Annotated in this window: 172 protein-coding genes, 2 tRNA genes and 3 pseudogenes (2 of these 177 only partly in view); 72 read left to right on the top strand and 105 right to left on the bottom strand. The window is 70.5% G+C overall.

Going from position 1 to position 230,686, the window contains the following annotated elements; all coding sequences use genetic code 11:
- The 4 genes in view from ACIA8X_RS00550 to ACIA8X_RS00565 are tightly spaced (at most 36 nt apart) and all read right to left on the bottom strand, a layout consistent with a single transcriptional unit that may run on beyond the window.
- Positions 1–1,802 carry the 5' portion of a flavin-containing monooxygenase gene (locus ACIA8X_RS00550; protein ID WP_399457463.1) on the bottom strand. It extends 112 nt beyond the left edge of the window, so 1,802 of the gene's 1,914 nt are visible here — the first part of the coding sequence; it begins with the start codon at positions 1,800–1,802; the stop codon falls past the left edge of the window.
- A gap of 36 nt (positions 1,803–1,838) precedes the next feature.
- Positions 1,839–2,369 carry a flavin reductase family protein gene (locus ACIA8X_RS00555; protein WP_399457464.1) on the bottom strand — a complete coding sequence of 177 codons (531 nt, stop codon included), beginning with the start codon at positions 2,367–2,369 and terminating at the stop codon, positions 1,839–1,841.
- A complete protein-coding gene (locus tag ACIA8X_RS00560) occupies positions 2,362–3,591 on the bottom strand; it encodes a ketosynthase chain-length factor (RefSeq protein ID WP_399457465.1) in 1,230 nt (409 codons plus the stop codon). The genes ACIA8X_RS00555 and ACIA8X_RS00560 overlap by 8 nt, the downstream gene beginning before the upstream one ends.
- Positions 3,588–4,856 (bottom strand): beta-ketoacyl-[acyl-carrier-protein] synthase family protein, encoded by a 1,269-nt coding sequence (locus tag ACIA8X_RS00565; RefSeq protein WP_393449304.1) that lies wholly within the window; start codon positions 4,854–4,856, stop codon positions 3,588–3,590. Before ACIA8X_RS00565 ends, ACIA8X_RS00560 begins: the two co-directional genes overlap by 4 nt.
- A 340-nt stretch (positions 4,857–5,196) precedes the next feature.
- Between ACIA8X_RS00565 and ACIA8X_RS00570 the strand changes: the two genes are divergently transcribed.
- The gene (locus ACIA8X_RS00570; protein WP_393449307.1) at positions 5,197–6,501 is read left to right on the top strand and encodes a LuxR C-terminal-related transcriptional regulator; all 1,305 of its coding nucleotides are present in this window, start codon (positions 5,197–5,199) and stop codon (positions 6,499–6,501) included.
- A gap of 90 nt (positions 6,502–6,591) precedes the next feature.
- Here ACIA8X_RS00570 and ACIA8X_RS00575 read toward each other — a convergent pair whose 3' ends face one another.
- Genes ACIA8X_RS00575 through ACIA8X_RS00585 form a run of 3 tightly spaced genes read right to left on the bottom strand, consistent with a single transcriptional unit; the run spans position 6,592 to position 8,592 of the window.
- Complete coding sequence (locus ACIA8X_RS00575) at positions 6,592–6,972, bottom strand: lipocalin-like domain-containing protein (protein WP_393449310.1); 381 nt, start codon at positions 6,970–6,972, stop codon at positions 6,592–6,594.
- Positions 6,959–7,750, bottom strand: coding sequence for a cyclase family protein (locus ACIA8X_RS00580; RefSeq protein WP_393449313.1), 792 nt, complete (start codon positions 7,748–7,750; stop codon positions 6,959–6,961). Before ACIA8X_RS00580 ends, ACIA8X_RS00575 begins: the two co-directional genes overlap by 14 nt.
- Complete coding sequence (locus ACIA8X_RS00585) at positions 7,747–8,592, bottom strand: aromatase/cyclase (RefSeq protein WP_393449316.1); 846 nt, start codon at positions 8,590–8,592, stop codon at positions 7,747–7,749. The genes ACIA8X_RS00580 and ACIA8X_RS00585 overlap by 4 nt, the downstream gene beginning before the upstream one ends.
- 201 nt (positions 8,593–8,793) lie before the next feature.
- Between ACIA8X_RS00585 and ACIA8X_RS00590 the strand changes: the two genes are divergently transcribed.
- The 3 genes from ACIA8X_RS00590 (at position 8,794) to ACIA8X_RS00600 (ending at position 12,315) form a co-directional block, all read left to right on the top strand.
- On the top strand, positions 8,794–10,089 hold the full coding sequence (locus tag ACIA8X_RS00590; protein WP_393449319.1) for an acyl-CoA dehydrogenase family protein: 1,296 nt from the start codon (positions 8,794–8,796) through the stop codon (positions 10,087–10,089).
- Between the two features lie 187 nt (positions 10,090–10,276).
- On the top strand, positions 10,277–11,356 hold the full coding sequence (locus ACIA8X_RS00595) for a DUF6081 family protein (RefSeq protein ID WP_393449321.1): 1,080 nt from the start codon (positions 10,277–10,279) through the stop codon (positions 11,354–11,356).
- 14 nt (positions 11,357–11,370) lie between these two features.
- On the top strand, positions 11,371–12,315 hold the full coding sequence (locus ACIA8X_RS00600; protein ID WP_393449324.1) for an alpha/beta hydrolase: 945 nt from the start codon (positions 11,371–11,373) through the stop codon (positions 12,313–12,315).
- Between the two features lie 154 nt (positions 12,316–12,469).
- Here ACIA8X_RS00600 and ACIA8X_RS00605 read toward each other — a convergent pair whose 3' ends face one another.
- The 4 genes from ACIA8X_RS00605 to ACIA8X_RS00620 all read right to left on the bottom strand — a co-directional run bounded on the left by ACIA8X_RS00605 (position 12,470) and on the right by ACIA8X_RS00620 (position 16,291).
- A complete protein-coding gene (locus tag ACIA8X_RS00605) occupies positions 12,470–13,054 on the bottom strand; it encodes a flavodoxin family protein (protein WP_393449327.1) in 585 nt (194 codons plus the stop codon).
- A 201-nt stretch (positions 13,055–13,255) separates the two neighbouring features.
- Positions 13,256–13,960, bottom strand: coding sequence for a BTAD domain-containing putative transcriptional regulator (locus ACIA8X_RS00610; RefSeq protein WP_393449330.1), 705 nt, complete (start codon positions 13,958–13,960; stop codon positions 13,256–13,258).
- A gap of 376 nt (positions 13,961–14,336) precedes the next feature.
- Positions 14,337–15,104 carry a 4'-phosphopantetheinyl transferase family protein gene (locus tag ACIA8X_RS00615; RefSeq protein WP_393449333.1) on the bottom strand — a complete coding sequence of 256 codons (768 nt, stop codon included), beginning with the start codon at positions 15,102–15,104 and terminating at the stop codon, positions 14,337–14,339.
- Entirely contained in the window at positions 15,101–16,291 is a 1,191-nt protein-coding gene (locus ACIA8X_RS00620) for a hypothetical protein (RefSeq protein ID WP_399457466.1), read from the bottom strand. The genes ACIA8X_RS00615 and ACIA8X_RS00620 overlap by 4 nt, the downstream gene beginning before the upstream one ends.
- Before the next feature lie 479 nt (positions 16,292–16,770).
- Between ACIA8X_RS00620 and ACIA8X_RS00625 the strand changes: the two genes are divergently transcribed.
- Positions 16,771–17,037, top strand: a complete 267-nt coding sequence (locus tag ACIA8X_RS00625) for an acyl carrier protein (protein ID WP_393449339.1) — start codon at positions 16,771–16,773, stop codon at positions 17,035–17,037.
- A 111-nt stretch (positions 17,038–17,148) separates the two neighbouring features.
- On the opposite strand, the gene ACIA8X_RS00630 is transcribed toward ACIA8X_RS00625, so the two are convergent.
- From ACIA8X_RS00630 to ACIA8X_RS00645, 4 genes are all read right to left on the bottom strand, one after another.
- The gene (locus ACIA8X_RS00630) at positions 17,149–17,892 is read right to left on the bottom strand and encodes an SDR family NAD(P)-dependent oxidoreductase (RefSeq protein ID WP_399457467.1); all 744 of its coding nucleotides are present in this window, start codon (positions 17,890–17,892) and stop codon (positions 17,149–17,151) included.
- The gene (locus tag ACIA8X_RS00635) at positions 17,889–18,986 is read right to left on the bottom strand and encodes a carbohydrate kinase family protein (RefSeq protein ID WP_393449345.1); all 1,098 of its coding nucleotides are present in this window, start codon (positions 18,984–18,986) and stop codon (positions 17,889–17,891) included. The genes ACIA8X_RS00630 and ACIA8X_RS00635 overlap by 4 nt, the downstream gene beginning before the upstream one ends.
- A 2-nt stretch (positions 18,987–18,988) precedes the next feature.
- Positions 18,989–20,152 (bottom strand): methionine adenosyltransferase, encoded by a 1,164-nt coding sequence (metK, locus tag ACIA8X_RS00640; RefSeq protein ID WP_393449348.1) that lies wholly within the window; start codon positions 20,150–20,152, stop codon positions 18,989–18,991.
- A gap of 163 nt (positions 20,153–20,315) precedes the next feature.
- Entirely contained in the window at positions 20,316–24,077 is a 3,762-nt protein-coding gene (locus ACIA8X_RS00645) for a CHAT domain-containing protein (protein ID WP_399457468.1), read from the bottom strand.
- Positions 24,078–24,418: 341 nt separating this feature from the next.
- On the opposite strand from ACIA8X_RS00645, the gene ACIA8X_RS00650 reads away from it, so the two are divergent.
- From ACIA8X_RS00650 to ACIA8X_RS00705, 12 genes are all read left to right on the top strand, one after another.
- A complete protein-coding gene (locus tag ACIA8X_RS00650; protein WP_399457469.1) occupies positions 24,419–27,811 on the top strand; it encodes a CHAT domain-containing protein in 3,393 nt (1,130 codons plus the stop codon).
- Positions 27,808–28,509, top strand: coding sequence for a hypothetical protein (locus ACIA8X_RS00655; RefSeq protein WP_393449357.1), 702 nt, complete (start codon positions 27,808–27,810; stop codon positions 28,507–28,509). The genes ACIA8X_RS00650 and ACIA8X_RS00655 overlap by 4 nt, the downstream gene beginning before the upstream one ends.
- Entirely contained in the window at positions 28,509–29,186 is a 678-nt protein-coding gene (locus ACIA8X_RS00660; protein WP_393449360.1) for an RES family NAD+ phosphorylase, read from the top strand. Before ACIA8X_RS00655 ends, ACIA8X_RS00660 begins: the two co-directional genes overlap by 1 nt.
- Before the next feature lie 60 nt (positions 29,187–29,246).
- Positions 29,247–30,317 (top strand): hypothetical protein, encoded by a 1,071-nt coding sequence (locus ACIA8X_RS00665; protein ID WP_393449363.1) that lies wholly within the window; start codon positions 29,247–29,249, stop codon positions 30,315–30,317.
- A gap of 433 nt (positions 30,318–30,750) precedes the next feature.
- Entirely contained in the window at positions 30,751–32,550 is a 1,800-nt protein-coding gene (locus tag ACIA8X_RS00670; protein ID WP_393449366.1) for a hypothetical protein, read from the top strand.
- A 32-nt stretch (positions 32,551–32,582) separates the two neighbouring features.
- Positions 32,583–33,848, top strand: a complete 1,266-nt coding sequence (locus ACIA8X_RS00675) for a hypothetical protein (protein WP_393449369.1) — start codon at positions 32,583–32,585, stop codon at positions 33,846–33,848.
- Entirely contained in the window at positions 33,845–36,370 is a 2,526-nt protein-coding gene (locus tag ACIA8X_RS00680) for a hypothetical protein (RefSeq protein ID WP_399457470.1), read from the top strand. The genes ACIA8X_RS00675 and ACIA8X_RS00680 overlap by 4 nt, the downstream gene beginning before the upstream one ends.
- A complete protein-coding gene (locus ACIA8X_RS00685; protein ID WP_399457471.1) occupies positions 36,367–37,779 on the top strand; it encodes a sugar kinase in 1,413 nt (470 codons plus the stop codon). Before ACIA8X_RS00680 ends, ACIA8X_RS00685 begins: the two co-directional genes overlap by 4 nt.
- An 11-nt stretch (positions 37,780–37,790) precedes the next feature.
- Entirely contained in the window at positions 37,791–39,443 is a 1,653-nt protein-coding gene (locus ACIA8X_RS00690; RefSeq protein WP_393449378.1) for a VWA domain-containing protein, read from the top strand.
- On the top strand, positions 39,443–40,126 hold the full coding sequence (locus tag ACIA8X_RS00695; RefSeq protein ID WP_399457472.1) for a 4Fe-4S single cluster domain-containing protein: 684 nt from the start codon (positions 39,443–39,445) through the stop codon (positions 40,124–40,126). Before ACIA8X_RS00690 ends, ACIA8X_RS00695 begins: the two co-directional genes overlap by 1 nt.
- Complete coding sequence (locus tag ACIA8X_RS00700; protein WP_399457473.1) at positions 40,123–41,538, top strand: hypothetical protein; 1,416 nt, start codon at positions 40,123–40,125, stop codon at positions 41,536–41,538. Before ACIA8X_RS00695 ends, ACIA8X_RS00700 begins: the two co-directional genes overlap by 4 nt.
- Entirely contained in the window at positions 41,535–44,132 is a 2,598-nt protein-coding gene (locus ACIA8X_RS00705; protein ID WP_399457474.1) for an AAA family ATPase, read from the top strand. The genes ACIA8X_RS00700 and ACIA8X_RS00705 overlap by 4 nt, the downstream gene beginning before the upstream one ends.
- On the opposite strand, the gene ACIA8X_RS00710 is transcribed toward ACIA8X_RS00705, so the two are convergent.
- From ACIA8X_RS00710 to ACIA8X_RS00740, 7 genes and pseudogenes are all read right to left on the bottom strand, one after another.
- On the bottom strand, positions 44,123–45,055 hold the full coding sequence (locus ACIA8X_RS00710) for a hypothetical protein (RefSeq protein WP_399457475.1): 933 nt from the start codon (positions 45,053–45,055) through the stop codon (positions 44,123–44,125). The two genes, ACIA8X_RS00705 and ACIA8X_RS00710, sit on opposite strands and share 10 nt — an antisense overlap.
- A 175-nt stretch (positions 45,056–45,230) precedes the next feature.
- Positions 45,231–45,803, bottom strand: coding sequence for an NADPH-dependent FMN reductase (locus ACIA8X_RS00715; RefSeq protein ID WP_393450038.1), 573 nt, complete (start codon positions 45,801–45,803; stop codon positions 45,231–45,233).
- Between the two features lie 20 nt (positions 45,804–45,823).
- Positions 45,824–46,543 carry a 4-hydroxyphenylacetate 3-hydroxylase C-terminal domain-containing protein gene (locus ACIA8X_RS00720; RefSeq protein ID WP_399457752.1) on the bottom strand — a complete coding sequence of 240 codons (720 nt, stop codon included), beginning with the start codon at positions 46,541–46,543 and terminating at the stop codon, positions 45,824–45,826.
- Positions 46,544–46,597: 54 nt separating this feature from the next.
- Positions 46,598–47,340 (bottom strand): annotated as a pseudogene (locus ACIA8X_RS00725) (4-hydroxyphenylacetate 3-hydroxylase N-terminal domain-containing protein); the annotation flags it as partial.
- Positions 47,337–48,413 carry a PLP-dependent cysteine synthase family protein gene (locus tag ACIA8X_RS00730; RefSeq protein WP_399457476.1) on the bottom strand — a complete coding sequence of 359 codons (1,077 nt, stop codon included), beginning with the start codon at positions 48,411–48,413 and terminating at the stop codon, positions 47,337–47,339. The gene ACIA8X_RS00730 and the pseudogene ACIA8X_RS00725, both read right to left, overlap by 4 nt.
- Positions 48,414–48,443: 30 nt before the next feature.
- Positions 48,444–49,352, bottom strand: a pseudogene (locus tag ACIA8X_RS00735) (M24 family metallopeptidase).
- Between the two features lie 30 nt (positions 49,353–49,382).
- Entirely contained in the window at positions 49,383–49,637 is a 255-nt protein-coding gene (locus tag ACIA8X_RS00740) for an aminopeptidase P family N-terminal domain-containing protein (protein WP_393449402.1), read from the bottom strand.
- Between the two features lie 490 nt (positions 49,638–50,127).
- Between ACIA8X_RS00740 and ACIA8X_RS00745 the strand changes: the two genes are divergently transcribed.
- The 5 genes from ACIA8X_RS00745 (at position 50,128) to ACIA8X_RS00765 (ending at position 55,204) form a co-directional block, all read left to right on the top strand.
- A complete protein-coding gene (locus tag ACIA8X_RS00745) occupies positions 50,128–50,985 on the top strand; it encodes a helix-turn-helix domain-containing protein (RefSeq protein ID WP_393449405.1) in 858 nt (285 codons plus the stop codon).
- Positions 50,913–52,793, top strand: coding sequence for an asparagine synthase (glutamine-hydrolyzing) (gene asnB / locus ACIA8X_RS00750; protein ID WP_393449407.1), 1,881 nt, complete (start codon positions 50,913–50,915; stop codon positions 52,791–52,793). Before ACIA8X_RS00745 ends, asnB begins: the two co-directional genes overlap by 73 nt.
- Before the next feature lie 144 nt (positions 52,794–52,937).
- Positions 52,938–54,110: an MFS transporter gene (locus ACIA8X_RS00755; protein WP_393449410.1), complete on the top strand. Its 1,173-nt coding sequence runs from the start codon at positions 52,938–52,940 to the stop codon at positions 54,108–54,110.
- 65 nt (positions 54,111–54,175) lie between these two features.
- A complete protein-coding gene (locus tag ACIA8X_RS00760) occupies positions 54,176–54,592 on the top strand; it encodes an NUDIX domain-containing protein (RefSeq protein WP_399457477.1) in 417 nt (138 codons plus the stop codon).
- Positions 54,593–54,772: 180 nt separating this feature from the next.
- Positions 54,773–55,204 (top strand): PPOX class F420-dependent oxidoreductase, encoded by a 432-nt coding sequence (locus ACIA8X_RS00765; protein ID WP_393449416.1) that lies wholly within the window; start codon positions 54,773–54,775, stop codon positions 55,202–55,204.
- 103 nt (positions 55,205–55,307) lie between these two features.
- On the opposite strand, the gene ACIA8X_RS00770 is transcribed toward ACIA8X_RS00765, so the two are convergent.
- Positions 55,308–56,891, bottom strand: coding sequence for an aspartate aminotransferase family protein (locus ACIA8X_RS00770; RefSeq protein WP_393449418.1), 1,584 nt, complete (start codon positions 56,889–56,891; stop codon positions 55,308–55,310).
- A gap of 294 nt (positions 56,892–57,185) precedes the next feature.
- On the opposite strand from ACIA8X_RS00770, the gene ACIA8X_RS00775 reads away from it, so the two are divergent.
- The 6 genes and pseudogenes from ACIA8X_RS00775 (at position 57,186) to ACIA8X_RS00800 (ending at position 86,288) form a co-directional block, all read left to right on the top strand.
- Positions 57,186–71,096, top strand: coding sequence for a type I polyketide synthase (locus ACIA8X_RS00775; RefSeq protein ID WP_399457478.1), 13,911 nt, complete (start codon positions 57,186–57,188; stop codon positions 71,094–71,096).
- 135 nt (positions 71,097–71,231) lie between these two features.
- Positions 71,232–76,793 (top strand): annotated as a pseudogene (locus ACIA8X_RS00780) (SDR family NAD(P)-dependent oxidoreductase); the annotation flags it as partial.
- Between the two features lie 84 nt (positions 76,794–76,877).
- Positions 76,878–83,360: a thioester reductase domain-containing protein gene (locus tag ACIA8X_RS00785; RefSeq protein ID WP_399457479.1), complete on the top strand. Its 6,483-nt coding sequence runs from the start codon at positions 76,878–76,880 to the stop codon at positions 83,358–83,360.
- A 53-nt stretch (positions 83,361–83,413) separates the two neighbouring features.
- Positions 83,414–84,760, top strand: coding sequence for an NAD(P)/FAD-dependent oxidoreductase (locus ACIA8X_RS00790; RefSeq protein ID WP_393449427.1), 1,347 nt, complete (start codon positions 83,414–83,416; stop codon positions 84,758–84,760).
- Positions 84,761–84,847: 87 nt separating this feature from the next.
- Complete coding sequence (locus tag ACIA8X_RS00795; protein WP_393449430.1) at positions 84,848–85,684, top strand: NAD(P)H-binding protein; 837 nt, start codon at positions 84,848–84,850, stop codon at positions 85,682–85,684.
- Positions 85,685–85,859: 175 nt separating this feature from the next.
- Positions 85,860–86,288, top strand: a complete 429-nt coding sequence (locus tag ACIA8X_RS00800) for a YybH family protein (protein WP_393449433.1) — start codon at positions 85,860–85,862, stop codon at positions 86,286–86,288.
- Between the two features lie 45 nt (positions 86,289–86,333).
- On the opposite strand, the gene ACIA8X_RS00805 is transcribed toward ACIA8X_RS00800, so the two are convergent.
- Positions 86,334–87,353, bottom strand: a complete 1,020-nt coding sequence (locus tag ACIA8X_RS00805) for a helix-turn-helix domain-containing protein (protein ID WP_399457480.1) — start codon at positions 87,351–87,353, stop codon at positions 86,334–86,336.
- A gap of 152 nt (positions 87,354–87,505) precedes the next feature.
- On the opposite strand from ACIA8X_RS00805, the gene ACIA8X_RS00810 reads away from it, so the two are divergent.
- The 3 genes from ACIA8X_RS00810 to ACIA8X_RS00820 all read left to right on the top strand — a co-directional run bounded on the left by ACIA8X_RS00810 (position 87,506) and on the right by ACIA8X_RS00820 (position 91,551).
- Positions 87,506–88,399 (top strand): NAD(P)-dependent oxidoreductase, encoded by an 894-nt coding sequence (locus tag ACIA8X_RS00810; protein ID WP_393449439.1) that lies wholly within the window; start codon positions 87,506–87,508, stop codon positions 88,397–88,399.
- Positions 88,400–88,646: 247 nt separating this feature from the next.
- Positions 88,647–90,182, top strand: a complete 1,536-nt coding sequence (locus ACIA8X_RS00815) for a flavin monoamine oxidase family protein (RefSeq protein WP_393449442.1) — start codon at positions 88,647–88,649, stop codon at positions 90,180–90,182.
- A gap of 181 nt (positions 90,183–90,363) precedes the next feature.
- Positions 90,364–91,551 (top strand): cytochrome P450, encoded by a 1,188-nt coding sequence (locus tag ACIA8X_RS00820; protein WP_393449445.1) that lies wholly within the window; start codon positions 90,364–90,366, stop codon positions 91,549–91,551.
- Here the strand turns inward: ACIA8X_RS00820 and ACIA8X_RS00825 are convergent.
- The 18 genes from ACIA8X_RS00825 to bldG form a co-directional block, all read right to left on the bottom strand.
- The gene (locus ACIA8X_RS00825; protein ID WP_393449448.1) at positions 91,528–93,825 is read right to left on the bottom strand and encodes a BTAD domain-containing putative transcriptional regulator; all 2,298 of its coding nucleotides are present in this window, start codon (positions 93,823–93,825) and stop codon (positions 91,528–91,530) included. The two genes, ACIA8X_RS00820 and ACIA8X_RS00825, sit on opposite strands and share 24 nt — an antisense overlap.
- Positions 93,826–94,352: 527 nt before the next feature.
- The gene (locus tag ACIA8X_RS00830; protein WP_393449451.1) at positions 94,353–94,625 is read right to left on the bottom strand and encodes a hypothetical protein; all 273 of its coding nucleotides are present in this window, start codon (positions 94,623–94,625) and stop codon (positions 94,353–94,355) included.
- Between the two features lie 347 nt (positions 94,626–94,972).
- Positions 94,973–95,046: transfer RNA gene (locus ACIA8X_RS00835), tRNA-Thr, on the bottom strand.
- Between the two features lie 187 nt (positions 95,047–95,233).
- Positions 95,234–96,880, bottom strand: coding sequence for an alpha/beta hydrolase (locus ACIA8X_RS00840; protein ID WP_399457481.1), 1,647 nt, complete (start codon positions 96,878–96,880; stop codon positions 95,234–95,236).
- Positions 96,881–97,085: 205 nt separating this feature from the next.
- The gene (locus ACIA8X_RS00845) at positions 97,086–98,291 is read right to left on the bottom strand and encodes a DNA polymerase III subunit delta' (RefSeq protein WP_393449457.1); all 1,206 of its coding nucleotides are present in this window, start codon (positions 98,289–98,291) and stop codon (positions 97,086–97,088) included.
- 209 nt (positions 98,292–98,500) lie between these two features.
- Positions 98,501–101,740, bottom strand: coding sequence for a dTMP kinase (gene tmk / locus ACIA8X_RS00850; RefSeq protein WP_393449460.1), 3,240 nt, complete (start codon positions 101,738–101,740; stop codon positions 98,501–98,503).
- 188 nt (positions 101,741–101,928) lie between these two features.
- Positions 101,929–104,736, bottom strand: coding sequence for a type I DNA topoisomerase (gene topA / locus ACIA8X_RS00855; protein WP_399457482.1), 2,808 nt, complete (start codon positions 104,734–104,736; stop codon positions 101,929–101,931).
- Positions 104,737–104,984: 248 nt separating this feature from the next.
- Positions 104,985–105,182 carry a hypothetical protein gene (locus ACIA8X_RS00860; RefSeq protein WP_393449466.1) on the bottom strand — a complete coding sequence of 66 codons (198 nt, stop codon included), beginning with the start codon at positions 105,180–105,182 and terminating at the stop codon, positions 104,985–104,987.
- Between the two features lie 520 nt (positions 105,183–105,702).
- Complete coding sequence (locus tag ACIA8X_RS00865) at positions 105,703–105,933, bottom strand: hypothetical protein (RefSeq protein WP_393450067.1); 231 nt, start codon at positions 105,931–105,933, stop codon at positions 105,703–105,705.
- A 27-nt stretch (positions 105,934–105,960) separates the two neighbouring features.
- Entirely contained in the window at positions 105,961–106,752 is a 792-nt protein-coding gene (locus ACIA8X_RS00870; RefSeq protein ID WP_393449469.1) for an ABC transporter permease, read from the bottom strand.
- A gap of 66 nt (positions 106,753–106,818) precedes the next feature.
- Positions 106,819–107,646: an ABC transporter permease gene (locus tag ACIA8X_RS00875; RefSeq protein ID WP_393449472.1), complete on the bottom strand. Its 828-nt coding sequence runs from the start codon at positions 107,644–107,646 to the stop codon at positions 106,819–106,821.
- The gene (locus tag ACIA8X_RS00880) at positions 107,643–108,665 is read right to left on the bottom strand and encodes an ABC transporter ATP-binding protein (RefSeq protein WP_393449475.1); all 1,023 of its coding nucleotides are present in this window, start codon (positions 108,663–108,665) and stop codon (positions 107,643–107,645) included. Before ACIA8X_RS00880 ends, ACIA8X_RS00875 begins: the two co-directional genes overlap by 4 nt.
- A 126-nt stretch (positions 108,666–108,791) precedes the next feature.
- Positions 108,792–109,796, bottom strand: a complete 1,005-nt coding sequence (locus ACIA8X_RS00885) for an ArsR/SmtB family transcription factor (RefSeq protein ID WP_393449478.1) — start codon at positions 109,794–109,796, stop codon at positions 108,792–108,794.
- 127 nt (positions 109,797–109,923) lie between these two features.
- On the bottom strand, positions 109,924–111,492 hold the full coding sequence (locus ACIA8X_RS00890) for a methyltransferase (protein WP_399457483.1): 1,569 nt from the start codon (positions 111,490–111,492) through the stop codon (positions 109,924–109,926).
- Positions 111,493–111,629: 137 nt separating this feature from the next.
- Positions 111,630–112,220: a small secreted protein gene (locus ACIA8X_RS00895; protein WP_393449484.1), complete on the bottom strand. Its 591-nt coding sequence runs from the start codon at positions 112,218–112,220 to the stop codon at positions 111,630–111,632.
- Positions 112,221–112,434: 214 nt separating this feature from the next.
- Positions 112,435–114,840 (bottom strand): sodium-translocating pyrophosphatase, encoded by a 2,406-nt coding sequence (locus ACIA8X_RS00900; RefSeq protein ID WP_393449487.1) that lies wholly within the window; start codon positions 114,838–114,840, stop codon positions 112,435–112,437.
- A gap of 316 nt (positions 114,841–115,156) precedes the next feature.
- Positions 115,157–115,594 (bottom strand): ATP-binding protein, encoded by a 438-nt coding sequence (locus ACIA8X_RS00905; protein WP_093908634.1) that lies wholly within the window; start codon positions 115,592–115,594, stop codon positions 115,157–115,159.
- A gap of 121 nt (positions 115,595–115,715) precedes the next feature.
- A complete protein-coding gene (gene bldG / locus ACIA8X_RS00910) occupies positions 115,716–116,057 on the bottom strand; it encodes an anti-sigma factor antagonist BldG (RefSeq protein ID WP_003975386.1) in 342 nt (113 codons plus the stop codon).
- Between the two features lie 83 nt (positions 116,058–116,140).
- Here bldG and ACIA8X_RS00915 point away from each other — a divergent pair, with 83 nt between their 5' ends.
- Complete coding sequence (locus tag ACIA8X_RS00915; protein WP_393449490.1) at positions 116,141–118,774, top strand: DEAD/DEAH box helicase; 2,634 nt, start codon at positions 116,141–116,143, stop codon at positions 118,772–118,774.
- On the opposite strand, the gene ACIA8X_RS00920 is transcribed toward ACIA8X_RS00915, so the two are convergent.
- The 8 genes from ACIA8X_RS00920 to ssd form a co-directional block, all read right to left on the bottom strand.
- Complete coding sequence (locus ACIA8X_RS00920) at positions 118,668–119,099, bottom strand: Rv3654c family TadE-like protein (protein ID WP_393450041.1); 432 nt, start codon at positions 119,097–119,099, stop codon at positions 118,668–118,670. The genes ACIA8X_RS00915 and ACIA8X_RS00920 overlap by 107 nt on opposite strands.
- A gap of 392 nt (positions 119,100–119,491) precedes the next feature.
- Positions 119,492–119,821, bottom strand: a complete 330-nt coding sequence (locus ACIA8X_RS00925) for a TadE family type IV pilus minor pilin (RefSeq protein WP_393449493.1) — start codon at positions 119,819–119,821, stop codon at positions 119,492–119,494.
- Positions 119,818–120,012, bottom strand: a complete 195-nt coding sequence (locus tag ACIA8X_RS00930; RefSeq protein ID WP_393449496.1) for a hypothetical protein — start codon at positions 120,010–120,012, stop codon at positions 119,818–119,820. The genes ACIA8X_RS00925 and ACIA8X_RS00930 overlap by 4 nt, the downstream gene beginning before the upstream one ends.
- Positions 120,009–120,218 (bottom strand): DUF4244 domain-containing protein, encoded by a 210-nt coding sequence (locus ACIA8X_RS00935; RefSeq protein ID WP_393449499.1) that lies wholly within the window; start codon positions 120,216–120,218, stop codon positions 120,009–120,011. Before ACIA8X_RS00935 ends, ACIA8X_RS00930 begins: the two co-directional genes overlap by 4 nt.
- Before the next feature lie 239 nt (positions 120,219–120,457).
- The gene (locus ACIA8X_RS00940) at positions 120,458–121,246 is read right to left on the bottom strand and encodes a type II secretion system F family protein (protein ID WP_393449502.1); all 789 of its coding nucleotides are present in this window, start codon (positions 121,244–121,246) and stop codon (positions 120,458–120,460) included.
- A gap of 40 nt (positions 121,247–121,286) precedes the next feature.
- Positions 121,287–122,147 (bottom strand): type II secretion system F family protein, encoded by an 861-nt coding sequence (locus tag ACIA8X_RS00945; RefSeq protein ID WP_393449505.1) that lies wholly within the window; start codon positions 122,145–122,147, stop codon positions 121,287–121,289.
- A gap of 35 nt (positions 122,148–122,182) precedes the next feature.
- Positions 122,183–123,388 carry a TadA family conjugal transfer-associated ATPase gene (locus tag ACIA8X_RS00950; protein ID WP_393450044.1) on the bottom strand — a complete coding sequence of 402 codons (1,206 nt, stop codon included), beginning with the start codon at positions 123,386–123,388 and terminating at the stop codon, positions 122,183–122,185.
- 425 nt (positions 123,389–123,813) lie between these two features.
- On the bottom strand, positions 123,814–124,926 hold the full coding sequence (gene ssd, locus ACIA8X_RS00955) for a septum site-determining protein Ssd (RefSeq protein WP_393449508.1): 1,113 nt from the start codon (positions 124,924–124,926) through the stop codon (positions 123,814–123,816).
- A 574-nt stretch (positions 124,927–125,500) separates the two neighbouring features.
- On the opposite strand from ssd, the gene ACIA8X_RS00960 reads away from it, so the two are divergent.
- Positions 125,501–126,334: an HAD family hydrolase gene (locus ACIA8X_RS00960; protein ID WP_393449511.1), complete on the top strand. Its 834-nt coding sequence runs from the start codon at positions 125,501–125,503 to the stop codon at positions 126,332–126,334.
- 545 nt (positions 126,335–126,879) lie between these two features.
- Here ACIA8X_RS00960 and ACIA8X_RS00965 read toward each other — a convergent pair.
- The gene (locus ACIA8X_RS00965; RefSeq protein ID WP_399457484.1) at positions 126,880–127,704 is read right to left on the bottom strand and encodes an oxidoreductase; all 825 of its coding nucleotides are present in this window, start codon (positions 127,702–127,704) and stop codon (positions 126,880–126,882) included.
- A gap of 148 nt (positions 127,705–127,852) precedes the next feature.
- Between ACIA8X_RS00965 and ACIA8X_RS00970 the strand changes: the two genes are divergently transcribed.
- Positions 127,853–128,863: an ATP-binding protein gene (locus ACIA8X_RS00970; protein ID WP_399457485.1), complete on the top strand. Its 1,011-nt coding sequence runs from the start codon at positions 127,853–127,855 to the stop codon at positions 128,861–128,863.
- 89 nt (positions 128,864–128,952) lie between these two features.
- Here ACIA8X_RS00970 and ACIA8X_RS00975 read toward each other — a convergent pair whose 3' ends face one another.
- Complete coding sequence (locus tag ACIA8X_RS00975; protein WP_399457753.1) at positions 128,953–130,260, bottom strand: hypothetical protein; 1,308 nt, start codon at positions 130,258–130,260, stop codon at positions 128,953–128,955.
- Positions 130,261–130,593: 333 nt separating this feature from the next.
- Between ACIA8X_RS00975 and ACIA8X_RS00980 the strand changes: the two genes are divergently transcribed.
- The 6 genes from ACIA8X_RS00980 to ACIA8X_RS01005 all read left to right on the top strand — a co-directional run bounded on the left by ACIA8X_RS00980 (position 130,594) and on the right by ACIA8X_RS01005 (position 139,278).
- The gene (locus ACIA8X_RS00980) at positions 130,594–133,299 is read left to right on the top strand and encodes a SulP family inorganic anion transporter (RefSeq protein ID WP_393449520.1); all 2,706 of its coding nucleotides are present in this window, start codon (positions 130,594–130,596) and stop codon (positions 133,297–133,299) included.
- A 452-nt stretch (positions 133,300–133,751) separates the two neighbouring features.
- Positions 133,752–135,752 carry an acetate--CoA ligase gene (gene acs, locus ACIA8X_RS00985; RefSeq protein ID WP_393449523.1) on the top strand — a complete coding sequence of 667 codons (2,001 nt, stop codon included), beginning with the start codon at positions 133,752–133,754 and terminating at the stop codon, positions 135,750–135,752.
- A 254-nt stretch (positions 135,753–136,006) separates the two neighbouring features.
- Positions 136,007–137,446, top strand: coding sequence for a Na+/H+ antiporter NhaA (gene nhaA / locus ACIA8X_RS00990; RefSeq protein WP_399457754.1), 1,440 nt, complete (start codon positions 136,007–136,009; stop codon positions 137,444–137,446).
- Between the two features lie 77 nt (positions 137,447–137,523).
- On the top strand, positions 137,524–138,021 hold the full coding sequence (locus ACIA8X_RS00995) for a phage holin family protein (RefSeq protein ID WP_393449526.1): 498 nt from the start codon (positions 137,524–137,526) through the stop codon (positions 138,019–138,021).
- Positions 138,018–138,968: an alpha/beta fold hydrolase gene (locus ACIA8X_RS01000; protein WP_393449529.1), complete on the top strand. Its 951-nt coding sequence runs from the start codon at positions 138,018–138,020 to the stop codon at positions 138,966–138,968. Before ACIA8X_RS00995 ends, ACIA8X_RS01000 begins: the two co-directional genes overlap by 4 nt.
- A gap of 127 nt (positions 138,969–139,095) precedes the next feature.
- On the top strand, positions 139,096–139,278 hold the full coding sequence (locus ACIA8X_RS01005) for a hypothetical protein (protein WP_078662374.1): 183 nt from the start codon (positions 139,096–139,098) through the stop codon (positions 139,276–139,278).
- A gap of 118 nt (positions 139,279–139,396) precedes the next feature.
- Here the strand turns inward: ACIA8X_RS01005 and ACIA8X_RS01010 are convergent, their stop codons facing one another.
- The 3 genes from ACIA8X_RS01010 to nth all read right to left on the bottom strand — a co-directional run bounded on the left by ACIA8X_RS01010 (position 139,397) and on the right by nth (position 142,559).
- The gene (locus ACIA8X_RS01010; RefSeq protein ID WP_393449532.1) at positions 139,397–140,596 is read right to left on the bottom strand and encodes a MarP family serine protease; all 1,200 of its coding nucleotides are present in this window, start codon (positions 140,594–140,596) and stop codon (positions 139,397–139,399) included.
- Between the two features lie 156 nt (positions 140,597–140,752).
- Positions 140,753–141,448: an NUDIX hydrolase gene (locus ACIA8X_RS01015; protein ID WP_399457486.1), complete on the bottom strand. Its 696-nt coding sequence runs from the start codon at positions 141,446–141,448 to the stop codon at positions 140,753–140,755.
- A gap of 106 nt (positions 141,449–141,554) precedes the next feature.
- On the bottom strand, positions 141,555–142,559 hold the full coding sequence (nth, locus tag ACIA8X_RS01020; RefSeq protein ID WP_393449538.1) for an endonuclease III: 1,005 nt from the start codon (positions 142,557–142,559) through the stop codon (positions 141,555–141,557).
- 330 nt (positions 142,560–142,889) lie between these two features.
- On the opposite strand from nth, the gene ACIA8X_RS01025 reads away from it, so the two are divergent.
- The 3 genes from ACIA8X_RS01025 to ACIA8X_RS01035 all read left to right on the top strand — a co-directional run bounded on the left by ACIA8X_RS01025 (position 142,890) and on the right by ACIA8X_RS01035 (position 145,465).
- Complete coding sequence (locus ACIA8X_RS01025; protein ID WP_007492020.1) at positions 142,890–143,564, top strand: Crp/Fnr family transcriptional regulator; 675 nt, start codon at positions 142,890–142,892, stop codon at positions 143,562–143,564.
- A 118-nt stretch (positions 143,565–143,682) separates the two neighbouring features.
- Positions 143,683–144,549 (top strand): NUDIX hydrolase, encoded by an 867-nt coding sequence (locus ACIA8X_RS01030; RefSeq protein ID WP_393449541.1) that lies wholly within the window; start codon positions 143,683–143,685, stop codon positions 144,547–144,549.
- Positions 144,550–144,634: 85 nt separating this feature from the next.
- Entirely contained in the window at positions 144,635–145,465 is an 831-nt protein-coding gene (locus ACIA8X_RS01035) for an MBL fold metallo-hydrolase (RefSeq protein WP_393449544.1), read from the top strand.
- Between the two features lie 21 nt (positions 145,466–145,486).
- Here ACIA8X_RS01035 and ACIA8X_RS01040 read toward each other — a convergent pair whose 3' ends face one another.
- The 3 genes from ACIA8X_RS01040 to ACIA8X_RS01050 form a co-directional block, all read right to left on the bottom strand.
- Positions 145,487–146,314, bottom strand: coding sequence for a nucleotidyltransferase domain-containing protein (locus tag ACIA8X_RS01040; RefSeq protein ID WP_393449547.1), 828 nt, complete (start codon positions 146,312–146,314; stop codon positions 145,487–145,489).
- A 92-nt stretch (positions 146,315–146,406) separates the two neighbouring features.
- Positions 146,407–146,874: a RidA family protein gene (locus ACIA8X_RS01045; RefSeq protein WP_393449550.1), complete on the bottom strand. Its 468-nt coding sequence runs from the start codon at positions 146,872–146,874 to the stop codon at positions 146,407–146,409.
- Positions 146,871–147,032 carry a DUF4177 domain-containing protein gene (locus ACIA8X_RS01050; RefSeq protein WP_010986011.1) on the bottom strand — a complete coding sequence of 54 codons (162 nt, stop codon included), beginning with the start codon at positions 147,030–147,032 and terminating at the stop codon, positions 146,871–146,873. Before ACIA8X_RS01050 ends, ACIA8X_RS01045 begins: the two co-directional genes overlap by 4 nt.
- Before the next feature lie 106 nt (positions 147,033–147,138).
- On the opposite strand from ACIA8X_RS01050, the gene ACIA8X_RS01055 reads away from it, so the two are divergent.
- Together ACIA8X_RS01055 and ACIA8X_RS01060 are read left to right on the top strand one after the other, a co-directional pair.
- Positions 147,139–148,116: an ArsA family ATPase gene (locus ACIA8X_RS01055; RefSeq protein ID WP_393449553.1), complete on the top strand. Its 978-nt coding sequence runs from the start codon at positions 147,139–147,141 to the stop codon at positions 148,114–148,116.
- A 52-nt stretch (positions 148,117–148,168) separates the two neighbouring features.
- Positions 148,169–149,563, top strand: a complete 1,395-nt coding sequence (locus ACIA8X_RS01060) for an ArsA family ATPase (protein WP_393449556.1) — start codon at positions 148,169–148,171, stop codon at positions 149,561–149,563.
- Positions 149,564–149,582: 19 nt separating this feature from the next.
- On the opposite strand, the gene wblA is transcribed toward ACIA8X_RS01060, so the two are convergent.
- Positions 149,583–149,921: a transcriptional regulator WblA gene (gene wblA, locus ACIA8X_RS01065; protein ID WP_177001200.1), complete on the bottom strand. Its 339-nt coding sequence runs from the start codon at positions 149,919–149,921 to the stop codon at positions 149,583–149,585.
- A 552-nt stretch (positions 149,922–150,473) separates the two neighbouring features.
- Between wblA and ACIA8X_RS01070 the strand changes: the two genes are divergently transcribed.
- The gene (locus tag ACIA8X_RS01070; protein WP_393449559.1) at positions 150,474–152,744 is read left to right on the top strand and encodes a transglycosylase domain-containing protein; all 2,271 of its coding nucleotides are present in this window, start codon (positions 150,474–150,476) and stop codon (positions 152,742–152,744) included.
- Positions 152,745–152,899: 155 nt separating this feature from the next.
- Here the strand turns inward: ACIA8X_RS01070 and ACIA8X_RS01075 are convergent, their stop codons facing one another.
- The gene (locus tag ACIA8X_RS01075; RefSeq protein WP_393449562.1) at positions 152,900–153,364 is read right to left on the bottom strand and encodes a GatB/YqeY domain-containing protein; all 465 of its coding nucleotides are present in this window, start codon (positions 153,362–153,364) and stop codon (positions 152,900–152,902) included.
- Positions 153,365–153,506: 142 nt separating this feature from the next.
- On the opposite strand from ACIA8X_RS01075, the gene ACIA8X_RS01080 reads away from it, so the two are divergent.
- The 3 genes from ACIA8X_RS01080 (at position 153,507) to ACIA8X_RS01090 (ending at position 155,462) form a co-directional block, all read left to right on the top strand.
- Complete coding sequence (locus ACIA8X_RS01080) at positions 153,507–154,433, top strand: metallophosphoesterase (protein ID WP_393449565.1); 927 nt, start codon at positions 153,507–153,509, stop codon at positions 154,431–154,433.
- 106 nt (positions 154,434–154,539) lie between these two features.
- The gene (locus ACIA8X_RS01085; protein WP_393449568.1) at positions 154,540–155,355 is read left to right on the top strand and encodes a Pr6Pr family membrane protein; all 816 of its coding nucleotides are present in this window, start codon (positions 154,540–154,542) and stop codon (positions 155,353–155,355) included.
- A 33-nt stretch (positions 155,356–155,388) separates the two neighbouring features.
- Positions 155,389–155,462 (top strand) — tRNA-Pro (locus tag ACIA8X_RS01090).
- 119 nt (positions 155,463–155,581) lie between these two features.
- Here ACIA8X_RS01090 and ACIA8X_RS01095 read toward each other — a convergent pair.
- The 12 genes from ACIA8X_RS01095 to ACIA8X_RS01150 form a co-directional block, all read right to left on the bottom strand.
- Positions 155,582–157,090, bottom strand: a complete 1,509-nt coding sequence (locus ACIA8X_RS01095; RefSeq protein WP_393449571.1) for a tyrosine-type recombinase/integrase — start codon at positions 157,088–157,090, stop codon at positions 155,582–155,584.
- 894 nt (positions 157,091–157,984) lie between these two features.
- On the bottom strand, positions 157,985–159,460 hold the full coding sequence (locus ACIA8X_RS01100) for an ATP-binding protein (RefSeq protein ID WP_393449573.1): 1,476 nt from the start codon (positions 159,458–159,460) through the stop codon (positions 157,985–157,987).
- Positions 159,461–159,462: 2 nt separating this feature from the next.
- Positions 159,463–160,299: a DNA primase gene (locus tag ACIA8X_RS01105; protein WP_393449576.1), complete on the bottom strand. Its 837-nt coding sequence runs from the start codon at positions 160,297–160,299 to the stop codon at positions 159,463–159,465.
- A complete protein-coding gene (locus ACIA8X_RS01110; RefSeq protein ID WP_393449579.1) occupies positions 160,296–160,988 on the bottom strand; it encodes an SAM-dependent methyltransferase in 693 nt (230 codons plus the stop codon). Before ACIA8X_RS01110 ends, ACIA8X_RS01105 begins: the two co-directional genes overlap by 4 nt.
- An 89-nt stretch (positions 160,989–161,077) precedes the next feature.
- On the bottom strand, positions 161,078–161,542 hold the full coding sequence (locus ACIA8X_RS01115) for a hypothetical protein (protein ID WP_393449582.1): 465 nt from the start codon (positions 161,540–161,542) through the stop codon (positions 161,078–161,080).
- 169 nt (positions 161,543–161,711) lie between these two features.
- The gene (gene traB / locus ACIA8X_RS01120) at positions 161,712–163,730 is read right to left on the bottom strand and encodes a plasmid transfer protein TraB (protein ID WP_393450052.1); all 2,019 of its coding nucleotides are present in this window, start codon (positions 163,728–163,730) and stop codon (positions 161,712–161,714) included.
- Between the two features lie 57 nt (positions 163,731–163,787).
- Positions 163,788–164,354, bottom strand: coding sequence for a plasmid transfer protein TraA (gene traA / locus ACIA8X_RS01125; protein ID WP_393449585.1), 567 nt, complete (start codon positions 164,352–164,354; stop codon positions 163,788–163,790).
- A gap of 16 nt (positions 164,355–164,370) precedes the next feature.
- A complete protein-coding gene (locus ACIA8X_RS01130; RefSeq protein ID WP_393449588.1) occupies positions 164,371–164,859 on the bottom strand; it encodes a hypothetical protein in 489 nt (162 codons plus the stop codon).
- A 25-nt stretch (positions 164,860–164,884) separates the two neighbouring features.
- Positions 164,885–165,265, bottom strand: coding sequence for an RRQRL motif-containing zinc-binding protein (locus ACIA8X_RS01135; RefSeq protein WP_393449591.1), 381 nt, complete (start codon positions 165,263–165,265; stop codon positions 164,885–164,887).
- Entirely contained in the window at positions 165,265–166,239 is a 975-nt protein-coding gene (locus ACIA8X_RS01140) for a DUF2637 domain-containing protein (RefSeq protein WP_393449594.1), read from the bottom strand. The genes ACIA8X_RS01135 and ACIA8X_RS01140 overlap by 1 nt, the downstream gene beginning before the upstream one ends.
- Positions 166,236–166,526: a DUF6303 family protein gene (locus ACIA8X_RS01145; RefSeq protein WP_393449597.1), complete on the bottom strand. Its 291-nt coding sequence runs from the start codon at positions 166,524–166,526 to the stop codon at positions 166,236–166,238. Before ACIA8X_RS01145 ends, ACIA8X_RS01140 begins: the two co-directional genes overlap by 4 nt.
- Positions 166,523–166,786: a DUF6284 family protein gene (locus ACIA8X_RS01150; protein WP_393449600.1), complete on the bottom strand. Its 264-nt coding sequence runs from the start codon at positions 166,784–166,786 to the stop codon at positions 166,523–166,525. The genes ACIA8X_RS01145 and ACIA8X_RS01150 overlap by 4 nt, the downstream gene beginning before the upstream one ends.
- Positions 166,787–167,558: 772 nt before the next feature.
- Between ACIA8X_RS01150 and ACIA8X_RS01155 the strand changes: the two genes are divergently transcribed.
- Both ACIA8X_RS01155 and ACIA8X_RS01160 read left to right on the top strand, forming a co-directional pair.
- A complete protein-coding gene (locus ACIA8X_RS01155) occupies positions 167,559–168,317 on the top strand; it encodes a GntR family transcriptional regulator (protein WP_393449603.1) in 759 nt (252 codons plus the stop codon).
- Positions 168,314–168,985, top strand: a complete 672-nt coding sequence (locus ACIA8X_RS01160; protein ID WP_393449606.1) for an AAA family ATPase — start codon at positions 168,314–168,316, stop codon at positions 168,983–168,985. Before ACIA8X_RS01155 ends, ACIA8X_RS01160 begins: the two co-directional genes overlap by 4 nt.
- A 3-nt stretch (positions 168,986–168,988) precedes the next feature.
- Here ACIA8X_RS01160 and ACIA8X_RS01165 read toward each other — a convergent pair whose 3' ends face one another.
- Positions 168,989–170,047: a serine/threonine protein kinase gene (locus tag ACIA8X_RS01165; protein WP_393449609.1), complete on the bottom strand. Its 1,059-nt coding sequence runs from the start codon at positions 170,045–170,047 to the stop codon at positions 168,989–168,991.
- 24 nt (positions 170,048–170,071) lie between these two features.
- Between ACIA8X_RS01165 and ACIA8X_RS01170 the strand changes: the two genes are divergently transcribed.
- From ACIA8X_RS01170 to ACIA8X_RS01200, 7 genes are all read left to right on the top strand, one after another.
- Positions 170,072–170,530: a hypothetical protein gene (locus tag ACIA8X_RS01170; RefSeq protein WP_393449612.1), complete on the top strand. Its 459-nt coding sequence runs from the start codon at positions 170,072–170,074 to the stop codon at positions 170,528–170,530.
- Positions 170,531–171,657: 1,127 nt separating this feature from the next.
- On the top strand, positions 171,658–172,872 hold the full coding sequence (locus tag ACIA8X_RS01175; RefSeq protein ID WP_393449615.1) for a DUF262 domain-containing protein: 1,215 nt from the start codon (positions 171,658–171,660) through the stop codon (positions 172,870–172,872).
- Between the two features lie 14 nt (positions 172,873–172,886).
- Positions 172,887–173,402, top strand: coding sequence for a HEPN domain-containing protein (locus tag ACIA8X_RS01180; RefSeq protein WP_393449618.1), 516 nt, complete (start codon positions 172,887–172,889; stop codon positions 173,400–173,402).
- Positions 173,403–173,547: 145 nt separating this feature from the next.
- On the top strand, positions 173,548–174,621 hold the full coding sequence (locus ACIA8X_RS01185; RefSeq protein WP_393449621.1) for an HNH endonuclease: 1,074 nt from the start codon (positions 173,548–173,550) through the stop codon (positions 174,619–174,621).
- Positions 174,618–174,950 carry a hypothetical protein gene (locus tag ACIA8X_RS01190; protein ID WP_393449624.1) on the top strand — a complete coding sequence of 111 codons (333 nt, stop codon included), beginning with the start codon at positions 174,618–174,620 and terminating at the stop codon, positions 174,948–174,950. Before ACIA8X_RS01185 ends, ACIA8X_RS01190 begins: the two co-directional genes overlap by 4 nt.
- 481 nt (positions 174,951–175,431) lie before the next feature.
- Entirely contained in the window at positions 175,432–176,748 is a 1,317-nt protein-coding gene (locus ACIA8X_RS01195) for a helix-turn-helix domain-containing protein (RefSeq protein ID WP_399457487.1), read from the top strand.
- 291 nt (positions 176,749–177,039) lie between these two features.
- A complete protein-coding gene (locus ACIA8X_RS01200; RefSeq protein ID WP_399457488.1) occupies positions 177,040–179,283 on the top strand; it encodes an NACHT domain-containing protein in 2,244 nt (747 codons plus the stop codon).
- A gap of 319 nt (positions 179,284–179,602) precedes the next feature.
- Here the strand turns inward: ACIA8X_RS01200 and ACIA8X_RS01205 are convergent, their stop codons facing one another.
- From ACIA8X_RS01205 to ACIA8X_RS01280, 16 genes are all read right to left on the bottom strand, one after another.
- The gene (locus ACIA8X_RS01205) at positions 179,603–180,163 is read right to left on the bottom strand and encodes a PIN domain-containing protein (protein WP_399457489.1); all 561 of its coding nucleotides are present in this window, start codon (positions 180,161–180,163) and stop codon (positions 179,603–179,605) included.
- 3 nt (positions 180,164–180,166) lie between these two features.
- Positions 180,167–180,628, bottom strand: coding sequence for a helix-turn-helix domain-containing protein (locus ACIA8X_RS01210; protein ID WP_399457490.1), 462 nt, complete (start codon positions 180,626–180,628; stop codon positions 180,167–180,169).
- Positions 180,629–181,032: 404 nt separating this feature from the next.
- The gene (locus ACIA8X_RS01215) at positions 181,033–182,544 is read right to left on the bottom strand and encodes a LacI family DNA-binding transcriptional regulator (RefSeq protein ID WP_399457491.1); all 1,512 of its coding nucleotides are present in this window, start codon (positions 182,542–182,544) and stop codon (positions 181,033–181,035) included.
- A gap of 529 nt (positions 182,545–183,073) precedes the next feature.
- Positions 183,074–184,336 (bottom strand): DUF3631 domain-containing protein, encoded by a 1,263-nt coding sequence (locus tag ACIA8X_RS01220; RefSeq protein ID WP_399457492.1) that lies wholly within the window; start codon positions 184,334–184,336, stop codon positions 183,074–183,076.
- The gene (locus ACIA8X_RS01225) at positions 184,333–184,698 is read right to left on the bottom strand and encodes a hypothetical protein (protein ID WP_399457493.1); all 366 of its coding nucleotides are present in this window, start codon (positions 184,696–184,698) and stop codon (positions 184,333–184,335) included. Before ACIA8X_RS01225 ends, ACIA8X_RS01220 begins: the two co-directional genes overlap by 4 nt.
- On the bottom strand, positions 184,695–185,597 hold the full coding sequence (locus tag ACIA8X_RS01230; RefSeq protein ID WP_399457494.1) for a bifunctional DNA primase/polymerase: 903 nt from the start codon (positions 185,595–185,597) through the stop codon (positions 184,695–184,697). Before ACIA8X_RS01230 ends, ACIA8X_RS01225 begins: the two co-directional genes overlap by 4 nt.
- A 145-nt stretch (positions 185,598–185,742) precedes the next feature.
- Positions 185,743–186,192, bottom strand: coding sequence for a single-stranded DNA-binding protein (gene ssb, locus ACIA8X_RS01235; RefSeq protein ID WP_399457495.1), 450 nt, complete (start codon positions 186,190–186,192; stop codon positions 185,743–185,745).
- 22 nt (positions 186,193–186,214) lie between these two features.
- Positions 186,215–186,520, bottom strand: a complete 306-nt coding sequence (locus ACIA8X_RS01240) for a hypothetical protein (protein WP_399457496.1) — start codon at positions 186,518–186,520, stop codon at positions 186,215–186,217.
- A gap of 223 nt (positions 186,521–186,743) precedes the next feature.
- Complete coding sequence (locus ACIA8X_RS01245) at positions 186,744–188,918, bottom strand: ATP-binding protein (protein WP_399457498.1); 2,175 nt, start codon at positions 188,916–188,918, stop codon at positions 186,744–186,746.
- Positions 188,919–188,920: 2 nt separating this feature from the next.
- Positions 188,921–190,465: a hypothetical protein gene (locus ACIA8X_RS01250; protein ID WP_399457499.1), complete on the bottom strand. Its 1,545-nt coding sequence runs from the start codon at positions 190,463–190,465 to the stop codon at positions 188,921–188,923.
- A 90-nt stretch (positions 190,466–190,555) separates the two neighbouring features.
- Entirely contained in the window at positions 190,556–190,804 is a 249-nt protein-coding gene (locus ACIA8X_RS01255; RefSeq protein WP_399457500.1) for a hypothetical protein, read from the bottom strand.
- Positions 190,805–191,027: 223 nt separating this feature from the next.
- Entirely contained in the window at positions 191,028–192,041 is a 1,014-nt protein-coding gene (locus tag ACIA8X_RS01260; RefSeq protein WP_399457501.1) for a hypothetical protein, read from the bottom strand.
- Positions 192,042–192,045: 4 nt separating this feature from the next.
- Positions 192,046–192,435: an RRQRL motif-containing zinc-binding protein gene (locus ACIA8X_RS01265; protein WP_399457502.1), complete on the bottom strand. Its 390-nt coding sequence runs from the start codon at positions 192,433–192,435 to the stop codon at positions 192,046–192,048.
- The gene (locus ACIA8X_RS01270; protein WP_399457503.1) at positions 192,435–192,767 is read right to left on the bottom strand and encodes a hypothetical protein; all 333 of its coding nucleotides are present in this window, start codon (positions 192,765–192,767) and stop codon (positions 192,435–192,437) included. Before ACIA8X_RS01270 ends, ACIA8X_RS01265 begins: the two co-directional genes overlap by 1 nt.
- Positions 192,764–193,186 carry a Pycsar system effector family protein gene (locus tag ACIA8X_RS01275; protein ID WP_399457755.1) on the bottom strand — a complete coding sequence of 141 codons (423 nt, stop codon included), beginning with the start codon at positions 193,184–193,186 and terminating at the stop codon, positions 192,764–192,766. Before ACIA8X_RS01275 ends, ACIA8X_RS01270 begins: the two co-directional genes overlap by 4 nt.
- A 20-nt stretch (positions 193,187–193,206) precedes the next feature.
- Complete coding sequence (locus ACIA8X_RS01280; protein ID WP_399457504.1) at positions 193,207–193,494, bottom strand: hypothetical protein; 288 nt, start codon at positions 193,492–193,494, stop codon at positions 193,207–193,209.
- Between the two features lie 386 nt (positions 193,495–193,880).
- On the opposite strand from ACIA8X_RS01280, the gene ACIA8X_RS01285 reads away from it, so the two are divergent.
- Positions 193,881–194,276, top strand: a complete 396-nt coding sequence (locus ACIA8X_RS01285; RefSeq protein WP_399457505.1) for a GntR family transcriptional regulator — start codon at positions 193,881–193,883, stop codon at positions 194,274–194,276.
- 216 nt (positions 194,277–194,492) lie between these two features.
- Here ACIA8X_RS01285 and ACIA8X_RS01290 read toward each other — a convergent pair whose 3' ends face one another.
- Complete coding sequence (locus ACIA8X_RS01290; protein WP_399457506.1) at positions 194,493–195,071, bottom strand: flavoprotein; 579 nt, start codon at positions 195,069–195,071, stop codon at positions 194,493–194,495.
- The gene (locus tag ACIA8X_RS01295; RefSeq protein ID WP_399457507.1) at positions 195,053–196,288 is read right to left on the bottom strand and encodes a helix-turn-helix domain-containing protein; all 1,236 of its coding nucleotides are present in this window, start codon (positions 196,286–196,288) and stop codon (positions 195,053–195,055) included. The genes ACIA8X_RS01290 and ACIA8X_RS01295 overlap by 19 nt, the downstream gene beginning before the upstream one ends.
- Before the next feature lie 329 nt (positions 196,289–196,617).
- Here ACIA8X_RS01295 and ACIA8X_RS01300 point away from each other — a divergent pair, with 329 nt between their 5' ends.
- The gene (locus ACIA8X_RS01300; RefSeq protein WP_399457508.1) at positions 196,618–197,322 is read left to right on the top strand and encodes a hypothetical protein; all 705 of its coding nucleotides are present in this window, start codon (positions 196,618–196,620) and stop codon (positions 197,320–197,322) included.
- A gap of 41 nt (positions 197,323–197,363) precedes the next feature.
- On the opposite strand, the gene ACIA8X_RS01305 is transcribed toward ACIA8X_RS01300, so the two are convergent.
- The 3 genes from ACIA8X_RS01305 to ACIA8X_RS01315 all read right to left on the bottom strand — a co-directional run bounded on the left by ACIA8X_RS01305 (position 197,364) and on the right by ACIA8X_RS01315 (position 200,568).
- Positions 197,364–198,953 carry a replicative DNA helicase gene (locus tag ACIA8X_RS01305; RefSeq protein WP_399457509.1) on the bottom strand — a complete coding sequence of 530 codons (1,590 nt, stop codon included), beginning with the start codon at positions 198,951–198,953 and terminating at the stop codon, positions 197,364–197,366.
- 789 nt (positions 198,954–199,742) lie between these two features.
- Positions 199,743–200,303, bottom strand: coding sequence for a GNAT family N-acetyltransferase (locus ACIA8X_RS01310; protein WP_399457510.1), 561 nt, complete (start codon positions 200,301–200,303; stop codon positions 199,743–199,745).
- Positions 200,251–200,568: a DUF1778 domain-containing protein gene (locus tag ACIA8X_RS01315; RefSeq protein WP_399457511.1), complete on the bottom strand. Its 318-nt coding sequence runs from the start codon at positions 200,566–200,568 to the stop codon at positions 200,251–200,253. The genes ACIA8X_RS01310 and ACIA8X_RS01315 overlap by 53 nt, the downstream gene beginning before the upstream one ends.
- A gap of 641 nt (positions 200,569–201,209) precedes the next feature.
- On the opposite strand from ACIA8X_RS01315, the gene ACIA8X_RS01320 reads away from it, so the two are divergent.
- From ACIA8X_RS01320 to ACIA8X_RS01335, 4 genes are all read left to right on the top strand, one after another.
- On the top strand, positions 201,210–201,908 hold the full coding sequence (locus tag ACIA8X_RS01320) for a pentapeptide repeat-containing protein (protein WP_399457512.1): 699 nt from the start codon (positions 201,210–201,212) through the stop codon (positions 201,906–201,908).
- A 1,546-nt stretch (positions 201,909–203,454) separates the two neighbouring features.
- A complete protein-coding gene (locus ACIA8X_RS01325; RefSeq protein WP_399457513.1) occupies positions 203,455–203,712 on the top strand; it encodes a hypothetical protein in 258 nt (85 codons plus the stop codon).
- A gap of 119 nt (positions 203,713–203,831) precedes the next feature.
- Positions 203,832–207,944, top strand: coding sequence for an AAA family ATPase (locus ACIA8X_RS01330; RefSeq protein ID WP_399457514.1), 4,113 nt, complete (start codon positions 203,832–203,834; stop codon positions 207,942–207,944).
- Positions 207,945–208,236: 292 nt separating this feature from the next.
- On the top strand, positions 208,237–208,998 hold the full coding sequence (locus tag ACIA8X_RS01335; RefSeq protein WP_399457515.1) for a glycosyltransferase family 2 protein: 762 nt from the start codon (positions 208,237–208,239) through the stop codon (positions 208,996–208,998).
- Here the strand turns inward: ACIA8X_RS01335 and ACIA8X_RS01340 are convergent.
- The 4 genes from ACIA8X_RS01340 to ACIA8X_RS01355 all read right to left on the bottom strand — a co-directional run bounded on the left by ACIA8X_RS01340 (position 208,988) and on the right by ACIA8X_RS01355 (position 212,411).
- A complete protein-coding gene (locus ACIA8X_RS01340) occupies positions 208,988–209,200 on the bottom strand; it encodes a ferredoxin (protein WP_399457516.1) in 213 nt (70 codons plus the stop codon). The two genes, ACIA8X_RS01335 and ACIA8X_RS01340, sit on opposite strands and share 11 nt — an antisense overlap.
- A gap of 111 nt (positions 209,201–209,311) precedes the next feature.
- A complete protein-coding gene (locus ACIA8X_RS01345; RefSeq protein ID WP_393449639.1) occupies positions 209,312–210,532 on the bottom strand; it encodes an amidohydrolase family protein in 1,221 nt (406 codons plus the stop codon).
- 77 nt (positions 210,533–210,609) lie between these two features.
- Positions 210,610–211,377 (bottom strand): TIGR03943 family putative permease subunit, encoded by a 768-nt coding sequence (locus ACIA8X_RS01350; RefSeq protein WP_399457517.1) that lies wholly within the window; start codon positions 211,375–211,377, stop codon positions 210,610–210,612.
- Complete coding sequence (locus tag ACIA8X_RS01355) at positions 211,374–212,411, bottom strand: permease (RefSeq protein ID WP_399457756.1); 1,038 nt, start codon at positions 212,409–212,411, stop codon at positions 211,374–211,376. Before ACIA8X_RS01355 ends, ACIA8X_RS01350 begins: the two co-directional genes overlap by 4 nt.
- Before the next feature lie 181 nt (positions 212,412–212,592).
- On the opposite strand from ACIA8X_RS01355, the gene ACIA8X_RS01360 reads away from it, so the two are divergent.
- On the top strand, positions 212,593–214,524 hold the full coding sequence (locus ACIA8X_RS01360; RefSeq protein ID WP_399457518.1) for an NAD-binding protein: 1,932 nt from the start codon (positions 212,593–212,595) through the stop codon (positions 214,522–214,524).
- Between the two features lie 107 nt (positions 214,525–214,631).
- Here ACIA8X_RS01360 and ACIA8X_RS01365 read toward each other — a convergent pair whose 3' ends face one another.
- The gene (locus ACIA8X_RS01365) at positions 214,632–216,488 is read right to left on the bottom strand and encodes a prolyl oligopeptidase family serine peptidase (RefSeq protein WP_399457519.1); all 1,857 of its coding nucleotides are present in this window, start codon (positions 216,486–216,488) and stop codon (positions 214,632–214,634) included.
- 386 nt (positions 216,489–216,874) lie between these two features.
- Here ACIA8X_RS01365 and ACIA8X_RS01370 point away from each other — a divergent pair, with 386 nt between their 5' ends.
- Together ACIA8X_RS01370 and ACIA8X_RS01375 are read left to right on the top strand one after the other, a co-directional pair.
- On the top strand, positions 216,875–217,249 hold the full coding sequence (locus tag ACIA8X_RS01370) for a nuclear transport factor 2 family protein (RefSeq protein WP_399457520.1): 375 nt from the start codon (positions 216,875–216,877) through the stop codon (positions 217,247–217,249).
- A gap of 44 nt (positions 217,250–217,293) precedes the next feature.
- Positions 217,294–218,094, top strand: a complete 801-nt coding sequence (locus ACIA8X_RS01375; protein ID WP_399457521.1) for an SURF1 family protein — start codon at positions 217,294–217,296, stop codon at positions 218,092–218,094.
- 174 nt (positions 218,095–218,268) lie between these two features.
- Here ACIA8X_RS01375 and ACIA8X_RS01380 read toward each other — a convergent pair whose 3' ends face one another.
- The 4 genes from ACIA8X_RS01380 to ACIA8X_RS01395 all read right to left on the bottom strand — a co-directional run bounded on the left by ACIA8X_RS01380 (position 218,269) and on the right by ACIA8X_RS01395 (position 222,870).
- Positions 218,269–219,297, bottom strand: a complete 1,029-nt coding sequence (locus ACIA8X_RS01380; protein ID WP_393449659.1) for a hypothetical protein — start codon at positions 219,295–219,297, stop codon at positions 218,269–218,271.
- A gap of 149 nt (positions 219,298–219,446) precedes the next feature.
- Positions 219,447–220,130: a SigE family RNA polymerase sigma factor gene (locus tag ACIA8X_RS01385; RefSeq protein WP_177001202.1), complete on the bottom strand. Its 684-nt coding sequence runs from the start codon at positions 220,128–220,130 to the stop codon at positions 219,447–219,449.
- 398 nt (positions 220,131–220,528) lie between these two features.
- The gene (locus tag ACIA8X_RS01390; protein WP_393449662.1) at positions 220,529–221,593 is read right to left on the bottom strand and encodes an aspartate-semialdehyde dehydrogenase; all 1,065 of its coding nucleotides are present in this window, start codon (positions 221,591–221,593) and stop codon (positions 220,529–220,531) included.
- Positions 221,593–222,870, bottom strand: a complete 1,278-nt coding sequence (locus tag ACIA8X_RS01395) for an aspartate kinase (RefSeq protein WP_393449665.1) — start codon at positions 222,868–222,870, stop codon at positions 221,593–221,595. The genes ACIA8X_RS01390 and ACIA8X_RS01395 overlap by 1 nt, the downstream gene beginning before the upstream one ends.
- 312 nt (positions 222,871–223,182) lie before the next feature.
- Between ACIA8X_RS01395 and ACIA8X_RS01400 the strand changes: the two genes are divergently transcribed.
- The 4 genes from ACIA8X_RS01400 (at position 223,183) to ACIA8X_RS01415 (ending at position 227,287) form a co-directional block, all read left to right on the top strand.
- On the top strand, positions 223,183–223,926 hold the full coding sequence (locus ACIA8X_RS01400; RefSeq protein WP_393450055.1) for a tRNA-dependent cyclodipeptide synthase: 744 nt from the start codon (positions 223,183–223,185) through the stop codon (positions 223,924–223,926).
- The gene (locus tag ACIA8X_RS01405; RefSeq protein WP_393449668.1) at positions 223,916–225,103 is read left to right on the top strand and encodes a cytochrome P450; all 1,188 of its coding nucleotides are present in this window, start codon (positions 223,916–223,918) and stop codon (positions 225,101–225,103) included. Before ACIA8X_RS01400 ends, ACIA8X_RS01405 begins: the two co-directional genes overlap by 11 nt.
- Positions 225,104–225,194: 91 nt before the next feature.
- Entirely contained in the window at positions 225,195–225,905 is a 711-nt protein-coding gene (locus ACIA8X_RS01410) for a response regulator transcription factor (RefSeq protein WP_393449671.1), read from the top strand.
- On the top strand, positions 225,902–227,287 hold the full coding sequence (locus ACIA8X_RS01415) for a sensor histidine kinase (RefSeq protein WP_393449674.1): 1,386 nt from the start codon (positions 225,902–225,904) through the stop codon (positions 227,285–227,287). Before ACIA8X_RS01410 ends, ACIA8X_RS01415 begins: the two co-directional genes overlap by 4 nt.
- On the opposite strand, the gene ACIA8X_RS01420 is transcribed toward ACIA8X_RS01415, so the two are convergent.
- Both ACIA8X_RS01420 and ACIA8X_RS01425 read right to left on the bottom strand, forming a co-directional pair.
- Positions 227,253–227,759 (bottom strand): SgcJ/EcaC family oxidoreductase, encoded by a 507-nt coding sequence (locus ACIA8X_RS01420; RefSeq protein WP_399457522.1) that lies wholly within the window; start codon positions 227,757–227,759, stop codon positions 227,253–227,255. The two genes, ACIA8X_RS01415 and ACIA8X_RS01420, sit on opposite strands and share 35 nt — an antisense overlap.
- Positions 227,760–227,929: 170 nt before the next feature.
- A complete protein-coding gene (locus tag ACIA8X_RS01425) occupies positions 227,930–228,121 on the bottom strand; it encodes a hypothetical protein (protein ID WP_399457523.1) in 192 nt (63 codons plus the stop codon).
- Positions 228,122–228,371: 250 nt separating this feature from the next.
- Between ACIA8X_RS01425 and ACIA8X_RS01430 the strand changes: the two genes are divergently transcribed.
- Positions 228,372–230,686 carry the 5' portion of an alpha/beta fold hydrolase gene (locus ACIA8X_RS01430; protein ID WP_399457524.1) on the top strand. The gene runs 577 nt beyond the window's last position, so only the first 2,315 of its 2,892 coding nucleotides appear in the window; it begins with the start codon at positions 228,372–228,374; its stop codon lies beyond the right edge, outside the window.

A 230,686-nucleotide genomic window follows, 5' to 3' on the forward strand; every position in this document is an offset into this window, starting at 1 on the left:
ACCTGCGACCAGACCCAGGCCCGGTCGGCGCTCGCCGCGTCGACCCAGGCGTTGTAGTCGTCGTGGACATCCTCGCGGACCTGGGCCGCGTCCGCGCCGCGCGCCAGCAGCAGCCGGATCACGTCGACGACGTACCGGGTGGCGCACTCGGAGAAGTAGACGATGCTGCCGCCCTGTCCGACGAGGTTGGTGTTGGGCCCGTACAGGCAGAACAGGTTGGGGAAGTGGGGCACGCTGATGCCGAGGTGGGCGCGGGGCGCCCCGGCCCAGTGGGTGTGCAGGTCGAGGCCGTTCTCCCCGGTCACCTTCATCGGGGTGAGGAAGCGGGAGGCCTCGAAGCCGGTGGCGTACACGATGGCGTCGACCGCGAACTCCTCGCCGTCCGCGACCAGTCCGTGCGGGGTCTCCCGCGTCACGGGGGCGGTCACCAGCGTCACGTCGTCGCGCTTCAGGGTCGCGAGCCAGACGCCGTTGTCCCGCAGCACCCGCTTGGCGCCGACCGGGTAGGCGGGGATGACCTTGTCCCGCAGCTCGGGCGCGTCGGTGAGCTGGGCCTCCATGGACTGCAGCAGGGCGGCGCGGAGCTGTTCGTTCAGGGCGGAGATCGCGCGCTCGGTGGGCGGGTGGTCGTGGTCGACGATCCAGCCGTCGAGGATGCCCCGCAGACCGGGCGCGAACAGCCAGAAGCGGTACCACTGGGTGTAGTACGGCACATGCTCGAACAGCCAGGCCGCGCTGTCGGGCACGGGGTCGTGGTAGTGCGGGGTGGGCCGCAGCCACGGCGGGTTGCGCTGGAAGAGGATCAACTCCGAGGCAACACCGGCGAGTTCGGGCACGAGCTGGTAGGCACTCGCGCCCGTGCCGACCACGGCGACCCGCTTGCCGGCCAGGTCCACCGAGTGGTCCCAGGCCGCGGAGTGGAAGGCGGGTCCGGTGAAGCTGCCGAGCCCCTCCACGGCGGGCAGGGCCGGGCGGTTGAGCTGGCCGACCGCGGTGATCACGGCCCGGTGGGTCATCGTGCGGGTGACACCGTCGGGGCCGCGCAGGGTGACGTGCCAGCGCCGTTCGGCGTCGTCCCAGCGCAGCTCGCGCACCTCGGTGCCGAACCGGACGCGCTCGGCCACGCCGGACTCCTTGGCGAACTCCCGCAGATACTCCAGGACCGTCTCGCTGCGGCAGAAGTGGTCCGGCCAGTCGGCGCTCGGCGCGAACGAGTAGTTGTAGAGGTGGCTGGCCACATCGGTACGGCAGCCCGGGTAGGTGTTCTCGAACCAGGTCCCGCCGACGTCCTCGTTCTTCTCGTACACCGTGACCGGCACCCCGGCCTGGGCGAGCCGGTGGGCGGCCAGCAGCCCGCTGAACCCGGCGCCGATCACCGCCACGTCGAAGTCGGCGCCGGGGCTCAGCTCCTGAAGCGTCCAGTCGGGCGCCTTGGGGTCGTCCTCCGGCAGGGCGATCTCCTCGGCGAGCAGGTCCAGCAGGTCACCGGTGTCGGATCCCATGGCCCAGGTGGTGATCGCCCGCAGCAGCTCCGGGGCGGGCGGCTCGGGCGCCCGCCCTTCGGCCCGCCACCGCGCCAGCGCGGCCAGGGCGATACGGCGGGCCTCCTCCTGCTGTACGGCGGTGAGGCCGCCCTGCGGCTGGAACAGCCAGCCCGGCGCGCGCAGGTCGTCGCGGAGCACCGAGGCGTCCCCGGTCAGATGGGCGACCGTCATCAACAGGGCGGGAAGCTCCGCGCCCGCGAGTTCGCGGCGCAGGGTCTCGTCGTCGGGAATCGGCCGCAGCGGCCTGCTGAACGCCATGTGCGTCACCTTCGAAGGCAGAGGGGTGCGGAGAGGTCATGAACTCAGCGCGGCGAAGCGGCGGTTGAAGTAGACCGCCGGGGCGCCGGGCTCGGTGGTCCGGGTGTCGACGACCTTGCCGACGACGATCACGTGGTCGCCCGCATCGTGCAGCTGGTCCACCAGGCACTCCACGACGGCCAGGGCGTCGTCGACGACCAGCCCACCGCGGGGCGTGCGCACCAGCCCCCCGCGCCGGAACTTCTCCTCGTCGGAGGTCGCGAACCGCTTGGCCAGCTCGGTGTGATGCTCACGCAACACGCTCACCGCGAACTCCGCGGCCCGAGCGAACGCCGGGAAGCTGCGCGCCGACTTCGCCACACACAGCAGCACCAGCGGCGGATCGAGAGAGACCGAGCAGAAGGAACTGACGGTCAGCCCGTGCGGCATCCCACGCTCGTCGCACACGGTGGCGACGGCGACGCCGGTCGGGAACCGGGCCATGACCTCCTTGAAGCCGTCGGTGATCGCGACGACCTCCTCGAACCGGTCGGCCTCCGTGCTCACCTGCCCGAACCCGTCAGTCATCGCGCCCACCTCCCGCGCCCCGCACCACGACCGCCGAGTTGAAGCCCCACCTGCCGCGGGCCAGCACCAGTGCCGCGCGCACCGGGGTCTCCCGAGGCGCGCCGCGTACCAGGTCGATGCCGTACTCCTCGGGGACCCCGTCCGTGCCGTACGTCGGCGGGATCACGCCCTCGCGTACGGCGAGCAGCGCCGTCACCACGTCCAGTGGGCCGCCGCCGGAGCACAGTCGGCCGGTGAGGGCCTTCGGCGCGGTCACCGGTATCCCGTGCGGGCCGAACAGGGCGCTGATCGCCTCGGCCTCGGTGCGGTCGAGGTCGGGGGTGCCGGCCGCGTCGGCGAACACCACGTCGATGTCGGCGGGCGTCAACCCGGCGTCGTCCAGGGCGAGTTCGGCGGCCCGGCGCAGACCGGGCGGGCGGCCGGTGCCCGGGGCCGGGTCGAAGGTGCTCGCGTACCCGGCGATCTCGCCGTACACATGAGGGGCGCCGCGCTCGGCCGCCGTGGCCGCGTCCTCCAGGATGAGGATCGCGCCGCCCTCGCCGGGCACATGGCCGCTCGCGTCGCTGCCGAACGGCAGGTACGCGCGGGCCGGGTCGTCGGACGTGGTGAGCCGGCCGCCGGAGATCTGCGACACCCAGCCCCACGGGTCGAACGCCGAGTCGACGCCGCCGGTCACCACCATCGGCGTGCCGCGCCGGACCGTACGCCGGGCGTGCCCGATCGCGTCCAGACCGCCGGCCTGCTCGGTGACCAGGGCGCTGCTGGGGCCGCGCAGTTGGTTGCGGATGGAGATCTGGCCGGTGTTCACCGCGTAGAACCAGGCGAACGACTCGTACACGCTCACCTTCTCCGGTCCCCGCGACCACAGCTTGTGGAACTCGCGGTGGGTGAACTCGAAGCCGCCCTGCCCGTTTCCGGTGACCACGCCCATGTCGTAGTCGGCGTAGGCGCCCGGCTCGATCGCCGCGTCGGCGAGCGCCCGGTCGGCCGCCACCAGCGCGTACCGGGTGGAGACGTCGGTCTGCGGAAGCAGCCTGCCGGGCAGGTGGGCGGCCGCGTCGAAGTCACGGATCTCGCCGGCCAGCCGCACCGGATAGCGGGAGACGTCGAAGCGGCTGAGGACGCCGATGCCGCTGCGGCCCTCCAGGGTGGCCGTCCAGTACGGCTGCGGGCCGGTGCCGTTGGGGGCGATCAGGCCGACGCCGGTGACGAGGACGCTCATGCGGCACCTCCGGGTACGTGGCGCAGCACCATGGCGCTCTGGAAACCGCCGAAGCCACTGCCGACGGTCAGGACGTTGCGCAGCCGCCGCTCGCGCGCGGCCAGGGGCACGTAGTCCAGGTCGCACTCGGGGTCCGGCTCGTGCAGATTGGCCGTCGGCGGGACCACGCCGTTGCCGATGGCCAGCGCGGACGCGGCGATCTCGATCGAGCCGATCGCGCCCAGCGAGTGGCCCACCATCGACTTGATGGAGCTGACCGGTGTGCGCCGGGCGTGCTCGCCCAGGCTGCGCTTGTACGCGGCGGTCTCGTGGCGGTCGTTCTGCTTGGTGCCGGAGCCGTGGGCGTTGATGTAGTCGATGTCCGTGGCGTCGGTGCGCGCCTCGTCCAGCGCCGAGCGGATCGCCTCGGCCATCTCGCGGCCGTCCGTCTTCAGACCCGTCATGTGGTACGCGTTGCAGCGCGTGGCGTAGCCGGTGATCTCGGCGTAGATGTGCGCGTCACGGCGCACCGCGTGCTCGTACTCCTCGACCACGAACATCGCGGCGCCCTCGGCGAGGACGAAGCCGTTACGGCTGCGGTCGAAGGGGCGCGAGGCCCGCTCGGGTTCGCCGTTGCGCGGGGTGGTCGCCTTGATGGCGTCGAAGCAGGCCACGACGATCGGCGTGATGGGGGTGTCGCAGGCGCCGGCGAGCATGACGTCCGCGCTGCCCTCCTCGATGAGGCGGCAGGCGTGGCCGACGGAGTCGATACCGGAGGTGCAGCCGTTGGAGACCATCGCCACCGGCCCCTCCGCGCCGACCGTCCAGGCCACCTCGGCGGGCATCACACTCGGCACCAGGTAGTCGAACATGTGCGGTGAAAGGTTGCCGGGGTCCATCAGCCAGTCACGACCACTGTCCGACAGCACCAGATACTCCTGCTCCAGGCTGGTCGCCGCCGCCACCGCGCTGCCCAGGCTCACCCCGATCCGGCCCGGTTCCAGCTGCTCGAAGCCGAGCCCGCTGTCCGCGACCGCGTCCCGCGCGCAGACCACGGCGAACTGGGAGGCGCGGTCCATCCGCCGTATCTCCAGCGGGGTCAGGCCCTCCAGTACCGGGTCGAAGTCGGCCTCGCCGGCGATCTGCGACCGGTACGGCGAGGGATCGAAGAAGGAGATGCGGCGGATGGCGCTGCGTCCGGAGGTCAGCAGTTCCCAGAAGGCCTTCACGCCGTTCGCGCCGGGAGTGCGCACCCCCATGCCGGTGATCACCGCTCGGCGGGTCATCGCGTCCCACCCGTCGTCCGAGCTGCTGCTGACTCGCTCACCCTGTGGCCCCCTTTGCGCCGAAGCTGTGCGCGTACGGCGGTGTGCCGTGCGCCGTCCGTGCCGACGATGGCCGATGCGGCCCTACGGACCGCTGGGAAGGCGCTGGGAGGATGGTGGGAGGACGGCCCGGACCGGCCCGGCGGGACGGAGTGCCGCGCGGGTTGGAGTTCCGCGCAGGGTTGGAGTTCCGCGCGGGTTGGAGTTCCGCGCGGGTTTCCGGACGGACTACCCGAACGGCTAGTGGCGACCGGCCGGTTGGCCAGTGCGGGGCGAGCCCGTGGCCCGTAGCATGAAGAACATGGCATTTCGGGACTGGGGGGACCCGCAGCGTGCCCTGACCGTGGCGGCGGCGCTGATGCAGGCACCCCTCAAGCAGGTACTGTCCACCCTGTCCGACGCACTGACCGACCTCGTGCCGCACCACGCCGTGGTCATGCTGACCGGCGACTGCCCCAAGTCGGCGACCTGGAGCCATGGAGACGCCGAACTGACCGAGGCGGTCACCACGGCCGAGATGGCCCAGCTCGCCACCCATGTCGACATCGGCCGGCCCCGGTTCGACCGGGTCCCGCTGGCGGGCGCGCCGCGTCCGGTCCTCGCGGTGGCCTCCGCACCCCCCGGATCGGCGGGCGCCCTGTTGGCCCTCCTCCCGACCAAGGACGCCGCGCCGGAGCCCCATGTGCAGTCACTGGTACAGCAGTTGTGGGACCTGGCCACGCTGCGGATCATCGCCCTGTGGCCCAGCGCCGTCCCCGTGAACCAGGCGGCTCCCTGGATGGCGAGCGGCGAACGGGCCCGGATCACAGCCGATCTGACGGACTCCCACGCCGCGACGCTCACCACGCTGCTCGGCCTGCTGCGCAACCGCAGCCTCGACGACGCCGCCGCGCGGCGCACGGCCGTCGACCTGGCGGTGTCCTCGCTGATCGAGCTGCGCTCCCTCGGCGAGGGCGAGCGGCTGCCGGGTGAGGAGACCGCCCAGGAGGCGTTCGGACGGCTCACCGACATGCTCGGACTGCTGTCCCGCTACGGCAACGTGGAGCTGGAGTTCTGCGGGCCCACCGGCGAGGCGGCGCAGCGGGTCATCCCCCCGGTGATCGCGCAGACGGCGCGGACGACGGCCCGCGGCACCGCGCTGACCATGCTGGAGCAGGGCGGTGTCAGCCGGATCCGGGTCAGCTGGCACGTCGAGGACGGCGAGCTGCGCACCATCATCCGCGACGACGGCCCGGGCGCCCTGGCCGGCGACGCGCTCGCCGTGCACCGGCTGGCCGACCGGGCGGCCGCCGTCAGCGGTGCCGTGCACGTCGACGCCGTGGCCGGCTGGGGCACGATCGTCACCGTACGGCTACCGCTGAGCGCACCAGAGCGCCGGCGCAACAACCCACTGGCCGACCTCAACCCGCGTGAGCTGGACGTCCTGGAACAGCTCGTCCAGGGCCACCGCAACCGAGCCATCGCCGAGCGGCTGCGGATCAGCGAGCACACGGTGAAGTTCCACGTGGCGAAGATCCTGAAGAAGCTGGGCGTCAACTCACGGGGCGAGGCCGCTGCGCTGGCCCTGGCGGCGGGGTTCCCGGCGTCGCTGGCGTTGACGTCGTAAGAGCAGGAGCAGGGTGTGAAGGCCGCGACCGTCGTCCCGGGGTCGCGGCCTTCACGCATGTGGCACCCAGATCTCCCGGGGGGCAGCGCCCTACCCCCGGTCCCTGCGCCAGACCAGGACCCGGCGGCGTTCCGCACCCCCGATACGGGTGCGGGCGTGCAGGGTCAGGTGGTCGTTCTCCAGGGTTGCTTCCCGGGTCTGTTCGGTGTTGATCCAGTCGGGGCGGGGAGTGACCTCGATGCGGTGGACGACCTGGGAGCCGTTCAAGCGCCAGGTTCCGGCGTAGCCCATGTACGGGACGGGGCCGGGGTCCGTGCCGCGCATCATGTTCACCGAGACGTGGCCGTCCCGGGTGTAGATGAGCCGGCCGCTTGGCTCGGCGCCCAGTGGCCCCCGGGAGGTGGCGCCGGTGTCGTCCAGTTCCTCGAACGACACCAGCCGCCACACCCCGATCAGGTCATCGGCCCGCACCGCGGCCGCCCGCTTCCGACGGTTCCGCCGGTTCCTCCAGGAGCGCCACCACCCGGGTCCAGCCCGCGCCGGCGCCCTCGACCGCCACCGGGAAGCACACCACCGTGAAGCCCGTCGCCGCGGGCAGCGTCGCGAGGCCCGCGAGCTTCTCCAGCTGGAGGTACTCCCGGGTGCGCCCGTACACGTGGGCGGGCCACAGCGCGCCCTGGTCGCCCGTCCTGCGGTAGTCCTCGATCATCGACCGCATGGGCCGGTCGAGGCCCCACGCGTCGATGCCGATGACCCGGACCCCGGCCTCCACCAGGAACCGCGTGCCCTCCCCACTGAGCCCCGGATACTTCGTCAGGTACTCCGCGGAGCCCCACAGTTCGTCGGCGCCGGTCCACAGCATCACGATGTCACCGGCCCGCAGCTCGTGGCCGGCCTCCCGCAGCGCCCCGCGCAGATGGTCGACGGTGATGCCCTCACCGGGCGGCACATGCCGTACGTCCAGCCGTACGCCCGGCCCCAGGCACCACTCCAGCGGGACCTGGTCGATGCTCTTGGCGGGTTTGCCGCCGCTGAACGGCCCGTAGTGCAGCGGCGCGTCCATGTGGGTGCCCGTGTGGGTGGTCAGCGTCACCGTCTCGTTGGAGATCGCCATCCCGTCCGGGAAGTCCTCCGGCGTCAGCCCGAGCACGGTGGCGCCGGTGCGGTGGTCCAGGAGCTCCACGGTGACCGGCGTCGCCTCGCTCGGCGTGTGCCGGGTGACCACGCTCAGGTCGACGATGCGCGTCACGCCGCCGAGCCCTCGCCGACGAGCTTCTCGGCCTCCTCCTTGACCGCGCCGAGGTCGGCCACGCTGTTGCGCTCCACCGCCGCCTTGATCATCTCGTCGGCCTTGTCGTAGGTGAACTTCCCGGCGACCAGGCCGTCCGCGTCGGGGTCGCGCGGCTTGAAGTCGTGCGTGAGGACCAGCTGGGTGGTGTGCTCGTCGATGGACAGCGCCCGCCACTCGCCGCCCATGTAGCCCATCATCGGGGCGTTCTCCAGCTGCCGGTAGGCGATGACGTGGCGGTCGGCGTCGATGTCGCGCCGCGAGATCCACGACTGCACCTCGCCGTTGACGTCGACGACGAGCCGGGCGATCTGGTGCTTGGCCGACTCCTCCAGGATCGTGACGTCCTGGGTGGGCGGGAAGATGCGGGCGTAGCCCTCGACGTCGACCAGGACGTCCCAGACGGTGGCGACCGGGGCGTCGACGGTGACGGTGTGTTCGGTGTGGTGCATGGGGCTCTCCTTCGTGAGTCCGGGCGCGGCGAGGCCGAGCAGTTCGTCGTGGTTGGCGTAGGCGGCGTCGTACTCGATCCGGGACCGCCAGGCGCTGATGTGCTCGTGCACGGGCGGGAGTTCCGAGAAGGCCCGCAGCGCGTCGAGGTCGCGGCACGCGAACTGGGCGACGGCGTTCGCGGTCATCCCCCGCGCGTGGTCGTCCACCGGCAGGCGGTGGTGCGGTCCGTACCCGAAGTGCGTGACGAGGCCCGAGCCGAGCGCGAGCTTCTCCAACTCGCTGAAGAACTGCTGACGTTGGTGCTCGTCGACCGAGTCCGCGAACCGGTAGACGAGGGTGTGGATGATCACGGGTCTCCTCCGAGGCGCACTGGAAGCGGCAACGGGGGACAGCGTCCCGGCGGCGCCTCTCGGGCGGCTGGGAGACCGCTGGGGGCCGGATCACACGGCGCCAGGCACCCCCAAGCGCCGGACAAGCGATCCCCGGGCGGTGACGGCGAGGCTCCCTGCCTGCCGACCCACCGTGACGAGCCGAGCCGAGGAGCAACCAGGATGGCCCCGACGCCGAGTCAGAATCCACCGCGTACGACGACTTCCGCACCGGCCAACGCACCGGCTTCCGCACCTCCGGGAGGTGCGGCGGCCGGGGAGAGCCGTTCGGCGCTGTTCACGAGCGCAGGAGGGGACCCCGCGGCCGGGCAGAGCCGGTCACCGCTGTCCGAGGCCGCCCGGGACGTCGCGGTCGAGGCCGCGCAGGGCGCCGCGGTCGCCGAGGCCGAGCGGCGGCTGTCGCCGGACGTGGTCAAGGCGGCGGTCGCGGCCGGGTTCGCCCGGCATCTCGTACCGACCGCGTACGGCGGTGACGAGGGGAGCTTCCTTGAGTTGGGGCGGGCCGTGAGCGCGGTCGGGGAGGGGTGCGCCGCGACGGCATGGTGCGTGTCGCTGGCCGCGCACGTCGGCCGGATGGCGGCCCATCTGCCCGAGGAGGGCCGGCGCGAGGTGTGGGCGGACGGCCCGGACGCCTTCTTCGTCGCCGCCCTGACCCCGATCGGCACCGCACACCCCGAGCCCGGCGGCTACCGCCTGACCGGCACCTGGCCCTTCGTCAGCGCGATCGACCACGCCGACTGGGCCCTGCTCACGGCCCAGGTGCCGGGCGCCGCCGGGGGCCCGCCCGAGCCGCGCGTCCTCGCGGTGCCCCGGGACGCCTGGCGCACCGAGGACACTTGGCACAACGTCGGCATGGCCGCGACCGGCAGCCACACCGTCATCGTCAAGAACCTGTTCGTCCCGGCCGGACGCACGGTCAGCCGCGATGACCTGTTCACCGGACGCGGCGCCGCGGACATCGCGCCGCGGCTCGCCGTGCCGATGCAGGCGACGACCATGATGTTCGCGGTACCGGCGCTGGGCGCCGCCAAGGGGGCGCTCACGGCCTGGCGGCGGCACGCCGAGCGCAAGATCCGCGCCGCCGCCGCCCATCCGGCCCCCGCGCTGCCCGGCATGCCGACGTTCAACCGCGTCTCCTGGGACGTGACGCTGACCCGTAGCGCCACCGAGATCGACGCGGCCGAACTCCTCCTGGAACGGGCCGCCCGCACGGTGGACGAGCACGGCCCCCACCTCACCGCCCTGCAGACGATGCGCGGCTGGCGGGACTGCGCGATGGCCACCGACGCCCTGGTCGCCGTAGCCAACCGCCTGTTCCGCGGCGTCGGCACCACCGGCCAGTCCTCGACCAACCCGGTACAGCGCTTCTGGCGCGACATCAACTCGATGTCCGGCCACCAGGCCCTCCAGGTCGAGTCGGCGGCCACGGCGTATGCGTACCGGGCGCTGGGCCTGTGACCCAGGGGTTGCACACGTTGCACCCGTTGCACCCATTGGACGCCGGCCCGGCACTTCAGCCCATCCGACGTTCGAGGGGGCGGCCGCCTCTGGACGCCGACCCCGACATCTCAGCCCGTCCAGCGTTCGAGGACAAGGCCGCACCACCCCAAACCCCCACCCACCCCGGAAAGGAACCCACATGTCCATGAGCCGCCGCACCGCCCTGACCGCCACGGCCGCCCTGGCCGCCACCGCCCTGTCCGCCCAACCCGCGAGAGCCGGTGAGGACGACGCCTCCACCGCCCGCCGCATCCTGTTCGAGGACGACTTCTCCGCCGGCTTCGCCACCACCGGCCCCGGCGCCCGCTGGACCCACATCCCGTTCGGCGGCGGCGTAGGCCAGGACGCCACGGCCACCACCTCCCGACGCGGCCTGCGACTCGCCGCGAAGGGCAGCAACCCCCGCACCGGCGACCCCGCGTTCACCCTGACACTGGGCCAGCACGAGACGAGCGGCCTACCCGGCACGCTCGACCACATCAAGTGGCTGTCGTACCCGGACCGCCGCACGAGCGAGGGCACCCTCGGCTTCACCGCCGAGCCGAACCGCCTCCTGGTCGGCGAGTCCTGGATGACGGCGACCACCTACGGCACCGCGGCCCACCCCTTCGGCACCGCGGTCCCCGACGCGCTCGACGACCCGCGGCTCGCCATGGCCGGACTGCCCGTCGAGGACCCGGAGACCGGCATCGCCGTCGACTTCTTCTTCACCGACAAGACGGTGTACGCCTTCTACGAGCGCCTCCCCCACCACCGTGACACGCTCGGGAACTACGCGGCCTTCACCTACGCCGTCCCGGTCGCCCGCCGCTCCTCACCGACCGCCGAGCACCACATCAGGATCGAGTACGACCGCTCGCGCGGCGTCATCCGCTGGTGCCTGGACGGCCGCGAGGTGTTCAAGGTCGACCGCATCGGCCACCTGCTGCCCTCCCGCCGGCACCTTGTGCTCGACCACGGCGGCACCCCGACCTCGGTGACCCCGCGTCAACTCACCTTCGGCCTCGGCATGTTCGTCGCCCTGGACTTCGCCCGCCGGGGTGTCGCCGGTTCCGGCCTGGTCCGCCTGACCGACGAGGCGGGCCACTACTTCGACCCGGTGCACGGCGAGCCCACCCCGCAGTCCTTCCTCGACGACGACAGCCGCCCGGAGAACCGGCTCTGGGGTCAGGGCGCCGCTCTCGGGGTCCGCCGTTTCCTGGTCTCCAGCCGCAACGCCGGCTGATCGAGGAGCCCGCCATGCCACCGTCGTACGACATCGATCCCGAACTGGCCCCGCTCGCCGAGCGAATGCGCCCGCTGGACTACGCCGACCCCGAGGGCGCGCGGTCCGTGATGCGCCAGGTGATGTCCGCGCAACCGCACTACGAGCACCTCGACCGGGTGCGGGTGGAGGACCGCACGCTGCCGGTACCGGGCGGCCCGGAGCTGACCGTCCGCGTCTACACCCCCGCACGGCCGGCCGACGGTGCGCGGCCCGCGCTGCTCTTCCCGCACTGGGGCGGTTTCGTCACCGGCGATCTGGACACCCCGCGTGCGTTCGCCGCCCGGATCGCCGACCAGGTGGGCGCGGTGGTGGTCTCGCCGGACTACCGGCTCGCCCCTGAACACCCGTTCCCGGCGGGCCTGGACGACTGCTGGGCGACGCTGGAGTGGACCGCCGCCAACGCCGCCGAGCTGGGCGTCGACCGCGACCGGATCGGCGTGGGCGGGTTCAGCGCGGGCGGCGCCCTGGCCACCGCCTGCGCACTGCGCGCCCGTGACCTCGGCGGGCCTCGCGTCCGCTTCCAGTACCTGCTGTTCCCGCAGCTCGACGACCGCCTGGAGACCGTGTCGGCACGGGAGTTCACGGACACTCCGGTGCTGGACCGGGCCAGTCTCGTGCTCTGCTGGAAGCACTACGTGGGCTCGGTCGCCGGCCCGACCCCGGTGCTCGCGGCGCCGGCCCGCGCGGAGGACCTGACGGGGCTGCCGCCGGCGTTCGTCGGGGTGTGCGCCTACGACCCGCTGCGCGACGAGGGCATCCAGTTCGCACACCGGCTCATCCAGGCGGGCGTGTCGACCGAACTGGTCCACTATCCGGGAACGTTCCACGCCTCCGTCGGTATCGGGCACGCTGCCGTCTCCCGGCGCATGGTGCGCGACCAGATCGACGCGTTGCGGCGAGGGCTGGGCGTGGCCTGAGAGCCTGCCGTATCGCGCTGTCCGCCGTATCCGCGCAGAGCGACGAAAGATCCGTATACGACGACGAGATCCGCGTACGACGACGAAGGGCCCCGGGTCGGGTGACCCGGGGCCCTTCGTCCGTGCAGTACGCCGGTGATCACCGGTGTTGGCGTCAGACGGCCACACCCGCGCGAGCCGTACGCAGCAGCAGCGCATGCTCGGCCACCCGGCGCCCGAGGTGGGCCGCGGTGAGCACGTCGCCCTTGCGCATGGACTCGGGACCCTGGTCGCCCGGGCACTGGCCCATGGCACCCAGCCAGCCGCCCAGCCGGTTGAGGTCGTTCTCGGTGTCGCCGGGCAGCAGATCGAGGTTGACCCAGTGCATGCCGTGCTGCGCTGCCAGCACCGTGAAGTACTGCAGGGTGTTCAGCTTGTCGCCGCTCATCGCGCCGGAGGTGGTGAAACCGGCCGCGACCTTGTCCTTCCAGGCCTGCCCGTACCAGCGCTCGCTGGTGGCCGCGGCGAACTTGTGGAAGTCCGGGCTGGCCGAACCCATGTAGGTGGGCGAGCCGAAGATGATCGCGTCGGCGGCGTCGAGCCGGGCCCAGTCGTCCTCGGTGACGGTGTCGACCGTCACCACCTCGACCACGGCGCCCGCCACGGAACGTACGCCCTCCTGGACGCCCTCGGCCATTTTCGTGGTGTGCCCGTACCCGCTGTGGTAGGCGATGACGACGGATACCGGGGATGCAGACATGGTTTTCCCTTCGGACGACATATGCAGGACTGAGAATTGGTGGCGCACCCGATTGCACAAACGATTACTTGCGAACCGCAGAATCGGATTACGCCTCCAGCGTGTCAGCAGCGCCTGCGCCGGGGTACTGCTCCTTCGGGCAACAACACCTACCCGAAGGAGCGGCCGAAGGGACGATCAGCGAACCAGCGGACCAGCGGATCAGCGGACGGAACAGACCGAATTCCTGGCCATCAGGTCGTGCTGGAGCGTCTGGAGTTCCGGAGCGGGTTCAATACCCAGCTCCATGTCGAGTATGCGCCAGAGGTTTCGGTAGGCCTGGATGGCCTCGGCGCGCCGTCCGCTTTTGTACAGCGCCTTGATGAGCTGGGCGTGGAAACTCTCGTTGAGCGGATTCTCCGCGACCAGCAGCCGCAGCCGCGGGATGATCTCCTGGTGCCGGCCGAGCCGGGTGCAGGCAGCGATGTGCAGCTCGTGCGCGGACAGCCGCAGTTCGTTGACGTAGGTCAGGTGGGCGTCGAGCACCGGGCCGGTGATCATGCCGGCCAGCACCGGACCGCGCCAGAGCGCGAACGCCTCGTCGAGCAGGACGGCGGCCTTCTCCGCGTCACCCTGGTCCAGCGCGGTGCGGGCCCGGCCGACCAGGCCCTCGAACACGACGACGTCGATGCTGTCGCCGGGTACCTCGATGCTGTAGCCGGCGGGCCGGGTCACCAGGACGGACTGGCCGCCGGGCCCGACCCCGCAGAGCTTGCGTGCGTGGTAGATGTACGTCTGCAGCGTGGTGAGGGCGCTGCGCGGCACGCTCTCCCCCCACAGCTCCTCGATCAGGGTGTGGGCGCCGATCGACTCGCCGTACTGCACGACGAGCAGTCCGAGGAGCTGGCTGACTTTCGACCTGGTCAACGTTGTCGAGCGCCCGTTGTTCAGGACTACCTCGAACTGTCCGAGCAGTTTGAACTTCAATTTCTTTCCCCCATTTTTTGCGGGCACGCAACAAGGGCTGGTCGATTCGCGCGGCGATCTCCGTCCGAAACCGATGCATCGCAGAATACGGAGTGATCATGACTTCGCCGCGGCGCCCCAGTACGCCTGCCCGCGCTCACCTGGCGGTCCAGTCCAGGAACATATTGGACGGTATAAGAACAGGCGCATTCGTGCCACAGGCTCCACAGTGATCGGCGTCACACTAGCCGTTAACTGCCCAAAATAGCGGCCGGGCTTTAGGCCGAGAATTGATCAGCCGAAAGCGATTTCTCAAAATTCGGCAAAGCCTTGGAATTTATAGTCGGGGATTCCCGAGGAGTCCCGGGGGCGGAAAACGGAGGCCGTCCGGCGGGCCGTCGACGGCCAGGCTGACCAGATGTCCGGTGTCGGTGTGATGCGTCGTGAACCGCCACTCCGAGGGCCGCACGGGCCGACCCCGGTCGTCGGTCAGCACCGCGCTGCGACCGTGCAACCGGAATCCGAAGGTGTGGAACGGCAGCCGCGTGCCCACGCCGAGTGCTTTGCTGTAGGCCTCCTTCAAGGTCCACAACCGCAGCAGGGTGCGGGGGCGTTCGGCCGGTGAAGTGGCGTTGAGCACTGCCCGTTCGTAGGGGGTGCAGATCCGCCGGGCGAGCGGTTCCTCCCGTACCGGGCGGGTGGCCCGCTCCACGTCCGCCCCGACCTGCCCGCCCGTCACAGCGAGTGCGAGCACCAGCCGGGTGCCGGTGTGACTCAGGCTCAGCTCCAGGCCGCCGCAGCCCCGCAACCGGGGGCGGCCGGCGGGGTCGCGGGTCAGCTCCAGTTCCCCCGGATCGACGCCGAGGACCGCGCCCGCCATGCTCTTGACGAGCCGCCGGGACGCCACGAGCCGCTGCCGCGCGGCCGGCGGAAGCGCCGAGTCCAGCCGCCCGCGCTCACGCCCGAGCCACCGTACGGCCTCCGGCTTCCCGCACACGGCCCAGTCGGCGACATCCGCGTGGACGACCACACTGCCGTACCGCCCGAGCGCCCGCCGCGCCACGTCGACACTGCGGCCCGGCACCACGGCCAACAACGGCGTCACACCACCGCACACCGCAGCACATCCGCCCGCCACGCCGTACGCGCCCCATCGGAGACCCGCAGATCAAGCCGCACGGCAAGCCGATACAACGCCCCACACAGCCTGGCCCGCCGCATGGAGACGCCGAGGGAGGCGGGGTGGACGGAGGGGCCGGGGTGGCCGGAGGGGTCGGGGCGCCCGGAGGGATCGCGAGGCACGGAGTGCGCTTCTCCGGGGTGCCGGGCCCGGGGGTGATGGCCGACGGGGCAACTGCCGCTGCAGGGACCGAAGGAGGAACCGGACGCGGAGCGGGGGCCTCCGGCGGGCCCGGACAGAGGGTGATGGCCGGCGGAGCAATCAGCAGCGCAGATACCGGAGGAGGAGACAGACGCGGAGCGTAGAACTCCGGCGAGCCCGGACAGAGGGTCGTAACCGGCGGGACAATCACCACCGCAGCAACCGAACGACGACGCAGACCCAGAGCGCGAACCTCCGCCGAGCCCGGACAGACGGTCGTAACCGGCGGAGCAGTCACCACCGCAGCAACCGAAGGAAGACCCGAGCTCGGAACGCGAACCTCCGGCGGAGCCGGGCAAGGGGACCTGCCGGGCCGTCGGCCAGGCACCGGGGCGGCCGTTGCCGGGGCCTGCCGTGCCGTGCCGTTCGGGTCCGTACCGATGCGCCCCCGCCTCCTGCCAGCCGTCGAGGCAGGCGGCGGCCGCGGTGAGCAGGGCGCAGCGCTCCAGGAGAGCGTGCGGCGGTTCCCCGCCGACCGACTCGGCGCCGACGGCGGCCAGTTCACGCCGTTCCGCCTCCAGCAGGCCGACCAGCTCCGCCAACGGCTGCGGCAGCCCACGGCCGCGTACGGGAGTGAGAGGCCGGGCCAGCCTGTCCTCCCCCGTGGCGATGCGGGCGAGCCGCTGACCGAGCCGCTCCCACGTCTGCGGGGACCGCTCCCGCACCGCCCGCACCAGCACGCGCCGCCGGCGCCGGTACTCCACGGCCGCGACGTCGGGCCGGTGCAACCGCGCCCCCAGTACGGGCGCGATCCCGCCGACCCCCTCCAGCAGCAGCACGGGGACCAGGCACCGCGCGGCGGCGGACCGGTTCCCTCCGTCATGCCGGAGAAGCCGGTCGCAGATCCACAGGTCGAGGTAGCAGGCGCCCACGGCATCGGACGCGGCGGCGCTCAAGGCGCCCGGTGCCATTGGGCCTTGCGTGCCGGAGGCCACGGCGCCGGAAGTTCGCCCACCCATGGTGCCGGGCACTTGCGAGCCCACACTGCGGCGCGCCTCCGCGCCCACCGCTTCAACGACCCCATACAGCGCCGCCGCCGCATGGCTGAGCAGGCGGCCGGGTTCCAAGGGCCCCCGTGCCCCGGGTCCGACGACCCGTAGTCCCGCCCGCGGGACCGTCGCCATGCCGCCACCGGAGTCGCTCCGGCCGTCCCACGGTCCTCGTCGGTCCTGTGTCCGCATGGCTCACCGCACTCCTTTCGAAGGCCCCGTTTCGGTGGGCCCGGGTCGGCGAGGCCTCACCATCGGCGCACGGCGTCGGAGGCGGCTGGGAGCGCGACGGAGGGGTGCTGGACCGGTTCCAGCGGGCTCCAAGGGGGTCGCCGCACGATGTGTGTGACGGGGACCGTCCACGTCATGTCACACCCACCGAGCCCGAGGAGACGACTGCGATGGCGACTGTTGGCATCGTTGGCATCGAGGACCTGCGCCGCATCCTGGTGGCCTGCGCCGGCGAAGAGGAGGGCTCCCGGCTGGGCGGCGACACCCTCGACACCCCTTTCGAGGAGCTGGGTTACGACTCGCTCGCCCTCATGGAAACGGCTGCGGCCATACAGGAGGAGTACGGGATCGTGCTGCCCGACGAGGAGGTGAGCGAGGCCCACACCCCGCGCAGCCTGCTCGATTTGGCCAACGGAGCGGTCCGTACCGGCGGCTGACCCACCCGCAATGTCCACGGCCCGGCCTGACCGGCCCAGCCCAGCGCGACCCGGCCCCCGACAGCATCACCGCTGCCGGGGGCCGGGCCCGTCCCATGACCACCGCGTCCGTCACCACGGCACGCGTTCGTTCACGTCCCCCTCCATGCTCCCGTGGAAGCCGCCCGTCCCCCCGGCGCCCAACGCCAGCCGTACGGGGACCTCGGCACCCTCCTCGACCGTGCGGGTCCCCCGGCTGAACGGCGAGTCGGCGTTCAGGTCGGTGGCCACGAGCCCGGGGTTGGCCGCGTTGACGCGGATCCCGGCGTCGCGCAGCGCCTCGGCGTACACCAGGGTCACCGCGTTGAGGGCTGCCTTGGAGGAGCTGTAGGCGAGCAGGCCGCGCGAGGCCGCCGGGTGATCGGGGTCGTCGAGGAGGGTCAACGACCCGAGCGGGCTGGACAGGTTGACCACTCGGGCGTCCTTCGAGCGCCGCAGCAGCGGCAGGCACGCCCGCGTCACGGCGACCGTGCCGAGGACGTTGACCTCGATCGCCCGGCGCAGATGGTCCTCCGTGACGTCCTCGACGGGCAGGCCCCACTCGGTGACGATCCCGGCGTTGTTGACGAGGACGTCGAGCCTGCCGCACTCCGCCTCGATCGTCCGGACCGCCGCGTCGACCTGCTCCCGCACGGTGACGTCGAGCCGCACGAACCGCACGTCGAGGCCCGCCGCCCCCAGTTCGCCCGCGGCCACACGGCCCCGTGTCTCGTCCCGCGCCCCCAGGAACACGGTCAGTCCCTCGGCCGCGAGCCGCCGCGCGATCTCCTTGCCGAGGCCCTTGTTGGCCCCGGTCACCAGCGCGATGTCCCTCATGCCACCCCCACCCGTTCCAGGTCCGCGAGTGCCGCGGCACGGTCTCCGTACGCGCGGGTGAGCGCCGAGCCGAGCCGGGCCTGTTCGACCGTATAGGTCTGGGTGCCCACGGTGACAAGGGCGAGCGAGGCCATCGCACAGCCCAGCCGGGCCCGGTCCACCGCCTCCCACCCCTGGCTGACGCCGGCCAGGTAGCCGGCCCGGAAGGCGTCCCCGACCCCGGTGGGGTCCGTGTGCGCCGGCACGGGCACGGCCGGGATGTCGAGCGTCGGTCGGTCGGCCCGCTCGATCCGGCAGCCCTTCGCGCCCAGCGTGGTCACCCAGGTGCCGACGCGGTCGAGGACCTCGTCGTGCTCCCACCCGGTGCGGAAGAGCAGCAGGGCACTCTCGTACTCGTTGGTGAACAAGTGGTCGGCCCCGTCGACGAGTTCCCGTACGGCGGCACCGTCGAGCCGGGCCAGTTGCTGGGAAGGGTCGGCGGCGAAGGGGACACCGAGAGCGCGGCAGGCACGGGTGTGGCGCAGCATCGCCGAGGGATCGTCCGCACCGATCAGGACATAACCCACCACATACTCCCGAATCACGGCGACCAGGTCGACGCGATCCGCCTCGGCCATCGCCCCGGCGTAGAAGGTGGCGAGCTGGTTGCCGTCGACGTCCGTGGTGCACATGAAGCGGGCGGTGTGCCGATCGGCGGAGACATGCACGGCCGAGATGTCCACGCCATGCGCGGCGAGCACGCCGCCGTACTCCTCGAAGTCGGTACCGGCCGCGCCGACCAGCACGGGCCGGTGACCGAGCGCGGCCAGGCCGTAGGCGATGTTGGCCCCGACCCCGCCGTGCCGCACGTCCAGCGTGTCGGCGAGGAAGGACAGCGACACGTGGTCGAGCCGCTCCGGGAGCAGCTGCTCCACGAACCGCCCGGGAAAGGTGAGCAGATGGTCGGTCGCGATGGACCCGGTGACGGCGATGGTCCGCGACCCGCACGGCCGGTCGCCGGTGACGGCAGGGTTACGGCCATTGCCACCGGCGACAGCAGGATTCAGGGCATCGCCGTGGCCGACGGCAGGACTCCGGGCATTGTCGTCGGCCATGTCTAGAGCCCCGCCGCGGACAGCAGCGCATCCACACGGTCGGTGCGCTCCCAGGTGAAGTCGGGCAGCTCCCGGCCGAAGTGGCCGTAGGCGGCGGTCTGGGCGTAGATGGGGCGCAGCAGGTCCAGGTCGCGGATGATCGCGGCCGGACGCAGGTCGAAGACCTCGTCGATGGCGGCCTGGATACGGTTCACCGGCACCTCCTCGGTACCGAACGTCTCCACGTAGAGCCCGACCGGCTCGGCCTTGCCGATGGCGTACGCCACCTGGACCTCGCAGCGGGTGGCCAGCCCCGCCGCGACGACGTTCTTGGCGACCCACCGCATCGCGTACGCGGCACTGCGGTCCACCTTCGACGGATCCTTGCCGGAGAAGGCCCCGCCACCGTGCCGGGCCATGCCGCCGTACGTGTCGATGACGATCTTCCGCCCGGTCAGCCCCGCGTCGCCCATCGGCCCGCCGATCTCGAAGCGGCCCGTCGGATTCACCAGCAGCCGGTAGCCCTCCGCTTCCAACTTGACGCCCTCTTCGGCCAATTGGGCCACGACAGGCTCGACGACATGGGTGCGCACGTCGGGGCTGAGCAGCCCTTCCAGGCTGATGTTCGCGGCATGCTGCGAGGAGACGACCACGGTGTCCAGACGGACCGCGCGGTCCCCGTCGTACTCGATGGTGACCTGCGTCTTGCCGTCGGGGCGCAGGTAGGGGAGGGTGCCGTCCCTGCGGACGTCGGCCAGGCGGGCGGAGAGACGGTGTGCGAGGTGGATCGGCAGCGGCATCAGCTCCGCCGTCTCGTCGCACGCGAAGCCGAACATCAGGCCCTGGTCGCCGGCGCCTCCGGTGTCCACGCCCTGGGCGATGTCCGGCGACTGGGTACCGATCGACACGGACACCCCACAGGAAGCGCCGTCGAACCCCTTGGCCGACGCGTCGTACCCGATGCGCAGGACCGTGTCCCGGACGAGCTGGGCGACCGGCGCGTACGCCGTGGTGCTGACCTCTCCCGCGACGTGCACCTGACCGGTGGTGATCAGCGTCTCCACGGCGACACGTGCGGCGGGATCGGCCGCCAGCAGATGGTCGAGGATGGTGTCGCTGACCTGGTCGGCGATCTTGTCGGGGTGGCCCTCGGTGACGGACTCCGAGGTGAACAGACGTAGAGACACGGCTCTCCCTGGGTTCGCAGCGGCTGCTGACTGACTGCGCGAAGTGTGCGCACCGCCGGTCGAGGACCGCTTGGAGCACCGCGGGACAGGTGCTCCAGTCCGAGGCCGGCACCTCGTCCCACGCGACCTGGTGGATTTGCTCCTCGACGTGGAACATCAAGGCTCAGCGTGCCGCGGGGTTGCCCTGATGGGTGAAGGCGGCCCACAGGTGGATCTTGTGCAGGTCGGGGCGGGCGGACTCACGGTGCAGCAGGTCGCCCAGGCCGGGCGGGGGCCGGCGGTCCGGGTCGAGCATCCACAGCTGGGCGGCGCGCAGCGCGTCGGCGGGAGCGAGGTCCTCGCTGGTGAGGAAGTGGTGGAAGACGGCCATCATCAGCGCGGTCGCGCTGTCGTTGACGGCCCAGCGGGAGCCGACCACGTCGGCCGCACCCCGGGCGACCAGGGCGGTGGAGAGAGTCAGCGCCTCGTCGTGGTCGCCCGTGCTCAGGTCGGTCTCGCAGGCGCTGAGCACGACCAGCGGGCCGTCCGAGCCGGGCTCCGCGGCCGCGGCGTGGTCCAGGATCCGGGCGACGGTCAGCGCGCCGTCGGCCAGCGACAGCGCCGATCGCGCGGGACTCGGACTGGCCATGCCGTGGCAGGACATGTGCACGACCGCCGCCGGCTGATCACCGCCCGGCAACACGGCCAGCAGGTCCTCGCAGCTCCCCGGCGCGTCCGGCACACCCTCGGCCGCCACGAACTCGCCGTAGCGCCGGGCGTCCGGGTAGCAGGCCGAACGCAGCGCCTCCATCTCGACCTCGGCCCACACCAGGCTGAGCCCCGGGTCGGTGACCAGCACCCGGCGCCCGGTGGCGGGCAGCCGGTCGCGGGCGGCGGCCCGCAGGAACTGCGCCCCGGACGGGGCGTAGCTGAACACCGCGTCCTCGCAGGCGTACCGGTAACCCCCCAGCGGGATGCGGTTACGCGCCGCATGCCAGGGGACGACACCGAGGGGGCCGCACGGGACCAGTACGATCCGCGGCGGCCGGCCGAGGGGTTCCAGGGAGTCGAGGACCGGCCCGATGGCGGCGGGCCAGGCCCAGTCGCACAGCTCGCTCATCGCTGCCTGCCATTCCGTCTCGGCGGCCTCCCGCGACGCCTGCGACGCGTCCGGGTCGGCCGCCTTGCGGGAACGGTCGGCGGCGGCGGCGAGGTAACGCCCCAACTGGTGGCTGCCGGGAGAGAGCAGCAGCGGCAGGGTGAGCACGGCGGGCTCGGCGCCGCCGGGGCGCAGGATCAGCACGTGTCCCGGGATGTGCGGGCGGAAGCCCTCGCCGGGGACCAGGTAGACCAGTGCGTCGGCTCCCGAGGCGGCCAGCGCGGCGGTCAGTGCGGCGGCGTCCGGTGTGCCGAGCAACTCCCGTGCGCCGGTGCCGTTTCCCGCCCCCAGTGCGGCGAGCGCCTGGCGCCGCAAGCTGCCCGGCAGCTCAGCGCCGGCGGCCGGGGCCGCGACCACGGCCGCTCTCCCCGGCCGGAGCGGATCCCCCTCAGCCGGATGCCGCTCGCCCGCGTCCCTCTCAGCCCGGTCCCCGTCATGCGGACCCCGCTGAAGTGGATGCCGCGGTGCCTGCGTCCGCCACCGCTCGGCCAGGTCGGAGTGACCCCGGTCCGCCAGCAGCCGGGCCACGCCGTGTCCGGCCGCGGCCGTCTGGAGCACCAGGGCGCGGCCCAGCTCCAGCGCCTCCACGACCTCGGCGGGACGGTGGTCCTCGGAGCACCGCAGGGCCAGCCACAGCGCGTGGCCGGCCGCGGTCCGGGCCGCCGACAGGGCGTGCTCGGCGCCGAGTTGAAGGAGGACATCGGCGGCCATCAGCTCCAGTGCCTCGCGGCGGGCGTCCAGGCTCGCCTGCCAGTCCTCACTCTCGTACCCGCCGCCGGTCATCGCGCTCTTCCAGCGGGCCGTGGACAGCTCCGTCAGAACCTCGACGTTCAACGGCGTGCCGCCGTGGCCTTCGGCGGCCAGGGCGCGGACCCTGTTCAGCTCTTCGAAGCACGGGTCGAGCAGGCTGAGGTCACTGCGGTGGGTGGTCGCGCGGAGCATGACCTGGCCGAGGGCGAGCCGCAGCTGGGCTTCCGCCAAGGGTGACGTCGGCGATTCCTCGATCGCCCGATGGACCTCCGCGATGGCGCGGTCGATGACTTCCCGGCGGGGGTCGACCCTGGCCAGATCGATCATCATCTGGGCCCGTACCGTGGGGAAATGCGGTGCGAACAGCGGCGGGACCGTGGCCGGATCGGTCTCCGCCGCCTCCCTCAGATACCGGGCGGCGGCGCGGCGGTCCGCCTGGTCACCGGTACGGAGGGCACGTCCGCCGTGGGCCTGGCCCAGCATGCCGGTGATGACGAAGCGTGACCCCGCGTCGGGCTCAGGGGAGGCGTACAGTCCGCCCAGCTTCTGGATCAGGTCATCTGTCGCGCGGGCCATAGCGGCCTGATCCCGGCTGCGGAGGGCCTGTTGGAACCTGGTGAAGAGGCTGAACACCTGGACGTCGTAGCGTCCACCGCCGGCAGTCAGCCCCTCGGCCATCGACAGGGCGGCCGCGCCGTCCTGGAGGCTGCCTCCGAGCCTGGCGGCGGTGGCGACGCGCTGGGCGAGGAGGGCGGTCAGGTGCCGCCGGGTGGCCGCGGGCTTCGCCCCGTCCGCCGGAAGGGCGTCGATCAGCCCCCGGAGCCACGCCGCGCTGCGCTCTGCGCGCGCGATCCCGCCGTTCGACACCCACAGGTTGTCGATCGAGGTGGCCAGGATCACTTCCAGGCCCAGCTCTCGCTGCCAGACCGAACGCGCCGCGGGGTCCGGGTCCAGCCACGCCGCGGCCGCGTCCACCTCGCCGAAGTCCAGCGTTTCCGGCATCCGGAGGTTCCCCGCCAACAGCAGGGCGGCGTGGAACTTGGCCACGCGGATCCGCTCGGGCGCGTCCACAGGCAGGGCGAGCAATGCCTCCCTGGCCGCCTGCGCGATGCCGCGGACACGTTCGACGAGCGACCGGGGATCCTGCCCGCCCGATCTGAGCGCGGCGAGCAGCTCGCGCAGCGGCGCGAACTCCGGCTGGTCCAGGCCCAGATCCGCCAGTTCCCGGCCGGCGTCCGCCATGGAGACCGGGGAATCGTTCACGGTGACGCACAGCCACTCCAGCAGGCGCGCGAAACCCACCGCGTCGCGGCGCGCCCAGTCCAGCACCCCCTGGACGGCGTCGGCCGGCGCCTCATCCACGGACTCTTCGCGGGGCAGCGCACCGGCCGGCCCCGCCGCCGCCTCACCCTCGTTGCCCTCCTGGGGCACAGACCCGTTGCCCTCCTGGGGCAAAGACGGCGAATTCTCCTCAGGCGGGCCGGGGAGCAAGGACAGCAGCGCCGCGACGCGGTTCATTTCGGCCACCACCTTCTCCCGCGTCGACAGGTCCCCGGCGACGATGCGGGCGAGAACGTTGAGGGCCTCGGTCAGCTGCCGCCGCAGGATTTCGGTCACGGCCGGCGGCCATGAGCCGTCGCGCACCTCCCGAGGAATGTCCGGCGGGGTGAGGAGCTCGGCCAGGTTGCGCCGGGCCATCATGGCGAGAGGGTCGTTCAGCGGCATGACACGGTCGGCCGCCCGGAGATGGCTCACGGCCGCCTCCCACTCCTTCGGATCGGCCTGCCGCCGGCCCTTGAGCCGCGCCCACATCAGCAGCCCGAGCCAGGGCACGACGGCCGCCTTGGCCGGGTCCTCCGCCGGCAACAGCCTCTCGACGGTGGCCAGATGCTCGATCACCGACCGCAACGCGGCCAGCCGCGGATTCCTCTGCGCGTCGGGCCACAGCTCGTGCGCCTGGCGAACGGCGACGGCGGCCCAGGCCCTGAGCCCCGCCACGTCTCCCTCACCATGGTCCAACTGCTTCTCGTCGGCCATGCGTCTCCCCGCGACTGATGCCCCCGGCCCGCTCCCCCGCAACGGTCCGCGGCTGGGTGGGCGAGGTCGTTGAATCGAGGACAGGCTAGTGCCCGGCGACCTTGGCAACTGGTCGGTGACAGGCCGAATACCGGGCGAACTCAGTGCAGGCCCAGCGCGTGCAGCTGGTGGGACCGGCTGCGGGAGATGCGGCGTGAGATGAGGGCCGATCTGGGCACTTCCCGGGCGGATTACGGGCGTTGAGCACGAGAGACCGGGGTTCTTGTCGCCATGAGCGCGACTGATCGGCATAGTGGCGGTGATGCCAAGGGCTGACGAGGCCTCGGGGAGGCAGGGTGCTGGTGAGCGGTGAAGAGAGCGGCGGCGTACAGGGGCTGCGGGCCTGGGCCGCGGACGTGGCGGAGCGGGTCAAGGGGCTGACACCCGCCATGGGGGCCGGTGTGCTGCCGTCGCGGGCCTACGACGAGTCGATCACCGAACTCGACCAGCTGGCAAGGCTGTTGGACCACGACCCCAGCCTGCGCAGTGCGGTGAGCGTATGGCTCGGGGGTGCGTTGGCCCTGCGGCACACCGCCGGGGGCGGCGAGCCCGCGGACCGGGAACGGGCGGAGGCGCTGCTGCGGGGCGTGCGGGACCGCGGGACGGCGCTGGGAGCGGCGGCCACCGAAGAGGACCGGAGGTGGGCGGCGTTGTACCTGATATCGCTCGTCGCGCCGCTGGGGCCGCAGCCGGGCGTGCTCGGGGCGGCGCCCGACCTCTCCGCCTTCGTCGAGTCGCTCACCCGGGAGGGACCCACCGGGATGATGACCGCGGCGGCGGAGATCGAAGCGCTGACCGCGGAGGTGATGCGGCTACCGCTGCCGCAGGAGTTCCTCGGGGAGCTGCGGCGGATGCGGGGGCTCTTCTCGACTCCTCCCGGGCCGGAGTTCTCCGACCTGCTCATGAGCATGATGCCGGCCGGGGATCCCCACGCGGATCAGCTGCGGCAGATGCTGGGCCAGGTGTTCGGCAGGGCAGGTGCCCCTGCGGGCGGGCGCCCGGACGCCTCGGCCCCCCACGAGACCCCGGCTCCCACCTCGCGTCCTGAACCTGCCCCGTCGCCTGATCCGAAGCCCACGCTCACGCCCGACGACATGCGCCGGCTCGCCGCCGCCATGGACGCGGTGAACGCCACCACACATGGCTTCGACGACGTGCTCAGGAGCGGCGATCCCCAGGCGCTCAACGAACTTCTTCGGCGGCTGAGTTCGGTCCAGGACCAGCCGCCGCCCGGGCCGGACGTGACCTCCGCCCTGGAGAGCCTGAGGGCGCTCCTGCTCAACATCAGTCCGGGCGTCGGCGGCACGTTCGAGGACCGGTCGGCCGGCCGCAGCCACCTGGGGACGATCGTCGACCACTTCGACAAGCTCTCAGGATCGCTGCCTCCGGAAGTGGGCGATCCCGCCGTGTGGGGCCGCGCGTTCCAGCTCTACACCCGCGTCATGGAGGCCGGGGAGAGGGAGGACGCCCAGGTGCTCCGTGGCCTGGTGGACGAGGCGGAAGCGCTGGAGCAGACCGTCTCCGCAGGTCATCCGTTCCGAAGTGTCGTCCTCTTGGCCCTGGGTGCGGCCTACGGCAGGCTCGGCGCCGTCACCGGGGACAAGGACATGCTGCGGCGTGCCCTGCCGTACATGGAGAAAGGGATGTCCGGTGTCCGGCAGAGCGGTCTCCCGTTCGCCGACCAGGTGTCCCAGCCGTACATGCCGGACCTGGGTCCGCTGCGTGCCGCCTTCGGCGGTGACGCGGGCCCGGCGCCCGACCACGTTCCCGCGCCCCAGGACTCCTCGCTGGAGGAGCAGTACACCTCTGCGCTCGACCTGGCCGTGCGCTTCTCCCTTTCCCGCGACCCGGCCGTCCTCGACACACTGATCGACGAACTGGAACGGGTCCGCGACGGAGTCCGGCAGGGAAGGGCGCCGCGGATCGCCGCCGACGCCCTGTGGTACCTGGCCGAGGCGTATCGCGAGCGCACGGTGTTCAAGCAGGACGTGAAGGACGTCGCGGCCCTGGAGGCCGCCAAGGAGGCCCTGGTGGCGCTGGCCGCCGACGTCCTCCTGCAGGCCGGTGCGGAGCACGGACTGCTCGCGGCGCGGTCCGGGGCGAGCCGGGCCATTCGGGCTGCCCGTTGGGCGGCCTGGCAGAAGCGGCCGCACGATGCCGTGGCCGTTCTGGAGCTGGGCCGGGCCCTGGTGCTGCACGCGGCGTCCACCTCGTCCGCGGTGCCCGATCTCCTGGAGGCGGGCGGGCACGACGAACTGGCCGAGGAGTGGCGGGCGGTCAGCGAGGCTCAGGACCCCGGGGCCCCGGGCCAGGGCGGCGTCCCCGGCGAACTACCGAGCACGCTGCGCCGCCAGGCCCTCGAAGCCCTCGGCTACCGGGGGGAGGACGGCCTCCTCGGCACGCCCACGCTGAGCGAACTCGCGGACGGGCTCGCGGAGAGCGGCGCCGACGTGCTCGTCTATCTCGTCCCCGGCGAGGCCGACGCCCGCGGCGCGGTGATCCTGGTGACGCCGGAACTCGGCTCCGCGGTGGGGGACCAGCGGCTCCTGTCCGATGCCGAGAGCGGTCCGCTGGAGCGCTACCTCGACGCCACGGCCGTACGCGATGCGGCACGCGAAGTCGGCTCGGCCGACCCGTCCGTCGAACAGGCCTGGGAGGAGGCCCTGGCGGCGCTCTGCGACTGGGCCTTCAAGGTGCTCGGCCCACTCCTCCTCGGCGTGGAGAAGAAGCTCGCGGCAGGCGGCGAGCGGGACGGACGGCCGCTCAGGGGCGTCGTGGTGCCCTGCGGGCGACTCGGCATCGTTCCCTGGCACGCCGCACGCTTTCCCGACGATGCCTCCTACGACTACCTCTGCCGGCGCGTAGTGATCAGCTACGCGGCGTCCGGCAGCCAGTTCCTGCGTACGGTGAAACGCGCGCCGCGGGATCCGGTGGCCGCCCCCGTTCTGCTGGCCGACCCGACCCTGGACCTGACGCACGCCGAGGTCGAGGTCATGGCCTTGCGGGACGCCTTCTACCGGCAGGCCCGCATGTGCGGAGGGTTCTTCGAGGAACTGGAAGAGGAGCCGGCCGCCGGCACGCCCGACGACGTCCTCGGGTTCCTCGACGACGGGGTCTCGCTGCTCCATGTGGCCTCGCACGGATCGGCGGGGACGCGTCCCACCGTATCGGCGCTGCATCTCGCCACCCCCGAGTCCAATGGGGGGACGTCCGCCGAAGAGGGTGGACCGGGACCGGATCCGGGCATGCTGACGGTGACCCGGCTGCTCGACCGGTCGGTCACTCAACAGGCTTGTGGGGACGGGCCGTTGATCGTGCTGAGTGCCTGTCAGACCGATCTGAGCACCCGCGACCACGACGAGGCGCTGACGCTCACCACGGCGTGTGTCTCGGGAGGAGCGCGGGACGTCGTCGGATCACGGTGGACGACCCAGGACAGCGCCTCGGCGCTGCTGATGGCGGTGTTCCATCACCACCTGACCGTCGACGGGCTCAGCCCCGTCGACGCGCTCAGGGCCGCGCAGCTGTGGATGCTCGATCCACACCGCGAGAACCCGGGCTCACTCAGCGGCGAGCTGGTGCGGCAGATGGAACGACCGGACCTCGACCGGATTCCGCTCTGGGCCGCCTTCATCCATCAGGGCCACCCAGGCCCCCGAGCGGCAAAGACCGAAGCGAAGAGGGGAGACGCATGAACGAGGGCGACGCGGGTGAGGGCCGTAGAAGTCCGGCGGAGCGGCTGCTCGCCCTGATCGCCGAGCACCGGGACACCCTCCGCGAGGCACTCGACGACGAGCAGCACGCGACTCTGCTCGCCAGGCTCGAAGCCCTCGCGACGGTGGCGCCGGACGACGGCAGGGCGGTCCGCCGGGCGCTCCAGGGCGTCCGCCTGGCTCTGCTGCCGCTGCCGCTGCACCATCCGGTGCGCATCGCGCTGGACTCCAGCCGGCTGGTCGCCGCACCGCCCGGGCCGGCGACCGTGGCGGAAGCGCGCGATCTGATCGACCTGCTGGCGAGCCCGCCGCCGTCCCCTGAAGCCGAGACGGCCGCCGACACCGCACAGGACGAACTGCTGCGCGCGTCGGCCCTGTCGGCGGACGAGGCGCGAGCCCGGTGCGGCGGCGCGGCACCGCCTCCCGAGCTGATCAGACTGGCGGACCCCCAAGGCGGCGATCGATACCCGGAGTTCCAGTTCGCCGCGGGCAGTGGCACCCCGCACGAGGTCGTCCTGGAGGTCAACCGTCTGCTTCTCGCGGACGTCGACCCCTGGGGCGCCATGGCCTGGTGGCTCAGCGGGAACACCTGGCTGGGCGGGACACCGGCCTCGCTCCTCGGCCGGCTGCCCGACCGGCAGCTGGTCGGCGCGGCCACCGCACTGGTGGAGGGCGACTGATGAGCGGCCTCTTCCCCATGACTCCGCTGGAACTGAACCCCAACCGCGAGGTGATCCCGGCGGGTACGGAGCTGTGCCGGGTGCACAACACCAAGTACGCGCCGGACGAGTTCAACCCGACACTCGCGGACCCCTGGGACCCCAGGCCGGGCAGCCGCTTCGACGGCACGCCGCTGGACGCGTACCACTGCCTGTACCTGGCGGACACCCCGACCACGGCGCTCGCCGAAAGCGTGTTGCGCTCACGGCCCTTCGAACCGCCGGTCGGCAAGCGGGTCATCCCCTACGCCACGGTCTGGCGCCGGACCCTGAGCGTCATGCGGACCACGTGCGAGCTGAACCTGGTCTCCCTGATCGGGTCGAACGACCTGGCCGCCGTCTGCCAGGACGCCACGCTCCTGGAGGACGAGAACAACTATGTACAGGCAAGGCGCTGGGCGAGCGAGATCCGGGCACAAGTACCCGACGCCATGGGGCTGATCTGGCAGTCCCGGCACAACCGGCCCCAGCACGCCCTGGTGCTCTTCCACGACCGGTTCGACCATGTGGACGGCGCGCCGCTGGAAGTCCTGGCGGACCGAGGCATCGCGGACCTTGACTCCGACGACGGCATCGACGCGGCGAACGGGCTTCTCGGTCCGCTGCGGGCAGAGATCTCGAAACCGAGACGGGGGTGAGGTCCGCGGCTGCACTGGAACTCCCTTGTCCCAGGTGAAGCGTGATGCCATCGTGGTCGTATGGCATCGCCTCTCCCTGACCATGAGTCACTTCTGTCTGAACTCAAGGAAGTCAGACGCATGGGGCTGGTCAGGCTGCGCGGGCGAGCGCTGTCGTCCCTGGGGTCGGCGGCGGAAGCGGTGGCCAAGGCCCCGGCCCGGAGTCCGGGAGCGGCCGTCGAGGCGTTGCTGCGGCTCGCTGTGTCGCGCCTGGACGCGGGCACTTTGCGCACCGCCGCCGAGTACACCCTGGGTCTGGCACAGGGCACCCTGGACTGGCCGGCGTCCTCGCGTCGTTCCAGGGCGGCCTCGGTGTACGGCGTGAGTGTCGAACGGTTCCGCAAGGACCACGAGGTGATGGTCCTTGCGCAGGTCGCCGACCAGATAGAACGGCTGGTGTCGCAGACGACCGGAACGCCCGGCCTCGCAGAGAACGAGCGGAGCATCAGCACGCACCGGTCCGTTCAGGTCCGGGCCGGTGACCGGCCCGTGACGCTCACCCTTCATGTGCACCCGGTGGACCTGTTGCGGGATGTGGACGTGATCGTCTCCCCGATCAATGTTCATCTCGCGCCGCCCGAGCCGTACAAGTCGTCGGTCGCCGCATCGCTGCGCCGGGCGGCCTCTGTGTACGGCGTGACCGGTGACGTGTTGGACGACCCGGTCCCCGACGAACTGCGCGCGTGGGCTGCCCGGCACGGGACCGCGGGACGCGCGGTGCTGCCCGGCACGGTGGCCGCCACCGGCTCGGGGGCCCTGGCCGGACAAGGTGTGCGGCGGATCTACCATGCCGCGATCGCCGTTCCCCGGGCAGGAACCAACGACTACGACGTGCTGCCGGCCGACGTCACCCGGGCCGCGACCCGGGCTTTCGCGCTGCTGGCCGAGGAGAGCGATCGCCATGAGCCGCCGCTGAGCTCGGTGTGCTTCCCCCTGCTCGGCTCGGGTCGCGGCGGACTGCCGTACCACGTCAGTCTGGCCGCGATATGGGCCGCCGCTGAGGCGGAGTTGGCACGCGGAGCGCGGTGGGACGTCCACTTCGTGGTGCGTTCCCCCCAGCCGGCGGAGCTCGTCGAGGGCATACCGGCCTGAATACGCCCGGCTTGCGCCCGGCGTTCGACCGGGTGACCCGCTGAAATTGGAAGGGTGCCCCTCCGGAATGAACCAGGCGTTCCCCTTCTTTGCGGCCGCATTGCCGTCGGGAAGCGGACGACGAAGTTCTGGCAGCTGAGACCGGAGTGGGCTGGCCAGCGGTTTCATTCGGATTTCATCGCACCGGGTTACCCATTGTGTCGTCGTGCAACCGAGATGCGTCCGTGGGGCGGGTGGTGCATGAGGCGGTCGTCAGGGGCTGCCACACGTCGCGGGATCCGGATCGCGACGGGGAGTTGGCGGGGGGAGTCGACCTATGCGGGAAGCCTGCGATCCACAGGCTGCGTGCCCGGTGTGCGCGACCCCGGACCGGCGGAGCGAGTTCTGTACGGCGTGCGGTTGGCGCCTCCATGACGACCCGGTACTGGGCGAGTTGACCGATCGGGACCTGGAGTCCGCCCGGGACGCGCTTCGAGAGGCCGAGCACGCCTGGGACAGCCGGGCGGCGGCACTGTCGGCCCGGCGTCCGCAGAGCGGCCGACGGGTCGCGGAGGTGACCAGGGGAGGCGCGCCGAAGCGGGGCGGGAACCATCCGCCGGAAACCGGCCGGGCCGACGGCGGGATTCCGTCCGAGCCCGGCGAACTCCTCGACGGCCTCCATCAGGGCCGCTTCAAGGAACTGTCGTTCGTGGAATTCTCCGCCGAGGGTCTCCACATGATCAAGGTGACCGTCGGGGAATCCGGAATCCCGCTGCAGAACGAAGTGGGAAGCAGGACATGGCGTTCCGTCGTCCAGGAATTCGACTCCGACGAGGACGTACGCCGTTTCCAGCTCGCGGGAGGAATAGGAACCCTGCCGCCCGTGGACCGCCGGGAGTTCGACGACGCTGTGCTGCGGTGGCTCACGGCATGCCTGCCGGCCGTTCCCGACCCCCCGGTTGTTCTGCTGCGGCCCCCTTCCGGGTGGGTGCTGCTGGAGCGCGCGACCGCCGCCGTGCGGGGAGCCTGTGCTTTTCTTGCCGAACTGCACGCGGGTAGCGCGGAGTTGCCCGACGACACGTCCGCCCGCCGTACGACCGCCGACGCGGTGCGCCGTCTCATACGCACCCTGCCGCTCCTGGCCGACTACACGCTGCTGCTGGCCCGGGCCGACCGCGCCACGGGAGCCCTGCGCCCCCACAGCCATGTGCTCTTTCCCGCCGGCACCCGGCTCCGGCCCGGTGAGTCCACGACCGCCGAGGTCACCGGGTACGCCGGGATAGCCGGGCGCGGCGCCCTGTGCCTCCCTGTGCTGGCCGGTGTGCCCGCCGCCGATGGGACCGGTGCGCCGCCCGTGAGCGTGCACCAGGTCGAATTCGGCACACTGGAACCGACGCGGCTGACCTTCGTGTTGCGCGGACCGGGGGAAGTGGACCTCGTCGCTCCCGATGGCCGAGCACCGGATGACCGCACGCCCGGCGCGCGCCTGGATCCGGACGACGTCGACGTGCCGCGTCTGATCACTGCTCTCCGACACTGCAGGGTCGTGAGGCCCCAGCCGCTGGAACTCTTCTTCACCGTCGAGCTGAGCGGCGCCGACTCAGCGGAGACCGAGGAACGCCTCACCTTCGTACGGGACTTCACCCGTCCGCTGGCCCGGCGGGACCCGGCCGGGGCCACGGTCCGGGTCGGAGCCGTCGGTCACCACGACCACACCGTCTATGAGAGCACCTGGGCCAAAGAGGGCATCCTGCTGGAGGCACCCGTCCCCACCGGGCCGCCCGCCGAGTTGCTGTCCGCCCTCGGCGGATGGTCGCACGCCAGGCGGCGGCAGGACATGGTGTCGTCCCTGGAGGACGCGCTGGAGGCCGTGACCCGGCTCTGGTTCGGATACCCGGACCCGGTCGACGTGCGGCGGGTGGTTCTGATCGTCGCCCGCCGCCCGCCTGCGCCGCCCCGCCAGGAGGGAATCGTGCTGGCCTGCCCGCACGGCAAGGACTGGCGGAGGGCCCTCGCTCTACTGCGATCCCACGGTGTCCGGGTGATCCGGGTGGAGCCCGCAGCGGGCTCGCCACCCCCAGACCTTCAGGACCGCGCGGCCCGAAGGTACGCCGACGACGCCTGGAAAGAGCTCGGTGCCGACGGCGTCATCCCCCCCGGCGCAGACCCGGCGGCTGTGGCCGAGAGCCTCGCCCTGCCCTGGCGGTTGGAGGGTCCGGACCTCGGTCTCGCCTTCGCCGCCCCGCTCGTGTGACACCGCCGGTGTCCCCGGAAGGAGGAGAGTTCATGCCCGACCTCTACAACCCGAACAAGAAGGAACCCGGCGGCCAGGAGCCGAACGGCGCGGCCGCCGCACAGAACACGATCCCCGATCCCCGCGTCCCGGAGCCCCCGCCCTGGGCCCCCGAGACCGCGCCGGACGGGGGCGGTCTCCCGCCGGGCAGGCCGCCTGGGCAGGCCGTGGCGGGAGCGGACGAAGGCTCGGAGCCTGTGCCGGGAGGAGATCATGCCCCGGTTCCTGCCCCGGTTCCTGCCCCGGTTCGTGTCCCGGTGCCGGATGCCGTGCCGGTTCGGGAACCCACGCGGATTACGCCCACTGTGCAGGAGGACCTCATCAGGATCGGCCTGTGGGGCGCACCCCGCTCGGGCAAAACGACCTATCTGGCCGCCCTGCCGATCGCCGCGATGCAGTACCAGCGGCACAACGAGGGCAGTTGGAACGTCAGCGGCATGACGGAGGAGGCCAGCGACTTCCTCATCCAGCGCACGGACCTGCTGGCCCGTCAGCGGAAATTCCCCCAGGCCAGCATGGGCATCCAGAACTTGGCCTGGTCCCTGCAGGGGCCGGAGGAGAAAGGGAAGTTGGGACTCGGCTCCCGGCGGCCCGACTTCGTGCTGGAGATACAGGACGCGGCCGGCGAGGTGTTCCTGCACGATCATCCCCAGCATGCCCAGATCGTCGGTCAGCTCGCACAGTCCCACGGGCTGATCTATCTCTTCGACCCGCTCGGCGACGCCCAAAAGGACACCGAGACCTTCACCTTTCTGCATGCGGCGCTGACCCAGCTGCACACGAGGGTCCGGGAGCGGGGTGAACTCGTCGACGGCAAGCTTCCGCACCACGTGTCCGTCTGCATCGCCAAGTTCGACCACCCGGACGTTCTCCAGCCCGCGGTGGAAGCGGGCTGGGTCATCCAGGACACGGTGGGCTCACAGCTTCCCCGCGTGCCCCGGGAACGGAGCGAGCAGTATTTCCAGTGGATGTGCGACGTCTTCCGCGGATCCAACGCCCGCCTGGTGCGCGACGCCCTGTACGCCCACTTCGACCGCTCGCGCATCTCCTACTACGAAGTCTCCGCCGTCGGCTTCCGGCTGAACCCGCAGCAGGTATTCGACTATGCGGACTACGTGCAGCCGGTCAAGGTGGACGGGGAGTTGCGCATCCGCACCGCCCCGGTGCCGATCAACGTCCTGGAGCCGCTGATCGACCTGGAGCGCCGGATCCAGCAGGACCGGGCCCGGGGCGGGAAGCGCTGGGGGAAGCGGCGGTGAAGGAGGGCCTCGGAGAAGACCGACTGACCGCGCACTGGGCGGTGCTGGGAAAGCATCCGGGGCGGTCCATGGGCTACGAGGTACTGCGGAGCAGCCTTCCGGACGACCGGGCGAGCAGCTACCTGTGGAAGGCCGCTGCCACCGGCGCGCCGGACGGCGGTGACCCTGACGGCACACTGCCGTGGCGGGTGTTCCTGGGCAGTACGGACGCGCATCCGGGACCTGTCTGCGCCTGTGTGGAGACCACGTGGAACCGCAGCACCGACGGCACCGGCGCCCCCAGTTACACCTGGCGGCTGACCCTGCTGGCCTGGGCGGAGGCCAGCCGGGCCACCGCGACCTGGTCCGGGATCGACTCCGCGCTGCTGTCGGACCCGCCGGCTCTGCCCGGGGACGGAGCCCCGATGACGGTTGCCGTGCCGCGGACGTCGGCCGCGGAACTCGCCGGAGTGATCGACCAGTTGGGCTTCGAGTGGGCGGCCGGTGTGGCCGCGCTGCTCCTCGCCGACCGGCAGGTGGCGATCATCCCGAAGCCGGGCGAGGGGCTGCCCGACGTCTCCCGACGCGTCCGCGTGCTCGACGCGGTCTGCGCTCTCCTGCCGTACCAGTGCCGGGCCTGGCTCAGCGCCGCGACCTGGACCGGCCGGTCGCAGCACGACCTGAGGCTGTTCTTCGCGTCCGGGCCACGGACGGGGCAGGTCACGGCAGTGCTAGGCGGCGGCCCGCCGCAGGAGCCGGGGACCGCGACCGCCCAGACCTATCTGCACGGTCTTCGCCGGCTGCGGGCGAAGACCGACGACACCACCGTGATCGTGGAGCATCTGCTGACGTCCACGGAACCGGTCACGGGGCCACGTCCCGAGGCGGCGCTCCGGGCCCTGCGCGACGCCGATCTGCTGGACACGGTGGTCGAGGAGATCCAGTCGGGCGGAGGGAAGGTCGCGGACGTCCGCCGGGTCCTGGAGCGGTACCCGGACGCATCCCTGAGCGAACATCACCTTCGCGAGCTGACCCTCTACCTGGTCGACCATGCCCACGACGGCGACGGGGCCGCAGGGAGCCTGCTCGGAAAGTACTGGACCGAGCGCAATCGAGACCTGCTCATACGGAAGGCCCTCGCGGCCGGAACTCCGGCCACGTCCTTCGAACGGGCCAAACGGTATCTGGGCGTCATCCACAACGCGGTCGAGGCGCACCATCCCGGCGGCTTCGACGCACTGTTCAACGCCCTGGTCGAGGCCCCGGAACCGACGCCCGAATGGACCGGGTCGCTCATCTACATGGCCGAGAACGAATGGGGTCTCGGCACAGACCGGGCCGACCACCGTCTCGTCCGCGAGCCCGCTGTCGGGAGGGCCTGGCTCGCCTGCCTGCTGGAGCACCAGGACCGCAGCCTCGCACCGCTCCGCCGCCTGGTGCAGCGGGCGCGGGACGACCTGGTCACCGACACCACCCCGGGCTGGCTGCGCTTCGCGGCCGTGCTGCTCGGTGACTCGCAGGTCCTGGCGACCGCCCCGGATGCCACCGACTTCGCCGGGGCCGGCGAGGGAGGCTGGCTGACCACTCTGGAGATCGCCCGGATGGAGCGGCGGCCAGAGGTGCTCGGTCTGATGTCGCCGGGTCTGTGGAGCGCGGTACGCACAGAGCGAGGCCTGAGAGATGCCGTACAGAGGCTGGTTCCTGTCGACGAGCCGCAGCTGCACGGCGGCGTGGCGGCCGACGCCGACCTCTTCTGCGCGGCTCCGCGGACCGGAGTCATGCGGGGAATGCCCCGGCTGGAGCGGCTGGCGGAAGAGGAGTCGGGGAACTACGCGGACGTTCTGTGCCGCAGGATCCGGCGGGACGGGGAACCACGGCGGCTGGCGATCAATGCCCTGCTCAGCGGGAAGTCGTCCCCGCGGACGTGGTGGGTGATCGAGCAGCTGACCCATGCGCTGCCGGACGACACCTTTCTGGATCAACTGTTCGAGAAGCTGTATGGGCGGCTCACCGAACGGGCGAGGCCGATCAGCGATCTCGACGTACCCGAATCTCTCATGCGGGAGCTGGCGAAGCGGAAGGACATGGAGTGGCTGGTGCCCGTCCATGCCTTCCGCAAGACAGTACGGGACGGGGCGCAGCGCCAGGACGAGGCGCTCTACAGGGAGTTGGCCCGGATCGTACTGGAGGCTCGTGCAAACGGCGGCGTCCCCGGACAACTGCTGGACGAGATCGCCACGTGGACACTCAAGCAGGGACCGTTCGGCCTGGACCGGGCCACTCTGCACATGAACGGCATGGTGGCGGGCCGGCCAGGGCTGGCCCTGTACCCCGCTCTGGCGCGCGGGCACAGGGACGGGAACGGTGAACTGGTCGACCTGCTGCTGGAGTACCACGAGGAGCAGCGGGACCGGCACGAACAGATCACGAAAGTGCTGCAGCACTGCCGGGAGACGTCGGACCCGGCACCCGGAACCGGTCCGGAGGATCGCTGGGGCTTCTTCAAGAAGAAGCGCAGGCCGCCCCCGGAGGAACCCCGATGACGACGTCCCCCGCCCCTGCCATCGCCATCGACGTCGGCACCCAGTTCGTCAGGATCGCGTGGACCAGTACGGACGGGACGCCGGAGCTGGTGCCGCTGACCGGGACGGTGCCCGGAGAGGGGCTGCCCATCCCCGACGACATCCGCGGTGATCGCGAGGCCGCGCTGAGCCTGGCGTACACCGCATACCGCGAACACTTCGGTCCGCCCCGTCAGTTGGTGCTGGTCGTTCGGCCGCAGGACAGGGACGCGCCACCCACTGACGGCGGGATGCCGAAGCCCCAGCTACTGGACACGCCGTACGCGGTACTGGCCCTGCTGCGGCATGCGCGCACGCGGATCGGATCCCGGCTGCTGGTGTGCGACCTGGGGGCCTCGGCGGCCGAGGTCGCGGAGTGCGTCGCCGCCGGCTGGCTCGTGGCCGTGACCCGGGTCGCCCGGGACGCGCATGCCGGCGGCGGCTACGGTGGCGCGTTCGACGCGGCGGTGCTGGACGGGGCGGGGCTTCCGCACGACGACCCCGACGTGCTGCGGGATCTCGGCCGGGCCAGGGAAGAGAACGCACGGCGACTTGAGGTCACGCTCGACCGGATGGCCGCCCGACCCGACCAGGCCGATCGGCTCGCGGACACCGTCGTCTTCGAGGTGGCCGGCAGGGAGATCACCGCGGGTCTCGTGTACCGCGCGCTGGACCGGCTCACAGGCGGCCTCGACAAGGCTCTGGACGGCCTGCCGGGAGTCCGGACCGCCAATCCGGACCAGGACCCGGATCGCGCAGCGGTGATCGCGGTGGGCGGTGCGGCCCGGTCCGGGGCGCTGCTGCGGCATCTGACTGACCGTCTGGGCCGCCCGGTCCCACTGCCCTTCGGGACGGACCCCGCGCTGGCCGCGGTGTTCGGGGCAGCCCTGGTCGCGGGTGAACACCTCAAGCCGGCCGACCGCTATCCCCATGAAGTCTCCGTGCGCGTCCACCGGACCGTGGTCGGCCGGCCCCGAGACGGAGAAGTGCTGATCAGCCCGCCTGGGACGCTGGAGCTGGGTGGAGCCACCGTGTTCGCCCAGACCGGAGGCGAACGGGTACGGGTCCGGAGGGGACCGGGCGACGGGACCGGCGGACGCACAGTCCGGATCCTGGTTCGCGCGGCCGGGACGGACGCCGGCGCCACGGTCGGCGTGGTGCAGGTCCCGCCTTCCGGCGACGGTGCGTACTGCCACGTCGGAGTGCGCGTCGCCGCCGACGGGACGGCCCACCTCGTCCTGGAGCAGCTCGGCCGGAGCAGGCCCGGCGTAGATCAGCCCGACGATCTCCCGCCCGCCGCCCCGCCCCCGCGTGAAGAGTTCCCGTTCGGCTTCCTGCCGGACGATCCCCGGCCCGACGCTCATCCATCCGACCCGCAGTCAGAGACTTAGGGAGTGCGTACGTGAAGCGATCCACCTGGCCACCACGTACGGCGACCGCGCTGCGGCGCGGGGCCGCCGTGGCCGCCGCCCTGCTGGCGGTACTGCTGGCCGTCCTGCCGGCGGCCGCCGCCGAGGCACCGACGCGCGACGAGATCTACCAGGAACTGGGCGTGGCGGATCAGCCCGCCGACTATGTCGTCCTGGTGGACACGTCCGGTTCGATGGCGGCCAAAGGCCGCTACAACACCGTGCGCTCCACTCTGCGCACCTTCCTGGACGGGCTGTCTCCCGCCGACCACGTAGCCCTCATCACCTTCGACAACCGCCCCGAAGCGCGCTACGTCGGACCGGCCGGTGACGCGGACAAGATCGTCTCCCGGCTGCCCAAGGCCCCCAACCCGGTCGGCGGTACCGACATCGGTGCCGCCCTGGACCGGGCCCTGAGCGAACTCGAACGGACGGACGCCCTGGGCATCGCCTCCGTCGTCCTGCTGACCGACGGCAAGCACGAGCCCCCTCGGGGGACCGAGTACCCCAAGTCGTCCGGCGCCCCTTGGGACGCTTTGCGCAAGCGGGCCGACGCGATCGGCGATCGCACCGAACTCGCCGGATACGCACTGCCGTTGGGTAGTGGTGCGACCGGCGCGGACCTGCTCGGGGATGTCGTCCGGAACACGCAGGTGCTGCGCCCGGAGGGCATCGACGACCTCGGCGCCTATCTGGAGCGCGCCGGGGACAGCACCCGCGCCCGTGCGGCCGCGCAGCTACTCGCCGAGGACAAGGGCAAAGGCGTCACGGCGTCCTGGACGGACACCAGGGTCCGCGACCTCACCGGCGGCTCCGCGACCGCCTCCATCACCTTCCGGTCGGCCACCCGGCATGTGCCGCTGACGGTGAGCGACGTACGGGTCTTCGTGGACGGCGTCGGGGAGCAGCTCGACGTCACCGGCGTGCCGAAGCAACTGACCCTGAAACCCGGCGAGTCCCAGAAGTACGACGTCCGGCTGGCCGGGAGCCCCGAGGCGGGCGGACTGCCGTTCCGCCGGACCGAGGACGGCGAGGCCGCGCTGCGGGTGTCCGGCCAGGTGTCCTCCCCCTGGCAGCGGGCGCTCGCCCCCGAGGTGAACCTGGAGGTTCCGGGCAAGGTCAAGGTCACCGGAGATCCCCTGGCGGTGCGGGCGGAGGTCGGCTCGGTGTTCTTCCTGCCGGCCTTGCTCTTGGCGCTGGCGGCGGCCCTGGGGTTCGGGTGGCTGTGGTGGCAGAGCGTCAACCGGCCCCGGCTGCACGGGACGTTGAGGGCCGTTCCCGCATTCGGCCAGGAGATCCCGGAGCGGATCGAGCTGTCCGGGAGGCGGGTGCGGCTCAGGCCACGCGGCGGCGGACAGGGCACGGTGCACGGCCGGCGTCGCAGGACGGCCGACGGAACCCGGGTCGATCTGCTGATCCGCTACACGCCGGACGGCACGTCCGGACGGTCGAACCAGGTGATTTGCGGGCCGGGGGGCCAGGTCGTGGTCGGCGGCCTGTCGTTCACCCATGAGCCGCACGAGCCGCACAAGCCGCATAAGCCACGTGCGTTGCATGAGCCGCATGAGTTGCATGAGCCGCATCAGCCGGCCGCCGGCCCCGGGTCCGTGCCCGGTGATGTCACGCCGGGGACGGGACGGCCCTGATGGCGGCCGGCCACGGCAAGCCGCTGCTCAATGTGGCGTCCACACATGTCGGCACCCGGGCGCTCGGGCCCGGCGTCCGGTCGGTGGTCTGGGTACAGGGCTGCCCGTTCCGGTGCGCCGGTTGCGTCGCCCCGGAGTGGATTCCCGACCGCCCCGCGCGCCTGGCCGACCCCGGTGAACTGGCGGCCGAGCTGCTCGCCGATCCCCGGGTGACCGGCCTGACCCTGTCGGGAGGCGAGCCGATGCAGCAGGCCGCAGGGCTGGCCGCACTGGTCCGGCGGGCGCGGGAGATCCGGGACGTCTCCGTGATCTGCTTCACCGGCCATCGCCTGGAACGGCTGGTGGCCCGGCCTCCCTCGGAGGGCGTACCGGACCTGCTCGCCTCCGTCGACGTACTGATCGACGGGCTGTACGTGGCCGGGCTGAACGACGGGCGCGGCCTGCGCGGCAGCACCAACCAGCGGATCCACCATCTCACCCGGCGCCTCGCGGACAGCGGATACGACTTCGCGCACCGGGCCCGCGACGTGGAGATCGCCGTCAACGGCCCGGAGGCACTGCTTATCGGGGTGGCGCCGAAAGGGTTCCCCGCGGTGTTCGAGACCGCGGTCGACACGGTTCGCGCCCGGCCGCCGGGAGCGGACACCAGCAGCACGAGTCCAGGAGAGGAAGGCCGGTCATGAGCGGCAGGAAACGTATTCAGATCGACCAGTCGGAGTGGCACCGCCTCCAGCGGAAAGCGGCGCAGCTGCGGGATGTCAGGCGGAACATCCCACGGTTGTTCGACGATGTGCGGGAACAGACCCGGGCCGACATCGACCGGGCCTTCTCCTCGCTGGAGACACGGCAGCGCCGCCAGAACGAGGCGGTCGACAGGCTGAGCGACCGGACCCGCCAGTTGGAGGCCGACACCACCCGCAGGCTGCGCGAACAGGCCGACCGCCTGCAGCAGGACCTGCGGGACACGGCCGGCCGGATCGAGCAGGACACCCGGCAACGGCTGGAGCAGCAGCGCAGGGAGACCGAACGCGCCATCGCCGCCGAGCGGGCCGAGCGTCGCGCCGAGTTGGCCCCGCTCGTCGAGGAGATCGACGCGTTCAAGAGGGACCGGGCGCGAGCCGAGGACACCGTACGCACCTGGCTGAAGGACGCCCGCACCATGGCGGACCTCGTCGACGGGGAACTGCCCCACGACCGGTATGCGCCGGGCCGGTTGGACCGGCTGCGCCGCCGGATCACCACGGCCGAGGGGAACGTCGCCGACGGCCGCTTCGACGCCGCCTTGGCCGTGGCGCAGGAGACCTTCCACGAGCTGAGCGAACTGCGGGTGGACATCGAGCAGCGGGAGCTCGAGCGCTGCCTGGCCCAGCAGGAGGCGATCGAGGCCCTGGTGCGGGTGGAGACCCTGGCTGAGGGGAACCGGCAGCGTCCGGTCGTCGGACCGGACGATGAGACGGTCGCCGGGTACACGCTTGACGTCGTGTACTGGGCCAGGGACGAGTACGACCTGGTGCGGCAGGACACCGACCGGGCACTCACCCGGGCCCGTGACCCGCAGACCGCCGTGGAGGAGCTGCGCGCCCTGCGCGACGAGGAGGCGCCCCGGCTCGAACGGAGCCTGGGTGAGGCCGTCGAGCGGGCCGGGATGCGCCAGCTCACCTCGCAGATACGGGTCAACCTGGCCGACGTCGTGGCGGGCACACTCGCCGACATCGCCTTCTACGACCTCGTGGAGGAGGAGTCCGGGTACGTCAACGGGGATGTGCGGGGGGCGTTCCGGGTCCGGCTCCGCAACATGGCCAGCGGCAACGAGATCACGGTCGAGATCGAGCAGGCCGACAAGGACTCGGACCAGTGCGTGATCCGCGTCGTGTCCCACGACCACGACGTCACCGCGGAGGCCGAGCTTCTCCACCGGGCCGACTCGGTGTACCAGGCGCTCCGGGAGCAGCGTCTGCCCGTCGGACAGGAGCAGGGTGTGCCCGTCGGGCTGGGAGTGTCGGCGCCGGTGGCGGAGCCCGGCGGCGACACTCCCAAGCCCATCACCCCGGAGCTGCCGCAGCCCCGACCGGGCCAGGAGGGTGTCGGCGCGTGAAGGCGAACCTGCTGAAGGGAAACAGTCCTTCCGGTCCGCCGGGCACGGAGCGGCTGGACCCCGCGGCCGTCCGCCACGGCGAACCCTTCACCATCCTCCACGGGCCCGGCGTGGGCGACGTCTTCGTCGACAGCACCGCCCAGGTGTGCTCCATGGAGCAGGCACTCTGGCGCATGCTGCGCGCCTCCGGGTTCGAGCGCATCGTCTTCAGCACCCTGCACAACCCGGTCTACTTCCGGGACAGGGCGTCGTGGGATCTGTCCCGCCGGCCGCCCGGCCGTACGGAGGAGACACCCGGCCGACACGACCCGGGCACGATGCGCCACACGCATCTGCGGGGACCCCTCGGTAGCAGGAACCTGCTCGGTGGCGGAGCCCGGTCCGCGGCGGAACCCGCCCCGGACCGGGCCCACGCGGCGCGTACGGCCCGCGCTTCCGGGATCTCCGATCCCTTCGGGGTGATGACCTTCACCGCTCACCTCCACAGCGCGGAACACCGTACGGCTGTGGTCTTCCCGCACGCGGACGAGTTCCTGCTCCTCAACCAGGCCCCGCGGCAACTGGCCGGAGCCATGGCCGAATGGGCGGCCGACGCCGTCGAGGGAAACCAGTGGATCTTCGTGTTCCGCAGGCCCTCCTTGAACGGAGTGGCCGAATTCCTGGAGCGTCTCGGTCGCTATCCGCAGCTGGAGACCTTTGTGAACGAACGGCGGGACGAGCCCAGCCGCGGTGGCACCCTCCGGGTCGGGCTTCCGCAGGAAGCGGAACTGGAGCGGCTGGTCCACTCGGTGCGGCTGCGGAAACGGCTGCCGGTCGAGTGGTCTGACCTGGACCGAGCGGTCCGGTCGATGGCAGGCCCACCCGAGACCGCCCGCGTCTGGCGCGACCGCCTCGAACAACTGCTCGCTGAAGGAAAGCCGTTGAGCGGGCAGTCGGTTCGGCGGTGGGTGGGCGGCGCCCTGGCCGACGAACAGAGCCCTTGGGAGCGGCTCGCCGCGATGCCCGGCATGGAGGCGGTGCTACGGCGCTTCGAGGCCATCCGGGCCGAGATGCAGGCGGACGAGGAACTACGCGCTCGCGGGCTCCCGACCATCGGTGAACCGCCCGCCCGGCACATGGTGTTCACCGGCAACCCCGGGACCGGGAAGACGACCGTGGCGCGGCTGGTCGGCGAGATGTACCGGGACCTGGGTGTGCTGCGGCGTGGCCATTGCGTGGAGCCGAAGATCAGTGACCTGGTGGCCGACTATGTCGGGCAGACCGCCGGAAAGACCAACGCACAAGTGGACCGGGCCCTTGACGGTTTGCTGTTCATCGACGAGGCGTACGAGCTCAGCGACCAGAGCGAAGGCTTCGGCAACGAGGCCATCACGGCGCTGCTCAAGCGCATCGAGGACGACCGTGGCCGCCTCGTGGTCATCGTGGCCGGCTACCCGGAGAAGATGAAGAAGTTCCTTGCGGCCAACCCTGGCCTCAGGAGGCGGTTTCCACTGGCCAATGACGTCGAGTTCCCGGACTACGAACCCGACACCCTGCATACGATCCTGCTGCGCCGCCTCGGCGAGCACCACCTGCGTCCCGGGGAGGAGGTCGTACAGGCGCTGCGGCAGATCGTGGAGAGCATGTACCGCTCCCGGAACGAGAACTTCGGCAACGCCGGGGACATGCGCAACCTGGCCGACGCGATCCGCACCTGTTGGGCCGCCCGCGTCGGACGGAAGGTGGAACAGCCCGTCACCGTCGACGACATCCCGGAGGCATACGTGGACCACCTGTCGCGCCCGGCGCCCGACCCCGCCGAACTGCTGGCCGTGCTCGACCGGTATGTGGGCCTCGGACCGGTCCGCAAGGAGCTGGAAGGACTCACGAACCAGCTGAGGATGCGCCAGGAGCGTGGCATGGGGGCATTCGCCCCGCCCCACCTGCTGTTCACCGGTCCTCCGGGCACCGGCAAGACCACCGTGGCCCGGGTGGTCGGCGAACTGTTCCGCGAACTGGGGCTGCTCCGCAAGGGACATGTCGTGGAGGTGAAGCGTCCCGACCTGGTAGCCGGATACGTGGGGCAGACCGCGATCAAGGTCCGCAAAGCGGTCGAGGAGGCGATGGACGGCGTGCTGTTCATCGACGAGGCCTACAGCCTGGTCCGGGACACCGGGGGACACGGCGGTTTCGGAGCGGAAGCCGTGGACACCCTGGTCCCTGAAATGGAGAACCGGCGCGGCCGACTGGTCGTGATCGCAGCCGGATACCCGCGGGACATGGAGCGGTTGCTCGACTTCAACCCGGGACTGCCGGCACGGTTCAGCACCAAGGTGCCCTTCCCCGAGTTCTCCCAGGACGACCTGGTGGAGATCCTGCGTCGGATGGCTGCGGAGGACGGCGGCTACACCCTCGGCCCCGGGACCGCGGAACGCGCCAGGCTGTGGCTCGCGGCGACCCGGCAGGCCCGCGGGGAGTCATTCGCCAACGCCCGAGAGGTGCGCAGACTGGTGAAGTTCATGGAGAGGCGCAAGGGGGCGCGGTGGGTCCAGGGTGCCAAGGGGCCTGAGTACCTGCCCGAGGATGTGCCGGATCCGGCCGACGATCAGGGCTGATCGCCCGTGATCTTCGTTCCGCCGTCGGGGTCCTGAGGCTCCGCCAGGACGTCGCGCAGGGTCTCGTCCGCTTTCTTGAGCCGATCTTCGATCATCCCCATGAGGGCCTCCACCTCCGCCAGGGTGAGGTCCCGCTCCGGCCCGGATCCGCCGTTGTCCGCCCCGGCGGCCTCGCGCAGGGCCTGCGCCAGCTGCCGGTCGGCCTGCGCGTGACGGTCCAGGGACGCGAACACCGGGCTGTGCTTCTCCTGGATGCGCGCCAACTGGTCCTGGAGATCGGCGGATTTACGCTCGGCCTTGCTCAGCTCGTGCACCACGACCGCCAGCTCTTCCTGCGCAGCTGCGGCCTGCTCCAGGGTCTGCCGGGTCCGCTGCTCCAGCACGGCGAGCTGCGGCTCGGTGAGCTGGAGCAGGGTGCGGGCGCTGTCGTACAGCTCCCGGTCGGCCGCCCCGAGGTCCCGGTCGCGCAGCTCCCGCAGCCGTGCGTCGATGACCTCCCGCTGCGCCTGCAGCGCGCCCCACTCCGCCGCCAGCCCTTCCAGCTTCCGCAGCTCTTCGGCCTCGGACCGGAGCCTCTCGCACTCGGCGGCGCGGCGGCGCAACTCTTCCTCCCTCGCCGCGAGCTCTTCCAGAGCCGCGCGTTCCGACTTCACCTGCTCGGCAGCTGCGGTGAGTTCGTCCGTCAGGTCACGGGTGGCCTGTGCCATGCCCTTCCCCGGTCGGGCCTCCGCCAGCAGCCTGGGCAGTGCCTTGAGGGCCAGGTCACGGGTGCCGATCAGCGTGTCGTCCAGCGCGAACAGGGCGTCCAGGGCACTGGCTCCGTCGGCATCGTGGTCCGGTCGGCGGAGGGCCTGTTCTGCCCTCTCGACGGCACCTTTCACGTCCGCCAACGCGTCCCGGAACTCCTGCCAGTCGTCCTGCACGATGCCCCCTCGTGAAACCCTCGGCGGGCCCGCACGGCGACCCGTTGCTTTCCTGATCGCCAGCGTAACGCCGTAAACCGGGCTCTGAGGTTCCACTCCTGCGGCTGTCCTGCGCCGAGTTCGGTCACCGTGCCCCCTGCTCAGGTGCCGGTGACGCCGTAGCCGGCGAGGTCGCTCAACCGTCGACGTAGTCGGCCGACGACAGGACCTCTGCCGTGGAAGCGCTCTGCCGGAGCTGAGCAGTCGCACCGGCGAGCGCGTGCAGTTCGACGATCATGCGGGTGATCCGATGGTGAGTACCCGGATCCATGTCCTTCCCCCAAGCGAGGCTGTCGTCCCCCACCACCGCCTGGGTCGGGGCGGTGACACAGCCCAGGGCGCGGGCGACCGTGCGAAGGTGTTCACTCGCCTGAACGGCCGTCAGTGAGGCGCCGACCGTCACCACACCGACCGGCTTGCCGCGCAGCGCGTCCGCACGCAGATGGTCGAGGCCGATCTTGAGAATGCCGGAGTAGCTGCCGTGATAGCACGGTGTGACCCAAATCATGCCGTCGGCCTGCTCGGCCTGGGCCCGCAGGTCGGCGAGGCCGGTTGAGCTGTCGGATTCGGTGTGCAGCAGCGGGAGCGCGTACTCGGCGAGGTCGCGTAGGACAGATGTGCTGCCGACGCCCGCCGTCTCACGGCAGACGAGCTCCCCGACGGAGCGGGTGCGGGAGAAGGGGGCGGCGGCCCCGGTCAGGACCAGGATGCGGCGGGGCTCGGCGGCGGTTACGAGTGGGCCTCCCTCGACGGGTGGCCGTCTCCGGGGGCGTCGACCGCGGTCGCGCGGGCCGACGCGTCCACCCCCGGTTGCCCGGGCCGCAGGGCTCGCTGCACGGTCCGTAGCAGCGGGTCGGTGTCGTAACCCGCGTACTGGGCGGCGGCCAGCCGTACCGGATCGCCTGAGTGGTAGCGCTCGTACTGCATCTGGCGTTGGCCGAAGGCACTGCCGGTGGCGTCCCAGGCGAGCTTGAGCAGCCGGACCCGCCGCTCCGCGTCGACGCCGTTCGCGCCTCGGAAGTAGCGCTCGATTCCGGGCCACAGCTCGCTGCGCAGGTCCTCCTCGGCCGGAGTGCTCAACAGGCTTCCACCGCCCAGGAGTTGGATGACCTCGGTCATCCTGCTGGTCATCCTGGGGAAGTGGTAGCGCAGGGCGAGCACCGGGGCCATCGCGGGGGTGAGGGTGCCCCACTCGCTCACTTCGGCGTCGGCCTCGGCGGCCAGGATGCCTGCCCGGGCCAGTTCGAGGGCTCCCAGCACCTCGCCGAGCATCTCCTTGACGTGCAGGAAGGCGTTGGTGCCGGACATCTCGGCCAGGGCGACGGCGATACCGGCGAGGAGCTCGGCCTTGACCGCACCCCGGATGATGCCGTGCTGGCCGGTGTGGTGCCGGGCGGTCGTGGCGTCGTAGAGACGGTTGGCGGCGTCGACGTCTCCGTGGAAGAACACCCGGTCCCAGGGGACGAGTACGTCGTCGAAGATGCAGGTGGCGTCGATCTCCTCGTACGGCGCGAGAGGGTTGCTGAGCAGCCGGGTGGGGTCGGCCACCAGGGGTTCCCGGCAGACGATCCGCAGGCCGGGCGTGGCCACCGGGATCGCGAAGGCGACGGTGTGGGCCTCGTCGCCGGGCCGGTAACCGGGCAGGGGGAAGACCACGATCTCGTCGGCGACGGGTACCAGGGTCCCGATGAGTTTGGCGCCGCGCACCACGACGCCCTCGCTCGTCTCCCGGACGATCCTCAGGTGGACGTCGGGGTCGTCCTGCTCGTGGGAGGAACGGGCGCGGCTGAGCGGCGGGTTGATGGCGGAGTGCGACAGGAACGGGTCGGCGGCCAGACAGGCGGCGTGGTACGCGGTGACGTTGCGGCCGAAGCGCGGGTCGGCCTTGTCGAAGAACGGGGCGGCCGAGGCGAAGGCGGTGACCGCGGTGTTCACGAAGTCGGGCGAGCGGCCGAGCAGCCCGAAGGTGGTCTCGGCGGTGGCCCGGAACGCGGCTCCGCGCCGGCGCAGGTCACGGGCGTCCCGCGGTGGGGCCAGCGACAGGGGGTGGCGCTCGGCACCCCCTGGTAGGTGAGCACATCGCGCAGTCGCGCGTCGTGCTGCAGGTCGTACAGGCGGGCGACCGTGTGCGCGGCGGCGGCCAGGACGGGTTCGGCGAGTACGTCGTCGACTCGTCGCCCGCAGAGCCAGACCTCGCGTCCGTCACGCAGTCCCGCCAGGTATTCGGCTCCGGTACGGATGGTCATGCCCGCCCTCCCGTCGCGACCTGGCCGGATTCTGCGGTGGGGGCGAATTCCGCGCCCATGGCGACCGGCGGGTGGAGTGGGTGGCGGGTGTGGCGCAGCAGTTCCTCGGGGGTCAGCCACAGGGTCTCCAGCGGGGTGCCGCGGTGGTGCAGCCACTGGTCGTCGTACGTCTCGTACAGGTAGTTGGCACCGGTGTCCGGGGCGATGGCCAGGACTGGCTCTCCGGGGTGCGTGGCGGCATAGCCGAGGGCCGCGAAGACCGCCGCGCCACCGGATTCGCCCAGCAGCAGGCCCTCCTCGGCGGCCAGTACCCGGCACACCGACAGGGCCTCGGTGTCGGTGACCCGGTGCAGCGAGTCGACCGGACGGGAGTCCAGGTTGCCGGGGCGCCAGCTCAGGCCGATGCCCCGCATGCGGTACGGCTCGAAGGGGTGGCCGAAGGCCGCGGAGCCGACGGCGTCGACGGCCCGGACGTGCAGGGCGGGGAACCGTTCCTTGAGGGCGGTGCTCAGCCCGCTGAGATGGCCGCCGGTGCTGACCGTGGCGACCAGTGCGGACAACCGGTCGAAGTCCTTGGCGATCTCCTGGGCGGTGTGCAGCCGGTGCGCCTCCGGGTTGTGGGGGTTGTTGTACTGGTCCAGGGTGTACGCGCCGGGAACCTGCTGGACCAGTCGGCGCACCCGCCGGATGCGGGCCGCCTGGTAGCTCCCGTTCGCGTCGGGCCGGGTGACCGTGTCGAGTTCGGCCCCGAGGCTCGTCGCATAGGCGAGCACGGACTGAGGCGTCTTGGGATCGACCACGAGGATCACCCGGTAGCCCTTGACGGCACCGATCAGGGCCAGGGACTTGCCGAGGTTGCCCGAGGTCGACTCGACCAGTGTCGCTCCCGGTCGCAGCAGACCGGCGCGTTCTGCCTGCTCGACCATGTGCAGGGCCGCGCGGTCCTTGATGCTGCCGGACGGATTCGTACCCTCCAGCTTGACGTAGATCCGGTCCTGCGGCCGTGGCAGGAGCTTGTGCAGCCGGACGACCGGGGTCGCGCCGAGGGTCTCCAACAGGTTGTCGTGGATCACGATGCCTCCATGCGGGTGGGCTCGGGCCGGTCAGCGGACGACGATCAGTTCCCGGGGCAGGGTGGTCAGCAGGCGGTTGCCGTCCGGGCCGACGACGAACGGGTCCTCGACGTGCACACAGCCGAACCCGAACTCGTAGTAGGGCGTCTCGATGTTGACCACGGTGCCCGCCCGTAGTGCGTCCGTACTGTCCGGCCGGATCAGCACCGGGTCGTAGACCTCGACGCCGATGCCGTGCCCGACGTGGCTGCGCCGGTAGTGCGGGATCCCGGCGTCCCGGACCGCGCCGACGGTGAGCTCGAAGAGCTCCTGGCCGGTTATGCCGGGGCGCGCGTGGTCCAGGGCGGCCTGCTCGCCGGCGAGTACGGCCTCGTACAGGCGGGCCACCCGCCGGTCGGGTTCCCCGAGGGTGGCCACCCGGGCGATGTCGCATCAGTAGCCGTCGACCACCGCTCCGACGTCGAACCACACGGCCTGGCCCCGCCGCAGTGCCGTCGTGGTGGGCAGGCGCTGGCCGGCGACCGCGTTCGCACCGATGCGGATCAGCGTGAAGCGCGGCGTACCGCCCTGCGAGACGACCGAGCGGTTGAACTCGCGGACCAGTTCCCGCTCGGTCACTCCCTCCCGCATCACGGCGACGGTCGCGCGGATCGCGTTCTCCGCGACGCGCGCGGCCGCCGCGACGAGTTCCGTCTCCCGGTCGGTCTTCACCTGGCGGACATGCCTCAAGTGCCCGGCACCGGGCACCAGTTGCCAGCCTGGCAGCCGCTTGCCGAGTTCGTCGAGGAACTCCGCCGGCACCCCCTCCTCGTCGACAGCGACCCGGCCGCCGCCGGGGCAGGCCTGTTGCACCGCGTGGGTCAGGGCGGACAGGGCGTCGCCGAAGCGCGGATCGTCGGAGACGGCCCGCAGGAGGGCGTCCTCGTGGTTCAGGGTCACCTCCTCGGGCAGCTCCCGGTAGAAGGGGCCCTAGGCGATCGCCTCGGCGATCCGCTCGTCGGCGTCGAGGAACTGGTCGACCTCGCAGCGCCCGCAGACGAAGAGAGCGCCCGCCCGAGTGTCCCGGGGCAGCACGGCGAAGGCCCGGCCCGAATGCGGGAACATGTCCAGATGCACACTGCTGACGCCGGTCAGATACGTCAGGTTCTCCGCGGTGGTGCTTACCAGTGCGTCCAGGCCGAATTCGCTCATCCTCCGCTGGAGGCGCTCATGGTTGACGCGCATTCGATCGGTTCTCCTCAATGCCCTGAATACGGTTTCACTTCCTCGCGCCTCAGCATTACGGCCGCCGACTAAATCGGTCTTGCACATATGCGACACCCGTCGACCGAGCGGCAATCGAGCCGCGATATTCCGCCATACCGGCCTGTCCGAAATCAGAGCATTCAGGGCTATACATCCGTGTTCACAGTTTTGGCATACCAAACCTGGAACTTGAGACGTCACAGCCACCCCTGCACGAAATTTACACATCAACCAACAGGGGCGGAAAAGTCCCTACCAGGGCATTGATTGCACCTAGCATTCAACCTCCCACCAGTCATTTCGCATGCCCTGGAGGAAAGCCGTCAGCGAGAACCCGTTCATGGCGCCCCGCGCAAAGGAGGTGGTGTGGAGAACAGCCAGAATTACTCCGCGCGGCCACATACTCGGATACCGAGGCTTCCGAGTGGGAGAAGGGCGGACCGGAAGCCGGCTGATAACACCGGACGGAATGGTCAGGCTCGTTTTCGGATTCGGCGGCCCCTTGCGCGTCGTCGACGCGGTGAACCCGACGCGGTCGGTGACGGCCACCTCGCTGGCCATCGGCACTCACGCCACCGCCGCCCTCGGCGAGTACACCGGACCGGTGCACGGCGTGACCGTCCTGTTGACCCCGCTCGCCGCGTACCGCCTGACAGCGGCTCCCATGGGGCCGTTCGCCCGCCGCACGGTGGACCTGGCCGACGTACTCGGCAACCGCCTGCGGAAACTTGTCGGCCGGCTCGCCGGATGCCCCGACTGGCACTCGCGCTTCGCGCTGCTCGACAGCCTGCTGGCCCGCCTGCTGCTCAACGGCCCGCCGTGGTCACCACAGGTCGACTGGGCATGGCGGAAACTGCACCACACCGCAGGACAGACCCCCGTCGCCCAACTGGCCACCGAGGCCGGATGGAGCCACCGCCGGTTGCAACGCCGCTTCCTCCAACAGGTCGGCCTGCCGCCGAAGTCACTCGCCCAGGTGCTGCAGCTGCAGGCGGCGCTGCGCCATCGCAGAGACGGCCGGACGTGGGCCGACGCGGCCGGGGCGGCCGGCTACCACGACCAGGCGCACTTCACCCGCACCTTCAAGGCACTGATCGGCTGCACCCCCGGCCGGTTCCCCGCCGTCAGGGCCGACCCCGAGGGCTACGGCCTGCTCGACGCCCTTCCCGACCACATCACCACCGCATCGCCCGACGCCACGACCGGAACCGTCCGGACGACCGGACCGATCCCGACAGGAAAGGCAGGAGACACATGTGCGGCATCACGGGGTGGGTCGCTTTCGACCGCGACCTGCGCACGAAGCAGTCCACCGTGGACGCCATGACCGAGACGATGGCCTGCCGCGGGCCTGACGGCCTTGGCACCCACGTCGACGAGCATGTCGCCCTGGGACACCGCAGGCTGGCCATCATCGACCTCCCCGGCGGGGGACAGCCGATGAGTGTGCCGACTCCCCGCGGCGCCGTCACCATCGTGTACGCCGGAGAGACCTACAACTTCCACGAACTACGCGCCGAACTCACCGCTCGCGGGCACTCCTTCACCTCCCGCTCCGACACCGAGGTGGTCCTGCGTGGCTATCTGGAGTGGGGCGAGGCGGTCGCGGACCGCCTCAACGGCATGTATGCCTTCGCCATCTGGGACGCCCGCGAGCACAAGCTGGTGATGATCCGCGACCGGGCGGGCATCAAGCCGTTCTACTACTACCCCACGCCCGACGGGGTGCTGTTCGGTTCGGAGCCCAAGGCCATCCTCGCCAACCCGCTCGCCGAACCCGTCGTCACCGTCGACGGTTTCCGGGAGCTGTTCGCGTTCGTCAAGACCCCCGGCCACGCGGTGTGGGAGGGGATGCGCGAGGTCGAGCCAGGCACCGTGGTCACCGTACGCACCACCGGCATCCGCACCACCCGCTACTGGAGCCTTGAGACCGCGGAGCACACCGACGACCGGGACGCCACAGTGGCCCGGGTGCAGGAACTCCTGCACGACACGATGCGCCGCCAGCTCGTCTGCGACGTACCCAGCTGCACCCTGCTCTCCGGCGGGCTGGACTCCTCGGCCATGACGGCGATCGCCTCCGCGCAACTCGCCGGGCAGGGCGAGAAGGTGCGCAGCTTCGCGGTGGACTTCGTCGGCCTGACCGAGAACTTCGTCGCCGACGAGCTGCGCCCGGAGCCGGACACCCCCTTCGTGCACGACGTCGTGCGGAAGTCCGGCACGCTGCACCAGGACATCGTGCTGAGCTCGGCCGAGATGACCGACCCCGAGGTCCGCCGGAAGGTCATCCGCGCCCGCGACCTCCCCTCCGGTCTCGGCGACCTCGACGCCTCGCTGTACCTGCTCTTCAAGGCGATCCGCGAGCACGCGACCATGGCGCTGTCCGGTGAGTCCGCCGACGAACTGTTCGGCGGCTACCGGCAGTTCTTCGACCCCGAGGCGCGCAAGTGCACCACCTTCCCCTGGCTGGCCGGACACCAGCAGTTCTTCGGCCAGGGCCGGAAGCAACAGCACGACGACTCTTCCGCGCCCGCCCGGCAGAGCCTGCTGACCGACCACCTGAGCATGGCACTCGACCTCGACGACTACATTCAGGACTCGTACCGCGACGCCGTGTCCGGCATCCAACGCCTCGACGGTGAGAGCGACCTGGAGTGGCGGATGCGCAAGATCAGCCACCTCCATCTCACCCGGTTCGTGCGCATCTGGCTCGACCGGAAGGACCGGATGAGCATGGCCTCCGGTCTGGAGGTGCGGGTGCCCTTCTCCGACCACCGGCTGGTGGAGTACGTGTACAACGCGCCCTGGGCGCTGAAGTCCTTCGACGGGAAGGAGAAGTCACTGCTGCGCGCCGCTGCCGCGGATGTTCTGCCGCGCTCCGTGGTGGAGCGCCGCAAGTCCCCCTACCCGTCCACCCAGGACCCCACATACGCCGCCGCCCTCCGACAACAGTGCGCAGACCTGCTGGACACACCTGGGCACCCGGTGTTCGACCTGGTCGACAAGGCCGGACTACGACAGGCGGTCGCGGCCGACACTCCACAGATCGACCAGGCTTCCCGACGCGACCTGGAACGGACGCTGGATCTGGCCGTCTGGATCGACATGTACACCCCGACGATCAAACTCCCCTGACCGCCCCGTAGCCCGACACGGGGAGTGCCCGGCGCCCGCCAGGGACTCCCCACCCATCCCCCTTCTCCCCCCTCCTCCCGGAGCACGACGTTGGCACCCATCGGTCGGCAACAAACATCACCGTCCACCACAACGGCACCCCCCGTGCCGCCGCACGCGTCCACCCGAGGATGGCTCGCGGTCGTCGCCATCGCCTTCGGCGTCTTCACCGTGACCGCGACCGAGACCATGCCCTTCGGGCTGCTCCCCGAAATGGCGGCCGATCTGCGGGTCTCGGAAGGAACGGTAGGGCTGACGGTCACCGGCTACGGCTTCTTCGCCGGCATCCTCGCCCCGGTCCTCACCGCGGCCACCCGCCGTCTCGACCGCGGACGGCTGCTCCTCGTCATCCTCACGGTGTTCGTCGTGGGCAACGTCCTCACCGCACTGGCCGTGAACTACGTGTGGCTGATGCTCGTCAGACTGGTGATCGGGTTCATCCACGGCGTGCTGTGGGCCATCGTCGCGAGCATCGCCGTACGGCTGGTGCCACCGGACCACTCCGTGCGGGCAACGGCCGTCGTGTTCTCCGGCATCTCCCTGGCCACGGTCCTCGGAGTGCCCCTCGGCACCATCGTCGGCCAGTGGCTGGACTGGCGTGCCGCCTTCTGGGCACTGGCCGCCTGCAGCGCCGTAGCTCTCATCGCCACCGCGGTGCTGATGCCGCCGATGCCCGCCCGCGGCGGCATCCATCTCTCCGAGCTGCCCCGCCTGCTGAGGACCGGCAACCTACGCACCGCGGTGGGCGTGACCGCCGTCGTCGTGATCGGCCACTACGCCGCCTACACCTACATCACCCCCTTCCTGCTCCGGAACATAGGCGTGGCCCCGGACATGATCGGAGTACTGCTGCTCTCCTTCGGCGCCGCCGGCGTCGCGGGCAACTTCCTGGCAGGAGCGATCATCGGACGCGGCCCGGCGCTGCGCACGGTCGTTCTCTGCCTCATCGCCGGCACCGGCGGCTCGATGGCGCTGCTCCTGGCCGCCGGCGCCTGGAAACCGGCGGCGATCGTCTTCCTGCTCAGCTGGGGTCTCGCCTACTCCGCACTGCCGGTCGCCCTGCAGACCCTGGTCTTCCGCAGCGCCCCCCAGGCCCGGGAGGCGGCGACCTCCCTCTACGTCCTGTCCTTCAACGTCTCCATCGGCCTGGGAGCCCTGTCCGGCTCCCTCGCCCTCGACTACTCGGGCCCGTCGCTGGTGATGGTCACCGCCATGGCCTTCTGCGCCCTCGCCCTCTTCCTGGCCGGGCTGCTGCGCCCCGAGCGGACGGTGAAGTGACGCGTATGAACGATCGACCGCGCGGCGACAGCAGGGGCACCGGCTGCCGACGGCCACTGCTCGTGGTGGCCGCCGCCATCGTGCAGGAGGGACGTCTCCTGGTCGTGAGCAAGAAGGCGGCACCTGACATGTTCTACCTGCCGGGCGGCAAGCCCGACGCGGGGGAGGAGGCGTCGGAGACCCTGGTGCGGGAACTGGCCGAGGAACTCGGTGTGAAACCGATGAGGACACGCTTCCTGGCCGAAGTCGAAGCCGTGGCAGCGCTGGAGAATGTGCCGATGCGGATGACGGTGTTCGAGGCGCACATCAGCCAGGTGCCCCGACCAGCGGCCGAACTGGCTCACCTGCGGTGGGCATCCGGCCGAGAACAGGACCTCGTACTCGCACCAGCAGTCCGAGACCACGTACTGCCTCTGCTGCGACGCCGTGGCGCGATCGCACCTGTTCGGCCTCATGGTCACACGCCGGCAGCGAGGACCTGAACCCTGTGCCGCTCTTACTCGCTTCGCGGCCGGGTCGGTTCTCCTCGTCGTGCCCTCGCATGCGAAGAATGGCTGATCATGCCGTGCGATACCCCGGGGTCGCCCTGGTATGAAGGTCAGGAAAGGGCGGCAGCACGCCTGCGCCAACCTCAAGGTGATACGAAAGGTTGATATCGGGGTATGACCGCTACATCCTTCAACCCCCATGCGCTGCTCGCGAAGAGCCAGATCGGTGTGCTTGCGACCATCAAGGCGGACGGGCGGCCCCAGCTCTCCCCCGTCCAGCCGTTCTACGACGAGTCGGCGAGCGTGATCTACGTGTCCACCAGCGCGGGCGCGGCCAAGGTGGCGAACCTGCGGCGGGACGCCCGGGCCACGCTGGAGGTGACGAGCCCCGACGGCATGTCGTGGGCCACCGCCGAGGGCATCGCCACGCTCACCGGGCCGGGCACCGCCCCCGACGGGCCCGAGGTGGACGCGCTGGTGAACTACTACCGGGTCGCCGCCGGGGAGCACCCGAACTGGGACGAGTACCGGGCGGTGATGGTCTCCGACCGCCGGGTGCTCATCACGATGACGGTCGACCACGTCTACGGGGCCGACATCAGCTGACGGGACGGCAGGCGCGGGAACGCCCCCGCGTTCACGGGAACGGCCGTCGGCCTCCGAAACCCAGTCGGGTTCGGAGGCCGACGGCCGTTCCGCTTTCCCTTGCTCAGGCGTGCGCGTGCAGCAACGTCTCTCCGTCCTGCTTCCGCAGGACCCCGATCAGGTCGCGCAGGCCCTGGTCGGCCCGGGCGATCTCGTCGTCCGTGAGGTACACGGACGGCTCGAACCGGAGGGTGTTCGTGGCGCTCGCGGTGGGGAAGATGCGGATCGCGTGGACGCGCAGCAGGTAACCGGCGAAGAGATAGCCGAGGAGGCCCGCCTGAGCCTGGTCGCGGATGATCTCCGAGGAGGACTCGGACTGGTCGTGGAACTCCAGGCCGATCATCAGGCCCTTGCCGCGGACGTCCTTGACGATGTCACCGAACTCCTCCCTCAACCGGCCGAGCATCGCGAGGAGTTGGTCGCCGCGCTCGGCGGCCAGCCGGTACGCCCCGCCGTCGTCGGCCTCCAGCAGGTCCACGGTGCGGCCGGCGATGAGGGTGGAGAAGCTGTCCTTGGCGTAGGTGGAGCTGTGGACGAGTTCGAAGTCTGTGCGGTAGCGGGAGCCCCGGATCAGGGTGAGCGCGGCCTTGGCGATGCCGCCGCCGAGGCTCTTGGCGAGGGTGTAGTAGTCGCCCTGGAGGCCGAGGTGCGAGCTGGCGAAGAACGCGCCGGAGCGGCCCATGCCGCTCTGCACCTCGTCCACGATGATCGGGCAGTCGATCGTGGCGCAGACCTCCTGGATCCGGCGTACGGCGGCCCGGTCGAGGACCCGGATGCCGGCCTCTCCCTGGATGGGTTCGAGGATGAAGGCGCAGATGACGGGCAGTTCCCGTTCGGTCAGGCGGACGACGTCTTCCTCGACGGTGAAGTCCAGGACCGTCCTGCGCTCCTCCGCCACGGTCTTCTCCAGCGCGTCCGGCTGGTCGAGCGGCACGAAGCGGCACTGGGCGGCCAGGGCGGTGAACGGAGCGCGGTAGCCGGCGTTGTGGGTGAGCTGGACGCTGCCGACCAGCTTGCCGTGGAAGGAGCCCTCCGGGGCCAGGAACACCGGGCGGGCTGACATGCGCTCGCTGTTGGCGGCCCGGACCGCGTCGAGCAGGCGGTCGATGTCGCCGGCGTCCCCCGGCGCGGCGTCGGGGCCGAGGAGGTCGGCGGCGCCGTCGGTGGCGATGCGGGCACCGGACCGTATCGCCGCGCGGGCCTCGTCGAGGTGGGCCTCGATCTCCTCCGTCAGCTCGGCCAGCTTCATCACCCGGTCGAGCTCGGCGTGCTTGACCGCCACCTCGACGGCCTCGGCGCCGCTGTTGGCGAAGACCGCCGAATAGTGCTCGTCGGTGCCGAACTCCCGCTGGAGGATGCCGTTGATCTTCCAGGCGAGGTCGTTGGCGTACGGGTGCCGGGAGAACTGGGCGTGGATCGGGGTCCCCTGGTCAAGCAGGGACTTGGCGTAGGCCACGATCTCCGGGTTGTTGTGCCCGAGTATCGCCGAGCCGTAGCCGCCCACCAGGTCGAGGACCGGGATTTCCGTGCCCTGGTCGTCACGGTAGAAGAGAGTGTTTCCCTGGGCGCGGATGTATTCGACGCCGAGTCCGAGTGAGGACAGCCATCCGGCAAGGTGCGGTTCCGCCAGTTCGAGTTTCTCGACCACCGGGTTTTCCTCTCCGTTTTTTCTGCCCGACCGATTTCGGCAGACCCTAACACCCGCATCTCCCACCTGCCGGTTCTGCCGTAATGAGCCAGTAACATCCCACTCTCCGGTAATTCCCTGGAACATCTCCGGTAATTGGCCGTCCTCGTGGCACGTTCTTTCCGGAGCGTGCGGCACGTTACCGGGACGGGACTGAATTTTGGGCCGACTCGAAAAACTCCGGATACGCTCGGCGGGAGCGCATGGGCGTTACCCGAGGTGATTTCCAGTAAATGGAAGGGCAGCCGAGCGAAGATGACGAGTGAGCGACACTCCGCAGCAATAAACCCACTGGATCGGCAGGAACCGATCGCCGTCGTCGGCCTGTCCTGTCGGCTGCCCGGCGCCGACGGTCCCGAGACGTTCTGGAGGCTGCTGCGCGAGGGCCGGGACGCCGTCACCGAGATGCCCGAGCATCGGTGGGAGCCGATCTCGGCGGACGCCCGCAGCGAGATACGCCGGGGCGGGTTCCTGGACGCCGTCGAGGAGTTCGACGCCGCCTTCTTCGGGATCTCGCCCCGCGAGGCCGTCGTCATGGACCCGCAGCAACGGCTGCTGCTGGAGATCACCTGGGAGGCGCTGGAGGACGCGGGGATCGTCGCGACGAGCCTCGACGGCAGTCCCACGGCCGTGTTCGTCGGCACCGCCCGCGAGGACTACACGAGCCTGCTCTACCGGCAGGGCTCCGCCGCCATCACCCAGCACACCGTCGTCGGCACCCACCGCGGCATCATCGCCAACCGGGTCTCGTACGCGCTCGGGCTGAACGGGCCGAGCCTCACCGTCGACACCTCCCAGTCGTCCTCGCTGGTCGCCGTACACCTCGCGTGCGAGAGCCTGCGCGCCGGAGAGGCGGAACTGGCGCTAGCGGCGGGCGTCAACCTCAACCTCCTCGCCGAAGGGGTGGTGGGTGCCGAGCGGTTCGGCGGGCTCTCCCCGGATGGGCGCTGCTTCACCTTCGACGCCCGGGCGAACGGCTATGTGCGCGGTGAGGGCGCCGGCATGGTCGTACTCAAGCCGCTGCGGCGGGCCCTGGCCGACGGCGACCGGGTGCACGGCGTGATCCTCGGCAGCGCGGTCAACAACGACGGCGCCACGCCCGGCCTCACCGTGCCCAGCGCCGCCGCACAGGAGAAGGTGGTCCGACTCGCCCAGCGGCGGGCGGGGGTCGTGCCGGACGCCGTCCAGTACGTCGAGCTGCACGGCACCGGAACCCCGGTCGGCGACCCGATCGAGGCCGCCGCGCTCGGGGCGGCGGTCGGGGCGCTCAAGGCACCCGGGGACCCGCTGCGGGTGGGCTCGGTGAAGACGAACATCGGGCACCTCGAAGGGGCCGCCGGCATCGCCGGGCTCATCAAGACGGTCCTCTCCGTCCGCCACCGCATGCTCCCGCCGAGCCTCAACTTCCGTACGCCCAACCCGCAGATCCCGCTCGACACGCTCAACCTGTCGGTCAACGACCGGCTGGGCGAGTGGCCGCACCCCGAGCGCCCGCTGGTCGCCGGCGTGAGTTCCTTCGGCATGGGCGGCACCAACTGCCATGTGGTCGTGGGCGAGGCGCCGAGTGCGCGGAAACCCGAGGCCGCCCCGCACACCCGCCCCGCGGGCGCCGTGCTGCCCGTCGTGGTCTCCGGGCGGGGTACGGAGGCGCTGCGCGCCCAGGCCGGGCGATTCGCCGAGTTCATCGAGAGCCACGGTGACGCGGAGCCCGCCTCCGTCGGCCGGTCGTCGGTCTTCACCCGGTCACGGCTCGGTCACCGGGGTGTCGTGCTGGCCGCCGACCGGGACGAACTGGTCGCCGGGCTCCGCGCGTTGGCGTCGGGGCTGCCCGCGGCCGGGGTGGTGACGGGGGCCGAGGCGACGGGCCGACTGGCCATGGTCTTCACCGGGCAGGGCGCCCAGCGGATCGGGATGGGCACCGAACTCCACGCCGCCTTCCCGGTGTTCGCGGCCGCCTTCGACACGGTGTGCGCCCACCTCGACCCGCTGCTGGAGCGGCCGCTGCGTGAGGTCGTCGCCACCGGTGAGGCACTCGACGAGACCCGGTACACCCAGCCCGCGCTGTTCGCCGTCGAGGTCGCGCTGTTCCGGCTGTTCGAGTCGTGGGGCGTACGGCCCGACCTCCTCGCCGGGCATTCGATCGGCGAGGTCGCCGCCGCCCATGTCGCCGGGGTCCTCTCGCTGGCCGACGCCTGCGCGCTGGTCGCCGCCCGGGGCCGGCTGATGCAGGAACTGCCCGCCGCAGGCGCCATGGTCGCCGTACAGGCCGCCGAGGACGAGGTGCTGCCGCTGCTGGCGGGCCGGGAGGGCGAGGTGGCGGTCGCCGCCGTCAACGGCCCCGCGGCCCTCGTGCTCTCCGGGGACACGGACGCGGTGCTGGAGATCACCGCCGTCCTGAAGCAGCGGGGACACAAGACCAAGCGGCTGACGGTGAGCCACGCGTTCCACTCGCCGCACATGGACGGGATGCTCGACGCATTCCGCCGGGTGGTCACCGGGCTGGCCTTCCACCAGCCCCGTATCCCCGTCGTCTCCACGGTGACGGGCGAGATCGCGGCGCCCGAGCTGCTGACCTCCCCCGAGTACTGGGTCGAGCAGGTCCGCCGGCCGGTGCGGTTCATGCGGGCCGCGCGGACCCTGGAGGCGGAGGGCGTACGGACCGTCCTCGAACTGGGGCCCGACGGCGTCTGCTCGGCGATGGTGGCCGAGAGCGTGCTCGACAAGGACTCCGTAGCCGCCGAACCGGCGCTGCGCTCGGGGCGGCCCGAGGAGCGGACGGCCTGGACGGCGCTGGCGCGGGCGTTCGTCCGCGGAGCGGGGGTGGACTGGGAGGCCGTGTTCGAGGGGGCCGGGGGGCGTCGGATCGATCTGCCGACGTACGCGTTCCAGCGGGAGCGGTACTGGGTGACGGATCTGGCCCGCGCGGAGGATGCCGCGGCCGGTGGTTCCTCCGTGCCCGCGCTCGGGCCCGGAGCCTTGCCCGCCGCCGTGCGGCCGAAGCGCGCCGTCGCGTCCGCGGCGGCGGGTGAGTGGTCGGCGGTCGAGCTGGTGACCTCCCATGTCGCCGCCGTCCTGGGGTACGCTGCCGGGCGGGCCGTCGAGATGGACGTGCCGTTCCGGGACCTCGGGTTCAGCTCCCTGATGACCGTGGAGTTGCGCGAGAACCTCGCCGGGGCGACCGGGCTGCGGCTGCCGACGGGGCTGGTGTTCGACCATCCGACACCCCGGGCGGTGGCGGAGTTCGTCGCGGCCGAGCTGGCGGGGGCGGACCCGGGCGGGGCCGGTGAATTGCTGCCGGTGGCCGGGGCCGGTTCGGGCTTGGGTGGGCAGGACGCGTACGACGAGCCGATCGCGATCGTCGGCATGGCCTGCCGGTACCCCGGTGGTGTCGCCTCGCCCGAGGATCTGTGGCGGCTGGTGGCCGAGGGCGGCGACGCGATCTCTGCGTTCCCGACCGACCGGGGCTGGGCCGAGGACCTCTACGACCAGGACCACGAGCGGTCCGGCAAGAGCTATGTCCGCGAGGGCGGGTTCCTGCACGACGCGGGCCGGTTCGACGCGTCCTTCTTCGGGATCTCCCCGCGCGAGGCGCAGGCCATGGACCCGCAGCAGCGGCTGCTGCTGGAGACCGCCTGGGAGGCGCTGGAGCGGGCCGGACTGGTCCCGCAGGAGCTGCGCGGCAGCCGTACCGGAGTCTTCGTCGGCGCTACGGCCGGGGACTACGGACCCCGGATGCACGACGCGCCCGACGGCATCGAGGGGCATCTGCTGACCGGCGGTGCGGCGAGCGTGATGTCCGGGCGGATCGCCTACCAGTTCGGGTTCGAGGGACCCGCGGTGACCGTGGACACGGCGTGCTCGTCGTCGCTGGTCGCGCTGCATCTGGCGGTGCAGTCGCTGCGGCGCGGCGAGTCGAGTCTCGCCGTCGCGGGCGGGGTGACGGTCATGTCGACGCCCGGCATGTTCCTGGAGTTCTCGCGGCAGCACGGGCTGGCGGCGGACGCGCGCTGCAAGGCGTTCGCGGCGGCGGCCGACGGGACCGCGTGGGCGGAGGGCGTGGGCCTGCTGGTCGTGGAGCGGCTCTCCGACGCGCGCCGCAACGGCCACCGGGTCCTCGCGGTGGTGCGGGGCTCGGCCGTCAACTCCGACGGCGCGTCCAACGGGCTGAGCGCCCCGAACGGGCTGTCGCAGCAGCGGGTGATCCGGCAGGCGCTCGTCGACGCCGGGCTCACCACGTCCGACGTCGACGTCATGGAGGCGCACGGTACGGGCACCGCACTGGGCGACCCCATCGAGGCGGAGGCCATCCTCGCCACGTACGGGCGGGACCGAGGGGGCCGGGAGCCGGTGCTGCTCGGTTCGCTGAAGGCCAACATCGGGCACGCGCAGGCCGCGGCCGGGGTCGGCGGCGTCATCAAGATGGTCCAGGCGATGCGGCACGGCGTCGTACCGGCCACGCTGCACGTCGACGAGCCGACCCCGCACGTCGACTGGGCCTCCGGCGCGGCCGAACTGGTCCGCGAGCGACGGCAGTGGCCGCACACATACGCACCCCGACGAGCCGCCGTGTCGTCCTTCGGGATCAGCGGCACGAACGCGCATGTGATCGTGGAACAGGGGGACGTGGCGGAGCCGGCCGGGGCCGACACGGCGGCCGCGGCACCGCGGGGAGGCACGGCCGCGGCGGCGGGTCCGGCCGCCGACGGCCATGAGGCGGGCACCGCCGGTGCCGACCCGATCCCCGCGGGCATCGCGCCTGCTACCCCGGCGACCGGCGCGGACGCGATCCCGGCGGCCGACACCGCGGCCTCCCCCGCCCCCCGTGTCCCCTGGGTCCTCTCCGCCCCCACCGAGGACGGCCTGCGCACGCAGGCCGGGCGCTTGCGGGAGTTCGTGGGGAGTACGGGCGTGGTGCGCGCCGGGGACGTCGGGCTGGCGCTGGCGACCACGCGGACGGCGTTCCGGCGGCGTGCCGTTGTGCTCGGCTCGGACGTCGGCGAACTGCTGGCCGGGCTGGACGCGGTCGTCGACGGGGCAGGAGCACCGAACGTCGTGCGGGGCGATGTCGGCGAGACGGGGCGGACGGCGTTGCTGTTCACCGGGCAGGGCGCCCAACGCCTCGGGATGGGCCGGGAGTTGTACGAGGCGTTCCCGGTGTTCGCCGAGGCGCTGGACGCGGTGTCCGCGGCGCTCGACCCTCATCTGGAGCGGCCGCTGCGCGAGGTGCTGTTCGCCGAGGAGGGCAGTGCGGAGGCAGAGCTGCTGCACCGCACGCGGTACACCCAGCCCGCGCTGTTCGCCGTGGAGGTGGCCCTCTTCCGGCTGCTGGTCGAGCGCGACGGGGTCGTACCCGAGCTGCTCGCCGGACACTCGATCGGCGAGCTGGCGGCGGCCCATGTCGCCGGCGTGCTGTCGCTGGAGGACGCCGCCGCGCTGGTCGCGGCCCGGGGCCGGCTGATGCAGGCGGCCCGCTCGGACGGGGCGATGATCGCGATCCAGGCCAACCCGGACGAGGTTGCCGAGTCGATCGCCGGGCACGCCGACGCCGTCTCCCTCGCCGCCGTCAACGGGCCCCGTTCCGTGGTGCTCGCGGGCGACGAGCCGGAGGTCACTCGGATCGCGGAGCAGTGGCGCGAGCGCGGCAGCCGCACGCGCAGGCTCCAGGTGAGCCACGCCTTCCACTCGCCGCACATGGACGGCATCCTCGACGAGTTCCGCGAGGTGGCCCGGTCCCTGACCTTCCACCCGCCCGAGATCCCCGTCGTCTCCACGGTCACCGGGGAACCCGCCGAGCCCGAGCTGCTGTGCTCCCCCGACTACTGGACCGACCAGATCCGCGCCACCGTCCGCTTCCACGACGCCGTACGGTCCCTGCGGGCGCTCGGGGCCGGGCTGTTCGTGGAGGTGGGTCCGGACGCCGTCCTCACCGGCATGGCGCGGGAGGCGTTCGCCGAGGAAGAGGACGACGGCGCCGCCGTGACGAGCGTCGCGCTCTCGCGGGCCGGGCGGCCGGAGGCGGACACGTACACGACCGCCCTCGCGCACCTCCACGCGGCCGGCGGCGAGGTCGACCTGACCGCGTACTTCCCCGGCGCCGCCCGGATCGACCTGCCGACGTACGCCTTCCGGGGCGACCACTTCTGGCTGCTCCCCGGCGCCCGCTCCGACGCGCGCGGGCTCGGGCTGGATCCGGCCGGCCACCCGCTCCTCGGCGCGGCGGTGGAAATGGCCGGCGGCGAGGACCTCGTCCTCACCGGCCGGTTGTCGCCGCGTACGCACCCATGGCTGGCGGACCACGTCGTGGAGGGCGCGGTGCTGCTGCCCGCCACGGCCTTCCTGGAGCTGGCCTTTGCCGCCGGGGAGCGGGTCGGCGCGGAGCGGGTCGACGACCTCACCCTGGAGGCACCGCTGGTGCTGCCCGAGCGGGACTCGGTACGCGTCCAGGTCAGGGTCACCGACCCGGACGGTACCGGCGCCCGGTCGTTCACGATCCACTCGCGCCCGGCCACCGCCGACGACGACACGGCGGCGGACCGGCCGTGGACCCGGCACGCCACCGGTGTCCTCGCGCCGACCGCCGGTCCGGCCTCGACGGCCGGGGACACGGGCGCCTGGCCGCCCGCCGGCGCGGTGGCGCAGCCGGTCGACGACGCATACGCCGTGCTGCGGGACCTCGGCTACGACTACGGGCCCGCGTTCCGGGGCGTGCGGGCCGTGTGGCGGCTCGGCGACGACCTCCTCGCGGAGGTGGCGCTCGCCGACGAACAGCGCGAGGGGGCCGCCCTGTTCGGGCTGCACCCGGCGCTGCTCGACGCCGCGCTGCACCCGCTGCTGCCGTCGGCGGCCGAGGACCCGGGGCGGATCAGGCTGCCGTTCTCCTGGGCGGGGGTCCGGCTGCACGCGGCCGGGGCCACCGCGCTGCGGGTGCGGATCTCGCCCCTCGGCACGGACACCTTCCGGCTGACGGTCGCCGACGGCACGGGCGCTCCCGTCGTGACCGTCGACTCCCTCGCGCTGCGCCCGGTCGACCGCAGCAGGCTCGCCACGGTCACAGGCGCCCGCGACGACTCCCTGTTCACCATCGACTGGCCCGCGCTGTCCGCGCCGGAGGTCCCCGCGTGGAGCCGGAGCGACCTCACCGATCCGGCCGGCCTGTCCGCCGTCGCACCGGCCGACCTCGTGGTGCTCACCCTCGCTGCGGACGGGGAGGCGACGCCCGTCGCCGCGCGCGCGGCGACCGTACGGACGCTGGAGCTGGTTCAGCGGTGGCTGGACGACGAGCGGTTCGCGGGGTCCCGGCTGGTCGTCGTGACCACCGGTGCCGTCGCCGCCCTGCCCGGCGACGACGTGACCGACCTCGTCCACGCGCCCTTGTGGGGTCTGCTGCGCACCGCGCAGACCGAGCACCCGGACCGGATCGTGCTCGTCGACCTCGACGGGAAGGGCGACGTGCGGGCACAGGTGGCCGCCGCCGTGGCCACCGGGGAACCGCAGATCGCCGTACGGGACGGGCGGTCGCACGCCCCGAGGCTGGCCCGCGCCGCGGACCGCCGCACCGATCCGCCGCGGCTCGACCCGGACGGCACGGTGCTGATCACCGGCGGTACGGGCGGGCTCGGCGCGCTGTTCGCCCGGCATCTGGTGACCGGGCACGGCGCCCGCCGGCTGGTGCTGACCAGCCGGCGAGGACCCGACAGCCCCGGCGCGTCCGCGCTCGCCGAGGAACTCACCGGGCTGGGCGCGCGGGTCCGGATCGTCGCCGTCGACGCCGCCGACCGGGACGCCCTGGCCGACCTGATCGCCGGCATACCGGCGGAGCATCCGCTGACCGCCGTCGTGCACACGGCCGGTGTCCTCGACGACGCCACCGTCGGCTCGCTGACCGGAGCGCAGGTGGAGACGGTCCTGCGGCCCAAGGTCGACGGGGCGTGGCATCTGCACGAGCTGACGCGCGGTCATGATCTGGCGGCGTTCGTGCTGTTCTCCTCCGTGTCGGGCATCACCGGTATGGCGGGCCAGGCCAACTACGCCGCCGCCAACACCTTCCTCGACGCGCTCGCCCACCACCGGCGCGCGCGGGGCCTGCCGGCGCACTCGCTGGCGTGGGGGCTGTGGGACGCGACCGCCGGCATGGGCGGCACGCTCTCCGAGGCGGACGTGGCCCGCTGGACGCGTGCCGGTGTCGTACCGCTGGACGCGGAGCGGGGGCTGCGGCTGTTCGACGAGGCGCTGGCCGCCCCCGGGGCGCTCGTCGTGCCCGCCGCGCTGCGGCCGGGGCGGGCCGGTGCGGGCGCCGAGCAGGTCCCGGCCGTCTGGCGGGGCCTGGTCCGCACCCGCCGGGTCGCGCGCACGGCGAGCGCCCCCGGCACCGGGGACTGGTCGGCGCGGATCGCCGCGCTGCCCGAGGAGGACCGGTACGCCGCGGTGCTCGCCGTGGTGCGTACGTCCGCCGCCCTGGCCCTGGGGCACGCCTCCGGTGACGCCGTGGACGCCACACGGGCGTTCAGGGAGCAGGGCTTCGACTCGCTCACCGCCGTCGAGCTGCGCAACCAGGTGAACGGCGCGACCGGGCTGCGGCTGGCGTCCACGGTCGTCTTCGACCATCCGAGCCCCGACGCTCTGGCCCGCCATCTGCTGGGCCGGGTCGCGGGCGAGGCCCCGGCCGCCGTGGCCGAGGCGCCGTCCGCGACCGGCACCGACGAGCCCATCGCGATCGTCGGGATGGCCTGCCGTTACCCCGGCGGGGTGGGCTCGCCGGAGGACCTGTGGCGGCTGGTGTCCTCCGGGACGGACGCGATCAGCGGCTTCCCCGCCAACCGCGGCTGGGACCTGGAGAAGCTCTACGACCCGGACCCCGGGAGCACCGGCACGTCGTACGTCCGCGAGGGCGGGTTCCTGCACGACGCTGACCTCTTCGACCGGGAGTTCTTCGGGATCTCGCCACGCGAGGCGACCGCGACCGACCCCCAGCAACGGCTGCTCCTGGAGACCGCCTGGAACGCCTTCGAGAACGCGGCGATCGACCCGGCCGCGCTGCGCGGCAGCAACACCGGGGTGTTCGTCGGCGCGATGTACGACGACTACGCGTCGCGGCTGCCGTCGGTGCCCGCCGAGTTCGAGGGATTCCTGCTGGTCGGGAACACCTCCAGCGTGATCTCCGGGCGGCTCGCCTACGCGTACGGCCTGGAGGGTCCCGCGGTCACCGTGGACACCGCCTGCTCGTCGTCGCTCGTCGCCCTGCACCTGGGGGCGCAGGCGCTGCGGTCCGGGGAGTCCGACCTGGTGATGGCGGGCGGGGTCACCGTGATGGCGGGGCCGGGCTCGTTCGTCGAGTTCAGCCGGCAGCGGGGGCTCGCGCCGGACGGCCGCTGCAAGTCGTTCTCCGCGCGCGCCGACGGCACCGTGTGGAGCGAGGGCGTGGGCCTGCTGCTTCTGGAGCGGCTGTCCGACGCCCGGCGCAACGGGCACCAGGTGCTCGCTGTGCTGCGCGGCTCCGCAGTCAACCAGGACGGCGCCAGCAACGGGCTCACCGCACCCAACGGCCCCTCCCAGGAGCGGGTGATCCGGCAGGCCCTCGCGGGCGCCGGGCTGCGGGCCTTTGACGTCGACGCCGTGGAGGCGCACGGCACCGGCACCGCGCTGGGCGACCCGATCGAGGCGCAGGCCCTGCTGGGCACGTACGGCGCCGACCACGACGCCGAGAACCCGCTGTGGCTGGGCTCGCTCAAGTCCAACATCGGACACGCGCAGGCCGCGGCCGGCGTCGGCGGCATCATCAAGATGGTCCAGGCGATCCGCCACGGAGTGCTGCCGAAGACGCTGCACGCCGAGGAGCCCTCGCCGCACATCGACTGGGACAGCGGCGCCCTCGCCCTGCTCACCGAGGCCCGTGAGTGGCCCGAGGCCGGGCGTCCGCGCCGGGCCGCCGTGTCGTCGTTCGGAATCAGCGGCACCAACGCGCACGTGATCATCGAGCAGGCGGAGGAGGAGCCCGCGACGACCGGCGCCCCGGGTTCAGGGGACGTGGCGACGGCCGAGGACCGCCCGGCCCCGGGCACCGCCCTGCCCTGGCTGCTGTCGGCCAAGTCGGACACGGCGCTGCGGGCGCAGGCCGAGCGGCTGCGGGCGTTCGTGGCCGAGCGGCCCGGACTCGCACCCGTCGACGTCGGCTTCTCGCTGGCCACCGGCCGGGCCCGGCACGAGCACCGGGCCGCCGTGCTGGGGCACGACCGGGACGAACTCCTGCAGGCCCTCGACGCGTTGGCGCGAGGCGAGGACACGCCCTCCGTCGTGCGTGACGGCGGCGGTACGAGGGGCAGGACGGCGTTCCTGTTCACCGGGCAGGGCAGCCAGCGCCCCGGCATGGGACGCGACCTGTACGCGGCCTCCCCGGTGTTCGCCGCCGCCTTCGACGAGGCGTGCGCCCACCTCGACGCCCACCTCGACGCCCATCTCGAACGGCCGCTGCGAGACCTCGTGTTCGCCGACGGGGACGAGCTGAACCGCACGGTGTTCGCGCAGCCCGCGCTGTTCGCGCTGGAGGTCGCGCTGTTCCGGCTCGCCGAGTCCTGGGGCCTCAAGCCCGACCATCTGCTGGGCCACTCGATCGGAGAGTTCGCGGCGGCGCATGTCGCCGGGGTGCTGTCGCTGCCCGACGCGTGCGCGCTGGTGGCGGCCCGGGGCCGGCTCATGGACGCTCTGCCGGAGGGCGGCGCGATGCTCGCCGTCGCGGCGGCGGAGGACGAGATCACCCTGCCCGACGGGGTGAGCCTCGCCGCCGTCAACGGCCCCGAGGCGGTCGTGGTCTCGGGCGACGAGGACGCGGTCGCGGCACTGGAGGAGCACTGGCGGGCCGAGGGACGCAAGGTCAAGCGCCTCGTCGTCTCGCACGCCTTCCACTCCCACCGCATGGACGGCATGCTCGACGCCTTCGCCGAGGTGGCCCGTGGCGTGACCTTCCACCCACCGACGCTGCCGATCGTGTCGACGGTCACCGGTGACCTGGTCGACGCCGCGCGACTGTGCACCCCGGAGTACTGGGTGGCCCAGGTGCGTCAGGCGGTGCGGTTCGCGGACGGGGTACGGCGGCTGGAGGCCGCCGGGGTCACCGACTATGTGGAACTGGGTCCCGACGGGGTGCTCTCCGCGCTGGTCGAGCCGTGTCTGACCGCCCCGGCGGGGACGGTGGTCCCGCTGCTGCGGGCCGGACGCCCCGGAACGCGGACCGTCGCCGCTGCTCTGACGCTGCTCGCCCTGCGTGGGGGCCGCGTCGACTGGAACGCGGTCTTCCCCGGCGCCCGCCGCACCCCCCTGCCCGGCTACGCCTTCCAGCGGCAGCGCTACTGGCTGACGGCCCCGGCGGCCTCCGGTGACGCCACCGACCTCGGCCTCGACTCTCCCGACCATCCGCTGCTGGGCGCGGCCGTGGAGGCGGTCGACGGCGACAGCGTCGTCCTCACCGGCCGGGTCTCCCCGCGTACCCACCCGTGGCTCGCCGACCACGCCGTCATGGGCACCGTGCTGCTGCCGGGGACCGCGTTCGTGGACCTCGCGCTGCATGCCGCCCGCCGGGCCGGCTGCACCCTGGTCGACGAACTCACCCTGACCGCGCCGCTGGTGCTCCGCGAGGACAGCGACGTACGCATCCAGGTGTCCGTCGGCGCACCCGACGACTCCGGCCGACGTCCGCTGACCGTCCACTCCCGTCCCGCCCGGGCCGACGGCGACCGCCGCTGGACCCGGCACGCCGAGGGAACACTGAGCACGGGCGAGCCCGCCATGGCCCTCCCCGAGGGCGTACGGCGGCCCGCCGACGCCGTGGAGATCCACCTCGACGGGGTCTACGACGCCCTCGCCGAACGGGAGTACGCGTACGGTCCGCTGTTCCAGAACCTGGCCCGGCTCTCCCGCCACGGGGACGACCTGCACGCCGAGGTCACCCTCGCCGAGGAACACCGGGCCGAGGCCGCGCGCTTCGCCCTGCACCCGGCGCTGCTCGACGCGGCCCTGCACCCGCTGCTGCCGGGGGTGGCGGACGTGGCCTCCGGTCCGATGGTGCCGTTCGCCTGGTCCGGCATCAGCGTGCCCCCGGCCGGAACGGGCCCCGGCGCGCTGCGGGTCCGGCTCGCGGTGACGCAGTCCGACGACACGACCGTGGTGGTCGCCCTGCACCTCGCCGACGAGACGGGGCTGCCGCTGGCGACGATCGACGAACTCCGGCTGCGCCCCCTCTCCCCCGGCGACCTGGCCGCCGCGAGCGCCCGGTCCCGGGAGGGTCTGTACGGGGTGCGGTGGACCCCTGTGCCGACCGACCCGGCCACCGACGCCGACGACGGCCCCTGGGCCGTGCTGGGCGAGGGGCTCCCGCTGTCCTCCGGTGCCCGGCCCGTCCCGTCCTACGACGGCCTCGCCGCGCTGCGGGCCGCGGTCGACGGCGGCGCCGAGGTCCCGTCGACGGTGCTGCTGCCCCTGCCGCCACCGCCGGCCGAGAACGCGGCCGGCGGGTTCGCCAGGCGGGCCCGGGGGGTGCTGCACGAGTTGCTCGGCACCGTACGGGACTGGCTGGCCGACGACCGGTTCGCGGCGAGCCGGCTGGTCGTGCTCACCCGAGGGGCCGTCGCCCCGGACGGCGAGGACGTCACCGATCTGGCGCAGGCCGGGGTCTGGGGTCTGCTGCGCTCCGCCCAGGCCGAGCAACGGGACCGGTTCGCGCTCGTCGACCTCGACGACCACCCCGGCTCCCACGAGGCCCTCGGCGCCGCGCTGCGCACCGGCGAACCCCAACTCCTCGTCCGGGCGGGCGAGGTGCTGGTCCCGAGGCTGGCCCCGGCCGAACCGGGCACCGGGCCGGACGGGGCGGGGCCGGACTGGCAGCGGGGCACGGTGCTCGTCACCGGCGGCACCGGTGCCCTCGGCGCGATCCTCGCCCGGCACCTGGTCACCCAGCACGGCGCCCGTCGGCTGCTGCTGACCAGCCGTCGCGGACCCGACGGCCCCGGCGCCCGGGAGCTGGCCGAGGAGCTGACCGCGCTCGGCGCCCACGTCCAGATCGTGGCCGCCGACGCCGCCGACCGGGACGCGCTGGCCGCGCTGCTCGCCGGCATCCCGGACGACCACCCGCTGACCGCCGTCGTGCACACCGCCGGCATCACCGACGACGCGACGGTCACCTCGCTGACACCGGACCAACTCGACGGCGTACTGCGGCCCAAGATCGACGGCGCGTGGAACCTGCATGAGCTGACCAAGGACGCGGACCTGTCGGCGTTCGTCCTGTACTCGTCCGTCGCCGGTGTCGTGGGCACACCGGGGCAGGCGAACTACGCCGCCGCCAACACCTTCCTGGACGCGCTCGCCCACCACCGGCACGCGAACGGCCTTCCCGCGCACTCCCTCGCATGGGGGCTGTGGGCCGAGAGCAGCACGCTCAGCACCCATCTGTCCGACGCGGACCTCAACCGTCTGGCCCGCCTCGGACTGCTGCCCCTCACCAACGCCGAGGCCACCGCGCTGTTCGACGCGGCGCTCACCCTCGACCGGCCCGTGCACGCCGTCACCCGGATCGACACCGGTGCGCTGCGCAGGGCCGAACACCTGCCGGCGGCGTTGCGGGGGCTCGCCCCGCGTCCGGCGCCCCGGGTCGAGCGGCGGGAGGTGCCGCTCCCGCAGCGGCTGGCCGGGCTCCCGCCCGCGGAACAGCGGCAGGTGCTCACCGATCTGGTGCGGGCGAGGACGGCCGCCGTCCTCGGGCACACCGACGCCACCTCGATCGGGACGACCCGCGCCTTCACCGAGCTGGGCTTCGACTCGCTCACCGCGGTCGAGCTGCGCAACCAGCTGAACGGCGCCACCGGGCTGCGGCTGCCCACCACGGTCGTCTTCGACCACCCCAACCCGGACGCGCTGGCGGCGTATCTGCACGCGGAACTCGTCGTGGAGGTCGTCGAGCCGTCCCCCGCCGATCCGGTGATGGCCGACCTCGACCGGCTGAAGGCCGCGCTGCCGAACGCGCTCTTGGACACGGCGGCGCACCGGAGCATCGCCGACCGGCTGCGGGAACTGCTCGACCTCGCCGACGGTGCCGACCCGCTCCGCGACGACGATCTGCCCGACCTCGACTCCGCGACCGACGAGGACCTGTTCGCCCTGGTCGACGAACTCGACTAGCGCGCAGGGCCGCACGGCCCAGGCCCGTCCCCTCCCTCGGACGGGCCCGGGCCGACCCATGACTTCCGTGCCGATCTCCCATGGAGCTGAGACGACGTGACGACCGACGAGAACCAACTCCGCCAGTACCTCAAGCGTGCGGTCGCCGACGCCCGCGCGAGCCGCAAGCGGCTGCGCGAGGTGGAGGAGCGGGAGCAGGAGCCCATCGCGATCATCGGGATGGCGTGCCGCTACCCCGGCGGCGTGCGCTCCCCGGAGCAGCTGTGGCAGATCGTCGCCGACGGTGTCGACGCGGTGTCGCCCTTCCCCGAGGGCCGTGGCTGGGACGTCGACGACCTCTACGACCCCGACCCGGAGGCGGTCGGCAAGTCGTACACGCGGTACGGCGGGTTCCTGCACGACGCGGACCTGTTCGACCCGGAGTTCTTCGGGATGTCGCCCCGCGAGGCGCTGGCCACCGACCCGCAGCAGCGGCTGCTCCTGGAGACCGCGTGGGAGGCGTTCGAGCGGGCGCGGATCGTGCCGGAGTCGGTGCGGGGCAGCCGTACCGGAGTGTTCGTCGGGGCGATGTACAACGACTACGGTTCGCGGCCCCATCTGCCGGCCGAGGAGTTCGAGGGCTACCTGTACGGCGGCAGCGCGGGCAGTGTCGCCTCGGGCCGGCTCGCCTACACCTTCGGGCTGGAGGGGCCGGCGGTCACCGTCGACACGGCGTGCTCGTCCTCGCTGGTCGCCCTGCATCTCGCGGCGACAGCGCTGCGCCGGGGCGAGGCCGATCTGGCGCTGGCCGGCGGAGTGACGGTGATGTCGACGCCCACCTCGTTCGTGGAGTTCTCTCGGCTGCGCGGGCTGTCGCCCGACGGCCGGTGCCGGTCCTTCGCGGCGTCCGCCGACGGCACCGGCTGGGCGGAGGGCGCAGGTCTCCTGCTGCTCGCCCGGCTCTCGGACGCACGGCGCGAGGGCCGCCCCGTGCTGGCCGTGATCAAGGGATCGGCGATCAACCAGGACGGTGCCAGCAACGGGCTGACCGCACCCAACGGTCCCGCCCAGGAACGGGTGATCCGTCAGGCGCTCAGCAGCGCGGGGCTGTCACCGGCCGACGTAGACGCGGTCGAGGCGCACGGTACGGGGACGACGCTCGGCGACCCGATCGAGGCGCGGGCCCTGCTCGCCACGTACGGCAAGGACCGGCCCGCCGACCGGCCGCTCTGGCTGGGCTCGCTCAAGTCCAACATCGGACACGCGCAGGCCGCGGCCGGCGTCGGCGGCATCATCAAGGTGGTCGAGGCGATCCGCCACGGGGTCCTGCCGAGGACCCTGCACGCCGACGAGCCCTCCCCCCACATCGACTGGGACACGGGGGCGCTCGCCCTCCTCACCGAGCCCCGCGCCTGGCCGGACACCGGACGCCCCCGCCGCGCCGCCGTCTCGTCGTTCGGCTTCAGCGGCACGAACGCCCACGTGATCGTGGAGGAGGCGACGCAGGACACGACGACGGAGGCCGATGAGGGGGCCGACGGTGGGGCCGGTGAGGTCACCGCCGGGAAGGGCGAGGGATGCCCCGCGTGGGCTCCACGGCATCCCGCCGAAGGCGAGGACTCCGCCTGGCCCGGCCGCCCACTGCCGCTGGTCCTGTCCGGCAAGGGCGAGCGCGCTCTCGCCGCGCGGGCCCGGCAGTTGCTCGACCTCCTGGCCGTCGGCGAGACCGCTCGGGTCTCCGACGGCAGCCCCACCGCCGTCGCCGACATCGCCCACGCCCTGGCCACCACGCGGGCCGGATTGGACGACCGGGCCGTGGTCGTCGGTGCCGATCTCGACGCGCTGACCGCCGGGCTGGCCGCGCTCGCCGACGGGCACGGGGCTCCGAACGTGGTGCGCGGTGGTCGTGCGGGGGCGTCACGGGTGGCGTTCGTGTTTCCCGGGCAGGGGTCCCAGTGGGCCGGTATGGCGGCCGAACTGCTGGACGCCTCACCGGTGTTCGCGGCAGCCATGGCCGACTGCGGGGCGGCGCTGGCACCGGTCACCGACTGGGATCTGATCGAGACCGTACGGGCCCGCCGGCCGCTGGAGCGGGTGGACGTGGTCCAGCCGACGCTGTGGGCGATCATGGTGTCGCTCGCGGCGGTGTGGCGTTCCCACGGGGTGCGGCCCGCCGCCGTGATCGGCCACTCCCAGGGGGAGATCGCCGCCGCGTGCGTGGCCGGCGCGCTGTCCCTGGCCGACGGCGCCCGGGTCGTGGCTCTGCGTGCCCGCGCCATCGCCGAGGACCTCTCCGGCCGGGGCGGCATGATGTCGGTCGCGCTGCCCGAACCCCGCGTGCGCGAACTGATCGACGGCTACGGCGGCCGGGTCGCGGTGGCCGCCGTCAACGGCGCCGCGTCCGTGGTGCTCTCCGGTGACGCCGACGCCCTCGACGAACTGCGCGAGACGGTCGTGGCCGACGGCGGCCGCGCCAAACGCCTCCCGGTGGACTACGCCTCGCATTGCGCGCACGTCGAGTCGATCCGTGAGCGGCTGCTGGCCGACCTGGCCGGCATCGAGGCCCGCCCCTCCGAGGTGCCGTTCTACTCCACTGTCACCGGTGGCCTGTTCGACACCACCGGTCTGGACGCCACGTACTGGTACACCAACCTGCGGCAGAGCGTGCTGTTCGAGCCGACCACGCGGACCCTGCTGGACGGCGGCCACGGTGTCTTCGTCGAGTGCAGCCCGCATCCGGTGCTGCTGCACAGCATCGAGGAGACCGCCGACGCCGTGGGCACGGCCGTCACCGGCGTCGGCTCGCTGCGCCGCGACCAGGGCGGGCCCGACAGGGTGCTGGCCGCGCTGGGCGAGGCGTTCGTGGCCGGGGTCCCGGTGAACTGGCCGGTGGTGTTCGAGGGCCTGCCGGTGCGCCCCGTCGAGCTGCCGACGTACCCGTTCCAGCGCGAGCGGTACTGGCTGGAGCAGTCGGCGCCCACGTACGCGACAGGCCCCGGCCCCTCGGACCACCCCCTGCTGGGTACGGCGGTCACGGTGGCCGGCGCCGACGAGGTGCTGTTCACCGGCCGGATCGCGGCGGCCGCCCAGCCGTGGCTGTCCGGGCACACCGTGTCCGGCACCGCCGTGCTGCCGTCGGCGGCCCTGGTCGACGCGGTCGTCCGGGCGGGCGCCGAGGTGAGCTGCCCGGTGGTGGACGAACTGGCCGTGCGGGCCCCGCTCTCCGTCCCCGACACCGGTGAGGTCCCGCTCCAGGTGCGGGTCGGCGCACCGGACGACTCGGGCCTGCGCCCCGTCACCGTGCACGCCCTGCCGGACCCCGACGCCGGGGAGTGGGCGGAGCTGGCCTCCGGGACCCTGCGCGCCGAGGACGGCGAGGCCGCCGGCCTCGCGGGGAGCGCCGACGGCGTCGAGGTGCGGCTCCCGGAGGAGTACGCCACCGACGCCGGCCGTCACGTCCTGCACCCGGCGCTGCTGGAGGCCGCGCTCGCGGTGGACGGGGGCGAGCCGTTCGCGGTCCGCTGGCGCGGGGTGCGGCTGCACGCCCCCGGCGCGACGGCCGTACGGGCCCTGCTCGCCCCGGCCGGGGAGAGTGCAGGGGAGGCCGCCGCGGCGGAGGGGGCCGTGTCCGTCGTGCTGACCGGCGCGGACGGGGCGCCCGTCGCCACCGTCGACTCCGTCGTCCGCCGCTCCCCCGAGCCGTCGGAACTCATCGGCGGCCCCGGCCCGCTGCGGGCCCTGCACCACGTCACCTGGACGCCGCTCACCCCCCGCGGGTCGGGCCGGCCGGTCGTCTGGGCGGCCCTCGGGCGCCTGCCGGACGAGGAGCCCGATGTGTCGTACGCGGCACACCGGGCGTACGACGGCGAGTCCGGCGTCCCCTACCACGAGGACCTGGCCGCGCTCGGCCGTGCGGTCGAGTCCGGTACGGCGGTCGACGCCCTCCTCGTCCATCTCCCGGCGGCCGGCAACGACACCGAGGTCGTGGACGGTGTGCACTCGGCGACCGGGAGGGCGCTGGCCCTGCTGCGGGCCTGGCTGGCCGACGAGCGGCTGGCCGCGACCCGGCTGGTGCTGGTCACCAGGGGCGCGGTGGCCGCCACGGCCGGCGAGGTGCCGCACCTCGACGCGGCGGCGGTCCGGGGCCTGGTGCGCTCGGCGCAGTCGGAGAACCCGGACCGGATCGTCCTCGTGGACTCCCCCGGCACGGGCGCGGACGCCGGGCACGTCCCTCCGGCACTCCTGGCCGCCCTGCTCGCCACGGACGAACCGCAGGCCGCCGTACGCGACGGCCGGCTCCTGGTGCCCCGGCTGCACCGGGTCGCCCGGGCCGACACGGTCGACGGCACGGCCCCCCGCTGGCGCCCGGACGGCACGGTCCTCGTCACCGGCGGCACGGGGGCGCTCGGCGCCGCGGTGGCCCGGCACCTCGTCGTCGAGCACGGGGTCCGGCGGCTGCTGCTGGCCTCCCGCCGGGGCGAACGGGCGCCGGGGGCCGAGGAGTTGCGTGCCGAGCTCACCGGACTCGGGGCCGAGGTGCGGATCGCCGCGTGCGATGTCGCCGACCGTGACGCGCTCAAGGCGCTGCTCTCCGAGATACCGGCCGAGCACGCGCTGACCGGGGTCGTGCACGCGGCCGGGGTCCTGGACAACGATCTGCTGACGGCGCTGACGTCCGATCAGCTGGATGCGGTGCTGGGCCCGAAGGCGGACGCCGCGTGGCATCTGCACGAGCTGACCCATGAGGACGAGCTGACGGCGTTCGTGCTGTTCTCCTCGGTCGTGGGCGTGTTCGGCGGTCCGGGCCAGGCCAACTACGCGGCGGCCGGGGCCTTCCTGGACGCGCTGGCCGAGCGGCGCCGCGCCGAGGGCCTGCCGGCGAGTTCGCCGGCCTGGGGGCTGTGGGAGGTCGAGGGCGGGATCAACGCGGGGCTGACCCCGGCCGACCGGTCCCGTTTCGCCCGCGACGGCTTCGTACCGACGAGCACGGCCGGGGGACTGGCACTTTTCGACGCCGCGCTGACGGTACGTCACCCGGCGCTCACGGCCGTGCCGTTCGACCTCGCGGCCGTGCGGGCCTCCGGCGGCCCGGTTCCGCCGCTGCTGCGGGCCCTGGTGCCGGTGGCCGACCGCCGCCCGGAGCGGACCGGCGCCGAGGGGGGCGTGCCCCTCGCGGAGCGGCTCGCCGGGATGGACGCGGGCGAGCGGCGGGAGTTCGTGCTGGACCTGGTGCGCGGCGAGGTGGCCGTCGTGCTGGGCTTCCGCGACCCGGCCGCCGTCGAGACCCAACGGCCCTTCCAGGAGCTGGGGTTCGACTCGCTCACCGCTGTGCAGCTGCGCAACCGGCTGGGCGCGGTCATCGGCATCCGACTGCCGGCGACCGTGGTGTTCGACCATCCGACCCCGGCGGCCCTCACCGCGTTTCTGCTCGCCGGGCTCGAGTCCGGGGAGGAGCCCGCCGAGCGATCCCCGCTCCTCGCCGAGCTCGACAAGCTGGAGGAGATCCTCTCGACGGCCGGCGACACCGAGAACGCCGGTACCGCCGACGCGGACGAACGCGCCGCCGTCACCGTCCGGTTGCAGACGATCCTGTCGCGCTGGATGGACGCCTGGGGCGGCACGCCCGGCGACACCGGCCCGGCGGACCCGCTGGAGTCGGCCTCGACCGACGAGCTCCTCGACTTCATCGACAACGAGCTCGGCCGCGCGGGCAGCTGATGCCCCGCGCCGAACCGTCGTCCCGCACGCCCCCGGTGTCCGCACCGCTGTCACTGCCGTCCCCGAGAAGATGTGAGTTGTCCCATGGCGGATGAGAAGAAGCTGGCCGACTACCTGAAATGGGTCACGGCCGACCTGCGGAAGGCACGCGGCCGCATCGCCGAGCTGGAGTCCGGACGGCTGGAGCCGGTCGCGATCGTCGGCATGGCCTGCCGCTACCCCGGCGGGGTGGCCTCGGCCGACGATCTGTGGCGGCTGGTCTCCGAAGGCCGGGACGCCATCTCGGAGTTCCCCGCCGACCGGGGCTGGGACCTGGAGGGGCTGTACGACGCCGACCCGGACACGCCCGGCACGTCGTACACCCGCGAGGGCGGGTTCCTGGACGGCGCGGCCGACTTCGACGCCGCGTTCTTCGGGATCTCCCCGCGTGAGGCGCTGTCGATGGACCCGCAGCAGCGGGTGCTGCTGGAGACCGCCTGGGAGACCTTCGAGCAGGCGGGCATCGACCCGACGGGGCTGAAGACGTCCAACGTGGGTGTCTTCGTCGGCGCGGTGGACCAGACGTACCTCGGTCTGGAAGGGCCCGAGGAGTTCGAGGGCTATCTGATGACCGGCAAGCTCAGCAGTGTGGTCTCCGGCCGGGTCTCGTACTCGTTCGGGTTCGAGGGTCCCGCCGTCACGGTGGACACGGCCTGCTCGTCGTCGCTGGTCGCCCTGCATCTCGCGGCGCAGTCCGTGCGCAGCGGGGAGTCGGCGCTCGCGCTGGCGGGCGGGGTGACGATCAGTGGTACGCCGGGCGGGTTCGTCGACTTCTCCCGGCAGCGGGGCCTCGCCGCCGACGGCCGGTGCAAGTCGTTCGCGGCCGCCGCCGACGGGACCACCTGGTCGGAGGGCGTGGGGCTGCTCCTCGTGGAACGGCTCTCCGACGCCGTACGCAACGGACATCGCGTCCTGGCCGTGCTGCGGGCCACCGCCGTCAACCAGGACGGCGCCTCCAACGGGCTCACCGCACCCAGCGGCCCCTCCCAGGAGCGGATCATCCGCCAGGCGCTCGCCGAGGCACGGCTGGACGCGGCCGACGTGGACGCGGTCGAGGCGCACGGGACCGGCACCCGGCTGGGCGACCCCATCGAGGCGCAGGCCCTGCTGGGCACGTACGGCGCGGCCCACCCGGCGGAGCGCCCGCTGTACCTGGGGTCGCTGAAGTCCAACATCGGGCACGCGGTCGCCGCGGCCGGGGTGGGCGGCGTCATCAAGATGGTCCAGGCGCTACGGCACGGGGTGCTGCCCAGGACCCTGCACGTCGACCGGCCGACACCACTGGTCGACTGGTCCGACGGCGCGGTGGAACTGCTGACCGAGGAGCGCCCCTGGCCGCACACGGGCCGCCCGCGCCGCGCCGCCGTCTCCGCGTTCGGGGTGAGCGGCACCAACGCCCACGTGATCATCGAGCAGGCCCCCGAGCCGACGGAGGCACCGGCGGACACGGCGTCGGACGCCGGCGCCCCCGCTCCCCCGGTCCCCCTCCCCGCCATCCCCTTGACCCTGTCCGCGCGGACGGCCGATGCCGTGCGGGCGCAGGCGGAGCGGCTGGCCGAGTTCGTCGAGCGGCATCCCGAGGTGTCGGCCGAGGACGTGGCGCACGCGCTGGCCACCACGCGGGCCGGGCTGGAGCACCGGGCCGTGGTGGTGGGCACCGATCGCGCCGGACTCCTCGCCGCGCTGAGCGCGTTCACTCCGGACGCGGTGGCCCCGGCCCTGCCGCGCGGCGCGACCGGCACGGGCAGGCTGGGCTTCCTGTTCACGGGGCAGGGTGCCCAGCGCGCCGCGATGGGCCTCGAACTGCACGCCGCGTTCCCGGCGTTCGCCGGAGCCTTCGACGAGGTGTGCGCGCACCTCGACCCGCTGCTGGACCGGCCGCTGCGCGAGGTGATCGCGTCGGGCGACCGGCTCGACGAGACGGGTTACGCGCAGCCCGCGCTGTTCGCCGTCGAGGTCGCGCTGTTCCGGCTGTTCGCGTCCTGGGGCGTACGACCCGACCTGCTCGCCGGGCACTCGATCGGCGAGCTGGCCGCCGCGCACGTGGCGGGCGTCCTCACCCTCGCGGACGCGGCGGCCGTGGTGGCCGCCCGGGGCCGGCTGATGCAGGGCCTGCCGAGGGGCGGGGCGATGGTGGCGCTGCAGGCCACGGCCGAAGAGGTCGAGCCGCTCCTCGCCGGAGCCGGCGGACGCGTGGGCGTCGCGGCGCTCAACGGCCCGTCGTCCACGGTGGTGTCCGGCGACGAGGAGGCGGTCGCCGGGATCACGTCCACGGTCCGCTCCTGGGGCCGCGCGACCAAGCGGCTGGTGGTCAGCCACGCGTTCCACTCCCCCCTGATGGAGCCGATGCTGGAGGAGTTCGGCCGGGTCGTGCGGGGCGTGACCCTGAACGCGCCGGAGATCCCCCTGGTGTCCACGGTCACCGGCCGCATCGCCACCGAGGCGGAACTGCGTTCGCCCGACTACTGGATCCAGCAGGTACGGCAGCCGGTCCGCTTCGTGGACGCGGTCCGCACGCTCGCCGAGCGGCAGGTGACCACCACCCTGGAGCTGGGCCCGGCCGGGGTGCTCACGGCGATGGTCGACGACTGTGTGTCCGGCGTCGGTGCCGTGACCTCCGTGGCCGCCGTACGGTCCGGCCCGTCCGAGCCCATGGCCGCGGTGACGGCGCTGGGGCGGCTGTGGAGCGCGGGCGTGCCTGTGGACTGGTCGGCCTTCTTCGCCCCGGCCGGGCCGCGGCGGCGGGTGGACCTGCCGAGCTACGCGTTCCAGCGGAAGCGGTACTGGCTGGAATCCGGCCCCGCCGAGGCATCCGGGCGTTCCGGGGGCGCGGCCGGCCATCCGCTGGTGGACGCTGCCGTAGAGATCGCCGGCCGCGACGAGCTGGTCCTCACCGCCCGGCTCACCGCCCACTCGGCCCCGTGGCTCGCCTCGCACACCCGGCACGGCGAGGTCGTACTCCCCGTCTCCGCACTGCTGGACGTGGTGGTCCGCGCGGCCGACGAGGTCGGCTGCACGACCGTGCACGAGCTGACCGTACGCGGCCCGATCGTTCTCCCCGAACGCTCCCGTGTCCGTGTCCAGTTGACCGTGGGCGCGCCGGACGCCACGGGCACCCGCGCCTTCACCGTCCACACGGGCGCCGACGAGGACCACCCGGCGTGGACCGTCGCCGCCTCGGGGACCCTGAGTCCCGCCGGCCGGGAGACCCCGTTCGAGCTGGGGGCGTGGCCGCCGGCGGGCGCGGAGGCCCTGGGCGCGGCCGAGGGGGAGCGGCCGGTGTACCCGGGTGTCTCGGCGGTGTGGCACCGCGACGGGGAGCTGTTCGCCGAGGTCGCGCTGGACGAGGACACGGACGTCGCCGGGTACGGGCTGCACCCGGCGCTGCTGGAGGCCGCCCTGCACGGCACGCTGCTCGCGGCTGGACGGGGCGGGGTCGTCGCGGAGGTACGCGGGGCCCGGCTGCACGCGGTCGGCGCCGCCGCGCTGCGAGTACGGCTGACCCCCGGTGCGGAGGGCGGCTGGGCGGTACGGCTCGCCGACCCGTCCGGGCGGCCGGTCGCGTCGATCGCCTCGGCCGTCACCCGCCCGGTCGACGCGGCCGAGGTCGCCGTTGCCCGGTCGCGTCCGCTGGACTCGCTGTTCCGGGTCGCCTGGAACCCGGTCGTTCCCAAGGGCCGGGACCGCGCCGCGCTGGCCGTGCTGGAGACGGGCAGCGGGGACCTCGGGTTCACGGAGGTCCGCAGGTTCGCCGATGTGGACGCGGCGCTGGACTCGCCGGTCCCGTTCGACGCGCTGCTCGCCCCGTTCGTGTTCGCGCCGGGCGGTGATGTGGCGGCGCGGGCGCAGGAGGCGACACAGCGGGCGCTGGCCCTCGTCCGGTCGTGGCCGTCGGACGAGCGGTCAGCCGACACCCCGCTGGTCGTGGTGACCCGGGGCGCGGTCGCCACCGGCCGGGGCGCCGACCGGGGGGCCGGGGTGTCCGACCTGGTCGCCGCCCCGGTGTGGGGTCTGCTGCGCTCGGCCCAGTCGGAGATGCCCGGCCGGTTCCTGCTGGTCGACCTGGACGACGACCCGGCGTCGGCGGAGGCCCTGCCCTCGATCGTCGCCTCCGGCGAACCCCAGGTCGCGGTACGCGGCGGCACGGTGTTGGTCCCGCGTGTGGCCCGCCTGGCGCCGGCCGCTGACGAGCCGGCGCCCACGCCCTGGCGGCGCGACGGCACGGTCCTGATCACCGGCGGTACGGGCGCGCTGGGCGCCCTCTTCGCGCGGCACCTCGTCCAGGAGCACGGGGTGTCCCGGCTGCTGCTGGTCAGCCGGAGCGGCCCTGCGGCCCCCGGTGCGGACCAACTCGCCGACGAGCTGGCCGAGCTGGGCGCCAAGGTGATGATCACGGCGTGCGACCTGGCGGACCGGGAGGCCCTCGGCGCCCTCCTCGCGACCGTCCCGGCGGAGCATCCGCTCACCGGGGTCGTGCACACAGCCGGGGTGAACGACGACGGGATGATCGCGGCCCTGACCCCCGAACGACTGGCGGCCGTGCTGCGCCCCAAGGTGGACGCGGCGTGGAACCTGCACGAGCTGACGCTCGATCATGATCTGTCGGCGTTCGTGCTGTTCTCGTCGGTGGCGGGTCTCGTGGGCGGTTCCGGCCAGGCCAACTACGCCGCCGCGAACACCTTCCTCGACGCGCTCGCCGAGCACCGCGCCGCGAGCGGACTGCCCGCGACCTCGCTGGCGTGGGGCCTGTGGGACGCGTCGGGCGGCATGGGCGGCGCCCTCAGCGAGGCCGACCTGAAGCGGATCGCCCGGACCGGTCTGCTGCCGGTGACCGAGGAGCACGGCCCGGGTCTCCTCGACGCCGCACTGCGGCTGGGCCGACCGGCGCTCGTGGCCACCCCCCTCGACGTGGCCGCCCTGCGCGCCCGCCCCGCCCAGGTCCCGATCGTCCTCGCCGGTCTGGCGCGGACACCGGCCCGCCCGTCCGCCCGGGACGACGCCGCGGGCACGCGGTCGCTGGCGCAGCGCCTCGACGGGTTGCCGGAGGAGCGGCAGCGGGAGGTCGTGGCGGAGTTCGTGCGCGGCGAGGTCGCCCTGGTGCTCGGGCACGGCGACGCGTCCGCGATCGGCGCCGACCGGCTCTTCACCGAACTCGGCTTCGACTCGCTGACCTCGGTGGAGCTGCGCAACCGGCTCGGCGCCGGGACGGGACTGCGACTCTCCGCCTCCGTGGTCTTCGAGCACCCCACCCCGGCCGCGCTGACGAAGCACCTGTGCGCCGAACTGCTCACGACCGCCCCCGAAGCCGCCCCCGCCACCGCCGCCGTGGACTTCGCGGCGGAGGTGTGGCTCGACGACGACGTGCGGCCGGCCGACGAGATCAGCCGGGTCTGCGTCGACCCCCGCGAGATCCTGCTCACCGGCGCGACCGGGTTCCTCGGGGCGTTCCTCCTGCGCGACCTGATGCGCTCGACGCGGGCCCGTGTGCACTGCCTGGTGCGCGGCGCCGACCAGGCCGACGCCGAACGGCGGCTGCGAGCGAACCTGGAGTGGTACGAGGTCCTCGACGAGATGGACCCGGACCGGATCTCCGTGGTCGTCGGCGACCTCTCCGCGCCCCGGCTGGGGCTGACGGAGGACGAGTTCGACGATCTGGCGCGCTTCGTCGACGTCGTCTACCACGCGGGCGCCACGGTGAGCTGGCTGCGGCCGTACACCGAGCTGCGGCGGTCCAACGTGGACGGGACGCGGGAGGTGCTGCGGCTGGCCGCCCGGCACCGCACCGTGCCCGTGCACCACGTCTCCACGAGCGGTGTCTTCCCGGCGCCGGCGCCCGGCGCCGAGGGCGTCCCGGCGAAGGTGACCGACCCGACGGGCCCCGCCGAGGAGCTGTGGAACGGGTATCTGCAGAGCAAGTGGGTCGCCGAGCAGGTCATCGGGAGCGCGCGGGAGCGCGGGCTGCCGGTCGCGATGTACCGGGTGGACGTGGTCTGCGGCGACCAGCAGGCCGGTGCCTGCCAGACGAAGGACTTCGTCTGGCTGAGCCTGAAGGGCCTGCTTCAGGTGGGCGCGGTGCCGGACCGGCTCGCCGGGTCCTTCCACATGGTGCCGGTGGACTACGTCAGCGGGACGATCACCGCCCTCGCGACGCGGGAGGAGGCCGCGGGCGGCACGTTCCACCTGTTCAACGAGCAGGACCAGGCCTTCGCCGACTTCGTCGGCCATCTCCGGTCGTACGGCTACGAGTTGCCGGTCCTGGACTGGGACAGCTGGCGGGAGCGGGTGCGGGCCGACCGCGACAACGCGCTGGTGCCGCTGCTCGACGCCTTCGAGGCCCTCATGGCGGGCGACGGCCGCGCGACCTACCCGCCGCTGGACGTGTCGGAGACGGAGCGGGCGCTGGCCGGCACCGGCATCGAGTGCCCGGAGATCGGGCGCGAGCTGTTCGAGACGTACGTGCGGTTCTTCGAGCGCACCGGCTACTTCCCGAAGGCCGGCGCCCACCTGGTGCCGGCGGCCGGCGCATGAGCCGCGCCCCCTTCGCGCGGCTTCGGATTTCTACACAGTGAGGAGCGACAACCGTGGGGACAGCTGAGCGGGACCGCGCGATCGTGCTGGGCGCGAGCATGGCCGGGCTGCTGGCGGCGCGTGTGCTGGCGGACACGTACGACGAGGTCGTCGTGGTGGACCGGGACGAGCTGAGGGACGACGACCTGCCGCGCAAGGGCGTGCCGCAGGGCAACCACGTCCACGCCCTGCTGGCGCGTGGCCGGCACATCATCGAGGAGCTGCTGCCCGGCATCACCGACGAGCTGATCTCCACCGGCGCGGTGACCGGTGACGTCACCGGGAATGTGCGCTGGGTCATGGAGGGGCAGCGGATGCCGCGGCCCCACTCGGACATGCTGCTGCTGTCGATGAGCCGGCCGCACCTGGAGCAGCGGGTACGGACCCGGGTGCGGGCGTTGCCGAACGTGTCGTTCCTGCACCGGCACGACATCACCGGGCTGCTGACGTCGGAGGACCGGCGGACGGTCGTCGGGGTGTCGGTGGTGGAGGGCGGCCGGGCGCGCGAGCTGGCCGCGGATCTGGTGGTGGACGCCACCGGGCGACGCTCCCGCACCCCGGCGTGGCTGGCGGAGCTGGGTTTCCCGGAGGTGGAGGAGGACCAGCAGCGGATCGGGGTCGGTTACACCACGCAGTACTTCCGGCTGCCGCCCGAGCTGATGGGCGACGACATCTCCATCGACGTGGTGGCCTCGCCGGAGACCGGGCGCGGCGCGATCTGCGCCACCATCGAGGGCGGCCGCACGGTGGTGACGGCGTACGGCTTCCTCGGCGACTACCCGCCCCATGACTCGGAGGGGTTCCTCGCGTTCCTGAAGTCACTGTCGGGGACGGACATCTACGACACGGTGAAGGACCACGAGCCGCTGGGCGACCCGGTGGCGTACCGCTTCCCGGCGAACCTGCGCCGCCGCTACGAGCTGATGACCTCGTTCCCGGCCGGGCTGCTCGTCCTCGGCGACGCGGTGTGCAGCTTCAACCCGGTGTACGGGCAGGGCATGACGGTCGCCGCCCTCGGTGCCATGGTGCTCCGCGACCATGTGTCCCGGCCGGGCGCGCCGCGTGCCGAGGAGTACTTCGCCGACCTCGCGGAGGGGGCGGTGGACGCGGTGTGGTCGATGACGACCGGCGCCGACCTCGCCTTCCCGGGCGTCGAGGGCGAGCGCACCGAGGAGTGGCGGGAGGAGCAGGCGTACGTGGGGATGCTCCTGGAGGCGGCCACCCGCGACCACTCGCTGCTGACCGCGTACGCCCGCGTGGTCTTCCTGGTCGACCCGCCGGAGGCGCTCGTCGCCCCGGAGATCCAGTCGGCCATCCGCGCGGCGTCCCCGGACGCCCCACTGGTGGCCGAGCCCCACTGACCCTTCGCCTCCGGCTTTCCCCGGACCTCCCCGACAGCCTCTCCGTGACGGCTTCTCTCTGATGGCTTCTCTCTGATGGCAGGTGACATGAACGACACTCCCGTTCTGGTACTCGGCGGTACGGGCAAGACGGGCCGCCGTGTGGCCCGGCAGCTCGCCGAACGCGGGCGTACGGCCAGGGTGGCGTCCCGCTCGGGTGCCCAGCGGTTCGACTGGCGGGACAAGGAGACATGGGCGGCGGCCGTCGAGGGCGTCGAGGCGGTGTACGTGGTGGACGAGCAGGGTCCCCACGCGGCGGAACTCCTCGCCGATTTCGCCTCGTTCGCCACCCGGCGGGGTGTCGGGCGGCTGGTCTTCCTGTCCGCGCGGACGCTGGAGCAGTGGGCGCACGACGAGGGCCGGTTCGCCGCCGAGCGGGCGGTGCGCGAGTCGGGGGCCCAGTGGACGATCCTGCGGCCCACGTGGTTCTCGCAGAACTTCAGCGAGGACCGGCTGTTGGCGCCGGACGTCGCCAGCGGCGAGGTGATCCTGCCGGACGGTCAGGGCGTGGAGCCGTTCATCGACGCCGAGGACATCGCGGCCGTCGCCGTGGCCGCGCTCACCGAGGAGGGGCACGCGGGCGAGCTGTACGTCCTGTCGGGGCCGCGGCTGATGACGTTCGTCGAGTGCGTCGACCTGATCGCCGAGGCGGCCGGCCGGAAGATCCGCCCGGTCGTGGTGGACCGCGAGGAATACGCCCGGCATCTCGTCGGGCGGGGCTACGCACGGGATTTCGCGGATTTCATGAACGAGCTCTTCGACACCATTCGTGACGGCCGGACGGCTTATCTCTCCGACGGTGTGCGGCGGGCTCTCGGAAAGGAGCCGCGTGACTTCCGCGTATACGCGGCCGAGACGGATTGGGACGCGGTCTCGGCACGGTAACCGCCGACTCTCCACCGCTGGTCAGGGGTGGTTACCGAGGTGTGGCCCGGTCGTTCCGGGCGGCCAGTAGCGTTCAACGGGTCGAAATGCGCGGCGCGATGCCCAATCCGCCCGATGTCCATCTGTCAACTCTCGTCCGACTCCCTCGCGGGGGAATGAATGGAGCGGCTCATCCATGACCAACGGAAAGTACGACAAGTATTTGTCGAGCGACATCGAGACGCATCAGGAGATGTTCGGCGAGGCGTTCAACTCCGGTGACGCGGACGCCGTCAACTCGATGTACACCGAGGACGCCGTCGGCGTCTGGGACCCGGGTGTGCCGCTGACGGGCCAGGCCCGTCGAGACCGCGTCAAGGAGTTCATGTCCTACGGCCCGACCGTGGACGCGCAGGTGCTCCAGACCCTCGTGACCGGTGACACGGCGATGCTGATCGTCGAGTGGTCGATGGAGACCAAGGACGCCGACGGCAAGCCGGAGCATCTGGAGGGTGTCGCGGTGGACGTCCTCCAGCGCGGCGAGGACGGCAACTGGCGTTACGTCGTCGACAACCCCTACGGCGTCAGCGGTCCCCGCACCGCCGAAGAGGCCGCCGGGGCGTAGCCCCCGCCGGGCCCGGGCGCGATGGGCGTCCGGGCCCCCGTGGGATCAACGGCGCCCGCCGGCGAGGGCGTTGCGGCGGGCCGGGGCCGCCCCGAAGGACTGGCGGTAGTCCGTGGGCGTCACCCCGACGTGCAAGGTGAAGTGGCGGCGCAGATTGGCCGCCGTCCCCAGGCCACTGAACTCGCTGACCCGCTCGATCGGCAGGTCGGTGGTCTCCAGCAGGGTCTGCGCGTGCGCGAGGCGCTGGTTGAGCAACCACTTGAGCGGGGTCATCCCGGTGGCGGCCTGGAGGCGCCGGAAGAAGGTCCGGGTGCTCAGCCCGGCCTGCTTGGCCATGCCGTCGACGGTGAGGGGCTGATCGAGGTGACGTGCGGCCCAGTCCATGACGGGGGCGAGGCTGTCGTCGTCGGTGACCGGGACGGAGAGGTCCACGAACTGGGCCTGGCCGCCCGGCCGGTGACCGGAGACCACCAGCCGGCGGGCGAGCTGGTTGGCGACATGGGCGCCGAGGTCATGGCGCACGATGTGCAGGCACAGGTCGAGTCCGGCCGTCATACCGGCGCTGGTCAGGACCCGGCCCTCGTCCACGTAGAGGACCGAGTCGTCCACCTCCACCTCGGGGTAACGCTTGGCCAGGTCGGCCGTGTTCAGCCAGTGCGCGGCGGCCCGGCGGCCGTTCAGGAGCCCGGCCTCCGCGAGTGCGAACGCCCCGGTACAGAGGGACACCATGCGGGCGCCGGCCTCGTAGGCGTGGCGCAGCGCGTCGACGAACTCGGCCGGGAGGGACTCCCCCCGGTTGACGACGGCGTCCGGCACCGAGGGCACGATCACGGTGCCGGCGGTGACGAGGTCCTCCACGCCGTGGGTGGTGCGCACGGAGAACCCCCGTGCCGGGCCCGCGGTCGAGGTCGGGGTCACCGAGCACACCCGCAGGTCGTACCAGGGGTCGGCGAGATCCGGCTGGGGATCGCCGAAGACCGCGTAGGCGATGGCCGTCTCGTAGACCTCGCACATCTGCATGTCCGTGTCGTTGACCAGAGCGATGGCGACAGACCCAGGATTCATACCACCAAGCCTACGGCAGGAATTTTGCGAAGGTCGGCACTTCTGCCACTGTCTGCCCCCGCACCGCGGTGCGAGGCTTGCGGGCAGCGGGTTGACCATCGCCGAGATGCAAACCATGCAAACCACAGTGTGAATTGGAACGGGAGTACGCAATGTCGAACACCAACGCAGCCCAGGCTCCGGTCTCGGTCATCGGCCTGGGTCTGATGGGCCAGGCATTAGCCGCTGCTTTCCTCAAGGCGGGGCACCCCACCACCGTGTGGAACCGCACGGCCGCCAAGGCCGACCAGCTCGTCACCGAGGGCGCCACCCGCGCCGGTTCGGTCGCGGACGCGGTCGCGGCGAGCCCGCTGGTCGTCGTCTGCGTCACGGACTACACCGCCGTACGCGAGCTGCTCGACCCGCTGGCCGGCTCGCTCAAGGGCAAGGTCGTGGTGAACCTGACGACGGGCACCTCGACGCAGGCCCGCGAGACCGCCGAGTGGGCGGCGGGTGTGGAGACCACCTACCTCGACGGCGCCATCATGGCGATCCCGCCGGACATCGCCACCGACGCCGCCGTGCTGCTGTACAGCGGCCCGAAGGCGGCGTTCGACGAGCACGAGGCGACGCTGCGCGCACTGGGCGCCGCGGGCACCACGTACCTGGACACCGACCACGGGCTGTCCGCGCTCTACGACATGTCGCTGCTGGGCATCATGTGGGGCATCCTCAACGGCTTCCTCCAGGGAGCCGCCCTGCTGGGCACCGCCAACGTGAAGGCCACCACCTTCGCCCCGCTGGCCAACACGATGATCAACGTGGTGACCGAGTACGTGAGCGCGTACGCCCCGCAGATCGACGAGGGCAAGTACCCCGCGGGCGACGCCACCATGACGGTCCACCAGGACGCGCTGGAGCACCTCGCCGAGGAGAGCGAGACCCTCGGCATCAACGCCGAACTGCCCCGCTTCTTCAAGGCGCTCGTCGACCGCGCGGCGGCCGACGGCCACGCCGACAGCGGCTACGCGGCCCTGATCGAGCAGTTCCGCAAGCCCTCCGCCTGACGGACTCGTTCCACCCGGCCTCCGGGGTACGGCCCACCAGCCGTACCCCGGAGGCTTTTTGCATTCCACCTGCACTTAATTCTCACATTTCAATCCCCGACAACCCCCTGTCGTCCGCCAAACGGAATTACCAGGGGAAGACCGAAAATCGCCGCTGCTCGACTACGTTTGGCAGCGTTTTCCGGACACAGTCCGAAGATCCGGGGGAGTGCCCGGCATTCATGCCGGCGACACATCGAGGAGAAATGTGAGTACACCCAACGAGCACGGCGCGATATCGGCCAACGAGAAGGCGACGTCCGGTACCGGCCGGAACGCGTCGCGGCTGCCGCGGCGCACCCTGTTGAAGGCGGCCGGGGCCACCACGCTCGTCACCGCGGCGGGCGCGGCCGTTGCGCGGCCGGCCGCGGCGGCGGAGCTGAAGCAGGACTTCGACGTCATCGTCGTCGGCGCCGGCCTCGCCGGGGTCACCGCCGCGCGCGAACTGAAGGCCCAGGGCAAGCGCGTCCTCCTGCTGGAGGCACGCAACCGCATCGGCGGACGGACCTGGACCGACACCTACCAGGGGCAGCAGATCGAGCGCGGCGGCGCCTGGGTCGACCCGCTCCAGCCGTACGTGTGGCGGGAGCTGAACCGCTACAAGGTCCCGATCGTCGCCGACGCGGGGGTCGAGCGAAGCATCCTGCCCACCCTGGACGGGTTCCAGGAGTACGACCCGGCCGAGGCCTACGCCCGCCAGAAGGAGCTGTTCCTCCCGTTCTTCGAGGACGGCAACCGGGAGTACTTCGAGCGCCCCTACGAGCCGCTCTACCGCGAGGACCTGGTGCGCAAGCACGACGGGTTCTCCCTGCGCGACCGGCTCGACCAGCTGAAGTACGCACCTGAGGAAGAGATCCGGCTCACCAGCACGACCTCGCTGTACGGCGGCTCCAGCAAGCGCGGCGCGCTGACCCACCTCACCCAGTGGTGGGCGCTGTCCGGCTGGAGCTTCGACGGCTTCCACGGCGTCAACACCTACCGTCCGAAGGACGGCACGGTCTCCCTGCTCAAGGCCATCCTGGCGGAGGCGGCGCCCACGCTGCGCCTGAACTCCCCGGTGGCCTCGGTCGAGCAGGACGGCAGCCGGGTCCGCGTCGTCACCCGCGCCGGAGAGAAGTTCGTCGCCCCCGAGGTCATCATGGCCGTACCGGTCAACGTGTGGAAGACGATCAAGTTCACCCCGGGGCTGCCGGAGGCGCACCGCTCGGCCTCCACCGCGGGCATCGGCGTGCCGCACGAGAAGAAGCTGTGGCTGGACCTGAAGCAGCCCGCCGACCGCTTCGTCGCGGAGGCCCCGGAGGGGCACCCGATCTGCATCATGGGCCGCTTCGACGTGGGCCAGCCGGTGGTGGCCTTCAGTGTGAAGGACACCTTCGACGTACGGGACCGCAAGCAGGTCGAGGCGGCGGTGAAGGACATCCTCCCGGACGCCAAGCTGCTCAGCTACACAGCCCACGACTGGCACGCGGACGAGTTCGCGCTGGGTGTCGGCGCCTTCCGCCAGCCGTTCCAGCTGACCCGGCTGCACCGCGACATCCAAAAGCCGCACGGCCGCGTCAAGTTCGCCGGCGGCGACATCGCCGACGGCTGGAGCGGCTACATGGATGGCGCCGTCGAGTCGGGCATCCGCGCGGCCGGCGGCAAGCTGCTGACCGCCGCCGAGATCAAGCGCCTGACGAGCGCGGCGGCCCTGCGGGCCCCGCAGGTCGACCGCCGGCTGTACCGCTCCATGTCGGCGTTCTGACCCGCACCCCCGGCCCGGTCTCCCCCTGATCTGCCGACGGTCTACGGGCGGTCTTCGGAAACGGGCGCCGCAGCACCGGCAGCGGACTTCGGTCCGCTGCCGGTTTCAGATCTCTCACGCATTCCTTTTATGCCCGCGGAATTCGCCGTGGGCCGAGAAACGCGAGGATAAGGTCAGGATCATGAGCATAACTTCGGATACTCTCGCAAAGGATCCGGCGGAGTCGCTGTTCGCCTGGTTCCGTTCGATGCTCGACACCCACCCGGTGTACCGGGACCCGGAAAAGGGATGGCAGGTGTTCGGTTACGCCGACATCTCCCGGATCCTCGCCGACACGACCACCTTCTCCTCGGACACCGCCCGCGCGTTCAATCCGCCGCAGCCCGATCTCGACTTCTTCGACATGGGCAATCTGGTGACGACGGACCCGCCCCGGCACCGCCAGCTCCGCTCGGTGATCAGCTCCGTGTTCACCGCGCGGGCCGTGACCGGGCTGACGCCCCGGATCGAGAAGATCACCAACGCCCTGCTCGACGGGGTGGACGGCGCCGACCGCTTCGACCTGATCGACTCGCTGGCCTACGCCCTGCCCATCAATGTGATCCTGGAGCTGCTGGGCCTGCCGGTCGAGGACGAGCCGCTGTTCCGGGTGTGGGGCGAGGCCCTCGGCACCGTGGACGCCGCGACCGTCCCCCCGGAGCATTTGGAGAACGAAGTCGCCCCGGCGGTGCGGGAGATGAACGCGTATCTGCTGGAGCACGTACGGCGGCTGCGCAAGAATCCCACCGACGATGTGCTCAGCAGGCTCGCGGGTGCGAAGGTCGACGGCAAGTACCTGGACGACGGTGAGATCGTCGGGGTGACCGGTCTGACCATGTTCGCCGGGCACGCCACCACGATGGCCCTCATCGGCAACGCCGTCCTCCTCTTCGACCGGCACCCGGAGGTCGGGGCCGCGGTGCGCGCGGACCGCTCGCTGCTGCCGGGCGCGCTGGAGGAGGTGCTGCGGCTGCGGCCACCGTTCCCGAGGCTGGCCCGGATCACCACCGCCGACACCGAACTGGGCGGTCACACGATCCCCGCCGGGTCGCTCGTGACGCCGTGGATCGGGGCCGCGAACCGGGACGGCTCCCGGTTCCCCGACCCCGACCGGTTCGACATCCACCGCACCAACAGCCACCTGGTGTTCGGGCAGGGCATCCACTTCTGCCTCGGCGCGCCGCTGGCCCGTCTCGAGGCGAAGATCGCCCTGAACATCCTGATGGACCGTTACCGGGACATCGCGGTGGACGAGACCGGCTTCCTGGAGTTCGAGAACCCCAGGCAGCTGATCTCGCCCACTCGGCTACCGGTACGAGTGTCCGGCTGACCTCGGCAGACACAGATCCGGCGCGGCGGTCTGCGGGCCGCCCGCGCCGGGGCCGCACCGCTCGTCCCTGAGGGAGGCCGAGCCGGACGCCAGGATGCGGCGCAACTGGGCGCGACGGGCGGCCGGATCGTCACCCGCCCCCTCCAGCAGCGCCTCCAGCAGTCCCCCGGCGGAGGTGTTCAGACCGCCGGCCGTGGTGGACATCAGGAACACCAGCAGCCGGTCGATGGCCGCGTCGGAGATCGGCTCCAGGGTGAGCGTGAGTCCGTGCCGGATACCGCTGCCCCACGTCGGGCGCCGTTTGAGCAGCTCCGGCCGGGCGGTGACGATCACCAGCAGCGGCAGTGAGCCCACCGACAGCACGAGGTCCTCGACGAAGTCCACCAGAACGCCGTCGGCCCAGTGCAGATCCTCGAAGACCACCACGAGCGGACCCTGCCCCGCGATCTCCGCGAGCAGCTGCCGCGACGCGGCCAGGGCCTCGCCGACCGCGACCCGGGTGCTCGCGCAGACCTCGGCGTCGAGGAGCGGGTGCAGACACGTCAGCATCCACTGCCGCTCCTCCTCGGTCTCGACCAGCCGCTCAACGGTGGCGGTGAGCTTGGCCCGTGTCGTCTCGGCCGAGTCGCCCCGCAGGATCCCACAGCAGGACGCCACCAGGTCGTACAGGACTTCCAGCGGCTCCTCGCCGATGACGGGTCGGTTGCGCACCACCAGCAGCCGTACGGCCTCCGGGTTGGCCGCGACCCGCCGCTCGAACTCCATGATGAATCGGGTCTTGCCGATGCCTGGCTCCCCCAGCACCGTCACCAGATGGGGCGTCGCCTGGTGCCGGGTGCGCTGGAGCAGGCCGCGCAGCACGTCCAGGTCGTACTCGCGGTCGATCACGGGTACGGCGTGCAGGGCTACGTACTCCTGGCGGAAGCCCCCGACCTGCCAGCCTGGCGAGGAGTCGCCGCGGTGGTAGGTGACCGCGAACTCGGTGGCGCGGCGGGTGTCGTCGCAGACCCGGATCTCCCCGGCGGGGGTGAGGGACAGCAGGGTGTGGCACTCGTCGAGGAGAGCGCCGTTGACCGACGGCGGGACCTCGCCGCGATCGGGCTGGTAGCGGACGAGCGCCTCTCCGGTGGCGACCGCCGCCTGGACGGAGACCCCGGGCGCGGCAGCCGTGGCCGGTCCGGCGTGGGGCGCCGCGACACCGAGGCGGTCGCGGATCGTCATCGCCGCGTGCACCGCCCGCTCGGCGTCGTCCTCGCCGGTGCGGGGCACCCCGAACAGGGCGAGCCAGATCGGGCCGATCGAGGCCGTGACCGTACCGCCGAGGCACTCGACCTCCTCGCGGATGACCGTGGCCGCGTTCTCGGCGGCCTCGTCTATCCGCTCGGGGTCGCTGTCGCCGTCCTCCGGGCTGAGCTGGGCGCGCACGATGAGGACGCTGACGTCCTTGCGCTCGGCCACCATGGTCCGCAGTACCGGCGGCACGGGCGCCGCCGTGGCCGACGGTTCGACGGTCGGCGGCCGGGTGGCCGGCTCCTCGGGGCCCGTGCCCTTGTCGTCCCGGCGGTCGCGGGGTTCGGCAGGTGCGGCGGGCGTCTCCGGCTGCGCGGGTACGGCGTCCAAGCCGCCCGGTACGCCCTCGAAGGCCGGCTCCGCGCGGTCCCGGGGGGCGCCCGTCATGAGCAGCTCGATCTGCTGCCGGACGCCGACCGGGACCAGTGCCTGGTCATGGACGAGAATGGCCTGCTGCAATGCCTTGAGGGCGTGGCCCGGTTCGAGTCCGAGTTTTTCCACCATTTCGGTGCGGGCGCCGTGATATACGTCCAAGGCATCCGCCTGTCGCCCCGATCGGTAGAGCGCCAGCATGAGTTGTCCGAGCAACCGTTCCCGCAGCGGCTCGGTCGCAACCGCTTTCTCCAACTCGCCGAGGATGCGGTGATGATGACCGCACGCCAACTCGGCCTCGAAATAGTCCTCCAGAGCGTCCAGCCGGGCGTTCCTGACAGAAGTCAGCTCGGGCCAGTCAATTCCGGTCTCCACCAGATCCGCCAACACCGGTCCCCGCCACAGGGCCAGTGCGTCGCGCAGCAGCAGGGAAGCGTTCTCCGGCGATCCCGCCGCCAGTTCCGCGCGGCCCTTTTCAACCAGTCCCCGGAAGTTGTGAAGGTCCGTCCGGTCGGGCGCGACCCGCAGCATGTAGCCCGGGGCCTGGCTCAACAGCTCCACACAGCCGGCGTCGCGCTCGTCCGGGGAGAGCGCCCTGCGCAGTCTCCACACGGAGTTCTGCAGTATTTTCCGGGCCGACCGGGGCGCTTTACCGACCGGCCACAACGCCTCTATCAACTGGCTACTCGCCACCACCCGGTTGGCGTTCAGCAACAGAAACCCGAGTGTCGCGCGCTGTCTCGTTCCGCCCAGTCCAACCAACTGGTCGCTGCAAACGACCTCTAATGGGCCCAGCATTCGAAACCGCATCGCTTTCCCCCATTACAAGATTCCTCAAGTTCTTGCAAGCGATCGCCTTCGAGGTCCCCTTGCACGGGCATACCCAGGTGTCAACCGTGCCACCCCCGTGTCCCCCGTCTCCGCAAGTCGACCCACCGAGTCGATCACGAATATCTGTCCTCAAGTGACACACGAGCCTTGTCTTCCGGTCAAGTTTTCTCAGGCAGCGGGCCGTTTTATGGCCGGATCCAGGCGGCTCACAGGCTTCGCACAGCCGGAGGCCCCTGACAGAGGCCGGCCGGGGCCGTCCGCCCCTGCCGGTGGCGGTCCGCCCACCGGGCCGAGGGTGGCCGCCCCGGTCAGCCGGCAGCAGTCCACGGAACAGGTCGCCTCCGGGCGCGGTCGCCGGCGGCCAGGGCGACCAGGGCGTCCACGAGACAGGACAGCGGCCGGCCGGAGGTGTCCTCGGAGGAGGTGAGGGCCCGGTAGTCGCCGCGCAGCACAGGCAGGACCAGCCAGCCCCAGCAGTTCCGGGTCGTCGAGGACCAGGGAGCCCGTGCCGCCCAGCCCGCATATCCGCCGGACCAGTTCGGCGTCGCCCAACGGCCGACCCCGGTTCCGTCCCGCCTCACGCAACCGGTCGAGCCGTCCCGGGCACTGCACGGCCGCCACGGCCACGGTCGGGGCGAGTGCCACGGCCAGGGGCTGCCAGTGGGAGGCGGAGCCACCCGTGCGGGAAACAGACCAGTTCGCACTCCGCTCCGCTGTCAGTACCAGCAAGCGCGCTCTTCGCCAGTGGGAAGCATCGAAACCAGACGTTCCGTCGTTGGCTCACCTGCATTCACCCGCATCGTCGCACCCCCGCGCCACGTCCCGCCCCGCCGACACCGACTCTGTGTGAGGTCGAGGGAACTCGTACCGTGACCGGCGTACAACACAAAAGACCAGGTCAGAGCGTGTCTGACCTGGTCTCAAGTAGAGCCGCCTTCGGGATTCGAACCCGAGACCTACGCATTACGAGTGCGTTGCTCTGGCCATCTGAGCTAAGGCGGCGCGCCGTCCACACTATGGTGCGATCAGCAACGTCGGTAAGTCTACACAGTTTCTGGAGCGCTCCGAACCAGCCCCTGCCCGTCCCTCCGCGGGCCATCCTCGGACCCCTGTCGCTCCCTCCTCCCCTCCCCGCCAGCCCCCACCCCGGCCCCGGAATCCCACCCTCCGGGGCCGTCCGCACCGGCTCTCAGCAGCGCTTCTCGCGGGTGGGCGGCGTGCCTCGCAGGAGGTACGCGTTGATCGTGTTGTCGACGCACTTGCTGCCCCGCCCGTACGCCGTGTGGCCGTCTCCCTCGTAGGTGACGAGGCGGGCCGAGGAGAGCTGGCGGGAGAGGGCCCGGGCCCAGCGGTACGGGGTCGCCGGGTCGCGGGTGGTGCCGACCACGATGATCGGGGCCGCGCCCTTCGCCTCGATGCGCTGCGGCTCCCCCGTCGGGGCAACCGGCCAGTACGCGCAGTTCAGGGTCGCCCAGGCGAGGCCCTCGCCGAAGACGGGGGACGCCTTCTCGAAGGCGGGGAGGGATGCGCGGACCTCGTCGGGGGTGGCGAAGGCCGGCGGGAGGTCCAGGCAGTTGACGGCCGCGTTGGCGAACATCAGGTTGGTGTAGCCGCCGTCGGCGTCGCGCTCATAGTAGCTGTCGGAGAGGGCGAGCAGGCCGGCGCCGTCGTTCTTCTCCATCGCCTCGGACAGTGCGTCGCGCAGTTGGCCCCAGGCCCCCTCGTCGTACATCGCCGCGATCACGCCCGTCGTGGCCAGGGATTCGCCGAGCCGACGGCCGTCCGGGTCGTCGGTCGGGACGGGCTTCGCGTCGAGCTTCCCGAAGAAGGACTTGAGGTTCCTGCCGACCTGGGCGGCCTTGGTGCCGAGCGGGCAGTCCGGCTGCCGCACGCAGTCCCGCGCGAACGCCTGGAACGCCGTCTCGAAGCCCGCCGTCTGGTCGAGGTTCATCCTGCGGGCAGGCAGGGAGGGGTCCATCGCGCCGTCCAGGACGAGCCTGCCCACCCGGTTCGGGAAGAGCCCGGCGTACGTCGCCCCGAGGAAGGTGCCGTACGACGCCCCCACGTATGTCAGCTTCTTGTCCCCCAGCGCCGCCCGCAGGATGTCCATGTCCCGGGCCGCCTCCGCGGTGGAGAGGTGGCGCAGGACGTCGGGCGAATCCGCTGCGCACCCCTCCGCGAACTTCTTGTACGCGCCGACCAGTTCCGCGGTCTCCGTCGCGTCATCGGGCGTGAAGTCCGTCTGCGTGTAGCGGTCCATCGCTCGCCCGCTGAGACATTCGACCGGCTCGCTGCGGGCGACTCCGCGCGGGTCGACCGCGACCATGTCGTAGCGGGCACGGACGTCGGCCGGGTAGCCGATCCCCGCGTACTGCTGGAGGTAGCCGATCGCCGAGCCGCCCGGGCCACCCGGGTTCACGAGCAGCGAACCGAGCCGCTCGCCCGGCCCCGTCGCCTTCTTGCGGGCCACGGCGAGGCGGATGCTCTCGCCGTCCGGCTCCGTGTAGTCGAGCGGCGCCCGCATCGTGGCGCACTGGAAGCCGGGCGCCCCGCAGCTGCGCCAGGTCAGCTTCTGCCCGTAGTACGGCGCGAGCGCGGCCGGCGTCGACCGCGGCAGCGCGGCCAGTGCCGCCTCGGCCGCCGGGCTTCCCGAGTGCGTCGACCCACCGGAGGTACAGGCGGAGACGAGCAGCGTGGCTGCGGCGAGGAGAGCGCCGAGCGTGCGGGTTCGGCGGGGGACTGAGCGGTCGCCGCCATGGCTGCGGCGGGTGCTTTTGCGGCCGTGTCCGGTTGGGCTCGCGCCCGGGGTGACTGGAGAGCTGCGCCTGGTGTGCATCCCGCGAGCGTAACTCTGTGCAGTTGATTGGATGCGCTATGTGCGCATCGTGGCTCGTACGAGTTACATGGTCAATCGAGCTCCGTGATCGTTAGAACTGCATGGTCGATCGAGCTGCATGGTCGTTAGAGCTGCGTGGTCGATCGAGTCGCCTCGCCGATCAAGCGGCACAGTCAAAGCGGCACAGTCAATTTGCCGCAGGCGCTCAGCCCGCTCTGAGGGCCATCGTCATCGCCTCCACCGCCAGCAGCGGCGCCACATTGCGGTCGAGCGCGTCGCGGCAGGCTGCGATCGCCTCGATGCGGCGGAGCGTCGCCTCCGGGGCGCTGTCGCGGGCGAGGCGGTCCAGGGCTTCCTCGGCGTCGGCGTTGGCGAGGGCGATACGGGTGCCGAGCTGGAGGGCGAGGACGTCGCGGTAGAAGGCGGTGAGGTCGGTCAGCGCGAGATCGAGGCTGTCGCGCTGCGTCCGCGTACGGCGCCGCTTCTGCTTGTCCTCCAGTTCCTTCATCACGCCCGCCGTGCCGCGCGGCATCCTGCCGCCCTGGGCCGCGCCCAGCGCCGCCTTCAGCTCCTCGGTCTCCTTGCCGTCGATCTCCTCGGCGAGCTGCTTGGCGTCCTCGGAGGCGGCGTCGACGAGCTCTTGGGCGGCCTTGAGGCAGCCGCCGACGTCACCGACCCGGAGGGGCAGCTTGAGCACGGCGGCCCGGCGCTGGCGGGCGGCCGGGTCGGTGGCCAGGCGGCGGGCCCGGTCGACGTGGCCCTGCGTCGCGCGGGCCGCCGCCGCGGCGACGTCGGGCTCGATGCCTTCGCGCCGTACGAGCATGTCGGCGACGGCGTCGACCGAGGGCGTCCGCAGGTTCAGGTGGCGGCAGCGGGAGCGGATGGTGGGCAGGACGTCCTCGATGGAGGGGGCGCACAGCAGCCAGACCGTGCGGGGAGCGGGCTCCTCCACGGCCTTCAGCACGGCGTTGGCGGACTTCTCGTTCAGCCGCTCGGCGTCCTCGACGAGGATGACCTGCCAGCGGCCGTTCGCCGGCGAGGTGAACGACTTGCGGACGGTGTCCCGCATGTCGTCGGCGAGGATCTGGGTGCCGACGGCGGCGACGGTGGTGACGTCGGCGTGCGTGCCCACCAGCGCCGTATGGCATCCGTCGCAGAAGCCGCAGCCGGGGGCGCCGCCGAGCGCACGGTCGGGGCTGACGCACTGCAGCGCGGCGGCGAAGGCCCGCGCCGCCTGGTTGCGGCCCGCCCCGGGTGGCCCCGTGAACAACCACGCGTGCGTCATCTTGGACGCCTCGGGGAGCGGCGTATCGGCAGCGACGGCGGTGACTAGGGCGTCGGCGTCCCGGGCGGCAGCGCCCAGCTGCTCACTGACCCGCTCCTGCCCCACCAGGTCGTCCCATACGGTCATGGGTCACGCCGCCTTTCGTCACACTCCGCACACCCCGCCTTGCCCGATCCATTGTGCGGGGCGGCACTGACAACGGGGCCGGGCGGCATTCGGTAGCTGGGTCGGGCAGCCTTCGCTAGCCGGCTCGGGCGGCACCGCCTAGTCCTGCGGCTGCGGGCCGTCGTGCCGCCACGGCGGACGACGGCCCATGTTCGGAACCGGACCGAACCTCAGCCCCGCCGTCCCCGTCCCCGCCCCCGGCCACCCTCATCGCCGTACTCGTCCTCATGCGGCCCCAACAGCTCATCCGCCAGCGTCGGCAGATCATCCAGCGGCGTCTCCTCGGCCCAGTCGGACCGAGCCCTGCGCCGCGGCGCCCCCGCCTCGTCGACCTGAGGCAGTTCACGCGTACGGTCCTCGTCCCGGAAGAGCCCCTGCGGAACCCGATCCGCGGGCCCCTCCCCCGACACGGGAGGCAGGACAGCCGTCTCGTCCGCGGCGCCCGGAGGAACCGGAGGGAGCACAGCCGTCTCGTCCGCCGCACCCGGAGGAACCGGCGGAAGCACCGCCGTCTCGTCCGCCGCCCCGGAAGGCGCCGGCGGCTGCGGCAGCTTCGCCGTCACCTCGGACTCGGACTCCCCGTAAGGACGGTCACCGGAAGCGCCACCGGCGGCACTGGCACCAGCAGACCGCTCACCGCCCGCCGCCGGCCGGTCCTCATCACGCACCGGCCGCAGCACAGTCGTCTCGTCCGACGCCCCACCGGGCACCTGCCCCGGCGTCACCACCGGCGTAGGCACAGTCAGCGCCTCCCCGGCGGCAGCCCCGGTCCCGGGCCCCGTCGGCTTCGGACCCGCCTCCGCCGCGGCAGCCGCCTGCTCCGCCAGCCGTCGGGCCTCCTCGGCCCGCAGCAGAGCCTCCTCGGCCTTGCGCTGCTTCTCCAGGCGTCGCGCCTCGGCCTCGGCGTGAATGCGGGCCTCTTCCTCGGCCTGCTTGCGGCGGCGTTCCTCGTCGGCCTTGCGGCGCGCTTCCTCCTCGGCGCGCACCTTCTCCTCCGCGAGGAGCCGCTGCCGCTCCTCCTCGGCGCGCCGACGCGCTTCCTCGGCCCGCAGCCGGGCCTCCTCCGCCTGCCGTTCGGCCTCGCGCCGCTGCGCCTCCTCCAGCTCGCGCCGCTTGCGCTCCTCCTCCTCGGCGCGCAGCCGGGCGAGCTGCTCCTGACGCTCGCGCTCTAGGCGCTCCTCCTCGGCCTTGCGGGCGGCCTCTTCCTCGGCCTTGCGGCGGGCCTCCTCCTCGGCCTTCCGGCGCGCTTCCTCCTGCGCCTGGATCTCCGCCTCGGACAGCGGCAGCATCTGGTCGAGCCGGTGCCGGATGACCGTCGTCACGCCTTCCGGCTCCTGGCCCGCGTCCACCACCAGGTACCGGCCGGGGTCGGACGCGGCCAGCGTCAGGAAGCCGGAGCGCACGCGCGCGTGGAACTCCGCCGGCTCCGACTCCAGCCGGTCCGGCGCCTCGGTGAACCGCTCGCGGGCGACCTCCGGCGAGACGTCGAGCAGCACGGTCAGGTGCGGGGCGAGCCCGTTCGTCGCCCAGCGGTTGATGCGGGCGATCTCGGTCGGGGACAGGTCACGTCCCGCTCCCTGGTACGCCACCGAGGAGTCGACGTACCGGTCCGAGATCACGACCGCGCCGCGCTCCAGCGCCGGACGGACCACCGTGTCCACGTGCTCCGCGCGGTCCGCCGCGTACAGCAGCGCCTCCGCCCGGTGCGACAGCCCCGCGCTCGACACGTCCAGCAGGATCGACCGCAGTCGCTTGCCGACCGGCGTCGCCCCGGGCTCGCGCGTGACCACGACCTCGTGGCCCTTGCCGCGGATCCACTCGGCGAGCGCCTCGGCCTGGGTGGACTTCCCGGCGCCGTCACCGCCCTCCAGAGCGATGAAGAAGCCGGACGTCGCGGGCACCTGCTCGGGGTCGTCGCCACCGAGCACCGCGTCCCGCAGGTCCTGCCGCAGCGGTACGCCGGAGCGGTCGTCGACCTTGGCCAGCACCAGCGCGGCCACCGGCAGCAGCAGCGCACCGACCAGCATCAGCGTGAACGCCGCGCCGCCGTGCGCGAAGACGAACTTGCCGCTCTCCAGCCGGTGCGGCCCGATGAGCGCGGCCACCAGCGGTGCGATCACCGCGCCGAGTGCCACGCAGACCCGTGCGACCGCGTGCAGATGCTCCGTGGTCCGCGCCCGCCGGAACTCCTCGGCCTCCTGGTCCAGCAGGGTGTGCCCGGTGTTGGCGGCCACGCCCGCGCCGATCCCGGCCAGCGCGACGATCAGCAGCACGGTGGTGACGTCCGGGACGAGCCCGGCGGCCAGCAGCGCCACGCCGGTGAAGGCGATCGCCAGCGCAAGCAGCCGGCGCCGCGACAGGGCGGGCAGCACGGAGGGCGCCTTACGGATGCCGACGACCACGCCGCCGGTCAGCGCGAGCACCAGCAGGCCGTACAGCACCGGCCCGCCGCCCAGGTCCTTGGCGTGCAGCACGGCCACGGCGACCGCGGCGGACACCGCCCCGGTGACGGCCGCGCAGGCCGTCACCAGCAGCACGATCGCGCCCGTACGGCCCTTGTCGACGCCCGAGCCGGTCTTCGGCCGGCGCAGCCCCTCGAGCGGCGACCGCGCGCGCGGGGTGCGCGTGTCGGGCAGCTCCAGGAAGGTCAGCACGGACAGGGACGCGGCGAACAGACCGGCCGCGACATACGACCCGAGGGCCGCCTGGTGCTGCTCGAACCAGTCGAGCCCGGCGCCGAGCAGGTTGTTGAGCAGGGCGGCGACGACGAGAGCGGCGGCGGCCAGCGGGATCGCCACGAAGCCCGTGCGCAGCGACAGGCGGCGCAGGGCGTCCATGTGGTCCGGCAGCGGTCGTACCGTCGCGCCCTCCGGCGGTGGGGGCGGCAGCAGGGCGGGCGCCGCGCTCTCCCGGCACACCGTCCAGAAACGCTCGGCGACGCCGGTCACGAAGACGGTGACCAGGAGGACGGCCAGCGCGCTGTCCGGCGTCCAGTCGATCCACAGGGGCGCGACGATCAGCAGGCCGACCCGCAGGCCGTCCGCGCCGACCATGGTCCAGCGCCGGTCGAGCGGGCCCTCCTGGGAGGTGAGCGAGGTCAGAGGGCCAAGGAGGACGGCGCCGAAGAGCAGCGTCGCCAGGATGCGCACGCCGAAGACGGTCGCCACTGCGAACGCCACGCCTCGATACCCACCGCCGAACGACCCCTCCGCGATCGCCGCCTGAAGTGCCAGCAGAACCAGCACAAGAAGGGCGAGGATGTCGCCGACACCGCCCACCAACTGCGCGCTCCAGAGCCGCTTGAGCTGCGGTCGGCGCAGGAGGGCGCGGACGGCACGCTCGCGGGAGTCCGCGGCCAGGGAGTCGTCGGGGGCAGTGTCTTGAGCCGTTGTCTGCTCGGCACGGGTCATGCTTTCAGCCTATCGGGACCCACCGACAGCCCGGCGGGCGCGCCCGAACGCACGCACGACCCGACACCAAACTGATGCCGAGGCGTTCGTTTTGCGAACCGGAAGTGAAGAACCGGAACGTCAACCGGCCTCCATAAGAACCAGTTTGGTCCTCAGGGAGGCCGGTCAACCCTCGGGAAGAGGGCGGCTCAGTCGTCCGTCGCCGTCTTGGAAGCCGCCGCCTTCTTCGCCGTCGTCTTCTTCGCGGCCGTCGTGGTCTTCTTCGCCGCGGTCTTCTTGGCGGCCGTCTTCTTGGCCGGGGCGGCCTTCTTGGCGGTCGCCTTCTTCGCCGTCTTCTTGGCGGGCCCCTTCGCCCGCTTCTCGGCGAGCAGCTCGAAGCCGCGCTCGGGGGTGATCTCCTCAACGCTGTCGCCGGAGCGCAGGGTCGCGTTGGTCTCCCCGTCGGTGACGTACGGCCCGAAGCGACCGTCCTTGACGACGACCGGCTTCTCGCTCACCGGGTCGGTGCCCAGCTCCTTCAGCGGCGGCTTGGCGGCCGCGCGGCCCCGCTGCTTGGGCTGGGCGTAGATCGCCAGCGCCTCTTCGAGGGTGATCGTGAAGAGCTGGTCCTCGGTCTGCAGCGAGCGCGAGTCCGTGCCCTTCTTCAGATACGGCCCGTAGCGGCCGTTCTGCGCGGTGATCTCCTGGCCCTCGGCGTCCGCGCCGACGACACGCGGCAGCGACATCAGCTTCAGCGCGTCGTCGAGCGTCACCGTGTCCAGCGACATCGACTTGAAGAGCGAGGCCGTACGCGGCTTCACGGCGTTCTTGCCGGTCTTCGGGGTGCCCTCGGGGAGCACCTCGGTGACGTACGGGCCGTAGCGGCCGTCCCGGGCGATGATCTGGTGGCCCGTCTGCGGGTCGGCGCCCAGCTCGAAGTCGCCACTCGGCTTGGCGAGCAGCTCCTCCGCGAGCTCCACGCTCAGCTCGTCCGGTGCCAGGTCCTCGGGGACGTCCGCGCGCTGGTGGTTCTCGGAGTCCTTCTCACCGCGCTCGATGTACGGGCCGTAGCGGCCGACCCGCAGCACGATGTCGTTGCCCACCGGGAACGACGACACCTCGCGCGCGTCGATCGCGCCCAGGTCGGTCACCAGCTCCTTGAGGCCACCGAGGTGGTCCCCGTCGCCGTTGCCGGCGTCGGCCGCGTCGCCGTTGCTGATGCCCTCGCCGAAGTAGAACCGCTTCAGCCACGGCACGGCCTGCGCCTCGCCGCGCGCGATGCGGTCGAGGTCGTCCTCCATCCTCGCGGTGAAGTCGTAGTCGACGAGCCGCCCGAAGTGCTTCTCCAGGAGGTTGACCACGGCGAAGGACAGGAAGGACGGGACGAGTGCCGTGCCCTTCTTGAACACATAACCGCGGTCGAGGATCGTGCCGATGATCGACGCGTACGTCGACGGGCGGCCGATCTCCCGCTCTTCCAGCTCCTTGACCAGCGACGCCTCGGTGTAGCGGGCCGGGGGCTTGGTGGCGTGCCCGTCGACCGTGATCTCCTCGGCGCTGAGCGCGTCGCCCTCGCTGACCTGCGGCAGGCGGCGCTCACGGTCGTCCAGCTCGGCGTTCGGGTCGTCGGCGCCCTCGACATAGGCCTTCAGGAAGCCGTGGAAGGTGATCGTCTTGCCGGACGCGCTGAACTCGACGTCCCGCCCGTCGGCCGCCGCGCCGCCGATCTTGACCGTGACCGAGTTACCGGTCGCGTCCTTCATCTGCGAGGCGACCGTCCGCTTCCAGATCAGCTCGTAGAGCTTGAACTGGTCGCCGGTCAGGCCGGTCTCGGCAGGCGTGCGGAAGCGGTCGCCGGAGGGGCGGATCGCCTCGTGCGCCTCCTGCGCGTTCTTGACCTTGCCCGCGTACGTCCGCGGGGCCGAGGGCAGGTAGTCGGCGCCGTACAGCTGCGTGACCTGGGCGCGGGCGGCCGCCACGGCGGTGTCGCTCAGCGTCGTGGAGTCCGTACGCATGTAGGTGATGTAGCCGTTCTCGTACAGCTTCTGCGCGACCTGCATCGTGGCCTTCGCGCCGAAGCCGAGCTTGCGGCTCGCCTCCTGCTGCAGCGTCGTCGTACGGAACGGGGCGTACGGCGAGCGGCGGTACGGCTTGGACTCGACGGACCGCACCGAGAACTGCGTGTTCTCCAGGGCGGCGGCGAGGGCGCGGGCGTTCGCCTCGTCGAGGTGGAGGGTGTTCGCGCTCTTGAGTTGTCCCAGGGAGTCGAAGTCGCGGCCCTGCGCGACCCGCCTGCCGTCGACGGTCTGCAGGCGGGCGACCAGCGACGACGGGTCCGACGAGTCCCCCGCGCGGCCGGTCGCGAAGGTGCCCGTCAGGTCCCAGTACTCAGCAGAACGAAACGCGATGCGCTCGCGTTCCCGCTCCACGACGAGTCGGGTGGCGACGGACTGGACACGGCCCGCCGACAGACGCGGCATGACCTTCTTCCACAGGACCGGCGAGACCTCGTAGCCGTAGAGGCGGTCGAGGATGCGTCGGGTCTCCTGGGCGTCGACCAGCTTCTGGTTCAGCTCACGCGGGTTGGCCACGGCGGCCTGGATCGCGGCCTTGGTGATCTCGTGGAAGACCATCCGCTTGACCGGGACCTTGGGCTTGAGCACTTCCTGGAGGTGCCACGCGATGGCCTCGCCCTCGCGGTCCTCATCGGTGGCGAGGAAGAGTTCGTCGGAGTCCTTCAGCAGGTCCTTGAGCTTCTTGACCTGGGCCCTCTTGTCGGCGTTGACGACATAGATCGGCTCGAAGTCGTGCTCGACGTCCACGCCGAGGCGGCGCACCTCGCCGGTGTACTTCTCCGGCACCTCCGCGGCGCCGTTGGGGAGGTCGCGGATGTGCCCGACGCTCGCTTCGACTACGTAGCCGGGGCCCAGGTAGCCCTTGATCGTCTTCGCCTTGGCAGGCGACTCGACGATGACGAGTCGGCGGCCGCCCTGTGCGGTCTCGCTGGTCGGGGACAACTTCGCTCTTCTCTCCGGTCGACGCTGGGCCTCCCCGGGGTCGCTTGGCTCCCGGGGTCGGGTGGTGGTGACGCTGCGGAGTGTGACGGTACATCCCGCCCCGTTGTCAAACGGGAAAAGCCCGCAACGGCCACTCGAACGGTAACCCGACTTCCGCCATTCCTGCCGCCCGGAGTGCCCACCGGCCTTTTCGAGCCTTTCCGGAAGTGGGCCTCCCAATTATCGGCCGCCCAGCTCATGGGCCGTTCTCAGAGGCGGGTGAAGCACCACGTTCCGAGGGTCAGCGCGATCACCGAGACAAGGCCGGCCAGCGTCACCGATGCGACGGGGCTCACACCCTGAGCGACCGGGCGGCGCTGCCGTACCCGGACCGCCGTCCACACCAGCAGCCCTCCTCCGAACAGGGCGAACACCATCCCAGCGAAGATCGCCGGTCCCCTCTCCATGGTTCCGCTTGCCCCTTTTCTCCCGTCCGCGACTGCCCAGCCCGGCGAGGCTGACACGCACGGACGGCGCACAGGCGAACCTCAGGTGAACGCGGGGCTGACGCGGGGCCGACGCGGCTGTGGACTCCGACGCCCCGCGGGCCCCGTCCGCCACAGCTGCCCCAGGCTGCCCACTGGCCCCTCCCCCTCATGGGCCTCACCCCCCTCAGGCCTCACCGGGCGCGGGTATCTTTCCGGTCGTCCTCTTGTCGTCTTCTTGTCGTCGGACCTGCCGGCGGTGCACCCGACCTTGTTGAAGCCCTGTCGTAGACGGTCCGCTCCGGACCCGGCGCCCAGACCGACTCGAATTTGTTGCCGCACAGCTTGGTGGCGTTGTCGGAGCCGTTCTTGTGGCTCATTTCGCCGGGCGCCCGAACCGTTCGGCGGAGTCGATCAACGGGGCCGTTGTAACCCTCGTCCCTCTTCCTCGTAGACCCAGCGGTCGCCGACGCTTATCTGCCCGATCCACAGGTTCTCGCCGTCATCGCGGAACGGCCCACCTCGCCGCCTGGCACGACGTGAGCCGGGGCTCGCGGGACTCGGGCCGGAGGCCGATGCCGTGGTCGGTGAGCAGCACGCGCGCGTAGGGGTCGCCCGAAGCGTCCGGCGCCAGAAGGAGGTTGGCCGGTTTCCCATCCCTGTGGAGGATGCCGATCCGGTGCCCGGCGATCAGCGCGTCGAGCACGGCGAGATGACCCTGCCATCGCCGCAATCCGGCGTCTCCCCTCCGCCCCGGTGACTACAGCACATCGAGGGTCGCGCGCCGCCTGCTGCCGTGCTCGAAGAGGCTCAGCAGCAGCATGGCGAGGAGCAAGTACCCGGTGCCGACCGCGAGTTCCGCCCCCAGCAGGCCGGTGTCCAGCCCCTGGCCAGCTGCAGCCCGCCGGGCCGCAGCGGCCGCGTGCGTGAGCGGAAGGCCCTCGCCGACGGTCCGCATCCAGGGCGGCAGGGTCTCGCGCGGCACGTTCGCGCCGGTCAACAGGAGCAGCACGGAAGCGGCCACGTTCGACACCAGGAACACGTCCCGGAAGCGGAGCCCCAGCGCGCCCAGCGCGAGCCCGAACGCGGAGCAGGCGGCCGCGGCGGCGACCAGGACCACGGCGATCTGCGGCACGCTGTCCACCGGCACCCGCAGGCCCAGCACCAACGCGGCCACGACGAGCGTGAACCCGCTGACGACCAGGCCGTTGAGGACGTACGGCAGGGCCCGCCCGAACCACAGCGGCGCCCGGTGGCGGGGGCTGAGCAGCACCGCGCCGAGAGTGCCGTAGCGCCGCTCGTTGGCGACGGCCATGGTGCCGCCGTACACGCAGGCCGTGGACGAGGCGAGGACGGCGTTGCCCAGCAGGTAGAAGCGGTCGTCGGCGAGGTGCAGCTGGCGGCCCAGGTGGACGAAGAAGAGCAGCTGCAGCAGGGGCCCGACCAGCAGGGTGCCGATGAACATGGCGGGCGTGGTCCAGTTGAACAGCGCCCGGTAGGAAATGCCGCCGCCGATGACGACGAGGCGTGCGGTACGGACGAGTTGACGCATTCGGATTCCTCGGGGCCGGATGACGCGGTGGGGGAGGCGGGGGCAGTCAGGTCAGGTCAGGTCAGGTCAGGTCAGAGCGAGGGTGGCTGCGGCACGCGCGCGTGCCTCGACCCGGCCGAGTACGGCGACGGCCAGCAGCGCATAGAGCGCACCGAGGCCGAGCGCGAGTCCCAGGGGAGCCGCCACGGACCCGCCGGAGGTCGCGGCGTGCACGGCGCGGGCTCCCCAGGTGGTGGGCAGCGCCCAGGACAGCGGGTGGGTCCACGCGGGCAGCACGGTGATCGGGACGAGCATCCCCGACAGCAGCCACACGGGCGCGTCCAGTGCGTTGGCCAGCGCGTTCGCGTTGCGCATCAGGACGAACGTGGCGGCCAGCAGCAGCCCCATGGCCCCGAGGGCGAGGACACAGCCCGCGACCGCCGGCAGGAAGAGCACCGGGTGCGCGAACTGCAGCGGCACGCCGAACAGCAGCCGTCCCCAGACGACGGTCGCGACCATCGAGTACGTCCCTACGACGGACGTGGCCAGCGTGATCGGCAGCAGCACCAGCGGCAGCCGCGTCGGCGCGACGACCAGGCATTCCAGGGTGCCGAGCCAGCGCTGGTTCTGCACCGCCCCACCCGACCCGAACAGCACCGACGACCAGATGCCCATCAGACCCGCGCCCACCGACGCGGTGAGCAGCCGGTCCGGGTCGCCCGCGGCGCGGAAGAGGTAGACGGCGAGGGTCGCGTAGACGAGCGGCACCAGCACCGCGAAGGTGATCTCCAGAGGCGAGCGCGACATGTGGATGACGTGCGTGCGTACCCCTACGGCGACGAGCCGCGGCCAGCGCTTCACGGCGCTCGGGTTCACCGCCCTCGACGCCGGGGCACCCCGCTCAAGCGTGCTCATACCGGGACCTCCGCCGTTTCGGCCGCCCCGACCGGACCGGCGGTGACGCGTTCCGCCTCCGCGACGATCGCCACGTAGGCGTCCTCCAGCGTCGGCTCGCGCGTGGTGACGCGCCCCAGGCGCACGCCGTCCAGCGCGGCGAGCACGCGCGCGTGGAGTTCGGTTCCCCGGTCGCTCTGGACGGTCAGCAGTTGTACGGCCCCTCGGTCGTCGACGGCTGCGTCCCGTACGCCGGGCAGCGCGCGCACCCGCTCCAGATCGGTCTCCGAGACCCCGTGGACCTCGACTTCGAGGACGTCGCGTTCCTGGACGCGGGCCTTGAGCGCACCGGGCGTGCCGAGTGCCCGTATCTCTCCGCCCGCGATGACGGCGATGCGGTCGCACAGTTCGTCCGCCTCGGCCATGTAGTGCGTGGTGAGCACCACTGTCGTCCCGGCGTCCGACAGATCGGCGACGGTGCGGCGCAGGTCCCGTGCGGCGACCGGGTCGACGCCGATCGAGGGCTCGTCCAGGAAGAGCACGTCGGGCCGGTGGAGCAGGCCGCGGGCGATGTGCAGCCGCTGCCGCATGCCGCGCGAGTAGCCCTCGACGCGCTCCCGCTCCCGCCCGTCCAGACCGACCAGCTCCAGCAGTTCGGCGATCCGGCGCCGCTGCTCACGCGGCTCGACCTCGTACAACTCGGCGAAGTAGCGCAGGTTGTCGAGGGCGGAGAGCCGCTCGTACAGGCCTCGGTCGCCGCCGAAGACGTAGCCGATCCGCCGTCGTACGGCGACGGGGTCGCGGATCACGTCGTGCCCGAACACCCGGGCCGTGCCCGAGGTGGGCAGCAGCAGGGTGTTGAGCATCTTGATGGTGGTCGTCTTGCCGGCCCCGTTGGGTCCGAGCAGCCCGAACAGCTCGCCCTGCGCCACCTCGAAGCTGACCCCTCGTACAGCTTCGGTGGTGGAGCGCCGGGGCCGCAGCCAGCCCGTGCGTGATGTGTAGGTGCGGCGCAACCCGTGCGCCTCGATGGCAGGCATGCGCCGGACGGTAGGCGGGCCGCTCGACCCCGGTCGACGAATTCGGCGGCTCCCGAATCGTCACTTACGCGTGCGTGCCGTTCGCAAGCCCGCACGCGCGCGTGCCCTCGACGGGCGGACAGGCGCTCACCCCACCGACCGCAGCACGTCCTCCCCGGACAGCAGTGCCAGCAGGGCGCGTCCGGTGTCGGTGAGCTGGTAGTACACGCTCCGGCCGACCCGGTGCCGGGTGACCACCCCGGACTCGGCGAGCACCGACAGATGCTCGGACACGGTGCTGGGGGCCAGTCCGAGCCGGTCGGCGATGCCCGCCGTGGTGAGCGGCCCGCCGAGCTCGCGCAGGACCGCCGCCCGTCCGCGCCCCAGCAGCAGCCCGAGCCGGTCCCCGGTCGCCGGTTCCTCGCGCCGTTCCCGCAGCACGGCCGCGCCCCGCGCCTGGAAGGAGACGGTGAGCACCTCGGGGTGGTCCGTCGAGTACAGCCGGCATCCCTCGGCGAAGACCAGCGGCACGAGCAGCAGCCGACGCTCACCCGCGTGGTACTCGGCATCGATGTGCTTGGTCAGCTCCAGCACCGGCGGTGTCCACTTCGCGCGTGCCTCCAGGCCGGCGAAGAGCGCGTCCACGCCCTCGGTGGCGAAGGTCCGCGCCCGGATCAGGACTTCGTCCTCGACGAGCCGCCGCATGACCGGCCACAGGTCGGCGAGGGCACCCTCCCAGTACGCGGCGTACGCGTCGGCGAGGGCGGCGCAGGCGGCCTGCGGATCCTCCAGATACGGCCGTACGAGCGGATGGTCGTCCATGCCGGGATAGTGCTCGGCCATCTGCGCCCGCACCACGTCCGGCGGTGTGCGGCGCACGATCTCCAGCTCCTGCTCGATCGACATCGCACCGATCGGCTGGGGGAGCATGAAGTCGGGGAACTTCAGCGGCCCGCCCAGCAGCGCCCGCAGCGGGGCGACCCGGTCGTCGTCCCGGATCACCTCACGCGCGCGGACGACCCACTTCTGGTACGGCCAGGAGGGGTTCCGGTGCGGCATCGCCAGGTGCAGGCTGCAGAACGCGTCCCACAGCGGGCTGACGGCGATCCGGGTCGCTCCGAGCGCGTCCTCGTCGAGCTCGATACGGATCACCAGGCCCGTCCCTCCCCGGTCACACCCGCCACCGCGCCCACCCGCCTTCCGCGACCGTCACCGCGCTCACCCGTCCTCCGCGGCCGTCACCGTCACCGCGCCTACCCGCCCGCTCCGGCCGTCACCGTCACCGCCCGCCCCTACCGGCCGGCTCCAGGAACCCCTGCTCCACCAGCAACCGGATCTGCGCGGGCGTACGGTCACGCAGCAACACCGGGTCCTCGCCCATCAGTTGGGCGATCGCGTCCAGAATGCGGCCCGCGCTCAGCGAACCGTCACACACGCCCGCGAAACCCGCGCCGACCGTGTCCACCTGGGTGGCCCGGCGCATGCCGCGGTGCTGGCGCAGCACGACGTGCTCCGGGTCCTCGGCGCCGGGCAGCCCGATCTGCTCCTGCACGACCTCGCCGACGAGCCTGAAGTGCTCCTCCAACAGGGCCGCGTCGTCGCGGACGCGCAGGTAGTCGAGCCGCTCAAAGTGCGCCACGACCGTGTCACCGAGCGGCTGCTCGACCGGATGCGGCCACTCCTCCACCGTGATCGAGGGCACGGCGGCCGACGCCTTCCGCAGCGTGATCCACCCGAACCCGACGGCCTTCACCTTGCGCGCCTCGAACTCGTCCAGCCACGCGTCGTACCGCGCCTGGTACTCGGCCACGTCACCCCGGTGGTCACCGGCGTCTCTGAGCCACAGCTCGGCGTACTGAGAGATGTCCTGGACCTCGCGCTGCACGATCCAGGCATCACACCCACGCGGCACCCACGACCGCAGCCGGTCCTGCCAGTCCTCCCCCTCCACGTGCTGCCAGTTGGCGAGGAAGTGCGCGAACCCGCCCTCGTTCAGCCGCTCCCCCGCCCCCTGAACGATCGAGCGGCACAGATCGTCCCCGCCCATTCCGCCGTCGCGGTAGGTCAGCCGCGCGCCCGGCGAGATCACGAAGGGCGGATTCGACACGATCAGGTCGTACGTCTCGCCGTTCCTGAGCGGCTCGAACAGCGAACCCTCCCGCAGCTCAGCGGCCGGCGCGCCGGACAGCGCGAGCGTCAGCGCGGTGATGTGCAGCGCGCGCGGGTTGAGGTCGGTCGCCGTCACGTGCGTGGCGTGCTGCGCGGCGTGCAGCGCCTGGATGCCGGAGCCGGTGCCGAGGTCGAGGGCGGAGGCGACCGGCCTGCGGACCGTGATGCCGGCGAGCGTCGTGGAGGCCCCGCCGACCCCGAGGACGACCCCCTCGCCCTTGTTCCCGATGCCGCCCGCCCCACCGACCGCGCACCCCAGGTCGGACACGATGTACCAGTCCTCACCCCCGGGCCCGCCGTACGGGCGTACGTCCACGGTCGCGGCGAGGTCACCGTCGGCGTCGCCGGAGTCATCGGAGCCGTCGGAGTGCTCGCCGACCCTGACCAGCCACCCGCTCTCCAGGCACGCGTCGACAGGCAGAACGCCCGCCACGCGCGCGTGCGGCACGGGCTGCTGCAACAGGAACAGCCGTACGAGCGCCTCCAGCGGTGTGTCTCCGCGGGTCGCTCGGAGCGCGGGCACGGTTTCGCTCCGCGCGAGCGCCGCGTACGCGGGCGCGCCGAGCAGTTCGAGCAGCCCGTCGGCGGTGAAGGAGGCCCCGAGCAGGGCCTCCCGCAGCCGGGCGGCGACATCGGGGCGATCGGAGGCGGGCAGGGCGGACAGACTGGAGTCACTCACGCCCTCATTGTGACCCGCGCCCGGGCTCACCCGCCCCGTGAAACCTCAGCCACCGGCCCCCTGAGGCGTCAGCCGCCCGGCCCGCGAAGCCTCAGCCACCCAACCCGAGACGCGTCAGCCACCCGCCCCGGCAGGCCTCAGCTGTCGGTGGAGGACGCGGACGCCGAAGCGGCCGCCTCCTTGCAGCCCTCCTGCTTGAGCAGCGCGCTCTTGGTGTCGCCGCCCGATTCCAGCTTCTTCAGGGAGTCGAGGGCGCTCTTGCGCTGGCTCACGACGTCCCGCATCTCTTCCCCGACGTCTCGCAGCCCGGACGCGAACTTCGCCTGGTCCTTCGTGTTCAGCTTGTCCGTCTGCTTCTTCAGCTCGGCGTAGCTCGTGGAGACCGCGGTGAGCTTCTTGATGGCGTCCTGCTGCTTCTTCGCGCCGTCCTCGACGCCCGGAGGCGGCCCGGCCTGCTGGAGGAGGGTCGCGCGTGCCTTGAAGCCTTCGGCGAGGTCCTGGAACGCCTGGGCGTCGACCTTCTGGAGCTCCTTGGGCGGGCTGTCCTTGGCCGCCTTCGTGATCGCGGCGTCGGCCGCCGCGATCTTCGCGTTCTGCGCCGGCGCGGTGTCGCAGATCTTCTTGGCCCAGGCGTCAAGCTCCGGGTTGCCCTCGTCGCTCGTGCATCCCGTCAGTGCCAGTGCCAGCACCGCACCGCCGGACAGTGCGGCCGTGAGCTTCTTGTTCACCGGTTTGGTCCCTTCCGTGGCTCTCGGCCCACGGACCCTACACGGAGGGCGTGGGACGACAGCCCGCCACATGTCACTTATGTAGCGCTATCCAGCTCTTTGCACCATGTGAGAGAAGCGTCACGGCAAGGGCGTGAACAAGCACGAGGCGGGCGGGCGGCACGTCAACACGCGCCGCCCGCCCGCCCCTTGAACTGGGCCGTCGTAAGACCGCCTACGAAACCACCGCCGGATCGACCGGCTTGGCCGCCCTGTCGGCGTTGCCTTCGTCACCCATGGCGATGCCGCGCCGCTTGGAGACGTAGACCGCGCTGACGATCACGAGGAGCGACAGTACGGCGATGGTGACCCGTACGCCGACGTTCTTGTCCTCGCCGTAGCTGAACTGGATGACCGCGGGCGCGATGAGCAGCGCGACCAGGTTCATCACCTTCAGCAGCGGGTTGATCGCGGGACCGGCGGTGTCCTTGAAGGGGTCGCCGACCGTGTCGCCGATCACCGTCGCGGCGTGGGCCTCGCTGCCCTTGCCGCCATGGTGGCCGTCCTCGACGAGTTTCTTGGCGTTGTCCCAGGCGCCGCCGGAGTTGGCGAGGAACACCGCCATCAGCGTGCCGGCGCCGATCGCGCCCGCCAGGAACGCGCCCAGGGCACCGACCCCGAGCGTGAACCCGATGAAGATGGGCGCCATCACGGCGAGCAGACCGGGCGTGGCGAGCTCGCGCAGGGCATCCCGGGTGCAGATGTCGACGACCTTGCCGTACTCCGGCTTCTCCGTGTAGTCCATGATCCCGGGCCGCTCACGGAACTGCCGCCGTACCTCGTAGACCACGGAACCCGCCGACCGTGACACGGCGTTGATGGCGAGGCCCGAGAAGAGGAAGACGACCGCCGCGCCCGCGATGAGACCGACGAGGTTGTTGGGCTGCGAGATGTCCATCATCAGGTTCATCGGCGCGCCTTCGCCGCTGAGTTTCTCGCCCACGTCCCGCGCGCCGGTGGTGATGGCGTCGCGGTACGACCCGAAGAGCGCCGCCGCCGCCAGGACGGCGGTGGCGATGGCGATGCCCTTGGTGATGGCCTTGGTGGTGTTGCCGACCGCGTCCAGGTTGGTGAGCACCTGGGCGCCGGCGCCCTCGACGTCGCCGGACATCTCGGCGATGCCCTGCGCGTTGTCGGAGACCGGCCCGAAGGTGTCCATGGCGACGATCACGCCGACCGTGGTGAGCAGGCCGGTGCCGGCCAGCGCCACCGCGAACAGCGCCAGCATGATCGACGTGCCGCCGAGCAGGAAGGCGCCGTAGACGCCGAGGCCGATCAGCAGGGCGGTGTAGACGGCCGACTCCAGGCCGATGGAGATGCCGGCGAGGATGACGGTGGCGGGACCGGTGAGCGAGGTCTTGCCGATGTCCATGACCGGGCGCCGGTTGGTCTCGGTGAAGTAGCCGGTCAGCTGCTGGATGACGGCGGCCAGCAGGATGCCGATCCCGACCGCGATGAGCGCGAGGATCCGCGGGTCGCCGTCCTTGGCGGCGATGGCCTCGTCGGTGATGCCGTCGAGGTCGGCGTACGACGACGGCAGGTAGATGTACACGGCGGCCGCGACCAGCACGATCGAGATCACCGCGGAGATGAAGAACCCACGGTTGATCGCGGTCATGCCGCTGCGGTCGGTGCGGCGCGGGGCCACGGCGAAGATGCCGATCATCGCGGTGATCACGCCGATCGCCGGCACGATCAGCGGGAAGGCGAGCCCGGAGTTGCCGAAGGCCGCCGATCCGAGGATCAGCGCGGCGACCAGGGTCACCGCGTACGACTCGAAGAGGTCGGCCGCCATGCCCGCGCAGTCGCCGACGTTGTCGCCCACGTTGTCGGCGATGGTCGCGGCATTACGCGGATCGTCCTCCGGAATGCCCTGCTCGACCTTGCCGACCAGGTCGGCGCCGACGTCGGCGGCCTTGGTGAAGATGCCGCCGCCGACACGCATGAACATCGCGATCAGCGCGGCACCGAGACCGAATCCTTCGAGCACCTTCGGCGCGTCGGCCGCGTACACCAGCACCACACAGGAGGCGCCCAGCAGACCGAGCCCCACTGTGAACATGCCGACGACGCCGCCCGTGCGGAAAGCGATCTTCATGGCTTTGTGTGAGACGGCGGTGAGATCCTTTTCCGGCTCACCCTCCGCCGGGGTCGCTTCCCGTGCTGCCGCAGCGACGCGCACATTGCTGCGCACGGCCAGCCACATGCCGATATAACCGGTCGCCGCCGAGAACGCGGCGCCGATCAAGAAGAACACCGATCGGCCGATGCGCTGATTCCAGTCGTCCGCGGGCAGCAGCATGAGCAGGAAGAACACCACGACGGCGAATACGCCGAGCGTGCGCAACTGCCTGGCCAGATAGGCGTTCGCGCCTTCCTGGATGGCCGTCGCGATCTTCTTCATGCTGTCGGTGCCCTCGCCCGCCGCGAGCACCTGGCGTACGAGAACGCCGGCGACCACGAGCGCTGCCAGTGCGACGACCCCGATGACCGTGATGATGATCCGGTTGTCGTCGGTCAGCACTGCCGCTGCGAGGGTTGTGGGATGGTCCAGCTGATGAGGGGTAGAAAGCCCCGCCATTCGTCCTCCTTGACGCTTGGGCTGAGCTCAAGATGTGGACGGATTCTAGGTACCGGAACCTGATCAAAACAGAGCGCGGCAAACGGAATTAGCCTTCACATGCCGTTCAGCAAATGATCGACGTCACGCCAGTGAACCCGAAAGCGCTAATGCCCTAAAACCGTTGACGGTCGTAGGCGCGCGCATTGCCACTTGATCGAATTATCGGCTCATTGATCGTGAATTCCTTCACGAATTGCCCGATCCGTTGACGAAAACGCGAAGGGGCCCTGCTCAGCAGGGCCCCTTCGGCGATGAGGTTGGGTCGGCGGATCGTTCAGGAGAGCACCGCGGCCGGCGGTGTGGTCGGCCAGGTCATGCGGATCAGCCCACCGTGCTCCCCGGCGGAGACCTCCACGTCGTCGACGAGGCCACTGATGACCGCGAGACCCATCTCGTCCTCTTCGGCTTCCACCTCGCCGTCGCCGCCCGCGGCGCCGGATGCCCGCTCGCCGGGAACGGAGCGCGGCGCCTCGTCGCCGACCTCGATGGAGAACTGTTTCTCCTCCTCGATCAGCGACACCTTCACCGGCGCCGTGATGCCGACGCTCTGGTGCAGTCCGACGGCACGGGTGCAGGCCTCGCCGACGGCGAGTCTCACCTCGTCCAGGACGGCCTCGTCCACTCCGGCCCTGCGCGCCACCGCTGCCGCCACCAGCCGGGCGGTCCTGACGTGCTCGGGCAGCGCGCTGAAGCGGAGTTCAACGGTGGCCATGCATCCCCCTCCGAACTACGGGCGTGCTTCCGGAGGACCGGGCTGCCGAAAGCCCGATCCCCCTTCTCTTTCAACTTCTGCCGTGCCGGGGCCCGCCCTGCGGCGGGTCCTGGTCCGGTGATCAGTCGGTCGCCGCCACCGCTTCCTCGACCGAGGTGTGGATCGGGAACACCTTGGTGAGGCCGGTGATGCGGAAGATCTTGAGAATGCGCTCCTGGTTGCAGACCAGGCGCAGGGAGCCCTCATGGGCACGCACGCGCTTCAGGCCGCCGACCAGTACGCCGAGCCCGGTGGAGTCGAGGAAGTCCACGCCCTCCATGTCGACGACGAGGTGGAAACTCCCGTCGTTCACCAGCTCGACCAACTGCTCGCGCAACTTTGGCGCGGTATATACGTCGATTTCGCCACCGACCTCGACGACCGTACGATCGCCGACGGTACGGGTCGACAGGGACAGGTCCACGGATCCTCCAGCACCTTGCTAATCGAGCGGTCGTCCCTCGGGACACCTCGGCTTACAGCCCCCAGGACGGTTCGCCAGCCGCGATGGCATTCAATCACTTACCGGCAGGCGTGCACGACGCCTTGGTCCCATTGTCCGTCACGCCAGTGACACACTCGGTGCCGATGGCCAAGAATCACCGATCCGATCGATCCCCGACGGGCCCCGTTTCCCGGGTGGACCCGGGCGCGGTGCTGGGCCGACTCGCCTCGGGGCCGAGTCGGGCTTCGCGCATCACTCATACGGAGCATGTGCCCCCGCGCGAGGGTCGCCATGCCGTCTGGCCGGACCGGATCCGCGCGGAGGTCATCGCCGCGGTGCAGACCGCGGGAATCGAACATCCCTGGGCTCACCAGGCACGAGCCGCCGAGCACGCCCTGGACGGCGACTCCGTGGTCGTCGCCACGGGCACGGCGTCCGGCAAGTCCCTGGCCTACCTCGTGCCAGTCATCTCGACGCTCCTGGACGGCTCAGAAGCCCCGAACGGCCGCGGCGCCACCGCGCTCTACCTGGCTCCCACCAAGGCCCTTGCGGCGGACCAGTGCCGTTCAGTGAAGGAACTTTCACATCCGCTGGGCAATTCAGTTCGACCGGCCGTGTACGACGGCGATACTCCATTCGAGGAACGCGAGTGGATCCGCCAGTACGCCAACTACGTCCTCACCAACCCCGACATGCTGCATCGCGGCATACTCCCGTCCCACCCCCGCTGGTCCTCCTTCCTGAAGGCGCTGAAGTACGTCGTCATCGACGAGTGCCACACCTACCGGGGCGTCTTCGGCTCCCACGTCGCCCAGGTCCTGCGCCGCCTACGCCGCCTCTGCGCCCGCTACGGGGCCTCTCCCGTCTTCCTGCTGGCCTCCGCGACCGCCGCCGAACCCGCGGTGGCCGCCCGCCGCCTCACCGGCCTCCCGGTGGTGGAGGTCGCCGACGACGCCTCCCCACGCGGCGAGCTGGTCTTCGCCCTCTGGGAGCCCCCGCTCACCGAGCTCCAGGGCGAGAAGGGCGCCCCGGTGCGCCGTACCGCCACGGCCGAGACGGCCGACCTCCTGACCGACCTGACCGTGCAGGGAGTGCGCTCGGTCGCCTTCGTACGCTCCCGGCGCGGCGCCGAGCTGATCTCGGTCATCGCCCAGGAACGCCTCGCCGAGGTAGACCGCTCCCTCGCCCGGCGTGTCGCGGCCTACCGCGGCGGCTACCTCCCCGAGGAGCGCCGCGCCCTGGAACAGGCCCTCCACTCCGGCGAACTCCTCGGCCTCGCCGCCACGACGGCGCTGGAGCTCGGCATCGACGTCTCCGGTCTGGACGCCGTGCTGATCGCCGGATATCCCGGCACACGCGCCTCCCTGTGGCAGCAGGCGGGCCGGGCCGGCCGCTCCGGGCAGGGCGCGCTGGCCGTCCTGGTCGCCCGCGACGACCCGCTGGACACCTTCCTCGTCCACCACCCCGAGGCCCTGTTCGACCGCCCGGTGGAGTCGACCGTCCTCGACCCCGACAACCCGTACGTCCTGGCCCCGCACCTGTGCGCGGCCGCCGCGGAAATCCCGCTGACGGACGAGGACCTGGCACTGTTCGGCCCGGAGACCGAGGGGCTGCTGCCGCAACTGGAGGCCGCGAAGCTGCTGCGCCGCCGTACGAAGGCCTGGCACTGGACACGCCGGGAACGCGCCGCCGACCTCACCGACATCCGCGGCGGGGGCGGCCGCCCGGTCCAGGTGGTCGAGACCGGGACGGGCCGGCTGCTCGGCACGGTAGACGCGGGCGCCGCGCACACGACCGTCCACGAGGGTGCGGTGCACCTGCACCAGGGCCGCACGTATCTCGTCCGCTCCCTCGACCTGGAGGACTCGGTCGCCCTGGTCGAGGAGGCCGCCCCGCCGTATTCGACGGTCGCCCGCGACACGACGGCGATCTCCGTCCTGGAGACGGACGTCGAGGTCCCATGGGGCGACGGCCGCCTGTGCTACGGCTCCGTCGAGGTCACCAACCAGGTGGTCTCCTTCCTGCGCCGCCGGCTCATCACCGGCGAAGTACTGGGCGAAACGAAACTCGACCTCCCTCCTCGTACGCTGCGCACACGCGCGGTGTGGTGGACGGTCACCGAGGACCAGCTGGACGAGGCCCGGATCAACCCGGAGATCCTCGGCGGCGCCCTGCACGCCGCCGAGCACGCCTCGATCGGCCTGCTCCCCCTGTTCGCGACCTGCGACCGCTGGGACATCGGCGGCGTCTCGATCCCCCTCCACCCCGACACGCTCCTCCCCACGGTCTTCGTCTACGACGGCCACCCCGGCGGTGCGGGCTTCGCCGAGCGCGCCTTCCACACGGCCCGCTCCTGGCTCACCGCCACCCGCCAGGCCATCGCCTCCTGCGAATGCGACGCCGGCTGCCCGTCCTGCATCCAGTCCCCCAAGTGCGGCAACGGCAACGATCCGCTGCACAAGAGGGGGGCGGTGCGGCTGCTGACCGTGCTGTTGCGAGGTGCGCCGGAGGAGTCGGAGGGGGCTGGGATGGGTGGGGAGGGCGAGACGGTTCCGGGTGGGGACGGGGGTGCGCTGGCGGGAGAGCCGGTCAGGAGGGCGGCGTCGGCCGGTCCGTCCTCGCAGGGGCGGGCAGCGGAGACAGCGGTGGAGGTTCCGTCGGCAGGGACGGGTCCGCAGGTCCCGCCCGCGCCCTGACCTCCGCGGCGAACGGCCCCCGGCCCGACGCCGCCGTCACGTCCGAGACCTCGCCCACCACCTCGCACCGCACCAGCCGCACACCCTGCGCCCGCGCCACCCGCTCCGCACGGGCACAGGCCGCCGTACCGCCCTCCGCCCAGTGGTCGGCCGCCGCAAGCGCCGCCAGATCCGCACCGCCCGCCGCCTGGTGCCGGGTCACGATGGCTTGGCCCAGGGCGAGTACGACGCCGAAGACGACGCAGAGCACGGCGATGGCACCGACGCTCCAGACGGTGGCGGAACCGCGGTCGGAGCGCAGGTCGGCGGCGAGTCTCCGGGCCAACGGTGGGCCGAAGGCCGGTTCCTGGCCTGTAGGCCGGTCGGTGACCGGTCGGACGTCCACGTGGCGGTTGGTGGCGGGCATGCCGGTCGCGTGACGGTTGCCGGCGGGCACGCCGACCGCGTGACGGTTGCCGACGGGCACGCCGACCGCGTGACGGTTGCCGGCGGGCACGCCGACCGCGTGACGGTTGCCGGCGGGCACGCCGACCGCGTGACGGTTGCCGGCGGGCACGCCGACCGCGTGGCGAGGGGAGACGAGCCACCGGCCTTTTCCACAGTGGCCGGCGACAGGCCGACCATCTTCTGCACGGCGGCCGGCGACGGGCCTTCGACCAGAACGTCGGCCCGGGAGGAGCCTCCGAACAGACCCACAGCCCACTGCGAAACCCCCTCTCATGTCCCCACCCCCACCGTCTCCTCCGCCAACGCCACGGCCTCCTCCCGTACCTCGAAGGGGAGCCCGCGCAGCAACGGCGGCTTGGCCACGACGACCACGCGGACCTCGTCCCCCTCCCGGCCGACCGTGACCGTCGCGCCCCGCGGTGCCGCCTCACGGGTCACCTCGATGACCGCGTCGGCCGGATCCTGCCGGGCTGCCGCGCGTGCGCCCGTCCGGGCCGCGTCCACGCACTGGATCTGCGCGGCCACCACGAGCAGCCCCCACACCAACGCCATCGCGAACATCACCAGCACGGGCAGTACGACTGCCGACTCCGCCGTCACGAACCCCTGGTCCGACGCCCACGCCCGCACCCGATCCGGCCCACGGCCAGACCCCGGATCCGGTCGATCCGGTCCCCTGCCAGACCCTTTGTCCAGACCTTGGTCTGGCCCATGGTCGCGGCCTTGGTCAGGCCCATGGTCGGGGCCTTGGTCAGGCCCCTGGCCCAGTCCTCGCTCTCTCCCCCGCTCACATCCGCGCATCGAGCGCCTGCTTCACGATGGCCTGCAGCTCCTCGCTGACCTCCCCGCTCGTCACGACCTTGTAGAGCACCACGGCGAACGCCACCGCCGCGACGATCCCCATCGCGTACTCGGATGTGACCATCCCCGCGTCCCTCCGCGCCCCGCGCACCCTGCACACCAGTCGGCGCATCCGCGCCCGTACCGCCTTGCCCATCTCAACCCCCGTAAGGTTCAGTCTTGTTGAAACCATCTGTTGAACGCCTCTTGTCGACCGACCGCTGCTGAAAGTCCGCTGTCGACCGTCGGCTGCTGAACGTCTGTCGCAGAACTGCGAACGCCGGACTGCGAACGCCGGACTGCGAACTCCAAACGGCGAACTCCGAAAGGCGAACCCGCAAACTCCGACCACTGCCCGGCAGCCGTCACCGCCCCTCACCCGTCACCCATCACGCATCACCCGTCACCCCCTCCCAGCACCCCGCCCGCAAGCCCGATCACCACTGGCGCCACACCGACCGCGATGAACGCGGGCAGGAAGCACAGCCCCACCGGCGCAGAGACCATGACGGCCGCTCTCCTTGCCCGTTCCGTCGCGGTGCGTGCCCAGTCGGCGCGGGCTTCCGCGGCGAGCCGCGCGACCGGTCCGGCCGCCGGCAGCCCCGACACATCGGCCCGTTCCAGCAACCGCGCCAACGCCCCGGCCCTCGGCATCGAGGCCAGCCGCTGCCACGCCTCGCCCGGTTCCCCGCCGAGCCGCACCTCCGCGGCGCCCCGAGCCAGCGCGTCCCCGACCGGGCCGCCCAGGGCCTCGCCCACGGCCTGGGCCGCGATCACCGGACCAGCCCCCGCCGCGATACAGGCCGCCAACAGATCGGCGGCGAGCGGAAGTTGTCGATCCACCTCAGCGGTGTCGAGCTCCTCCCCGGCATCAACGGCTCTCTGCCGGCGCCGCCACAGCCACAGACCGCCCGCGACGACCAGCCCCACCGCGAACCCGGCGACACCACCAACCAGGGCCCAACCGGCGCCCACGACCGCCGCCATGGGCAGTCCTTGCCGCACACCCCCTCGGACGTCGAACCGTCGGCGTTTCGACGTCACGTCGGCGGTGGTCATCAACTGGGCCAGCCGCTGCCGGACTCTCCGCTCATGCCACGCGGCCATGGGCCACCGCAACAGCCACCCGACGACCAGCCCCGTCCCCACCGCGACCCCCAACCTGTGGAAAAGTTCCGCGCTCACGCCGCCACCTCCCTCTCACGACCCCGCCCCGCCCGAGTCCTCACACCGCCTCCGCCCGCCGCACGATCCCCAACGCCCACCACATCCCCAGCCCCTCCAGCACCCCGCCGACCACGAGACAGGCGAGCCCCGCCCCGGTATGCAGCAGCACGTGCATGGGATCGGCCCCCATGGCCGCACCGAGCAGCAGCCCGAGCACCGGCAACCCGGCGAGCATCACCACCGTCGATCGCGCCCCTGCCAACTGAGCGCGCAAATCGGCGCGTTGGTCCCGCTGGGCCCGCAACGCCCCTTCCAGCCGCTCGAGTCCGGCCGCGAGCCCGGCACCCTGATCCACGGCAACCCGCCAGCAGGCCGCCAGCCCCAACAGCCCCTCGGCACCCGGCTGCCGTGCCGCAGAGGCGAGCGCGCCCGGCACATCCCCGCCGAACCGCGCCGCAGCCAGCACCGCGCCCTGCGCTTCGCCGAGCGCACCGGAGTCCCACGCCGTTCGCAGCAACGCCTCACCCGGCTGCCGTCCTGCCCGCACCTCCCCGGCGAGTGCCCCGCACAACGCGATCACCGCGTCCCCGCGACGCTCCCGTGCCCGCCGCGCCTCCCGGGCCAGCCGCACCTTCCTCAACAACGGCACCCCGGCCGCCCCCGCGACGACCGGCAGCACCGAGGCCCCCAGCACGCCCAGCACCAGCCCGACGGCCGGCGCCCACCACTCGGCCCGCAACCGTCCCCGCAGTCGCCCCAGCTCCCCGGCCAACTGCCGCCAGTCGGGAGGCCCGGCTCCCACCGCCCCACCGCCTGCGAGCAACAACTGCGCCCGCCGTGTCCCGGAGTTCCGTCCGCCCAGCAACCAGACCGCCGCCCCGAGACACACCACGGCCGCGCCCAACGACATCTCACCCATTCAGCTCACCGAGCCTTCCCGATTCACCGAACCCCTCACGATTCACCGACCCCCTCACGAACAGCGAGTCCTGGCACGCCGCCCGCACGGTCACCGCTCCTTCCCCGAAGCAGCCCCCGCAGCCGCTCCCAGCCCTGCTCGTACGCGAACGCCTGCGCGTCCCACCGCAGCGCCGGCACCGTCCGCACCAGGCCCGACGGATCCCGCTCCAGCACATGGACCTCGGCGATCCGCCGCCGCCCGGTCCGATCACGCACCAAGTGCAGTACGACCGACAGCGCGGCTGCCAACTGGCTGTGCAGCGCGGCCCGGTCGAGCCCGGCGGCCATGCCGAGCGCCTCAAGACGGGCCGGCACATCGGCTGCCGCATTAGCGTGGACGGTCCCGCAGCCTCCCTCGTGGCCCGTGTTCAACGCGGCCAGCAGATGGACCACTTCGGGCCCGCGCACCTCGCCCACGACCAGCCGGTCCGGCCGCATCCGCAGCGCCTGCCGCACCAGGTCCTCAAGGGTGACCAGCCCGGCGCCCTCCTGGTTGGCGGGCCTGCTCTCCAGCCGTACGACATGCGGATGGTCCGGCCTGAGCTCGGCCGAGTCCTCCGCGAGCACGATCCGCTCGCCCGGCCCGACCAGCCCCAGCAACGCGCTCAGCAAGGTCGTCTTGCCGCTGCCGGTCCCACCGCTGACGACGAAGGACAGCCGCGCGTCGACGAGCGCCCGCAGCACCCGGTCCCCGCCCGGCGGCACCGTGCCCGCCGCGACCAGCTCGTCGAGCGTGAACGCCCGCGGCCTCACGACTCGCAGCGACAGACAGGCGCAGCCGACGGCGACCGGTGGCAGCACCGCGTGCAGCCGAGTCCCGTCGGGCAGCCGGGCATCCACCCAGGGCCGCGCATCGTCCAGCCGCCGCCCTGCCACCGCGGCGAGGCGCTGCGCGAGGCGTCGTACGGCCGCCGCGTCCGGGAAGGACACGGAGGTCAACTCCAGGCCGCCGCCCCGGTCGACCCAGACCCGGTCCGGCGCCGACACCAGCACATCCGTCACCGACGGATCGGCGAGCAGTGGCTCCAGCGGCCCGCTCCCGACCAGCTCGGACCGCAACTGCTCGGCCGCCCCGAGGACTTCGGCGTCCCCCAGCACCCTGCCCTGCTCCCGCAGAGCCTGCGCCACGCGCGCAGGCGTCGGCTCGGCCCCGCTCTCGACCAGCCACTGCCGCACCCCGTCGAGCAGCCCCGACGGCATGCCCACCTGGGCCACCGTCCCATCCGAGGCCCAACGGCCAGCCGACACACCAGCCACATCGGCCGACTCCCGCCGCACAGTGGCCATCTCCACCGCACGGTCAAACTCCCGCCCCACAGCAGCCACGCCCACCGCACGGCCAGACTCCAGCCCCACAGCAGCCACACCCACCGCCCGGCCAGACTCCAGCCCCACAGCAGCCACACCCACCGCCCGGCCAGACTTCAGCCCAGCAGCAGCCGTACCGCCCACGCGGTCCGCCAACCCCCGCGCGAAGGCGTCACTCGCCCCGCCGTCCAACGCCCACCGCGGCGAGGCCCTACGCCCCCTGCCCGCGACCGCCCCGCCCGACCGCCACCGCTCAGGAGCCGCCCGCACCGAACCAACTGCGCTGCCGCTCACCCATTCGAGCCGCGAAGCCGTACTCATGCCGCCCTCGCTTCCAGCAACGCCCGCTCCCAGACCTCCCGGCAGAACCGCGCCAGCGGCCCTCGCCCCACCGCGCCCGGCGGATCCTTGCTCTCGTGCGGGCGCAGCAGGCCCGACTCGATCGGCACCTCGCCCACGAGGGGGAGGTCCAGCAGCCGGGCCACCTCCCGGTCGTCGAGCCCGGGCGCGTACGGCCCGCGTACGGCCACCCGCAGATCCCGCAGGACCATCCCGACCGCCGAGGCCACCTGCCGGGCCGCGGCGACGGCGCGCAGTTCGGCGGGGACCACGAGGATCCCGACGTCGAGCTGGGCCAGGGCCTCCGCGACCCCGTCATCGATACGGCGGGGCAGGTCGACGACGACCGTGCCGCCCCGGCGCCGGGCCGCGGCGAGCACCGCTCGCATGGCCTGCGGAGGTACGGCGAGGCAGTCACCGCGATCCCAGCTCAGAACCCGCAGGGAGTGGAGCTTCGGCAGGGACTCCTCCAGGGCGCCGCTGCCGAGCCGACCGCGCGAGCCGGCGAACGCTGGCCAGCGCAGGCCCTCGGTCGCCTCGCCGCCGAGAAGGACGTCGAGTCCGCCACCCAGTGGATCGGCGTCCACGAGCAGTGTGCGCAGCCCCTCACGCGCGGCGGTGACGGCAAGAGCGCACGCGAGCGTGGACGCCCCGGCCCCGCCGCGACCGCCGATGACCCCGACGGTGAGGGCCGGCCGGCCGAAGCCCTCGGCGACGTCGGCGATGCGGTCGACCAGCCACTGCTCGCCGTCCGGCAGCATCAGGACGTGATCGGCGCCGATCTCGACGGCACGGCGCCAGACCCCCGAGTCGTCCTGGTCCCGGCCGACCAGCACCACTCCACGCCTGCGTCCGGCCCCGCGCACGCGGCGTGCGGCGTCGTCGCCGACCAGGACGAGCGGCGCGGCCTCCCAACTGCCTCTGGGCTCGGGCACCCCAGGGTGAACCTCGGGTGTGGCGCCGGCCGCCGCGCACAAGCGCAGCAGGTCGTCGAGCAGTTCGGCGTCCTCCGTGACGATCAACGGCTTGCCCGGGCGCCCGGAGGCGGTGGGCGGCGGATCGTGTGTGACGGCTGCGGTCACGGTTTCCATCCCCCTTCGCTGCTTCACTCGCGCAGCCCTGCGGCCCCGCGAATCCCAAACATGTGAAGAACCGGCAACCGGCCTCCATATGAACGGCCGATAGGAACCGGCCAAACACGCCCGACTAACCAGAACCGGCCATGAAGTCGGCCCGGGCGGGACGCGTTGGAATCACGGTGCAGCGATCCCGGAAATCGTGTGGATCTTGGTCGATAACTGTGGACAACTCGGCGGTTGTGAATATCGCCGTCACCCATACCGGTGACCCCCGCACCGACCCCTGTGCGACTTCCGCAGAGCAGCGCGACGACTACGCAGGGTCACGGATCACGGGTGCGCCGATGGGACGGCCGCAGCCGCCTCGCCACGGCCCCTCGGCCGCGCAGAAAGACAGAAAACCCACCCGGACATGCGACGACCCCCGCCGGGGGGGAGAGCGGGGGTCGTCTCCACGGCCGACTCGGGGGGGGGAGGAGTCGGACCGGGTTAGCACGGTCGCGAACGATCCGTGACTTCCATGGTGTACCCGAGAGCCCTCTCAGGCAAACCCACGCGCCCACCTTACGCCGAATGGGCTGCGCCTATGCTCGGGGTTGTGGAAAACCACTCCTTGCCCCGCACAGCCGCCTTCTTTGACCTGGACAAGACGGTCATTGCGAAGTCGAGCACGCTCACGTTCAGCAAGTCGTTCTACCAAGGCGGTCTGATCAACCGCAGGGCCGCCTTGCGGACCGCATATGCCCAGTTCGTCTTCCGCGTCGGCGGTATGGACCATGACCAGATGGAGCGCACCCGCAAGTACCTCTCCGCGCTCGTCCGCGGCTGGAACGTCCAGCAGGTCAAGGAGATCGTCGCCGAGACGCTGCACGACCTGATCGACCCGATCATCTACGACGAGGCCGCCTCCCTCATCGAGGAGCACCACACAGCCGGCCGCGACGTCGTGATCGTGTCCACGTCGGGTGCCGAGGTGGTCGAGCCGATCGGCGAGTTGCTCGGCGCCGACCGTGTGGTGGCCACCCGGATGGTCGTGGGCGACGACGGCTGCTTCACCGGGGAGGTGGAGTACTACGCATACGGCCCGACGAAGGCCGAGGCGATCAAGGAACTGGCCGAGTCCGAGGGCTACGACCTCTCCCGGTGCTACGCATACAGCGACTCGGCCACCGACTTGCCGATGCTTCAGGCCGTCGGTCAGCCGCACGCCGTGAATCCCGACCGCGCGCTGCGCCGCGAGGCACTCGCGCGCGGGTGGCCGATTCTCGATTTCCACCGCCCTGTTCGACTCAAGAAGCGCATCCCCTCGTTGTCGGTACCACCGCGTCCCGCCCTTCTCGCGGTCGCCGCCGTAGGAGCCGCTGCGGCCACCGCGGGCCTCGTCTGGTACGCGAGTCGACGGCGTACGGCACTCGCCTGACCTGCGCAGCCCGGGTTCCGGATGCCCTGTTCGGCGGACCGGTGTCCTTTTGGCACCTTTTTGAGGGTAAAAGTAAAGAACTGCAGCCAGGGCTTCCGCTTGGTTGGGTCCTGGAGTACAAAGGACTCAACGGCCCGCGAGACCAAGGACATCCGAGAGGATCACCTTTAATACGCATTTGGCCCCACGGACCGAGCATGAACATTGGGCACCCACGCGACGTCGACCCGTCGATTACGGGCCAGCCGCACCAGGTGACGGGCAAAGTTCCCGACCTGATGGGCAACATATCGAGGACGCTTGGTAACCCGGTGAACATGCCAGCGGCGGTACGAATCCTCGTACCGCCGCAACTCATATGAGCCCCCGCGCGGGGCTTTTCTCATGCCCCATGGCTCGCAGCCCTCAAGACGCGACGCACCGCGCGCGCATGATTTATGACGGCTCCGCACGCACACGTGGCTCCCAACAGCCCTACGCGCACGTGTGCATCCCGACAGCCCCACGCGCACGCGTGCTTCCCGACAGCCCCAACACGCGCGTACCTACGCCGCCCCGCGCTGCAGCGCCTCGCACACCGCCGTCGACTCGCGCGCCCCGAGCTCGATCGCCTTGCCGCAGTGGGTGATCCAGGCGGCCATGCCCTCGGGCGTGCCGGAGACGTAGCCGCCGAGCGCCGCAAGATAGGCCGCCCGACCCAGTTCGGCGTGGCCGACCTCGGCCGAACAGACGGACTTCGGGTCCAGACCGCTGCCGACGAGGACGATACGCTCGGCCGTTCGCGCTACCAGGCCGTTGTGGGACGTGAACGGGCGCAGCGCGAGTAGCTCGCCGTGCACAACGGCGGCCGTCACCAGGGCGGGTGCCGAACCGCCGACGATGATCAGCTCGGACAGCCCTTCCAGACGGCCGTGCACCTCCGCCGCGCTCGGCGCCGGCAGCTCGACCAGCGACTCGTCGACCGGCTCACCCTCCTGACGCGGGCGCCCGACCGTGTCGTCGTCACTCGCCGCGGCCACCAGGTGCAGCCGGGCCAGCACCCGCAGCGGAGACTGCCGCCAGATGGACAGCAGTTGGCCCGCCTCGGCGGTCAGCCGCAGGGCGGCGCCCATGACGCGAGCTTCGTCGTCACCGCTGAAGTCGGTACGCCGACGGACCTCTTCGAGCGCCCATTCGGCGCCCGACAGCGCCGCGGAGCCACGGGCTCCGCGCAGGGCCGCCTCGGAGGTGATCTCGTTGCTACGGCGCCGCATGATCCGGTGTCCGTAGACCCGGTCCACGGCCTTGCGCACGGACTCAACGGACTCGGGCACCCCGGGCAGCGACCCGAGGGCCGCGAGCGGATCGGCGGTCGCACCTGTCGTACTCATGAGTACGACACTACGCGCCCACCCCTCACCCGACACCGCAGCCCCCATCGGGCTTCGCCCTCACCCATAGGCCCGCACCCCACGTTCGAGTGGCCTTCCCCTCGCACGCCTGCCACATACAGCTACCTTCCCACTACTCTTCGTGAACATGAAAATTGCTTTCGTCGGGAAGGGCGGCAGCGGCAAGACGACCCTGTCCTCCCTGTTCATCCGCCAGCTCGCCGCGACCGGCGCGCCGGTCGTCGCGGTCGACGCCGACATCAACCAGCACCTGGGAGCCGCGCTCGGGCTCGACGAGGCGAAGGCCGCCGCACTGCCCGCGATGGGCGAGCGGTTGCCGCTGATCAAGGACTGGCTGCGCGGCTCCAATCCGCGGATCGCCTCCGCCAAGACGATGATCAAGACGACGCCACCCGGCGAGGGTTCGCGGCTGCTGCGGGTGTCCGAGCGCAATCCGGTGTACGACGCCTGCGCCCGGCCGGTGGAACTCGACGGCGGTGCCGTCCGTTTGATGGTCACCGGCCCCTTCACGGACTCCGACCTTGGAGTGGCCTGCTACCACTCCAAGACGGGGGCGGTGGAGCTGTTCCTGAACCACCTGGTGGACGGCCCCGACGAGTACGTCGTGGTCGACATGACGGCGGGCTCGGACTCCTTCGCCTCCGGCATGTTCACCCGCTTCGACATCACGTTCCTCGTCGCCGAGCCGACCCGGAAGGGGGTCTCCGTCTATCGCCAGTACAAGGAGTACGCCCGCGACTTCGGAGTCGTCCTGAAGGTCGTCGGCAACAAGGTGCAGGGCCAGGACGACCTCGACTTCCTCCGCGCCGAGGTCGGGGATGACCTGCTGGTGACCGTCGGGCACTCGGACTGGGTGCGCGCCATGGAGAAGGGCCGCCCGTCCCGGTTCGAGCTCCTGGAGGACGCCAACCGCCTCGCCCTGCGCCGACTGCACACGGCCGTGGACGCAACGTACGAGCTGCGGGACTGGGAGCGCTACACGAGTCAGATGGTGCACTTCCACCTGAAGAACGCCCTGTCCTGGGGGAACGAGCGCACCGGGGCCGACCTGGCGGCGCAGATCGACCCCGGGTTCGTACTCGGCGAGAGCCTCACCGCCCTGGCGGAGGGCAACTCCCGCCTGACTCCGACTGCTTGACCTCTACGGCCCCTACAGCCCTTACGGCCACTACCGCCCAACCGCCGCAAAGAACCGCATCCCCCCAACCGCTTCCCACCGCCCAGCCGCTACTGCGGGATCGCCGGCGCCCCAGGCACTCCCTTCGGTGCCGGGGCCGGACGCCCCGAAAGGAAGGACGCCCAGCCCTGCTTCGGGGCCTCGCCCACCCCGAGCGTGCGCAGCTTCTTCAGAGTCGCCGGGTCCTGGGCGTCCAGCCAGTCGGCCAACTGCCGGAAGGAGACGCAGCGCACGTCGGGCTTGTTGCAGACGGCCTCGATGACCTCCTCGACGGCGCGCATATAGGTGCCGCCGTTCCAGGACTCGAAGTGGTTGCCGATGATCAGGGGTGCGCGGTTGCCGGCGTAAGCCCGGTGGAAGCCCCTGAGCAGGCCGTCCCGCATCTGGTCGCCCCAGAAGTCATGTTTGGCGGGGTCACCCTGGCTCGTGGTGCCCGACTGGTTGACCATGAAGTTGTAGTCCATGGTGAGCTGCTCGTAGGAGTGCCCGGGGAACGGCACGAGTTGCATCGACAGGTCCCACAGGCCGCCCTTCTTCGCCGGCCAGACCTGGTTGTTGACACCGCTGGAGTCATAGCGGAAGCCCATCTCGTAGGCGGCCTTCATGAAGTTCTTCTGACCCTCCAGACAGGGTGTGCGAGCGCCGATGAGTTCCTTGTCGTAGTCGAAAGGCAGGGGCGCCGCAGTTGCCATGCCGGTGTTGGTCTTCCAGGACTTCACGAAACTCTTCGCCTGGGCGATCTCGTCCTTCCACTCCGCCACCGACCATTCGCCGACTCCGCCGTTGCCGCAGAAGTGGCCGTTGAAGTGGGTGCCGATCTCGTTGCCCTCCAGCCAGGCCAGGCGCAACTGCTTCGCGGTGTCGGCGATGCCCTCCTCGTCGTTGAAGCCGATGTCGGAGCGGCCCGGGGAGTGCTGCGGCGGGCGATACAGGTCACGCTTCTCGCTCGGCAGCATGTACACGCCGCTGAGGAAGTACGTCATCGTGGCGTTGTTCGCCGTGGCGACCTTGCGGAAATGGGAGAACAGCTTCTGGCCGTCCTCGCCGGCGCCGTCCCAGGAGAAGACCACGAACTGCGGTGGCTTCTGACCGGGCTTGAGTCGTTCGGGTCTGAGCAGGTGCGGCTGGGCTCCGGTGTACGCGGTGGACCCGTCACCGATCAGGCGTACGACACTCTTGGGCGCGGGCGCCGCCGGCTTCGCCCTCTCGGGTCCGGGTGCCCCCTGCCGGATCGTTTCGGTGCCGGTCGCGCAACCGGCGAGTGATGCGGCACAGACCGCGGCGATCGCGGTGCCCGCTGCGATCCGGTGCGTCCCGACGACCCTGTGCGTCGCCGCGATGCGGGGGGCGGTGATCATGCGAGGGGCGGCGTTCCTGCGGGTGGCGGCCATGTTCCGTCCACCTTCTTCCTTCTCTCGGGAGCCGACAGCGCCGCCAAGGTCGCACGGGGCCGAGAAGGAATTAGTACGACAAGCCGACTAATGAGCCACTTCACTCTCTAGAGGGATTTATTAGTCCATTTGCTCGGAAAAACTATTCCGGCCCTTTACTCTGCATTACGATCCGTTTACCGACTGTTGTTTCATCCCGCCGCTGCACGCCGTGACCACACGGCCGCGACCCGACCCCTCGCCCATGAGCGGGGGACCACCAGATCCGCGACCGCGCTGCCCCGGAGGAAGACGGGAAACATGTCCGCCTGCGTCCCCACCCGCGCCGACGACCCGAGTCGAGCGGAACGCACCCAAGAGCCCCACAGCCCACCCCCGAACCGGCCCCGCCGCTACCGAATCGCGGGCGCCGATCTCTCGGCATCGATCGCGGTCTTCCTGATCGCGCTTCCCCTGTCCCTGGGCATCGCCCTCGCCACCGGCGCACCCCTCCAGGCGGGCCTTGTCGCCGCCGCCGTCGGAGGGATCGTCGCCGGATGGCTCGGCGGATCCCCGCTCCAGGTCAGCGGCCCCGCCGCCGGCCTCACGGTGGTCACCGCCGACCTCATCCATCAGTACGGCTGGCGGACGACCTGTGCCATCACCGTCCTCGCCGGGGTCGCCCAACTCGGGCTGGGCTCCCTGCGGGTGGCGCGTGGCGCGCTCGCCGTGAGTCCCGCCATCGTGCACGGCATGCTCGCCGGCATCGGCGTCACCATCGCCGTCGCCCAGCTGCACATCGTCGTCGGTGGCACCCCGCAGAGCTCCGTGCTCGCCAACCTCCGCGCGCTGCCCGCCCAGTTGGCCGACCTGCGGCCCGCCGCCGCGTCGGTGAGCGCGCTGACCCTGGCTCTGCTGCTGCTCGTGCCGCGAATTCCGGGCCGGACCGGACGTCTCCTGCGCAAGATTCCGGCCGCACTCATCGCCGTCGCCGGAGCCACCTCGGCCGCCTCACTCGCCGGCCTGACCCTGCCCAAGGTCGACCTGCCGTCCTGGCGCAGTCATGCCCTGGCCGGGCTGCCGGAAGGCCCGGTACTGGGCCTGCTCGCCGCGGTGCTGACCACCACGCTGGTGTGCAGCGTGCAGTCACTGCTCGGCGCGGTCGCCGTGGACAAGATGGTGGCCTCGCGCCCCGGCCTGCCCGCCCGCGTCGGACGCTCCCACCTGGACCGCGAACTGCTGGGTCAGGGTGCCGCCAACATCGTCTCCGGCACGCTCGGCGGACTGCCCGTCGCCGGTGTGGCCGTGCGGAGTTCGGCGAATGTGCAATCCGGTGCCATCAGCCGGAACTCCACGATGCTGCACGGCGTTCTCGTAGTAGTCGCCGCGCTGCTGATGGTCCCGATCCTGGAGCTCATCCCGCTCGCCTCGCTCGCCGCCCTGGTGATGGCCGTCGGCATCCAGATGGTGTCCCTGCACCACATCCGCACGGTGACCCGCCACCGGGAGGTGCTGGTGTACGCCGTCACCACCCTCGGCGTGGTGATCTTCGGCGTCCTGGAGGGCGTGGCCCTGGGCATCGCCATGGCCGTCGCCGTCGCCCTGCACCGCCTCACCCGCACCCGGATCACGCACGACGAGAAGGAAGGAGTCCATCACGTACACGTACGAGGCCAGTTGACGTTCCTCGCGGTGCCACGGCTCAGCCGAGCCCTGCATCTCGTACCCCAAGGCGCCCACGCCGTCGTGGAGTTGGACGGGTCGTTCATGGACCACGCGGCGTACGAGTCACTGCAGGACTGGCAGAACACGCACACCGCGCACGGCGGCTCCGTCGACCTGGTCGGCCGCAGAGCCGGGGTCCGGATCGGCGAACCCACCACACCGGTCGGCCTCCATCTCGACGCCGGGAAGGTCACTGCCGAGTCGGCCGACTGCCGTTGCCACCCCTGGACGCCCTGGCGCAACCACCAGTGCGAGATCCCCGAGTCCGTCACGTCCCACGACGGATGCGAGGGCCACGCGGGGGCAGCGCAGGCGACCGGGACCAGCGACGCCGACGGGTCCGCCAGCACCCATGGGTCCAGCAACACCCATGGGGCGGGCAGCACCCACGGGTCGGGCAACACTCAAGGGCCCGGAGACACCCACGGGTCCGGCGCGCCCCGCACCACCGACGCCTCCCGCACCACCGACGCCTCCCGTACCCCGGGCGACCCCGACGCCGCCCCGGACGACGGGACGGGGTCGAGTGGTGCAGTCTCCGGTGCCTGCGATGCCGATGGACCGACCGGATCCGGCTGCTGCCCCGGCAAGAGCCGAGCGGACGGATCGGGCGGAGCCGACGGGAGTCGGCCGAGCGCGCAGCAACTGGCCCGCGGCATCAGCGCGTTCCAGCGCAACACCGCACCCCTGGTGCGGGGCGAGCTGGCGCGGCTGGCGCGTGAGGGGCAGCAGCCTTCCCAGCTGTTCCTCACCTGCGCGGACTCACGGCTGGTCACGTCGATGATCACTTCCAGTGGTCCGGGCGACCTGTTCGTGGTGCGCAACGTGGGCAACCTCGTTCCGCTGCCCGGCCGGGAGCGCGGGGACGACTCGGTGGGGGCGGCGATCGAGTACGCCGTGGACGTGCTGCAGGTGCGGTCGATCACGGTGTGCGGGCACTCCGGGTGCGGGGCCATGCAGGCGCTGCTCGGTTCCGAGCCCGGCGGTCCGCCGACCCCGCTGAGGCGGTGGCTGCGGCACGGGCGGCCGAGCCTGGAGCGGATGTCCGACGAGAGCCGCCCGTGGGCCAGACTCGCCGGGCGGGCGCCGGCCGATGCGGTCGAGCAGCTCTGTCTGACCAACGTGGTCCAGCAGTTGGAGCATCTGCGGGCGCACGAGTCGGTGGCCCGGGCGCTGCGGGCGGGGGCGCTGGAGTTGCACGGGATGTACTTCCACGTGGGCGAGGCACAGGCGTATCTGCTCACCGAGGGAAGCGGGGATGGTGTTTTCGACGACGTGGGGGTGGCGGATCTGTCGGCGTGAGGCGGGGTGGTGTGCGCGGCCCCGGTCGGGCGTGGGGTGGGTCGGCTCGGCCCCGGTAGTGCGCGGGGCTGGTCGGCCTGGCCCCGGTCGAGCGCGGGGTCGGTCGGCTCGGCCCCGGTCGGCGCGGGGCCGCGCACCACGTGCGGCCGCCCCCTCCCCCACGTACGACCTCCCCCACGCACGACCGCGCCCCATGTGGCCCCGCACCACGCGGTGGGCATGACGCTGCCACCCGAGTGGCGGCACTTCACCTGAGGGTGCCGCTTCACCTGTGCCTGTGCGGAATGTGAAAGGGATTACAGAGCTGAACCGGGTTCGTCCGGCGTCCGTGGGAACGGATGACCCCGGCACTGAAAAAGGCAGCTCGGGGCCCTCCCGGGCCCACCCCCGCCGACAGGTCTAAACCAATTTTCCGTCGACCCTTGTCATCGGACCCCCGGGTCTGATGAGCTGTGGCCTGGGACACAACGGACACCCTGGGAAAGGGAGATGTCGTGAGCAACGAAAGCCTGGCCAACCTGCTCAAGGAAGAGCGCAGGTTCGCACCCCCCGCCGACCTGGCCGCCGACGCCAACGTCACCGCGGAGGCGTATGAACAGGCCAAGGCTGACAGGCTCGGCTTCTGGGCCGAGCAGGCCCGTCGGCTGACCTGGGCCAAGGAGCCGACCGAGACGCTGGACTGGTCGAACCCGCCGTTCGCGAAGTGGTTCAAGGACGGTGAGCTCAACGTCGCGTACAACTGCGTGGACCGGCATGTGGAGGCCGGACACGGCGACCGGGTCGCCATCCACTTCGAGGGCGAGCCCGGCGACAGCCGCGCCATCACCTACGCCGAGCTCAAGGACGAGGTCTCCAAGGCGGCCAACGCCCTGCTGGAGCTCGGGGTTCGGAAGGGCGACCGGGTCGCGGTCTACATGCCGATGATCCCGGAGACGGCGGTCGCGATGCTGGCCTGCGCGCGGATCGGCGCCGCGCACTCCGTCGTGTTCGGCGGCTTCTCGGCGGACGCCCTCGCCACCCGCATCCAGGACGCGGACGCCAAGGTCGTCATCACCTCCGACGGCGGCTACCGGCGCGGCAAGCCGTCCGCGCTCAAGCCGGCCGTGGACGAGGCGATCGGCAAGGTGGACAACGTCGAGCATGTGCTCGTGGTCCGCCGTACCGGACAGGACGTCGCCTGGGACGACAGCCGCGACGTCTGGTGGCACGAGATCGTCGAGCGGCAGTCGGCCGAGCACACCCCCGAGGCCTTCAACGCCGAGCAGCCGCTGTTCATCCTCTACACGTCCGGGACGACGGGTAAGCCGAAGGGCATCCTGCACACCTCCGGCGGCTACCTCACCCAGGCGTCCTACACCCACCACGCCGTCTTCGACCTCAAGCCGGAGACCGACGTCTACTGGTGCACCGCCGACGTCGGCTGGGTGACCGGCCACTCGTACATCGTGTACGGGCCGCTGGCGAACGGCGCGACGCAGGTCATGTACGAGGGCACGCCGGACACCCCGCACCAGGGCCGGTTCTGGGAGATCGTGCAGAAGTACGGGGTGACCATCCTGTACACGGCGCCGACCGCCATCCGTACGTTCATGAAGTGGGGCGACGACATCCCCGCGAAGTTCGACCTGTCCTCCCTGCGCGTCCTCGGCTCGGTGGGTGAGCCCATCAACCCCGAGGCCTGGATCTGGTACCGCAAGCACATCGGGTCCGACATCACGCCGATCGTGGACACCTGGTGGCAGACCGAGACCGGCGCGATGATGATCTCGCCGCTGCCGGGGGTCACGCAGACCAAGCCGGGTTCCGCGCAGACGCCGTTGCCCGGTATCGCCGCGACCGTGGTCGACGACGAGGCGAACGAGGTGCCCAACGGCGGTGGCGGCTACCTGGTGCTGACCGAGCCGTGGCCGTCGATGCTGCGCACCATCTGGGGCGACGACCAGCGGTTCCTCGACACGTACTGGTCGCGCTTCGAGGGCAAGTACTTCGCCGGTGACGGGGCGAAGAAGGACGACGACGGGGACATCTGGCTCCTCGGGCGCGTCGACGACGTCATGCTGGTGTCGGGGCACAACATCTCCACCACGGAGGTCGAGTCCGCCCTGGTCTCCCACCCGTCCGTCGCCGAGGCGGCCGTCGTCGGTGCCGCCGACGAGACCACCGGGCAGGCGATCGTCGCCTTCGTGATCCTGCGCGGGACGGCGAACGCCGAGGACGAGGGCCTCGTCAACGACCTGCGCAACCACGTCGGCGCCACGCTCGGCCCGATCGCCAAGCCGAAGCGGATCCTGCCGGTGGCCGAACTGCCGAAGACCCGCTCGGGCAAGATCATGCGTCGGCTGCTGCGGGACGTCGCCGAGAACCGCCAGCTCGGTGACGTCACCACGCTCACCGACTCGACCGTCATGGACCTCATCCAGGCGAAGCTCCCGGCGGCGCCGAGCGAGGACTGAGTCTCCGCGCCCCCCGATCTCCGCGAACCTCTGATCTCCGCGAACCCATGAAGGGCCGCCCCGCGCATCGCGCGCCGGGCGGCCCTTTTCTGCCTAACGTGAGACGTACCGGACACCTCCCGCCGCCCCTTAGGCAAACTAAACAAAGGCACCTTAGGTAAGCTAATAAAAAACACGTCAACCTCAGGTGCGCCGGGAAGTCTGGTCGGCATGCGTTCCGCCCTGCCCACCGACCGGAGGTCTCCCCCGTGCCCGTGCCCGCGCCCCGCACCACCGCCCCCGTCCGCAAGATCCTCGGGCGGCTGTCGCTGCCCGAGCGGACGTTCGTCGCGGACGCGCTGCGCACCGAGACCGTCGGTGGTGTGCTCCTGCTCGTCGCCGCGGTCACCGCGCTGGTCTGGGCGAACGTGCCCGCGCTGCACGACAGTTACGAGACCGTCGGCCATTTCCACCTCGGCCCCGAGGCCCTCGGCCTGAGTCTGTCCATCGAGCACTGGGCCGCCGACGGACTTCTCGCGATCTTCTTCTTCGTCGCCGGCATCGAGCTCAAGCGTGAGCTGGTGGCCGGCGATCTCAAGGACCCCAAGGCGGCCGTACTGCCGGTCGTCGCCGCGCTGTGCGGAATGGCGGTGCCCGCGCTCGTCTACACGCTCACCAATCTCACCGGGGGCGGTTCGACGGAGGGCTGGGCGGTCCCGACCGCGACGGACATCGCCTTCGCGCTGGCCGTGCTCGCCGTCATCGGCACCTCCCTGCCGAGCGCGCTGCGCGCCTTCCTGCTCACCCTCGCCGTCGTCGACGACCTCTTCGCGATCTTGATCATCGCGATCTTCTTCACCGACCGGATCAACTTCCCCGCACTCGCGGGTGCCGTCGTCGGACTGGGCGTCTTCTGGCTGCTGCTGCGGAAGGGCGTACGCGGGTGGTACGTGTACATCCCGCTCGCCCTCGTCATCTGGGGGCTGATGTACAACAGCGGCGTCCACGCCACCATCGCGGGCGTGGCGATGGGCCTGATGCTGCGCTGCACGCGACACGAGGGCGAGCCGCACTCCCCCGGTGAGCACATCGAGCATCTCGTACGCCCCCTGTCGGCGGGCCTCGCCGTCCCGCTGTTCGCGCTGTTCAGCGCCGGTGTGGCCATCTCCGGCAGCGCGCTCGGCGCGGTGTTCACCCAGCCGGAGACGCTCGGCGTCGTCCTCGGACTGGTCGTCGGTAAGACGATCGGCATCTTCGGCGGCACGTGGCTGACGGCACGTTTCACCCGGGCCTCGCTCAGCGACGACCTGGAGTGGGCCGACGTGTTCGCGGTGGCCACCCTCGCCGGCATCGGCTTCACCGTCTCGCTGCTCATCGGCGACCTCGCCTTCGCGGGCGACGCCGCACTGACCGACGAGATCAAGGCCGCCGTACTGCTCGGGTCCCTCACCGCGGCGATCCTGGCGACGGTGCTGCTGAAGATACGTAACGCCAAGTACCGCCGGATGGTCGAGGACGAGGAGCGCGACGAGGACGCGGACGGCATTCCGGACATCTATGAGGAAGACGAGCCGGAATACCACCTGCGGCTGGCCGTCATCTACGAGCGCAAGGCGGTCGAGCACCGCCGTATCGCCCTGGAGAAGGCCGCCGCACGCAACGCGCTTGCCGAAGTGGCAGGCGGGGCAGGCGACGAGGAGCAGCGTCGGGCATGATCTGACGGGACGGTACAAAAGACGGAACCGTACGCAGTCAGGCAGAAGACGGAACCGTAACTACGAGGGAGACCGCGATGAGCGCACCCGACGGCAGCCCGGTCGGCGCCGAACGCAGCATCGGCCAGCTGTTCGCCTCGGCGACGACCGAGATGTCGGCGCTGGTGCACGACGAGATCGCGCTGGCCAAGGCGCAGCTCAAGCAGGACGTCAAGCGCGGCGCGACGAGCGGCGGCGCGTTCACGGTGGCCGGCGCGGTGCTGCTGTTCTCGCTGCCGATGCTGAACTTCGCCCTCGCGTACGGCATTCGGACCTGGAGCGACTGGAACCTCGCGATCTGCTTCCTGCTGTCCTTCGCGGCGAACGTCCTCCTCGCCCTCATCCTCGCGCTGATCGGCGTCCTCTTCGCGAAGAAGGCCAAGAAGAGCAAGGGCCCGCAGAAGGTCGCCGCGTCGATGAAGGAGACGGCGGGCGTCCTGCAGAAGGCCAAGCCGCACCCGCGGCCGGTCTCCGCGCGGGAGCTGGAGGACCGGGCGCCCGCGGCCATCGAGGCTGTGGCACGCTCGTCGTCATGACGGATCCCGCCACCCCTTCGGCCCAACCCGCCTCGGTCGTACGACTTGACGTCCCAGGCGGGAAAGAGGTGACCCACCGGGACGTGGCCGCCAACGGTGCGCGCTTCCACATCGCGGAGATGGGCGACGGCCCGCTGGTCCTGCTGGTGCACGGCTTCCCGCAGTTCTGGTGGACCTGGCGGCACCAGCTCGTCGCCCTCTCCGACGCGGGCTTCAGGGCGGTGGCGATGGACCTCAGGGGTGTGGGCGGCAGCGACCGTACGCCGCGCGGTTACGACCCGGCCAACCTCGCCCTCGACATCACCGGCGTGATCCGCTCCCTCGGCGAGCCCGACGCCGCGCTGGTCGGCCACGACCTGGGCGGCTATCTGGCGTGGACCGCGGCCGTGATGCGCCCCAAGCTCGTACGACGGCTCGCGGTCGCGTCCATGCCGCATCCCCGGCGCTGGCGCTCGGCGATGCTCTCGGACGTCAAGCAGACGAGTGCGAGTTCCTACATCTGGGGGTTTCAGCGGCCCTGGATCCCCGAGCGGCAACTGACCGCCGACGACGGGGCGCTGGTCGCCCGGCTGATCCGGGACTGGTCGGGCCCGCGCCTGCCGGACGACGACGCGGTGGACACGTACCGTCGCGCGATCTGCATCCCGTCGACGGCGCACTGCTCCATCGAGCCGTACCGCTGGATGGTGCGCTCGCTCGCCCGCCCCGACGGCATCCAGTTCAACCGCCGCATGAAGCGGCCGGTGCGGGTGCCGACCCTCCATCTGCACGGCTCCCTCGACCCCGTGATGCGCACACGCAGCGCGGCCGGCTCGGGCGAGTACGTCGAAGCGCCGTACCGCTGGCGGCTGTTCGACGGGCTGGGGCACTTCCCCCACGAAGAGGACCCGGTCGCGTTCTCGACCGAACTGATCAACTGGCTGAAAGATCCCGAACCCGATCGGTGACCGCGCCGATGCGCCCGGTATCCGGAACTGAACACCTGTCCTACGAACAGCCAATTGCCTGGCGCATAGGCCAATTGGGGGCCCTGGAGGCGGTTATCGACCTTGGGGCAGGGGCAGACGTCGGGGTATGGGCTGGACGCACGACTACAGTGACGCAGCACGCAATCGCCGCTCGGCCGGAGGCCTGAGCTCCCACCAGCGAGGCAGCGCCCCGCAGATGCCGGGCTCCGACCTACGGGTGGGCATTCCGCGCATTCTGCGCCGCCGGGCCCGCTGGGTCTCGGTGCGCCTGCGCCACCCGCGCGGCTGACCGGCCGCCTTTCCACGACCGGGCTCACCAGCCCCGCGACCAGGGCTCACACCCTTCGGCTCGCGGGGCCCGACAGCCCCCTCGGCACCCGGGCTCAACCGCCTCTTCGGCACTCGGCCTACAGCGCGCAGCTGTCGCTGTCCACCTGCTGGTTGGCGGTACGGCCCTTGACGATGTCCTCCTGGATCTCGTCCGCGGTGAGGGCGTAGCCGGTGTTGGCGTCGTCGAGCGACTTGGCGAAGACCACGCCGTACACCTTGCCTTCGGGTGTGAGCAGCGGGCCGCCGGAGTTGCCCTGGCGGACGGTCGCGTACAGCGAGTAGACGTCACGGCGCACGGTGCCGCGGTGGTAGATGTCCGGGCCGTTGGCCGGGAGGCGGCCACGCACCCGGGCGGCACGCACGTCGTACGCCCCGTTCTCCGGGAAGCCCGCGATGATCGCGCCGTCGCCGCTCTCGGCGTCGGTGGTGGAGAACTGCAGCACGGGCGCGTTCATGTCCGGCACATCGAGTACGGCGATGTCGCGCTCCCAGTCGTAGAGGACGACCGTCGCGTCGTACTTCCTGCCCTCGCCGCCTATCTGGACGGTGGGTTCGTCGACGCCGCCGACCACATGCGCGTTGGTCATGACACGGCGGTCGGCGAAGACGAAGCCGGTGCCCTCCAGGACCTTGCCGCAACTCGTCGCCGTACCCATGACCTTGACGATGGAGCGCTGCGCGCGCGTGGCCACCGGGCTGTTGGCGAGGGCCGGATCGGGCGGCTGGACCTCGTTGATCGGCTCGTTCGAGAACGGGCTGAAGACCTGTGGGAAGCCGTTCTGCGCGAGGACCGAGGAGAAGTCCGCGAACCAGGTGTCCGCCTGGTCGGGCAGCGCCCGTGACACCCCGAGCAGCACCTTGGAGTTACGGACCTCCTTGCCGAGCGTCGGCAGCGTCGTCCCGGCGAGCGCGGAACCGATCAGCCAGGCGACGAGCAGCATCGCGACGACGTTGACGAGGGCGCCGCCGGTCGCGTCCAGGGCACGGGCCGGCGACCAAGTGATGTACCGGCGCAGCTTGTTGCCGAGGTGGGTGGTCAGGGCCTGGCCTACGGAGGCGCAGACGATCACGACGACGACCGCGACGACGGCGGCGGTCGTGCTCACCTCGGCGTTGTCGGTCAGGGCGTCCCAGATGACCGGGAGCAGGTATACGGCCACGAGACCGCCGCCGAGGAAGCCGATCACCGACAGGATGCCGACGACGAAGCCCTGGCGATAGCCGACGATCGCGAACCACACGGCGGCGACCAGCAACAGGATGTCCAGCACGTTCACCGGTTCTAGCCTCGCCTCATCACTCTTCGCTCACCACGGGTCTGCCGCGGGCCCGGTCTGCCACAGAGCGGAAACCCGCCACGCGGCAGAAACCCGCCACGCGGCGAAATTCGGACACAACGGCCCCCGGGATGACACAGCACGGCAGACACCCTGTCATGACCGCCAGTCGAGCGGGACCTGCTTACCCCGGTCCCAGGGCTGCTCCCAGCCCGAGAAATGCAGCAGGCGGTCGATGATCCCGGCCGTGAAACCCCAGACCAGGGCCGATTCGACCAGAAATGCCGGGCCCCGGTGGCCGCTGGGGTGAACGGCGGTGGCGCGGTTGTCCGGGTTCGTGAGATCCGCCACGGGGACGGTGAAGACGCGGGCCGTCTCATTCGGATCGACGACGTCGACCGGGCTCGGCTCGCGCCACCAGCCCAGCACCGACGTGACCACGAAGCCGCTGACCGGGATGTACAGCTTGGGCAGCACGCCGAAGAGCTGCACACCGCTCGGATCGAGCCCGGTCTCCTCCTCGGCCTCGCGGAGGGCGGCCCGCAACGGCCCGTCGGCCTGCGGGTCGCCGTCCTCGGGGTCGAGGGCACCGCCGGGGAAGGACGGCTGTCCGGCGTGCGAGCGCAGGGAGCTGGCCCGCTCCATGAGCAGCAGCTCGGGCCCTCGCTCGCCCTCGCCGAACAGGATCAGTACGGCGGACTGGCGCCCCGCGCCGTTCTCCGGCGGCAGGAACCGGCTCAGCTGCGGCGGCTCGACCGTCTCCACCACCCGTACCACCGGATCCAGCCAGTCGGGCAGCCCCTCCTTGCTGAGCACCACCGGCCCGTCCTGCGTATCGCTCACGCGCGTCATCGCCACCCCCGTCGTCCTGTCGAGTCCAACGCCCGAGGGCGCTCAGATCGTTCCGTCCGGACGGCAGGAGGTCCCGACAGCGCCCGGCTCTGCCCGGTTCGCCCCGTCATCCGGCCCCCAGGGGCGGGGCCGGCTTGCCGCCCGCGTCCAAGTAGGACTGCGGGGGCCTGAGGCGCTGGCCGGGGAAGCCGCCCTTCTCGTACTTGAGGAGCTTCTTCGCCTTCTCCGGGTCCGTCTCGCCCTCGCCGTACGCCGGGCAGAGCGGCGCTATGGGGCAGGCGCCGCATGCGGGCTTGCGGGCGTGGCAGATACGGCGGCCGTGCCAGATCACATGGTGCGAGAGGTCCGTCCAGTCGCTCTTGGGGAACAGGGCGCTGATCTCGGCCTCGATCTTGTCGGGGTCCGTCTGCTCGGTCCACTGCCAGCGCCGCACCAGCCGCTGGAAGTGCGTGTCCACGGTGATGCCGGGGCGGCCGAAGGCGTTGCCGAGCACGACGAACGCGGTCTTGCGGCCGACGCCGGGCAGCTTGACCAGGTCCTCCAGCCGGCCCGGGACCTCGCCGCCGTGGTTCTCCACCAGCGACTTGGACAGGCCCATCACCGACTTGGTCTTGGCCCGGAAGAAACCGCACGGCCGGAGGATCTCCTCGACCTCCTCCGGGTTGGCGGCGGCCAGGTCCTCGGGGGTGGGGTACTTGGCGAAGAGCGCGGGGGTCGTCTGGTTGACGCGCAGGTCGGTGGTCTGGGCGGACAGCACCGTGGCGACCACGAGCTGGAAGGGGTTGTCGAAGTCCAGCTCGGGGTGGGCGTACGGGTAGACCTCGGCGAGCTCTCGGTTGATACGGCGGGCTCGGCGGACGAGGGCGGTACGGGACTCGGCGGGGGTCTTCTTGGGGGCGCCGGCGAGCTTCTGTGCAGCGGCCTTCTTCTCGGCCGCCGTCCCCTTCGCGCTCGCCGCCTTGCCCGTGCTCGCCGCCTTCTTCGCCGCCGCAGACTTCTTCACCGCCGCCTTCTTCGCGGGCGCGGTCTTTTCCGCAGGCGCAGCCTTCTTTCCGACCGCCGACGTCTTCACCGCCGCTTTCTCACCATCCACAGCCGCTTCACCCGGCATCCTTTTCGTCGCTTTTATCGCTTTCCTTCCGCCACCAGGGTCCTGTTCGCCCACAGCGGAATCGCGACGTACAACCACCCGCCCAGCCCCCTTGGCCTGTGCTCTCACCGGCGATTTGGACACCCGGCCAGCCTAAAGCCCGGCACCGACATCCGCCCCGGACCTCGAAGATCGGCCCCCAATTGGACCCCTGCCGCTTACCTCGGGACACCTGTGCGGCATCCTTGTGACAGATCACACTGTTTGGACCGTCCGGCAAAATGGGGAGCACGGTCCCCTGGTACCAAGGGGGAGCAAGATCCCCTGAGCAGGTCGACAAGGAGAGAACTCGTGGACGACCCTCTGCGGCGCAATCCGCTCTTCGCGGCTCTCGACGACGAGCAGTCCGCGGAACTGCGCGCCTCCATGAGTGAGGTGACCCTCGCACGTGGCGACTCCCTGTTCCACGAGGGCGACCCGGGCGACCGGCTCTACGTCGTCACCGAGGGCAAAGTCAAGCTCCACCGCACGTCCCCCGACGGCCGCGAGAACATGCTCGCCGTCGTCGGCCCCGGCGAGCTCATCGGCGAGCTGTCCCTCTTCGACCCGGGCCCGCGCACGGCGACCGCCACCGCGCTGACCGAGGTCAAGCTGCTGGGCCTGGGCCACGGCGACCTCCAGCCCTGGCTGAACGCCCGCCCCGAGGTGGCCACCGCGCTGCTGCGCGCGGTCGCCCGCCGGCTGCGCCGCACCAACGACGCGATGTCCGACCTGGTCTTCTCGGACGTCCCGGGCCGCGTGGCCCGTGCGCTCCTCGACCTCTCCCGCCGGTTCGGCGTGCAGTCCGAAGAAGGCATCCACGTCGTGCACGATCTGACGCAGGAGGAGCTCGCGCAGCTCGTCGGCGCGTCACGTGAGACGGTCAACAAGGCGCTGGCCGACTTCGCCGGGCGCGGATGGCTCCGCCTGGAGGCGCGTGCGGTGATCCTGCTGGACGTGGAGCGGCTGGCCAAGCGGTCGCGGTAGGCGCGCCAAGTCGTACGACGCCGGGGTCCCGTCTCACTGCGAGGCGGGGCCCCGTCGCCGTTGGCCACCCGGGCAGGCACCCCTCGAACATCCGCGCACCAAGAGATAGCCTCCGCCCATGGCAAACGGGCAGTGGTACCCACCTGAGTGGCCGGACCGTATCCGTGCGCTCGCGGAAGGAAACCTGACCCCCGCCGCCGCCAAGCGGGCGGCCACCGTCATGCTGCTCAGGGACACCGGCACCGGACCTGCCGTGCACATGCTGCGCCGCCGCGCCTCCATGGCCTTCGCCGGTGGGGCGTACGCCTATCCCGGCGGCGGCGTCGATCCGCGCGACGAACATCCGGTGCGCTGGGCGGGCCCCACGCGCGCGTGGTGGGCCGAGCGGCTCGGCGTCGACGAGGCCACGGCACAGGCGATCGTCTGCGCGGCCGTGCGGGAGACGTACGAGGAGGCGGGCGTCCTGCTCGCCGGGCCCACCGACGATTCCGTCGTCGGTGACACCACCGGCGAGGACTGGGAGGCGGACCGCGCGGCCCTGGTCGCCCGGGACATGTCGTTCGCCGAGTTCCTGGACCGGCGCGGACTGGCCCTGCGTTCGGACCTGCTGGGCGCCTGGACCCGCTGGATCACCCCGGAGTTCGAACCCCGCCGCTACGACACCTGGTTCTTCGTCGCCGCCCTCCCGGAGGGCCAGCGCACCCGCAACGCCTCCACGGAGGCGGACCGTACGGTGTGGATCCGGCCCGCCGACGCGGCCGCCTCGTACGACAAGGGCGAGCTGCTGATGATGCCGCCCACGATCGCGACCCTGCGCCAGCTGGCCGGGTACGACAGCGCCGCCGAGGCCCTCGCCGCCGCCCCCGACCGCGACCTCACCGCGGTCCTCGCGCGGGCCCGGCTCGACGACGGCGAGATCGTGCTCTCCTGGCCCGGCCACGACGAGTTCACCAAGCACATCCCGACCGGCGGAGCACCCGCATGACCGTGTCCGTGGCGCCCGTGGGGCCGACAGTGCCCGCCCTGCTCGCCCTGCCCACCGTGCCCGCAGCCCTGGAAGGCCTCCTCGTATGACGGACGCAGCAGCCCTCCCCGGCCAGCCGCGAGGCGGGGTCCTCTCCGGCCCGGCCACCCCGCGTGCCGTCAACGTCCTCGCGCCCAACCCCTCCGCGATGACGCTGGACGGCACCAACACCTGGATCCTCGCCGAGCCGGACTCCGACCTGGCCGTCGTCGTCGACCCGGGTCCGCTGGACGACGGGCATCTGCGCCATGTCGTCGACACCGCCGAGAAGTCCGGCAAGCGCGTCGCCCTGACCCTCCTCACGCACGGCCACCCGGACCACGCCGAGGGCGCCGCGCGCTTCGCCGAGCTGACCGGCACGCACGTGCGTGCCCTCGACCCGGCGCTGCGGCTCGGCGACGAGGGGCTCGGCGCCGGGGACGTGGTCACCGTCGGCGGCCTGGAGCTGCGCGTCGTACCGACGCCCGGGCACACCGCCGACTCCCTCTGCTTCCATATCCCGGCCGACCGCGCCGTCCTGACCGGCGACACGATCCTGGGCCGCGGCACGACGGTCGTGGCGCACCCCGACGGCCGCCTCGGTGACTACCTGGACTCGCTGCGGCGGCTCAGGTCCCTCACCGTCGACGACGGCGTGCACACCGTCCTCCCGGGTCACGGCCCCGTCCTGGAGGACGCCCAGGGCGCCGTCGAGTTCTACCTCGCCCACCGCGCCCACCGCCTCGCCCAGGTCGAGACGGCGGTCGAGGACGGCTACGGCACTCCGGCCGAGGTCGTCGCCCATGTGTACGCGGACGTGGACCGCTCCCTGTGGCCGGCGGCCGAGCTGTCGGTGCGGGCGCAGCTGGAGTACCTGGAGGAGCACGGCCTCATCTAGCCCGTCACTGCTAGTCCGTGACTACGCCTCGTGGAGCCGCGGCGCTTTGACCCCGTGCACGCACGCGTACTCGTCCGCGAGCCACGGCCCGAGGTCCTCGACGTAGGACCGGAGCACGCGCGCGTCGCCCGTCGGCTCGTACCCGAGCACGGCCGCGACGCGCATCTGCTCGGACCGCGCGGGATAGTACGACGCGAAGGCTTCCGCCATCTCCCCCAGATCGCTGGTCCAACCGCCCCAGCTGGGCATGACGAGCGTGAACCCCGTCCGCACGAGACGCCGCGACATGAACCGCACGAGCGGCCGCCTTGCGTCCTCGCTGTCGCCGGCGCCGGCGATCCTCTCGCGCCACCGGGGCAGCAGGAGGCCGAGATCGCCGTTGGTCTCGCGCGCGAGCAGAGTGTCGGGGCGGTAGCGCGGCAGGTACTCCGCGAGGTCCTCCCCCAGCAGGGGCGTACAGAGGCAGGCGACGAACCATCCGGCGTCGTACGTCTCCAGATCGCTGAGCAGCCGCCCACGGCTGTCCAGTAGCGTCCCGGACCCGTCGATCTGCGCGAACTCCTTGTCCAGCGCCTCGTCGAGCGTGCGCGCGTCCGTCCGGTCCGCTTCGGTCGGCTCCGCGCGCAGGGCGACCAGCAGATCCAGGTCGCTGCGCCCCACGCGCGCGGTGCCGCGCGGAATCGACCCGTAGAGGTAGGCGCTGTGCATCCGCGCCCCGAACACGTCCAGGAGGCGGTCGCGCGCGGTGGCGACGACCGGTCGGAAGGCGTGCGGGATGCGCGCGAGGGAGCCTTCGCGCGCGATGTACCCCTGAGCATCGAGCCCTCTGCGGAGAGCGGTTCCGGCCATGGGGCCACTGTGCCCTGCCGGGCGGTCGGGGGGCGGCTCATTTCCCGGCCGGGACACGCCGCCCCCCACCACCAAAGGGTCTGTCCGAAGGCCTACGCCCCCGTCAGCTCCACCTGGACCTCGACCTCCACCGGCGCGTCCAGCGGAAGCACGGCCACGCCCACCGCGCTGCGCGCGTGGACGCCCTTTTCGCCGAGGACCTCGGCGAGGAGTTCGCTGGCGCCGTTGATGACGGTCGGCTGACCCGTGAAGTCCGAGGCCGAGGCCACGAAGCCGACGACCTTCACCACGCGCGCGATGCGGTCCAGGTCGCCCGCCACCGACTTGACGGCCGCGAGGGCGTTCAGGGCGCAGGTACGGGCGAGTTGCTTGGCCTCCTCGGGGGTGACCTCCGCGCCCACCTTGCCGGTGATCGGGAGCTTGCCCTCCACCATGGGGAGCTGGCCGGCGGTGTAGACGTACACACCCGACTGGACCGCCGGCTGGTACGCGGCGAGCGGGGGCACGACCTCCGGGAGCGTCAGGCCCAGCTCGGCGAGCTTCGCCTCGACCGCGCTCATGCCTGCCTCTCCCTCTTCAGGTAGGCGACGAGCTGCTCGGGGTTGTTCGGCCCGGGCACGACCTGGACGAGCTCCCAGCCGTCCTCGCCCCAGGTGTCCAGAATCTGCTTCGTGGCGTGGACGAGCAGCGGCACGGTTGCGTATTCCCACTTGGTCATGTGGCCGACTTTATCCGCTGCCCGGCAGGGGTCGTGCGGCCGACCGCGGTCACGTTGTCCACAGGCTGTCGCGTAGTCGGTGGGCCGACTGGTTAGGCTCGAAGGCGTGAGCAGGCTCCAGGTCGTCAGCGGCAAGGGCGGGACCGGAAAGACCACGGTCGCCGCCGCGCTCGCGCTCGCCCTCGCCACGGAGGGGAAGCGGACGCTTCTCGTCGAGGTCGAGGGCAGGCAGGGCATCGCGCAGCTCTTCGAAACAGAGGCGCTGCCCTACGAGGAGCGGAAGATCGCCGTCGCTCCAGGGGGCGGGGAGGTGTATGCCCTCGCCATCGACCCCGAACTGGCCCTTCTGGACTACCTCCAGATGTTCTACAAGATGGGCGGCGCCGGCCGGGCGCTGAAGAAGCTCGGCGCCATCGACTTCGCCACCACCATCGCGCCGGGTCTGAGGGACGTACTGCTGACCGGCAAGGCGTGTGAAGCGGTGCGCCGGAAGGAGAAGAGCGGGCGGTTCGCCTACGACTACGTCGTGATGGACGCGCCGCCCACCGGCCGCATCACCCGCTTCCTGAACGTCAACGACGAGGTGGCGGGGCTGGCCAGGATCGGGCCGATACACAATCAGGCGCAGGCCGTGATGCGGGTGCTGAAGTCGGCGGAGACGGCCGTGCATCTGGTGACGCTGCTGGAGGAGATGCCCGTCCAGGAGACCGTGGACGGGATCGCCGAGCTGCATGCGGCGCGGCTGCCGGTGGGGCGGATCATCGTGAACATGGTGCGGCCCGAGGTGTTGGACGCGACCGACCTGGAACTCGTACGAACGGTTCCGCGCGCCGCCGTCGCCAAGGCGCTGTCCTCGGCCGGGCTGGGCGGGGCGCGGCGCGGCGGGAACGCCGAGCGGCTGGTGGACCCGCTGCTGACGCAGGCCGACGAGTACGCCGAGCGGCACGCGCTGGAGCACGAGCAGCGGGCGGTCCTCGACGGACTGGAACTGCCGGTGCACGAACTGCCGCTGCTGGCCGAGGGCATGGATCTGGCGGGCCTGTACGAACTCGCGGGCGAGCTGCGGGAACAGGGCCTGTCATGAGTCCGTTCACAGTTCGGGAGCCGTACGCGCCACGTCGGAAGCAGGGGATGTCATGAGCCGTCCGGAAGCAACCCACGCGCACGACGCCGCACGCCACGCCCCGCGCCTCTCCCCCGTGCGCGTGCTCGACCTCGATCCGCTGCTCGACGACCCGAAGACCCGCATCGTGGTGTGCTGCGGCTCGGGCGGCGTCGGCAAGACCACCACCGCGGCGGCGCTGGGGCTGCGGGCCGCCGAGCGGGGGCGGAAGGTCGTCGTGCTCACCATCGACCCGGCCCGCCGGCTCGCCCAGTCCATGGGCATCGACTCCCTCGACAACACCCCGCGCCGGGTGAAGGGCGTCGAGGGCACCGGCGAGCTGCACGCGATGATGCTCGACATGAAGCGCACCTTCGACGAGATCGTCGAGGCGCACGCGGACCCCGAGCGGGCGGCCGCGATCCTGGGCAACCCGTTCTACCAGTCGCTCTCGGCGGGCTTCGCGGGCACGCAGGAGTACATGGCGATGGAGAAGCTGGGCCAGCTGCGGGCCCGGGACGAGTGGGACCTCATCGTCGTGGACACCCCGCCGTCCCGCTCCGCGCTGGACTTCCTGGACGCGCCCAAGCGGCTCGGCTCGTTCCTGGACGGCAAGCTGATCCGGGTGCTGCTGGCCCCGGCGAAGGTCGGCGGGCGCGCGGGGATGAAGTTCCTGAACGTCGGCATGTCGATGATGACGGGCGCACTGGGCAAGCTGCTCGGCGGACAGCTGCTGAAGGACGTGCAGACGTTCGTGGCCGCCATGGACTCGATGTTCGGCGGGTTCCGCACGCGCGCGGACGCCACGTACAAGCTGCTCCAGGCACCCGGGACGGCGTTCCTGGTGGTGGCGGCGCCGGAGCGGGACGCGCTGCGGGAGGCCGCCTACTTCGTGGAACGGCTGGCCGCCGAGGACATGCCGTTCGCGGGTCTGGTGCTCAACCGGGTCCACGGCAGCGGCGCCGACCGGCTGTCGGCCGAGCGGGCGCTCGCCGCCGCGGAAAATCTTGAAGAGCCCCGCATTGTGGATCAGGAGGGCGGGAAAGCTGGACTTCGTAACTCCCCCGACACGTACGACAGTTCAGAATCGGCCGCTTCCGAAGCTCCGGCTCCTGACGAAGGCTCCCCCGCCGCCACGGACATGGAGCGAACCGCGAACACGGACGAACCACAGTCCGTCGCCCCTCATGTGGAGCGGTCCGTCGACCAGCTCACCGCAGGCCTGTTGAGGCTGCACTCCGAGCGTATGCAGTTGCTCTCCCGCGAGCAGCGCACGCGTGATCGCTTCACCGCGCTCCACCCCGAGGTGGCGGTGGCCGAAGTGGCCGCGCTGCCCGGCGATGTGCATGACCTCACAGGACTGCGGGACATCGGAAACCGGCTCGCGGCCCATCGGCCGGAGCTGCCCGACCCCGCGGTCGACGCCTGACGGAGTCCTCCGGGACCCCTCAGCTCACCGCCGCGAAGTCCTCGTACACCTGGTCGTCGTCGAGCGGCAGGATGCCCACCCCCCGCTCGTACTCCGTACGCGCGGTCTCCAGCAGCCGGCGCCACGAGGTGACGGTCGGCCGCCTGCGCAGCAATGCGCGGCGCTCCCGCTCCGTCATGCCTCCCCACACGCCGAACTCGACACGGTTGTCGAGCGCGTCGGCCAGGCACTCCGTGCGCACCGGGCAACCGGTGCACACCGCCTTGGCCCTGTTCTGCGCTGCTCCCTGTACGAACAGTTCATCCGGATCGGTAGTGCGGCAGGCCGCCTGCGCACTCCAGTCGACTACCCAGCCCATACCGGCGCCGTCCTCTCCCGAATCGAGGCTCCCCCACGGCGGCAGCGGCATATTCACCGCCGCCAGTTGAGGACGTTACGGAAGGTGGGCACAGCGCAACACCCCCTTCGGGCCCAATCTTGAATGGCCCGAACGGACTATGCGTAAGCGGCAGATCACCCGGGGGAGTGAGCTGGCGACATGCGTGACCTTCCCGGCAAACCGGGACAGTTCAGTTGGGTCACAACGGACGCCGGATGACACACAAGGCGGATTCGGACACGTGCCCACCAAAAAAGTTGGGGAACCTCCGGAACGATTCGGGGTCGCCGGACGTATTGATACGTGGCCGCACTGCTGTGACAGTTGAGAGCAGCTTAGGCCAAGGCCTGCGCGCCTGTCCGGCGAATGGGCCGCATCCATCATGCGAGCTCCGCCCGCGGGCAGACGGCCGACTTTGCCGTGCCATGGCCAACATTGCTCTGCCGCGCCATGGCCGACATCACTTGTCGGGCCATGCGCACGCACCAGGCGGCCCTCGGTTCGCTCATGTCTACGGTTTAGGCTTCGCTCATGCCAAAGAAGCGCTCGGGTGGTGGTCTGTCGCCAACGCAACAGGCCGCCAAGTTCCTCGGTGTCAGTGTGCTCGCCGGAGCCGTGCTGGCGGGTCTCGCGCTGCCGGCCGTCGGCGCACTGGGACTTGCGGCCAAGGGTTCCGTCGAGAGTTTCGACGAGCTCCCGGCCAACCTCAAGACCCCACCGCTGAGCCAGCGCACCACGATTCTGGACGCCAAGGGCGGTCGGATCGCCTCGGTCTACTCACGCGACCGCACGGTGGTCGACCTCAAGGACATGTCGCCGTACGTGCAGAAGGCGATCGTCGCGATCGAGGACGCCCGCTTCTACCAGCACGGCGCGGTCGACCTGAAGGGCGTCCTGCGCGCCCTCAACCGCAACGCCCAGAGCGGCGGCGTCAGCGAGGGCGCGTCCACGCTGACGCAGCAGTACGTGAAGAACGTCTTCGTCGAGGAGGCCGGCGACGACCCGACGAAGGTCGCGCAGGCCACCCAGCAGACCATCGGCCGCAAGATCAAGGAGCTGAAGTACGCGATCCAGGTCGAGGAGGAGCTCGGCAAGAAGAAGATCCTCGAGAACTACCTGAACATCACGTTCTTCGGCCAGCAGGCATACGGCGTCGAGGCCGCCGCCGAGCGCTACTTCTCCAAGTCCGCCAAGGACCTCAAGGTCCAGGAGGCGGCCCTGCTCGCCGGCATCGTCCAGTCGCCCAGCCGGTACGACCCGATCAATGACGAGGCCGAGGCCACCAAGCGGCGCAACATCGTCCTGCAGCGCATGGCCGACCTCGGCGACATCTCCCAGGCGGAGGCCGGCAAGGCCAAGGAGACGCCGCTGGGCCTGAAGGTCAGCAAGCCCAAGAACGGCTGCATCACCGCGGTCAAGGGCGCCAGCTTCTTCTGCAAGTACGTCGAGCAGGTCATCCTCAGCGACCCGGTCTTCGGCAAGGACCGCGAGGCCCGCGCCAAGGTCTGGAACCAGGGCGGACTGACCATCACGACCACCCTCGACCCGCAGGCCCAGGACTCGGTCCAGGACTCGCTCAAGGACCACGTCTACCAGACCGACAAGGTCGAGGCCGCGGCCACCCTGGTCGAGCCCGGCACCGGCAAGATCCTCGGCATGGGCCAGTCGAAGCCGTACGGCTCCGGCAAGAACGAGACCGAGCTCAACTACTCGGTCGACGCGGCGTACGGCGGCTCCAACTTCGGCTTCCCGACCGGTTCGACGTTCAAGCCGTTCGTGGCGGCGGCCGCACTGGAGGAGGGGCGACCGGCGACGCAGGCGTACCCCGCTCCGTACCAGATGCCGTATCCCCAGACGGTGCGCGGGTGCGAGAAGGCCTGGGTCAACGACGGCAACTACAAGCTGGAGAACGAGAACGAGTCCGAGGTCGGCCCCTACCGGCTCGAGGACGCCATGGCCAAGTCGGTCAACACCTACTTCGTGCAGATGATCGAGGACATCGGCATGTGCCCGGTCGTCAACATGACCGACAAGCTGCATGTGCGCCAGGGCAACGGCAAGAGCATCCCCGAGGTGCCGTCGTCGATGACGCTCGGCTCGACCGGTATCTCGCCGCTCACCATGGCGAGCGCGTACGCCGGCTTCGCGGCCCGCGGTATGTACTGCACGCCGATCGCCATCGAGTCGATCACGCAGAAGGCGGGCGGGGAGCAGAAGTCGCTGGAGGTGCCGAAGTCGACGTGCTCGCGGGCGATGTCCGAGAAGACCGCGGACACCATCAACACCCTGCTGCGCGGTGTGGTCGACTCCGGTACGGGTAAGCAGGCGGGTCTCGGCGATCGCGAGAGCGCCGGTAAGACGGGTACGACGGACGAACGCCGCAACGCCTGGTTCGTCGGCTACACGCCGAACCTCTCCGGCGCCGTCTGGGTCGGCAGTGCCACCCAGGAGGTCAAGATGCGCAACATCACCATCGGTGGCCGGTACCACCCGCTGGTCTTCGGTGGTGAGGTCCCGGGCCCGATCTGGAAGGACGCCATGACCGGCGCCCTCGCGGGCAAGAACGTCGAGAGGTTCAACCTCGTCGACATCCCGAAGCCCGAGCGCGACCGGGGCGACGAAGACGACGAGGGCGACGGGAACCAGAACGGCGGCAACGACGGGGACAACGGCGACAACCCCATCGGCGGCCTGGTGGGCGGCGGCAACACCGGCGGCACCTTCCCGACCCCGACCTTCTCGATCCCGGAGGGCTGGTGGCAGGGCACTTCCAACGGGAACGGCAACGGGGGACGTGGCTGAAGCCTGATGGTGTGCAGTGAATGAGGGGCCCGGCGGAAGCCGGGCCCCTCATTCATGCCTTCATGGAACAGGGCATTCATGCCTTCATGGAACAGAGCTTGATCAAGAGCTTGATCAAGCGACGGAGCTCAGGACACCCGCCCGCACCGGCGGTCTCAGCCGGCGAGCAGCTTCTTCACCGCGGCGGCGACCCGGCCGCCCTCCGCCAGGCCTGCCACCTTCGGGTTCACGATCTTCATGACGGCGCCCATGGCCCGCGGGCCCTCGGCACCGGCCGCCTTGGCCTCCTCGACGGCCTGGGCGACGATCTGGTTCAGCTCGTCGTCACCAAGCTGCTTCGGCAGGTACGTGGCGAGCACCTCGCCCTCCGCCTTCTCGCGCTCGGCGGACTCGGCCCGACCACCCTGAGCGAAGGCGTCGGCCGCCTCCCGCCGCTTCTTCGCCTCGCGGGTGATCACCTTCTGCACCTCGTCGTCGGAGAGCTCGCGCTTCTCCTTGCCCGCGACCTCCTCCTTGGTGATCGCGGCGAGCGTCAGCCGGAGCGTCGAGGAGCGGAGCTCGTCGCGCTCCTTGATCGCGGCGTTGAGGTCTTCCTGCAGCTTCGACTTGAGCGTGGTCATGAGGTCGATTGTCGCAGGTGTGAGGAGCGGAACGCCCGTTGATTTCAAGGGACCTGCGCGCAGACGCCGTAGTGGAGGCGGTCCAGGGCGGCCGGGCACAGGGCTGCACGGGGCAACTCTCCCGGTCTGACACGATGGTCGTATGCGCGCGCGATACGGAGTACCCCTGGGCATCACGGCGGTCGGCGCCGCCGGTCTGCTGTATTCGGCGGGTTTCGAGGCCCGTTCCTTCCGCCTGCGACGGGTGACGATTCCCGTCCTGCCCGCCGGCATGCGCCCGCTGCGGGTGCTCCAGGTCTCCGACATCCACATGGTGAGCGGCCAGCGCAAGAAGCAGCGCTGGCTGCGCTCGCTGGCCGGCCTGCGCCCCGACTTCGTGATCAACACCGGCGACAACCTCTCCGACCCCGAGGGCGTGCCTGAGGTGCTGGACGCGCTGGGCCCGCTGATGGAGTTCCCCGGCGCATACGTCTTCGGCTCGAACGACTACTACGGCCCGAAGCTGCGCAACCCCGCCCTCTACCTGCTGGAGAAGACCCAGGGCCGCCACGGCCTGAACGGCAACGCGCCCGCCGTCGGCGCGATCCACAACCCCTGGGAGGACCTGCGCGACGGCTTCGACGCCGCGGGCTGGCTCAACCTCACGAACACCCGGGGGACGCTGAAGGTCGAGGGCGCGTCGGTGGAGCTCACCGGCCTGGACGACCCGCACATCAAGAGGGACCGCTACGCGCAGGTGGCCGGCGGTCCGTCGGGCGCGGCCGACTTCGCGATGGGCGTGGTGCACGCGCCGTACCTGCGCGTCCTGGACTCGTACACGGCCGACGCCTACCCCCTGGTCCTGGCCGGCCACACCCACGGCGGCCAGCTCCGCATCCCCTTCTACGGCGCCCTGGTCACCAACTGCGACCTGGACACGGACCGCGCGAGGGGGCTGTCCACGCACACGGCGGAGGGCCGTACGGCCTACCTCCACGTCTCGGCGGGCTGCGGCACGAACCGCTACACGCCGTTCCGGTTCGCTTGCCCGCCGGAGGCGACGTTGCTGACGTTGGTGGGGCGAGAGTGACGTTGGTAGGACGGGAGTAGAGAAGGGCGAATCAGAAAGGCAGATCGGGTAACCCGCACGGATGACCCGTATCGCCCGATTCGTCCAACCTGCTTAGCGTGAGGGCATGACCGCCCCGATACCCAGGGACATCCCGGATCTCCCCCCGATACCGGGCATCCCCGTGCTCATGCCCTCCCATGTGCCCGCCACGGCGGTGATGACCCCCACCTGCCGCCCCTTGACCGCCGCGTACCGGCTGCTGGTCGCGCTGGCCGCCACCGCGGCGGTGACCGTCGAAATGACCCTCGGTGCCCCCAGCCCCCTGCGCACCCTGAGCCACTTCTCCATCCAGAGCAACATCCTGCTGGCCCTGGTCTTCGCTCTCGCGGCCCGCCGCGCCTGGACCGCCCGCCGCCCCCTGCCGTCGACCCTGACAGGCGCCACGCTGCTGTACGCCGTGACCACGGGCCTCGCCTACCACCTGCTGCTGGCGAGCGGGGCGAGCTCCTTCGCACTCCCCAGCATCCTCACGGGCGAGGCCACCGCCCCCACAGGCTGGCACGCGATCACCAACCAGGTCCTGCACACGGTGACGCCGATCGCGGCCGTACTGGACTGGCTGCTCCTGACAGCACCGGGCCAACTGCGCCTACGACGGGCAGCGACCTGGATGCTCTACCCCCTCACCTACCTGGCGTTCGTCCTCGTCCGAGGCGAACTCCTGACCCCTTCCACCCCGGGCCGCTATCTCTACCCCTTCCTCGACGTCGCCCGGCTCGGCTACAAGAGCATCCTCGGCAACGCCCTCCTCCTCGGCCTCGCCATCTACGCCCTGGCCATCGCCCTCGTGGCCCTCGACCACACCCGCCCCAACCCGGTCCGCCGCCGCGTCCGCCACCGCCCAGAAACCGGATTTCGTCTCCAGCCACCAGTGGGCTAAAGTAAACGTCGTCGCCGCGACAAGCAGCGACATCGGGGTGTAGCGCAGCTTGGCAGCGCGCTTCGTTCGGGACGAAGAGGTCGTGGGTTCAAATCCCGCCACCCCGACAGAGAAACGCCAGTTCAGGGCCGGTACTGAGAGATCAGTACCGGCCCTGAACTGTTCTCCAGGGGCTCTCTGGAGAAATCCTGGAGAAGATCTTGGAATTTGTCTCCAGACCAGCGCCCTATCCGCGAGCCCTCAGCAGCGCATCCAGAGCAGCAACGGGCGAGCCGGTGCTCATCGCCCGCCGCGTGTCCAACGCCTCCTCCCACATCCCGGTGAGCTCGACCATCAGCGCCTCCCGCATCCTGGGTGTGATGTGGTCATAGCGAGACTGCACCGAGCCGTCCTCGTGCCCCATGCGTTCGTCCATCAGCTTCGGCGGGGTCCCCACCTCTCTCATCAGGGTCTTGTGCGTATGGCGCAGCCCGTGCGGCGTCAGCCCCGGAGCGATCGGCACCCAGCACGCCTCAGCCCGCTTGGAGGCTCTTCGCCCACGTGCGGGAATCCCGGGCCACGGCTCAGCGACCACCGGCACAGGGTGCTCCTCCTGATTGCCGCGTCCGGGATACCGTCCCGTGGCGGCAGGCCGAAAGAGCCAGGTGGCGAAGCCCGAGCGCCGCCAGTGCGCGGCCAACTCCCCCGATCCCGCGTTACGGACGTAGCCGAGATCGGTGACGGCCTCCAGCACCTTCAGGCGAGTCGGCTCCGCCACAGCGTCCGGGCGGTTGAGGACGTTGGAGACCGTGCCTGTCGAGACGCCGGCGCGGCGAGCCACATCGACCAGCTTCGCTCCCGGGCGGCTCGCAGAGCCGTTGGCGGCGCCGTGACCACGGAAGACGTAGGCCAGTCCGTGACACTCGCAAGGCTTCGGTTTCGTCCGGGCGATGTGCCCCGCAACCAGTGCGGCGAGGAAATCCGGGGTGTCAATGTCCCGGTAGGAGTCGTCCTTGGGCGGGCAACGGTGCAGCTCGCCGGTATCCAGCTCGTAGAGCTGCCACTCCACTCGAATGCTCTTCGGCCGGACGAACTCGGTCTCAAGGCCAACGATCTCGCCCCAGCGCATGCCTGTGTAGCCCTTGAGGATGCCGCCAACGAACTCATCGTCCCGGCCGGACAGCAGCGCCATCCGCTCGGCGAGCAGCAGAATGCCGAGCGCTGTGGTGACCGCCTTCTCCGGGCCACGGTTGCGGGAGCGGCCGGCGCGCTTCCCTCGTCCCCGCCGCTTGGTTGCCGGGTTGGAATCGCGCAGTCCCTCGTCGACGGCGTCGGCAAGGATCAGGTGCAGGGTCGCCCGCCATGTCTTGACGCTGGTAGCCGCATAGGGAACGGCGCGTTCGCGCTTCTCCCAAGCGGCAATGTCGGTGCTCAGGATGTCGGCGATGGCGAAATCCTCGAACGCAGGGAGCAAGTGCTCTTCGATGTGCCGCCGGTAGTTCTGCATGGTGGACGCCGCCAAGTCCTGCGCGGCATACCAGCGGTTCACGTACGCACCGAAAGTGATCCGCTCAGGAGGTACCTTCTTCATTCCGGCCAGCAGCTTCGCTTCCTCGGCGTCCGCCGCCTTCTTTGCCGCTGCCTTGGTCCGGAAGCGGATGGCGTCTCCATCTGCATCGCGGACCGTGGCGTACTTGCCGGGCGCGAGCTTGTATCGGCCGCGCCAGTAGCTGCCGAGGTTCTCGGCGTAACCCAACTTGATCTCCTAGTAAACGCGTGTGCCGCCCGGCTGAGGGACCGGGCGGCACAAAGAATCAGGCGGCGTCGGACTGAGATTGACTCTGTCGCGCCCTACGCGGGGTCCTTGACTTCAAGGAGGTGACGGACGCCGCCGTTATGGGTGCCCCGCGCCGCGGTGCAGGTGCGGCTGGAGCAACCGCGTTACTGCTTTCGGCCGGACGGCTCTCGAAGATGCGCATGATCTCTGCAAAGTGCTCAGCTGTGAACCGGTAGCTGCCCCCGGGCTTGGTGAAGGGGATACGTCCCCTGCGAGCCTGCTCCTTCACCCACCACTCCGAGCAGTGGAGCGCCGCAGCGATATCGCTCGGCAGGTAGAGAGAGGGAAGGGCCGGGGGTTCCAGTCGCGGAGCAGTGCTCATGTAGCTACGCCTCCTCGGCGGGGAAGGAAGAATCGCTTGTTCAGGTGAGAGGACGAGGCCCGCGTCTGTCCGAGGTGCGGATTTCTGCGTCATCGCGTCATCTGCGTCATTTATGCGCCTGACCTGCGGTTTTGAGTGACGCAGAGGTTCCGTGGTGTGTCACCGACTCGGGGTGGCGTCCGTCATCGGTGACGGGGGTGACGCGGGTGACGCGGGTGACGCGGAGTGACACAGCCGCGGCCGTCCTGCGTCACCGCTGTCTCGGCAGGTCGCGGGCCGTTTGCCGCCTCGGGATGACGCGGGTGACGCAGCGTCCTTTCTCTTCGGACAAGAGAAGGGGGTGTCTGTTGTGGTGCGGTGCGCCTTACAGCGTGAAGAAGGGGCCGCTTCGCGGCGCGACCCTTGGGCGGCGCGTTGCGCCGAACAGCAAGAAGAGCACGTCTGGCGCGTGGTGCTCTTCTTGCTTCTTCAGGACGGCCGGGCGCCGCCGGTCAGAACGCCGGCTCCTGCTCGTGTGGCGGCGGGGCGGCCGGGCGCGTCATCTCGATGTAGCGGGCCGTTTTGGTGCGCCCCCAGTCGATGAGGACACCACGAGCGGCGAGGGTCGGCTGAAGCCGCTTGAGCCGGTCGGAGAGGACTTTCCCGGTGGTGGGCCAGCCCTTGGGTAGCGTGCGGAAGTCGTCACCGGTGTAGAGGCGGGTAAGGCAGTGGAGCCACTCGGCAGATGTCATCCGCGTCTCTGCGCCCGCTTCGAGGCTGGCGGCATGCTGCAGCACGGTCTGCGCCAGGAGGTCCCCCTCAATGACGTCGTCGTTGAGGTCGTCCAGGCTGGTCCGGTATGCGTTGAGCGCTCCAAGACCGGTCGCCGCGTCCAACTGGGCGCACAGGTGGGCGAAGTCGGCCATGCGCAGGTCCGTGGGGATGTCCGCCTCAGCCGCCCGAACCTTGACCGTGAGATCGAGCAGGGACCCCAGGACCACGGGCAGGACCTCCTCGAACTCCCCCCACAGTTCGGCCTCAGTGCGCCGGACGCGGGGGCGTTCCAGGCGCAGGGGCAAGAGACGCTCGGCGAGGTCGGGCCGGATGACGCCCACGTCGATGCCGGTCAGGAGTAGGGGGCGGCGGTAGCGGGCGCGGACCACGTCGCCGTCGGTGTACAGGGCGCGCTTGATGGTCTCGGCTCCGGTGACGATGCAGCACATCAGGTCGGACAGATCCGGCGCTAGGTGGGAGAGGTTGTCCAGCGCGGTAACCCACCCAGCGGCCACGGCCGCGATCAGGTTCTCTTCGTCCTTCGGGGCCCGGCGCAGGTCGCCGGTCATGCCCTCGATGATCCGCACGAGCATCCGGCCGCCCGTGGACTTGCCCGCGCCCTGGGGGCCAGTGAGGAAGGGAGCGGGGACGGGCACGGAGGGCCCGAGGCAGCCGATGAGCCAGGCGATAGCCAGGCATTCAGTCTCGGCGTTGGCGAAGTTGCACAGCCTCAGCAGGAGATCGATGCCCTTGCCGTCGGTGTCCTTGGCGGGTAGGGGAAGTTCGCCGGTGAGCTGGGTGCGCCGCCAGCAGACTTCCTGCGGGTCGGGGGTGCGGATGTCCCATCCGGTGGGGTGGATACGCACGGACTGCCCGTCGTTGCGGCCCAGGTCCAGCCACGTTGCCCCGTCGAAACCGGGAGCAACGCGGATGTGGACGGGTTGCACGTCCTCGGTCAGCGCGAGTGCCTCGATCAAGTCCAATGCCTCCTTGAGCGCGGTCCCGTTGAACACGCCGTGCCCGTCCTTGAACAGACCGACCATGAGTTCTTGCCGGTGGCTGCCTGAGGTGCCCTGGGAGCGGATCGGGCGTGCCACTGGGTGGCCGTTCTTCTGCGCAAACACGGTTCCGTCCGCGGTGCGGAAGTAGCGGAAGTGGGCCTGTGCGTAGCCCGCGATTACGTCACGGGCCGGGGTCTTCTCGTCGTCGGACATGTCTACAGCCCCAACCTCGTACGGGCGTTGGTCCACGCGTCGGTGCAGTGCCTAGCCGATTCGCCCTTGCCCTGAGCGGCGGTGAACAACCTGGCAATGTGGGCGTCGGTGAGGCAGCCGCACCGGCCGTGTGTGGACAGCACGGCGAGGAAGGTGCGGTAGACGGTGGTGTGCACCGCGCTGGAGGCTTCAGTGATCTGCTGTTCGGCCATGGCGATGCCCCGTTCGAGGTAGGCGGGCGTGCGGTGACGGCATTCGCCTCCTCCCGCCGACGCGAGCACGGCGACGGCCCGCGGTGCGGGGACCATGGGGGGTTCCTTCACGGCGAGCGCGCGCACGACGTCCGGCAGGGCGGTCATGGTGCCGGTGCCCCGGCCGACCCACCGCGCGTAGGCCATCGTCGACTTGATGTCCACGCCGGGCCGTACGGCATTCATGGAGCCCATGGCGCCCTGGTAGATCCAGTGTTCGCCGCGTGTGGTGGTCACGGTCTGGGTGGTCGGCAGGGTCTGCTGTGCCCAGGTGATGGCGTCCGGGTTGTCGAGGTCGACGACAGTGAGGTCGGCTCCGCCGGGGGTGTAGGCCACCGCTGCCGCCTTGCGCCACGCTCGCGCCCACGCAGGGGAGTCGAGGACGTGGGGGTTAGTCGTGGCGGCGGCCCAGCCGTGGCAGGGCGCCGGGCAGGTGCAGGGGCCGGGGGTCTTCATGTTCGGTCGGCCACCACACGCGTTGCCGGCGCATGCCGGGCAGTTCCCGAACGGCAGCTTCCCCGCCCTAAGCGGCAGCGGCGGGATGCCGGAGGCAGCGAGCCGCAGTGCGATGTGCAGGTGCTCGTTCATGCCGCCGCCTCCAGGACGGGGGTAAGCGCGGTGAGGGCGGCATGGCCGATGTGGTGGGCGTAGGCGGGCGGGATGCACTCGCGGATGCCGTCCCGGTTCATCCACGGCACGCCCATGACCCGGCGGGCGAGGTCGACGCCGGAGAAGTTGCCGACGAACTGTCCGTAGTGGCTGGGCGGGACGGGCCGTCCCATCTTGGCCTGCGGCACCTGGTGCCCGGGGTGGTCCGGCTGGTCGAGAGTGAAGCCGCCGCCGGTCTCGAAGTACCGGTGTCGGTAGGTGGCCAGGCGGAACATGGGCCCGCACAGCATCACTGGCCGGTGCAGCTTGGGCACCGCGCCCCGGACGTTCTCCATCACCCACGGCCGCCCGGTCGCTTCGAGGGCGGTGCGGGTGGGGGCGATCAGGTCGGGGTGCTGGTTGCCCTGAATGCGCTGGCAGTCGCTGTCGTGCTGGCACGGCGGCGAGGCATGGATGAAGTCGAACTCTGTGCCGTGTTCGAGGACGAACGCAACCGCGTCGGCCTGGATGAAGGCGTACGGGTAGCGCGGCTGCGGGGCGATGTCGACGCCGGTCACGTCGAACCCGGCATCGGTGTAGCCCTTGCCGGCGCCGCCCTGGCAGCAGTACAGATCCAGCAGGCGCGGCTGTCGGGCGAGCACTCGCCGGATGGGGGTGGGTTGGGTCATCCTGGAGGTCTCCAGTTCCTTGTTGGGTGACTGGCTGGCAAGGGCGGCCCCGGTTCTTTGGCGAGATGCGGGGGCCGCTCTTGGCGTAGCTAGCCGTGGAAGTGACTGCGCTTGATCACTGCCTTGCGGATGTGGATCGTGCTGCCGCTCGCGCCGTTGGTGATGGTGCGGGCGGGCATGCGCAGGGCGAGGACGATGAGGGCGATCCACATGGCGGCGCCGGAGCCGAAGCCGGCGGCGGCGCTGATGATCTCGCCGACGCCGTAGCCGACGCCGGCGGACAGCGCGCCCCCGCCGATGCCCGCGCCGATGAAACGCTGCGCCACGGGGTCGAGCAGGGGCAGCGGGGTGAGGTCCCGCGGCTCCGGCATGGGCATGGGCGCCGGGGCGAGGTGTTTGGGCATGGGGACCATGCGGCCGTAGGCGTCGGGCACCCACACCACCGCCTCCCGCTCCCCGTACAGCTCCACTGCCGCGGCGGTGGGGTCGCAGGGGGCGAGCGGCTCGGGATGGTGAAGTTCGACCGGGGCGGGCTGCCGTTCGAGGTGCGCCACGAGGGGCTCCCTTCGGGAACAGCCGCGGGCCCGCGCCAGGGTGTGAGGCGGGCCCGCGGGCGGGTGTTAAGTGACGGTGTGAGGGGTGTGATCGGCCGCTGTTAGGGCGGGTAACACGTGTGCATGCCTAGGGGTTTGGGTGTTAGGCGGGCGTAACGCGTTACGGGTGTCAGGCGGCTGTTAGGGCGGGAACGATGCGCCACCGGCCGGTGGTGTTCGTGGCGTCCAGCCGCCCCTCCTGTGCGGCCTCCTTGAGGCGCAGGGAGACCCATGAGCGGGAGAGCTGGTGGCGGTCGCACCAGTCGGTGAAGTCCTTCGGACCGACGACCATGCGGCCCTCGTCCTCGAACTCCGCCAGCGCGTCGGCGAACAACTGCCGCGCCGCCTCCGGGGACGGCTTGTGCCCAGCTTCCTGCCCGAAGATCGGGGAGTCGTCGCCCTCCTGCGCCTCCGGCAGTTCCGCCTCGGGGTCGATGTCGGCGTCTTCCGGATCGACCAGCAGACCGCCGTACTCCATCTCGTCCTCCTCGGGGACGGCCCGCAGCGCCGTCGGCTGCACGGCATCGGCTTCGGTGGCGCGGCCGGAGTAGGCGCGGCCGGCCACCCCGGAGGCAGCCCCGGCCGTAATGGGGTCGGCGCTGGCGCCGTTGTGCTGCGCCCACGCGGCCAGTTGCTCCATGACGGGCACGGCGCGGGTGGTGAAGCGGCGGGTGCGGCCCGGGGAGGGGTAGCGGTCCTCGGGGATGCCCGGGGAGACGACGTAGCAGTAACCGGGGCGCCGGTTGCCCCACGCGCCGGGGTGGGCGCCCGCGTCGATGACCGTCTCCGGCAGCGAGAACCCCTCATCCCGCGGGTCGCAGCCCAGTGCGATCACGGACGGGAGGGATGCGCGGGTGGAGGTGGACATCTGGTCGTAGGACGGCCGCTGCAACGAGACGATCAGAGAGATGCCCGCCGACCGCGCCTCCTGAGCGATCCCGGTGAACGTGTCGTCCCCGAGCGCGCGCAGGGTGTTCGCGGCCTCCTCGAACCAGGTGACCAGGAACGGCATCCCCTCACAGCCGCAAGCGCGGCCGTCCGGGCGGCAAGAGTGCTCGGGGTCGTTCTGTGTCTCGGCTGCCGCGGGCACCCACTGGCGGTAGCCGTGCGCTCCGAGCCAGCGGGTGCGGGCGGGGATGACCGCTTCGACCGCGGCCACCATGACCTCGGTCTGGCTGCCGCCCTCAACACCCCAGTCCAGGCCCGGCCGGAGCGGGGCGAAGTCCTGGAACGCCTTGGGGTCGGAGAACCACACGATCACGTCCCGGCGGGAGAGGATCTCCGTGAGCAGGTTCAGGGCGGCATCACCCTTGCCGGAGCCGGTCCCGCCCGCGATCAGGCCGTGGGTGGAGTTGCGGCCCGCGTCCGGGTCACCCGGCAGCCACATCACGAGAGCAGAGCCGTCGTCGTAGCGGCCGATGACCAGCGGGTCGGCGATCGAACCCCCAAGGTTGGAGGGGCCCTCCCACTGCACCTCTTGGGACAGCATGTCCTCGGGGACGATGACCAGCTCGCCGCGCCGGACGGAGTCCGGGTCGGGCGTGTAGCGCACGGCGGACGTCGGGAGATCGAGCGCGGACGCGATCCGTACCAGGGCCTTGGTGACGTCGTCGTTGGTCTGCTCGCCCGGTTGCAGCGCGATCGGCGCGGTGACCCGGTTCGGTTCCACCTTCGCCGCGCCGATCTGCGCCCGCGCCAATCCGACCTTCTCCAGCAGGCCCCCGTCCGAACTCCCCACGGTGCCGTCGGGGTTGTGGCGCATGACCATGCGCACGTTCCACGACAGCGCGACCGCCGGGCCGCCCATGAGGAACAGGTCGTCGATCGGCCCGGCCGTGGGTCCGGCCAGGCAGGCAGCCGTGACCCACGCCGACCCGGCCGCCACGGTGACGGCAGAGTGGAGGCGGCGCTGCTTGCTGATGCCCTTGCCCGCGGCCCACGCGACGCCGGTCAGGGCGACGGAGGCGAGGGTGAGGCCGACGCCGGCCGCCGCGCTGTCGGGCCACTTCTCGTGTCCGATGGCTCCGGCCGCGCCGGTCGCGATCCAGCCGAGCCACGGCGGCAGATGCGGCTTGGCGCGGTGCAGGAGGTAGGCGCGGATGGTGCCGTTCTCCGGCCCGGCCTGCATCTGCGGCAGGTAGCCGGGCATGCCACCGTCGGGGTAGTAGGCGCTCATGTTGTGGTCGCGGGCCATGGCCCAACCTCCTTACTGCTGGGCCCAGTTCATGACCGGCTGTGCCGGCTTGCGGGCGCGGTGACGGACGCGGTTGATCTCTTCCTCGAACTCCTGCTGGAAGGTCGCGTAGCAGGAGGCTGCGTTCTTGGCCGCGTCTCGCAGGGCGTCGGCGGACTTGCGCATCTTGCGGGAGACCTTGCGGGCTCGGATGCGGGAGCCGAACGCGCGGCCCTCGGGGTCCGGCACGGCCGCCAGCACGCCCTGGATGATCTCGGCGGCCATGGCCACCTCAATGGACAGCATCACGCCGGCCGCCCGCAGGGAGTTGCAGTAGTTCCTGACCTGAGCGGGGGAGCCGAACTCCGGGGCAGGCAGCAGGGAATCGGAGTGGCCACGGCCGCCGTTGGCACGTCCGGCATTTTTGGTGTTGTTGACGGTAACGTTGATCGGGGGGACGAACGAGCTGCCCATCGCGCCGACGAACCCGCCCACGGCGGCGCCCGCGTTGGCGAACTTGGCGCCCTTGTTCTGCGGGTTCGCGCCGTTGCGGTTGTTCGCCGGCGGTCGCCGACGCTGGCCGTTGGTGGTCTGAGCCATCAGACGATCTCCTCAGCTAGTGGGTGCGGCGGACGATGAGCCACGCGGACTGCGCGACGATCAGGCCCAGCAGCCAGACCAGGCCGAGCGGGCCGGACAGCGGGCCGAACCCCGCGGCCAGCGCCGCCCACGCACCCGCAAGGGTGGCGACCGCGGCAAGGCCGATACGCCAGACCAGCGTGGAACCGTGGCCGGGCCGGCGGCGCTGCATGATGCCGAGCCAGACCGCCGGCGCGATGGCCAGCGGCGCGAGGACCAGCCCCGACCACCAACCCAGCACGTGCAGGAGGGCGGTCACGATCAGCGCGAGCACGGCGAAGCCGGTGGGGGCGAGCGCGTGGCGGAAGCGCCACAGGGCGCGGCCCAGGAAGCCGAATGCCTCGCGGGTCAGGGAGGGGCGGTCGGGGACGACAATCAGGAACGGCTGCGAGCGGCGCCCGCGCTGATGCGGGATACGGACGGTGTGGATGCCCGCGGCGCCGCGGGATCGGGTACGGCTGGACACAGCGAAACTCCCAGGTCGGAGGGGTTTAGGCGGCGCGCTGTTCTTCGGCGGCCAGGCACAGGCCGCAGATGCCGTGCGAGATGGGGATGCAGTAGCCGACGTCGAGTCGGCAGCTCGGGCAGGTGCGGCGGGCGAGCATCGCCAGCGCGAGGGCGCCCCACTTGCGCGAGGTCATCGGCCTAACCGGCTTGGCCAGGTCCTCGCGGTAGAGGAAGGCGACGCGGGCGGCGTGGTGACGGTTGAGGACCATGACCTGTGCGGCAATCGGCTGCCCTCCGGGCCGTAACCCCTTCGCGCGGAGTTGGCGGCGGGTGGCGTAGCCGTCCGGGGCCATGCGCCATGGGTAGGTCGGTATGCCGAAGCGGGCCCCGTTCGGGTCGAAGCACTTCGCGTACGCGGTCGCCATCAGACCATCACCCCATCAGCCTCGAACGCGGGGTGGCCGACATCGCGGAACTCCTGGAAGCGGGTGGACACCCACCCCACCGACCAGCCGCACAACTCAGCAGCCGACCGCACCGGCAAACCCGCCTCGAACGCGGCCTGCACGATCTGGCGGGCACGGTCCTCGGGGAGCTTCTCGGCAGCGGGCCCTGCAGCCAGCAGCGCGGCGCATTCACGCTCGGCCCGCGCCTGACGCTCAGCCTGTTCACGGCGTTCACGCTCCGCCCGCGCGGCCCGCTCCTGCGCGGCACGCTCAGCGGCCTCGCGCTCACGGCGTTCACGCTCCCGCGCCTGCTGTTCACGCTCTCGCTCAGCGCGTTCACGCGCCTCCCGCTCAGCCCGCTCACGGGACTCGGCACGCTCGGCCTGCTCACGGATCAGGCGGGCTTCGTGTTCACGCTGTTCACGCGCCAGCAGCGCCGTGTGCTCGCGCTCCTCACGGGCCAGCCGCGCGGCCGTCTCACGCCGCTCGGCAATCGCACGCTCGCGGGCTTCGCGCTGAGCCTGCTGCCGGGTCTCCAGCTCGGTCACGGCGGCGGCGATCGCGCGCCGGTAGGCGAGCCCGGTTTCCGCGGTGACGATCAGCAGGAGGGGTGCGACCGCGTGCACAGCCACCCCGACCAGGTCGTTTTGCAGGGCGGAGTCGGCGACGTTGAGAGCCAGCGTCATGCAGCCGGTCATCCAGCGCAGCACGATCGGCCACCGCCCGCCGTGGCCCCCGAGCCGGGCCAGCACCGCATCGAGGCGGACCACGATGACCACCGCGGCATCGACGACCAGGGGCAGGATCGGCGCGGTCCACTTCCACTTGTCGGGGGTGTGAGCGGCGGCGAGCGGGGTGACGGTGAGGATCGAGTAGAGCATCGCCCCGGCGACGATCAGCCACGTGCCGACCGACAGCGCGCGCTCGGCTGAACGGATCTGAACGGCGTTCACGCGCCCGCCCCCGCCCATGAACGCACCTGCACGGCGGCGATCAGAACGACCGGCGAGGCAGGGTCACCGTAGGTCTCGCTGTCCTCGGTCCACGCCCAGTCCGCGCCCGGCACCGGCTCGAAGCCGAGCACACTGAGCGCTTCCGCGCGCTGCGTGAACGTCGGCACCGCGAGCGAGCCGACGAAGGTGAACTCCGGCCAGCGCTCCGTGGTGTTCAGCAGCACCACGTACACGCGCCACTGGCCCTTGAACACGGACATCAGCGCCGTGAACGTCTGCGCCGTCACGCCCCGACCCCCGACGCCGTGACCGCGTGGTTGATCAGCTCAACCCGTGCGGCCAGCGCCCGGCGGCGGGCCCGGCGGATGCGCCGCTGGTCCAGCTCGCTCGGGGTGCGCTCGAGGGTGGCGATGTGCGCGTCCAGCAGATCGATGTCCGCGAGGATGACCGGCATCTCGCGCTCGATCGCGTCCAGCTCCGCATCCGTCGGCTCGATGAAGTCGGCGAACGCAGTAACAGCGTCCTGAACAGTCACGATGGGGTCCATAGGGTCGTGGTCCTCTCACAGGTGAACGGCCCGAACAGAGCCCCCGGAGTTGCACCTCCGGGGGCTCACGCCGTTGAAGTCGGAAGATCCGGCTCCCCGCGCTTCCGTCCGTCCCCCGGCCGCAAGCGCGGAACGGGGTACGGACGGAAGAGGCAGCCGGCCGCAGCGTCCAGTGCTGCGAAGCCAGGGCGGACCGGAAGAAGGAGGGCGCCGCCGGCCGGTCCATCGCGGCGGTGCCTTGGTATGTCGTCGGCCCATGCCGACCTCCCGCGAATCGCAGGTACACGGCTTTCACCGGTCCGCCGTTGCCACAGCGGACAGGCCCCGAGCCGGGAACATCGGGTGCGTCATCGTCACTGCTCTGACGCCAGCAGGGCAGCGTGCGGCAGGTGGCACCACGAGCGGCTGACCTCCCGGAAGGAAGGGATGATCCGCGCGAGTGTTCTCCAGAGCTGACGCACGGGCAGGGCACGTTCACCTGCCACGAAGTGGCTGCCAACGGCCATCACCCCGGCCGTTCGGGGGACGGGACTCGTAGCCCGCCAGAGTTGAATCTCTATTTAATTCTCAACGAACGGTCGCTGCCTTCGTACTGACCCCTGCGGGCTTTCCTCCGGGCTGCGCCCGCCATGAGTACGGGCGCATCAAGGTGCAGTGACTCCCGATCGATGTTCCGACCGACGAGCACATCCCTAAGGTTCCCTAGGGTTCCCTGCGGTGTCAAGCGGTAAGCTAGGGAACCTCAGGGAACCGAGGCAAAGGAGCAGGAGAAATGGCCGGTCAGGCCGACAATCGGGCGCCGTACGCGAAGATTGCCGCCCACTACGCGGAGCTGATCACGTCCGGTCAGCTACCGCCGGGGACGCTCCTGCCGAGCATCAAGAACCTGTCGGAAGCGTGGAGCGTCAGCACGGCCACGGCCGAGAAGGCGTTGCGCAAGCTGCGCAACGAAGGCATGGTCCGGGGCATCCACGGGATCGGAACGGAAGTCCTAGATCAGCCCGGCCCGATGTCGTCAGGGTCTCAGCGTCAGGACCGGGGCCGCCGTACCGGATCAAGTTGGGGCTCCGGCGAGCGGTCTGACTCGCACAAGGCTGACGTGGTCCCTGCGCCTCTGGAAGTGGCGCAGGCTCTGGCTATCGAGCCTCGCTCCGACGTGATTCGCCGTAGCCGGGTGTACCGGGACCGACACGGCATCGTGGCGCACAGTACGTCTTGGATCCCTGCTCGGTACGGGAAGCTGATCCCGCAGTTGGCGAGGAGCGAGCGATTGACCGGAGGCACCTCACTCCAGCTCATCGCTGAGGCGACCGGCCTCCCGATCAGTCATCGGATCGACACCGCCTCAGCACGCCTGCTGACGTCGGAAGACACTCAGCTCTTGGAGTTGGACCCGGAGAACCCGCCTGCGGAACCCGTTGTCGTGATGACCGCGAAGTTCATCGACAGCGAGAACAACGTCGTGGAATACGGCGTTGACCTCGGCGGCCCCGGTCGCACATGGCGGACAGAATCGGAGGTCTCCCCGTGACGACTTTGGATGACACGCTCCTGAGCGTGCTTGAAGATCGGATGGGCGCCTTACTTACCGCCCGCCGTATCGGCACGCTCGCGCCCGAAGCCGAAGTGGAGATCTCCGCGATTTCCCAGACCCTCACGAGACCGATGACCCCACGTGCACCCTTCTGCGTCCTCATGGCCGGACTCCCTGGCTCCGGCAAGACCACGCTTTCCCGAACCCTCACCGATCGCGGGTTCGTACGCCTGTGCCCGGATGAGGAGATGTACCGCCGGCACGGCGTGTACGGGGTGGACTTCCCGAGAGGCACCTTCCCCACCCTTGAACGGCCGGTGCTTGAGGATGTCGCGGTTGAACTGCGCGAACTGCTTCAGGCGGGGCGTGACGTCGTGGTTGACCATGGCTTTTGGACTCCGGACGATCGCGCCCAGTGGCGAGCCATCGCGGTCGACGCCAGCGCAACTCCGCTACTGGTTTATCTCGAAGCGAGCCACGACGAACTCTGGTCAAGGATCAACAAGCGCAACGAATTCCACGCCGACGATCCGAACTCGATCTACTTCTCCGAGAGTGACCTTCAGCGCTACCGCACTCGCTTCATTCCTCCCGGGGCAGACGAACCGCATCTCACATATCACGGCGATCCTGTGGCCGTGATTGCGGCCCTCGATGCTGCCTGATCCCTATAGTTTCTTCATCGTCTTGCGAAGTTCGGTTAGAAGTTGCGATGGCGTCAAATCTTGCTTCTCGTGCTGCCTTCCCCGGCGCCCCGTTGAGAGCTGAACCTGGACTGTAAACTTTCCAGACTTCTCGCGTACGGCGCACACTACTACCCCCAATGTGGTTTTTGTGGCGCCACCGAGGAAGCATGCTTCATGTCCCTGATGGGGATCGATTCGCCGCCAAGGGCGAGGGTAGTGAGAACACGAAGCAAGTTGATTGGCGAAGTCCTGCGCGCTCTTAGGCCGTTGGGCTGGATCGAGAGACAGTGCCTGCTCTACTGTGCGGACAACGCTCAGTGAAACGTGTGGGGCAATGGAACGTAGATCCAAGAATTTCCGAGAAAGGATCTTCTGTCTTCTCTCTTCGTTCTTCATGCTGCGTGGGCCGGTGGGGTAATGGCCGGTAAGCAGGTAGAAGACGGTGGCTGCCAGAGAATAGATGTCCGTGGCGATCGAGCACCCAGGATCCTCCGGAGATACCACTTCGGGTGCAACGGTAGCGTACGAGCCAGTTGCTGAAGTCTTGCCGTGGGCATCCATCGCCGCCGCCATACCTAGATCGCCCAGCAGTACCTGCCCTTTGTTATCCAAGTACGCATTGCCGGGCTTCACATCGCGGTGCAGCAAGCCTTCCCGGTGCATGCGATCCAACCCATAGCCCAGGTGCTCTCCCCAACGAACCGCAGACAGGGAGTCCACGCCGAAGCCGTCTGCGACCTCCTCAAGATCGCCACCGGTGATCACGGGCGTAGTGATGTATCGAATGTCTGTGTCATCAACGAGGTCGGCGTTGAGTACCGGAAGGAGATACGGGCTGCGCAAGCGTTCAAGAACCTGCGCCTCATCCCATGTGGCAGGTTCGTTCTGCTTCGGGGTCAGCAGCTTGAGCGCCACCTCGTTTCCCAGATGATCATCTGCGACGCGGAAGACCTGGCCGTTTGAGCCGCTGCCGAGGTGCCCGAGTACCCGGTACCGGCCATCGATACGGTCGCCGGTTTGGGCGGCCGGGAGTGCAGACATGCCCAACACCCTATAGTGCTTGTCATGTTGGTGGTGGGAGTGAGTGTTGGGTTTCCAACGCCGGGCAAGCCTGTGGTCAGCCTCGTCCTCCTGGAAGGAGGGCGGGAGGCTCCGGTGTTCGTGGAGTCCTGTGAGATCAAGACGGCCGAGAAGGAGGTCGTTGATCAAATCATTGACCTTGGCCGCAAGTTCCATAGTAAACTCTCTGGGTTTAAACCAGAGGTTGTAGTGCTACGCATTGCCGATATTCCGACGAGGGCCAGCAGGGCGGCTGGTCCGCGGCATCGCCTGATGATTGAGGGCGCGCTGGCCTATGTGTGTAACGAACAGAAGATACAGAATGTCGAGCTGTGCTCTGGCAGAGAAGTCGGAATTGCACTCGGAATGAGCAAGGCTGATGCTTTGGCTTGCGGGGAGCGTCTTGATGCGAAACACCCTGAGGCTGCCTCGGCAGGAATTGTCGCCTTGCCGTCAGAGTCCTGAGTCAGTGGTGCGGCCGCAAGCTTGCCAGGAATTAGGGCGAGCTGCGTTTAGTACAACGAGTTCGTCTACGCCGCAATCAGCGGCAGCGGCAGCGACGTCTGTTACCTGGTGTAGCACGGCCGCCCGAATGTGGTCAGCGCCGGCGTGACGAGCTGTTCGGGCAGCTTTCGCGACAGAGGTGCCGCTAGCAAGGTTTACGTCGATGATCAACACCTTGGATCCTGTGCTTCCATCACCAGTGAGACGCATTAGGCCATCGGACGCAAGGAGTACGGCACTTACTAGGCGCTCTGCTACGGGGCTAGCCGCGATCACCGTTTGCGCTCCGAAGGCATGCGCAACTTCCGTGACCTGCTCCACCGCGGCACGCAACTGGTCAGGCTGCGCGAGTCGATCAACGTTGGTCTGCGCCGTTCCGACAGCCGCTAGCAAGTCGCTCATGCACGTCACCCCTCATGCTTTCAGCCCGCTGCCTTGCCTCAGTCTCGCCCGTTCAACGAGGCGTTGCCAACACCGTTGCGCAAGCCGTTACCGAAGCCACGCAGGGGACGAAAACCGGTTGCCTCAGCGGTGTGCTTGGGTCACATCGGCGAAGGAAAGCATCCTACTTCCCGAGCGATTCCGGTGTCAGAACGTCCCATAGAGTGGTCGAGCCGTCGGTGACTTCAGCTTCCAAGGTCCGGACGGGCCACCGCGTGCTACGCCTCGTCGCGGGAGCTGGAGATTGGCAAGCGTTCGGTCAGCGGTCGCTGGTGCGTGTCTGCGGGCGCCAGGTAGAGCTGCGGTACCAAGATCGGTAATCCGTCGGTCGGCTGTGTCCGAGGGGGCTACCGTGAGCCAGTTCCCCCAGACGTCTCCCAAACTGACCCCATCCACCCGTAGTCCCAGGTCAACGAGGACAGAGGCATCCGGCTGTAAATCTGTCGGCTCAGCCTTCCCAGGTTCGAATCCTGGCGCCGCCACTCTGAAAGAGGAAGCAGGGCAAGCACTGCCGAGACGGGTGCGGCTCGATTCCCTGTATCGCCAAAGCTCACTGCGTTCGCTCGCCGGCAGCCGATCCGCTCCCCTGACGCCTGACACATCGTTAAAGTGTCGATCTAGGCATCGACGCGGCAGGGAGCAGGCCAGTGACGGAGCAGGACCTCGACGAGCCCGGATTCGACCAGGAGTCTGACCTCAAGCACCTCAACGTCAAGGAGCTTTCCGAAGACGAGGTCATCAGCCAGATCGACGAGTACGAGATCGTCGCCTCACCTAACGATTTCAACACCAAGACGATCAATAGCTTCATCGAAGAGGGCGCGATCAAGATCCCCCCGTTCCAGAGGAATTATGTCTGGGACCGAAAGAGGGCATCAAAACTAATCGAATCACTCATCCTCGGACTCCCGGTCCCGCAGGTATTCCTTTACGAGGAAGGGAATAATGACTTCCTCGTAATTGACGGCCAACAAAGGTTGATGACCGTATTCTTTTTCGCTAAGGAGAGGTTTCCTCGCAAGGATAAGCGGAGCACCATCCGCAAACTCTTCAATGCAGAGGGCGGAATCTCTGAGGAAATCCTCCAGGATGACGACTACTTCGAGAATTTCAAGCTCAGCCTTCCGAGCCTCCCGGGAGAGAAGAAGAACAAGTTCGCAGGGCGGACCTACTCTACACTTGCCGAGTTCAAGCGCCAGTTCGACCTGCGAACAATTCGGAATGTGATCGTAAAACAGGTAAGTCCCGCAGATGACGACTCCGCCATGTTCGAAATGTTCAACCGATTGAATACTGGAGGCGTCAACCTCAATCCTCAGGAAATCCGTGCGAGCTTGTACCATTCGCAGTTCTTCCAGGGTATTTTCGACCTAAACGAAAACGCCAAATGGCGTGAACTCCTCGGATCCTCGGAGCCGGATTCCCGCATGAAGGATATGGAGATCATCCTCCGTAGCCTTTCCTTGCGCGAAGGGACCGACGGTTACGCCGGCTCCATGACGGGTTTCGTCAACCGCTTCTGCAAGAAATCAAAGAAGTTCGGACCCGAGAAAATCAAACAAACCGCAGATGAATGGTCCTGGTTCATGGAACTGAACCGCGACTCCGCTCGAAGCACGTATCAGGCAGGATCCGCCCGCTTCAGCCCTCTGCTCTTCGAAGCCATCTATGTGGCCGCACTCAACCTCAAAAAGGAGGGGGTGAAAATTCCGCACCTCCGGCCTGAGTGGATTGAGCACATCGGAAAGAGCAAGCGCTTCAGCCAGTACGCACAAGAGGGGTCCACCAAAACGGCTAACGTGAAGGGAAGGCTAACCGAAACTCAACAGCTGCTTGGCGAACTCATTGGCAATGCCTCATGAGCAGGGTCGCAAGGATGTACGCCGACCACCGAGGCGTTCTCGACTACCTCAGCGACCAACAGCAGGCATCTCACCACGCGACTCTGCAGATCACCTTGCCTAAGGTGCTTCTTCTGGCCGCCGCCAGTGAATTCGAAGACAGGGTGTCCCAGGCACTCAGGGATCACATCGCCGAAAATACCCTGGACTCGAAAATTGTCGACCTGGTGGACCAAAGTGCAATTCGCATGAAATATCACAGACTCTTCAACTGGGATACAAGAAACGCAGGACAGTTCTGGTCCCTTTTCGGCCCCGAGTTCAAAGCAGGGATGAAGCAATATTGCCGCGACGACCCGGACTTGACTCGCCATATCAGCGCCTTCATGGAACTCGGCTCGCTCCGCAACAACATGGTTCACAACAACTATGCGAGCTTCGTCCTAGATAAGACCCTGGCTGAGGTATACGAGCTTTACGAACTTGGCGACTTGTTCGTTAAGCAAATTCCCGAGTTACTGAAGCTTTCTTTCAAGCAGGCCGAAGAGTGAAAGGCCCTAAGCGGACTCGTCCCGGCACAGCGGTGCCGGGGCGCGACACCGTCGTTTTCCGGTCTTCCTGGGCAATCAGACTGCGAATTGGCTGATCAGCACGAAATCGCTCCCGTGGTGCCAGTCTCCGGCCTAGTCTTCGGACATGCGTAGAGGAGCGATCACTCGGGGGTCCGTGCTCAAGGCTGTTGCTGAGCACGATGAGGCAGGACGCGAGGATTTCCTGTCGAAGTACGGCTTCGGTGAGGCCCGCTCGTATGTCCTGGTCCACGAGGGGCGGGAGTACGACTCAAAGGCCATAGCCGGAGTGGCACACAAGTGGGATCAGGGGCGGGCGCTGGCTGCTGATGAGTTCAGTGGGGGCAAGGACCACGCAGCCGCTTGGTTGAAGCGTCTGGGCTTCCAAATCAGAGCGGTCAAGAATCCCGACTGGGCACGCGACGAGGTCATCCTTGCCTGCGATCTGGTCATGGGAAACGGCTGGAAGGGTCTGGACGTACAGGACCGCCGGGTCATCGAACTGTCTGCTTTGCTTCAGCTGCTACCTCTTCATGCTGACGCTGACCGCAACGACAAGTTTCGTAACCCCAATGGGGTGGCCCGCAAGACGTTTGACATCGCTACCCGGCACCCTGACTACCGCGGCAAGCCCACAAACGGTGGCGCCTTGGATGTGGAAGTCCTCCACGAGTTCCTTGCCCGGCCGGGTGAGATGACCGAGGTGGCCCGCCTCCTCCGGCAGGGCATCAGCACTGGCGAGCTTCAGGACCTCGCTCAGGCTGACGACGAGGAGCTTGACGACGACTTCAGCGCGCCCGAAGGGCGGTTGCTGTTGCGCCGGCATCGGGCACGGGAACGAAACAAGGGGTTGCGTAAGAAGAAGATCGCCTCCGTCCTCCGGAAGGGCGGCAGCCTCGCGTGCGAGGCATGCGGATTCGACTTCGAGGAGGTCTACGGCGAGCGCGGAGCCGGTTATGTCGAGTGCCATCACGTCGTGCCTCTGCACGAGGCCGGCGAAGGGACGACCAAGCTCAGCGATCTTGCACTCATCTGCGCGAACTGCCATCGCATGATCCATCGCCGCGCGCCTTGGCCCACTCCTGCCGAGCTGGGGGGCGCCATCACGCAGCGCCGCCAATCACGGCTTCGTGGTACCACCGTCGGGAAGCAGCGCGGCGAGGCTGCCGCAAATTCCGACATCCAGGAGGGACAGCGGTGACGGATCCAGCAGACCCTGTGTTGCTCTTCGACGAGGACGGCCGCATGTTCATCCTGCATGAGCCAGCCCTGGCTGATGACCTGATCGAGTCAGTGGATGAGTTCTTCGAAGGCTACGACGGTCTCGGCCGCCCCGTCCGTGCGTACGGAGAGCCGGGGCGCGTTGCTCTGGCTTTGGCTGCCGCGGAACCGCAGGACAACGAGCTGCGCGCACGAGTCGAGCGCTACTACTTTGTCTTCGCGGCCCGGCATCCCACTCGCATCCCTCCCCAGGAAGCCGACCTTGCGACTTTCATTCGCGCCGTGGCGGAAGACTGGATCGAGGAGTAGGACGCTCTGGAGAAAACCTGGAGATGATCTTGGAGTTGAGACCTCCGGGCGCCAACGGAAACCAACGCATCCCAACGCCCTGACCTGCACCTTTGAAGTGGTCCGCCGGTCGGCGATCTTCCAGGGCCTAATTCGGGACGAAGAGGTCGTGGGTTCAAATCCCGCCACCCCGACAGCCGAAACACCAGGTCAGGGCCGGTTTCCCTTCACGGGAAACCGGCCCTGACTCGTTCCCCGGGGTCCCTGGGGAGTGAATGGGGAGTGGATCAAGGAAAATGACTCCCCAACGACTGCGCAATATCCCGCGGGTTCGGCCGGGCTCCTTTCCTTCGTTGCCACACGTCAACCGGACGGGCGGGACTGGCGAGCCTGTGTGGAGATGTGCGGGCCGATACCCGCTGACTACCTGACCAGGCTCCGTCTTGAGGCATTGAGCGCCATGACGAACTCACCGGTTGTACACCCTTACTAAGGTGGCTGGGTGACATCTCTGAGTCGCTCCGCACTGATCGAGGCGCTGACCGCCGGCCGTCCCGATGACCTCCTCGGCGTGGCCGAGACCTCATGGTTGGACTTCAAGCGGTCTCCGTACAACCTGGCGTCCGAGAAGGGCAAGTTCGAGCTCTGCAAGGACGTGGCCGCCTTCGCCAACGCCCACGGTGGGCTGCTCGTGCTGGGTGTGACTGCGGAGAAGAAGAGCAATCAGGCGCTGGAGGTCGCCACCAGCTTTCACCCCTTCCCCCAGGAACGGGCGGACGTCGTCCAGTACGTCGACACCCTGAACGAGTACCTACGCCCTCGGGTAGGGATCAGCCACCACTGGTACCGCGACCCAGGCCGGAGCGCCGTGGGAACCGAGCTGTACTACCTGGTGCTCGAAGTGGAACCGCTCCCGGAGCTCTCGCGGTACGTCCTGGTCCGAAAGCTGATCAACGATAAGGGCAAGCTCGCCGAGGGGCTCGCGGTCTCCGTGCGCCACGGCGACCGGACGGTGTACATGCCCTCGGAGGACGTGTATCAGCTCATCAACGAGGGCCTGCGGGCGCGGGATACTGCCCCCGCCGGTGTGCTGGTGCCTGCAGCCGAACAGTGGCACGAAGAGCCCGATGAGGTCCTGGACGAGCTGGAGCAGCGGCAGGACTGGGAGGAGACGCCGGTGCTGTTCTGGCAGAGCGTCCCGGCCCAGCCACCCTCGCAGATCCTGCCCGGACTCCACAGCCACGACGGGATCAAGGGCGCTCTGCGTAACCAAGACGTCCTGCGGGGCTCGGGATTCAACTTCGCCGACAACACCGGGCGCCTGCAGACCCTCAGCGGTGGCCTATTCATCGGCCGCCCGCGTAGCGCGGTGTGGGTACGGCCCGACGGCCTGATGACCGCCGGCGCAGTGGCCAGCCCCGACATGCTCTGCTGGGGTGCGCAGCAGTCGGCCCCGGTTGTGATGCGCATCAACGCTCACGTCGTGACGGAGATGACGCTGGAGTACTTCCGCCTCGCCGACAGGCTGGTCGTCCCGCGCGTGCCGGGGCCGTGGCGGCACCGCATCGTCGTGCACCGCTTCGGAGGCGAGGAGCCACGCTTCCTGGCGCCGGGGGGAGGCATGATGCAGAGCTTCCTCAGCGACGCCGTCCCAGCCAGCGACGACACCTGGGACCGGGCCTGGGTGGCAAATGGTGATCCGGAACGGGACGCGTACGAGGCACTTGAGCGCTTCTACACGCTGTTCGGCGTGGATGTGGCCACCAATCCCGACGTCGAAGGCGACCGAGTGGTCGAGGCACGGTTGCGGGCGAAGTGATCGCCCTCGTACGGGGCCAGCCGGAGCACCAACGGTCCAACTCGCCAGCTACTTGTCCCCTGGTGTCCGGGGCCGAGGCTCCCGTGGGTTTACCGGAACCCACGGGTGGTCGGCGAGTACCCGAGGGTTCCTCTGGTGATTCCCGGGCCAGCGCCCATCGGTTTCGGGTGAGCCGCCGAGACGCTGACGGGTTCCGCCACCCCGCCAGACGCTCCGGGCCACGGCTCTTCCGCTGTTGACCTTCCGGCATGGCGTACCCGCAGGCATCACCGGAACGGTGATGATCAAACTATGGCGAGGATCGGAGGGCGCGGGTACCGTCGCTGGCGGGTGTGGCTGGCCGTAGTGGGTGGGCTGCTGGTGGCGGCTAGCGCGCTGTACGCGGGGGTGCAGCTGACCCAGGGGGACCTTGGCCCTTCGGATACCGCAGGCCTGATCGGGCTGCCTCTCGGGGTGGCGGCCCTAGTGGTCACCCTGGTGGGCCTGCGGCGGCCCCCGGCGGGTGACCTAGCGCAGCTGGCGCGCGGCTGGGCGGCCACCTTGGCCGAGCAGGTGAAACAGGATCAGCAACGGCAATGGCGGCAGCTGATCGGGGACGACACCCAGAGGATCAATCTCAGCTTCACCCTCCGCCCAGAGCCGGGGCGGGCTGCGGCGGCCCCCGCCGGGGCGGGGCGCTTGTTCGAGGAAACCCCGACCCTTCCGGATGTGGCTGCGTACTACCGCCGCACGTGCCCGCGTCGCCTGGTGGTCACCGGCGAGCCGGGAGCGGGCAAATCCGTGCTAGCCCTGGAGCTGATGCTGGCCCTCCTGGAAGAACGGGCGGAGGAGGACCCGGTCCCTGTACGCCTATCTCTGGCCGAGTGGGACCCCACGGTCCCCCTGCCGAAGCGGCTCGCCCGCCATCTGGTGGACGTCTACGACTGGCCGGCCCAGATGGCCGGGGAACTGGTAAGCCAGCACCGCGTGCTGCCGGTGCTGGACGGGCTGGACGAGATGGATCCCACCGCGCCCGACGGCTCCCCCTCTCCGGTCGCCCCGCGCGCCCGGGCCGCCCTGGAGGCACTCAACGCCTACCAAAACGGCCGCGCCCCAGCCCCGGTGATCTTGACATGCCGCACCCGCCACTACCAGGCCCTGGACAGCCGGGTGCGGCTGATCGACGCCGCGTGCATCGACATCGACCTCGTCACCCCCCCAACCGCCTGCGCCTACCTGCGCCAGCGCGCCAGGGACCCCGCGCGCTGGCGGCCGGTACTGGAGGCGCTCGAGGATGACCCCACAGGCACGCTGGCCACGGCCCTGTCCACTCCGTGGCGGCTGAGCCTGGCCGCCACCATCTACGCACGAGACGGTGCCCCCTCGGACCTGCTGCGCCATGCCACCGTTGGCGACCTCGACGAAGACCTGCTGGCCCGCTTCGTCCCTGCGGCCACTGCCCTCCACCCGCGCCCCCACCGCCCATACACCGCGAGTGATGTCCACCGCTGGCTGGCCCGCCTCGCCGCACACCTGGATACCCCATCGTCCGCCTCGGAGGCACCAGCAGGGGCGGGGGCTGGTGCCCGTACAGACCTGGTCTTGCACCAGTTGTGGCCCCTGGCCGGATCCGGCCAGGTACGCGCCGCCGACGCCGTGCTGACCGCGCTCGCGGTCTTGCTGCCGCTCGCGCTGGCATGGGCCAGCCCCCATCCGGGGCTGAAGACCATGTCTGTTGTGGCCGCCGTTGTGGCTGGCTGCCATGCGGCACGAGGTTCGATGGATCCACCCGCGCGCGTGCGCTGGGGACGCCTGCGCACCAAGGCCGGATGCCGCGACCTCGCGTACGGGCTCGCGTTCGGGCTCGCGCTCTGGCCCCTGTTCGGAATTGTGTTCAAGCCCCTAGCCGGCCTCGGGTTCGGGCTCGCGCTCGGGCTTGGGGCTGGACTCACCCGCGCCATCGGGCGCGAGCCATCAATGACTGCGCGGCCAGGTGACGTCGTGCGTAGTGATCTTTTGCAGGGGCTCGTCGTCGGGCTCGTGTTCGTGGCTGGGTTCTTGATCTGGGCCGGGCCCGCAGTGGGGCTCCTGAACGGGCTCGCGGTCGGGCTGACGTACGGGCTCGTGGTCGGGCTCGTGGTCGGTTTCACCCGCACCATCGGGTGCGAGCCATCAACGACTGCACGGCCCCGTGACGTCATCCGTAGTGATCTTCTGCGAGGGCTTGCGGCCGGGCTTGCGGCCGGGCTTGCGGCTGGGCTCGGGTGGGGGCTCCTGCACGGGCTCACGCTGGGGCTAGCGGTTGGGCTAGCGGCCGGGCCCGGCTACGGGCTCGCGGTAGGGCTCATGGTCGGGGTCGGGTTCGGTGCCCCATCCGGACGCCGGTACCTGGTCTTCGTGCTGTGCTCCAGGGGAAAGCTGCCATGGAGGTTCGGGGTCTTCCTGGATTGGGCCTGCGCCGCCGGGCTGCTGCGCTTCGCGGGCGCCGCCTACCAGTTTCGGCACCGTGAACTGCAGCAATGGCTGGCACGTCATCCAAGTCCCCCACCGGCGTAGCCGTCAGTCATGCGACCGAGAATCGTTGCGCCTGCCCCTCAACGCCGACTCGAATCCCTTCGCGTTCAGATTGGTCGAGGGACAGTCGGTCAAAGTGAGAGGAACTCGGCATTCCGGAAGGAACATCACCGCCCTGGCACCCGTCCAATACCGGGAGAAGTCCCTGGCCACAGGCCAACGCGGTACAGCATGTGCGAAGGAACTCGCGGGATGTCGCGCACCGGGCCCGCACCACACCCCCGCCCCTCTGCCACCGCAAGGGTGTGAAGAAGCCCCCCAGGCGTAGGTAGGGCCTGGGGGGCTTCCCGTGGAGCTGTCGTCAGTTCATGGCTCGCAGCGCCGCCGCCGACGCGACCAGTCCGCAGTGTTCCAGCGAGTCGATGACATCTCCGACGACCGCGTTCGGCGGGTACTTCCAGCTGTCCGCTATCCGCTGGAGTTCCGCGTACACGATCTGCGGCGCCAGGTCGATCTGCGCCTCGATGAACGCGTCCGGATGCACGGCCTGCACGTCCCACGGTGACAGCCTGTCCTCGGGGAAGTCGCGCAGGTTGAACGTGACGATCACCTGGGCCTTGGCCCGGATCGCCGCGGCCAGTACGTGCCGGTCGTCCGGGTCGGGCAGGTCCAGGACACCGATCAGCGGCTGGTAGCCGGTGACAAGGACGTCGCGGATCGCGCCGGACATCTTCTGCCTGGTCCGGTCCAGGTTCTCCGGGTTCAGGTCGGGGCGTTTCTCCTTCAGACTACGGAAGGTCTCATCGAGGATCTGGTCCGTCCACTTCGCCTGCACCAGGCCGGCCTGCGCGACGCGGATGAGGACGTCGCGCAGGGTGCTCGGGTAGAGGATGCATGCGTCGTAGACGGCGACGAAAGCCATGGCCTAGATCATTCCCATCTCCTGGCCGAGCTGGGTTAGCTCATCAGCCACCAGTCGGCGACGGTGGTCGTCCTTGCGCTTGTACTCCAGCAGGGACGACGCGGTGATTCTGCGGTGCGTGCCGACGGTGCGGTACTCGATCTCACCGGCCTCCAAGAGGCCGACGAGGAAGGGCCTGGACACGTTCAGGAGGTCGGCTGCCTGCTGCGTGGTCAGCTCGGCGTCCGACGGGACCACGGACACGGCCCGGCCGGCGCCGAGGTGTGCGAGCAGCGCGGCAAGCTGCTCGACTGCCTGACGGGGCAGCGTGAGCGGTTCGAGGTCCGATTCGCCCTGGACGGTCACGGTGATCTGGGTGAGGTTCTTGTGTTCGGCGAGGTAGTGGCGGACGCGGCTGAGGGCGTGCGTGGCGGTTTCCTGCTGGTCGTCCGGAAGCCTGACCGGACGTGTCTCGATCTTGGTCATGGTGCGCCCCTTACTGGTGTGCGGGCGGCGCCAGTGGAAAGTCCGCACCCGTTGTGCTTTGGCGTGCACGGATGTGGACTCTCGAACAGTTGAACAGGCGCGGGCTCGTAGTGGGACGGCGTGGGCGCCGAGGTTGTGAGGGCCATTCCTCGGCCTTGGTCCGTCTTCCTTGGTCAGTGATCGCTGTGGTTCTGGTAGCTACCGTGTCCCCTTCAGTATCCAAAACAAACGCAGTAAACGCAACAAATGAAACGGCGCAGGTGAGGGCTTTGCGCTCCCAGCCGTGGCTGGGAGCGCAAAGCCGAGAGGACTCGTTGGCTCAGTTCAGAAGTGGTGCCGCACTCCGTTGAGTGCTCGACACGTCGTCTACTGCAGCTGGTGTCCGAGCTGGGATTCCTGGGCCGTCATCCCTGCCGCGCTCTCAGCAGCGCATCGAGCGCGCGCACCGGTGACCGCAAGTGCATGGCAGACCGTGCCGCCAACGCCCCCTCCCACTGCTCGGTCAGTTCATCCATGAGCCGGTTCCTCATCCGCCCCGTGATGTGCGAGTAGCGGGCTTGCACCGAGCCATCCTCGTGTCCCATCCGTTCATCCATGAGTTTGGGCGGGGTCCCGAGCTCCTCCATGACTGTCTTATGGGAGTGCCTGAGCCCGTGCGGAGTGAGACCCCGTGCGATCGGCAGCCAGCACGCATCGGCACGGCCCGAGGCATTCCTGCCTCGCGCCGGCACCCCCGGCCAGGGGTGCGCCATCACGGGTACGGGACGCGCCTCCTGCGGAGCCTTCTTCGGATACCACCCCGTCGTAGCCGGATGAAACAGCCAGGTCGCGAAACCGGTACGGCGCCAGTGCGCGGCCGTCTCTCCCGTCTGACCCGCACGGACGTAGCCGAGTTCCGCGATGGCTGTCTCCACCTTGATCCGCGTCCGCTCCGCGACCATGTCTGGACGGTTCAGCACGTTCGAGACCGTTGCCGCAGAGACCTCGGCGCGGCGGGCGACGTCGACCAGCTTTGCGCCGACGTGCCGGGCAGCGCCGTTGGCGGGACCGTGGCCACGGAACACGTAAGTCTGTTCGTGGCAGGGGCAGGGTGCCGACTCGGTCCGGGCGATATGGCCTGCGACCAAGGCAGACAGCCACTTCGGCGTGTCGATGGTCCGGTAGGAGTCGTCCTTGGGCGGGCAGCGCTCGAACTCCCCCGAGTCGAGTTCGTAAAGCTGCCACTCCACCCGTACCGATGCGGGGCGGACGAACTTGCGCTCCAGGCCGACGATTTCGCCCCATCGCATGCCGGTGTAACCCTTCAGGACTACGGCTACGAATTCGTCGTCACGGCCAGACAGCAGCGCAGCGCGCTCGGCCGTCAGCAGGATTCCGAGAGCATCGGTCACCACCTTCTCGGGGCCGCGGTTCCGAGAGCGTCCGGCGCGCTTGCCTCGGCCGCGCCGCTTGGCTGCTGGGTTGGAATCGCGAAGTCCTTCATCCACGGCATCGGCGAGGATGAGGTGCAGCGTGCCGTGCCAGGTCTTCACGCTAGACGCGGCGTAGAGCTTCCGCTCCTTCTTCTCCCAGGCGCCGACGTCCGTGGGCTGGATATCGGCGATGGCCTTGTCCTCGAAGGCCGGGAGAAGGTGCTCCTCGATGTGCCGCTTGTAGTTCTGCATAGTCGATGCGGCCAACTCCTGTGCCGCATACCAGCGGTTCACGTACTCGCCGAAGGTCTCCTTCCCTGCATTCGGGTCGCGATAGCCGACCTCTCGGACCTTGGCCTCCGCATCGTTCGCTGCCTTCGCGGCCTCGCGCTTGGTGGCGAATCTGATCGTGGCACCGTTGGCGTCCACCACGGTTCGGAGCACGCCCGGTGCAATCCAGTACCGGCCTCGGTAGTAATCGGCGCGCTTCTCGCCGTAGCCCATGCTTACCCCTCGCAACAAGCGAGGGGTGGAGACCATGGCTGGCCTCCACCCCTCGTGATCGGATCTTCTGTCAAGCGGCGTTCCGTGCGCGACGCGGACGGCGCGCACGGAGACTCGCTACTGGCCGTACCGGCTGCGCCGTAGTGCGGCGCCGGGGCACGGCTTCGCCCTCGATGGCGTTTGCCGGGCTTGGCCGCTCTTCAAGAATGTGGAAGATCTCTCGAACGTGATCGCTGGTAAAGCGGTACCCGCTACCGCTCCTCAGGAAGGGGATGCGCCGTCGGCGGACTTGTTCCTTCACCCACCACTCCGAGCACCCCAGTGACGTCGCTACCTCCGCCGCCGAAAAGCTCAGGGGAAGTCCACTCTCTTTCGGCACCTTCGTGACTCCTCTCTGCTTCTGGGGAATCCGCAACATCCGCCACGCCGCAACATTGCTGGTCAGCGGCCTGTATTTGTGGCGGATGCTGGTTGTGTTGCGGATAGGTGCCGCCACGCGTGAACGTGGCGGCACCTATGGGGGGGGTGGTCAGCCCGCGATGCGGAGTTGGGGTGTGTCGGTTTCCGCGGACACGTGGCGGCTCTCAGAAGGGTCTTCCGCCACGGATTCGCCCTCGTTGACCTGCGGTGTTGCGGCTGTTGCGGCTGTTGCGGACTTTTCGGGGGTAGGGGGGCAGTAGCGGGCCCACGCGTCGCGGAGATCTTCCGCGTAGTAGCCCTTCGGGGTGCCGCTGCCGACCCGGATGCCGCGCGGCTTGATCGGGCTGTTGTTGGGCCGGACGTACTGGCTCAGGAGCTTGGACAGGCCGCGTGCGGCGAGCGGCTTGCTGTTCTGCCCGTCGTCGCTGAGGTCGGCCCACGGGGCGTCATCGAGTCCGTGGAGGACTTCGAGGATGGCGGCGGTGGGCATGCGGTCGGCTCCGCAGAACACCTTGTCGCGCAGGTCAGTCAACAGCCGGACCCCGAGTGAGGCTTCGTCGCCTTCCTGGGCTGCCTTGATGAGTGTGACGCAGGCGGCGCGGGCGCGTTCGGGCCAGTGGCCGCCGGCCGCGTCGGCGACCGCGAGGAGCGGTTCCCATACGTCGGCGGGACGGTCGGTGACGCCCTCGGGCATCTCCGGCCACGCCTGGGCGATCTCGTCGTGGATGGTGGCGGTCCAGTCGGCGAGCTGGTCGCGTAGGGCGTGGCCCTGCTTCTCGTGGACGCGGCGCCTGTAGGGCTCGCACTTCTCGTTGGGCGCCTTCTTGCGCATGCGGATGATGACGGAGCGGGTCAGGATCGTGTCCGGCAGGGAGCCGAGCCCGGCCATGGCGACGGCGCAGAACGAGGGGAAGAACCCTGCCTTTTGATCTGAGCCGTCGCCGACGCAGCGTAGGGACTTGGCGCCGCGCCGGTAGCCGGAGTTGAGGAACCCGCGGACTTCTTCGTTTCCGCCGGCCTTGGGGCCGAAGACGGTGTCGATCTCATCGAAGAGGAGTGTGGGGGTGCTCTCTTCTGCGGACACGAATCGGAAGAGGGCGTTGGCAGAAGCGTTGACGGTCGTCGCCGCGCGCGGCGTCAGCGTCTCCACGATCTCCAGCGCCCGGGACTTGCCCGATCCCGGCTCGGGGCTCAGGAAAGCGAGGCGAGCGGTGCCATCTAGTGCGTCCATGAGGTGGGCGTGGGCGTCCCACAACGTGACGGCGACGTAGGCGTGTTCGGTGGGGAAGACGTTGAAGCGTCGGTGGAATCCCTCGACCTCATCGAGCAGGGCGGCGCCGTCGATGGGCGCGGCCGGCATGGTCTGGGTCATGCGGCGGCCCTCCTTTCCGGAAGGTTGTGCAGGGGGCACACGGTGCGGTGGTAGGCGTGGGCGTCGATCAGCTCGCGTACGGCATCGGCGCCGCGGACGGTGTGGTCGCGTCCGCACGAACACCACGAACGCGCACTCGGTGTGCGGCGGTATGGCGTCCTGATCTCCAGCGCACCGACCACCCGCGGGACGGCGGGGGCGGTGGTGTCGTCCTCGGTGAGGACGGTGCAGGGAAGGGATGAAAGGACGCCTTCGGCGTCGTCCTTTGGCCGCACCACGGCCAACGGGCTTTGGGTCTTGTTGGCGGAGCGAGCCCTGATCGCGGCGGGGTTGGGGCTCTTAGTAGGAGGGGGACTGGTCATGCGGAAGTCCTCCGCTGCGGGTTGTGGGCGATGGACCAGTCCAGACCACGTGCGATGACGTCGTCGTAGTAGCGCTGGGACTGTGTGGCGTTGCCCGCCACCGCCCTACTAAGAGCCTCCTCGGCCTCCTTGCGGGTGAGGTCGCCGGACGCCACCAGCCGCCCCAGCGCCCGCGCGGCCCGCAGCAGGACAGCGTTGCGTTGGCCGTCGGGGGCGGTGGCCACGTTGTGCGCCTCGCCCCGCAGGGCGGCTGCGGAGTACCCGCTGCGGGACTCCGTGGAAGTCGCGATGGCGTAGTGCGCTGTGCGCTTCGGCTTGGCGCTCAGCGCACTGTGAAGCCATTGCGGCAGAGGCACCGGAGGCCGGTCGTCGGTGACGGTGTAGGCGCCCTGCGCGGTGGTGCTGCCGGGAGCGACGACGTAGCCGCCCCAGCCGCGGGTGTCGATGTGGTGGCCGACAGTGCCCGCAGTCGAGTGCAGGCGCGTTCCCTCGGGTTGGGTGAAGTACAGGTGTTGGCCACCGCTGGGGGTCCGCACCTGGTAGGTGGCAGGGAGTTCCTGTCCGGCGCGCTCGCAGAGCGCCAACAGGCTTTGGACGCCGTCAGGCGTTCCTTCTTGCTCGTCCGGCTTCAACACGTCCAAGTCGACGACCAACAGCCCGGACGGGCCGGTCGCGATCCCGATGTTGTACGGCTGGTGCGACCACGCCGCCATGACCATGTCCGGGTCGGTGGTGGCGCGCTGTTCGGGCTTCATGTGCCCGCCGGCGCACCGGCCGGTGCCGGGGCAAAGCCGTTCGGCGTGGCCTGCGGGCCGCTTGTCGCCGGGGCGGAGCGGGAACACGTGCCAGCCGCGACGGACCGGCTCCAGGGCCCACGCGAGCAGGGCGAGGCTGGTCATTCCGCCACCCCCGGCACATTGGCGTGGGGTCGCTGGATGGGGACAGGTTGGGTCATGCTGGATGCCTCCAACAGGTCTGTTGTGGGCTGGTTGGCCGGGGCGACCGCGTGTCTTTGGCGAGATCGGGCGGTCGCCCCGGGCGTTGTCAGAACGGCGGCTCGTTGCCCGGCTCCGCGGGGTTGCCCGCGGTGTTCCACGTGTCGTTGCCCGCCGGGCCGTTCTGGGCGCTGCGCTTGGCGTTGACGGTCACGGTGGTGAAGCGGACGGACGCGCCGATGTCGTCGATCTCGACGGCGAGCATGGAGCGCTTCTCGCCCTGCTCATTCGTCCAGTCGTGCTGTCGCATCCGCCCTGAGGCGACGACGCGGGAGCCCTTCTTGAGGCTGTCGGCGATGTGCTCCGCGAGGGTGCGCCAGGCCGCGCAGCGGTAGAAGGCGGTGGTGCCGTCCTTCCACTGATTCGCGGTGCGGTCGAACGAGCGGGGGGTGACGGCGATCGTGAACTTCGCGAGCGCGGCGCCGCCCTCGGTGAACTTCAGCTCGGGTTCGTCGGTCAGGTTGCCGACCAGGGTCACGGGGGTCTCTCCGAACGACATGCTTGGTCTCCTCAGTTCAAGGTCACTTGGAGCGGGCGAGTTTGAGGGTGATGCCGCCGACGCCGATGGGTCCGGCGGCGCCGGCGATGACGGTGGCGGTGTGGGCGGCGATGTCGAGCAGCCAGGCCAGGGCGGCGACGACGCCCCACGTGCCGAGCGCGGCGGCGCCGGCGATCGCGAACGGGATCAGTAAGCGTCGCCACGGGAAGTCGTTCTGACGGGTGCCGTGGACGACGATGACGATGGGCTGTCCGGTGGCCTGTGCGCGGTTCCAGGTGTCGGCGGGGATGTGCGGGGCGAGGTGTCCGGGCGGTTCGCGGTGGCGCATGGTGGTGCTCCCTTCCTGCGAGCCGTGATGTGGCAGGCGCCCGCTCGGAGGGTTCCGGGCGGGCGCCTGATGGTGACGGTGTGTGGTTGTAGTGGCTACTGGCTAGTGGCTACTGGCAAGGAGGAAAGCCCTGTTGAGGGGCCCTGGTGGCCAGTAGGGGGGTGCTCTACCGGCTAGTGGCAAGTTGCCGGTAGCCAGTAGCCGGTAAGCCGTGTGTGAGCGTTCAGGCGTGGTCGGGGTGGACGTAGACCGAGTGCGGTCCGTTGTCCCGGTAGACCAACTCACCCCGTTCGGCAGCCGCCTTGAGCGCATCGCGCACGGCCTGTCGGCTTCGGCTGACTCGGTCGGCGACGGCGGACGGCTTCATGCCCGCCGCGCCTGCTTCGGCGATCGCGGCGATCGCCTCCGGAAGCCAGTCCGGCCCACCGTCCCGCCCCGGAGCCTGCCCCGGCGCGGGGTCGGCGGGCGGGGTGTCCCGCAGAGCGGAAAGGTTCAGCCCCTCGCGCCGCGGGCGCTCCCGCTCGGTGCGGGTGCGGGTGGGTTCGGGGGCGGTGCCGAAGTGTTCGTCGATCTCGCGCATGAACGCGTCGGCCAGCCGGTCGGCGTCGGATTGGGGACCGTGCTCCGGAGCGGCCTGCTGGTCACGCAGGGCGCTCAGGTTCAGTCCGCGCCGTTCCTGCCCGCCCGCCTCGCCGCCGGATGCGGGGGTGGGGGTGACGGGCTGCGGGTTGTGCATCCAGGCGATGCGGTCGGCGTCCCACCGTCGCGCGTATGCCTCCCCGGCGGCCTTGGCGGACACGGTGTCCAGGGTGGGGTGGCGTTCGCTGGTGGCGGCGACGATCTCGCGGATCTGGCTGGGCAGGATCCGCCACGTCTTGAACAGCCCGGCGGGCGACTCGGGGGTGCCCATGAACCCGGCGCCCTTGTAGGGGGCCTGATCGACCTTGAGGCCGCGGGTGCCGGGGAAGAGCTTGCTGAGATCCATGCCTTCCTTCTCGCCGCCGGTCAGCGCGACGCGGACCTTGGCCTCACGGCGGATCATGAGGTTGCCGAGCACGGAGCCGGTGGATCCGAGTGCGGTCAGGACGGTGCGGATGCCCATCGCCCGGAGCATCCGGATCACTTCCAGGATCTTCGCGGCCAGCTGCTTCAGGGTCTTGTCCATGCTGGTGAGGATCTCCGCGCCTTCGTCGATGACCAGCATGATCTGCGGGATCGTCGGCCCGATCGGCAACAGGTCGGTGTCCTCACGGGCCATCAGCGACTGGTACTCGATCTTGCGCTGTTTGCCGATCCGCAGGACCGCATCGAGCATCGTGTGTGCCTCGTCCACGGTGCCCGCCAGCCAGTCGATCCCGGGCCTCAACGGCCGCTCACCGGGGGCTGGCTGGTGGGTGAGGGCGGGCAGGACCCAGGACAGGCCGGCCGATCCGGCGTTCAGGTCGATGACAAAGGTGAGCACGTCGGTGGCGCGGGCGAACCCGGCCAGGATGACGTGGACCATGTTCGTCTTGCCCGATCCTGTGGGGCCGACGACCAGCGCGCACTGCTCGCGCAAGTACGTCTGGATCTGCTCCGCGTTCGCGCGGTAGCCCCACGGGATGCCGGTGAGCAGGGACAGCGGGGCGTAGTCGGCCGGGTAAGTGGTGTCGGCTTCGAGGGCGTTGACGGTGGAGACATCGATCAGGGTGCGGCCCTGGTGGACACCGGGGCCCGCGATGGCAGTGCAGCCGTGCGGCAAGTGCGCGTCCGCCGACAGCGCCGCCGCCCGCGCGGCGATCTGGTCGTATGTCGTCCCGCCCGGGAGTTCGGCGTCGATCGTGAAGCCGGTTCCCGTGGCCCAGTGCTCGACAGCCAGGACGCGCACGGTGATGCCGCACACCCGCTGGATGCGGTCGACCCACTCTTCGGCGATCGCCCGCCGCTCCGCGGACAACTCCGCGGCCACGGCCCGCTGTTCGGCGGTGATCGCTTCCTCTTCGCGGGCTTCCTCGTAGAGGTTGGTGGAGCGGGTGGCGGTGGCCATGCCGACGCCGATCGCGGCGAGGGAGCCGAGCGCCTGCCAGGTCAGGGGGCCGTTGGTGATGGCCCACGTGGTCCAGCCCGCGCCGACCAGCCAGGACGCGGCGCGCGCGGCGATAGTGCGGCCGGCGTTACGGAGCCGGATGCCGGCGGCGGTGTGCCCGATGGCCCCGACCGTGCCGACGGCCAGCGCCCAGCCGGGCGGCATGGAGGTAGCGGCTCCGGTGGTGGCGACGGCGAAGGCGCCGGTGGTGGCGGACAGGGCGCCGGTCACGGGTCCGTGACCGGCCGCCCAGTCCCACACCGGACCACTCACGGCCTCCACCTGCGGGTTCTTGCTGTTCTGCTTGGTCATGGTGGCCTCGGTGGCAGTCATGGTCAGACGTTCCAGCCCTTCTCGGCCTCGGTGCCGTTGCGGGGGTCCTCGTGGCGGGCGATGTCCTGCGCGTGGACGTTCCGGAACAGCGGCACGAGGGTTTCGCCTGCGTCGACCGCGTTCAGGAGGGTGCGGTGGATGTCGTCGAACCCGGCCGCGATGTCCTTCTCGAAGGCGAACTCCTCGTCGGAGCGTTCGGCCAGGACGCGGAACGTGTTCGCGATCGACAGCAGCGCGGTGGGCAGGTTGTCGATCATCGCGAGAACTTCCATGTTCCCGTCGGGGTCGTAGGAGCGGGCCGCGTTTTCCATCTCCGCGGCGGCCTCTTCGAACTTGAAACCAGACACGTTGATGACCTCCGAAGCTGCGGTGGGAGCGGTGGGGATGAGGCAGGCGGGGCGTTCGACGCGGTCGCCGATCTCGTCCGTGGACGCGTCGGCGGCGGCCTCTTCAGCCGTCCGGGTGGCGCGGATCTCTTCGTCGCGGGCCGCGCGTGCCTCGCGCGCGGACAGCAACAGCCGCCGGTACAGGCGCCGTCCGGGGTGGACCAACCAGGACCAGCCCAGCTTCTTGCCGAGTGGGGTGGTCAGGCAGCCGAGCAGACCGGCCGCGCCGCCCGCCAGGGCGGCGAGCAGGCGACGGCCCTGGAAACGGGCCGCGGACTTCAGCAGGCCCCGGCGGGCCTTGCGGCGGGCGGGGGCCTTACGTACCTGCCCGCGCTTGGCATCGACCTGCGCACCGGTGTTGCGGTCACGGGCGGCACGGGCCTTGTTGACCAGGGCGCGACTGCCTGCAGCTGCCTTGCCCGCCGCCCAGCCGCCCGCCCGTCGCAGCAGGCCACGCGAACCCGCGGCCTTGCTGGCGCGAGCCGCGGTGCGGGCGTCGCGGCGGGCATCGGCGACCGCCCGGCGGGCGGCCGTGTTCTGCTTCCTCGCCGCTGACCGGGTCGGCGCCTGCTTCCGGGTGTCCTGCCGTAGCGCCCGCACCTGCCCGATACGCCCCGTGCCGGATCGCTCCGTGCCGGGGCGCGAAGCGTGACGCCCACCGAGACGCCCCGCGCCACTACGGCCGGAGCGCAGACGCGACTTCCCCGCACCGCTGCCCATGCGGGACTTGGCGCCCCCGCCGCGGCCACGGCCGCCGGAGAACAGGCCAGAGCCCCCACGGGAGCGCGAAGAGGAGGGGCTACGCATCGTGCCGCCCCTGCTGCCCTTGCGGCCGGAGCCGTTCGAACGCCCGCCCCCGGAGCCGCTGTTGGTGTGGCGGCGGGCGCGGATGGCGGCGGCGGTGCCCAGGACGGCGGCGCCGCCCGCGGCCACCGCGAGCGCGACCGGCCCGCCGCCGACCAGGGCGACGGTGCTGACCGCGCCGACGGCACCGTTCGTGCCGGTAAGGGCCAGCGGCAGCACGGGGATCCCGCCCGGCGTGTGCGCCAACTCCTGCTGCACAGCAGGTGTTTGCGGCTCCTCGCGAGGTGGGGACGGTGGTTCGGGCGGGGGTGCGGTGGCAGCCGGGTGGGCTACCGGTTCGGTAGTGGTGTCGGTCATGCTGAGGCCACTCCTTCATGGAGGAGAGCAGGGCCCGGACGCGTGCTTTGGACGGCTGAGCGTCCGGGCTCCTGCGGTGAAAGGTGCTGGTCAGAGCCGGTTGGGCTCCAGCGAGAAGAACAGGACCGTCGCCCCGCGCAAGTTCGGGTGCGCGTCGGTGACGGCGCCGTAGATCTCGTTGTAGGCGTCCTGCCGGGTGTCGCCGGGACGCAGGATGTAGGTACCGCTCTGCGTGGCGGACGCCAGTCCCGGCTTCTCGATGGACATCACCCAGAAGTGCGTGTCGTGCCGGGTGGTGTCGGTGCCGGCGGGAGTGGTCGTGGCGGTGGTGTGGGTCACTAGGGAAGTTCCCTTCTGATCAGCAGGATTGGAGGCGGAGTGCTGCGGGCGGCGGGCGGTCCGCCGCGGTGTGGGGATCAGCTCGCCGGGTCTGCGAAGGTGCCGCTCGCCGGGGGCTCACCGGGTCTGCTTCACTGGTTGCGTCGACTGCTTCCGGCAGTCGCGACGAAGGCCAGCCCACTAGTCCTGGGCTGGCCTTCATTGCGTCGTGTCGGACGGCTGCTTACGCTTCCGCCTCCTCCGCGTCGATCAGGGCGGCGTACGCCTTGCGCACCCGCTCTTCCTTCGCGGAGAAGCCCGCCGCGCGGTACGCAGCGAGAGCCTTGCGGTAGGACAGCGGGGGGTTCTCGGAGTGACGCAGCCACCGCAGGACGACCGTGAGCTGTTCCTCGCTCAGCGGCTCCCCCGGCTGAGGCGTCTCGACGCCGGCCACGGCCGCCACCTGTGCAAGCGCCGCCCAGTCGAGCGGGGTGTGTCCCGCACCCTGAGCCGCCGGGAGTTCCGGCGTCGGGGACACGGGGCCGACCTGCGGGGACACAGGGGACACACCCGGGGACACACCCCCGTCCGACCACTGGCCCAGCACCCGGGCCAGGTCCTCATCCGAGAACAGCGCCGGAACCTCCTGCGGGGTGCCGGTCACCGGATTCTTGCTGGCGACCTTCGCCAGATCCTTGGCCGCCTTGTGGCGCTCCTTCTGCGCCTGCCCGCGGGCCTTGTGCTCCTCGCGCTCCAGGACGGCGGCCGTCTTCTGGCGGTCAGCCTTAGCCCGGGTCACGGCACGGCCGATCGCCACCTGATCCCGCGTCGCGCTGCGCACCGCATCGATCTGATGCTGCGCCTGGGGGGAAATGCGGGTGGCGTCCCGCTCCACCGCCATGATCAGCGTCGCCTTGGCAGCGGCCGGAACCACCGCTCCGATGACCGCGACGACCGGCGTCGCGTACATCAGGCCGTGCGTGAAGAGCACGCCGACCGAGGTGACGAGGAAAACCCAACCCAGTACGGCGGGCAGCGTCCCCTTGGAGCCCTGCCGGCGGTGCGCGGTCTCCATGGCCAGCGCGTACAGCCACACCGCGTCGTAGATACCCGCCACGGTCAGGGCCAGCGGCTCCGGAGCCTGACGGGAGAGGATCTCCCCCACCGCGTAGACGGTCCAGCCCAGCGACAGGCCGGTCAGACCGACCGGCAGACTCCAGTGAACCGCCCTGCGGGCGGCTTCCTTCCACTTCTTCATGTGATCACTCCTCTTTGTGGTTCTGGTCGTCGGGGTAGGCGCACAGCACGCACATGCCGAGCGAGCGGGGCATGCAGTAGCTGTAGGTGATCCGGCAGCGCGGGCAGGTGCGGCGGGCGAGCATCGCCAGCGCCAGTGCGCCCCACTTGCGGGAGGTCATCGGCCGCACCGGAAGTGCGCGGTCGACGTGGTACAGGTAGGCGACCTTGGGGGTTCCGGTCCTGCGGTTGGTGCGCATGACCTGTGCGGCTATCGGTTGACCACCCGGGCGCAGGCCACGGGCCCGTAACTGCCGACGTGTCGCGAGCCCGTCAGGGGCGAGCTTCCAGGGGTAGGTGGGGACCCCGTAGCGGGCGCCGGTCGGGTCGAAGCACTTGCCCCACGCGGCGGACATCAGGCCGAGGCTCCGGTCGGTGCCGGATCGGTGATGTCGGCGTAGGCCACCAGCTCAAGCACCGCGCCCGCGTACTCGGCGGACGCCTTCAACACGCGCGTCCCATCGTCCGGACCCTGCGTACCGTGCTCCACGGCGTCCGGGGCGATGCCCAGCGCTTCGCGCCACGCCTCGAAGTCGGCCAGGCCGTAGTGGAAAGACAGCCTCAGTCGGTCCGGGAAGATGGTGGACACGTCCAGCATCGGCGCCGGAAGGTGCCCGAAGTCCGCAGCGAGCAGGCGCAACGCCCGCAGCGGCATGGACAGGTCATCCAGCGTCAAACCCTCGTTCATGCCACACCCCCCAGCGCGAGCAGGGCACCCAGGATGAGCAGGGCGCCGCCCGCACAGGTCAGGTCGATAGCACGGCGCAGGCAGGTGAACTTGGCCATCGCCAACCGGGACAGCTCCGCGACGTCCGCGGCGAAGTCGCTGGAGACGGCGGCGGGGATCTCCTGCGGCGTCAGCGTGGCCCATAGCGGGAAGCCGTGCCGACTGCGCAGGTTCGGCCGTACCGACCGCAGCAGCAGACCGGCCGCCGCGGCCAGCAGCGCGAGACCGAGCCCGCCCGCCATGTACGCAGGGAGGTTCAGGGGCAGGTCTCGTGCGACCGTCCAGGCGCCGGCGAGCACCGCGCCGACGAACGCCAGCAGCAGACCCGTCTTGGTATCGGTCCGCGCGATCTCCGCCTTCACTTCGGCGTGCGCGGCCATCAGGCCCTGCCCGGCGGCACTCACGCCGCCACCCCGCGGCGGACCGGACGGCAGCGGGCGGAGCGAACCAGGGGGATGACATCGAACAGGTCCGGGTTCTCCTCGATGACCTGCGCGGCCAGGCGGACCAGGTCGTCGGACATTTCAGGGTTGTCGGCGAGGATGTCGCGCGCCGCGTCCTCGCGGGCGGCTCGCTGTTCGTCCGTCTCGCCCTCTTCCCCGAGCCACAGCTCAACCGGGGTGCCGAGCGCCAGTTCCGCGAAGTCCTCAGCAGAGACGGCCTGTTGGCGGCCGATGTACGAACGCATGAATGCTCCTGACGTGGGAGGGACTGGGGGCCGGAGCAGCCGCAAGCGTGTTGGTGAGACGGCGGCGACTGTTCCGGAAGAACCCGAGCCGCGGTGCGGCAGGGGAGAGTGCCCCGGCCAGGAGTCGAACCCGGCCTGCGACCATCGAGGCGATCTCTGTGCGCGTTCCTGGACGCGCGGCCGTCTTTTCGACTCGGGGAGACGGGACCCACGTATGCAGTTCTCAAGGAGTGACCGGTGCGGGGCCCGCGGCGTGCGACCGAAGCCGCCTTCCTGCCGAGCTATCCCGTTCCGGCCTGACTTCAGATTGACCTATGTCAATCTGGGCGTCAAGAGGGTTCAGTGGAGGATCAGAGATTGACCTAGGTCCGGTTACCCTCGAAGCCATGGACCAGAGCCCCGAAGCGCCCAAGCAGACGCCCACGGCCAAGGAGATCGCGGCGCAGTTCCGCGCGAAGATCACGGGCCCCGACCACGAATACGAACCCGGCGACCGGCTCCCGCCGGCGCGCGCGCTCGCCAAGGAGCTTGGCGTGCAGCTCATGACTGTTCAGAGCGCGTTCGGTCAGCTCCGCGACGAGGGGTTGGTTCTCACTCAGCAGGGCCGCGGGACTTTCGTCCGCGATCCTGCTGCGCCCCTCGGCACCGAGCCGGGTAGTAGCCCGGCATTCACTGCCTTGGCCGCAGAACTCAGCACGATCCACAACGCCCTCCACCAGCTCGGGGAGCGTCTGGATCGGCTTGAGCGGCTTGTAGGCAGCGAGACACCACCATCGCCGTGAGTTCGTCCGCGCGCCTCAGCAGCCGTTCGGCCTTCACGCGAGCCTCGCTCAAACTCGCTTTGATCAAAGCAAGTTCAGCAGGCGTCATACCTTCCAGTTCGCCGCTTCGCTCATTGCTCCCTGACATGCCAATGAGCATGTGGGCGGGAACACCAGAGGACCCGGACAGACTGTCCGGGTCCTCTGTTCTTGCAGTTCAGGAGGGTTGACGATCCGTCATCGAGTAGCTTGGTCCACTGCGTTCAGCACTGAGGACCATGGAAGTTTGCGCCCCGCCGGCGCTTCCCGCGGCTCGTACAGCGGCCACACGTCCGGGCCGTAGACGATGTGAACGCCTCCCGCCCTGAGGGTGTCAATGTGGCTCTGCCATGCCGGATGGCGAGCGTGTGCCGCGTTCACTCGCGGGAAGACGACGACAGGCAAGCCGAGGGTGCCGATAGCCTCACCCACCTGCGTCAGCGCATGGTTGTCCATCACACCCATCGCGAGTTTGGCCACCATGTTGGCCGACGCGGGGGCGACCACGTAGCAGTCAACCGGTGGGTGCGGCCGAGTGTCTCCGGGCAACCGCGGCTCGTCACGCACTGGGAGACCAGTCAGCTTCTCCAGCCGCTCAACCTCGCCGCTCAGTCGCAGCCACTGACCTGCGGTCGGCGTCAGCGTGACGGCCACCTGCCATCCCTGCTCCATCGCGGGCTCAACTAGACCGGTGCGCAGCGCTTCTACGCCTCCAGCCGCAGACCCGACGACTCCGAGCACCCCGCGCTTGCCTGAACTCACTGCACCGCCCTGCACCGTTGAGCCATCACGAACACCTCGGACGAACGCGAGCCACCGGTCACGGGCGATTGCTTGATCAGGTCCCGCAGCGTCTCGCGCACCCTCGGATTGTTGCGTACGAGCTGCGGCGACGTGTGCTCCGCTGTACGCAGCTCCGCGAACGCCTCGTCCCCCTGACCAGCGAGCGACAAGGCACGCGCGTAGTCGATGCGGTGCGAGACGCTGCGCTCCTGCGGCATGTGGCCGACATTGATCCGGCCGTGTTCAACGACGTACGAGATGTTGTCGAGGTCCAGCTCAATGGACAGGCGATGGAGCAGGACGTTTGTCGGCCCGAATCCGGTCTGCCAGTAGTTCTCATCCGCCCCAAGGTCATCCGCGAGTTCTTCGGCACGGTCCAACAGCCCCGTGGCGGTGGGGCGATCCTGATGCCGCGCTGCCGCGACTGCGGCACGCAGGTGGATCATCCCCAACAGGCTGAGCGCCGCCGGATCGTGGTCGGTCACCTGAGACGACAGCCACGCGGCGGCCGTGTTGCCCAGTTCGAGGGCATCGTCGTAGCGCCCATTGGCGAGCAGGGCGTGTGTACCCGATCGCGCCGCGGACGCCAGCACGAGCGGGTCGTCCGACTCGTCAGCCGCTCGCATAGCGCGCTCGGCAGCGAGCCATGAGATGTCCGATTCGCCGATCTTCGCGAGCGTCGTTGCAGCGAGGTGGTGTGTCCGGGCCGACACCGCCCAGCAATCGCCCCGGTCCTCGCCGTGGCGCCCTGCTCGCTCCTCCAACTCCTGCGCCGTCTGGAGCAGAGCAGGGAGCGCAGCGATGACACTGCCGAGCCGTCCGCCCTGGTAGTCGTTCCAGGCTTGTTCCACACGGACGGCCGCAGGCGCAGGCGTCGGGAGCTGAGTCTCAGCGGCAGGGCCGAAGAGCAGACGCGAGAGGCGACGCGGGCTCATGAGAGCGTCGCGAACGGCCGGGACGTCGTCCCGTTGCCGCTCGTCTTCCATCAGGACGGTCTGCCCAAGCAGATCCCCGAGAGGCACACGCAGGACGCGCGACAGCTCCGTGAGCATGTCGATGCGTGGCGGATTTCGGCGTCCGGTTTCGATCTTCGCGAGCCAGTCGGTGCTACGACCGACCAGGCCGGCCAGCACCTCTTGCGTGTAGCCGCGACGCTTCCGGTAGAACGCGATGCGCTCGCCGATGCTGAGGTGATCTCCAAGACCACGCATTGCTTGATGCCTCCTGATCCAAGGGGCCTGCTTCACGGTACCGAGCAGGGCGACGACCTGGACAGATCGCCTGTTGGCTTGCTGACGATCTGAGTGTGCTGGGCCCAAAGCGGCGCACCCCGGACAGAACGTCCGGGTACCACAGCCAGCGTGAGCCCCGTGCTCTGAACCATCCACAGCTGAACGACCGGCGATCAGGCACCCCAACAACTCCCCTGGAGGGAGAGTTCACACAGAGACGGCACAGAAATCCTGCATTGCCTCATACATCGCGGCGGTATCGAATATAGTGTGACACAAAGGTATCATTTATTGCTTATGGGGGGGCAATGTCTACACAGTCAGCAACTGAAAGAATCAGCGGATCCGTACTGGTTCTCATAGCCGGTCTAATTGCCGACTTGTCGGCCACCGCTCTATTCCTTTTGTCTCCCGACACCCGAGCATGGCTGAAGAGCAACTACTTCCTCGTTTCACTCACAACACTGGCACTATTTGCGGCCATCGTGGGACTCCTAAACGCCACCATTTCACAGCGGGAGAAAATCTCACAACTACGCCACCAACTAGAGCATTTCACGTCCAAACTCACCGATCCCACGGCGCACGATATAGAGATGTTCAAAGCAGTCAACGATCACGCATCGCCTCAGAAAAGCTTCCTCGTCTGGCTGCGTGAGGGTTTTCTGGTAACACGCGCGCACACCGAAGGATTCCGAGATCTGGAAAGAATGGTTGAGTTCTTCGAGCGCGAACCCAGAGGATTCGACGATGAAGAATTGAATGCAAATTATCGGCGATTCATCGAAGCCGCGCGAGAGCTAGTGGACAAAATGGCGGATCACATGTGGTACGAGGGAGAGAATCTGGTACGACTTGAGATTCCGAGAGAGTGGGAATACAGTCAACCGGAAAGACTTGAACAGGCAATGCGCGAGATAAGCGAGGCACACGACTCGCTTATGACATCCTATGACGCCTTCTTTGTCGCGGCTCAGCAGAAGGGCCTATCTAGCGTCATCAGCTCGTCTTAGATAAGCTGAACAGATATGGGAACTGAAAGCTGACAACTCACCTAGGCGCCATGCATGTCCACGAAACGGCCATAGTGGCCTTGAAAAGCCAAGGTGATGGTTCCGGTAGGGCCAGTACGGTTCTTGGCAATGATCAAGTCGGCTTCTCCTGCTCGTGGCGAATCCCTCTCATACGCGTCTTCCCGATGCAGCAGAATCACAGTGTCAGCGTACTTTTCGAGCGACGCTGGAATGTCATACAATTCGGGGCGCTTACCCAAGCGATTCCGTTGAGGTCGTTCCGTCTGAAAGAGAGCGATCACGGGAACGTTGAGCCTCTTTGCCATCTTGCGAAGCTCCCGCGCCATGTGGGCAAGGTCGCGCTCATAGTCGCCTGATCCCAGGTCTGGATCCAAATCCATCAGATCAATACTGTCAATCAGTGCGAGTTTGAGATGCTTAAACGTGCTGAGCCACTCACAGGTACGAATGAATTGCTGAAAAGTGTAGGTGGGCTCGTCTTGCACAAAGAGCGGCGCCGAAGAAACAGACGGCATTGCCTGCTGCAGGCGCTGCCAGCCGTCATCAGTTATTGACGCTGACCGCATGTGATGAAGTGCCACACGTCCTTCAGCGGCCAGGATCCGCATCGTCGCTTCGTTGCGGTTCATCTGCAAGGAGGCGAGGAAACTTGTGCCCGCATGCTTCACCGAGCAGGTGCGAAGAAATTGCAATCCTAAGGTAGATTTCCCTATGCCGGACGCCCCACCCAAAATTACCAGCTCACCAGGGTGAAATCCGGACCTCAGTGAATCAAATTCACTGAATCCACTTGGAATGCTCTCGGTTTCCGATTCCGTCTTACCAATACCTTCGGCCTCATCAAGTACGGGCTCCAGGGAGTTGGAAACCAGCCCGATCCCGTAAAACTCATCCATGAATGAATACAATTCATCCTGGACATATTCCACGAGCGAGTCAACATCGGGTCCTTCGTCGGCCTTAAGTGATTGGCCGGCTAGATCAGTCAGTGCACCGCCCAGCAGGGCAAGCTTTCGCACCTTTGCAACTTTTGCCACATGCTCCGCATATCGAGCTGCCGCCTTCGAATCAGTGGATATCTCCATAATCGAGGCAAGATATTCGGCTACGTGAATCTTTCCAGAAGTTTGTGACATCACCTGCGCAGCAACGCTACTCGGAGATATTTCGGAGTGGCTACCGTACAGTTCAAGCAGGGCGATATAGACCTCACGAGGTTCCTCGTCGCTGAAGGCTTCCGGATTGACGATCTCGCTGACAATTCTTATCGACTCTGTTGACTTAAGCATGCAGCTCAGCAGAGTATGCTCGGTCTTGCGTTCTGCATCCGCAATTAGTGTGCAGACATTCGATCCACTATCCACGGCGTCTAGCGACTCGTCTCGGCCTGCCTCATCACCCTCTCTATAAATGCCGAGGCTTTTTGCGTGAGCGGTTTCCCGCAACAGCAAGAGCTGCTGAATAGCTTCCTCTTCATTTTGCTCTTCAGTCCCCCCTGCAGCTCCCTCACGAATCAGCCAAGAGGCCAAACTAACTAGCTGACGTGGATTTGGGAGCTGTTTCCCGTTGAGAATCTTGCCGATCGCTTGATAGTTCAGCGTCGTAGGCACTGAGTCATCTTGTTTCAACCCGACCGCTATCTGACGGAGGCCGGGCCTGCCGGCAGTCGCATAGGCGCGATGCAGGGCAACGAGAAGGTATCTGTGCGGGCCGATGGGCACCTCAGCCTCGCTCGGCATCACCAACCCACGCTTCCCCCGCGCTGTGGCCATCTCGCCCCCCGAGTGTCTCTGAGTGTCTCCGTGGAAGCATCCCACGAACCCTTGCTGCAGGTCAGCGAGTTGACGACACTCGCAGAGTGTCTCTTTGTGGCGCGGACCGGACACCCTGTACGAGTGGCGGCTGACGCTAGAACCACCGACCAGGCCGAAGGGAAGTCCATGCGTCACTGCCAGAAGAGACAGATCAACACCAACCGTCGCCAACTCGCCGTAGAGATCAAGGTGGTAGTGGTCGTGACGGTTGTACAGGTCCTACTTACCTTCAGCCTCAACGCGCTCTCAGCGACAGCTCTGTCCTGGGTGAAGTAGGCAGCGTGCCCATCTGCTGGCTCGGTGCCATGCCTGTCGGGTCAGACGGCTGCATCAGCACAGGGACCCACGTCGCGCTGGGAGAAATCTGGGAGAGGATCTTCTCCCGACATCCCCCAGATGCCCGGCGAGACCAACTCAGCCCAGAGCGCTGACCTGGGCATGTCTTCATAGTTAGGTCTGGATCTTGCCCTGAATTATTGGGACGAGGAGGTCGTGGGTACAACTCCCGCCACCCCGACATAGGTCAGCGGGCAGGTACTCATGTGAGTACCTGCCCGCTGACCTATAGGGGGTCAAGGGAATCCGCTAGTCAGTCGACAGGCTGCGCTCGATGTCACTGATCTTTCGGTACATCCGCATATCCCCAGGGATGCGCTTGAAGCCGTACCGGTCATAGAACGCGGCGGCCTCTTCGTCGAGGGCGTCAACGATGACGAATCGGGCTGCTACTCGCTGAACCGCAGCGACAACCTGCCCCATGGCGTCGGCAAGGAGTACGCCGCCCAGGCCTTGACCCTGAAGCGTCTTGTCGATCGCCAGTCGAGCCAGCAACACGGCCGGCATCTGGTTCGGGGAACCCCGACCCAGTTTCGGCGGCAGTTCCTGCTTCTCCACCACGTGCCCTGCCAGTGAGTAGTAGGCCACGACATGGGGATCACTGGGAGCGCACCACACAAACGTGCTCGCCGTTCGGTTGCTCTGGCAGTGCCTTGCTGAGGACATCAGCCACTCGTTCAGCGGAGCCTTCCCGCAGTCGAATGACTCCAGGAGATGCCGATCGCTGAGCGATTCCGATTCGTACACGAACTCGGACCTATGCCTTCCTGATGATCTCCCGAGCGCGGGCTGCCGCCTTAGCCAAGGCATCGTCCGACTCGTCCGGCTCGTTCAGCGAGACCACCATGGCCTCGTAGAAGTCCGGCGGTACAACCGTCACCTGCTCGCGGCGCAAGATGTCCTGTGCTGCCTGCCTCACGGCTTGCAGCACGAAGCTCGTGGTTGTCGCCTGACTCGCCTGTGCGGCCCGTTCGATCAACTCTTTGTCTTCTTCTGGAATGCGGATTTCTAGACGGGTTGTGGTCCTACGGGTCTTTCGTTCCTTTGTCTTTCGTTCCTTGGTCTGCTCGCTCATGGGGTTGGTCTCCATCTGGCGAGCCCCCCACTGAGAAAGGAGGCGTCGATGAGCTCCTCCTTCATCTCGGGCCACTGGGGGGCCCTTCCTTGTCAGGGCGAGCCCCCGGCTAGTCCGTGAGACGGGGCTCGCTGTCAGGGCGAGCCCCCGGCTAGTCCGTGAGGCCGGGGCTCGCTCTCTCTGTACGTACATCGTCCGTACGTCGAACGTCGCTGTCAAGCGGACGCTTGCCGCTGGAGTGGCCGCCAGTGGCGGGCTGGCTGCACATGTCAGCCGACTGTGGTCTCAAATGCGGTCTCAACCACCGCTCGCACAAACGCACTGCTACAGCTTCGCAACACACGACATAACGGCCGTCTACTGCCCGTATCAACATCAGCATGGCCACCACACCACCGCGCCGCCCCGGCCGCGCCGCTCGTCTGCAGCGCGTCGCCCGCCGACGCACCCGCACCCTGCCTCGACGCTCTGCCGCTCCGATCGGCTCCCGCTCACCGAGCCGGCGCTGCCGCACCGCCGGACCCCTATCTCTCACTGTCCGACAGCCAGAGGCTGCTGCGCCGGTCGCTGCAGCAGCTACGGACCGGCGGACGCGAGTTCATGAGATCGCGAGCACCCTGGCATCCCTGGGCACCCTGGCCGTGATCGTCCTCACCTGGCTGTCGCTTCAGCAAGTCGACAACGAGCAAGCCCTCACCCGCAGCGAACACGCCCTCACTCGCGAAGGGCAGGTAACCGACCGTTACAACAACGCCGTCAGCAACATCGGCGATGACTCTCGGGAGGTACGCCTGGGCGGCATCTACGCCCTGCAGCGCATCATGGAGGACTCCTCACGCGACCAACCCGCCATCATCAACGTCCTGTCCACCTACATCCGCAACCACGCCCAGAAGCCGAAGCACAGGACTGTCGCTCCCGAGGTGCCGGCCAGCGACATCCAGGCGGCCCTTACCGCACTCGGCAGCCGGAGTCCCGCCCATGACGGCACCGCGCTCGTAGACTTGCGCGGTACCTACCTACGGGGCGCGGACCTGGACAGGGCGAATCTGCAGGACGCGAAGCTGGACGGCGCAGACCTACTCATGGCGTCCCTGTCTGATGCCCACCTGGGCGGCGCAGACCTAGCCGATGTGGACCTGCGCGCCTCGGACCTGACCGACGCGGACCTGACCGACGCGGTCCTGGACAGGGCGGACCTGCGCTTCGCGAACTTGCGCGGCGCCGACCTGACCGAGGCCAAAATGGTCGGCGTGTACGTGCGCAGCGCGAAACTGCAAGACGCGAACCTGCAAGACGCGCTCGTGTTCTCTCCCGAGCAGTCCGATCCTGAGCGGTGAAAGAGTCCGGTAGGGGCGAGCTGGCCCGTTCTGCGAGTGCGCGGGCATGATGACGCTGTTGCGCCGGGCCGGTTCGCCTGCGTTCGCTCTGGCGTACGCCGGTCAGATCGTTGTGTAAAACTGCCACCAACGGACCGTTCCTCAGAGGCCGCACTCTGGGAGTGAACGGGGAGTGGATCAAGAAAATGATGATGCGCTGCGCCCACGCCAACCGACGCACACCAAGGCTCTGACCTGCCCATATACTCAACGATCCTGGTCAGCAATGTTTCCGCACATTATTCGGGACGAAGAGGTCGTGGGTTCAAATCCCGCCACCCCGACAGTGAAGTACCAGGTCAGGGGCCTGATCCACTCAGTGGATCAGGCCCCTGAGTGGTTACTGGGGCCGTCTTGGGATCCGTTTGGGAGCCGAGTTCGGGACACGGCTCCCACGGGTCGACGCCGCGACTGTCACGTGGAGCGGCCGAGGGCGACGCAGTCCCTCGCAAGATGTTCATGCTCTGGGAGCGCAAAGCACCCGCCTGCGAGAGGCTCTTCCACCAGCGCGCCGTCAGGCGCGACCGCTCGCACCTTCGCCTCCCACACTGCCCGCACGCGTACCGATCTCTCCGACCACGTGGGTAGAGCCGCAGCCCTGTGATCCCTTCTCACTCTGGCATCCGAAAAGTTGAACCTCACCTACGCCAACCTCAGCGACAGCCTCCCCTCCCAGGTCCGCGCTGATGAGACGGTCGTCGGCCGGGCCCAGGCCCCTGTGCTCATGGAGGGCACGACATCGGATCACACCGCCCGCCAGGCGGTCTCGATTTGTTAGGGCAGGCCCAGGTGGGCGAAGACGACGTCTCGCAGGCGGAGCACGGCGTCAGGGGCGGTGGCTGCGAGGACCGGGACAGCGTGGTGCCAGCCATCCGGGGTGAGAGCTTCTGTGAGGAGGAATCTTGCGCGGGGGAGATCCGGGCCCGACGGAGGTGGGAGTAGGAGGCCAGCCAGGCGCAGGACGATCGAGCCGGGGGACCAACGTTGTCCGCCAAGCCGAAATGGAGGTCGCTACCGTCGGTGAGCGTTAGCTCGGCCTCACAGTACTTGACAAACCCTCCGACTGGATCCGGATCGTCGTCGGGGACCTGTAACGCAAGGCCGTGCGGCGGACGGGCCGAGCATGGAGATCCCTGAGGGCAGCGGCTGGTGTGGCTCTCGCGTACGTCCAACCCGTGGCTTCATGTGACGTCGGCCGTCACCGGGCTGGTGGCCCTGGCCGCGGGTGCGACTGCCGGCGGTGGGCAGCTGGGTCCGGTTCCGCGCTGATCCTGATGGTGCCCCGCGGCCACGGCCCCGACCCCGGACGCGTCCTGCGCGCCCTGTCCCGACGGACGCCCACGCCGGAGCCGGTGCACGGCAAGCCCGTAGACGAGCCCCCAAACAAACCCGCAGACGAGCCCGCAGACGAGCCCATCGAGGAACCTTCCCTCGCCCGCCAGGCGGAACCGCATCGTCCGGCACCGGTCCCTCCCCTCGTGGGGACCGGTGCCGGACGGGCGGCGTGATGTCGATCCGTGTGCTGACCCGGCCGTGTTGGTCGGGCGGCCGGTCAGAGTGGATCGAGCGGCTGTGGATGGAACGGGTGCGGATCGAGCGGGTGCGGATCGAATGCGTGCGGATCGAGCGTGCGTGGATCGACCGCGTGCAGATCGAACCGAATCGGAAAGTGGCCGAGAACATGCGGCGCCATAACTGGTCTCTCCGAGCTCTGGGCTGGTGGCCTGTCCGGGCGACGCTTGAGAGCTGCGCTCTTGGGTCATGATCCTGCCAGCCGAGGGTGCCGACGAGGAGGTTCCGGTCTCCGGATGCCCCCTTAATCGCAGGTCAGCCATATAAAGTGAGTTTTCCGGTCCGGATGACCAGCTACGGCGGAAGTAAGGAGTGGAGGCTTTGAGTTCCGACTCCGAGGCGCGCCCAGCCTTCGCGGAACGGCTCGCGCTGCTGTACAAGGAGGCCGGCAACCCTCCGCTCAAGAGCGTGGCCGAGGCGGTCGTCCGGTTGAAGCGGGTCGATGAGCGGGGGCGGCCCGTACGGGTGTCCGCTCAGCGGATCAGTGACTGGCGGCGCGCCAAGAACGTGCCTGCCCAGTTCGCCGCCCTTCAGGCCGTGTTGCACGTCCTGATCCCGCAGGCCCGGCGCGCGCGGCCGACGCCCGTGTCCGCGGGGCTGTACGACCTGGGCCAGTGGCAGCGGCTGTGGGAGCGGGCGACCTCCGGGGAAGAGGAGGAGCAGGCTCCGGTCGAGGCCCCCGCCGTGTCCGGTGGGGTGTGTCCGTACCGCGGGCTGGCCTCGTACCGGCAGCAGGACGCCCGGTGGTTCTTCGGCCGGGAGCGCAGTACGGACGCCCTGGTCGCCCAGCTGCGCACCGTGGAGAAGTCCGGTGGCGGTCTGGTCATGCTCGTCGGCGCCTCGGGGGCCGGGAAGTCCTCCCTGCTGAACGCCGGTCTGGTGCCCGCCCTGCGGGAGGGCGCCCTGAGCGGTGAGAGCGGGCGGGCGAGCACCGTCGTACAACTCGTGCCGGGCAGCGATCCGCTGGCCGAGCTGGCCCGCCGTATACCGGAACTCGCGGACGTCGTCCGTTCCTCGGCGGCGCGGGCCCGCCGAGGCAGCTCCGCGCAACCCTCGACCGACTCGGCCGGCTCTGCCGACTCGCGCGGGCCCGGCGGACCGGGCAGGGCCGCGGACCACGACGACACCGAGCTGTGCGCCGAATTCGTGCAGGCCACGCGCGAGGCCCTGCGCGCCTGGGCCCGGCGTGAGGCCTCCTCGGACGCTCCCGCCGTGCTCATCGTCGACCAGTTCGAGGAGACCTTCACCCTCTGCCCCGACGAACTGGACCGTCGTACCTTCGTCCATGTTCTTCATGCCGCCTGTACGTCCCCCGCGGCGGACGACCCCGCCCCCGTGCTCGTCGTTCTCGGCATCCGTGCCGACTTCTACGAGCGCTGCCTGGCCCACCCCGAGCTGGCCGACGCGCTGCAGCACCGGCACATGGTGCTCGGGCCGCTGACGACCTCGGAGTTGCGGGAGGCCGTGACCGGGCCGGCCAAGGCCGTGGGGCTGGAGTTGGAGCCGGGGCTGGCGGAGCTGATCGTGCGGGAGGTGAGTGCGGGCGGGCCGCGCGGCGGAGGTGCCTCCCACGCCTTCCGGGCTGTGGGGGAGCATGACGCGGGGGCGTTGCCGCTGCTCTCGCACGCGCTGCTCGCCACCTGGCAGCGGCGCAAGGCCGGGCGGCTGACGCTGGCCGGGTATCGGGCGGCCGGCGGGATTCAGGGGGCCGTGGCCGCTACGGCGGAGAGTGCCTGGTCCGACCTCGATCCGGCGGCGCGCACCGCCGCGCGGCTGCTGCTGCTCAGGCTGGTCCGGCTCGGCGAGGACACCCAGGCGACCCGGCGGCGCGGGACCCGGCGGCAGCTGGCGGCGGAGTCGACCGATCCGGGCAAGACGGAGGAGTCGCTGGAGGCGCTGGTACAGGCCCGCCTGGTGACGCTGGACGCGGAGACCGTGGAGATCACCCACGAGGCGCTGCTCCATGCCTGGCCGCGGCTGCGGGACTGGATCGACGACGACCGGCACGGCAATCTGCTGCGCCAGCGGCTGGAGGAGGACGGCCGGGCCTGGGAGGAGTCCGACAGGGATACGTCCCTGCTGTACCGGGGGTCCCGGCTGGAGCAGGCCCACGGCTGGGCGCGGTCCGCCGGGGACACGTTCCTGACCCGGAGCGCGGTGGAGTTCCTGGCCGCCTCGGTCCGGCTGCGCAGGCGCACGGTGTGGATCATGCGCAGCGGGGTCGCGGCGCTGGTCGCGCTGGCGCTGCTGGCCGCCGGTACGGCGGTGGTCGCCTGGCAGCAGCGGGACGACGCCGTGTTCGCGCAGGTGCTCGCCGAGGCCGACCGCGTGCAGGACACCGATCCGTCGCTGTCCGCCCAGCTCGACCTCGTGGCCCACCAGCTGCGCCCGGACGACGAGGGCGCGAACAACCGGCTGATCTCGATCGTCAACGCGCCCCTGGCCACCCCGCTCCTCGGCCACACCGGCGCCGTCTACCTCACCACGTTCAGCCCGAACGGCCGTCTCCTGGCCACCGCCAGCTACGACCGCACCGTACGCCTGTGGGACGTGAGCGACCGAGCCCGGCCCAAGCCGCTGGGCCGCCCCCTCACCGGCCACACCAGCTGGGTGAGCAGCGCCGTCTTCAGCCCCGACGGCCGCACCCTGGCGACCGCCGGCGACGACGGCACGATCCGTCTGTGGGACATCCGGGACCCCGCGCACCCGTCGCTCCTCGGGGCGCCCCTGACCGGCCACGAGGGCACGATCTACCTGATCGCGTTCAGTCCGGACGGCCGCACCCTGGCCTCCGCTGGCGACGACAGCACCGTACGCCTGTGGAACATGGCCGACCCGGCCAAGGCGAAGGCGCTCGGCGCGCTCACCGGGCACACGGCCGCCGTACGGTCGGTGGCGTTCAGCCCGGACGGGCGCACCCTGGCGGCGGGCGGCGACGACGACACGGTCCGGCTGTGGAACACGGCCGATCCCCGTCGCCCGGAGCCGATCGGCGAGGCGCTGACCGGTCACACGGATCTCGTGCACTCGGTGGCCTTCAGCCCCGACGGCCGCACCCTCGCCAGCGGCAGCGCGGACGACACGATCCGGCTGTGGAACCTCGCCGATCCGGCGCACGCGACCCCGATCGGCTCACCGCTGAACGGACACACCGGCCCCATCTGGTCCGTGGCCTTCAGCCCCGCCGGCGACCGGCTCGCCGCGGCCAGCGCGGACAGCACCGCGAGTCTGTGGAACGTCTCCGATCCGGCGTCGCCCTCGCAGGTCGGCGAGCCGCTCGCGGGCGCCAGCGGCGAGATGTTCGCCCTGGGGTTCAGCCCCGACGGCCGCACCCTCGCCACCGGCAGCGGGGACAGCAAGGTCCGCCTGTGGTCGGTGCCGACGTTGGACATGCCGGGCAGCAGCGGGGCGTTCCGACCGGACGGGAAGGTCCTCGTCACCGCCGCGCGCGACGGCAGGGTCCGGCTGTGGAACGTGTCGGCTCCGGGCCGGCCCGTGCCCCTGGGCAAACCGTTCATGCCCGCTGACGGCTATCAGCGTTCGATGACGTTCTCCCCCGACGGCCGCACCCTCGCCGTACGGACCGGACACCACGCGCTGTACCTGTGGAACGTGACCGACCCGGCCCACCCGGTCCTGGCCGGATCGCCCCTCACCCTGCGCACCCGCTTCGCCGGCGCCGACTCACTGGCCTACAGCCCCGACGGCAGCACCCTGGCGACCGCCTACGAGGACCGCACCATCCAGCTGTGGGACGTCCGCGACCCGTCCCGTGCCGTTCCGCTCGGTGCCCCGCTGACCGGTCACAAGGGCTACGTCAACGCCCTCGCCTTCAGCCCCGACGGCTCCGTGCTCGCCAGCGGCAGCGCGGACAACACCCTGCGGCTGTGGAACGTGTCCGACCCGCGCCACGTCACCCGCCTCGGCAAGCCCCTCACGGGCCATGCGGCCCCCGTCAACTCGCTGGTCTACAGCCCGGACGGCCATACGCTCGCCAGCGGCAGCGACGACGACACCGTACGGCTCTGGGACGTCACCGACCCGCGCGCGGCGACCTCGCAGGGCTCCCCCCTCACCGGCCACACCGAGTCGGTCGTGTCGCTGACGTTCAGCAAGGACGGGGACTACCTGGCCAGCGGCGGCAATGACAACACCGTCCGGTTGTGGAACGTCTCCCGGCCGTCCGACGCCTCCGCGATCGGCCAGGCGATGAGCCCCAACGCCAAGACGGGCAACTTCCTGTCGTTCAGCCCCACCGGTCACATGCTCGGCGTCTCCAGCGGCAGCGACACCGTACGGCTGTGGAACCTGGACGTGGAGCAGGCGATCCGCCGGGTCTGCTCGACCACGCGGGGTGTGCTGACACGGGAGAAGTGGGACGAGTACCTGCCGCGGCTTTCGTACGAGCCGCCGTGCGAGAAGTAGGCCTGTACGCCGACTGGGAATTGCCTGTGTGCTCGGTGGAGGCGGTCCGCGCGCTCGATGGAGGTAGTCCGTGCGCTCCGTGATGGAGCAGAAACGCATGTGGCATGACGAGGGTCCAACGGACAGCGGTTTCCGTGATCCCGGTCACAACCCCTCCACGTAGCCGATCAGTCGGCTCCCGCCGGAGAGGCAGCCTTGTTACTGTTGGGGACAGCCCGATCGCTGGTGCATCCCCCGTCGCCAGCGATCGGGCCTTCGCATGCCCGAAGCCGGAAAGGTGGTGGGCCCCGCAATGACCCGGCGCCTCATCGTCGTCACCGCCGTGCACGGCCCCTCGGCGGCGTTCCTGCCGGAGGCCTACGCCTCGCTGGACGCGCAGGAGTTGCCCGCGGGCTGGGAGTGGCACTGGGTGATCCAGGAGGACGGCAGGACGGACCAGGTCCGCCCGTACGTCCCCGACGACGCGCGCGTTACCTTCCGTCAGGGCCGTCCCGGGGGCCCCGGAGTGGCCCGCACCATCGCGCTCGCGCACGCCGAGGGCGAGTACGTGAAGATCCTGGACGCCGACGACCGGCTCACGCCGGGGACGCTGGCCCGGGACCTGGCCGTCCTGGAGGCCGACGGCACGGTCGGCTGGACGACCTCCCGCGTCCTGGACCTCCTGCCGGACGGCACGACGGCCGGTTTCCCCCACGACCCCGACGACGGGCCGATCGAGCCCGGTGCCGTCCTCGACTTCTGGAAGGCCAACGACTTCCGCGCCCAGGTCCACCCGGCGACCCTCTGCGTACGCCGCGACCTGCTGCTCGGCCTCGGCGGCTGGATGGCGTTGCCGGCGTCGGAGGACACGGGCCTGCTGCTCGCGCTGGGCGCCGTGAGCCGGGGCTGGTTCTCGGCGGAGGTGGGGCTGCTCTACCGGAAGTGGGAGGGCCAGATGACGGGGCAGCCGGCCCACGTGGACGCGGCGGAGCGGGCGGCGCGCATGGCGGTGGTGGAGGCCAGGGCGCGGGCGCTGGGCTCGTTCGGGTGGCGCTGTCCGCCCGCTACTCGCTGAGGGAGATGGCCTGGGACGGGCACTTCTCGACTGCCTCCCGCACCTGTGGATCGCCCCCGCTGCCCTCCCGTCCCGCTCGCACGACTCCGTACTCGTCCACGAACTCGAAGACCGACGGGGCGCGGTGGACGCACTCGGCCGAGCCGTAGCAGAGGCTGGGGTCGATGGAGACCTTCGTGGAGATCTTCGTGGAGTCCTTCATCCGCGCTCCCGTCGTACGCACGCACTCCCGTCATGGACCTTCATGACTGGCCTGCCCAGCCGACGAGCCCGCTTAATCCTCCCGGTCGACTCCCCTGCTTGATCCTCCTGGTCAATTCCCCTGGTCAAAGGGGAGTTCGAGCATCCTGATCGCGTTGCCGCGCAGCAGCTTGTAGGCGACCTCGTCCGACAGCCCGCCGACATGCTCCTCGGCCACCCTCTTGGTCTCCGGCCAGGTCGAGTCGACGTGCGGATAGTCCGTCTCGAAGGTGGCGTTGTCGACGCCGACCGTCTCGATCGCCTCGATGCCGTGCTTGTCCCGGAAGAAGCAGCAGAAGATCTGGCGGTAGTAGTACGTCGACGGCGGCTCCGGGATCAGGTCCTTCACGCCGCCCCAGGCCCGGTGCTCCTCCCAGACGTCGTCCGCGCGCTCCAGGGCGTACGGGATCCAGCCCATCTGGCCCTCGCTGTACGCGAGCTTGAGCCGGGGGAACTTCACCAGGACCCCGGAGAAGAGGAAGTCCATCATCGACGCCATGGCGTTGTTGAAGGACAGGGACGCCTGGACCGCGGGTGGGGCGTCCGGGGAGGCGGCCGGCATCTGGGAGCTGCTGCCGATGTGCATGTTGACGACCGTGCCGGTCTCCTCGCAGGCCGCGAAGAACGGGTCCCAGTAGCCGCAGTGGATGGACGGCAGCCCCAGATACGTCGGGATCTCGCTGAACGTCACCGCCCGCACCCCGCGCGCCGCGTTGCGGTGGATCTCGGCGACCGCGAGGTCGATGTCCCACAGCGGGATGAGGCACAGCGGGATCAGCCGGCCGCCGCTGTCGCCGCACCACTCCTCGACCATCCAGTCGTTGTAGGCGCGCACACAGGCGAGCCCGACCTCCTTGTCCTTGGCCTCCGCGAAGGTCTGTCCGCAAAAGCGCGGGAAAGTCGGGAAGCAGAGCGAGGCCTCGACATGGTTGATGTCCATGTCCGCCAGCCGGGCCTTCGGGTCCCAGCAGCCGCGCCGCATCTGCTCGCGGGTGATGCCGTCGAGCGTCATCTCGTCCCGGGAGAAGCCGACGGCCGCGATGATGCGCTTGTACGGGAAGAGGTCGCCCTCGTACTCCCACCAGTCGGTGAGCTGGCCGTCCGGGTCCGTGGTGAAGCGGTACTTACCGCCGATGTACTCCAGTTCGCCGATGCCGGCTGTGAGGGGCTTCGGACCCCGGTCCCGGTACTTGGCCGGGAGCCAGGTCTCGAAGAGGTGCGCGGGCTCGATCACGTGATCGTCCACGCTGATGACCTTGGGCAGGTCCTTGGTGCCGCTCTCGGTACTGGCCACGCCATGCCTCCCGAATCTGACGACCCATCAGATTCAGGGTAGGGCTCGGGTCGTGGAGCGGCAAGAGAGGACGCTCGTCAGCCGTTCCAGCTCTCGTCGTACGGATCCGTCGGTTCCGCCACCGGCTTCGCCTCCGTGACCTCGATGAACGGGATCGGGCCGCCGTTGACCGGGTCCTTCATGCGGCGCGGGGTGTAGGTGCCGGTGATCCGGAGCCAGGTGTCCGGCTGGAGGACCGGCGGGACCGCGCCGGTGAGGGCGACCTTGACCGGCTGGGCATCGGCGGCACAGCAGTTGAGGGCCATGCGGACCAGGTAGGGGGTGCCGTCGCGGTCCAGGGAGAGGAAGCCGGTGAGCTGGATGCGGCGGCCCCGCAGGGTGCGGCCGTGGTCGTAGACGGCTCGGCCCGCGTAGTCGACGACATTGAGGGGCAGGGGATCGGCCGCCGGGAGTTCGGGGTAGGCGAGCGGCTCCTGAAGGGCGGTGCCGGTGCGGGTCGCGCTGTAGGAGCCCAGGGCGGGCGGGGCGACCAGGATGAGGGCGAGGAGAGGGAGGACCAGGAGCCAGGAGACGCGGGGTTCGGAGTGGGTGTGCTCGGCGTCGGGGCGTTCGTCGTGGGTGTGCTCGGCGTCGGGGCGTTCGTCGTGGGTGTGCTTCCGGCTTCGGGCCCGCTTGCGCTCGTACCAGACCGTCGCCACGGCGGCCGCGATCAGCACCGCGCCGGCCAGCAGCACCAGCGGGCGCAGGCCCTGCTTGACGTACCGCAGATAGAGGTCGGTCGTGCCCGCGTGCAGCAGAGACGCACCGAGGAGGAACAGGACCGCCGACTGGGCCTGACGGTTCACAGGAGCACCGCCCCGACCAGTACCGACACGATCACGGCCAGCGCGAAGGTGGCCGGTGCGAAGCGCAGGGCGAAGGCGCGGCCGAAGGTGCCCGCCTGCATCGCGAACAGCTTCAGGTCGATCATCGGGCCCACGACGAGGAAGGTGAGCCGGGCGGTGAGCGAGAACTGCGACAGCGACGCCGCCACGAACGCGTCCGCCTCCGAGCAGATCGACAGCACCACGGCGAGGACCGCCAGGGCCAGCACCGACAGCACCGGGTTGTCGGCCGCCGTGCTCAGCCACGTCTCCGGGACCACCGCCTTGAGCGTCGCCGCCGCCATCGCGCCGACCACCAGGAAGCCGCCCGCGTGCATCACGTCGTGCCGGACGGAGCCCCAGAAGGCCTCGCCCTTGCTCTGGCCGTCGTAGGACATGCGGGAGGGCGGTCGCAGCCAGTCGGTGCGGCCGAGGCGCAGCCACAGCCAGCCCATCGCGCACGCCACCAGCAGGCTCGCCACCAGGCGGGCGAGGACCATCTCGGGGTTGCTGGGGAAGGCGACCGCCGTCGCCGTCAGCACGATCGGGTTGATCGCGGGGGCGGACAGCAGGAACGTCAGCGCCGCCGCCGGGGTGACACCGCGCCGGACCAGCGCCCCGGCCACCGGCACGGACGCGCACTCGCAGCCCGGCAGCACCGCGCCCGCCGCACCGGCGACCGGGACGGCGAGGGCGGGGCGGCGGGGCAGGGCGCGGGCGAAGAAGGACGGCGGCACGAACACCGCGATCGCCGCCGACAGCAGCACGCCGAGGACCAGGAAGGGCAGCGCCTGCACCATCACCGCGACGAACACCGTCGTCCAGCTCTGCATCACCGGTGCGGAGAGCGCACGGCGGATCGGGCTCTGCAGGAGCACCAGCACGAGCAGGAGCATGGTGAGCAGGAGCGGGGAGTTGAGGTGCCTGCCTTCCTCGGCCCGCTCCCCCGGCGAGCGGCGGTCGTCGTCGGCGTCGCGGTCGTCGATCCGCGGCGGGACCGCTTTGGTGATCGCCACGGGCGAGGTACCTCCGGTGGTGCGGAAGGGCGCTGGTTCCCTCCCCTCCAGTACGGCGGGAAGGGCGCGGGCGTTCAGGGTTCCGGAGATCACGTCTGGAACCACCCGTCACATTGAGGCAGTCTTTCCCCTTGTGGGGAGCGTTCCGAATCAGGGCTTAGCAAGTGACACCGCCACGCACATGGTGGTGTGCGGCGACGACGGGCTGGCGCATCGGCTGGCCGCCGAACTGCGTGGTGTGTACGGCGAACAGGTCACCCTCGTCGTGCCGCCCTCCGAACGGACGGTACGGACGCCGGTCGTGGGCCGGGCCCGGGCCGCGTCGGCGGCGCTGTTCGACCGGATGGTGAACGCGGCCGTCAACCGGGCGGGCGGCGGGACCGGCGGAGCCGGCGGCGGCAGTGAACCGGCCGGGAGCATCCGGGTGGTGGAGGCCGCGGAGGCCACCGAGGACAAGCTCGCCGAGGCGGGCGTCGAACAGGCCGCCGCGCTCGCCCTCGTCTATGACGACGACGAGACCAACATCCGCGCCGCCCTCACCGCCCGCCGACTCAACCCCCGCCTCCGCCTCGTCCTGCGCCTCTACAACCGCCGGTTGGGCCAGCACATCGAGGAACTCCTCGACCAGGCCGCCGCGTTGGCGACGGGCGTCGGCGACGCCGGTCTCGACGCCTCTACGACCGTGCTGTCCGACGCCGATACGGCCGCCCCCGCGCTGGCCGCCACCGCCGTCGCCGGCACCACCAAGGTCGTCCAGACGGACGGCCTACTGCTGCGCGCGGTGGAGCGGCCGCCCCTGCGACCTGGGCAGACGCCGCCTTCCGGGCTGGCCACGCTGGCCGTGCTGTCCAGCAACGACCCGGCCGGCGCGGACAGTTCGGACGGCAACAACGAGCACGGTCCGCTGCTGCTGCCGGACGCGGCGGAGGTGCGGGGGGCCACCGGGCGGGGCACGGTCGTCCTGGAGCAGGTGTCGTACGCGGGCCCGTCGCTGCCGTCCGGCAGAGGCGTCGTGCCGTCCTTCGGGTCCCTGTTCTCCCGGCGGTTGAGGTGGTCGCTGGCGGGACTGGTGGGCTGTGTGGCGGCGCTCGCCGTGGCGCTGACGCTGGTGACCGGGGAACACCCGCTCTACGCGACCTACATGACCCTCCTCGACCTCTTCGCCATCAACGAACCCGCACTGCACGAAGGCCTGGCCCGGCAGATCCTCCAACTCCTGTCCGGGCTGATGGGACTGCTGCTGCTTCCGGTGCTGCTGGCAGCGGTACTGGAGGCACTGGGCACGTTCCGCTCCACGTCCGCGCTGCGCAAACCGCCGCGTGGGCTGGGCGGCCATGTGGTGCTGCTCGGGCTGGGCAAGATCGGCACCCGGGTGCTGACCCGGCTGCGGGAACTGCACATTCCCGTGGTGTGCGTCGAGGCCGACCCCGAGGCGCGGGGGATGGCGACGGCCCGGCGGCTGCGGGTGCCGGTGGTGCTCGGGGACGTCACCCAGGAGGGCGTCCTGGAGGCGGCCAAGATCCACCGGGCGCATGCGCTGCTCGCGGTGACCAGCGCCGACACGACCAACCTCGAAGCCGCCCTGTACGCCCGCTCCGTCCGCCCCGACCTCCGGGTGGTCCTACGCCTGTACGACGACGACTTCGCCACCGCCGTCTACCGCACCCTGCGCGCCGCGCACCCCCACGCCTCCACCCGCAGCCGGAGCGTGACGCATCTGGCCGCGCCCGCGTTCGCCGGGGCGATGATGGGGCGGCAGATCCTGGGGGCGATCCCCGTCGAGCGGCGGGTGCTGCTGTTCGCGGAGGTGGATGTGGCCGGTCATCCACAGCTTGAGGACAAGACCGTCGGCGAGGCCTTCCAGGCGGGTGCCTGGCGGGTGCTGGCGCTGGACCGGACCCCGCGGGAGGAACGCCGCGACGATCGCCGGGAGGAGCCGGCGGTCGAGGAGGCGTACGAGGATGGTGGCCGGGCGGGGGACGGGTCGGGGTGGGTGTGGGACCTGCCCGACTCGTACGTGCTGCAGAAGGACGACCGGGTGGTGCTGGCGGCGACGCGGCGGGGGTTGGCGGAGTTGTTGGGGAGGCGGCCTCGGGAGCGGGCGGAGGCGTAGGGCTCCGCCACTTCGACGCCGGATTCCGGGCTGGCGCCCCTTCGCCCCCGGGTTCCTGGGGGCTGCCGCCCCCAGACCCCCGCTTCGGCCCCGAAAGGGCCTCGTCCTCACACGCCGGACGGGCTGGAATGCCCACCTCCCGCCTTCAAGTGCCGCTCCGCGAAGTCCAGTTCCAGCTTCACCTGCTTGATCCGCTCGTCCACCACCAGTGAGCCGTGACCGGCGTCGTAGCGGTACACCTCATGCACCGCCCCTCGGGCCTCCAGCCGCTTCACGTAGTTGTCGATCTGGCGGATCGGGCAGCGTGGGTCGTTCACCCCTGCCGAGATGTAGACCGGGGCGGTCACCCGGTCGACGTACGTCAGCGGGGACGATGCCTCAAAGCGCTCCGGGACCTCCTCCGGGGTGCCGCCGAGGAGGGTGCGGTCGAGGGCCTTCAGGGACTCCATCTCGTCGTGGTACGCCGTGACGTAGTCGGCGACCGGGACCGCCGCGATGCCCACCGTCCACGCGTCCGGCTGGGTGCCGAGGCCGAGGAGGGTGAGGTAGCCGCCCCACGAACCGCCGGTCAGCACGGTGCGGGCCGGGTCGGCCAGGCCGGACGTCACCGCCCATTCCCGGACCGCCGCGATGTCCTCCAGCTCGATCAGTCCGACCCGGTGCTTGAGCGCGTCCGTCCACGCTCGGCCGTAGCCCGTCGAGCCGCGGTAGTTCACCCGCACGACCGCGTAGCCGTGGTCCACCCAGGCCGCCGGGCCCGCCGCGAACGCGTCGCTGTCGTGCCAGGTCGGGCCCCCGTGGATGTCGAACACGGTGGGGAGGGGGCCCTCCACGCCTGCGGGGCGCTGCACGAGGGCGTGGATGCGGCCGCCCGGGCCCTCCACCCACACGTCCTCGACCGGGACCGAGCCGGGGGACTTCATGCCGGGCGGGTCCAGCACGACCTGTCCCGTCGTCGACCGCACCGCCGACGGCTGCGCCGCCGACGACCACAGATACTCCACGCTGCCGTCCGGCCGGGCCGTCGCCCCGGAGACCGAGCCCGCCGGGGTCGGGATCCGCACCAGCTCACGCCCGGCCAGGTCGTAACGGAACAGCTCGCTGCGCGCCTCGAAGCTGTGCGCGATCAGCAGACCGGTCCCGTCGGGATACCACTCCGCGCTCACATCGCCGGGCAGCTCCAGCGCGAGGTCCGTCTCCTCCCCCGTCGCCACGTCCCACACCAGCGGCTCCCAGCGGCCCCGCCTCTGGTGGCCGATGAGCAGGCGGGGGTCGCCGTCGACCGGGGCGAAGCCCAGGACCTCCAGGCCCAGCTCCTCGGTGCCGCCCTTGGTGTCGTCGAGCTCGGCGACCGCCGTGCCGTCGGGGCGCAGGACGCGCAGCGCCGAGTGCATCGCGTCGCCGTGCTCGGTGTGCTCGACGGCGATCAGCGTGCCGTCGTGCGAGAGGTCGCCGACGCCCGCGGACTCTCGGTGGCGGTAGAGCTCCGTCGGGGGCTCGCCGGTGCGGGCCAGATGGATCGTCGTGCCGTCCTCGTCCGTGGAGCGGCCCACGATCGCCGTACGGCCGTCGCGGCCGAGGGCGAGGCCGGCCGGGTAGGACGGGTCGAGGCCCGGCGCCGCGAGCTCGTCCTCGCCGCCGCCGAAGCGCTGGCGGCGCCAGACGCCGAACTCGTCGCCGTCCTTGTCGTCGAACCACCAGATCCATGTGCCGTCCGGGGAGAGCACGCCGTCCGTCGTGCCGTTGGGCCGGTCGGTCACCTGGCGCTGCTCGCCCGTCGAGCGGTCCCAGGCGTACAGCTCGTACGTCCCTGTGGCGTTCGACACGAACAACGATCGGTCCGGGGCGTCCTCCGCCCAGTCGGGCAGCGACACCCGGGGCGCCCGGAAGCGCTTCTCCCAGTCCGGCATGTCCTTGTCCTGCATCTGGTGATCCCGCGAATCGGACCCGTGGCTCTCAGTCATGGCCCCATAGTGCCTGGCCCGGCCGACAATCCGCTGGCGAGGTCCCCAGCCTGTGGATAACTTCGCGCCGCGCGGTCTTCGCCCCCGCCGCCCCTACCCGTCCCATCCTCCAGGGGCTCCGCCCCTTCGACCCCGGGCCCGGGTCCCTTCTGGGGGCTGCCGCCCCCAGACCCCCGCATCGGCCCCGAAAGGGCCTCGTCCTCAAACGCCGGACGGGCTGAAATGACGGCCCCCTCGGGTGGGTGGGGGATCGGGACGGTGGAGCCTCGTCCTCAAACTCCCCCAGAGGGGGGACCCCCAACGGGCTGAAAGGCCTGGGCCCACGCCGAGAGAGGCGTTCGCGCAGGTCAAGGCGATTGTCAGTGGTGGGGTGCAGACTGCCTGGCATGACCGATCTGCGGAAGACAGTCGAGAGGTTCTGGGCCACTGCCGCGGCCGGGGAGTGGGACGCGTTCGCGGACACCCTCGCCGAGGACGTGACGTACACCCTGCCCCAGACACGGGAGCGGATCAGCGGACGGGAGCGGTACGTGCGGTTCAACCGGGAGTATCCGGAGGACTGGCGGCTGCGCATCGAGCGGCTCGTCGCCGAGCCCGGCCATGTCGTGAGCTGGATCCACTTCACGGTGGGGCTGGAGGAGATGTACGGCATCTCCTTCTTCACGGGGGACGAGAGCGGGCGGATATCCACCGTCACGGACTTCTGGCCGGAGCCCTACGAACCGCCTGCGGGCCGGGAACACCTCGTCGAGCGGTACTGACCCCGCAGCCGGGCGCCGCGCGGGCGCACCGTACCGTGGAGGGCGTGTACCGGTTTCTGCTGACGCCCCGTTGGTGGGGGATCAACGTCTTCGTGCTGCTCGCCATCCCCTTCTGCGTGTTCATGGGGTCGTGGCAGCTGAGCCGGTTCGAGGCGCGGGTCGAGGACCATCGCAGCGCGGGTGAGCAGGCCGCGGAGAACGAGCGGGAGGCGGCCCGTCCGCTCGCAGAGCTGCTGCCCGTGGACAAGGCGACGGTGGGCAGGCAGGCCACGGCCCGCGGACGGTACGGCGATCAGCTGCTCGTGCCGGACCGGGAACTGGACGGCAAGCAGGGCTACTACGTCCTGACGCTGCTGCGCACCGACGACGGCAAGGCCCTGCCGGTCGTACGGGGCTGGCTGCCCGGTGACGCCGACCCGGCCGAGGCCCCCGCCGCGCCCCGCGGCGAGGTCACGGTCACCGGCGCACTCCAGGCCTCCGAGGTGCCGGGCGAGAACGGCGTGTCCGCTCGGGGTGGCCTGCCGTCCGGCCAGACGGCGGCGATCAGCGCGGCGTCGCTGGTGAACCTGGTGTCGTACGACGTCTACGACGCCTGGGTCACCCTCACCAAGGCCGACTCCGGCATGAAGCCCGTGCCGGTGGCCGCCGCCAATGACACCGGGCTCGATCTGAAGGCGTTCCAGAACCTCGGCTACACCGGTGAGTGGTTCGTCTTCGCGGGCTTCGTGGTGTTCATGTGGTTCCGGCTGCTGCGCCGCGAGGTGGAGTTCGCGCGGGACGCGGAGCTGGGGCTGGTGCCGGAGGACCACGAGGAAGAGCAGCCGCAGGAGCGGGCGAACGCGTAGCGCTCCGCTGGGAGAGCCGCGATGGGTGGTGCCGCGGTCGGCCCATGGTTGTCTGCTGCGCCGTCGTGGCTGGTCGCGCAGTTCCCCGCGCCCCTTAGGGCGATACCGCTAGGGCGTTGCCGAACCGGCGCCTCGCCGCCCCGTCTCTCGGCGAGGCGCTCGCCCGCGAAGGCCCTACGCCCCCGCCAACACACCCGTCCAGTAAACGGTCCCCGCACACGCGTTGGACACCACCACCGTCGCCGTCGGCGCTCCCGCCTCCGTCGTGTTGGTGACCGTGACGCTGCCGTCGGCCGTGGTGTCCTCCGCCATCAGCTGGGTGGAGGTGCCGGTGTCGCCGCCGGTGGAGGTGCCGTCCGTGGTGCCGGTGTTGTCCTCGGTCGGGGTCGGGTCCGGTGTGGGGTCGGGGGTCGGGTCGGTCGTCGTGGGACAGGTCTCCGAGGGGACCCAGGCGAACTTCACCTCGTAGGCGGCGCCGGGCTTGAGGAGGAGTGAGGTGAGTTCCTGGGACGGGTCGGGCAGAGCGGCCGCCGCGTCGCCGGCGACATGCCGGAGCGTGAAGACCTTCGCGCTGTCCGCCGCGCCCGCCGTGACCGTGCCCAGCGTGCCCGGGCCGCTCACCGTGCAGTCGGCCGTGGAGATGTTGCTGAAGCGGAAGGTGCCGTACACCGTGCCGGCCGAGTCGGGGACGTCGACGGCCTGGTTCGCCACGCCGAGCTGGTCGGCGGTACACGCGGCTACGCCCGCCGGGGTCGCCATGGGGTTGTCAGGACTTCCGGAGCCGGTACCGGGACCGGTGCCGGTGTCCTTGTCCTCCTCCTTCTCGTTCCCCTTGCCCTTGTCCTCGGTCTGGCCGGACGTGCCGCCGGAGGTGCTCTGGCCGCCCTCCGTCTGCTCACCCTGACCGGCCCCGCCCTGCGCGGCCTCGCCGTGGCCCGCGTTGGACGAGTTGACACTGGAGTCGGTGGAGTTGGAGACGTGCACCAGGGCCGGGACCGCGGTGCCGACGAAGAGGCACGCGGCCGCCATGCCGACGAGCGCCTGTCGCTTGCGCGCTCGCCGGGCGGGCACCGCCCGCCGCAGATGGTCCAGCGTGCCGTCGCGTGGCTCGATCTCCTGGACCGCCTGGTGCAGCATGCGGCGCAGCGCCAGCTCGTCCGATTCGAGCCCGTCGGGGCCCTGGTCGTCGGGGCCGTGGTTCACAATTCCGTTCCCAGCGTGCGATTGCTTCGGCTCTTGCTTGTCCGGTCCTGAGGCCGGGCCGTGCCTGCCCCGCGCCTCGAAGGGCGTGGGGGGACCCCCGGAGGGCTGGTGGGGGACGTGCGGAGTACGCCGCCCGTCCTGGTCCTCGCTCATGCCGGCGCCTCCATGGCGACCCGCAGCGCCGCGATGCCGCGCGAGCCGTACGCCTTCACCGAGCCCAGCGAGATGCCGAGCGTCTCGGCGACCTGGGCCTCGGTCATGTCCGCGAAGTATCGCAGGACCAGCACCTCGCGCTGACGGCGCTGCAGGCCCTTCATGGCCCGGATCAGCGAGTCGCGTTCGAGCTGGTCGTACGCCCCCTCCTCGGCGCTCGCCATGTCGGGCATCGGCTTGGACAGCAGCTTCAGTCCGAGTATGCGGCGGCGCAGGGCGGAGCGTGACAGGTTGACGACGGTCTGGCGGAGATACGCCAGTGTCTTCTCCGGGTCCCGGACGCGTTTGCGCGCGGAGTGGACGCGGATGAACGCCTCCTGGACGACGTCCTCGCAGGAGGCGGTGTCGTCGAGAAGGAGGGCCGCGAGACCCAACAGCGAGCGGTAGTGCGTGCGGTAGGTCTCGGTGAGGTGGTCGACGGTCGTACCGGCCGCCGCCGCGTTCTCGGCGTGGTCGGCGCCGTCGCGCTGACTTGGGATGCGGGCGGGCCGCGCTGCGGGCATGGGCGCGATCACCGGCATGCCGCCGGGCGCACCGGGCATGCGGGGTCGGACGGGCCGGCGGGGCGGCCGTAGGGCCGTACCGCGGGTCGCCGCACTGAAGTCGAGTACCTCTGCCACGCCTGTTGGACACGCGTCCCCCCATGAGGGTTGTACGTGCCGGACGTCACTTTTGCGCCAGTCCCCGCGATCGCGCGTCTCGTGCCAGGCAGCACAGCTGACCGTGCGTCAAACGCCCACATGCCTACCCGCTCTTCCCTTATGTCCAGAAAAAGCAGAACGTCCCCACGCCCTGCTCGTGGCGTCCCCACGCCAGAAAAAACGCGTCTTCACACCCCTGAAAGGTGACCGCAAAGACGCTCCCCGCCCTGCAAGCGGTTGCAGGGCGGGGAGGAAATCTTCTGCTGCCATCGGGTCCTGGATCAAGTGGTCCGGACCATCGATCGCCTCACACTCTTCACAGAGATCCTACAAACGATTCAGCCGGCACCCCGGAGATTTACGGCACCACGGGCGCCTCACGAGAACTCCGCCGCCACCAGCTCCGCGATCTGTGCGGTGTTGAGCGCCGCGCCCTTGCGCAGGTTGTCCCCGCAGACGAAGAGTTCGAGCGCCGTCGGATCGTCGAGTGCGCGCCGCACCCGCCCGACCCAGGTCGGATCCGTGCCCACGACATCGGAGGGCGTCGGGAACTCCCCGGCATCCGGGTTGTCGTACAGCACGACCCCCGGCGCGGTGGCCAGGATCTCGCGCGCCTTGGCCACGGTGACGTCGCCCTCGAAGCGGGCGTGCACGGTCAGCGAGTGCCCGGTCAGCACCGGCACCCGCACACAGGTCACCGCGACCGGCAGCTTCGGCAGCCCGAGGATCTTGCGGGACTCGTCCCGCACCTTCATCTCCTCCGACGACCAGCCGTCCTCACGCAGCGAACCGGCCCACGGCACGACGTTCAGCGCGACCGGCTCCGGGAACGGCCCGGTGTTGTCGCCGACGGCCCGCCGCACGTCACCGGGGCTGGTGCCCAGTTCCGTACCGGCGACCAGGGACAGCTGCTGCCGGAGCGTCTCCACACCGGCGCGCCCGGCCCCGCTCACCGCCTGGTAGGACGAGACAACCAGAGAGCGCAGCCCGAACTCGGCGTGCAGCGCGCCCAGCGCGACGATCATGGAGAGGGTCGTGCAGTTGGGGTTGGCGACGATGCCGCGCGGCCGCATCCGCACGGCGTGCGGATTGACCTCGGGGACGACGAGGGGCACCTCCGGGTTCATCCGGAAGGCGCCCGAGTTGTCGACCACCACCGCACCCTTGGCGGCGGCGATCGGCACCCAGCGGGCGGCCACCTCGTCCGGTACGTCGAACATCGCGATGTCGACCCCGGCGAAGGCCTCCTCGCCGAGCGCCACCACCTCGACCTCCTCGCCGCGCACGGCCAGCTTGCGGCCGGCCGAGCGTGGCGAGGCGATCAGACGGATCTCACCCCAGACGTCGGCGCGCTGGGAGAGGATCTGGAGCATGACCGTGCCGACGGCGCCGGTCGCTCCCACGACCGCGAGTGTCGGTCGACGGGGACCCGTCCCCGCCATCAGCGTCCGGTGCCCCCGTACACGACAGCCTCGTCGCTGTCGGAGTCGAGCCCGAAGGCGGAGTGCACGGCCCGGACGGCCTCGTTGACGTCGTCGGCGCGGGTCACGACCGAGATGCGGATCTCGGAGGTCGAGATCAGCTCGATGTTCACGCCGGCGTCGGACAGGGCGGTGAAGAAGTCGGCCGTCACGCCCGGGTTGGTCTTCATCCCCGCGCCGACCAGGGAGATCTTGCCGATCTGGTCGTCGTAGCGCAGCGAGTCGTAGCCGATGCCGTGCTTGTTGCGCTCCAGGGCGTCGATGGCCTTGCGGCCCTCGGCCTTGGGGAGCGTGAAGGAGATGTCCGTCAGCCCGGTGGAGGCGGCGGACACGTTCTGCACGATCATGTCGATGTTGATCTCGGCGTCGGAGATCGTACGGAAGATCGCGGCGGCCTCGCCCGGCTTGTCCGGCACGCCGACGACCGTGACCTTGGCCTCGGAGGTGTCGTGCGCGACACCGGAGATGATGGCCTGCTCCACCGGCTTTTCCCCTTGCTCGATCGGCTCACTGCTGACCCACGTGCCCTGCAGCCCGCTGAAGCTGGACCGCACGTGGATCGGGATGTTGTAACGACGGGCGTACTCCACACACCGGTGGAGCAGCACCTTCGAGCCGGACGCGGCCAGCTCCAGCATGTCCTCGAAGGAGATCCAGTCGATCTTCTTCGCCTTCTTCACCACCCGCGGGTCGGCGGTGAACACGCCGTCGACGTCGGTGTAGATCTCGCACACCTCGGCGTCCAGCGCGGCCGCGAGCGCGACGGCGGTCGTGTCCGACCCGCCGCGGCCCAGCGTGGTGATGTCCTTCTTGTCCGCGCTGACGCCCTGGAATCCGGCGACGATGGCGATGTTGCCCGCGTCCACCGAGTCACGGATCCGGCCCGGCGTGACGTCGATGATCCGGGCTTTGTTGTGGACCGAGTCGGTGATGACGCCTGCCTGGCTACCGGTGAAGGACTGGGCCTCGTGGCCCAGGTTTTTGATCGCCATCGCCAGCAGGGCCATGGAGATCCGCTCCCCGGCGGTCAGCAGCATGTCGAACTCACGCCCAGCCGGCATCGGAGATACCTGCTCGGCGAGATCGATCAGCTCGTCCGTCGTGTCGCCCATCGCGGAAACGACGACGACCACCTGGTGGCCGTTCTTCTTCGCTTCCACGATTCGCTTGGCGACGCGCTTGATGCCCTCGGCATCGGCTACGGAGGAGCCTCCGTACTTCTGCACGACAAGGCCCACGTGCGCTCCTCGCTCAGTCCGTGTGTGTCGGCTCATTTTACCGAGCGCCCGAAAACGACCTCGGGGTTCCCAGATGGTGAGATTCGGGCGCTCCGGGGTGGTGTCTGCCCGGTGGGGGGCGGGGCACTCCGGAAAGTGGGACAGGTCACTACGGACGGCCGATGGGACAGATCACTACGGGTGGTGCGTGCCACCGGATGACCATTGACGCTCTCCGTAGTCGCCCGCTAACTTCGCGTCGTCGTCGCTACACCAGGGGCACAAGGCCCCATCGGGACTTGCGACGCGAAGGAATCTCCTCCTTTGACGACTGTGACCGCTTCAGAGATCCAGCACGTCACTCGGGCCGATACGACCGCCGATTCTCCGGCCGGCCTCTTCAAGATCCAGCCCTTCACCCCGCACTGCGAAGTCATCCGCACCGCCGGCGACCACGCCGTCATCGGTGTCTCCCCGGGCAACAGCTACTTCTCCGCCCAGCGCGTGCACGACCTCGCCCGCTGGGGCCTCGCCCTGTTCGAGCGGGTGGACTTCGTCTACACCGACCTGTACGTGGCCGAGATGTACGCGGCGTCCGGCTATCCGCCCGACGACGCGCGCCGCAAGGCGGTGAAGAACCTGCGCGGCGTACGGGCCAAGGTCCTCGGCGCCGTCCAGGCCGTCGACCCCGGCGGCGCCCGCCTGCACTCGCACGCCATGTCCGACTTCCGCGGCAACCCGGCGTACCGCGAGATCCACGACCACCTCCGGGCGCGGCTCGCCACCGACGACGAGTTCCGCACGACCTGCGAGAAACTCGTCGACTCCTTCCTGGCCGACAAGGCGGGGCAGGTGACCGAGGCACAACGCGAGGTCTGCCTGGACTACGTCTGCGCCGAGGCGCCCCTCTTCCTGGACACCCCCGCCATCCTCGACGTCCCCTCCTCCCTGAACTGCTACCACCAGCTCCTGCCGATGGCCGAGCTGCTCTACTCCCGGGGCGCCGGCCTGCGCGCCTCCCGCAACCAGGGCCACGCCATCGTCACGCCCGCCGAGGGGACCACCGATGCTCACTGACGACCTCATCGACTTCCCGTTCTCCTGGCGCGGCGACCAACTCCCGGACGAGGTCGAGGAGTTGCGCACCAAAACCCCCGTGCGCCGCGTCCGCACCATCGCCGGCGACGAGGCCTGGCTCGTCTCGTCGTACGACCTGTGCAAGCAGGTCCTCGAAGACCCGCGCTTCAGCCTCAAGGACACCTCCGCCCCCGGCGTGCCCCGCCAGTACGCGCTGACGATCCCGCCCGAGGTCGTCAACAACATGGGGAACATCACCGGCGCCGGCCTGCGCAAGGCCGTACTGAAGGCGCTGAACCCGAAGAGCCCCGGCCTCGCGGAGTGGATGCGCGCGTACGCCGCCGAGCTCGTCGACGGGCTGATCCGCGAGGGCGCCCCGGCCGACCTGCGCGCCGGCTTCGCCGACCCGTACTCGGCGGGCATGCACTGCCGCATCCTCGGCATCCCGCCGGCGGACGCACCCCGGCTGATGCGGAGCCTGGACATCGCGTTCATGAACTCGGCCTGCCCGGTCGCGGGCGCCCGGCTGAACTGGGACCGGGACATCGCGTACATGGCCGAGCGGCTCGACGACCCGGCGACGACCGGCCTGATGGCGGAACTCGCCGCGCTGCGCGCCGACCCCGACTACGACCATCTCACCGACGAGATGCTCGCCACGGTCGGCGTGACCATGTTCGGCGCGGGCGTCATCTCCACCTCGGGCTTCCTGGCGATGGCGCTGGTGTCACTGATCCAGCATCCGGGCCTCCAGGCCGAGTTGGTCACCGACCCCGGGAAGACCGCGGCCGCCGTGGACGAACTCCTGCGCATCAACCTCTCCATCGGCGACGGCCTGCCACGGCTGGCGACGGAGGACGTACGGCTGGGAGAGGTGGAGGTGAAGGCCGGCGACCTCGTCCTGGTGCTCGTCGAGGGGGCGAACTTCGACCCGGACGCCTTCCCCGACCCGCACACCGTCGACCTCGGCCGCGCGAACGCCACCGCCCACCTCTCCTTCGGCGGCGGCCGGCACTACTGCCCCGCCACCGCGCTCGGCCGGAGGCACGCCGAGATCGCGCTGGAGGTCCTGCTGGAGCGGATGCCGGGGCTGCGGCTCGCGGTGCCGATCGAGCAGCTGGTGTGGCGGACCGGGTTCATGAAACGGATCCCGGAGCGGCTGCCGGTGATGTGGTAGCCGCCGATTTGTCCGCCGCCTGATCGTCCGTTGATCGCCCGGCGGCTCGGCGACCGGTCGTCTTTAAAGTTCAACCACTATGGTTCGCCCTGTGCGGGTACTTCTGGTGGAAGACGACGAACCGGTCGCCGAGTCGCTCCGGCGCGGACTGCTGCGCTACGGCTTCGAGGTGGCCTGGGTCAGTACGGGCGCCGCGGCGCTGAGCCACGCCGAGCCCTACGACGTCGTACTCCTCGATCTCGGTCTGCCCGACACCGACGGCCTCGACGTCTGCAAGGAGCTGCGCGAGCGCGGTGACGTGCCGATCATCGTGATCAGCGCCCGCAGCGACGAGACGGACCGGGTGGTCGGTCTTGAGCTCGGTGCGGACGACTACGTGTCCAAGCCGTTCGGGGTGCGGGAGGTCATCGCGCGGATACGTGCGGTGATGCGCCGCATCCAGCCCCGTGCGTCCGCTGCCGCCGCCGAGGTCGGCCCGGACCGTTACGGCGCCCGCCTGACCATCGACCGCAAGGCGGCCCGGGTCCGCCTGGACGGCGAGGAGGTGTCCCTCGCGCCCAAGGAGTACGACCTGCTGGCCTTCCTCACCGAGGAGCCCGGGGCGCTGATGTCGCGCGAACAGATCATGGAAGCGGTCTGGGACGCGAACTGGTTCGGGCCGACGAAGACGCTGGACGTGCATGTGGCGGCGTTGCGGCGGAAGTTGGCGGGGGCGATCACGATCGAGGCGGTGCGGGGGGTCGGGTTCCGGCTGGAGATCGTGGGCGGCGACAAGAGCGACGACGGTAGCGGCGCGTCATGATCCGTCAGCTCATCCGCAGTTACGTCGGTCTCGTCGCCGTAGCCATCGCCCTGTTCACCGTGCCGGTGGCCTTCACGCTCACGGACCAGCTGCGGGAGGACACCGCGGACTCCGTAGAGCGCGAGGCCGAAACCATGGCCCTGCTGCTCGGCAACGGAAACACCTCGTCGTGCGCGGCGCTGGACGAGATGGCCAAGGCGTACGGCGGCGAGACGCCCGGCAAGGTCCAGGTGACCAAGCGTTGCGACACCGAACTGCTGAGCCCGAAGCAGGACGCGGCCCTGACCAGGGCCCTGGAGCAGGGCAAGTCCACGACCGACTGGGGATCCTCCTTCATCTGGGGTCCGCAGCTCGAGGTCACGGTGCCCGCCCGCGCAAGCAAGAAGGAGCTCGACGGCCGCAACAACGGCCCGGTCGTCGGCGCCGTACGCATCGTGTACTACACCGACGACATGACCAGCCGGCTGTGGCAGATCTGGGGCTTCCGCGCCGGCCTCGCGGTGGTCGTCCTCGCCGTGGCCGCCGTGATCGGCGCGGCGGCGGCCCGACGTATCACCCGGCCGCTGCGCCAGCTCAACGAGATGGCGAGCAAGTTCAGCGACGGCGACCTGACGGCCCGCTCCCCGGTGACCGGCCCGCCGGAGACACAGACCCTCGCCCTCACACTCAACCAGGCCGGCGAACGCCTCGACACCCTGATCGCCTCGCAGCGCATCTTCGTCGCCGACGCCTCGCATCAACTCCGTACTCCTCTCACCGCGCTGCGGCTGTCGCTGGACAACATCGCGGACGGGGTGGACGACGACTTCGTCAAGGAGGACGTCGAGCAGGCCACGGCCGAGGTCGTCCGGATGAGCCGGCTGGTGAACGGCCTGCTGGTGCTGGCGCGGGCCGAGGCGAAGGTCACCGCGGCGGAACCCCTCCCCATCTGGGACATCGTGCGGGAGAGGCTGGACGTGTGGAGGCCGGCCGCCGACGAGCGCGGAGTCACCATCGCGCTCAGGGGGAGTGCCGACGGCCGGCTGCTTGTGCTGGCCAGCCCGGGTCATCTGGACCAGGTGCTGGACAACGTGCTCTCGAACGCCCTTGAGGTGTCGCCGGACCGCGGCACGATCACGGTCCGGGTGGAGCCGAAGGGCGACGAGGTGGAGCTCGCGGTTCTCGACGAGGGTCCCGGCATGTCCGACACCGAGAAGTCCCGGGCCTTCGACCGCTTCTGGCGCGGCAAGGGCCTGACCGGGAAGGCCGGTTCGGGCCTCGGCCTCGCCGTCGTCAAGCAACTGGTGACCGACGACGGCGGGTCCGTGACGCTCGGGGACTCTCCCGGAGGCGGGCTCCAGGTGCGGATCACCCTTCGGGCATCTTCGAGGAGTGGTGGTTGACGATCAGCCACTCGCCGCCCCGCTTCTCGTAGGCGTAGGTGTAGCGGGCCTTGACGGTGCTCTTCTCGCCCGTCTTGGGGTCGGTGAGCTTGAACTCGTAGGTTCCGGCGTCGATCACGCTGTTGGAGTCGAGGATGTTGACGTGCGACTCGATCTTCGTGCCGACCGGCTTGTTCTGCAGGAAGTGGTCGAAGTAGTCGACGATCTCGGCTCTGTCCGAGCGGACGTTGTTGGAGACGGTCGGCAGCAGGACCCCGTCCTTCGCGTACAGGTCGGCCACCTTCTTGGAGTCGCCGGTCTGCAGGGCCGCGTTCCACTGGTCGAACAGGCCGAGCACCTGCTTCTTGGTGGGCTGCTTGCTCTCGCCCCACGAGGGCCCGGCGACGGCCGCACCGGCGGCGACGGTGCCGACGGCAACCACGGCCGTGGCGGTGGCTATGGCTACGCGCTTGCTTATGGAACGACGAGTCATCGCGATCTCCAGTGCGGGGTCCGGTGGGTTTCCCTCCCTCCGCGTCCTGTTGGGCGGTTGCCCCTGCGGTGGAAGTGACTCCAGATTCGCCGTGCACCGGTTAGGGCCCGTGCAGGGGACGTACAGGCCCGGGACAACACGGTTCCAATTCACGCCGGGTAACCGCCCGGTCACACGACGGCGGGACGCTTCCTGCGGCCGCGCACCAGCTCGACCCCGGCCCCGAGCGATACGACGCCCATGCCGACGGCGGTCATGACGCCCTGCGTGCCGTCGACGACGAAGGGCGCGGCCGCGGCGACGACGGCGTTGAAGAGGAAGAGGAACCACAGAACGGGGCGGGAGGAGAGCAGAGCCTTCATGGGGGTTTCCTTCGGGGCGGGGCCACCGCGGCGGCCGTTGACCTGGTGACATCAACGATCGCGTTTTACGAGGTCAGCGACGAGGGAGTGGTCTCCCGAAGGGAGGGTGTAGCGGGCTACACCCTCGTGGTCAACCGCGTCCTTGGCCTGGGTGTCACCGCTCGTGCATCATTCATCAATGACGCGGCGCCTTTCGACGCGAAAGGCAGCCCCACCGGCGACGACTGGCCCTTGGGCCGCGGAGGTTCCGATGGCGATGTCGGCGAACACCCACGTGATCTTCGTCCACGGTCTGTTCTCCAACGCCGACACCTGGAAGAAGTTCACCGCCCTGCTCGCCAAGGACCGGGAGTTGAGGCGCCGGGTCACGGTCCGCTGTTTCGGCTACGACTCGCCCAAGATCCGATTACGGCCCGACCGCCGTATCGCCGACGTCGACGACATAGCCGACCGGCTGGGCAGCTATGTGCGTCACCAGTGCGCCGACGGGGCACCGATCGTCCTGGTCAGCCACAGCCAGGGCGGGCTCGTCGTCCAGCGCTTCCTGGCCCGCAGGCTGTGGCACCACCGCGGCGGCGAACTCGCGCACATCAAGCACATCGTGATGTACAGCTGCCCCAACAACGGCTCGGGGTTCTTCCTGTTCCTGCGCAAGGCCCTGCTGTTCTGGAGGAACGTCCAGGAACGCGAACTGCGTCCCCTGAGCACCCGCGCGGTGCTGGAAGCCCAGCGGACCGTGCTGCAGAGAGTGGTCAACGCCAAGACGGCCTCCGATTCGGAGTGCCCGATACCCATCTCCGCGTTCGGCGGACAGACCGACAACGTCGTACCGGCCGTCAACGCCACCAACCCCTGGGGCGGCGAGACCATCGAGGGCGACCACCGCAGCATCGTCAAGCCCGCCGACCGCGCCGCCGAGTCCTACGTCGTACTCAAGAAGATCCTCCGCGAGGTCGTCGCCGCGCAGGAGGCACCCCAACCCCCCGACGCACCGGCGGCGTTACCGGCCCCGGCCCCGCAACCCGCGGAGCTGCCCGGCGAAGAGGAGGGACCCTTCTCGGTCGCCCTCCCCCACAAGGACGGCAGACTGCACGGTCGGACGCGTCAGCAGATCGTCTCCGACATCGTGACCTCCGGCTCCGGCTCCGGCGTGCACGTGCTGACCGGTCCGGGCGGGAGCGGAAAGAGCCGGCTGGCCCTGGAGATCGCCGCCCAGGCCGTCGCCCGCGGCCGCCTGGTGTGGTGGGTACGGGTGAACCAGCTCAGCGCCTGTATGCGGGAAGTGGCCCGGGAGTTGGGCATCCCGGACAGCCAGGCGGACGAGGCCTGGCGGGGCGACCGCAGCCAGACCGACCTGGTCTGGCGCTTCCTGAACGCCGCCGAGAAACCCTGGCTGATCGTCTTCGACAACGCCGACGAACCAGAGGCCAGGCTCGCGCCGCGTGGCGGCTCGGTCAAGGACGGCACGGGATGGCTGCGCCCGCCGGAGGGCGGCAACGGCATGATCGTCGTGACCAGCCAGGTCAACAACCGGGACATCTGGGGCGACTGGAGCCAGGTCCGCCGAGTCCCACGGCTCGACGACACGGACGGCGCGTCCATGCTCATCGAACGCACGGGCCCCGGCGCCGGTACGACGGAACAGGCCCGTCTGCTCTCCCACGAGCTGGGCGGCCTCCCCCTGGCGCTCAGGACCGCCGCGAAGTACATCCGGTCGGTCCGCGAGAGCGGCGTCTCCCTGGGCGCCAATGACATCCGGGACTTCGAGACCTACCGCAAGGCCTGGGCCCGCCGCTCCACGTCCCCGCCCGGCTCCCGGAAGAACGGCGACGACGAGTCGCTGGGCCTGGAGAAGATCGTCGACGAGGTGTACGGCATCTCACTGGGCCTGCTGGAGCGACGCGGGCTGCCCCAGGCGGCCCCGCTGCTCAAGGCGCTCGCCTGCCTGAACATCGCCCCGATCCCGTACAGACGCCTGCTGCGGGGTGAGGCGCCGACCAGGTCCGCGCTCTGGACGGAGTTCACGACGAACCAGCGCATCGAAGCGATCATGGGCCTGCGCGATCTCGACCTGATCGAGGTGGACCACACCCGCGCGGACTTCCTCACCCTGCACCCCTTCGTCCACACCATCCTCCGCGCCGACCAGGACGTGCAGCGGCGCAGCACCGACTACTACGCCCTCAACGTCCACATGCTGCTCGACGCGATACGGGACCACGACCCCGACTACCCCGACGCGTGGACGGTGTGGCCCACGGTGGCCCCGCACACCATCGAGGTCACGCGCAGCATCCTGCGGGCCGACGGCCCCACCGACGACCGCAGCGTGCTCACCTCCGCCCTGGAACTCGCCCGGCTGACGGTCCGTTACCTGCTGGTCGCCGGGCACCTGGCGCCGGCCCGGACGCTCCTGCTGCCGATGATCGAGCAGTGCGAGGCGTTCGGCTTCCACCGCGACGACCGGGAGATCCTCGGACTGCGCCACGAGAAGGCCCGTATCGACCTGGAGACCGGCGAACTGGAAGCCTCCGAAGCCGAGTTGAAGGCGGTCATCGCACGGCG

Origin of the sequence: Streptomyces sp. NPDC051738, from assembly GCF_044453205.1 — a bacterium.
In the GTDB taxonomy this organism is placed as follows: domain Bacteria; phylum Actinomycetota; class Actinomycetes; order Streptomycetales; family Streptomycetaceae; genus Streptomyces.

Coding starts and splice junctions, on each gene's coding strand:
- ACIA8X_RS00570 (WP_393449307.1), top strand. CDS start 5,197: ATGGCATTTCGGGACTGGGGGGACCCGCAGCGTGCCCTGACCGTGGCG.
- ACIA8X_RS00595 (WP_393449321.1), top strand. CDS start 10,277: ATGAGCCGCCGCACCGCCCTGACCGCCACGGCCGCCCTGGCCGCCACC.
- ssb (WP_399457495.1), bottom strand. CDS start 186,192: ATGTCGTTCGGAGAGACCCCCGTGACCCTGGTCGGCAACCTGACCGAC.
- ACIA8X_RS00945 (WP_393449505.1), bottom strand. CDS start 122,147: ATGGGTGAGATGTCGTTGGGCGCGGCCGTGGTGTGTCTCGGGGCGGCG.
- ACIA8X_RS00660 (WP_393449360.1), top strand. CDS start 28,509: ATGAGCGGCCTCTTCCCCATGACTCCGCTGGAACTGAACCCCAACCGC.
- ACIA8X_RS00675 (WP_393449369.1), top strand. CDS start 32,583: ATGCCCGACCTCTACAACCCGAACAAGAAGGAACCCGGCGGCCAGGAG.
- ACIA8X_RS00900 (WP_393449487.1), bottom strand. CDS start 114,840: ATGGCGGGGCTTTCTACCCCTCATCAGCTGGACCATCCCACAACCCTC.
- ACIA8X_RS00785 (WP_399457479.1), top strand. CDS start 76,878: ATGGCGGATGAGAAGAAGCTGGCCGACTACCTGAAATGGGTCACGGCC.
- ACIA8X_RS01045 (WP_393449550.1), bottom strand. CDS start 146,874: ATGAGCGCGGTCGAGGCGAAGCTCGCCGAGCTGGGCCTGACGCTCCCG.
- ACIA8X_RS01285 (WP_399457505.1), top strand. CDS start 193,881: ATGGACCAGAGCCCCGAAGCGCCCAAGCAGACGCCCACGGCCAAGGAG.
- ACIA8X_RS01340 (WP_399457516.1), bottom strand. CDS start 209,200: ATGAAGGACTCCACGAAGATCTCCACGAAGGTCTCCATCGACCCCAGC.
- ACIA8X_RS01275 (WP_399457755.1), bottom strand. CDS start 193,186: ATGGCCGCGCACGCCGAAGTGAAGGCGGAGATCGCGCGGACCGATACC.
- ACIA8X_RS01180 (WP_393449618.1), top strand. CDS start 172,887: ATGTACGCCGACCACCGAGGCGTTCTCGACTACCTCAGCGACCAACAG.
- traA (WP_393449585.1), bottom strand. CDS start 164,354: ATGGCTCAGACCACCAACGGCCAGCGTCGGCGACCGCCGGCGAACAAC.
- ACIA8X_RS01100 (WP_393449573.1), bottom strand. CDS start 159,460: ATGTCCGACGACGAGAAGACCCCGGCCCGTGACGTAATCGCGGGCTAC.
- ACIA8X_RS01240 (WP_399457496.1), bottom strand. CDS start 186,520: ATGCGCCACCGCGAACCGCCCGGACACCTCGCCCCGCACATCCCCGCC.
- ACIA8X_RS01185 (WP_393449621.1), top strand. CDS start 173,548: ATGCGTAGAGGAGCGATCACTCGGGGGTCCGTGCTCAAGGCTGTTGCT.
- ACIA8X_RS01070 (WP_393449559.1), top strand. CDS start 150,474: ATGCCAAAGAAGCGCTCGGGTGGTGGTCTGTCGCCAACGCAACAGGCC.
- ACIA8X_RS00970 (WP_399457485.1), top strand. CDS start 127,853: ATGAAAATTGCTTTCGTCGGGAAGGGCGGCAGCGGCAAGACGACCCTG.
- ACIA8X_RS01075 (WP_393449562.1), bottom strand. CDS start 153,364: ATGACCACGCTCAAGTCGAAGCTGCAGGAAGACCTCAACGCCGCGATC.
- ACIA8X_RS00950 (WP_393450044.1), bottom strand. CDS start 123,388: ATGCCGTCGGGGCTGCTCGACGGGGTGCGGCAGTGGCTGGTCGAGAGC.
- ACIA8X_RS01210 (WP_399457490.1), bottom strand. CDS start 180,628: ATGACCAAGATCGAGACACGTCCGGTCAGGCTTCCGGACGACCAGCAG.
- ACIA8X_RS01110 (WP_393449579.1), bottom strand. CDS start 160,988: ATGACCCAACCCACCCCCATCCGGCGAGTGCTCGCCCGACAGCCGCGC.
- ACIA8X_RS01165 (WP_393449609.1), bottom strand. CDS start 170,047: ATGTCTGCACTCCCGGCCGCCCAAACCGGCGACCGTATCGATGGCCGG.
- ACIA8X_RS00965 (WP_399457484.1), bottom strand. CDS start 127,704: ATGAGTACGACAGGTGCGACCGCCGATCCGCTCGCGGCCCTCGGGTCG.
- ACIA8X_RS01295 (WP_399457507.1), bottom strand. CDS start 196,288: ATGCGTGGTCTTGGAGATCACCTCAGCATCGGCGAGCGCATCGCGTTC.
- asnB (WP_393449407.1), top strand. CDS start 50,913: ATGTGCGGCATCACGGGGTGGGTCGCTTTCGACCGCGACCTGCGCACG.
- ACIA8X_RS00635 (WP_393449345.1), bottom strand. CDS start 18,986: ATGGCCGACGACAATGCCCGGAGTCCTGCCGTCGGCCACGGCGATGCC.
- ACIA8X_RS01250 (WP_399457499.1), bottom strand. CDS start 190,465: ATGACCGACACCACTACCGAACCGGTAGCCCACCCGGCTGCCACCGCA.
- ACIA8X_RS00600 (WP_393449324.1), top strand. CDS start 11,371: ATGCCACCGTCGTACGACATCGATCCCGAACTGGCCCCGCTCGCCGAG.
- ACIA8X_RS01050 (WP_010986011.1), bottom strand. CDS start 147,032: ATGACCAAGTGGGAATACGCAACCGTGCCGCTGCTCGTCCACGCCACG.
- ACIA8X_RS01155 (WP_393449603.1), top strand. CDS start 167,559: ATGGCCGGTCAGGCCGACAATCGGGCGCCGTACGCGAAGATTGCCGCC.
- ACIA8X_RS01365 (WP_399457519.1), bottom strand. CDS start 216,488: ATGACTGAGAGCCACGGGTCCGATTCGCGGGATCACCAGATGCAGGAC.
- ACIA8X_RS01135 (WP_393449591.1), bottom strand. CDS start 165,265: ATGGCGACCGCGTACGCGAAGTGCTTCGACCCGAACGGGGCCCGCTTC.
- ACIA8X_RS00555 (WP_399457464.1), bottom strand. CDS start 2,369: ATGACTGACGGGTTCGGGCAGGTGAGCACGGAGGCCGACCGGTTCGAG.
- ACIA8X_RS01370 (WP_399457520.1), top strand. CDS start 216,875: ATGACCGATCTGCGGAAGACAGTCGAGAGGTTCTGGGCCACTGCCGCG.
- ACIA8X_RS01420 (WP_399457522.1), bottom strand. CDS start 227,759: ATGACTCGTCGTTCCATAAGCAAGCGCGTAGCCATAGCCACCGCCACG.
- ssd (WP_393449508.1), bottom strand. CDS start 124,926: ATGGAAACCGTGACCGCAGCCGTCACACACGATCCGCCGCCCACCGCC.
- ACIA8X_RS01220 (WP_399457492.1), bottom strand. CDS start 184,336: ATGACCCAGACCATGCCGGCCGCGCCCATCGACGGCGCCGCCCTGCTC.
- ACIA8X_RS00905 (WP_093908634.1), bottom strand. CDS start 115,594: ATGGCCACCGTTGAACTCCGCTTCAGCGCGCTGCCCGAGCACGTCAGG.
- ACIA8X_RS01325 (WP_399457513.1), top strand. CDS start 203,455: ATGTCGATCCGTGTGCTGACCCGGCCGTGTTGGTCGGGCGGCCGGTCA.
- ACIA8X_RS00630 (WP_399457467.1), bottom strand. CDS start 17,892: ATGAGGGACATCGCGCTGGTGACCGGGGCCAACAAGGGCCTCGGCAAG.
- ACIA8X_RS01405 (WP_393449668.1), top strand. CDS start 223,916: ATGCTCACTGACGACCTCATCGACTTCCCGTTCTCCTGGCGCGGCGAC.
- ACIA8X_RS01425 (WP_399457523.1), bottom strand. CDS start 228,121: ATGAAGGCTCTGCTCTCCTCCCGCCCCGTTCTGTGGTTCCTCTTCCTC.
- ACIA8X_RS00655 (WP_393449357.1), top strand. CDS start 27,808: ATGAACGAGGGCGACGCGGGTGAGGGCCGTAGAAGTCCGGCGGAGCGG.
- ACIA8X_RS01315 (WP_399457511.1), bottom strand. CDS start 200,568: ATGAGCGAGCAGACCAAGGAACGAAAGACAAAGGAACGAAAGACCCGT.
- ACIA8X_RS01005 (WP_078662374.1), top strand. CDS start 139,096: ATGGGCTGGACGCACGACTACAGTGACGCAGCACGCAATCGCCGCTCG.
- ACIA8X_RS01205 (WP_399457489.1), bottom strand. CDS start 180,163: ATGGCTTTCGTCGCCGTCTACGACGCATGCATCCTCTACCCGAGCACC.
- ACIA8X_RS00685 (WP_399457471.1), top strand. CDS start 36,367: ATGACGACGTCCCCCGCCCCTGCCATCGCCATCGACGTCGGCACCCAG.
- ACIA8X_RS01080 (WP_393449565.1), top strand. CDS start 153,507: ATGCGCGCGCGATACGGAGTACCCCTGGGCATCACGGCGGTCGGCGCC.
- tmk (WP_393449460.1), bottom strand. CDS start 101,740: ATGACCCGTGCCGAGCAGACAACGGCTCAAGACACTGCCCCCGACGAC.
- ACIA8X_RS01200 (WP_399457488.1), top strand. CDS start 177,040: ATGGCGAGGATCGGAGGGCGCGGGTACCGTCGCTGGCGGGTGTGGCTG.
- ACIA8X_RS00620 (WP_399457466.1), bottom strand. CDS start 16,291: ATGGCACCGGGCGCCTTGAGCGCCGCCGCGTCCGATGCCGTGGGCGCC.
- ACIA8X_RS00995 (WP_393449526.1), top strand. CDS start 137,524: ATGAGCGCACCCGACGGCAGCCCGGTCGGCGCCGAACGCAGCATCGGC.
- ACIA8X_RS01040 (WP_393449547.1), bottom strand. CDS start 146,314: ATGGCCGGAACCGCTCTCCGCAGAGGGCTCGATGCTCAGGGGTACATC.
- ACIA8X_RS00590 (WP_393449319.1), top strand. CDS start 8,794: ATGGCCCCGACGCCGAGTCAGAATCCACCGCGTACGACGACTTCCGCA.
- ACIA8X_RS01390 (WP_393449662.1), bottom strand. CDS start 221,593: ATGGCGGGGACGGGTCCCCGTCGACCGACACTCGCGGTCGTGGGAGCG.
- ACIA8X_RS00645 (WP_399457468.1), bottom strand. CDS start 24,077: ATGGCCGACGAGAAGCAGTTGGACCATGGTGAGGGAGACGTGGCGGGG.
- ACIA8X_RS00860 (WP_393449466.1), bottom strand. CDS start 105,182: ATGGAGAGGGGACCGGCGATCTTCGCTGGGATGGTGTTCGCCCTGTTC.
- ACIA8X_RS00605 (WP_393449327.1), bottom strand. CDS start 13,054: ATGTCTGCATCCCCGGTATCCGTCGTCATCGCCTACCACAGCGGGTAC.
- ACIA8X_RS01225 (WP_399457493.1), bottom strand. CDS start 184,698: ATGACCAGTCCCCCTCCTACTAAGAGCCCCAACCCCGCCGCGATCAGG.
- ACIA8X_RS00740 (WP_393449402.1), bottom strand. CDS start 49,637: ATGCGCGTCAACCATGAGCGCCTCCAGCGGAGGATGAGCGAATTCGGC.
- ACIA8X_RS01310 (WP_399457510.1), bottom strand. CDS start 200,303: ATGCCTTGGCTAAGGCGGCAGCCCGCGCTCGGGAGATCATCAGGAAGG.
- ACIA8X_RS01035 (WP_393449544.1), top strand. CDS start 144,635: ATGACGGACGCAGCAGCCCTCCCCGGCCAGCCGCGAGGCGGGGTCCTC.
- wblA (WP_177001200.1), bottom strand. CDS start 149,921: ATGGGCTGGGTAGTCGACTGGAGTGCGCAGGCGGCCTGCCGCACTACC.
- ACIA8X_RS00810 (WP_393449439.1), top strand. CDS start 87,506: ATGTCGAACACCAACGCAGCCCAGGCTCCGGTCTCGGTCATCGGCCTG.
- ACIA8X_RS00960 (WP_393449511.1), top strand. CDS start 125,501: ATGCTCGGGGTTGTGGAAAACCACTCCTTGCCCCGCACAGCCGCCTTC.
- ACIA8X_RS00745 (WP_393449405.1), top strand. CDS start 50,128: ATGGTCAGGCTCGTTTTCGGATTCGGCGGCCCCTTGCGCGTCGTCGAC.
- ACIA8X_RS00695 (WP_399457472.1), top strand. CDS start 39,443: ATGGCGGCCGGCCACGGCAAGCCGCTGCTCAATGTGGCGTCCACACAT.
- ACIA8X_RS00795 (WP_393449430.1), top strand. CDS start 84,848: ATGAACGACACTCCCGTTCTGGTACTCGGCGGTACGGGCAAGACGGGC.
- ACIA8X_RS00820 (WP_393449445.1), top strand. CDS start 90,364: ATGAGCATAACTTCGGATACTCTCGCAAAGGATCCGGCGGAGTCGCTG.
- ACIA8X_RS00875 (WP_393449472.1), bottom strand. CDS start 107,646: ATGAGCACGCTTGAGCGGGGTGCCCCGGCGTCGAGGGCGGTGAACCCG.
- ACIA8X_RS01335 (WP_399457515.1), top strand. CDS start 208,237: ATGACCCGGCGCCTCATCGTCGTCACCGCCGTGCACGGCCCCTCGGCG.
- ACIA8X_RS01360 (WP_399457518.1), top strand. CDS start 212,593: ATGGTGGTGTGCGGCGACGACGGGCTGGCGCATCGGCTGGCCGCCGAA.
- ACIA8X_RS01015 (WP_399457486.1), bottom strand. CDS start 141,448: ATGACGCGCGTGAGCGATACGCAGGACGGGCCGGTGGTGCTCAGCAAG.
- ACIA8X_RS00845 (WP_393449457.1), bottom strand. CDS start 98,291: ATGACCGTATGGGACGACCTGGTGGGGCAGGAGCGGGTCAGTGAGCAG.
- nth (WP_393449538.1), bottom strand. CDS start 142,559: ATGCCGGGTGAAGCGGCTGTGGATGGTGAGAAAGCGGCGGTGAAGACG.
- ACIA8X_RS00700 (WP_399457473.1), top strand. CDS start 40,123: ATGAGCGGCAGGAAACGTATTCAGATCGACCAGTCGGAGTGGCACCGC.
- ACIA8X_RS01085 (WP_393449568.1), top strand. CDS start 154,540: ATGACCGCCCCGATACCCAGGGACATCCCGGATCTCCCCCCGATACCG.
- ACIA8X_RS01230 (WP_399457494.1), bottom strand. CDS start 185,597: ATGACCAGCCTCGCCCTGCTCGCGTGGGCCCTGGAGCCGGTCCGTCGC.
- ACIA8X_RS00935 (WP_393449499.1), bottom strand. CDS start 120,218: ATGGGCAAGGCGGTACGGGCGCGGATGCGCCGACTGGTGTGCAGGGTG.
- ACIA8X_RS00800 (WP_393449433.1), top strand. CDS start 85,860: ATGACCAACGGAAAGTACGACAAGTATTTGTCGAGCGACATCGAGACG.
- ACIA8X_RS00765 (WP_393449416.1), top strand. CDS start 54,773: ATGACCGCTACATCCTTCAACCCCCATGCGCTGCTCGCGAAGAGCCAG.
- ACIA8X_RS01000 (WP_393449529.1), top strand. CDS start 138,018: ATGACGGATCCCGCCACCCCTTCGGCCCAACCCGCCTCGGTCGTACGA.
- ACIA8X_RS00805 (WP_399457480.1), bottom strand. CDS start 87,353: ATGAATCCTGGGTCTGTCGCCATCGCTCTGGTCAACGACACGGACATG.
- ACIA8X_RS01215 (WP_399457491.1), bottom strand. CDS start 182,544: ATGGGCTACGGCGAGAAGCGCGCCGATTACTACCGAGGCCGGTACTGG.
- ACIA8X_RS00915 (WP_393449490.1), top strand. CDS start 116,141: ATGGCATTCAATCACTTACCGGCAGGCGTGCACGACGCCTTGGTCCCA.
- ACIA8X_RS01245 (WP_399457498.1), bottom strand. CDS start 188,918: ATGACTGCCACCGAGGCCACCATGACCAAGCAGAACAGCAAGAACCCG.
- ACIA8X_RS01265 (WP_399457502.1), bottom strand. CDS start 192,435: ATGTCCGCCGCGTGGGGCAAGTGCTTCGACCCGACCGGCGCCCGCTAC.
- ACIA8X_RS01260 (WP_399457501.1), bottom strand. CDS start 192,041: ATGAAGAAGTGGAAGGAAGCCGCCCGCAGGGCGGTTCACTGGAGTCTG.
- ACIA8X_RS00625 (WP_393449339.1), top strand. CDS start 16,771: ATGGCGACTGTTGGCATCGTTGGCATCGAGGACCTGCGCCGCATCCTG.
- ACIA8X_RS01280 (WP_399457504.1), bottom strand. CDS start 193,494: ATGCGTTCGTACATCGGCCGCCAACAGGCCGTCTCTGCTGAGGACTTC.
- ACIA8X_RS01105 (WP_393449576.1), bottom strand. CDS start 160,299: ATGAACGAGCACCTGCACATCGCACTGCGGCTCGCTGCCTCCGGCATC.
- ACIA8X_RS01060 (WP_393449556.1), top strand. CDS start 148,169: ATGAGCCGTCCGGAAGCAACCCACGCGCACGACGCCGCACGCCACGCC.
- ACIA8X_RS00565 (WP_393449304.1), bottom strand. CDS start 4,856: ATGACCCGCCGAGCGGTGATCACCGGCATGGGGGTGCGCACTCCCGGC.
- ACIA8X_RS00560 (WP_399457465.1), bottom strand. CDS start 3,591: ATGAGCGTCCTCGTCACCGGCGTCGGCCTGATCGCCCCCAACGGCACC.
- traB (WP_393450052.1), bottom strand. CDS start 163,730: ATGCCCGGCTACCTGCCGCAGATGCAGGCCGGGCCGGAGAACGGCACC.
- ACIA8X_RS00840 (WP_399457481.1), bottom strand. CDS start 96,880: ATGCACACCAGGCGCAGCTCTCCAGTCACCCCGGGCGCGAGCCCAACC.
- ACIA8X_RS01150 (WP_393449600.1), bottom strand. CDS start 166,786: ATGGACCCCATCGTGACTGTTCAGGACGCTGTTACTGCGTTCGCCGAC.
- ACIA8X_RS00975 (WP_399457753.1), bottom strand. CDS start 130,260: ATGATCACCGCCCCCCGCATCGCGGCGACGCACAGGGTCGTCGGGACG.
- ACIA8X_RS00775 (WP_399457478.1), top strand. CDS start 57,186: ATGACGAGTGAGCGACACTCCGCAGCAATAAACCCACTGGATCGGCAG.
- ACIA8X_RS00665 (WP_393449363.1), top strand. CDS start 29,247: ATGGCATCGCCTCTCCCTGACCATGAGTCACTTCTGTCTGAACTCAAG.
- ACIA8X_RS00980 (WP_393449520.1), top strand. CDS start 130,594: ATGTCCGCCTGCGTCCCCACCCGCGCCGACGACCCGAGTCGAGCGGAA.
- ACIA8X_RS00870 (WP_393449469.1), bottom strand. CDS start 106,752: ATGCGTCAACTCGTCCGTACCGCACGCCTCGTCGTCATCGGCGGCGGC.
- ACIA8X_RS01300 (WP_399457508.1), top strand. CDS start 196,618: ATGTCTACACAGTCAGCAACTGAAAGAATCAGCGGATCCGTACTGGTT.
- ACIA8X_RS01415 (WP_393449674.1), top strand. CDS start 225,902: ATGATCCGTCAGCTCATCCGCAGTTACGTCGGTCTCGTCGCCGTAGCC.
- ACIA8X_RS01270 (WP_399457503.1), bottom strand. CDS start 192,767: ATGAACGAGGGTTTGACGCTGGATGACCTGTCCATGCCGCTGCGGGCG.
- ACIA8X_RS01170 (WP_393449612.1), top strand. CDS start 170,072: ATGTTGGTGGTGGGAGTGAGTGTTGGGTTTCCAACGCCGGGCAAGCCT.
- ACIA8X_RS01030 (WP_393449541.1), top strand. CDS start 143,683: ATGGCAAACGGGCAGTGGTACCCACCTGAGTGGCCGGACCGTATCCGT.
- ACIA8X_RS00880 (WP_393449475.1), bottom strand. CDS start 108,665: ATGCCTGCCATCGAGGCGCACGGGTTGCGCCGCACCTACACATCACGC.